197 protein-coding genes, 3 tRNA genes, 3 pseudogenes and 1 riboswitch (1 of these 204 cut by a window edge) are annotated in these 198668 nt (G+C 66.8%); of the genes and pseudogenes, 57 read left to right on the top strand and 146 right to left on the bottom strand.

Going from position 1 to position 198668, the window contains the following annotated elements; all coding sequences use genetic code 11:
* Both EJL01_RS13165 and EJL01_RS12895 read left to right on the top strand, forming a co-directional pair.
* Window positions 1-202: pseudogene (locus tag EJL01_RS13165) on the top strand (HNH endonuclease); the annotation flags it as partial.
* A gap of 169 nt (window positions 203-371) precedes the next feature.
* Window positions 372-1217: a tyrosine-type recombinase/integrase gene (locus EJL01_RS12895; RefSeq protein ID WP_125108022.1), complete on the top strand. Its 846-nt coding sequence runs from the start codon at window positions 372-374 to the stop codon at window positions 1215-1217.
* Window position 1218: 1 nt separating this feature from the next.
* Here the strand turns inward: EJL01_RS12895 and EJL01_RS12890 are convergent.
* Window positions 1219-1291: transfer RNA gene (locus tag EJL01_RS12890), tRNA-Arg, on the bottom strand.
* 49 nt (window positions 1292-1340) lie between these two features.
* Between EJL01_RS12890 and EJL01_RS12885 the strand changes: the two genes are divergently transcribed.
* A complete protein-coding gene (locus EJL01_RS12885; protein WP_125108021.1) occupies window positions 1341-1523 on the top strand; it encodes a hypothetical protein in 183 nt (60 codons plus the stop codon).
* A 235-nt stretch (window positions 1524-1758) separates the two neighbouring features.
* Here EJL01_RS12885 and EJL01_RS12880 read toward each other — a convergent pair whose 3' ends face one another.
* The 11 genes from EJL01_RS12880 to EJL01_RS12830 all read right to left on the bottom strand — a co-directional run bounded on the left by EJL01_RS12880 (window position 1759) and on the right by EJL01_RS12830 (window position 12070).
* Window positions 1759-2088, bottom strand: coding sequence for a hypothetical protein (locus EJL01_RS12880; protein ID WP_125108020.1), 330 nt, complete (start codon window positions 2086-2088; stop codon window positions 1759-1761).
* Entirely contained in the window at window positions 2085-2450 is a 366-nt protein-coding gene (locus tag EJL01_RS12875) for a hypothetical protein (RefSeq protein WP_125108019.1), read from the bottom strand. Before EJL01_RS12875 ends, EJL01_RS12880 begins: the two co-directional genes overlap by 4 nt.
* Window positions 2443-2907: a hypothetical protein gene (locus EJL01_RS12870; RefSeq protein WP_125108017.1), complete on the bottom strand. Its 465-nt coding sequence runs from the start codon at window positions 2905-2907 to the stop codon at window positions 2443-2445. Before EJL01_RS12870 ends, EJL01_RS12875 begins: the two co-directional genes overlap by 8 nt.
* A 10-nt stretch (window positions 2908-2917) precedes the next feature.
* Window positions 2918-3781, bottom strand: a complete 864-nt coding sequence (locus EJL01_RS12865) for an N-acetylmuramoyl-L-alanine amidase (protein WP_164509834.1) — start codon at window positions 3779-3781, stop codon at window positions 2918-2920.
* Window positions 3782-3842: 61 nt separating this feature from the next.
* Window positions 3843-3980, bottom strand: a complete 138-nt coding sequence (locus tag EJL01_RS13505) for a carbohydrate-binding protein (RefSeq protein ID WP_431834736.1) — start codon at window positions 3978-3980, stop codon at window positions 3843-3845.
* Window positions 3938-4543, bottom strand: a complete 606-nt coding sequence (locus EJL01_RS13160) for a hypothetical protein (RefSeq protein WP_206427742.1) — start codon at window positions 4541-4543, stop codon at window positions 3938-3940. Before EJL01_RS13160 ends, EJL01_RS13505 begins: the two co-directional genes overlap by 43 nt.
* Before the next feature lie 8 nt (window positions 4544-4551).
* On the bottom strand, window positions 4552-7338 hold the full coding sequence (locus EJL01_RS12850; protein ID WP_125108015.1) for a hypothetical protein: 2787 nt from the start codon (window positions 7336-7338) through the stop codon (window positions 4552-4554).
* A 22-nt stretch (window positions 7339-7360) separates the two neighbouring features.
* Window positions 7361-8857, bottom strand: coding sequence for a hypothetical protein (locus tag EJL01_RS12845; protein ID WP_125108014.1), 1497 nt, complete (start codon window positions 8855-8857; stop codon window positions 7361-7363).
* 9 nt (window positions 8858-8866) lie between these two features.
* Window positions 8867-9778, bottom strand: a complete 912-nt coding sequence (locus tag EJL01_RS12840; protein WP_125108012.1) for a hypothetical protein — start codon at window positions 9776-9778, stop codon at window positions 8867-8869.
* Between the two features lie 9 nt (window positions 9779-9787).
* Window positions 9788-10633, bottom strand: coding sequence for a hypothetical protein (locus tag EJL01_RS12835; RefSeq protein ID WP_125108011.1), 846 nt, complete (start codon window positions 10631-10633; stop codon window positions 9788-9790).
* Window positions 10634-12070 (bottom strand): hypothetical protein, encoded by a 1437-nt coding sequence (locus EJL01_RS12830; protein ID WP_125108010.1) that lies wholly within the window; start codon window positions 12068-12070, stop codon window positions 10634-10636.
* A gap of 38 nt (window positions 12071-12108) precedes the next feature.
* Between EJL01_RS12830 and EJL01_RS12825 the strand changes: the two genes are divergently transcribed.
* Window positions 12109-13283 (top strand): IS3 family transposase gene (locus EJL01_RS12825; protein ID WP_241209084.1). Its coding sequence is split into 2 segments (ribosomal slippage): window positions 12109-12388 and window positions 12388-13283, totalling 1176 coding nucleotides; the frame shifts between segments, so codons are not numbered across the junction.
* A 21-nt stretch (window positions 13284-13304) separates the two neighbouring features.
* Here EJL01_RS12825 and EJL01_RS12820 read toward each other — a convergent pair.
* The 38 genes from EJL01_RS12820 to EJL01_RS12645 form a co-directional block, all read right to left on the bottom strand.
* The gene (locus EJL01_RS12820; protein ID WP_125108009.1) at window positions 13305-15425 is read right to left on the bottom strand and encodes a phage tail protein; all 2121 of its coding nucleotides are present in this window, start codon (window positions 15423-15425) and stop codon (window positions 13305-13307) included.
* 23 nt (window positions 15426-15448) lie between these two features.
* A complete protein-coding gene (locus EJL01_RS12815; protein WP_164509833.1) occupies window positions 15449-15706 on the bottom strand; it encodes a hypothetical protein in 258 nt (85 codons plus the stop codon).
* Between the two features lie 116 nt (window positions 15707-15822).
* Entirely contained in the window at window positions 15823-16173 is a 351-nt protein-coding gene (locus EJL01_RS12810) for a hypothetical protein (protein WP_125108005.1), read from the bottom strand.
* 94 nt (window positions 16174-16267) lie between these two features.
* Entirely contained in the window at window positions 16268-16852 is a 585-nt protein-coding gene (locus EJL01_RS12805; protein ID WP_125108004.1) for a hypothetical protein, read from the bottom strand.
* Between the two features lie 12 nt (window positions 16853-16864).
* Window positions 16865-17233 (bottom strand): hypothetical protein, encoded by a 369-nt coding sequence (locus EJL01_RS12800; RefSeq protein WP_125108003.1) that lies wholly within the window; start codon window positions 17231-17233, stop codon window positions 16865-16867.
* Window positions 17233-17493 carry a hypothetical protein gene (locus EJL01_RS12795; protein WP_125108001.1) on the bottom strand — a complete coding sequence of 87 codons (261 nt, stop codon included), beginning with the start codon at window positions 17491-17493 and terminating at the stop codon, window positions 17233-17235. Before EJL01_RS12795 ends, EJL01_RS12800 begins: the two co-directional genes overlap by 1 nt.
* Window positions 17483-17818 carry a hypothetical protein gene (locus EJL01_RS12790; RefSeq protein ID WP_125108000.1) on the bottom strand — a complete coding sequence of 112 codons (336 nt, stop codon included), beginning with the start codon at window positions 17816-17818 and terminating at the stop codon, window positions 17483-17485. The genes EJL01_RS12795 and EJL01_RS12790 overlap by 11 nt, the downstream gene beginning before the upstream one ends.
* Window positions 17819-17839: 21 nt before the next feature.
* Window positions 17840-18193: a hypothetical protein gene (locus EJL01_RS12785; RefSeq protein WP_206427741.1), complete on the bottom strand. Its 354-nt coding sequence runs from the start codon at window positions 18191-18193 to the stop codon at window positions 17840-17842.
* Between the two features lie 429 nt (window positions 18194-18622).
* Window positions 18623-19519, bottom strand: a complete 897-nt coding sequence (locus EJL01_RS12780) for a phage major capsid protein (RefSeq protein WP_125107999.1) — start codon at window positions 19517-19519, stop codon at window positions 18623-18625.
* Between the two features lie 17 nt (window positions 19520-19536).
* Entirely contained in the window at window positions 19537-19959 is a 423-nt protein-coding gene (locus EJL01_RS12775) for a hypothetical protein (RefSeq protein ID WP_125107998.1), read from the bottom strand.
* 69 nt (window positions 19960-20028) lie between these two features.
* A complete protein-coding gene (locus EJL01_RS12770) occupies window positions 20029-21714 on the bottom strand; it encodes a VG15 protein (RefSeq protein ID WP_164509832.1) in 1686 nt (561 codons plus the stop codon).
* 34 nt (window positions 21715-21748) lie between these two features.
* Window positions 21749-23155 carry a phage portal protein gene (locus tag EJL01_RS12765; protein ID WP_125107996.1) on the bottom strand — a complete coding sequence of 469 codons (1407 nt, stop codon included), beginning with the start codon at window positions 23153-23155 and terminating at the stop codon, window positions 21749-21751.
* Window positions 23152-24552: a terminase gene (locus EJL01_RS12760; RefSeq protein ID WP_125108060.1), complete on the bottom strand. Its 1401-nt coding sequence runs from the start codon at window positions 24550-24552 to the stop codon at window positions 23152-23154. Before EJL01_RS12760 ends, EJL01_RS12765 begins: the two co-directional genes overlap by 4 nt.
* Before the next feature lie 13 nt (window positions 24553-24565).
* Window positions 24566-24832, bottom strand: a complete 267-nt coding sequence (locus tag EJL01_RS12755) for a hypothetical protein (protein WP_125107995.1) — start codon at window positions 24830-24832, stop codon at window positions 24566-24568.
* A 786-nt stretch (window positions 24833-25618) separates the two neighbouring features.
* Window positions 25619-26170, bottom strand: coding sequence for a hypothetical protein (locus EJL01_RS13155; RefSeq protein WP_125107994.1), 552 nt, complete (start codon window positions 26168-26170; stop codon window positions 25619-25621).
* A 31-nt stretch (window positions 26171-26201) separates the two neighbouring features.
* The gene (locus tag EJL01_RS13050; RefSeq protein ID WP_164509831.1) at window positions 26202-26357 is read right to left on the bottom strand and encodes a hypothetical protein; all 156 of its coding nucleotides are present in this window, start codon (window positions 26355-26357) and stop codon (window positions 26202-26204) included.
* Window positions 26358-26578: 221 nt separating this feature from the next.
* On the bottom strand, window positions 26579-27697 hold the full coding sequence (locus EJL01_RS12745; RefSeq protein WP_125107993.1) for a metallophosphoesterase family protein: 1119 nt from the start codon (window positions 27695-27697) through the stop codon (window positions 26579-26581).
* 305 nt (window positions 27698-28002) lie between these two features.
* Window positions 28003-28764: a hypothetical protein gene (locus EJL01_RS12740; protein ID WP_125107992.1), complete on the bottom strand. Its 762-nt coding sequence runs from the start codon at window positions 28762-28764 to the stop codon at window positions 28003-28005.
* On the bottom strand, window positions 28761-29057 hold the full coding sequence (locus tag EJL01_RS12735) for a hypothetical protein (RefSeq protein WP_125107991.1): 297 nt from the start codon (window positions 29055-29057) through the stop codon (window positions 28761-28763). Before EJL01_RS12735 ends, EJL01_RS12740 begins: the two co-directional genes overlap by 4 nt.
* A gap of 503 nt (window positions 29058-29560) precedes the next feature.
* Window positions 29561-29887 (bottom strand): hypothetical protein, encoded by a 327-nt coding sequence (locus EJL01_RS13045; protein ID WP_164509830.1) that lies wholly within the window; start codon window positions 29885-29887, stop codon window positions 29561-29563.
* Window positions 29868-30323 (bottom strand): hypothetical protein, encoded by a 456-nt coding sequence (locus EJL01_RS12725; RefSeq protein ID WP_125107988.1) that lies wholly within the window; start codon window positions 30321-30323, stop codon window positions 29868-29870. The genes EJL01_RS13045 and EJL01_RS12725 overlap by 20 nt, the downstream gene beginning before the upstream one ends.
* 99 nt (window positions 30324-30422) lie before the next feature.
* Window positions 30423-30731 carry a hypothetical protein gene (locus EJL01_RS12720; RefSeq protein ID WP_125107987.1) on the bottom strand — a complete coding sequence of 103 codons (309 nt, stop codon included), beginning with the start codon at window positions 30729-30731 and terminating at the stop codon, window positions 30423-30425.
* A complete protein-coding gene (locus tag EJL01_RS12715) occupies window positions 30724-31272 on the bottom strand; it encodes a hypothetical protein (RefSeq protein ID WP_125107986.1) in 549 nt (182 codons plus the stop codon). The genes EJL01_RS12720 and EJL01_RS12715 overlap by 8 nt, the downstream gene beginning before the upstream one ends.
* The gene (locus EJL01_RS12710) at window positions 31269-31598 is read right to left on the bottom strand and encodes a hypothetical protein (RefSeq protein ID WP_164509829.1); all 330 of its coding nucleotides are present in this window, start codon (window positions 31596-31598) and stop codon (window positions 31269-31271) included. Before EJL01_RS12710 ends, EJL01_RS12715 begins: the two co-directional genes overlap by 4 nt.
* A 261-nt stretch (window positions 31599-31859) precedes the next feature.
* On the bottom strand, window positions 31860-31982 hold the full coding sequence (locus tag EJL01_RS13390) for a hypothetical protein (protein WP_284690530.1): 123 nt from the start codon (window positions 31980-31982) through the stop codon (window positions 31860-31862).
* Window positions 31982-32479 (bottom strand): single-stranded DNA-binding protein, encoded by a 498-nt coding sequence (locus EJL01_RS12705; RefSeq protein ID WP_125107984.1) that lies wholly within the window; start codon window positions 32477-32479, stop codon window positions 31982-31984. Before EJL01_RS12705 ends, EJL01_RS13390 begins: the two co-directional genes overlap by 1 nt.
* 202 nt (window positions 32480-32681) lie before the next feature.
* Window positions 32682-33056 carry a hypothetical protein gene (locus EJL01_RS12700; protein WP_125107983.1) on the bottom strand — a complete coding sequence of 125 codons (375 nt, stop codon included), beginning with the start codon at window positions 33054-33056 and terminating at the stop codon, window positions 32682-32684.
* Window positions 33053-33886 (bottom strand): hypothetical protein, encoded by an 834-nt coding sequence (locus tag EJL01_RS12695; protein WP_125107982.1) that lies wholly within the window; start codon window positions 33884-33886, stop codon window positions 33053-33055. The genes EJL01_RS12700 and EJL01_RS12695 overlap by 4 nt, the downstream gene beginning before the upstream one ends.
* 10 nt (window positions 33887-33896) lie before the next feature.
* Window positions 33897-34286 carry an HNH endonuclease gene (locus EJL01_RS12690; RefSeq protein WP_164509828.1) on the bottom strand — a complete coding sequence of 130 codons (390 nt, stop codon included), beginning with the start codon at window positions 34284-34286 and terminating at the stop codon, window positions 33897-33899.
* A complete protein-coding gene (locus EJL01_RS12685) occupies window positions 34286-34657 on the bottom strand; it encodes a hypothetical protein (RefSeq protein ID WP_125107980.1) in 372 nt (123 codons plus the stop codon). Before EJL01_RS12685 ends, EJL01_RS12690 begins: the two co-directional genes overlap by 1 nt.
* The gene (locus tag EJL01_RS12680) at window positions 34654-35244 is read right to left on the bottom strand and encodes a hypothetical protein (RefSeq protein ID WP_125107979.1); all 591 of its coding nucleotides are present in this window, start codon (window positions 35242-35244) and stop codon (window positions 34654-34656) included. Before EJL01_RS12680 ends, EJL01_RS12685 begins: the two co-directional genes overlap by 4 nt.
* On the bottom strand, window positions 35244-36149 hold the full coding sequence (locus tag EJL01_RS12675) for a YqaJ viral recombinase family protein (protein ID WP_241209230.1): 906 nt from the start codon (window positions 36147-36149) through the stop codon (window positions 35244-35246). Before EJL01_RS12675 ends, EJL01_RS12680 begins: the two co-directional genes overlap by 1 nt.
* Window positions 36146-36505 (bottom strand): RusA family crossover junction endodeoxyribonuclease, encoded by a 360-nt coding sequence (locus EJL01_RS12670; RefSeq protein ID WP_125107977.1) that lies wholly within the window; start codon window positions 36503-36505, stop codon window positions 36146-36148. The genes EJL01_RS12675 and EJL01_RS12670 overlap by 4 nt, the downstream gene beginning before the upstream one ends.
* Before the next feature lie 2 nt (window positions 36506-36507).
* Window positions 36508-37395 carry a DNA-methyltransferase gene (locus EJL01_RS12665; protein WP_125107976.1) on the bottom strand — a complete coding sequence of 296 codons (888 nt, stop codon included), beginning with the start codon at window positions 37393-37395 and terminating at the stop codon, window positions 36508-36510.
* A complete protein-coding gene (locus tag EJL01_RS12660; protein WP_125107975.1) occupies window positions 37392-38672 on the bottom strand; it encodes a helicase-related protein in 1281 nt (426 codons plus the stop codon). Before EJL01_RS12660 ends, EJL01_RS12665 begins: the two co-directional genes overlap by 4 nt.
* A gap of 530 nt (window positions 38673-39202) precedes the next feature.
* Window positions 39203-39496, bottom strand: a complete 294-nt coding sequence (locus EJL01_RS12655) for a hypothetical protein (RefSeq protein WP_125107974.1) — start codon at window positions 39494-39496, stop codon at window positions 39203-39205.
* Entirely contained in the window at window positions 39496-40290 is a 795-nt protein-coding gene (locus EJL01_RS13040; protein ID WP_206427740.1) for a phage antirepressor, read from the bottom strand. Before EJL01_RS13040 ends, EJL01_RS12655 begins: the two co-directional genes overlap by 1 nt.
* A 558-nt stretch (window positions 40291-40848) precedes the next feature.
* Complete coding sequence (locus EJL01_RS12645; RefSeq protein WP_125107973.1) at window positions 40849-41049, bottom strand: helix-turn-helix domain-containing protein; 201 nt, start codon at window positions 41047-41049, stop codon at window positions 40849-40851.
* A 136-nt stretch (window positions 41050-41185) separates the two neighbouring features.
* On the opposite strand from EJL01_RS12645, the gene EJL01_RS12640 reads away from it, so the two are divergent.
* From EJL01_RS12640 to EJL01_RS12630, 3 genes are all read left to right on the top strand, one after another.
* Entirely contained in the window at window positions 41186-41458 is a 273-nt protein-coding gene (locus EJL01_RS12640; RefSeq protein WP_125107972.1) for a helix-turn-helix domain-containing protein, read from the top strand.
* A 104-nt stretch (window positions 41459-41562) separates the two neighbouring features.
* Complete coding sequence (orn, locus tag EJL01_RS12635) at window positions 41563-42201, top strand: oligoribonuclease (protein ID WP_125107971.1); 639 nt, start codon at window positions 41563-41565, stop codon at window positions 42199-42201.
* 42 nt (window positions 42202-42243) lie between these two features.
* Window positions 42244-42319, top strand: a tRNA-His gene (locus tag EJL01_RS12630).
* Here the strand turns inward: EJL01_RS12630 and EJL01_RS12625 are convergent.
* The 4 genes from EJL01_RS12625 to EJL01_RS12615 form a co-directional block, all read right to left on the bottom strand.
* Entirely contained in the window at window positions 42312-42731 is a 420-nt protein-coding gene (locus EJL01_RS12625; protein ID WP_125107970.1) for a hypothetical protein, read from the bottom strand. The genes EJL01_RS12630 and EJL01_RS12625 overlap by 8 nt on opposite strands.
* 45 nt (window positions 42732-42776) lie before the next feature.
* Complete coding sequence (locus EJL01_RS13035; protein WP_164509826.1) at window positions 42777-42920, bottom strand: hypothetical protein; 144 nt, start codon at window positions 42918-42920, stop codon at window positions 42777-42779.
* Between the two features lie 10 nt (window positions 42921-42930).
* Window positions 42931-43362: a hypothetical protein gene (locus EJL01_RS12620; RefSeq protein WP_206427739.1), complete on the bottom strand. Its 432-nt coding sequence runs from the start codon at window positions 43360-43362 to the stop codon at window positions 42931-42933.
* 215 nt (window positions 43363-43577) lie between these two features.
* On the bottom strand, window positions 43578-44888 hold the full coding sequence (locus EJL01_RS12615) for an ISL3 family transposase (RefSeq protein WP_125106411.1): 1311 nt from the start codon (window positions 44886-44888) through the stop codon (window positions 43578-43580).
* 112 nt (window positions 44889-45000) lie between these two features.
* On the opposite strand from EJL01_RS12615, the gene EJL01_RS12610 reads away from it, so the two are divergent.
* Complete coding sequence (locus EJL01_RS12610) at window positions 45001-45783, top strand: oxygen-dependent tRNA uridine(34) hydroxylase TrhO (RefSeq protein WP_241209225.1); 783 nt, start codon at window positions 45001-45003, stop codon at window positions 45781-45783.
* Here EJL01_RS12610 and EJL01_RS12605 read toward each other — a convergent pair.
* The 4 genes from EJL01_RS12605 to gltB form a co-directional block, all read right to left on the bottom strand.
* Entirely contained in the window at window positions 45764-46318 is a 555-nt protein-coding gene (locus EJL01_RS12605) for a hypothetical protein (RefSeq protein WP_125107968.1), read from the bottom strand. The two genes, EJL01_RS12610 and EJL01_RS12605, sit on opposite strands and share 20 nt — an antisense overlap.
* Window positions 46319-46321: 3 nt before the next feature.
* Window positions 46322-46741, bottom strand: a complete 420-nt coding sequence (locus EJL01_RS12600; RefSeq protein ID WP_125107967.1) for a hypothetical protein — start codon at window positions 46739-46741, stop codon at window positions 46322-46324.
* A 161-nt stretch (window positions 46742-46902) separates the two neighbouring features.
* Window positions 46903-48363, bottom strand: a complete 1461-nt coding sequence (locus EJL01_RS12595) for a glutamate synthase subunit beta (protein WP_125107966.1) — start codon at window positions 48361-48363, stop codon at window positions 46903-46905.
* Window positions 48356-52894: a glutamate synthase large subunit gene (gene gltB, locus EJL01_RS12590; RefSeq protein ID WP_125107965.1), complete on the bottom strand. Its 4539-nt coding sequence runs from the start codon at window positions 52892-52894 to the stop codon at window positions 48356-48358. Before gltB ends, EJL01_RS12595 begins: the two co-directional genes overlap by 8 nt.
* Window positions 52895-53029: 135 nt before the next feature.
* Here gltB and EJL01_RS12585 point away from each other — a divergent pair, with 135 nt between their 5' ends.
* The gene (locus EJL01_RS12585) at window positions 53030-53683 is read left to right on the top strand and encodes a trimeric intracellular cation channel family protein (RefSeq protein ID WP_241209224.1); all 654 of its coding nucleotides are present in this window, start codon (window positions 53030-53032) and stop codon (window positions 53681-53683) included.
* Window positions 53684-53692: 9 nt separating this feature from the next.
* The gene (locus EJL01_RS12580) at window positions 53693-54058 is read left to right on the top strand and encodes a metallopeptidase family protein (RefSeq protein WP_125107963.1); all 366 of its coding nucleotides are present in this window, start codon (window positions 53693-53695) and stop codon (window positions 54056-54058) included.
* Here EJL01_RS12580 and EJL01_RS12575 read toward each other — a convergent pair.
* Complete coding sequence (locus tag EJL01_RS12575) at window positions 54055-54609, bottom strand: nucleoside/nucleotide kinase family protein (protein WP_125107962.1); 555 nt, start codon at window positions 54607-54609, stop codon at window positions 54055-54057. The genes EJL01_RS12580 and EJL01_RS12575 overlap by 4 nt on opposite strands.
* The gene (locus EJL01_RS12570) at window positions 54610-54825 is read right to left on the bottom strand and encodes a hypothetical protein (RefSeq protein ID WP_125107961.1); all 216 of its coding nucleotides are present in this window, start codon (window positions 54823-54825) and stop codon (window positions 54610-54612) included.
* Between the two features lie 85 nt (window positions 54826-54910).
* On the opposite strand from EJL01_RS12570, the gene glgX (EJL01_RS12565) reads away from it, so the two are divergent.
* From glgX (EJL01_RS12565) to treZ, 3 genes are read left to right on the top strand one after another with little or no spacing between them, the layout of a single operon-like run.
* Window positions 54911-57088 (top strand): glycogen debranching protein GlgX, encoded by a 2178-nt coding sequence (gene glgX / locus EJL01_RS12565; protein WP_125108059.1) that lies wholly within the window; start codon window positions 54911-54913, stop codon window positions 57086-57088.
* Between the two features lie 13 nt (window positions 57089-57101).
* Window positions 57102-59444 carry a malto-oligosyltrehalose synthase gene (treY, locus tag EJL01_RS12560; protein WP_125107960.1) on the top strand — a complete coding sequence of 781 codons (2343 nt, stop codon included), beginning with the start codon at window positions 57102-57104 and terminating at the stop codon, window positions 59442-59444.
* Window positions 59444-61237, top strand: coding sequence for a malto-oligosyltrehalose trehalohydrolase (treZ, locus tag EJL01_RS12555; RefSeq protein WP_125107959.1), 1794 nt, complete (start codon window positions 59444-59446; stop codon window positions 61235-61237). The genes treY and treZ overlap by 1 nt, the downstream gene beginning before the upstream one ends.
* Window positions 61238-61244: 7 nt before the next feature.
* On the opposite strand, the gene EJL01_RS12550 is transcribed toward treZ, so the two are convergent.
* Entirely contained in the window at window positions 61245-61886 is a 642-nt protein-coding gene (locus EJL01_RS12550; protein WP_125107958.1) for a Type 1 glutamine amidotransferase-like domain-containing protein, read from the bottom strand.
* Between the two features lie 145 nt (window positions 61887-62031).
* Between EJL01_RS12550 and EJL01_RS12545 the strand changes: the two genes are divergently transcribed.
* Together EJL01_RS12545 and EJL01_RS12540 are read left to right on the top strand one after the other, a co-directional pair.
* Window positions 62032-62664: a TetR/AcrR family transcriptional regulator gene (locus tag EJL01_RS12545; protein ID WP_125107957.1), complete on the top strand. Its 633-nt coding sequence runs from the start codon at window positions 62032-62034 to the stop codon at window positions 62662-62664.
* Complete coding sequence (locus EJL01_RS12540) at window positions 62661-63515, top strand: 3-hydroxyacyl-CoA dehydrogenase (RefSeq protein WP_125107956.1); 855 nt, start codon at window positions 62661-62663, stop codon at window positions 63513-63515. The genes EJL01_RS12545 and EJL01_RS12540 overlap by 4 nt, the downstream gene beginning before the upstream one ends.
* Before the next feature lie 6 nt (window positions 63516-63521).
* Here the strand turns inward: EJL01_RS12540 and dinB are convergent, their stop codons facing one another.
* A complete protein-coding gene (dinB, locus tag EJL01_RS12535) occupies window positions 63522-64796 on the bottom strand; it encodes a DNA polymerase IV (protein WP_125107955.1) in 1275 nt (424 codons plus the stop codon).
* A 29-nt stretch (window positions 64797-64825) separates the two neighbouring features.
* Between dinB and EJL01_RS12530 the strand changes: the two genes are divergently transcribed.
* From EJL01_RS12530 to EJL01_RS12515, 4 genes are all read left to right on the top strand, one after another.
* Window positions 64826-66550 carry an AMP-binding protein gene (locus tag EJL01_RS12530; protein ID WP_125107954.1) on the top strand — a complete coding sequence of 575 codons (1725 nt, stop codon included), beginning with the start codon at window positions 64826-64828 and terminating at the stop codon, window positions 66548-66550.
* A complete protein-coding gene (locus EJL01_RS12525) occupies window positions 66547-67518 on the top strand; it encodes a LacI family DNA-binding transcriptional regulator (RefSeq protein WP_125107953.1) in 972 nt (323 codons plus the stop codon). The genes EJL01_RS12530 and EJL01_RS12525 overlap by 4 nt, the downstream gene beginning before the upstream one ends.
* Window positions 67519-67563: 45 nt before the next feature.
* The gene (locus EJL01_RS12520; RefSeq protein ID WP_125107952.1) at window positions 67564-68574 is read left to right on the top strand and encodes an agmatine deiminase family protein; all 1011 of its coding nucleotides are present in this window, start codon (window positions 67564-67566) and stop codon (window positions 68572-68574) included.
* Window positions 68575-68694: 120 nt separating this feature from the next.
* Window positions 68695-69564, top strand: coding sequence for an acyl-CoA thioesterase (locus EJL01_RS12515; RefSeq protein ID WP_413229364.1), 870 nt, complete (start codon window positions 68695-68697; stop codon window positions 69562-69564).
* On the opposite strand, the gene EJL01_RS12510 is transcribed toward EJL01_RS12515, so the two are convergent.
* From EJL01_RS12510 to EJL01_RS12500, 3 genes are read right to left on the bottom strand one after another with little or no spacing between them, the layout of a single operon-like run.
* A complete protein-coding gene (locus EJL01_RS12510) occupies window positions 69548-71011 on the bottom strand; it encodes an MFS transporter (RefSeq protein ID WP_125107951.1) in 1464 nt (487 codons plus the stop codon). The two genes, EJL01_RS12515 and EJL01_RS12510, sit on opposite strands and share 17 nt — an antisense overlap.
* On the bottom strand, window positions 71008-72351 hold the full coding sequence (locus EJL01_RS12505) for a M20/M25/M40 family metallo-hydrolase (protein WP_125107950.1): 1344 nt from the start codon (window positions 72349-72351) through the stop codon (window positions 71008-71010). Before EJL01_RS12505 ends, EJL01_RS12510 begins: the two co-directional genes overlap by 4 nt.
* A gap of 30 nt (window positions 72352-72381) precedes the next feature.
* Window positions 72382-73044, bottom strand: a complete 663-nt coding sequence (locus tag EJL01_RS12500) for an NUDIX domain-containing protein (protein WP_164509825.1) — start codon at window positions 73042-73044, stop codon at window positions 72382-72384.
* Window positions 73045-73078: 34 nt separating this feature from the next.
* On the opposite strand from EJL01_RS12500, the gene EJL01_RS12495 reads away from it, so the two are divergent.
* Window positions 73079-73828, top strand: a complete 750-nt coding sequence (locus tag EJL01_RS12495; RefSeq protein ID WP_125107948.1) for an MBL fold metallo-hydrolase — start codon at window positions 73079-73081, stop codon at window positions 73826-73828.
* Between the two features lie 85 nt (window positions 73829-73913).
* On the opposite strand, the gene EJL01_RS12490 is transcribed toward EJL01_RS12495, so the two are convergent.
* The 3 genes from EJL01_RS12490 to EJL01_RS12480 form a co-directional block, all read right to left on the bottom strand.
* Complete coding sequence (locus tag EJL01_RS12490) at window positions 73914-74270, bottom strand: type II toxin-antitoxin system RelE/ParE family toxin (RefSeq protein ID WP_125107947.1); 357 nt, start codon at window positions 74268-74270, stop codon at window positions 73914-73916.
* Window positions 74267-74536: a hypothetical protein gene (locus EJL01_RS12485; protein ID WP_125107946.1), complete on the bottom strand. Its 270-nt coding sequence runs from the start codon at window positions 74534-74536 to the stop codon at window positions 74267-74269. Before EJL01_RS12485 ends, EJL01_RS12490 begins: the two co-directional genes overlap by 4 nt.
* Window positions 74537-74635: 99 nt before the next feature.
* Window positions 74636-74905 (bottom strand): VOC family protein, encoded by a 270-nt coding sequence (locus EJL01_RS12480; RefSeq protein WP_125107945.1) that lies wholly within the window; start codon window positions 74903-74905, stop codon window positions 74636-74638.
* Between the two features lie 178 nt (window positions 74906-75083).
* Between EJL01_RS12480 and EJL01_RS12475 the strand changes: the two genes are divergently transcribed.
* On the top strand, window positions 75084-75422 hold the full coding sequence (locus tag EJL01_RS12475; RefSeq protein WP_125107944.1) for a hypothetical protein: 339 nt from the start codon (window positions 75084-75086) through the stop codon (window positions 75420-75422).
* 57 nt (window positions 75423-75479) lie between these two features.
* On the opposite strand, the gene gatB is transcribed toward EJL01_RS12475, so the two are convergent.
* Genes gatB through gatC form a run of 3 tightly spaced genes read right to left on the bottom strand, consistent with a single transcriptional unit; the run spans window position 75480 to window position 78800 of the window.
* Window positions 75480-76988, bottom strand: coding sequence for an Asp-tRNA(Asn)/Glu-tRNA(Gln) amidotransferase subunit GatB (gene gatB / locus EJL01_RS12470; RefSeq protein ID WP_125107943.1), 1509 nt, complete (start codon window positions 76986-76988; stop codon window positions 75480-75482).
* Between the two features lie 4 nt (window positions 76989-76992).
* Window positions 76993-78501, bottom strand: a complete 1509-nt coding sequence (gene gatA / locus EJL01_RS12465; protein ID WP_125107942.1) for an Asp-tRNA(Asn)/Glu-tRNA(Gln) amidotransferase subunit GatA — start codon at window positions 78499-78501, stop codon at window positions 76993-76995.
* The gene (gatC, locus tag EJL01_RS13030) at window positions 78501-78800 is read right to left on the bottom strand and encodes an Asp-tRNA(Asn)/Glu-tRNA(Gln) amidotransferase subunit GatC (protein ID WP_164509824.1); all 300 of its coding nucleotides are present in this window, start codon (window positions 78798-78800) and stop codon (window positions 78501-78503) included. The genes gatA and gatC overlap by 1 nt, the downstream gene beginning before the upstream one ends.
* Before the next feature lie 172 nt (window positions 78801-78972).
* Here gatC and EJL01_RS12455 point away from each other — a divergent pair.
* Both EJL01_RS12455 and EJL01_RS12450 read left to right on the top strand, forming a co-directional pair.
* Window positions 78973-79859: pseudogene (locus tag EJL01_RS12455) on the top strand (IS3 family transposase); the annotation flags it as partial.
* Between the two features lie 79 nt (window positions 79860-79938).
* Window positions 79939-81113, top strand: a protein-coding gene (locus EJL01_RS12450; RefSeq protein ID WP_241209084.1) for an IS3 family transposase whose coding sequence is annotated in 2 segments (ribosomal slippage) — window positions 79939-80218 and window positions 80218-81113 — 1176 coding nt in all. Because the reading frame shifts where the segments join, the coding sequence is not laid out codon by codon here.
* On the opposite strand, the gene EJL01_RS12445 is transcribed toward EJL01_RS12450, so the two are convergent.
* The 5 genes from EJL01_RS12445 to EJL01_RS12425 form a co-directional block, all read right to left on the bottom strand.
* Window positions 81097-81387: a YhjD/YihY/BrkB family envelope integrity protein gene (locus EJL01_RS12445; RefSeq protein ID WP_241209222.1), complete on the bottom strand. Its 291-nt coding sequence runs from the start codon at window positions 81385-81387 to the stop codon at window positions 81097-81099. The genes EJL01_RS12450 and EJL01_RS12445 overlap by 17 nt on opposite strands.
* Window positions 81388-81450: 63 nt before the next feature.
* Entirely contained in the window at window positions 81451-81753 is a 303-nt protein-coding gene (locus EJL01_RS12440) for a DUF4235 domain-containing protein (protein ID WP_241209221.1), read from the bottom strand.
* A 33-nt stretch (window positions 81754-81786) separates the two neighbouring features.
* On the bottom strand, window positions 81787-82179 hold the full coding sequence (locus EJL01_RS12435; protein WP_125107940.1) for a DUF3618 domain-containing protein: 393 nt from the start codon (window positions 82177-82179) through the stop codon (window positions 81787-81789).
* Complete coding sequence (locus EJL01_RS12430; RefSeq protein ID WP_125107939.1) at window positions 82166-82576, bottom strand: phage holin family protein; 411 nt, start codon at window positions 82574-82576, stop codon at window positions 82166-82168. The genes EJL01_RS12435 and EJL01_RS12430 overlap by 14 nt, the downstream gene beginning before the upstream one ends.
* A gap of 273 nt (window positions 82577-82849) precedes the next feature.
* Window positions 82850-83632 carry a DUF2382 domain-containing protein gene (locus tag EJL01_RS12425; protein WP_125107938.1) on the bottom strand — a complete coding sequence of 261 codons (783 nt, stop codon included), beginning with the start codon at window positions 83630-83632 and terminating at the stop codon, window positions 82850-82852.
* Between the two features lie 403 nt (window positions 83633-84035).
* Here EJL01_RS12425 and EJL01_RS12420 point away from each other — a divergent pair.
* Window positions 84036-84221, top strand: a pseudogene (locus EJL01_RS12420) (IS3 family transposase); the annotation flags it as partial.
* A gap of 48 nt (window positions 84222-84269) precedes the next feature.
* On the opposite strand, the gene EJL01_RS12415 reads toward EJL01_RS12420, so the two are convergent.
* The 7 genes from EJL01_RS12415 to EJL01_RS12385 form a co-directional block, all read right to left on the bottom strand.
* A protein-coding gene (locus EJL01_RS12415) for an IS3 family transposase (protein ID WP_125108055.1) occupies window positions 84270-85381 on the bottom strand; the annotation gives its coding sequence in 2 pieces (ribosomal slippage) (window positions 84270-85111 and window positions 85111-85381; 1113 coding nt in all).
* 690 nt (window positions 85382-86071) lie between these two features.
* Window positions 86072-88414 carry an NAD-dependent DNA ligase LigA gene (ligA, locus tag EJL01_RS12410; protein ID WP_125107937.1) on the bottom strand — a complete coding sequence of 781 codons (2343 nt, stop codon included), beginning with the start codon at window positions 88412-88414 and terminating at the stop codon, window positions 86072-86074.
* Window positions 88415-88416: 2 nt separating this feature from the next.
* The gene (locus EJL01_RS12405) at window positions 88417-88890 is read right to left on the bottom strand and encodes a hypothetical protein (RefSeq protein WP_125107936.1); all 474 of its coding nucleotides are present in this window, start codon (window positions 88888-88890) and stop codon (window positions 88417-88419) included.
* A complete protein-coding gene (mnmA, locus tag EJL01_RS12400) occupies window positions 88887-90050 on the bottom strand; it encodes a tRNA 2-thiouridine(34) synthase MnmA (protein ID WP_125107935.1) in 1164 nt (387 codons plus the stop codon). The genes EJL01_RS12405 and mnmA overlap by 4 nt, the downstream gene beginning before the upstream one ends.
* A 186-nt stretch (window positions 90051-90236) precedes the next feature.
* Complete coding sequence (locus EJL01_RS12395; RefSeq protein WP_125107934.1) at window positions 90237-90683, bottom strand: HEPN domain-containing protein; 447 nt, start codon at window positions 90681-90683, stop codon at window positions 90237-90239.
* A gap of 1 nt (window position 90684) precedes the next feature.
* The gene (locus EJL01_RS12390) at window positions 90685-91257 is read right to left on the bottom strand and encodes an ArsR family transcriptional regulator (RefSeq protein ID WP_125107933.1); all 573 of its coding nucleotides are present in this window, start codon (window positions 91255-91257) and stop codon (window positions 90685-90687) included.
* Window positions 91258-91321: 64 nt separating this feature from the next.
* On the bottom strand, window positions 91322-93166 hold the full coding sequence (locus EJL01_RS12385) for an ABC transporter ATP-binding protein (RefSeq protein ID WP_125107932.1): 1845 nt from the start codon (window positions 93164-93166) through the stop codon (window positions 91322-91324).
* Window positions 93167-93253: 87 nt separating this feature from the next.
* Here EJL01_RS12385 and EJL01_RS12380 point away from each other — a divergent pair, with 87 nt between their 5' ends.
* Both EJL01_RS12380 and EJL01_RS12375 read left to right on the top strand, forming a co-directional pair.
* On the top strand, window positions 93254-94951 hold the full coding sequence (locus EJL01_RS12380) for an amidase (RefSeq protein WP_206427738.1): 1698 nt from the start codon (window positions 93254-93256) through the stop codon (window positions 94949-94951).
* A 71-nt stretch (window positions 94952-95022) separates the two neighbouring features.
* Window positions 95023-95469: an SRPBCC family protein gene (locus tag EJL01_RS12375; RefSeq protein WP_125107931.1), complete on the top strand. Its 447-nt coding sequence runs from the start codon at window positions 95023-95025 to the stop codon at window positions 95467-95469.
* On the opposite strand, the gene EJL01_RS12370 is transcribed toward EJL01_RS12375, so the two are convergent.
* Both EJL01_RS12370 and EJL01_RS12365 read right to left on the bottom strand, forming a co-directional pair.
* Complete coding sequence (locus EJL01_RS12370) at window positions 95466-96851, bottom strand: uracil-xanthine permease family protein (protein ID WP_125107930.1); 1386 nt, start codon at window positions 96849-96851, stop codon at window positions 95466-95468. The two genes, EJL01_RS12375 and EJL01_RS12370, sit on opposite strands and share 4 nt — an antisense overlap.
* Window positions 96852-96936: 85 nt before the next feature.
* Window positions 96937-98130: a cysteine desulfurase family protein gene (locus EJL01_RS12365; protein ID WP_125107929.1), complete on the bottom strand. Its 1194-nt coding sequence runs from the start codon at window positions 98128-98130 to the stop codon at window positions 96937-96939.
* 26 nt (window positions 98131-98156) lie between these two features.
* On the opposite strand from EJL01_RS12365, the gene glgX (EJL01_RS12360) reads away from it, so the two are divergent.
* From glgX (EJL01_RS12360) to glgB, 3 genes are all read left to right on the top strand, one after another.
* Window positions 98157-100211, top strand: coding sequence for a glycogen debranching protein GlgX (glgX, locus tag EJL01_RS12360; protein ID WP_125107928.1), 2055 nt, complete (start codon window positions 98157-98159; stop codon window positions 100209-100211).
* 65 nt (window positions 100212-100276) lie between these two features.
* Entirely contained in the window at window positions 100277-102313 is a 2037-nt protein-coding gene (locus tag EJL01_RS12355; RefSeq protein ID WP_431834735.1) for an alpha-1,4-glucan--maltose-1-phosphate maltosyltransferase, read from the top strand.
* 44 nt (window positions 102314-102357) lie between these two features.
* Entirely contained in the window at window positions 102358-104541 is a 2184-nt protein-coding gene (gene glgB, locus EJL01_RS12350; RefSeq protein WP_125107927.1) for a 1,4-alpha-glucan branching protein GlgB, read from the top strand.
* A gap of 19 nt (window positions 104542-104560) precedes the next feature.
* On the opposite strand, the gene EJL01_RS12345 is transcribed toward glgB, so the two are convergent.
* From EJL01_RS12345 to EJL01_RS12325, 5 genes are all read right to left on the bottom strand, one after another.
* Entirely contained in the window at window positions 104561-105562 is a 1002-nt protein-coding gene (locus EJL01_RS12345) for a proline racemase family protein (protein WP_125107926.1), read from the bottom strand.
* Window positions 105562-107025, bottom strand: a complete 1464-nt coding sequence (locus EJL01_RS12340) for an NAD(P)/FAD-dependent oxidoreductase (protein WP_125107925.1) — start codon at window positions 107023-107025, stop codon at window positions 105562-105564. The genes EJL01_RS12345 and EJL01_RS12340 overlap by 1 nt, the downstream gene beginning before the upstream one ends.
* Entirely contained in the window at window positions 107025-107348 is a 324-nt protein-coding gene (locus EJL01_RS12335) for a (2Fe-2S)-binding protein (RefSeq protein ID WP_125107924.1), read from the bottom strand. The genes EJL01_RS12340 and EJL01_RS12335 overlap by 1 nt, the downstream gene beginning before the upstream one ends.
* Window positions 107345-108544 carry an NAD(P)/FAD-dependent oxidoreductase gene (locus tag EJL01_RS12330; protein ID WP_125107923.1) on the bottom strand — a complete coding sequence of 400 codons (1200 nt, stop codon included), beginning with the start codon at window positions 108542-108544 and terminating at the stop codon, window positions 107345-107347. The genes EJL01_RS12335 and EJL01_RS12330 overlap by 4 nt, the downstream gene beginning before the upstream one ends.
* A 92-nt stretch (window positions 108545-108636) precedes the next feature.
* Window positions 108637-109308, bottom strand: coding sequence for a GntR family transcriptional regulator (locus tag EJL01_RS12325; RefSeq protein WP_125107922.1), 672 nt, complete (start codon window positions 109306-109308; stop codon window positions 108637-108639).
* Window positions 109309-109531: 223 nt separating this feature from the next.
* Here EJL01_RS12325 and EJL01_RS12320 point away from each other — a divergent pair, with 223 nt between their 5' ends.
* On the top strand, window positions 109532-111109 hold the full coding sequence (locus EJL01_RS12320; protein WP_125107921.1) for an alanine/glycine:cation symporter family protein: 1578 nt from the start codon (window positions 109532-109534) through the stop codon (window positions 111107-111109).
* 74 nt (window positions 111110-111183) lie between these two features.
* Here EJL01_RS12320 and EJL01_RS12315 read toward each other — a convergent pair whose 3' ends face one another.
* The 4 genes from EJL01_RS12315 to EJL01_RS12300 all read right to left on the bottom strand — a co-directional run bounded on the left by EJL01_RS12315 (window position 111184) and on the right by EJL01_RS12300 (window position 116641).
* Window positions 111184-112155, bottom strand: coding sequence for an ornithine cyclodeaminase family protein (locus tag EJL01_RS12315; protein WP_125107920.1), 972 nt, complete (start codon window positions 112153-112155; stop codon window positions 111184-111186).
* Between the two features lie 116 nt (window positions 112156-112271).
* Window positions 112272-113177: a dihydrodipicolinate synthase family protein gene (locus EJL01_RS12310; RefSeq protein WP_125107919.1), complete on the bottom strand. Its 906-nt coding sequence runs from the start codon at window positions 113175-113177 to the stop codon at window positions 112272-112274.
* A gap of 190 nt (window positions 113178-113367) precedes the next feature.
* Window positions 113368-114333, bottom strand: coding sequence for a co-chaperone YbbN (locus EJL01_RS12305; RefSeq protein ID WP_125107918.1), 966 nt, complete (start codon window positions 114331-114333; stop codon window positions 113368-113370).
* 10 nt (window positions 114334-114343) lie between these two features.
* Window positions 114344-116641 carry a DUF8094 domain-containing protein gene (locus EJL01_RS12300; RefSeq protein ID WP_125107917.1) on the bottom strand — a complete coding sequence of 766 codons (2298 nt, stop codon included), beginning with the start codon at window positions 116639-116641 and terminating at the stop codon, window positions 114344-114346.
* Window positions 116642-116957: 316 nt separating this feature from the next.
* Here EJL01_RS12300 and EJL01_RS12295 point away from each other — a divergent pair, with 316 nt between their 5' ends.
* Together EJL01_RS12295 and EJL01_RS12290 are read left to right on the top strand one after the other, a co-directional pair.
* The gene (locus EJL01_RS12295; RefSeq protein WP_125107916.1) at window positions 116958-118577 is read left to right on the top strand and encodes a DivIVA domain-containing protein; all 1620 of its coding nucleotides are present in this window, start codon (window positions 116958-116960) and stop codon (window positions 118575-118577) included.
* A 5-nt stretch (window positions 118578-118582) separates the two neighbouring features.
* Entirely contained in the window at window positions 118583-119629 is a 1047-nt protein-coding gene (locus EJL01_RS12290; RefSeq protein ID WP_125107915.1) for an AI-2E family transporter, read from the top strand.
* A 34-nt stretch (window positions 119630-119663) separates the two neighbouring features.
* Here the strand turns inward: EJL01_RS12290 and EJL01_RS12285 are convergent, their stop codons facing one another.
* The 8 genes from EJL01_RS12285 to rpsB form a co-directional block, all read right to left on the bottom strand.
* Window positions 119664-119948 (bottom strand): hypothetical protein, encoded by a 285-nt coding sequence (locus tag EJL01_RS12285; protein ID WP_125107914.1) that lies wholly within the window; start codon window positions 119946-119948, stop codon window positions 119664-119666.
* Between the two features lie 6 nt (window positions 119949-119954).
* Entirely contained in the window at window positions 119955-120731 is a 777-nt protein-coding gene (locus EJL01_RS12280) for an aggregation-promoting factor C-terminal-like domain-containing protein (protein ID WP_125107913.1), read from the bottom strand.
* Window positions 120732-120832: 101 nt separating this feature from the next.
* Window positions 120833-121399 carry a DivIVA domain-containing protein gene (locus EJL01_RS12275; protein ID WP_125107912.1) on the bottom strand — a complete coding sequence of 189 codons (567 nt, stop codon included), beginning with the start codon at window positions 121397-121399 and terminating at the stop codon, window positions 120833-120835.
* A gap of 12 nt (window positions 121400-121411) precedes the next feature.
* A complete protein-coding gene (locus EJL01_RS12270; protein WP_164509823.1) occupies window positions 121412-122416 on the bottom strand; it encodes a phosphatidate cytidylyltransferase in 1005 nt (334 codons plus the stop codon).
* Complete coding sequence (gene frr, locus EJL01_RS12265) at window positions 122416-122970, bottom strand: ribosome recycling factor (RefSeq protein ID WP_125107910.1); 555 nt, start codon at window positions 122968-122970, stop codon at window positions 122416-122418. Before frr ends, EJL01_RS12270 begins: the two co-directional genes overlap by 1 nt.
* Window positions 122971-123033: 63 nt before the next feature.
* On the bottom strand, window positions 123034-123765 hold the full coding sequence (pyrH, locus tag EJL01_RS12260; RefSeq protein WP_125107909.1) for a UMP kinase: 732 nt from the start codon (window positions 123763-123765) through the stop codon (window positions 123034-123036).
* A gap of 117 nt (window positions 123766-123882) precedes the next feature.
* The gene (gene tsf / locus EJL01_RS12255; RefSeq protein ID WP_125107908.1) at window positions 123883-124740 is read right to left on the bottom strand and encodes a translation elongation factor Ts; all 858 of its coding nucleotides are present in this window, start codon (window positions 124738-124740) and stop codon (window positions 123883-123885) included.
* Between the two features lie 19 nt (window positions 124741-124759).
* The gene (rpsB, locus tag EJL01_RS12250) at window positions 124760-125635 is read right to left on the bottom strand and encodes a 30S ribosomal protein S2 (protein WP_125107907.1); all 876 of its coding nucleotides are present in this window, start codon (window positions 125633-125635) and stop codon (window positions 124760-124762) included.
* Between the two features lie 299 nt (window positions 125636-125934).
* On the opposite strand from rpsB, the gene EJL01_RS12245 reads away from it, so the two are divergent.
* Window positions 125935-126516, top strand: a complete 582-nt coding sequence (locus EJL01_RS12245) for a M23 family metallopeptidase (protein ID WP_125107906.1) — start codon at window positions 125935-125937, stop codon at window positions 126514-126516.
* Between the two features lie 36 nt (window positions 126517-126552).
* Window positions 126553-127992 (top strand): LPXTG cell wall anchor domain-containing protein, encoded by a 1440-nt coding sequence (locus tag EJL01_RS12240; protein ID WP_125107905.1) that lies wholly within the window; start codon window positions 126553-126555, stop codon window positions 127990-127992.
* A gap of 38 nt (window positions 127993-128030) precedes the next feature.
* Here EJL01_RS12240 and EJL01_RS12235 read toward each other — a convergent pair whose 3' ends face one another.
* The 4 genes from EJL01_RS12235 to EJL01_RS12220 are packed head-to-tail and all read right to left on the bottom strand — an operon-like array spanning window position 128031 to window position 132185.
* Window positions 128031-128936: a tyrosine recombinase XerC gene (locus tag EJL01_RS12235; protein WP_125107904.1), complete on the bottom strand. Its 906-nt coding sequence runs from the start codon at window positions 128934-128936 to the stop codon at window positions 128031-128033.
* Window positions 128937-128973: 37 nt separating this feature from the next.
* A complete protein-coding gene (gene dprA / locus EJL01_RS12230) occupies window positions 128974-130233 on the bottom strand; it encodes a DNA-processing protein DprA (RefSeq protein WP_125107903.1) in 1260 nt (419 codons plus the stop codon).
* A 20-nt stretch (window positions 130234-130253) separates the two neighbouring features.
* A complete protein-coding gene (locus EJL01_RS12225; RefSeq protein WP_125107902.1) occupies window positions 130254-131825 on the bottom strand; it encodes a YifB family Mg chelatase-like AAA ATPase in 1572 nt (523 codons plus the stop codon).
* Window positions 131826-132185 carry a YraN family protein gene (locus EJL01_RS12220; RefSeq protein ID WP_125107901.1) on the bottom strand — a complete coding sequence of 120 codons (360 nt, stop codon included), beginning with the start codon at window positions 132183-132185 and terminating at the stop codon, window positions 131826-131828.
* Between the two features lie 449 nt (window positions 132186-132634).
* Here EJL01_RS12220 and EJL01_RS12215 point away from each other — a divergent pair, with 449 nt between their 5' ends.
* Window positions 132635-134326 (top strand): thiamine pyrophosphate-binding protein, encoded by a 1692-nt coding sequence (locus EJL01_RS12215; protein WP_125107900.1) that lies wholly within the window; start codon window positions 132635-132637, stop codon window positions 134324-134326.
* Window positions 134327-134405: 79 nt separating this feature from the next.
* On the opposite strand, the gene EJL01_RS12210 is transcribed toward EJL01_RS12215, so the two are convergent.
* From EJL01_RS12210 to EJL01_RS12185, 6 genes are all read right to left on the bottom strand, one after another.
* The gene (locus EJL01_RS12210; RefSeq protein ID WP_125107899.1) at window positions 134406-134729 is read right to left on the bottom strand and encodes a DUF2469 family protein; all 324 of its coding nucleotides are present in this window, start codon (window positions 134727-134729) and stop codon (window positions 134406-134408) included.
* 29 nt (window positions 134730-134758) lie between these two features.
* A complete protein-coding gene (locus tag EJL01_RS12205; RefSeq protein ID WP_125107898.1) occupies window positions 134759-135421 on the bottom strand; it encodes a ribonuclease HII in 663 nt (220 codons plus the stop codon).
* The gene (lepB, locus tag EJL01_RS12200) at window positions 135418-136266 is read right to left on the bottom strand and encodes a signal peptidase I (RefSeq protein ID WP_241209220.1); all 849 of its coding nucleotides are present in this window, start codon (window positions 136264-136266) and stop codon (window positions 135418-135420) included. The genes EJL01_RS12205 and lepB overlap by 4 nt, the downstream gene beginning before the upstream one ends.
* A 100-nt stretch (window positions 136267-136366) precedes the next feature.
* Entirely contained in the window at window positions 136367-136714 is a 348-nt protein-coding gene (gene rplS, locus EJL01_RS12195) for a 50S ribosomal protein L19 (RefSeq protein ID WP_125107897.1), read from the bottom strand.
* A 162-nt stretch (window positions 136715-136876) separates the two neighbouring features.
* Window positions 136877-137491, bottom strand: a complete 615-nt coding sequence (locus tag EJL01_RS12190; RefSeq protein WP_125107896.1) for a hypothetical protein — start codon at window positions 137489-137491, stop codon at window positions 136877-136879.
* 38 nt (window positions 137492-137529) lie between these two features.
* Window positions 137530-138621: a carboxylate-amine ligase gene (locus EJL01_RS12185; RefSeq protein WP_164509822.1), complete on the bottom strand. Its 1092-nt coding sequence runs from the start codon at window positions 138619-138621 to the stop codon at window positions 137530-137532.
* 219 nt (window positions 138622-138840) lie between these two features.
* Between EJL01_RS12185 and rpsP the strand changes: the two genes are divergently transcribed.
* The 4 genes from rpsP to trmD are packed head-to-tail and all read left to right on the top strand — an operon-like array spanning window position 138841 to window position 140797.
* Window positions 138841-139272: a 30S ribosomal protein S16 gene (gene rpsP, locus EJL01_RS12180; protein ID WP_125107894.1), complete on the top strand. Its 432-nt coding sequence runs from the start codon at window positions 138841-138843 to the stop codon at window positions 139270-139272.
* An 18-nt stretch (window positions 139273-139290) separates the two neighbouring features.
* The gene (locus EJL01_RS12175; RefSeq protein WP_125107893.1) at window positions 139291-139521 is read left to right on the top strand and encodes an RNA-binding protein; all 231 of its coding nucleotides are present in this window, start codon (window positions 139291-139293) and stop codon (window positions 139519-139521) included.
* A 1-nt stretch (window position 139522) separates the two neighbouring features.
* On the top strand, window positions 139523-140074 hold the full coding sequence (rimM, locus tag EJL01_RS12170; protein ID WP_241209219.1) for a ribosome maturation factor RimM: 552 nt from the start codon (window positions 139523-139525) through the stop codon (window positions 140072-140074).
* 6 nt (window positions 140075-140080) lie between these two features.
* The gene (gene trmD, locus EJL01_RS12165; protein WP_125107892.1) at window positions 140081-140797 is read left to right on the top strand and encodes a tRNA (guanosine(37)-N1)-methyltransferase TrmD; all 717 of its coding nucleotides are present in this window, start codon (window positions 140081-140083) and stop codon (window positions 140795-140797) included.
* 77 nt (window positions 140798-140874) lie between these two features.
* On the opposite strand, the gene ffh is transcribed toward trmD, so the two are convergent.
* Together ffh and EJL01_RS12155 are read right to left on the bottom strand one after the other, a co-directional pair.
* A complete protein-coding gene (gene ffh / locus EJL01_RS12160) occupies window positions 140875-142434 on the bottom strand; it encodes a signal recognition particle protein (RefSeq protein ID WP_125107891.1) in 1560 nt (519 codons plus the stop codon).
* 50 nt (window positions 142435-142484) lie between these two features.
* Entirely contained in the window at window positions 142485-143390 is a 906-nt protein-coding gene (locus EJL01_RS12155) for a LysR family transcriptional regulator (protein ID WP_164509821.1), read from the bottom strand.
* Window positions 143391-143442: 52 nt separating this feature from the next.
* Between EJL01_RS12155 and EJL01_RS12150 the strand changes: the two genes are divergently transcribed.
* The gene (locus EJL01_RS12150; RefSeq protein ID WP_125107889.1) at window positions 143443-143997 is read left to right on the top strand and encodes a gamma carbonic anhydrase family protein; all 555 of its coding nucleotides are present in this window, start codon (window positions 143443-143445) and stop codon (window positions 143995-143997) included.
* Between the two features lie 61 nt (window positions 143998-144058).
* On the opposite strand, the gene EJL01_RS12145 is transcribed toward EJL01_RS12150, so the two are convergent.
* Entirely contained in the window at window positions 144059-145330 is a 1272-nt protein-coding gene (locus EJL01_RS12145) for a S1C family serine protease (protein WP_125107888.1), read from the bottom strand.
* A 258-nt stretch (window positions 145331-145588) separates the two neighbouring features.
* Between EJL01_RS12145 and EJL01_RS12140 the strand changes: the two genes are divergently transcribed.
* A complete protein-coding gene (locus EJL01_RS12140) occupies window positions 145589-147028 on the top strand; it encodes an amino acid permease (protein WP_125107887.1) in 1440 nt (479 codons plus the stop codon).
* A 76-nt stretch (window positions 147029-147104) separates the two neighbouring features.
* Here the strand turns inward: EJL01_RS12140 and ftsY are convergent, their stop codons facing one another.
* Window positions 147105-147986 carry a signal recognition particle-docking protein FtsY gene (ftsY, locus tag EJL01_RS12135; protein ID WP_125107886.1) on the bottom strand — a complete coding sequence of 294 codons (882 nt, stop codon included), beginning with the start codon at window positions 147984-147986 and terminating at the stop codon, window positions 147105-147107.
* Window positions 147987-148024: 38 nt separating this feature from the next.
* Here ftsY and EJL01_RS12130 point away from each other — a divergent pair, with 38 nt between their 5' ends.
* The 3 genes from EJL01_RS12130 to EJL01_RS12120 all read left to right on the top strand — a co-directional run bounded on the left by EJL01_RS12130 (window position 148025) and on the right by EJL01_RS12120 (window position 151748).
* The gene (locus EJL01_RS12130; protein ID WP_125107885.1) at window positions 148025-148606 is read left to right on the top strand and encodes a histidine phosphatase family protein; all 582 of its coding nucleotides are present in this window, start codon (window positions 148025-148027) and stop codon (window positions 148604-148606) included.
* A 140-nt stretch (window positions 148607-148746) separates the two neighbouring features.
* Window positions 148747-150120 carry a TerC/Alx family metal homeostasis membrane protein gene (locus tag EJL01_RS12125; RefSeq protein WP_125107884.1) on the top strand — a complete coding sequence of 458 codons (1374 nt, stop codon included), beginning with the start codon at window positions 148747-148749 and terminating at the stop codon, window positions 150118-150120.
* Entirely contained in the window at window positions 150117-151748 is a 1632-nt protein-coding gene (locus EJL01_RS12120; RefSeq protein WP_125107883.1) for a solute symporter family protein, read from the top strand. Before EJL01_RS12125 ends, EJL01_RS12120 begins: the two co-directional genes overlap by 4 nt.
* A gap of 113 nt (window positions 151749-151861) precedes the next feature.
* On the opposite strand, the gene EJL01_RS12115 is transcribed toward EJL01_RS12120, so the two are convergent.
* Window positions 151862-154420 carry a DEAD/DEAH box helicase gene (locus EJL01_RS12115; protein ID WP_125107882.1) on the bottom strand — a complete coding sequence of 853 codons (2559 nt, stop codon included), beginning with the start codon at window positions 154418-154420 and terminating at the stop codon, window positions 151862-151864.
* Between the two features lie 52 nt (window positions 154421-154472).
* On the opposite strand from EJL01_RS12115, the gene EJL01_RS12110 reads away from it, so the two are divergent.
* The 7 genes from EJL01_RS12110 to ribH all read left to right on the top strand — a co-directional run bounded on the left by EJL01_RS12110 (window position 154473) and on the right by ribH (window position 160105).
* Window positions 154473-155177, top strand: coding sequence for a hypothetical protein (locus EJL01_RS12110; RefSeq protein ID WP_125107881.1), 705 nt, complete (start codon window positions 154473-154475; stop codon window positions 155175-155177).
* Between the two features lie 79 nt (window positions 155178-155256).
* Window positions 155257-155790, top strand: a complete 534-nt coding sequence (locus EJL01_RS12105; RefSeq protein ID WP_125107880.1) for a copper chaperone PCu(A)C — start codon at window positions 155257-155259, stop codon at window positions 155788-155790.
* A 2-nt stretch (window positions 155791-155792) separates the two neighbouring features.
* Window positions 155793-157016, top strand: a complete 1224-nt coding sequence (locus tag EJL01_RS12100) for a Dyp-type peroxidase (RefSeq protein ID WP_125107879.1) — start codon at window positions 155793-155795, stop codon at window positions 157014-157016.
* A 69-nt stretch (window positions 157017-157085) separates the two neighbouring features.
* Window positions 157086-157234, top strand: a riboswitch (FMN riboswitch).
* 82 nt (window positions 157235-157316) lie between these two features.
* Complete coding sequence (gene ribD, locus EJL01_RS12095; RefSeq protein ID WP_125107878.1) at window positions 157317-158372, top strand: bifunctional diaminohydroxyphosphoribosylaminopyrimidine deaminase/5-amino-6-(5-phosphoribosylamino)uracil reductase RibD; 1056 nt, start codon at window positions 157317-157319, stop codon at window positions 158370-158372.
* 1 nt (window position 158373) lies between these two features.
* Window positions 158374-158985 carry a riboflavin synthase gene (locus EJL01_RS12090; RefSeq protein ID WP_125107877.1) on the top strand — a complete coding sequence of 204 codons (612 nt, stop codon included), beginning with the start codon at window positions 158374-158376 and terminating at the stop codon, window positions 158983-158985.
* On the top strand, window positions 158982-159614 hold the full coding sequence (gene ribB / locus EJL01_RS12085; protein WP_125107876.1) for a 3,4-dihydroxy-2-butanone-4-phosphate synthase: 633 nt from the start codon (window positions 158982-158984) through the stop codon (window positions 159612-159614). The genes EJL01_RS12090 and ribB overlap by 4 nt, the downstream gene beginning before the upstream one ends.
* Window positions 159611-160105, top strand: coding sequence for a 6,7-dimethyl-8-ribityllumazine synthase (gene ribH, locus EJL01_RS12080; protein WP_125107875.1), 495 nt, complete (start codon window positions 159611-159613; stop codon window positions 160103-160105). The genes ribB and ribH overlap by 4 nt, the downstream gene beginning before the upstream one ends.
* A gap of 345 nt (window positions 160106-160450) precedes the next feature.
* Here ribH and EJL01_RS12075 read toward each other — a convergent pair whose 3' ends face one another.
* The gene (locus EJL01_RS12075; RefSeq protein ID WP_125107874.1) at window positions 160451-161791 is read right to left on the bottom strand and encodes an APC family permease; all 1341 of its coding nucleotides are present in this window, start codon (window positions 161789-161791) and stop codon (window positions 160451-160453) included.
* A gap of 53 nt (window positions 161792-161844) precedes the next feature.
* Window positions 161845-162711, bottom strand: a complete 867-nt coding sequence (locus tag EJL01_RS12070) for a carbon-nitrogen hydrolase family protein (protein ID WP_125107873.1) — start codon at window positions 162709-162711, stop codon at window positions 161845-161847.
* A gap of 165 nt (window positions 162712-162876) precedes the next feature.
* Between EJL01_RS12070 and EJL01_RS12065 the strand changes: the two genes are divergently transcribed.
* Complete coding sequence (locus EJL01_RS12065; RefSeq protein WP_164509820.1) at window positions 162877-163596, top strand: FadR/GntR family transcriptional regulator; 720 nt, start codon at window positions 162877-162879, stop codon at window positions 163594-163596.
* Between the two features lie 4 nt (window positions 163597-163600).
* On the opposite strand, the gene EJL01_RS12060 is transcribed toward EJL01_RS12065, so the two are convergent.
* From EJL01_RS12060 to smc, 3 genes are read right to left on the bottom strand one after another with little or no spacing between them, the layout of a single operon-like run.
* Window positions 163601-163912 (bottom strand): hypothetical protein, encoded by a 312-nt coding sequence (locus EJL01_RS12060; protein ID WP_125107871.1) that lies wholly within the window; start codon window positions 163910-163912, stop codon window positions 163601-163603.
* Window positions 163913-163947: 35 nt separating this feature from the next.
* Window positions 163948-164439 carry a GyrI-like domain-containing protein gene (locus EJL01_RS12055; protein ID WP_164509819.1) on the bottom strand — a complete coding sequence of 164 codons (492 nt, stop codon included), beginning with the start codon at window positions 164437-164439 and terminating at the stop codon, window positions 163948-163950.
* 34 nt (window positions 164440-164473) lie between these two features.
* Complete coding sequence (smc, locus tag EJL01_RS12050) at window positions 164474-168010, bottom strand: chromosome segregation protein SMC (protein ID WP_125107869.1); 3537 nt, start codon at window positions 168008-168010, stop codon at window positions 164474-164476.
* Window positions 168011-168088: 78 nt separating this feature from the next.
* Here smc and EJL01_RS12045 point away from each other — a divergent pair, with 78 nt between their 5' ends.
* Both EJL01_RS12045 and EJL01_RS12040 read left to right on the top strand, forming a co-directional pair.
* Window positions 168089-168358 carry a hypothetical protein gene (locus tag EJL01_RS12045; protein ID WP_125107868.1) on the top strand — a complete coding sequence of 90 codons (270 nt, stop codon included), beginning with the start codon at window positions 168089-168091 and terminating at the stop codon, window positions 168356-168358.
* Window positions 168355-169110, top strand: a complete 756-nt coding sequence (locus tag EJL01_RS12040; RefSeq protein WP_125107867.1) for an amidohydrolase family protein — start codon at window positions 168355-168357, stop codon at window positions 169108-169110. Before EJL01_RS12045 ends, EJL01_RS12040 begins: the two co-directional genes overlap by 4 nt.
* A 141-nt stretch (window positions 169111-169251) precedes the next feature.
* Here the strand turns inward: EJL01_RS12040 and EJL01_RS12035 are convergent, their stop codons facing one another.
* The 13 genes from EJL01_RS12035 to EJL01_RS11970 all read right to left on the bottom strand — a co-directional run bounded on the left by EJL01_RS12035 (window position 169252) and on the right by EJL01_RS11970 (window position 186142).
* Complete coding sequence (locus EJL01_RS12035; RefSeq protein WP_125107866.1) at window positions 169252-171939, bottom strand: excinuclease ABC subunit UvrA; 2688 nt, start codon at window positions 171937-171939, stop codon at window positions 169252-169254.
* Window positions 171940-172044: 105 nt separating this feature from the next.
* Window positions 172045-173907: a Na+/H+ antiporter NhaA gene (gene nhaA / locus EJL01_RS12030; RefSeq protein WP_125107865.1), complete on the bottom strand. Its 1863-nt coding sequence runs from the start codon at window positions 173905-173907 to the stop codon at window positions 172045-172047.
* Window positions 173908-174392: 485 nt separating this feature from the next.
* A complete protein-coding gene (locus EJL01_RS12020) occupies window positions 174393-174950 on the bottom strand; it encodes a type 1 glutamine amidotransferase domain-containing protein (RefSeq protein WP_125107864.1) in 558 nt (185 codons plus the stop codon).
* 425 nt (window positions 174951-175375) lie between these two features.
* Window positions 175376-176236 (bottom strand): bifunctional DNA-formamidopyrimidine glycosylase/DNA-(apurinic or apyrimidinic site) lyase, encoded by an 861-nt coding sequence (mutM, locus tag EJL01_RS12015; protein WP_125107863.1) that lies wholly within the window; start codon window positions 176234-176236, stop codon window positions 175376-175378.
* A 10-nt stretch (window positions 176237-176246) separates the two neighbouring features.
* Window positions 176247-176987 (bottom strand): ribonuclease III, encoded by a 741-nt coding sequence (rnc, locus tag EJL01_RS12010; protein ID WP_125107862.1) that lies wholly within the window; start codon window positions 176985-176987, stop codon window positions 176247-176249.
* Window positions 176988-177010: 23 nt separating this feature from the next.
* On the bottom strand, window positions 177011-177214 hold the full coding sequence (rpmF, locus tag EJL01_RS12005) for a 50S ribosomal protein L32 (protein ID WP_125107861.1): 204 nt from the start codon (window positions 177212-177214) through the stop codon (window positions 177011-177013).
* A gap of 198 nt (window positions 177215-177412) precedes the next feature.
* Window positions 177413-177976, bottom strand: coding sequence for a YceD family protein (locus tag EJL01_RS12000; protein WP_125107860.1), 564 nt, complete (start codon window positions 177974-177976; stop codon window positions 177413-177415).
* 23 nt (window positions 177977-177999) lie between these two features.
* Window positions 178000-178503: a pantetheine-phosphate adenylyltransferase gene (coaD, locus tag EJL01_RS11995; protein ID WP_125107859.1), complete on the bottom strand. Its 504-nt coding sequence runs from the start codon at window positions 178501-178503 to the stop codon at window positions 178000-178002.
* A gap of 62 nt (window positions 178504-178565) precedes the next feature.
* A complete protein-coding gene (locus EJL01_RS11990) occupies window positions 178566-179279 on the bottom strand; it encodes a copper resistance CopC family protein (RefSeq protein ID WP_125107858.1) in 714 nt (237 codons plus the stop codon).
* Window positions 179280-179313: 34 nt separating this feature from the next.
* Entirely contained in the window at window positions 179314-181443 is a 2130-nt protein-coding gene (locus EJL01_RS11985) for an ATP-dependent DNA helicase RecG (RefSeq protein ID WP_125108049.1), read from the bottom strand.
* 26 nt (window positions 181444-181469) lie between these two features.
* The gene (locus tag EJL01_RS11980) at window positions 181470-183908 is read right to left on the bottom strand and encodes a transglutaminase TgpA family protein (RefSeq protein WP_125107857.1); all 2439 of its coding nucleotides are present in this window, start codon (window positions 183906-183908) and stop codon (window positions 181470-181472) included.
* On the bottom strand, window positions 183905-185167 hold the full coding sequence (locus EJL01_RS11975) for a DUF58 domain-containing protein (RefSeq protein WP_125107856.1): 1263 nt from the start codon (window positions 185165-185167) through the stop codon (window positions 183905-183907). Before EJL01_RS11975 ends, EJL01_RS11980 begins: the two co-directional genes overlap by 4 nt.
* A gap of 6 nt (window positions 185168-185173) precedes the next feature.
* Window positions 185174-186142, bottom strand: a complete 969-nt coding sequence (locus EJL01_RS11970; protein WP_125107855.1) for an AAA family ATPase — start codon at window positions 186140-186142, stop codon at window positions 185174-185176.
* A 71-nt stretch (window positions 186143-186213) separates the two neighbouring features.
* Here EJL01_RS11970 and rsmD point away from each other — a divergent pair, with 71 nt between their 5' ends.
* Window positions 186214-186777, top strand: coding sequence for a 16S rRNA (guanine(966)-N(2))-methyltransferase RsmD (rsmD, locus tag EJL01_RS11965; RefSeq protein WP_125107854.1), 564 nt, complete (start codon window positions 186214-186216; stop codon window positions 186775-186777).
* Here rsmD and thiL read toward each other — a convergent pair.
* Complete coding sequence (gene thiL, locus EJL01_RS11960) at window positions 186753-187775, bottom strand: thiamine-phosphate kinase (RefSeq protein WP_125107853.1); 1023 nt, start codon at window positions 187773-187775, stop codon at window positions 186753-186755. The genes rsmD and thiL overlap by 25 nt on opposite strands.
* A 58-nt stretch (window positions 187776-187833) precedes the next feature.
* Between thiL and EJL01_RS11955 the strand changes: the two genes are divergently transcribed.
* Window positions 187834-188322 carry a DUF3515 domain-containing protein gene (locus EJL01_RS11955; protein WP_125107852.1) on the top strand — a complete coding sequence of 163 codons (489 nt, stop codon included), beginning with the start codon at window positions 187834-187836 and terminating at the stop codon, window positions 188320-188322.
* 36 nt (window positions 188323-188358) lie between these two features.
* Here EJL01_RS11955 and EJL01_RS11950 read toward each other — a convergent pair whose 3' ends face one another.
* The 8 genes from EJL01_RS11950 to EJL01_RS11915 form a co-directional block, all read right to left on the bottom strand.
* Complete coding sequence (locus EJL01_RS11950) at window positions 188359-189468, bottom strand: D-alanine--D-alanine ligase family protein (protein ID WP_125107851.1); 1110 nt, start codon at window positions 189466-189468, stop codon at window positions 188359-188361.
* A complete protein-coding gene (locus EJL01_RS11945) occupies window positions 189465-190550 on the bottom strand; it encodes an NAD(P)H-dependent glycerol-3-phosphate dehydrogenase (protein ID WP_125107850.1) in 1086 nt (361 codons plus the stop codon). The genes EJL01_RS11950 and EJL01_RS11945 overlap by 4 nt, the downstream gene beginning before the upstream one ends.
* On the bottom strand, window positions 190547-191362 hold the full coding sequence (locus tag EJL01_RS11940) for a lysophospholipid acyltransferase family protein (protein WP_125107849.1): 816 nt from the start codon (window positions 191360-191362) through the stop codon (window positions 190547-190549). The genes EJL01_RS11945 and EJL01_RS11940 overlap by 4 nt, the downstream gene beginning before the upstream one ends.
* Window positions 191363-191365: 3 nt before the next feature.
* On the bottom strand, window positions 191366-192742 hold the full coding sequence (murA, locus tag EJL01_RS11935; RefSeq protein ID WP_164509818.1) for a UDP-N-acetylglucosamine 1-carboxyvinyltransferase: 1377 nt from the start codon (window positions 192740-192742) through the stop codon (window positions 191366-191368).
* Window positions 192739-193392 (bottom strand): 3-isopropylmalate dehydratase small subunit, encoded by a 654-nt coding sequence (gene leuD / locus EJL01_RS11930; protein WP_125107848.1) that lies wholly within the window; start codon window positions 193390-193392, stop codon window positions 192739-192741. The genes murA and leuD overlap by 4 nt, the downstream gene beginning before the upstream one ends.
* Window positions 193392-194852 carry a 3-isopropylmalate dehydratase large subunit gene (leuC, locus tag EJL01_RS11925; RefSeq protein WP_125107847.1) on the bottom strand — a complete coding sequence of 487 codons (1461 nt, stop codon included), beginning with the start codon at window positions 194850-194852 and terminating at the stop codon, window positions 193392-193394. Before leuC ends, leuD begins: the two co-directional genes overlap by 1 nt.
* A 177-nt stretch (window positions 194853-195029) precedes the next feature.
* Window positions 195030-195884 (bottom strand): PP2C family protein-serine/threonine phosphatase, encoded by an 855-nt coding sequence (locus EJL01_RS11920; protein WP_125107846.1) that lies wholly within the window; start codon window positions 195882-195884, stop codon window positions 195030-195032.
* 102 nt (window positions 195885-195986) lie between these two features.
* A tRNA-Glu gene (locus tag EJL01_RS11915) sits at window positions 195987-196062 on the bottom strand.
* A 127-nt stretch (window positions 196063-196189) separates the two neighbouring features.
* On the opposite strand from EJL01_RS11915, the gene EJL01_RS11910 reads away from it, so the two are divergent.
* A complete protein-coding gene (locus tag EJL01_RS11910; protein ID WP_164509817.1) occupies window positions 196190-196843 on the top strand; it encodes an MBL fold metallo-hydrolase in 654 nt (217 codons plus the stop codon).
* 129 nt (window positions 196844-196972) lie between these two features.
* On the opposite strand, the gene EJL01_RS11905 is transcribed toward EJL01_RS11910, so the two are convergent.
* Together EJL01_RS11905 and EJL01_RS11900 are read right to left on the bottom strand one after the other, a co-directional pair.
* On the bottom strand, window positions 196973-197773 hold the full coding sequence (locus tag EJL01_RS11905) for an aldo/keto reductase (protein WP_125107844.1): 801 nt from the start codon (window positions 197771-197773) through the stop codon (window positions 196973-196975).
* An 80-nt stretch (window positions 197774-197853) separates the two neighbouring features.
* On the bottom strand, window positions 197854-198668 hold the 3' portion of the coding sequence (locus EJL01_RS11900) for a siderophore-interacting protein (RefSeq protein ID WP_125107843.1). Its footprint extends 16 nt past the window's final position; only the last 815 of its 831 coding nucleotides appear in the window; its start codon lies off the right edge, out of view; its stop codon occupies window positions 197854-197856.

Below are 198668 nucleotides of genomic sequence, written 5' to 3'. Positions count from 1 at the left end.
CAACCTCGGACACCTCTGCCCAAAACACCACACCCTGAAACATCAACGTCCGTGGGAGTGCGAACAACTCGGGAACGGCTGGGTCCGGTGGCGCACCCCGCGCGGCGAACGGGTGACGGTCGAACCCGCACGAGTCGGGCCGATCTTCAAACCCGTCGACGACCAGGAGTATGACGCGATCAACGACCCGGCACCGTTCTAACGTGGCGGGACTCCGTCTCCAGGTTGCGCCCCCGGCAGGAATCGAACCTGCGACCAAGAGATTACAAGTCGGCAAGTTCGGCGCGCGTAACGTCGCTCGCAGCGTTTGCTTCCAGATTCTCTCCGACACCTGTAGGTGATTGCAAGCAATCGGCCCAACACTCAAACGCATGAACACATTCATCGTCGAGTGGTCACACCACCAGGCAGCCGCGAACCTCCGCCCACGCACCATAAAAGAACGCGCCATCATCCTCGCCTCGCTCGAACGGCATGTCGGCAAACCCATCGAGCAGGCAGGACGGCGCGACCTGATCCTCTGGCTCGCCCGCGAAGGGCTCTCAGGCACCACCCGCCAGAACTACCGGTCACTGCTGTACCGCTTCTACACGTGGCTGCAAGACGAAGGCTACCGACCCGACAACCCGGCCGCGCGTCTCCCGAAAGTGCACGTCGTCGCACCAACCCCAGACCCGGTAACCACAGATGGTATTCAGCGGCTCCTCGGCTGCGTGTACAGGCCCGCGCGCGTGAAGATCCTGCTGTATGCGCTCGCTGGGATGCGGGCGAGTGAGCTCGCCGCGATCAGAGGCGAACACATCGACCTCGAGCGGAAGACGATCCACGTGCCAGACGGGAAGGGAGGTAAGGAAGCATGGTTGCCGCTGCATCCGGTCATCGGGGAGATCTCGCGCGACATGCCTGCCGGGTATTGGTTCCCCTCCACACGCGCCCCAGGCGGGCATGTGACGGGCGCTTCCGTGTCGCATGTCCTCAGCCTCGCGATGCGGCGCGCTGGCCTGACACGGCACCGCCCGCACCAGTTACGGGCATGGTTCGCGACCGAGATGCTGCGCGGTGGTGTTGACTCCGCGATCGTGCAGGCGTGTATGCGGCACTCGAGCGCGGACACGTTGAAACGGTATGCGCTGCCGTCTGAGGCGCAGACACTCGCAGCGGTCACCGCACTGCCGACGCTGCACGTCCCCGACCGTGTGGATCGGCGCGCGGCTTGAGCGCCCCCGGCGCGATTCGAACGCGCGACAAACGGATTAGAAGGCCGCTGCTCTATCCACTGAGCTACGAGGGCTGACCCGACCATCGTAGCCACTCAACTACTAACCAAGGGAAACATGATCATGGACATCACGAAAGCTTTCGACACGTACAGCCTTCTCGCGTTCGAGTACCTCCTGCAGGGCGATACCGAGCGCGCCCGCGACATGGCGGCGCAGTATGCGCAGCTGCGGGACGAAACTACGACCGACACCGAGCGCGAGGCGAAGCTGCCGATCTGGGAGATCGAGCAGCAGCGCGCGTAGACTCGCCCGCATGGATCTAGAGGAAGCTCTCGACGTGCTCGGCGCTGCTCATGCTCGGCGACCTCGATGTGATCGTGGTCTGGGACGACGATCCGGTCGCGGTCATCGGTCAGGACTGGAACGAATCCGTGCCCTCGTAACTCTCGATTGAGAGTTACCCGGAAACGCAAGAAAGCGCCGGCCTCCACGCCCCGTAGGGAATGAAGGCCGGCGCTTAATCTGCGTCGAATGAAGGTTATTCTGCGGCGTGTTTGCCGCTCGTGCCGAGTGCCTGTAGCGCGTCTGCCGCGCCGGTGGGCTTCCACACTGCCGAGTATGCGGCCTGCCCGACTCCGAGCGTCAACAGTGCGTTGAGGATGCCGACGCCGAGGTCGTACGGCTCGCCGGTGGTGAGGGCCGCGCCAAGCTCGGTGAGGACTCCGGTCGCGAGCGAGAGGCCGACGAGCAGGCCGCCCTTCACCGCCGGCGACGTGACACGCGACGTGACGAGGCCGACAAGGGCCGGAATCGCCACCGCGATTATCAGCGAGACGAGCAGGGACGGGGGGAGGGTGAAGTCAATCATGCGGTGCCTTTCAGATAGTGGGGTCGTGCCGGTGGTGGTGGGGTCATGCCGGATTCGATCCAGATGAATACGGCGTCGAGTTCCTTCGTTAGCTGGTCGGCCTGCCGCTCGGCCGTGTCGGCGCGCTTCTCGGCCAGGTCGAGACGTTCCTCGAGCCGGTCGAGGCGTGTGCGCATCTCCTGGTACAGCTTCTGCCACTCCCCCGACGCGGACGCGGCATGCTCGACGGTTGCGTTGACCTGCGCGGCCTCCGCGGTGATCTCCTGCGCGCGGCCGGTGCGTTTCGCGGCCTTGTAGACCAGCCATGCCGAGATGAGAGTGACGATCGCGGTGATCGCCGCAGTAATGATCTGCTCAGGCATCCGCATCGCCCCCTCCCGGCAGCATGGTCGGGTCTGTCCTCGCCGGCGGATCGGGCGGGTCAGCAACCCCCGCGGCGGCGTACGCGAGTGCCGTGTACGCGCTGTACGAAATCGTGGAGATCCACCCGGTCGGGTTCCCGCCGATCACCCACGACAGGAGGAACACGAGCGCGAGCGCCGAATATGGCGCCATGACCGCGCCGTACGCGAGCCGTTCGAGCCGATCCGCACCCCGCAGATGTGCCACCCCGGCAGCGACCGCGATACACGCAAACGCGCCCGAGATTACCGTGAGCGCGCCGAGGTGATGAGGTTCCAGCCATACGATCCACTCGAACGCACGGTCACGTGAACCCACAGGCATCGGGGACGGGAACAGATAGGACGCGCCGAGGAACAGCTGCGCGACACCGATAATGCCGAGCAACTGGCGCCGCGTCGTAGCAAACCTGCGCATCCTCATCCCCTTAGCTGCTGAGTCGCTTCACGAAGCCGGCCCAGGAGTTCGCGCCGAGTACACCGTCGACGGGGCCGGTGTAGCCGCCGCCCTGCGCGTAACGCTGCATGGCCTTGTACGTGTTCACGCCAGGCTTGCCGTCGATCGGGCCTGTGTAGCCTGCGCGGTCGCGCACGGTGCGCTGGATGCCCTTCCACGTATTCACGCCGGGAACACCATCAGCAGGGCCGCTGTAACGTCCGAGCCGCTTCAACCACGCCTGGATCGTCTTCCACTGCGCGGCCGTCGCCGTTGTAGACGATGCGGCGGTCGATGCCGGCTTCGATGTGCTCGGAGCAGTCGTGGCGCCCGTCGCCTTGCCAGTCTGGTACTTGCGGGCGAGCGTGAGCAGCTCGGCCTTGCGGCGCTGGAGGTCGCCAGGGCACGCGGTCGGGTACGAAGCCCTGAAACGTGTCCAGAGCTCCTGGTGAGTGAGCACGGTGTCGTCGTTAATCGGGAACTCGTAGCGAGTCGCTACGTCGGCAATAAGCCACGCGAGGTTGTCGAACGTCTCGTCGCTGACCGTCCAGTTCTTGGTCGAGTTGTTGATTGTTTCAACCGTGATCGAGCGCTTGTCGAACGCCGCGCCCTTTCCGCCGTCGTACTTCGAGCCCGACGTCCACGCACGTCGATCCTCGTCAACGACGAGAGTTATCGTGTCGCCGACGACATAGTTTGCGGACACCGTGCGCGTCCCCCGCACCATCATGTTGACAACGTCCTCCTGAGAGGTGCCCGCCGCGTGGTGGACGAGGAACCGATCGATCTTCGCACCGTCGCGCGAACTCGACTGACTGCTGAGACTGATCTGGTTCGTGAGCTTGGAATGAGTCATGTCTGCCTCCCTAGGCATGGAAAAAGCCGCCCACTAGGGACGGCGTGAGATGAACGGCGGGCTACACGACCGCCCACAGTGCGGGGACGGCCGCGGGTGTCCACCCGGCCTGGCTTGTGTGTCCGGTGATGCAGCGGTACGTCGCGCCGTTGAATGTCACGAGGTCACCGGGGGGTACGTCACTGAGCTTCCGTTCCATTCCGGCACCGATGGAGTTTCCGGCTCAGTCGGCTCCTCGGGCTGCTCCGGGTCGGTGGGCTCTTCGGGGTCGGTGGGCTCCTCTGGCTCCACGACCTCCTCCACGACCTCCTCCCACAAGGTCTCCGAACCGGGAGCACCGGGCTTCCATACGTTCCCGTCCACGAGGGAGACCCATCGCTTACCACCGTGCAGCACCTCCGACCCGAGAGGGTAGGCGTCATGCGCTCCGGTGGGCTGCACCCACGCTGATGGGCTGCCGTCGAGGGTCACCTCACGCCATCCCGAGACGCCAGGCTCGAAGACGTTCCCAGGAATGAGTGAGGCCCAGAGCTTGCCGTTGTGCGTGACTTGCCACCCTTCCGGGTAGGAGTCGTGCGCGCCCGTCGGCTGCACCCAGGCGGCCTGCATCTCTCGGCCGGTGGCATCGAGGAGCTGCATCGACAAGTCACGAATCTGCGCCGCCACCCGTTCCGACTGCTTTTTTTGGTCAATCGCCTGGATAACGCGGCTCTGCAACTCCCGCAACTCGGGGAGCGACAGCGAAGAAATATCAATCTCCATGAGAATCCTCACTTCTCGTAGGTGACAGTGATGCGGGTCGTGGTGGCATCGAAATAGGCGTAGGACGACAAGCTGCCGGGATTACGCGGCGTGACCGTGATTCCTCGCGCCGAGCGGAGGCCGCTGAAATAGCTCGACGGAACACTGTTCGTCAACGACTGACCGCCCTTAATGTCCATCGCGGAAACCGCCGTATGCCCCGGCCACGTTGACGGCAGGCCTGATGCCGTCGTGTAGCCGACACTGATCTGCGCCGCGCTGCTTGTGGAATACGTTTTCGTGCAACGAACCGTGATTTTCGCCGACTTGATCGTCGCGCCCTGCAAATCGGAGTAGAAAGCGGCGGGCATCTGGTAGAGCAACTTCTCGGACATGGATGAGCCGTAGTAGGAGCCCGCGGTAATGTTCCGGCTATCCGAGGCGGTGGCATTCCCAGCCGTATACCGCTTCACGCCCGTCGCCTTGTACGTCTTCGTGTACGTGCGTTTCGGGTTCGAGGTGGGAGGATTCGGGTTCGAGGTAGACGCCACCGTCTGCGTGTCAATCTCCAAGGTCGGGCCAATATCGCGGACGATCATCATGGTTCGGGGCTCGCCCGTGTCCGCGTAGGGACCGTACACAACCGTGTTCTGGTTCGCAGACCCGGCGAGGAACAATCCAACATATCGTGTCTCCACAGCAGTGTCATCGCCGCCTGTGAACGGCTGGACTATGAGGTGTTTAAACGTGATGAGGCGGTGCATCGTGCTCGCGTTGACCATTTCGGATCGGATTGAGTTCGAGGTTGTGGGGGGTGCTCCGGTGTTGCGTCGCCACCTGAGAGTGATGTTGCCGGGGTCGCGCGCGAACACCTGCGTTTCGATTTCGTACATGCGGCCCGGTTCAACGTCAATCGTTGTCCATAGGATGCGTGTCTCAGTGTTCGTGGCGATCGTCGTGTCACTGTTGAGCATCGTCACGGACTGCACACCACGCGGCCCGTCGAGGTTAGTTACTGGAACTCCGCCAACTTCGAGCTCGCTGAACGATCCGAGCGTTCCCCAGACGTTGCCGTCCTGGTCGATGCCGCCCGTCGGGTCGCCCGCCGCGGTCGCCGCGGTGATCGAGATGCCGCCCGAAGGGTCGATGCGCACGAGCTCCTGCCGGTTCGCCCAATCCGTCACCGACTGATTCCCCACGACCGGCGCGTAGGCGATCAGCGCCTCCGCCGTCCACCGCCAGTTATCGCCAAGCTGGAACATCGACGTGAGTACCTTGCCCGCCATAAGGTCAGGGGTAATCAGCTTGTCGATGAGTGCTTGCGAGGCCGTGATCTTATCGGCCGTGACCGCGCCGGTCGCAATCATGTCCTGCGTGATGATCGACGTGAGCACCTGCAGCCGATCAACGACCGCGAGCTTCGCCCACAGTGCATCCGTCGTGACCTGCTTGATCGCGGCGACGCCCGTGACGGAGAGGTTCGTCATCATCGCGTCGATGAACACACCAACCGCAGCAGCAACCTCGTCAGCGACAATATGGCGGGCCTTCACGGAACCATCAACGAGCAGGTTGCCGTCCGTCATCGAGCGCACGGCGGGGTCGCTGAACCGAACTTCGGAGTTGTGTATCGCCTGCACGAAAAACCCCACGCCCATGTAGACCGCGTTGTCCGGTGCTTCGCGGCTCACGCCACTGAGGGACGTCCAAGTGTTCGCGGCGAACGTGGCCGCGTTCGCCACCGCACGAGTACTTGTAACACTCGTGCCGTTCGCGTCGAAGAATCGCTCGTAGAGCGTGACCTTGATCGTTGTGCCGACGCCAGCGACTGCCGAGGTGAACCAGGCCGAGATGTTGTAGCGTTGCCCCGGCGTGACCTTCACCGCGTACGGCATGTCCGCAGCATAAAAGACGTTGTAGACGCCCGACGTTGAGGTCGAAGCGGGTATCAGAATTGACCCGCCTCCGGTACGCCCGCCCGTCGTGGAGACGCGCGAGTCGTTCTGCCACGCTCGCGGGTTCTTCATCAGCGGGTCAGGGAGCAGGTTCTCGCCCGCCACGACAACGTTGTTCGAGTACAGTTGCTCGAAGAAACCCTTGTCGGCAATGAGTGCCTGCATGACCGCGGTCGAGAACTTCGAGGCACCAGTGACCGACAGCTTCGCAACATCAAGCTCGCCGACCTGCGCAGTGCCAATCACCGCATCACCGATCGCCTCAGTCCCCAACTTCACCTGAGTCCACGTGGCGGCATCCGTCAGCACGTACCGGCGAGCCGTCGCCTCACCCGAACGCACCTCCCAGACAGCGCCGACAGGTTTCCCCTCAGCATCCGCCACAGTCGGGCTCGCGGTCGCTACCGTGTAGAGACCCGACGCGGTGGCGGCCTCCGTCATCGCCTCGAGCGCCGCCTGCTTAGCGGCGGCGGCCTCCTGCGCCGCGGCGTCGATCTCGCCGCCCATCGTCTCGATCTGCCCGGCCGCTACGCCGATCGCTTCTTCGGCGTCGATGAGCGCGTTATCGTGCTCGGCGAAGATCGCGTCGTAGAGCAGTTGCGTTGCTTCGAGCTCCTCCTCGGCTGCCGCGAGATCGTTCATCGCCTGCTCGAGCTGCTCGTTCGCCTCGGCGAGCACGTCGTCGAGCTCCGAGACGCGCTGCGTGATGTTCTCGGTGGGGATGTCGCCTTCACCTTCGAGGGTTGCCCCGGCGACCTCGATCTCGAGCGACGTGCTGGCCCGGCCGATCGCCGCGGTGGTGCCCCGCGAGAGGTCGGTGAGTATACCGGGAAGCGTCGGCTTGAGGTAAATCTTCTTCATGCGTCCCCCTTAGATCGCGAGGTTAGTACCGCTCGGGCTGGATCGGGTCGAATACGAGGGTCACCGACTCCCCAGCGTCGCCGCTCATCGAGAGAATGCGCAGGGGGTAGGTGCCGTCAGGCAGCGCCGGGTGATCGTGCGTCGTGACGTGCGCAACCTCGCCGGGCCAGAACGTGCCGAGCGGGGTGATGCCGTCGGCGCGGATCGTCATCTCGATCTGCAGCATCGGGTAGGGGGTCAGATGGGCGTCGCCGAGCCGCTGCAACTGCGCCTTCGCCCAGATACGCTGCTGGTCGGAGGCGGCCTTCTCCGCCGCCTTCTCGGCCGCCTTGAGCTTGTCGGCCAGCCGCTTCTTCGCCGCCGTCTCGGCCTTCGTCGCCGCGGTCTTCGCAGATCGAGCCGCCTTCGCCACCTTGTCGGCCGCGGCCTTCTGCGCCTTCGCGGCCTTCTTCTGCGCCGCAGTTTTCGCGTCCGCCAGCGCCTTATTCGCAGCAGCGACGGCCGCCTCGGCTTGCGCCGCCTTCGTATCGGCGGCGTCGGACTTGGCGACCGCATCCTGGTACGCGGCATCGTAGGCAGCGGTGGCCTCCGCGGCCGTCTTCTTCCAGACCTCCTGCTCGGGAACGGCCGAAATCGTCGAGTCGGAGATGACCTGCTCGATCAGCGGCCAACCCTCGGGAACCTCGGCTTCGCGCCGCTGAATCGGCGTAGCCACGTCCTGCCCGCCGCCCACGGCGTAGACGCGGTGCGCGATGTACGCGGTCGAGAGCGTCGAGGTGATCGAGACTACATCAGGTGAGCCCTGCTCCCAGTCATGCACCGTCGTCTGGCCGAGCTCGAGCTGGTCGGCCGAGCCATGCACGACCTCCCACACGAAATGCGAGTCATCGAGCACCTTCGGCCGGAAGTCGATATCGGGGCCGAGATCGGCGAAGTCGGTGATAACGTCCTCGGCGGCCAGCTGCGCCACCGCGTACCCCTTCCATTCTGCTGTCTGGTTGCCCGTCTCCGAGGCTGGCAGCTCGAGGGGTAACCCGCCTGCGGGCTTGCGCATCGCGACCCGCAGCGCCTCGACAGCGAGCCCGCCGATCGACTTGCCGGTGACCTTCACCTGCTTCTTCGGCGAGAACGTCTCCGGCACCACGAAGCGGCGCGAGAGGATGCCTTCCGCGTAGTCGTCAACGGTGATCGCCACCGTGTCATGCGTGAACGTCACCGAATCGGCAATCGGCCCGCCTGCGATCGGGATGCCGTCGTAGAGCGCTATGACGCCGTGCTTCTTCGGCATGAGGAGTGCGACGAGGCGCTCCTGCCATCCATGCTCGTTCCGGTCGATCCAGCCGGCCGCTTCGAGCGACGCGACCGACCATTCAAGGCCGGAGGCGCGCTCTGTGCCGAGGCCCTGCGGTGGCGCATCGAGGCTGCCCTTGCGGAGCTCACGCGACCACGAGAAGCCCGCCGCCGGCAACTCCCCATACCGCAGGCCGTCGACGGTGCGGAAGAGTTCAAGAGTCCACACGCGCGTCACCTAGCCGTCGTTCACGCCGTGGTCAATCACCGAAATGATCTGCCCCGGCCACTTGCCCGCCTCATACATCCACTGCCCGTTACCGTTAGCCATGTTGCCGTTCACGGCCACGGTGTGCGTGCCCGCATTGAATACTCGATATTCGGAGTACTGGAATGTTCCCGGTGCGGAATCCAACGCGAAGCGCGTCTCACGGATTTCTACCCCATCGACAAGAACGCGCATCGCTACCTCGGTCTTGTCGGGGCCGATAGGAACGAGCGCGCGCGCCGAGCATGTGAGCTGGAAACACAGCAGCCGAGGCTCGGTCAATTTAAACCGTGCCGACAACAAACGCTGGGCAGAGTCCTGGATTCGTGCCTGATTCGCCGTATACGTTTTACTCACGAGAACGCCGAGCGCTGCCCCGTACGGCACGGCTTGCGGGCCAACATCTACGAGCGTCGCGCCGAGCGTGTTCGAAATCCCAGACGGCACCCGGTAGGTGGCGAGCACGACGGCGCCAGCAGGGAGAGTCGGGGTGGCTGGGTTCGCCGAAGCGTTCCCCTGCACGACCCCGACGACAACCGAGTTGTCCGCGTCGCCGAGATCTGGACGGTTCTGCCGCGCATAGATCACATCGAGTCGAGCCCCCGACGCCGGGGCCGCGGTCGTGTCGATGACCTGCGCGACGATTGGGAACTTGCTTGCCCCATCCGCGGCTGAGCGCGACGCGACCGCGATACTCATGTTCGCGTTGCCGTGCTCGATCTTCCACTTCATGCCCGCAGCCGTCGCATACACCTTGCAGCCACGGATAATGCCGAGCGAGGTGTAGTCCGCATACACCATGAGGCGGTCGTCGAGCGCGGAACGCCCGATCTTCGCGCCGTCGGTACCCGTGATTGCCGGGACGCCAATACCTGTGACCATGAGAATCTCCTAAATCCATGCCGAGCGAGCCGAGAGGGTCGCCCAGGCGGTTCCTGCTGCTACGTCCTCGCCAGCGACGAGAGTGACGGTGGTTGAGCTTCGAGGGGGGAGCGTGAACCACTCCCGACGAGTGAGGTTTCGGGACACATTCACGCCGTTGCAGATCGCCACACGACGCACGCAATCAATGACGACGGGCGTGCCAAGGAACACCGGCTGCGGGTAGATGATCGCGCGCCCCCCGGCCCCGAGGAGCGTGAACCCGCGCGGGTAAGAACCCTCGACGGTGATGACCGGCCCCGTCGCCACATTGCCAGTGTTCGACACTGACCCGGACGGGGACGCGGATGACACATCGTCGCCATAATCGATCGGATACTCGATCACATAGTCGAGCGCGCCAACACGAGCACTCGCGGTGAGGATCGCCGTCTGCTCATCCCACGCATACCGGACAGGGTCTGCCGCCGTGACGGTGATGTCGAAGATTCCCGACGTCTGCCACTTCGGGCCGAACGAGGTCTCGACATAGCCGGTCACGAAGGTGTCATCGACGTCTCGGACACGGACACTGACGATGCGGCGGTTGAGCGCGTTGATGCGCGTGTACACCTGCCGCACCGCGAAGTCGCGAGTGTCGCCTATGTACGCGATCGACGCGGTCACGGTGCGGGCCGAGTACACGAGGTCTCGACCCTGCACCGCATGCGCACCGTCCGCGCCTTCACGCCCCGACAGCTTCGTCTTCACCCCAGGGAGGTCATACCAGCCATCCAAGCCGCCGCCACCTTCGACGATGAGCCCGCCGGCAGAGGGCCGCTCGAAACCGATCTCAATGTCATCGAGCCACAGCATTTACCGCACCCCCACGAGTCGCCGCGGAACCTTCGCCGCGAGCCGATCGCCGATCACATTCGGATCCGACGTCGGCATGTAGTTCGTCTGGTTGATCGTCACACCGTTCCCGCCTTCACGCATCGACTTCCACTGCTCCGACGTGAGCACCGGCTCCGGCGCGCCCGTCGCGTTATACGCGAGCGTAAGACCCGGCTGCAGCCAGCCACCGTCGTCGTAGAGCCGAGGGAGGTCTCCGAAGACACCGCCGTCCTTCGCCACGTGAATGTGGTCGTAGTGGCCCGCGACCTGCCAGAGAATCTGACGCCATCCGCCCATGTTGCGGATCTCGTTTGCCGCCGCGAACATGCTCGACTGCGAACCCGCCATGTCGACGGCGGGGTTCGCCCAGTCTGCGTGGTAGGTGTTCTTGCGTCGACCGAGCGCCGCGTTCCGTGCCGGAGTATCCCAGGTCGAGGTGACGTTGAGCCCGTACTTCTGCATGACCGGGATGAGTCGCTTCATCGCCAGGCCACCGTGGAAGCCCTGATAGGTGATGCCACCATCGGGGCCTGGGACCGCGTCGTAGCCGCCGCCCTCGGACCCCGAGGAGAACATGCTGTCGACCTTTTCCCGGAACCAGGTACCGAGCTTCTTCACCATGTCGATCGGCCATCCGCCGATCGCCTCACCGAGGAAGCCTCCACCGATACCCGCAATCCAGTTACGGACAGGTTCCATAATGATTCGATCGATCGCGCCGAGCGGGTCCGAAATGACTGCGCCGATGTTATCGACCACGTCACCCACGAAGCCCGTCACATTGTTCCACGCGTCGCCGACCCAGTCGAATACGCCACCGTCAGCGAAGTGAGTTTCGCCGGCGCGGGACTTCGCCCCGTTGACACGGTCGAGCCATGCCTTGCCGCCGAGTGCGCGCAGCGCATCCGGGCGAATGATGCCCTCACCACCCGACAGCCACAGTTGACCAGCGGTCGGCGAATAGAACTGGTGCACGTCACGGCCCGGCGTATAGCCAGGAAGGACACCACCCGTAGAGAGCTTGATCGGCTCACCCTTCGGCATGCGAATGTCGAGACCGACACCCTCAGCGATGGCATCAAAGAGGGCCTTAATGCCGTCGTTGTAGACGGTGTTGATGACGAAGTTGATCGGCGCGACAGCCGCTTCCTTGATGCCCTTCCAGACATCATCGATCGTCTTTTTCAGGCCCTCGAATGCGTCACCGATCCAGCCCGTCGCTGACTGGAAGCCAGGGACGAGCGTGTTGTTGAACCATCCCCAGACGACGTCGATTGCGCCCTTGATGTTGTCCCACACCGGCTTGACGACGTTGTTGTAGAGCCAGTTGAAGACCGGCCCGAGCGTGTTCTCGAGCGACGTCTTGATCGAGGTGAAGAGGGACTGCCGAAGGTTTGGTTGACTCCAAGACCGCATGATTCCTGAGAGGGCGTCGTGCTGAAAGGATGGCAACCATGCCGAAGATCACCTACACCGACGAGTTCAAGCGCGACGCGGTCGCGTTGGTCGAGTCGGGTATCCCTCAAAAGCAGGTCGTCAAGGACCTCGGAGTGGCGAAAACCACGCTGCAGGCATGGCTCCGTGACGCGAGGTTCAAGTCCCATGGGATGACCCCGACCACCGATCCAGAGGCGCGCAAGGACATGTCGCAGGCACTGCGTCGGATCCGGGAGTTGGAGATGGAAAACGAGGTGCTACGGCGCGCGGCGGCGTATCTGTCGCAGGCTCACATCACGCCCCCAAAATGATCTATCCGCTCGTGAAGGAGATGGCCGCGGTCGGTGCCCGGGTGAGGGTGCCGGTGGCGGTCGCGTGCCGGATACTGGGATTCTCCAAACAGGGCTACTACAAGTGGCTCAAGCAACCGGTGTCAGCCCGTGAGGCCGAGGAGCAAGAGCTCATCTCGGTGTTGCATCAGCTTCACAACGACGACCCGGAGGGCGGCTACCGGGTGCTGGCAGACGACCTCGCTGAGTTGGGCTACGAGTTGTCCGAGCGCAGAGTGTGGCGGTTGTGCCGGGTCGCCGGCATCCAATCGGTGTTCACCACGCGGAAGACTCGCTACAAGAAGGCCGGCGCGCCGGTTCACGATGACCTGGTCAACAGGCAGTTCAGCGCCGACGGCCCCAACGAGCTATGGCTGACCGACATCACCGAGCACCGCACCCGCGAGGGCAAGGTCTACCTGTGTGCGATCAAGGACGTGTTCTCCAACCGGATCGTCGGCTACTCGATCGATTCACGGATGAAGGCCCGGATCGCCGTCAACGCGCTCGAGATGGCAGTGGCCCACCGAGGCCGGCCCGCTGGGGTGATCGTCCATTCCGATAGAGGGTCCCAATTCCGGTCGCGCCGCTTCCGCAAAGCGCTGAAGCGCCACAGGCTACGTGGCTCGATGGGCAGGGTCGGGGCATGTGGCGATAACGCCGCGATGGAGTCGTTCTTCGCGCTCCTGCAGAAGAACGTCCTCGACCGTCGATCCTGGGGCACACGAGAGGAACTGCGCCTGGCCATCGTGTCCTGGATCGAGGGCAAGTACCACCGCAAACGCCGTCAACGCCGACTCGGGAAACTCACCCCCATCGAGTTCGAACTCATCATGAACCCAGCCGCTACACTGGCGGCATAAACCCGGAGGTCAACCAAACCTTCAGCGGACCCAGATGCCAGAAATGACGGTCCATGCGCTGCCGATGAACCCGGATATGCCGTCCCAGACGGGCTTGATGATGTTGTTGTAGAGCCAAGTGAAAATCGGGCCAAGGGTAGTGGAAATCCATGCGACGATCGCGGAGAAAATCGCACCAACGAGCGCCCACATGATTTGCGTCGCCGTCGATACGGCCTCCCACACGAACGAGATGACGTTCCACATCGCGGTGAAGGGCTGCACGATCCAGAAGTCAACGGCGGCCGCGATGGCCTGCACGATCGGCTGGAGGACAGATTCCCAGACCCACGTGAACACAGCGGCGACACCATCCCACACGCCCTGGAAGAACCCGGTGACGCCCTCCCACGCAGACTGGAGGCCCTGGCTCGTCTCGCTCGAAGAATTGAACAGCGACGAGAACCACTCGATCGCGACACCGAGAATGTCGGCGAGCCACTGCACAGCAGGGACCACGACCGTCGTGATGAGCGTCGCCAACCATTCGAGACCGACCTGCAGGATCGCCGCAGCAAGATCAATGAATGGCGTGATGAGCTGCAGCACGAGACCGATGAGCAAACTCACCGGCTCAAGAATCGCGGCGAGCAGCCCCACGACCGGCTCCAGCACAGTACCGAGCAGCCCAATGATCGGAGTGAGGACAGTGCCGAGAGTCGCGACGAGCGGAGCGATCGCCGTACCGACCTGAGCGAACAGGCCCGCGAGCTGCCCGAAGATCGGGCCGAGCGCCGCGAACAGCTGCTCAATCACAGGGGCGAGCTGCTCAAACAGGGTTCCGAGCGCACCACCGATCTCCGTCAAGACCGCGCCAATGGTTTCGCGGAGCGCCGGGCTCGCCGCAATGAGCGACGTGATGAGACCAATCGCGATACCAATCGGGCCAAGCGCGAACTGAAACACCTTCGCCAGCGTCGACGCCGGCCCAGTCAGGGCAGCGATCGCCGCCGCGCCCCCTCCCAGCGCACCAAACGCAGCCACCACGGGCGCCAGCGCAGACACCACCGCGCCGGCAACACCAACGATTTTGCCGATCACGACAAGCACGGGCCCCGCCGCAGCCGCCACGCCGAGGAAGATGCCAATCATCTTCTGCGTCTCCGGAGAGAGGTTCTGGAACCGCGTCGTCAGGTCAGAGACAATGCCGATCGCCTGCTCGAGCACCCCACCAGCGGCGATACCCATGTTCGTCGCCCACTCGCTGAACTCGGGCGACTTCAGCAGGTTCAGCAGGTTTGCCGCCTGCTCCTTCATGATGTCGAAGGACGGCTCCATCAGCTTCGCGCCGATCTTGCCAATGTTCGACGTGATGTTCGCGGTGATACCAGCCCAGGTGCCCGCGTAGGCTTCAGCCGCGGCGCCAGCCTTCGAGTCGAGGGCCGCGTTCAAGTCCTCGATAGAGACTTCGCCGTTCTGCGCCATCTTCATGATCTGGTCGCCAGCGACACCATACTGGTCAGCGAGAGCAGTGACGATCGGGATGCCGTTCTGCTGCATCTGCGACAGGTCGCCCCACTCAACCTTGTTCTTCGTCAGAACGTTGTTCAGCAGGTACGCGGACTGCTCGGCATCGATGTTGTAGGCGGCAGACACGTTCGCGACACGCTTGATCTGCTCTTCGAGGTCTTCGAGCGGCACCGACCCGGTCGCGAGGATCCCGACCGCGGCAGATGCGCCCTGCGCCATCGACAGCGACGTGTTCGAGACACCCTTGTCGACCTGCTCCATCACCTTCTCGGCGTCATACCCGAGGCCCTGGAACTGGCCGCGGGCAGTGTCGATGCCGACGAGGCGCTTGAACCCGAGCGCGGCGGTGATACCACCGACCGCGGCCGCCGCGACCGCGGCCGGCTTCGTAATGTTGTTCGTGAGCTGCTGCCCAACCCCGGCAATATTGCCGCCGAGGTTGGACAGCTTGGCGCCCACAGCCTTGAGATCGAGCGCCTTCACCATCGACGAGGACAGGCCCTCGCCCAACTTCGCGCCAGCCTTCGACGTGTCTACGCCCATGAGCTCGCGCTGAATCTGACGGCTCGCACCGTCAAGGCTGGGAACGATCTGCACCCAGGCGCTACCGAAGTTGAATCCGTTCTTGGCCATGGGCGCCCCCTATGAAGTTGTGGTTAGTGCTGACGTGATTTCCAGCGCGCAGCTTTCAGCTCGGCGTGACGCTGCTTCTCGATCTGCTCGAGCTTCCAACCCTCAGCGGGCGGCTCGACCGGCTTCGGAAGTTTCGACTGCTTCACACCCAGCGCCGACATGATGCCGGTCCGTGTGAGGTGGCCGTCATGGTGAATGGCCGACACTTCGTCGCTCCACGCGCCAGGACCGCCCCTGGCCCGCTGGAGTCGCGAGCCGGGCGGGAGCTGCGTGACGAGCACCGACAGGCGCCGCCACGACAGCCCGCCGCGGTACACATCGCCAAGATCGACCCCATACTCGGAGGTAAGGTCGGCCTCGATTTCCTCCGGAAACTCCCGTAGGAGCTGCCGGAGGGCTAGGACTTTCCCTGGCCCGCAGCCTCCATGACTTCACCGATGAACTGCACGAGCGCGGAACGCTTCAGCTTGCCGCGACCGTTGAGGTTCTCCGGGTCGTTACGCAGCTCAGCCGCGATCTTGTCAACGAGGTCGTCATCATCGCCCGTGACCACCATGAGTGCTTCATCCGGGCGGCCCTTGTCCAGCCCAGTGAGGAGCTCGTCGTCGTCGAAGTCGTTCGGGTCGAAGGTGAGGGTGAACCCGCGCACCTCGACGGTGACGTCGGAGCTCGTGGCTTCAGTCTTCACGGCGTGGTCGTTCGGGGTCTTCGCGCCAGCAGCAGCGGCACGTTCCTTAGTTGTGGCCATAATGCACTCTCCTAGAAGTTGTGCACTCTCCGAGGGAATGGTGAGCCCCTGCGATGCGGGAGAGTGCGTCGCATCGCAGGGGCAGTTGGTGGGGCTACGGGGTGGGCGTGCCGGCCGGGATCATCGCGGCCGTCGAGGTGAGCAGGCGGAAGCCGTCGATCACGCCCAGCGAGTACTGGTAGGCCGTCAGCTCCTTGGTCTTGAGCGCGATGCTCGCGCGCTCACCGAGGGTGACGTGCGGCAGGATGATGCGCCAGCGGTCGCCTGAGCCGGTGGTCTCGTAGGCGTCGACGACCGCGCAGAGGTTGCGCACCGTACGCGACGCGGGAGCATCGTACTCGGCGTAGTCTCCCTTGTTCGTCACCTTCGCGTCGAGGTTCCACTCGACGATCTTGAGCTTCGACTCGAGCAGGTTCACGGTCAGGTTCGTGTCCGACTCCGACATGAACTCCTTCACGACCTTGTTGCCCTGGTGACCTCGAATGCGCTCGACCGAGTCAGACAGGTCGAGAGACTGGCCGTCCTCCGAGATCCAACCACAGTCAATGAAACCGCTGGGGATGGGGTCTTCGAGTCCGAGGGATGCGAGCCCCAGGGCGAGTTCAGGAGTGTATTCGGCGAGGTGTACCGAGTCGTCGTCCGACCCGAACATCAGCGCGTTGAGCGAGTTGGTAGCCATAATGTTTGCCTCCTAGCGGCAGATAACAGTGAGTTGATAGGTCGCGACGTAGCGCGACAGTCGAGGCACGTCAGGGTCGGTGCTCTCATAAGGGCTAGTAGCCCACGGAACCGCCGCAACTGGCGACGACGACACATCGGGCAGGGAATGGATGATGGCTTCGATATCTGCCGCGAGGACCGCAGCAACACCGAGCGTCGACCCGTACGAGCCGATAGTGACCTGCACGATTTGCACGATGCGGTCGGACCGTCCAGGACCGCCGGTGTCAGTGATACGCGCGAACCGCGACGACGTCGCGTCCTCACGCTTCGAGACGGCTTCGATGCTGTGCGATTTCAGGGCCGCGAGGAGATGCGCTTTCACGTTCGGCGGCTTCACTATCCACCACCGAACCCGCCGCCGACAGCACGCTCGAGGTCATGGTTCCGGGCTTGGCTGATCTTTGCTTCCTCAGTCTCAGCCATGACGGTGGCGCGCACGCGACCCTTCGGTCCAGGCCCGACCGTCATCTGCACGCCATAGCCTTCACCAGCGGTGTGCGCGACGTAGTTCCCGACTTCCTCGATGTACCGCTGCATCTCATCAGACTTCAGGAACGCTTCCATCCCAGACTTGTTCGGGTAGAACTTAACCGACACGGTTCACCCCCTTCACCCCTGTGAGCTCGACGACGAGACCCAGCGGCCAGGAAGCGGGACGGCCATCGACCGTCCACTCCTCCCCCTCCACGACGAGCCGGTCGCCGGCCTGCACGTCTGGCCACTCGCGTGGCCAGTACACGGTCGGCTGCGTCGAGGTCGACGCGACACCGGCCTGTGCGAGCAGCGCGGTCGGCGTCGGCGCGAACAACGCCGGCGGCAGCGGGGTTTCTACCGGAGCGCCAGGGATCGACTCCCCGAACACGTCCTCCCCTGCCGCACCGTCGCGCACCCGCATCACGGGAACCTTCCAGTCGTCAAACATCAGACCAGCACCTCCCGACAGTCATAACCGCTGCGGCCACCATGTAGCGGGATCCAAGACCAAGTCTTCGACCCCCTCAGCGATGGTGATCTCGAACGCCTGCTGCCCGCCGCCACCCGAGAGCGCACGACGTTCCGACTTCGTCAAATACAGGTCACCAGTCGGGTTCGCGAACTGCGCGGTCTGCTGGAACGGGCCTGCGCCCTGCTGCAGCGACGTCACACTGTCGCCGCCAGGAATGCTCATCGCGCGTTTCACGACCGCACACACAATCCGCGTTAACGTTCGCGCCGCGATCGTTTCGACGTCGAAACCTTCGTCGATGATCAGCTGCGACGCGTCCTCGAGCAGCGTGAGCGCACGAGCACTCTCCACGTCAGTGATCGGTCGCCACCGAACCTCAAGATCGGGGACCTTCGCAAACGGAATCTCGACTGCCATAACGCCTCCATGCTTAGAGCGCGGCCACAGCCGCCTTGATCTCGTTCCGCGTCATATCGCCAGGCTCAACACCAAGCGACTCCGCATACGCGGCCCAATCGCCACGCGACGCATTCCCCGCAGGAGCACCCACAGGAACCCCGACAGGATCTGCAGACGCCACGGCATGCCCGGAACCGTCGACCGGCTCAGCGGCAGCCACAGCTTCCTCCGCCTCTTCGCCAGGATCGACCCGAGGGCCGACAGCCCCCCGCGTCGTCGCACCCTGAAGCGCAAACAACGCAGAGAGCTGCCCAGCCTGCTCGGCCGATACCGACATGAGCACCCCGTTAGGGAACTCCACCGATACCGAATCGGCCACGATTAGCCCTCCGACGACTTGATGATCTTCGCGAAGCGATTCACGAAGACGTACCAGCCGTACACGATCTCCAGACGGAGCGCGATCTGGTTCTTGCGCTTCAGGTCGCCCTGTCCGTCAGGGTCACCGAAACGGATCACCTCGAGCGGAAGGTCACGCTGCACACCCCAACGGATGCCCGACTGGAAGTCGCCAACGATCGCGCGGACGCCCGTGTCAGTAGCTTCGGGGCGGCCCGACACCGTGTTGCCGACAGCGACGTTCACGCCACCGAACGAGCCGACGTTCGCGCCAAGACCAAGCTCGGGGAACTTCTTGCGGCCGTCCGCGTAACGCTGCGTCGCGAGCGTCCACGAGTACGACGGGTCGATCGCGATACCGTTCACCGACTGCTCAGTGCCGATCACCGCACCCGCCGCCGTCTCAAGGTCAAGCTCCGGGTCCTTGCCGGCGGTCACCGACATGGTGGTTGCCGACACGTAGTTGTCCCAGCCAGTGATGACGTTGCCGGTGAGCGGGTTGATGCGGTGGTACACACCCAGGTCGAGGGCACGCGCAAGCGCAGTCGAACCAGCGTCAGCGAGCTCGTTCAGGACACCCAGCTGGTAGTCCTGGTCAGCCCACTCCACTTCCTGGTTGAACCGCATCGTGACCTGCGCCTTGCGAGGCTTCGCAGTGACGACACCGAACGCGCCACCCGAGTTGCCCTTGTCGGCACCCTCCTCGACGAACTCTGCACGCGGGAAGTCGTTGAACGTGATGATGTCAGTCGCGCCGAACCGCTGCGGTTCACGCGCCGACAGCTGCGCCACAGTCGAGCCCGAAACGGACTTCTTGACCATGCCGTCAGCGATATTGCGGGGAAGATTCTTCAGATCCCCGGATCCAAAAACAGCCATTTTCATTTCTCCTTGGTTTAGCTGCCGAAGAGGTCGCGAACGAATTCCGCTTCCTCATTGCTTTGCACGCCCGGTTCGTCGCCAATGTTTGGCATGAACGCGCTATTCGCCTTCTTGAACACGTCACGAAGCTGCTCCGCATGCGCCGTGATCTCGTCACGGGTACTGCCACGCAGCACACCCGCATCGACCCCGTACTCCTTCGCAACCTCTGCCACCATGCCGGCGCGCTCCTGCTCGCCCTTCACCTGGTCGAGCTCGCCCCGCAGGGACTCACTCTCACCCGTGAGGGACTCATTTGCAGCCGACAGTTCAGCGACCTTCGCCGTGAGCTGCTCGTTCGCCTGCTCCTGCTCCCGCAGCTTCTTACGCCACGAAGCAGCCTCAGCACGAAGCTCAGCAATCTGCGGATCAACTTCCGGGTCAGTGTTCTCAGACAATTTGTTCCTCCGGGGAATCGGCCCCACACCAGGCAGGGCATTAAAAAACCGGCCTCCAGGGCCGGTGGTCTAGTGGACGTGCCCGTCTGTGAACACGTCGGGATAGAGTTCGCGCATCGACGCCGCGATATTCTCTTGCGTCACGGGCGCGGAAACAGACCGCGCCTCCTGATACATCTCATACAGCCGGTCAGGGTCGTAACCGTCGATATGGGCCGCGTCACGATCAAAATTCGGCACAATCTGACAGTCACAGTTGCTTACCGTGATAGAATTGGCAATGTACCATCCTTCACGAGTAGACAGGTTGAACACATGACCCGCAAATTGCCCGACTCGCTTGTCGACCAGGCGGTCGAGCTTTACGCCTCCGGCAAGTCGTTCGAGAAGTGCGCCGCCGAGCTGGGTGTAAGCCCTGACACCCTCCGCCGCCGATTCAAGCTCCGGGGGGTCGAAGCTCGGAGCCGCAGCTCCTACCCATCCCAGCGCCGAATCCCAGCGCCGACCGACCTTGCCACTCGCCACGCTGCTGGCGAAAGCGTCCTGGCCCTCTCCAACACGTACGGGGTCAGCCGAGGCGTCATCTCTCGATGGCTCAAAGAAGCCGGCCTCACCACTCGCTCTCGCTCCGAGGCTGGACAACTCCGCGCCTCGAATATGACCGAGGCCGAGCGCCGTGCCCAAGCTGCCGCCGCGAACCAAGCCAGCCGAGGTCGCCAGCGGTCGCCCGCCGAGAAGCTCAAGGTCGCCAACACTCGGGCCAAGCGCGCGATGGACGGGGCATGGAACCGATCCCCCATGGAGATCCAACTCGGGGCGTGGCTTAACGAGCGAGGCATAACCTTCACCCCAGAACAGGTCGTCGCGGGTTACAACGTCGACTTCGGAGTTGAACCCGTCGCCGTGGAACTGCTCGGGGGATCCTGGCACGCTCACCCGTCGCGTCGCGCTCACCATGCCGAGCGCACGCACCGCATCCTCAATGCTGGTTGGTCGATCATCTTTGTCTGGTCGACCCATCACGTCCCCGTAGGAACGGACGGCGCTGACAAGGTTGTCGCCCTCATTGAGGAGGCCCGCCTTCACCCATCCCCTATCGGTCAGTACTGGGTGATTCGGGGTGATGGTCAACTCGTGGCCAGCGGCGGTGACGAGGGTGACAATTTCGCCCTCGAAATACCGTCGATATCCGGCGTCGGCCTCCGGCCCTGACACCACCGTCGAACCGATCACGCACTCGTCATGGAAGTCGGACGGATTCTGGCCGGCACGCTCCTTCGACGTATACACCCAACCGCGTGACGCGAGCATGGAGCACCAGGCGCACGTTTTCGCGCCAGACGGCACGCGCGCCCACCTGACCTCACCCTTCTCGAGGTTCGCATTCCGCGCCACCGTCGAACGTGCCGCATACGCCACATAACGTTGCACCGCACCGAGCAGCATCGGGCGAACCCCGCCAGACTCAGTGAACAGGCCACCCGCTGCATACGCCGCCGTCGAAGTCACCTGCTCGACCGGCGCGAGCGACCCGACACGCGCATACCCTGCCGTACCAAGCTCCCCCGCCCGCACATCCTCATACCACTCAGCCGCAGCCGCAGCCGCGATATCGCCGTACCGGTCAGTGATCTCCGGCAACAGCGCTTTCAGCTCGAGCGCAGCTTGCTCCGGCGGCATCCCCGCGAGCATGTTCAACAATTCAGCCACATCGCCCTGAGCGAGCGACGCAGCCGAACGCACCGCACGATTCAAGCGAGTCACATCAGCACGAGAGACCACGACTCACCTACTCTCCAGCGGGCGCCACCGTCTCAGCCACCGGGGCACGGCCCGCGAGCAACTGCTCAAGCACGCCGCTCTGACCGGCACGGCGCCACTCGGACTGCATGCCCTCGATCTGCGCCTCGTTAAACCCGAGACCACGCAACGCCTCAGTCGTCTCACCAATCTTCGGCACCGCCGCGACCGCCTTCGAGATGAAGTCGCCCGACGACTGCGGAGACACATAGCGAGTCGGCTTGAACGCAATCCGCGTCTTCCACGACCCAGCGGGCACCTCCGACGACCCGTCACGCAACATCACCATCGACTGCAGCGTCCGCACCAGCGCCGGCGTAAACACCCGCCACTGCAAGTCAGCGAGCTCAGCACGCTCCGCATCAGCCGACTGCATTGCTTCAGCTGACGCCGGATTGTCACCGAACTGGCCAACCATGCTCATCGGCAGCGAAGTCGCCGCCGCAAAGTTCTGCGCCAACTGCCGGTAATGCGCGAGATGCGGCTCCATCGACACCTGCGGGAACTGCCCAACCGTGGGCACTTCACCATCCTCGTTCGACTGCAACGCCCAAATGCGACCCATCGTGGCCGTCCACTTCGAGTCATCGCCGTCGAACGCCTTCCGGTCCACACCCAGCGCATACCGTTGCGGTGCCGAGAAGAATTCGCCCGACAATTCCGCGCGCGCAAGCGTCCGGATCGCAGCATCTGTCAGATACCGCACCTCGCGATTGATGCGCGACGCACCAAACGGGCGGTTCAACTGCGGGTCATGCCGCAGCATCTCCACCAGCACGCGGCCAGGGATGCCCTCAGTGCGATGCCCCTCCCAGCGACCTACTTCGTTCCGGCGGAACCGCCACTGGTAGCCGCGGAACATCAACTGGAAGTCCGTGGCCTTGCCGAAATTATCGATATCGATCACGGCAAGTGCCGCCGAAATTGAGCGGGTGCGCTTATCCCACAGCGCCGTAGTCGACTCTGCCGAACGGGCCTGCACAACAACCTCAGGCTCTCCAGCATCCGCATCACCATGCGACACCGTGAGGAACGAACACGCATGCTTGTACGCCGAGTTGATGCCCTGCATCAGATCAAGCCCGAACTGGTTCTGCTCGAGCAGCTCGCCAGCCTCAAACGGGTCAGACGAACCATCCAGCGTGAACCCCTCAAACACATGCTTCGACGCGAGCGCCTTCACGGCACGCTCAGGCCATTGCAGTGCAGTGTCGATGCGCATGTTCGGAGGGATCGCGATCCCCAGCGACTTCAGGGTACGCTTCCCGTCGTAGTACGCCGACAACAGCAGGTTCTTGCTGCGCACCGCCGCGAGCTGATTCACGAGACGCCGTAACGTGTCCTGCTCAGAATCAGCCAGCCCCGGCATGGACGGCAGGTTCACGAGTTCGTTCATGACCGCCCCCTCGTCGTTGTCTTCGCGCCCCAGAATGCGTACGTCACCGCATCCAACAAAGTCACGTCGTCGGTCTCACCGATACCGGCCCAACCCCAACCACCCTGATTACCAATCGGCCGCTTCCGCGCCCGCTCAACCTGGCCCGTCAACACCGCGCCACCGTCATGAAACACATCCTCGTCATGCACCGCCTGCCGAAACATCGCATGCGCCGCCTTCACTTCCGACAAAGACGGCACCCTGATCTGTCTCGAGGTCGGGCGCTTCACCTTCTCGCGAGGATGAATGCCGACCTCCCGCAAGTCATCGACCAATCCAGGAGCACCCTGACCATCAATCACAATCTGCGCCAGCTTGTCCTTACGCTCCGCAAGAAAATCGACAATCCACGACAACCCCTCCGCCGTCGACGCAACCCGAATACCCGAAACCATGATCGGCCCCTCACTCGGACGCACCGCCGCAGCCAACCCCACAAGAGAGCCATCCACAGAAAACTTCACGCCATACACGCGCCGACCATCCGGGATCACATCATCCGCAAGACGACGCCACGCACCAGAACTAATCTCCGACTTCGCGATCGAAACTTCATCCCAAATGCCGTACGCCTCACGAGAAAAATTCTCGTCAGACCCCAACAGCTTCTGCATCCGCAAAATCGCCGTCTTCGACGTACGCTCCGGATACGACGGGTTCGCACGCGCGATCTCATCCCAATCGATGACCTTCGCGCCACGATTCGCCGACAACTCCACCAGCAACGTGTCAGGATCGCCAGCGATCGCATCCGCACGACGAGCAGCGAAAATCTCGCCAGGATCCTTCGGCCGCGGCGGCGTACCCATCATCAACACGAGACCATTCGGCGCCGCGTTCGTCGCAGGCACCATATCCGTCATCGCATCCTCAGTAAGGATCTGCGCCTCATCCAACACGAGCACATCAACCATGTCGAAACCACGGCCAAAGCCCTGCTCGCGAGCACCAAACAAGATGCGCGACCCGTTAGCGAACCTGACCTCTTGCTCACCATTCGCGGCACGAACCGCAGCAACATGGCCAGACACCGACGACTTCGCCGCCATGCCCCGCATCTTCCCAAACGTCTCATTCGACGTACGAGTCCGATGCGCAGTCCAAATCACCGTCATGTTCGGGAACAGAATGCACAACGCGAACACGATCCAACCGACCAGGTACGTCTTGCCCGTCTGCCGAGGAATCGACAACACGACACCACCGACACCAGCCGCATAGAGCCCGTTCGCGCGCTTCCCCAACGCGAGCATCCCAATATCGACCTGCCACTGATCAAACGGAACACCCATCTGAGCGCACTGCCGCTGCACAGCCGGGAACCCCGTCGAAACAATCCCCTCAGGGATATTCACATGACGGGCAACCTCAGACAGCTTCCGGCGTCCACCGTTCGTCATCGACAGACACCGCCTTACCCTCTTCCGAAGTCTCCAGCGAATTGATGTCATCCATGACCTCAATCAACCGCTTCGACAACGACGCCATATCCCGAGGCGGAACACCCTCATCGATCATCGCCGCGATCTTGTCCCGCAACGCCGTCAACGCCTCCAAGCGCCCAGCCCGAGCGGACACCGCAACCGACTGCGACACCGGAGCCGCAGCAGCAGCCTTCATCTTCGACACCGCCATCACGACCCCCTAAATGCTTCATACGGGCCACAGAAACAGCAGCCCTAGACCAACGTGGAAAAAGAAGAAAGCACCCCCACAGGCACCGTGGAACGCGCCGGAGAGATATTGGCCCTATGCCTCCGGGGTTGCCTGGCGGGGGTGGGGAGGGGTAGCCCCCCCCTCGTGTCCGGCCCGGCTGTCACCATTGGGTGGCGTTTGGGTTCCAGGTGCCGACGTTGGTGTTGAGCACTTGCTTGCGTTGTGTTCGGCTGATCTGTGAGCCGATTGGGATGCCTGCTGCGATGAGTGCGTGTGCTTCGGTCAACGTCATTGTTGACTTCCATCGGTTGCAGAGGTTGTGCATGGCGTTGGTGTTTGCTCGGTCGAGTGGGTTGCCGCCTCGTGCGCGTGGTAGGTCTTCGTCGATGACTGTGGCGTCGTCGGCTGGGTAGTTTGCGTCGGGGTTGAGGGTTCTGCCGCAGAGTGCGCAGTGGGTGCTTGTTGCGAGGAGTGTTGCTCTGAGTTTGCGGCGGCGTGCGCCGTTGGCGTTGGCTGGGCCTGTGTGCATGTTGGCCCTCCGCTGTGTGGGGTGTGGCCGAGGCTGGGGTTGGTGGGTGCCTGGCTGCTCGGTGGCTGTGCCTGCCCGTGTCGGGCTGTTGGGGTCGTGGCGGATGGTGCAAGCCCCCGGCTGCTCGAGATGCCCCCCGGTGTTGCGCTGCCCCCCCCTGGTGCTGTGTGGGGGGGGTCAAACGGGAGACACCCCGGCGTGTTGCTGTATGCCGGGGTGTCTTGCGAGGGGTGGGGTTAGCGGAACTCGATGGTGTCGAGGGTCATGTTGTCTGGGCTGCCGGTGACGATGCAGAGGAGTTCGCCGGGAAGTTCACCGCCGGCGGCCGACTTGATGTCAGCCTTCCAGAGGAAGCGCACGTCGTGCTCGTTGATCTCCTCGATCTTCACGCCGAGGACGTAGTGCACGTCAATCTTGTCTGGGTAGGCGTACGTGTCGGCCATGTCGAGGCAGTAGGGGCGCGCGTCGTCGAGGGTGAGTCCTTCGACGGTTTCGGTACGTTCCTCGGGCTCGGCCTTCGGTGTTGCCTTCGGTGTCGGTGTTGGCGTCGGCTTTTGTGTCGGGGTCGGGGTAGGAGTCGCCGTCGGAGTGGGTGTGGCTGTAGCCGTCGGCGTCGGCTCTACGACATCATCGACGGTCGGAGTCGGCTCGGGTTCCGCATCAGGGGGGTCTGGGAGCATGCTGCCCCAGAGTGCCATGAGGAGCAGGAACACGAGGAGGTAGACCGGCCAGATCCACCATCGGAGATACCAGGGCCTCTTGCGGCGCACAACTTCGGGCATGCTCATGAGTGCGAATATACCCGACGCCGGTAGTTCATTATCGGTCCGAGTTGCTGTCGAACAGCGTCTGGTTGCGTTTGCCTTTGCCCCGCATTGCGCTGATGGTTGCCCAGATGATGACTGTGCTGAGCGTGACCGTGACCACGACTGCGAGGACCGCGAGTGCCCACAGGAGAAGATCGAGGGGAGTCATGCCGTGCCTCCTGTGCGTGGTGTGCCCTCGCTGGCTCGCCCGGCGCTTCCTGCGTGGGTTTGGTCGGGGCCAGTCGAGGGCGGTCTAGGAAGTCTGTGTGTGCCGGGATATGCGCGCCTCCCGGCCAGGGCTACCTATTGCAACGATGTGGTTGCCCCGGGCGCGTTGGCACGGGTGTTGTCTGACCCCGTAGGGTCTCCGCCACATCGAGGGTGGCAGGTCTATAGAATGTTGAGGCTGGCGAGGTCGAGACCGTCCTGCAGTTCGAACGTGAGCAGGCCGGGGTCGCTGTCGCCTCCACCCGTGTTGCGATACCAGGCTGAGCCGTTGTCCAGGGTTGGGGCTTGTATCCACCATCTTGGGCGGCCCTGCATGTCCCTGCCGTCGGTCTCGATGCGTGCCGCGTGGTAGTGGCCGGTGAGGAGGACGGTGGCTTTCGCGAGTGCGGTGCCGGCGTGCTGCATCCCGGCCCACCATTTGAATGCTGCGCCTGGCGGGTATTGGTGTCCGTGGGTGACTGCGAGCGTGGTGCCGTCGACGTCGAGGGTGACGAACTCGTCGAACTCTGTCGCGGGGTAGATCCATGTCGCGCTCGGTGTGAACCGTTGCACGGTCTTGTGGATCGAGATGGCGTAGTCGTCCGTGGGCCGGCCGAGTGACTGTTTGCCTTTGCGCCACTTCGTGTGATTCGACGGGATCGACACCACAGTGGTGGGTGCATGCTCCGCGCATACGGTCACGAATCTGTGGAGGATGGTCGCCGCGAGCTCGATCTGTTCCGGATGGCTCAGGTCGTTCGTGCGGTGCGGGTCACCGCCGGACTCGAAGCCTTCGATGAGGTCTCCGACGTCGGCGAGGACGATGCTCGAGGGCGCTTTCGTGAACAGGAGTTGGTCGAGCTTCTCGAGTTTCTCGGTGACGCGGTCGATCAACTCGGGTGTTCCGCCTCGTAGGTCGGTCTTCCCGATCTGCACATCCGCCAACGCAACCACCATGACGCGGCCTGACAGGTGTTTCTTGCGGATCTGGCGGGGTTTCTTGCGTGCTTGCTCCCACAGTGCGGGGATGTCGAGCGCGTCACGTTTGCGGCGAATCTGACCACGGTAGGAGTACAGGTTGACGACGTCGCGATCACCGGACTCGGTACGCCGTGACTGCTGCCACGTCGAACACCGGACAGTGTCCTCCACAACCTCGAAACTCTGAGGGTCGAGGCCGAACCGTTGAATGAAGTCGTCCCAGTCCGTGATCGGCGACGTCGAGGTCACGCCATCGAAGCTGCCGCCTTCTGTACCGAACTCTGCCCGTGCCGGCTCCTGCAGGTCATCCGTGAGACTCAACGTACGCCCGCCTCCACTTACCGAAGGTGCTGTCGCTCAGCCTGAGGCCGTGCTTGTGTGCGACCTTCACGAGCCGGAGCGTCGGCCACGCCGGGTTCATTAGTGCGTCATGCATCGCTGCACGGTCTTCATCGTTCAGGGATTCAAGCCAAATATCTGCTCTGGGCCGATACCCGGTGCGTACGACGGGAATGTCCTGCAGATCATCAAAGAGTGACAATGTGTTCCCCCCTTGGAAACGACGAAACCCCCGACACAATGGCCGGGGGCTTCAGTCTCAGCGTTTACGCACTGCTGACCTATGGTCATCCTACACTATGCGAGCGTTGAGGGGTTGCGATTCCTGCGAGTTCTCGTGCGAGACGTAATTCCATTTCGTGTCGGCATGAACTGAGTTCGAGTTCCCTCGCCCGTCCTTCCCCTCTGACGTTGATTTGGTTGGTAGTGGTGAGCCAGCCACGGACTGTGGATGGTGCGACACCGAGCTGTTTCGCGACTTGCGGTACGGTGAGCCATACTTCGGCGCGCATGACTTCACCGCAGGCTGCGCAGAGGGCGCTGGTGTGCTCGAGGTCGGCCCACACGTCGAGCGCGGAGCAGTTCACGCACCGTCTCGGGCGCTGCCTGATCTTGCGCACCTCGAGCCTGCGCACCATCGGCACGATCCAATCGTCTAGGGATTCGCGCCACCACTCGTGCATCGGGTGTCCCTCTACGTCATCCCATGCCTGCAATAGCCATGACGTGATGACCTGCGCGTCTGCTGCAGCTCTCATCGGGTCGTCCGACACGACGGCGGCGGTCTGCCTGCCCGCGATGTGCTCGACCTGCTCGGGGATGATGGGGAGGTCGATGCCGTCACTGAAGGCGTGCTGCCAGAACCTCACGCTCCCCGCGAGTTCGGACATGAGTTTGTCGAGGTCGTCGATAGCGGACGTGCGGGCCGCGTCACCTTTCTCCGTACCTCTCGGCATCCCGTCCGGCGGCACGGTCGACGGGATGATCGCGCCGGCCAACTGTGCCGCGAGCTCGGGTAGCTCTCGGATGATCTGCCGGTAGTCGGTCATGTGTCGCTCCCGTCGAGGATCGCGATAACGATCCCGGACAGCACCCACGCGTCAGGCGGCCAGTAGGTTTCGCGTTCGGCTTCCTGCGTTGTCAGGTAGTCGCGGATCCGGTTAAGTTTGCCCTCAGCCTGCAATGCTCGCGCTCGCTGTGCCGTGCAAGTGCGATGCTCCGTCAGCTCGTCCAACGCTTTCAACAGATCACGAACCTCGGGCACGCCACCCCGGCCCTCGATCCGCTTCTGCTGCATCGCCCGCAGTTCCGCGAGCCGTTCGTCACTCAGTTTCTCGGTCATCTGTCTCGTCCTCTCCTAGTGCGTACGCGAGCGCTTCGGCCCAGGTGTCGAACAGCTCGGTGTGGTGCTCCCGTGCCCTGCACCCGAACCAGCCGCCAATCGATGCCTTGTGGACAAGCGCCCGCTGCCAATCCCCGAACCTCTCTTCGCCGGTGCCGCCTGCTCTCGCCCGAGTCACGACGCCTCACCCCGAGTAACAGCGACCATCGACGTGAGAATCATGTGGGCGCTAACCGTAGCTGCGTATGAACCGCTCTCCCACCCGCGACTGGCCGCAGCACGGACCACCTCGGACATATTGTCAGGGTCAACAGACTCGTCTTCCCACGGGTCGTAGCTGTAGGGGTTCTCCGGCTTTACGGGCGCGGGTTCTATCCGGTCTGCCGCCTCCTGTAGCGCCTCAGCACGCACCTTGGCTTCATGGTCATCTAACCAGCGGTTGAACGCGAGCCGATCCGATGCCGTGAACGTCGCCCGAACTTCCTCTGTCGTCGGCCATGCGTTCATGCCTGCTCACCCCCGAACGCTGCCTCAAGAGCACGGCGCGCGCCGTTGCGGTACCCGTCCTGCGTTACCGTGCCCGACGCGACCGCCGCATCGACACCATCCCACTCCGCGAGAGCCACGGTCGCCCGATCAAGCACGTCTGCGGGCGGGTCAGCGAGCACCGCAAGCACCGCGTCAGCGAACGGAAGCCACTCCACCACTTCTTCCTCGTGCTCGGCGACGCCGCCCCACAGCTCATGCACCTCACCGTCGTCAGTCGCTTGCCGGTGCAGCGCTCGCGCGACTGCTTCCCGCAGACTTGACTCACTCAGTTTCTCGGTCACTTGCCTTGTCCTCTCCGATCAGATTCAGGTAGCAGTCCGTGTCATCCCAGTCGTCTTCGACCCGCCATTTGCCGTCACGAGTCGTGTCGATGCCGTCAGGTAGCTCGACCTCAGTGAGCGCGAGCGAGCAACCGTGGAACTTGACCGTCCACCCGTACCCCCACCGCCACTCATGCGAAACACCGTGGAACTCGAACTCGTCGCAGCCCTCCCACGGCACGCCCTCCTCGCAGTCGTACGGGCCGTCATCTGCGCTCACCCCGTCAACCTCATGCGGCTCCCAGCACTCCTGCCAGCCACCACAACCGCCCACGACAGTACATTCGACATGAACCGCGTAGCAGTCGGCGCGATCCTGCTCAGTGACCGGGCGATATTCCGCCAAACGCGCGAGCATCCGCTCGTCACGGGTAATCGTGATGATGTGCTCACTCATCCTGCTCACCTCCGAACACTGCCGCGAACGCTGCCGTAAACGCGGCACGAGCGTCGATTCGGTACTCCGAGCGCGATTGCTTCACGCAGACTCGTGGACTCACTCATCGTCGCTCACCGACTCCCACGGGCCGACCCTGCGACGCACGAGGGCGTCGCCTGGTTGTCCGTACGTAGCAGCCTCCTCCGCCGTCTCGCACGGCACCCACACCGTGCCGTACTCAGGCTCTCGATAGCCGTACTGCGATGTGCTCGCGGCTTCGCGTGCCCGATACTCGGCAAGCTCGGTCAGCGCTGAGACCTCATCCGAGTAGTAGTCACTTACCTCTTTGGGCATCGTTCCTCGCAGATTTTCCTTGTGGAACTCGATCAACTCTGCGAGCCGTTCGTCACTGATCTTGCTACTCATCGTCGTCTCCCTCATCTGGTGCCCAGACACGACGCCCAGCCGTGATGCGCGGGCTCGTTATACTGATCGCTTCGTCGCCCGATGCGAAGAGGCCGTTGCCAGAGGATTCTGATCGAACCATGACGACAGCCCACTCGTAGCCGTCGATCGTGATCACCCAAGCCTCGCCCGGCCGCGCGTCATGCCACGGCTTACGGACAGGATGCGCAGCGAACCAACGACCCGCGACCTCGTGAAAGGATGCGCCGGTAATCAACTCGTTCTCTCTGATGATGAACTTTCGCCCGTCCCGTTCATTCATCACGCGGATATAGCGCACGTCCTCGTAGCAGTTCATCGGATAGACAACCCAGTCCGGGCTCTCCGGGTCGCGCCACCTTCCCAGCTCCTCGTCACGCTCTGCCCGGAACCACTCGCGCAGCGCGTCCACATGCTTCTGGAGCAGGTAGTCGAAGTCCTCGCTACTCGTCACCTCGAGCCCACCATATTTTTCGGAGGTCTCGATCTTGGTGCCGTTGCTGGCCGTAAAAACGTCACTCACTCGTCGTCTCCTTCCGGGAGGACCCAGAACTTCAGGTACTCGGTCTGAATGACGGCGAGCACGTCATGCGCCATATCGCCCTCGCCGTCGTCGTAGCCGCGCAGCTTCTCGCCGACGAACTCTGCAAAGTTCTCGGCGTCCAGCAGCCGCTCAAGCCGGTAGTTGCTAATCGGTGCCTCGCTCATGTCGGCGTCCTTCCGTAGTTGTTGTTCGTAGATCACGGCGTCGATCCACCGTTGGTCGTTCGCCGCGTCGGCGGCATCCCACACATCCATCACGCCGCCCTCACTTCGAGTCGCGCCGCCAACTCCCGGCGGTGTTCCCATTTGGTGCGGTCGTCGGCATCGCACGCCTGGTGCGCCTGCCAACTGTTCGTGACCGCGTACACGTCCGTGACCGGCATCACTTGGTTGTCAGTTCCCTTGTCGTACACAGCAGTCACTTCTCGTCCTTTCTGTGGCATTTGCAGGCCGGGCGTCCACACCCGCCAGGCAACGCCCTGGTGCCGCGTTGGCAGGCCGTGCAACACGGTTTCGTGCGGGGTTCCCTGGGTCGGGTCGGCGGGGCGTACAAGCCACCATTCGCGCTCATGCGTCGGTCTCCTGGAGGTAGCCGTCGGCGTGGAGGTCGGTGAGGTCCATGTCGGCACCGGTCGCGATCGCGACCATGGCCTGCTCGAGCGCCTTGATGCGCTGCTCACGCTCGCCCATCAGAACGGCGGCTCCTCGTCGTATCGGCCCTGCGCCTGCGAAGGCGTCTGCTGGCCGCCAGACGGGCGAGAACCCTGCGAGGCACCACCAGTAGGCCAACCTCCCTGCTGGCCGCCCTGAGCGCCGTCCTGCCGCTGCTGGCGCGTCACCTGCGCTATCGCGTAGCGCAGCGAGGGCCCGATCTCGGTGACCTGCAGCTCGATCGAGGTGCGCTTCTCGCCCTCCTTGGTCTCGTACGAGCGCTGCACGAGGTTGCCCTGCGCGATCACGCGCATGCCCTTCGACATCGACGAGGCGACATGCTCGGCGTAGTCGCGCCAGATCGAGCAGCGCAGGAACAGTGCCTCGCCGTCCTCAAACTTGTTCGTCTGTTTGTCGAACTTCGACGGCGTCGACGCGATCGTGAAGTTCGCGACGGCGTCGCCGCCCTGGGTATAACGCAAGTCGGGGTCGGCGGTCAGGTTGCCGATAATCGTGATCTGAGTGTCATTTGCCATTAGCTGGCCTCCTTCAATAGGTTTCGCCGACGCTTCCGTTCGGCGTAAATGTGTTCAAGAACTTCCATGGGGATGCCGGGATACCGGCGAGCTGCCTGCTCGATAGGCAACCTGGGAACCACGTTCAGGTGGCGGGCGAGTACGTCGACCTGAACAGACCACGACCCGTTACGGCCCTGCGGCGTCGACCGCGGGATCTCGATCATTGGAGTTGCTCCCTGATCCACGCCTTCGTGCGCTCCGACTCGTGCGGGTCCGCGAGCATGTCGCGCCACACGTCCTCGCGAGATCGCTGCCGTGCCCGCAGCTCGAGGTCTTGCCGCCGCGATTCCACCTGCCGGTCCTTCCGGGACTCGGCCGCGATCCGGTCACGCACTCGATGCACATTCGCGATCACGTGCGCTGGCATCAGGTAGTTGAGCGATTCACGCCGATGCATACGCACGGCTTCGATCGCTTCATGCACGGCGAGATGCCCGATCGAGTCGTGCCACTCTCTGACGGTGAGTTCATCGACCTGCCGGTTATCGCCGAGCTGAATCTTCGCGAGCACCTGCGCTGTCTCTTGCAGGTTCATGCGATCTCCTTCAAATCAAGATCGGTCGCCAACGGCGATCTGCCAATAGCCATGGTTTGGGCAGCCCGCTCGGTCGGCGTCAGCCGATGCGTGCTCTTGCGTTGCGCCTGCAACTGCAACTGCTGGTATTTCTCGCGCAGCTTCGACGCGGAGAGGATGTTGGATCGCCAGAACTCGTCTGCCTGGCACCAGCGGATGCAGGCCTCTACTTGCTCAATGGTCTTGCCATCGCGATAGAGGAGTAGACGCATGGCGTCCTGGTTGCGTTTCGTCGAGCCCGAGGGCTTGCCGCCGTTGGCGACGATCTCATCGTCGAGCAGATCGAGGAGATATTTCACGTCGGGTCGGATCGCGTCAGCGATCTCCGACGTTGAATCTGTTCCTCTGTTCCCCTGTTCCTCTGTTCCCCTGTTCCTCTGTTCCCCTGTTCCAGGCGCGACACTCTCGCGAGCATTCGCGACACTCTCGCGAATGCTGGCGTCTGCCGCGTCATGACGCGGGTATCGAGGCTTTCCGGGCTTGTCGATGCGCTGATGCTTCGTCCAGTTGACGATCTCCAGATAGTCGACGCTCTCGACCCTGTAGCGAATGATGCGACCGGCTTCGGAAAGCCTCGCGAGCCCTCGCGACACTCTCGCGAATGTCTCGCTAGCATCCGCCGCGATGTCGTCAGCGAACAGATCAGCCGCGATCGCTGCGAGCTTGTCGAGCCCGATGCCGTTGTCATCGACGTACGACCAAAGGCCGATGAACAATAGCCGATCTTCGATATCCAGCGACGACACATCCGACGACCGCCAGAACTCCGGCTTAATGCTTCGGATACGCACGCCACACCTCCTATTCGTGTTCGTCGACGTTCGGTGCCGACTCCACGAGGGAGCGGCCACCTGCCCGATCGAGCAGCCACCACGAACCATCCGGGTAGCCGACCGGGGTGCGCTCCGCGAGCTCGATCGTGTCCGCCGGCCACGCCCCGTTCCGTAACCGCAAACCGCGATGCACCAACTCGACCCGGTACCCTCCATGCGCGTCCTCCTTGCGTCCGTTGCACGGCCCACACGTCGCGACGAGATTCGACGGCACATCGAGCGCCTTCGACCCGCCCATGCCTCGATTCGCGCGATGATCGCAATACTGTGCCCGCTTCTGGCATCCAGGCAGTCCGAGCACACACGACCAGTCATCACGCTCAAGAACGAGGTCACGCACCTTCTTCGGGATTGCCATTACCGCACCCCCGGCACTGACGGCGACGCCATCCACGCCTTCTCGCGAGCACGATCCGCAGCGAACTCCGACCGCGCCGCGCCCGCCTGCGCCTCAAACACGTCAAGACGCTTCCGCAAGCCCGTCACGACCGCCGCTGACAACACCTTCTCCAGCAGCAGCCCGTCAACGTCGTCATTCACGATCTCCGCCTCCAAGTCAGGGATCGTGACCTTCCGGCCCACGCGATCCGCCTCCTCACGCAGCTCGATCCGACGCTTCGCCGCGAACTTCGTCCACGCCACATCAGCGCGGGCCTCCTGCATGCACGCTTCCTTAAAGTCATCAGCGGCCTTATCCCAGGCTGTGAGCACCTGCCCTTGCGTGGTCATTGGTCGGCCACCTTGAACGCCTTCTTGGCTTCATTCACGGCCTGCGACACTGACCTGCCATCGGGTCCCCACTTATGCGAGTACTCGCCTGCCTGCGCGGCCTCCCACACCTTTTTCAGTGAGTCCAGATCCTTCGCCTTCGCGATGCCCTCGGTGACCGCGAGCCACTGCTCAGGTGTCGCGCGTGGCTGCTGACCGTCGGCCTCATTCCCGACCGTCTGCCGGTTCCGAACTTCCTCCGCAGATGCGACGCCCTTCTTCGTGTCCACGGCGAGCGCAGCGACCATCGCGCGCCCCCACGCCGCCGTCTCCGCGTTCTGCAGCTCGGAGTCGCGGGTGAAGTTCGTCTTGCCTGGAACTGGCTCGTACGCCCAGCCGACGCCAGGGTTTCGATCCTCCGGCGATCGGTACGCGAACGCGCAATACGCGAGGAACGTTGCCCCCGCGATCTCCATCACGACCGGCCGCTGCACCTCGCCATTCGGTGCGATGCTCGACAGTGACCCCTCGGGGTGCTTCGATCGGAACTCCACGATGCGGGCCGCGACATCGATGTAGTCGAGTGGCCCCTTATCCCACTTGCCCATTACTTCACTCCCGTCACAGTGACGCGCGCCTTACCCGGCTCGCCTTCCACCTGAAATTTCTTGTACAGATCGCCGTGCTCGGACTTGAACTTGGCCTGGTCGAACCGCAGCGACGACTTCGGCACCGATACAGACACGCGGCCCGCCGGAGTCTCGACAGCGCCTCCTTCGGGGAACAACTCACGCAGGGCTGCCTTCGCCTTGGCGACTCGTTCCTTCGCTTCCTTTTCGGCGGCCTCTGCCGAGACATGCTCAGCGATCCACGCTTCCGTGCCCGCGACCACCACATCGGCGGTCAGGAACCGCTCTGCCACACCGACGAGGTGCTCGATCCGGTCATCGTCGCGCTCGATGGTCGCCGTCCTGGTGACGCGCGGCGTCGGCTCGAACGAGCCATCCGACTGCTCGGCCCAAACGTCGTCGTGCTGTTCCCAGATGAACGAACACCACGTCGCGCCCGTGACGAACATTTGCCACTGCATCTGGTCCATGTAGGTCGTCGCCCGGAACTTCTCGCCTTCGGGTGCGAGGTTGTGTTTCGAGGTTTTGATTTCTCCCAGGAATAGGTTCTCGCTGAAGTCCTCACCGATCATGTCGGGCGACGCGAGAAACCGAGCATCGTCCTTCGAGCGGTACAGCTTCGAGGTGGGCTCCAACCCTGAACCCGAATACCATTCGGCGATGATCGGTTCCCGCCGCTTCCCCCACTCGGTTGCAGCGTTTCCGGTGAAGGATTGCACGCCGGTCGACTTCTCTCGACGTAGTTCCAGCGCGTACGCCGGTGACGCGGCGAGCTTTGCGACCTGAGTTGCCGTGATTCCTGCGCGGCGCGCCTCGAGCCACCCTTCACGGTCTTCGCTCTCGTCCGCGACCTCACGGGTCGCGAGTTCTTCTAGGACGTTCATTCTTCGTCTCCAAGTTCCGTTATTTCGATGCGCACGCCCTTCGTCGGGCCGTGCTCGATCTCGCACCACATGCGCGGCACGATCAGGTGATGGTCATCAGCGAGCACATCCGCGTCCACGAGCCCATCCACCGCGGCCTTCAGCGTCGGGTTCGGTGCCGCCGAGTCACGCCGGCGACGGTCGGTGACGGTCCACACGAGCCGGATTTCGGCGCGTGCCATGCGTTGCACGCGTTGGTTGCGTGCGAGCACACCGGTCGCGGCACGCACCGCTTTCGTCCGCTCCGCTTTCTGCCGCCAGTGGTCGCGGTCGTTCTCTCGGATCGGCGGATCCGACCACGGCAGCACGAGCACCACGGTCACGCGAATAGCCCGTCCATGAGCGTCGGCTGCCGTTGTGACTCCTCCAACTCGCGGAGGTACCGGACTCCGGTCTGCCAGTACGACGCCTTCAACTCGATGCCGAGCGCCTTACGACCGCACTTCACCGCCGTATACAACTCCGACCCGACACCACCGAACGCGGTGAACACGGTGTCGCCAGGGTTGGAATAGAGGCGGACGCACCGCTCAATGAAGTCGAGTTGCAGCGGAGTCAAATGCCGTTCATCGTCGTTCTCGCGAGCAATCCGAGCGTTGAGAGTGTTGGACTCCTGGATGCCGTACCAGACCGGGCGCGCCCACTCGATCCATTCCTCATTCGTGACGTCGTTCTTGATCGGCTCCGATCGCTCCCCCGGCTTCTTGAAAATCAGCAAGTAGTCCGCAAGCGCGGGCCGTGACTTCGACGAGTCCTTGTTTTTCGTCACAAACATGAGCGCTTGCGCCTTCGTGCGGATCGCCTGCGCCTGCGGGTCTTTGTCCACCGTCACTTCGCCGTAGTAGATCCAGCCCGCGGCCTGGTAGGCGCGGATCACATCACCGCGGAAGTCGGTCATGCCGATAACCCCGTGAGTCGCCTTCGTCGTCGTCGTCTGCTGTACGTGCACGCATGCGAGACCGCCCGGCACGGTGATTCTGAGATTGCCGCGGATGATGTAGCCGTACTGGTCGAAAAAGTCATCCCTGTCGATACTGTTGCCCATGTCTCGCGGCGAAGGCGAATACGTGTAGAGCGACTGGAACGGCGGCGAATACACGCTCAGGTGCACGCTGTCCGTCTCGATATCGTCAATGCGTTCCCCGGAGTCTCCGAGCAGGAACCTCCAGTTCTCGCCAGTTTCTTCACCAGTGATGTAGTCGTTCATGCCGCCCTCCTTGAAGCGGTAACCATGCCCTCGACGATGCGATTGGCCTGGTGTTCTTTTCGCGCGACGTTGTCCGCGATCTGTGATTCCAATTCCGATACGACGACGTGCGCATTCACGACGCGTTGCTGTCCGTACCTGTAGCAGCGGCGGATCGCCTGGTAGTACTGCTCGTAGCTGTCGTTGATGCCGACGAATGCCATGCGTGCGCACCGTTGGAAGTTGAGGCCCATGCCGGCGATCTTCGGTTTCGTGATGAGGACTTGAATGTCTCCATGCGCGAATCCGAGGAGCGCCGAGGCTTTCTCTTCCGGTGTCATGGAGCCGTGGACGTTCACTGCTCCGGGGATGCGGGCTGCGAGTTCGTTGGCTTCGTCGTTCAGGCCACACCAGAGCAGCCATGGCTCGTCTGGTTCGGCCTCCACGAGTTCCACGACACGATTCACGCGCGCATCCAGGGTTTCCTTGCGGATGCGGGCGCGTGCGCCGACACCGCCGACTGTGACAGTGAACAGTTCATCCCCCGCGGGCTCAACATCGACCGGCACAATCTCCGGCACAACATTCAGGCCCGGCAGGATGTAGCCGGTGTCATCGAACCCGAGATCAGACGGGCGGCGAACCGCGATCGCCCACGACTGCATCCACGTGATCATCGCGTTCCATGCGTGGCCCTTGAGTCGCCACCCGTCCTGGTCGTGCACGAAGTACGCGGCGAGCATATTCGTTCGTGTGGAGTGGCCGAGGAACTCGGCCTGGTTGGTGAGCTCCTCGGGGTCGTTCGGTGCCGGCGTTGCCGTCCATGTCGAGCGGTATGGCACGCCTGCGAACGTCTCGATGAGTTTCGTTCGAGTCTTGCCGTCTGACTGTTTCAAGATCGAAGCCTCATCGAGTGCGACCGCGTCGAAGTTGGCGCCGACTGCGTCGACCATCTCGATGTTCGTGACGTACACTCCGGGTCCAGTAACCTCGGCATGCGATCGGATGTAGCGCGCGGTAACGCCGATCTTTTCGGCCTCCTCCACTGTCTGTTCTGCTACCGCGAGCGGTGTCACGATCAACGTCGTGTCGCCCATGAGACGGCACCATTCGATCTGCATGCGGGTCTTGCCGAGGCCGGTGTCAGCCCAGATCGCAGGGTTACCTACCTCGCACGCCCACGTAACGATGTGCCGCTGGAACTCTGCGAGGGACGGGCGTAGTGACTCCGGGTCGACGATGCGACCGAGATGCTGTTGACGGCGCGCGCGCCGTGCAATCAGGTCTGCGTATGTCATGCTGCGACTCCCTTCGATTCCTCCGCCGGGTCATCGATGTCGTCCCACGCCGCGGGCGGCGCATAGCCCCGCTCCACCGCTTGCCGGCGGGTGCGCGTCTGCGCGTGCTTGTGGTCTGGTGGACAGATCATCGGTCTCCCCTGAGCATGCAGACGGCGCCGATCAGGGCGAGCCACCCGACCGGGTGAGTCGGGTTCTGGGAGAGGACGATCAGGCCGATGCTGAAAACACCGATCGGGACACCGAGTGCCCAGAGCAAGTCGAGCGTTTTCATCGTGCGTGCCGTCCTCTCCGCGGGGCGAACACGAGTTGCAGGATGCGCCACAGGGTCACGCGATCCTCACGCGGCTGAAACTGCGCGAGCTGCGCCGTCACGTTGTCATTCATGAGTGTTTCCGTTCCGGGCGATAGCCGCCCAAAAATCAGTGGTCATCGACCTGTACAGGTCGGATTCGTGGTGGTAGAGGCGGGCAAGACCGTCGCCGCTGATAGGGCCGAGGTTCGGCCATTCGCCGTCGAGACTGATCACGTCAAGCACTCGCATTGGTGGCCTCCACCTCATCGAGGAGGTCAGCAATGTCCTCCGCCAACTTCCGGGCCTTGCTGCGCACCATCGAGAACCTCAACGTCATGTCTGGTTTCTCGAACTGGATGGAGCACATCGACCCGTCATCGAGGGCCGCTTCGAGTTGCGTGATCTTCTTCAACGCGGTTGTGGTGGTGAGGTCGAAGCGGAGCCGCCCGGACTCCCCCAGGTCGACAATCACCAGTACCGGTGTCGTCTCGAACTTGCTTCGCCGTGCGAAAAACCTTGCAGCAGCCATTACGCCACCTCGTCAATCAGCTGCTCATCGTCGTCGCCGTACTCAATGAGGTCGGCGATCTTCGGCAACGCGACCGACTTGATGTAGAGCGTCTGCCGAACCTGCCCGTTGTGGTGCCGGGGCGCATTGTGCTGCGGCCGCAGCTGGAACTTGTCGGCGTGACGCGCGTACGCCCGCCACTCGAACACGTCGATCATCCGCTGTTCCTTCTCCGACCAGCGGCGGCCGAGGTTCGCGCGGTACGCCCACTTCGCATCCGAGAGGAGCTTGCGGAGTGCGACTTCGCCGATGCCGAGCTGCTGCGCGGCGATACGGAACTGCACGACGTCGTCGTCCGGGGCGACGTACTGGTCGACGTACTCGACCTTCGGCGCATCCTCCTCGACCTTCGCTTCGAGCTGCTTCACCTTCGCCGAGGTGATAGCGAGCGCCTGCGCGACGATCTCTTCATCCGTGAGTGCGAGCTGCTGCCCGTAGCTGCCGGTCTTACGGATCGTCGGCAGGATGTCTTCGAACACGCGGCGCTCGAACTCGACTGCGGCGGGGAGCTTGCTCGACACGATGAGGCGCATTACGTCGGCCTCACCAATCACGCGAGCATCCTGGCCCCGTCCGAGTGAGTCTTGGATGGGGTAGCGTTTCGCGACCCCACGGCAGTGGCGGCTGATCGCTTCTGAGTGGTTCGCGTAGCCGAGGGCGATTGCGACGTCCTTCGCTACGAAGTGAGGTTCACCGTCAATCGTGACGACGCGAACCTCGTGGGTTTGGAAGTTGAAGGGTATGACGGCGTTCACTGCTCGCCTCCTACGTAGCGGGCGTAAAGCTTGTCTGCTCGGCCGTTTCGAATTCCGCGAAGAGTTGCCTCGAACTCGCCCGGTGCTGCGCCGCCGAGACGCCCCCGCTTGATCTGGTTCGCCGCGGAAGTCGCGACGTCGGTTGCGACGAGCGCCCATACACCGGGGCGTTCCCGCAACTGGTCGAGTGTGATTCGCCACTCCCGCCGGGCTGACGGTGGGGTGACGCCTGGCTCTTCCCAAATGAGGTCATTACTATTCGTCATGAGACTTCCTATCTCTCAAGGCCCCGGCGCATTGCACTGCGCCGGGGCCACTTCGTTAAGGACGTTGTTTCTACCCACGAGTCACCGGGACCTACCGGGGTGGGGATATGTGTGCTCGCGCCGTCATCGGGGCTCTCCGCTACCTGCCACCCAGTGGGTGTGCTTACGTCCACGGCGCCATGCTCTGAGAGGGCGTCGCGTCTTCGTCTGGTGCGAGCTATATAGATCGGGGCGCGCTAGAGGCGCCGGGTTACCTCACCGCCGGACGGGGCGAGGAAGAATGTGGCCGCGACTACGCGGCGCGCTTGGATTCGAGTTCGCGCTTGAGGCGGTCGATGTCGCTGCGGTTGAAGAACCGTGCGCCGCGTGTGCCCTCGCCCTTGAAGACGGGGACGAGTTTGCCGAGGTCTGCCCACCTGTTGACGGTGGAGCGGGAGACTCCGAGTTCGGCAGCTGCCTCGGTGCTGCCGATCGGGGGTGTTTTCGTTGCCATGTCTGCAAGTCTTGCCGATTAAGCAACATGGCGCAAGCCGGTAACTACAACCGTGTAAGTACTTTTACGCGTTTTCGCAGATCAGACGGAAATAAAAAACTTTACAAATGCGCCACGTTGCGCATATTCTGTAGGTATGACAACGACAGCAACGCCATACGACGACCTCCAGGCCGCGCTTGAATTCGGGCTGGCCGACCGCCTCGCCAAATCACTCCATGTCAGCGGCATCACCACTGCGGAAATCGCCGAAGCTGTCGACTGCTCGCTGCGCACCGTCGGCAACTACACGAGCGGCCGCACCCGGCCCGGAAAGCTCGTCATGCGCGAATGGGCAGCACGCACCGGCGTGCCGCTCCAGTGGCTCGAAACCGGAATATTCCCGGCGAACCGTCCGCTTTCAGATTAGAAGGCTCCTGCTCTATCCGCTGAGCTACGGAGGCAACCAGTTCAGTCTAGCGAGTTATGCACATCCGGCTCGGAGATGGCACGCACGGAACTACGATGAACAGCATGAGTGCCTCGAGTGACAAGAATGGCCACATGGTGTGGATCGACTGCGAAATGACGGGGCTCGACATCGGTGTCGACGAGCTCTGCGAAATCGCGGTGTTCGTCACCGACTCCGAGCTCAATGTGCTCGACGCCAAGGGCCTCGACGTCGTGATCAAGCCCTCGCAAGCGGCGATGGACAACATGGGCGAGTTCGTCACGAACATGCACAAGACGTCGGGCCTCGCCGACGAGATCCCGAACGGAGTCACCGTCGAGGAGGCGCAGCGGCAGGTGCTCGCCTACGTGAAGCAATTCGTGCCGGGCGAGCGCACGGCTCCCCTCGCGGGCAACACCATCGGCACCGACCGGATGTTCCTCGCGAAGCAGATGCCCGAGCTCGACAACTACCTGCACTACCGCAACATCGACGTGTCGACGCTCAAGGAGCTCGCCCGCCGCTGGTACCCGCGCATCTACTTCCAGTCACCCGAAAAGCACGGCGGCCACCGCGCGGCGGCCGACATCCTCGAGTCGATCCGTGAGCTGCGGTACTACCGCCAGGCCATGATCGTGTCAGCCCCGGGCCCCGACACCGAGTCACTCAAGCAGGTCTCGAAGAACATCGTCGACGAGTTTTCGCCCCTGCTCGAATCGTGATGTAAGATCGTGTGGTTGCCGCGCGAACGGTGCGGCGACATGGTGGGTATAGCTCAGCTGGTAGAGCGCTTGGTTGTGGTCCAGGAGGTCGCGGGTTCAAGCCCCGTTACTCACCCCAAATGGGAGAGGTTCAAACCCTCGACGAGAGTCTCCACTCTTTGTCCGGTTTGCGCCTCTCCCTTCTTCTTCGCTTCAGCGGACCAGTTCAGAGCGTTCATCTGCTCCTCGGTATCGCAGAGTGAACCGAAAGGGCGCTCGTACTCGACGCGGACATCCCCGTCTTCCTCGATGAAGATCCGGTGGAAGAACGCCTGGTTGCACAGTCGCCGGTTTGCGTCATCAGCACGCTCGTACACGCTGACGATGTTGGCAAGCAGCCCGAGCGAGTCATCGAGGTTTGCCCTTGCTGAAGCATATTCATCGTGGTGCGCTTCGATTCGGTGCTGAATGTCTCCGATCTGATCCGCGATGCGATCCTGCTCCTGCTTCAACAGGTCGATCGGTACCGCACCCGCATAGTGAGCTTGCAACAGCTTCTTCCGTTCGTCATTGAGCCGCTCCCGTTCGCTTGTGAGTCACGAGAGTTCTTTTGTCTCGTTCGCCATGAGCAGGTCGAAGTCTGCGTGGATCTTTCCGGCGAGGTCTTGCCGCATGCCGGGTGACACTTCGATCATCTCGTAGCACTTCTCGATGAGCCGCTCGACATCTTCGATAAGCATGGCTTGCCTTTCAATTGGAAACCGACGACTCGCACAGCGACCGGACCGAATGAAGGGGGCGGCCCAGTTGAACTGGTATCGGACTAATGGAAGGTTCGGAATGCCACGAGATTCGGCCAGCTGCTGACATCGCCGCGTTCAGTCGCTCTTCAGCCTGGTCAATGAACGTTGCGGCCTGGTGAAGCTCGTCTGCTGCTGCCAGTGCGTCTTTGGATCCTGCAGAGTGGACGCCGCTGTCGTCGAAGGCCATAGGTCTGTTGGAAGCGTGAGCAGTGGCGAGCTGGTCGAGCACCTGTCTCAGCGCTCGCACCCCGCCAAGCAGATCACCCACAACGCCATACATGTCCTTCGGATGCTCAAACCGACGGCTCGCATGGGCCAGCCCGCGCAGTGCTTCGTAGGCTTCACCCGCATCGGCACCGGGATCGTAAAACGTAGGCATGATGTCCTCTTCTGCAGGGTAGGTTGCAGAGCAGGTGTGCCTGCCACTCCTAACGCTTGGGGCGTCCTTTCGATACTCTGTGAGAGTGAAGGTAAACAACGAGCTTGAACAACAGATCGCTGTCTTTGGCGAGAGCGGAAGCGGGAAGACGGTCCTGTTGTCCTCCTTCTACGGCGCAACGCAAGAGCCCCAGTACTTGAGTAAAGATATGTGGCTCATCGCAATCGAGGGTGTAGGAGTGGTCTGAAGCCGCCGGCTTCGAGCAGTGACCGTGTGATGTAGTGAGTCAGGTTGCGGAAGCCCAGGGCCGAGCCGCGGAGGTGTTCGAGGCGCCCGTTGATCGCTTCGGTGGGTCCGTTCGAGGTGCCGGGGCGTTCGAAGAACGCGAGCACGTCGGCGGCGCGCTGCTTCAACGTCCGCCCGAGTCGGCGGATCTCGGTGAGAGCGGCGGGGACGCCGCTGCTGACGGCGTCGATCACTGCGCGCATCATCTCCTTGGCCTTGTTCTTGTCGGGTTCGCGGTAGGCCGCGACGATGCGCTGGTAGATGCCCCAGGTCGCTTCGACCTCGATGTGCTCCTCGACGGCGAATACCGCGTCGAGGCGGGCGGTCTGCTTCTCGGTGAGGAAGCTCGCGCCGGTGTGAAGGATGCGGCGGACACCGTAGAGCGGGTCGCCGGCGTGGCCGCGGTGCCCGAGGGTGTCCTGCTGGACGCGCTGCCGGGTCCGGTCCAGGGCGTCGCCGGCGAGGCGGACGACGTGGAACGGGTCCATGACGGGGACGGCGTCGGGGAGTTCCTCGGCCGCGGCGGTCTTGAAGCCGCTGAACCCGTCCATCGCGACCACCTCGATCGCCTTCGACCAGTCCTTGGGTCGGGCGGCGAGCCACTGCTTGAACACCTGCTTCGAGCGGCCCTCGACCATGTCCAGCAGCCGTGCCGGGCCCGTCTTGTTCCTCGCGGGGGTGAGGTCGATGATCACCGTCACGTACTTGTCGCCGAGGCGGGTGTGTCGCCAGACGTGCTCGTCGACACCGATCGTGGTCACCCCGTCGAACCTGGTCGGGTCGTCGATGAGCCGCCGCTTGCCCTCGGCGAGGATCGCGGTGTTCGCGGTGTGCCAGGACACCCCGAGGCCTGCTGCGGCTCGGGTGACGGTGAGGTGGTCGACCACGATCGCGGTGAGTGCCCACGCGATCCCGCCGCGGGAGATCTTCGCCCGCGGCGCCGCAGCCTTCGTCGTGTCCTGCCGCCACGTTCGGCGGCAGTGTCCGCACCGGTAGCGGCGCACGCGGACCAGCAGCGTCGTCGGCCGATGCCCGAACGGCTCGTGCGCGAGCGGCCGGGTCACCGTGTCACGCGGCACACCCTCAGCGCCGCACTTCCGACACCACGGATCGTCGTCGACGACGCGGCACTCAAGTACTGCCCGGTCGGGCTCGAGCAGCTGTCCGACGGCTTCGAGGCCGAGCTCGTCGAGGCGGCAGAACGTGGTGAGGTCAGGGGTCGCGAACGTAGGGTGGTGCAAGTCGAGGTCTTCCGGCGGACGGTGAGTGTGAGAACTTCCATCCTGGAAGACCTCGACGTCTATCCGCGAACCAGCCGGCGCCCCTCGACTACACCCTCAACTGCGAAGAGCCGTGTCGCCGCATGGCATCAACGGCACCGTCGGCGGCGACGTGGTGGAGTGCAAGAAGTACGTGCGCGCGCTCAAGCAGTACGCGCCGTTCAAGGATGTCGACATGAAGTGGTCGGAGGGCACCGGCCTCGACGACGAGGGCTTCAGCCTCGACTTCCCCCGCCTCACCGTGCGAGTGCGGCCCGAGATCGTGTCGTTCGGTACCCCCGGCGAACTCGATGTGAACGAAGACGGTGTGGTCGGCGGTGGCACCCACCTGAAGCCCGACGAACTTCACGAGCTGCTCGAGCAGAAGCCGGATGCGGTGTTCTTCGACGGCCGCAATGCGGCAGAAGCGTCGGTGGGCCGGTTCAAAGATGCGATCGTGCCCGACACGGTGACCACGCACGACTTCATCCGTGAGCTCGACTCGGGCAAGTACGACGACCTGAAAGACAAACCCGTCGTTACCTACTGCACCGGAGGTGTGCGCTGCGAGGTGCTCTCGGCGCTGATGATCAAGCGCGGCTTCAACGAGGTCTACCAGCTCGACGGCGGCATCGTTCGCTACGGCGAGTGCTTCGGCAACGACGGGCTCTGGGAGGGCTCACTCACCGTGTTCGACGGCCGCCAATACATCGACTTCGCGCCCGACGCCAAGGTCATCGGCCGCTGCGTCGTCTGTGACTCCCCCACCCCGCGCCTGCAGAACTGCGCCGATGACACCTGCCAACAGCGGCTCGTAGTGTGCGAAAACTGCTCGGCCACCCACCCCGTGTGCGCGGCTACTGCGGCGAAACAGTGACGTCGTCGACCGAATCGGCACCGAGGTCGTCGAGCGAGAACTCATAGGCGTAAACGGCCTGCGGGCTCCATGCACAGTTCATCTGGCCGTCGCCGCTCGACTCGCTCGTGACGAGGTCATAGGCGATTTGCCCCGCGCCGTCGGTCGCGAACGTCAGCGACTGCGGCGGGCATGAACCGAAGTTTGCGATGACGAGCACTTCGCTCGCAAACTCCGGGTTTGGCGTCTGCAGGCTCTCGTCGCGGAGGTCTTCCGGCAGATCCGACCACCAGGCCTCCCACCCGTCTTCGTCGGTGAAGAGCAGTGGCAAGTCATTGTTGGCGAGGAGCGCATCGAACTCGCTGCGCGCCGCCACCACATCCTGCTGCCAGAGGTAGCTCTTGGATGCGGGGTCGAGTTCGGTGAGCTGCGTCGTCGCACCGTCGCTGGGGCCCGGCGCCGGGTTCGGCCCGGGCACTCCGCCCGCGCCGCAGCCCGCGAGCATTCCCACCGCAAGGGCCGCCGCGACGGTCTGCCACCAGCGAGAACGCGACATCGGCTACTCCTCTTCTTCTTCCGCCACAAACTTCACCTCAGTGCTTGCATCGACACCGAGATCGTCGAGCGCAAACTCATACAACACGACCTCGCGGGGGTCTTCCCCGCAGTCGTAATTGTTGTCGAGGTTGATCGGACGAAACTCGAGAAAGAGGTCGCCACCACCCGACGTCGCGAACTCCGCCTTCATCGGGTGGCACGTGCCGTGCACCACGAGCACCGCGACCGTGCTGCCGAAATCGAGTTCGGGCAACGGGCCCCACTGGTTCGCGACGTCGTCCTCGGTGGCAATGAACTCGCTCGAGTCGCGAAACGTGTAGCGGTCGACGAACGCATCGCGTTCGTCCTCACCCACCGAGTACTCGGTCCACAATTCCGTCGTCAACGCCGGGTGAATCTCATCGGCGTAACTCGGGGTCACGCTCCCCACACTGCCCGCACCATCACCTGTGCACCCCGCCAAGGGTGCTCCGGTGACGCCGGCCGCGGTGAGCGCGACCCCGCCCCGCATCACTCGCTGCTCCCCAACCATGGCCACCACTGTTCCATAGTGGGCAGGATGCTGGGTGAACGAGCGCCCAACTACGAGAGCTTCAGCGGCCGCTCACTCGCACGCACCGGCGCGGGCAGCACCGTCGAGCCCGTGAGGTAGCGGTCAACTGCGGCCGCGGCTGATCGGCCCTCCGCAATGGCCCACACGATGAGGCTCGCGCCTCGACCGGCGTCGCCCGCCACATATACGCCAGGCTCCTCGGTCGCGTAGTCGTCAGCGCGCGACACTGCGCCGCGTTCGAGCGTCACACTGAGCTGCTCCGGCAGCGACTCCGCGTCGGTGCCGGTGAAGCCCAGCGCGAGCAGGCACAGCTCGGCGGGAATCTCACGCTCGGTGCCCGCCTTCGGTCGCCGCACGCCGTCGACGATCTCGGTCTCGGCCACGAGCAGCGCGCGCAGCTTGCCGTCATCGTCCGCGAGGAATTCGACGGTCGACGCGAGGTACTTGCGCTCGCCGCCCTCCTCATGGCTCGTCTGCACCTCGAACAGGTTCGGATGCGTCGGCCACGGCTGGTGCGCCGGGCGTTCGCTCGGCGGCTGCACACCAATGGCGAGGTTCGTCACGCTCTTGGCACCCTGGCGGTGGGCGGTGCCGATGCAGTCCGAGCCAGTGTCACCACCGCCGAGCACGACTACGTGCTTGCCCTTGGCCGAGATCTGCTCGACGACCTGGTCGCCTGCGCTCGCGTGGTTCTGCTGCACGAGGAACTCCATCGCAGTGTGCACACCGTCGATGTCACGCCCGGGCACAGCGAGCTCGCGCGACTTCAGCGCGCCCGTTGCGATGAGGACCGCGTCGAAGCGCTCGCGCAGCTGGCGCCACGTCATGTCGCGGCCGATCTCGATGCCGGTGCGGAAGCGCGTGCCCTCGGCGGTCATCTGCTCGATGCGGGCGTCGATGCGCTGCTTCTCGAGCTTGAAGTCGGGGATGCCGTAGCGCAGCAGGCCGCCGATGCGATCGTCGCGTTCATACACGGCGACGGTGTGACCGGCGCGCGTGAGCTGCTGCGCCGCCGCGAGGCCCGCAGGACCCGAGCCGACGACCGCGACCGTCTGACCCGTGAGGCGGGCGGGAGCGTGCGGCTCCATCCAGCCGTTCTCGGCGATGTCGTCGGCGATGGCCTGCTCGACCGACTTGATCGCCACGGCGGGCTGGTTGATGCTGAGCACGCACGACGACTCGCAGGGCGCCGGGCAGAGGCGGCCCGTGAACTCGGGGAAGTTGTTCGTCGAGTGCAGCCGGTCGGCGGCGAGCTTCGACTCACCCCGCCACGTGAGGTCGTTGAACTCGGGAATCAGGTTGCCGAGGGGGCAACCCTGGTGGCAGAACGCCACGCCGCAGTCCATGCAGCGACCCGCCTGACGCTGCAGTACCGCACCGTCACGCTGAATCTGCTGCACCTCTTTGAAGTCGAGGATGCGCACCGCCACCGGTCGCTTCGGCGGCAGTTCACGCTCAGTTACCTTGAGAAATCCGCGCGGGTCAGCCACGGGTCACCTCCTTGATCTTTTCCCATACGAGTTCGCTGTCGGGGTCATCGCCCTGCTGCTCGGCGCGGTCACGAATCGCGTGCACCGCCGCCCAGTCGCGCGGCACGAGCCGCGTGAAGCGCGACCAATCCGCAGCATCCAGCAGCCGTCGCGCGACGGCCGACTCGGTCAGCTCGGCGTGCCGTTCAAGCAGCACGCGCAGCTCCATGACGTCCTCGTCGCTCAGCGACTGCAGCTGCAGCTCACCGCTCGCGAGGGCCTCGGGGTTTACCTTGCGGGTGTCGAGGTCGAGCACGTAGGCCGTGCCGCCCGACATGCCCGCACCGATGTTGCGGCCGGTCGGGCCGAGAATCACCGCGGTTCCGCCGGTCATGTACTCGAGCGCGTGGTCGCCGACACCCTCGCAGATGCCGATCGCGCCCGAGTTGCGCACGAGGAATCGCTCGCCCACGACGCCGCGCAGCGCCAGGGCGCCGCTCGTCGCGCCGTACCCGATGACATTGCCGGCGATGACGTTGCGCTCGGCGACGAAGCTCGCGCGGCGGTCGGGGCGCACCACGACTTGCCCGCCCGAGAGGCCCTTGCCGACGTAGTCGTTCGCGTCGCCGAACAGCGTGATGTTGATGCCGCGCGGCACGAACGCGCCGAGCGACTGCCCCGCCGAACCCGTGAAGTTGAGCTCGATCGTGCCGGGCTCCGCACCGACCTCGCCGAGCAGTTTCGTCAGCTCGTTGCCGAGCATCGTGCCCACCGAGCGGTCGGTGTTCGCGATCGCGAGATCAAGGCGGATGCGCTCCCCCGACTTCAGCGCCTCGCGCACCTGCGGAATGTAGGCCCAGTCGAGTTGCGCCTCAAGCTCGTGGTCCTGCTGCGTCGTGTGGCGGCGATCGCCGCGACCGGCCACAGCAAACACGCCCTCGAGGTCGAGTCCGTCGGCCTTCCAGTGTTCGACGGCGTCGTCGAGGTTGAGCAGCTCGGCGTGGCCGGTCGCCTCCTCGAGACTGCGGAAGCCGAGCGACGCGAGAATCTCGCGCACCTCCTCGGCGATGTACTCGAAGAAGGTCTCGACGAACTCCGGCTTGCCGGTGAAGCGCTCGCGCAGCTGGGGGTTCTGCGTCGCGACGCCGACCGGGCAGGTGTCGAGGTGGCACACGCGCATCATGATGCAGCCCGACACGACGAGAGGCGCGGTCGCAAAACCGAACTCCTCGGCGCCAAGCAGCGCACCGATGACGACGTCGCGGCCCGTCTTCAGCTGCCCATCTACCTGCACCGTCACGCGGCCGCGCAGGCCGTTGAGCATCAGCGTCTGCTGTGCCTCCGCGAGGCCGATCTCCCACGGCGTGCCCGCGTGCTTGAGCGAGTTGAGCGGGCTCGCGCCGGTGCCGCCGTCGTGGCCCGAAACGAGCACCACATCCGCCTTCGCCTTCGCCACGCCGGCCGCCACCGCGCCGATGCCCGAGTGGGATACGAGCTTCACGTGGATGCGGGCGTCGCGGTTCGCGCGCTTGAGGTCGAAGATGAGCTGCTTGAGGTCTTCAATCGAGTAAATGTCGTGGTGCGGCGGCGGCGAAATGAGGCCGACGCCGGGCGTCGCGTGCCGCGTGCGCGCGACCCATGGGTAGACCTTCTCGCCGGGCAGCTGGCCACCCTCGCCGGGTTTCGCTCCCTGCGCCATCTTGATCTGAATGTCGTCGGCGTGGGTGAGGTACATGCTCGTCACGCCGAAGCGACCCGAGGCAACCTGCTTGATCGCGCTGCGGCGCTCGGGGTCGAGCAGGCGGTCGGTGTCTTCACCGCCCTCGCCGGTGTTCGACTTCCCGCCGAGGCGGTTCATCGCGATCGCGAGCGTCTCGTGCGCCTCCTGCGAGATCGAACCATACGACATCGCGCCGGTCTGGAACTTCTTGACGATCTCGCTCACGGACTCGACCTCGTCGATCGGAATCGGCGAGCGCGCCTCGGTGCGCAGCTTGAATAGGCCACGCAGGGTCTTCAGCTCGCGCGCCTGGTTGTCGACGAGCGAGGTGTACTCGCGGAACACGTCGTAGCGCTGGTTGCGTGTCGAGTGCTGCAGCTTGAACACGGCCTCGGGGCTGAACAGGTGCGGTGCGCCGTCGCGACGCCACTTGTACTCGCCACCCGACTCGAGGCGACGGTGGTCGAGCGCCGCGCGCTCCGACTGGTACGCGAGGACGTGGCGTTGCCGGGTCTCCTCGGCAATCGTGTCGATGCCAATGCCGCCGAGGCGGCTCACGGTGCCGGTGAAGTACGTGTCGATGAGCTCCTGCGAGAGGCCGACCGCCTCGAACGCCTGGGCGCCGATATACGACGACACGGCCGAGATGCCCATCTTCGACATGATCTTCATGACGCCCTTGCCGAGCGCCTTGATGAGGTTGTGCACGGCGTCGTCAACGGTGATGCCCTTGAGCGAGCCGCTACGCACGAGTTCCTCGGCCGACTCCATCGCGAGGTACGGGTTCACCGCGCTCGCGCCATACCCGAGCAGCGTCGCAATGTGGTGTACCTCTCGGGCGTCGCCGGTTTCGACGAGCAGGCCGACCTCCATGCGGTGCCCCTCGCGAATGAGGTGCTGGTGCACGGCACTCACGGCGAGCAGCGTTGGAATCGGCGCGAGCTGTTCGTCGGAGTCGCGGTCGGAGATGATGATGAACTGCGAGCCACGCGCGACCGCCGCATCCACCTCTTCGCACATCGCCTCGAGGCGATGCTCCATGGCGTGCTCGCCCTCGGCCACGGCGTAGAGCGCCGAGATGACGCGCGTGCGGCGTGAGCCCGGGGTGCGGTCAATGTGGCGAATCTTCGAGAGCTCGTCGTTGTCGATCACCGGGAAGTCGAGAATGACCTGGCTCGCGTGCTCCTCGGTTGCGGTGAGCAGATTGCGCACCGGGCCGAGCCCGCTCGACATCGAGGTCACGACCGACTCGCGGATCGAGTCGAGCGGCGGGTTCGTCACCTGCGCGAACGCCTGCGTGAAGTAGTCGAACAGCAGGCGCGGGCGCTCCGACAGCACGGCGATCGGGGTGTCCGAGCCCATCGCGCCGAGCGGTTCGGCGCCAGTGCGAGCCATCGGCTCGATGAGCATCTTCAGCTCTTCTTCGGTGTAGCCGAAGGCGCGCTGGCGACGCACAACCGACGCGGGCGTGTGGCTCACGTGTTCGCGCTCGGGCAGGTCGTCGAGCTTGATGCGGGTCGACTCGAGCCACTTGCCCCACGGCTCCGAGCGGGCGAGCTCCATCTTCACCTCGTCGGAGGGGATGATGCGGCCGGCCTCGGTGTCAATGAGGAACATCACGCCGGGCTGCAGGCGGCCGCGGGCACGGATGCGCTCGGGCTCGAGGTGCGGCATGACGCCGGTCTCGCTCGCGACGACGACGAGGCCGTCTTCGGTGACCATCCAACGGCCGGGGCGCAGCCCGTTGCGGTCGAGCGTCGCGCCGACGAAGCGGCCGTCGGTGAACGAGATCGACGCGGGGCCGTCCCACGGCTCCATGAGCAGCGAGTGGAACTCGTAAAAGTCGCGCAACTGCTGGGGCATGTCGTCGGAGTTCTCCCACGACTCCGGCACCATCATCATCATGGCGTGCGGCAGGCTGCGGCCCGAGAGCGTGAGCAGCTCGAGCACCTCGTCGAACGAGCCCGAGTCGCTCAGGCCCTCGGTGATGATCGGGTAGAGTGGGCGCAGGTCGCCCAGCAGCTCGCTCTCGAGCTGCGACTGTCGAGCGAGCATCCAGTGGCGGTTGCCCTCGACGGTGTTGATCTCACCGTTGTGCGCGATCATGCGCAGCGGCTGCGCAAGCGGCCACGAGGGGAACGTGTTCGTCGAGTAGCGCGAGTGCACGATCGCGAGGCGAGAGGTGAAGCGCTGGTCGCTGAGGTCGGGGTAGAAGTCCTCGAGCTGCAGCGTCGTGACCATGCCCTTGTAGGTAACGGTGCGCGCCGACAGCGAGGGCAGGTAGTCGCCGAGCTCGCGCTCGATGCGCTTGCGCATGCGGAACGTGAGGCGGTCGAGCTCGATACCGCTCGCCCTGGTTGTCGCCGAGGTCACGAAGATCTGGCGGATGACCGGCATCGCGTCGCGCGCGAGCGAACCGAGCACCTCGGGTCGGGTCGGAACCTCGCGCCAGCCGAGCACCTTGAGGCGCTCCTGCGACGCGATGCGCTCGATCGCCTTGGCCGCGGCGTCGGGCTCGTCAACGGGGAGGAACACGAGACCGGCGGCGTACTCCCCCGGGCTCGGGAGAGAAAAGTCGACGACGGCGCGGAAGAACTCGTCGGGAATCTGCGACAGGATGCCTGCGCCGTCACCGGTGCCCTCGTCGGAGCCGACGGCGCCGCGGTGCTCAAGGTGACGGAGCGCATCGAGGGCTCCCTCGACCACGTCGTGGCCGGGCGCGCGGCGCAGAGTTGCCACCATGGCGAGGCCGCATGAGTCCCGTTCAAACACGGGATCGTATAGGCCCTGTCGTTCGGGCGTGTTGAGCGCCGAAATGCGCTGCTGCGACATGTCTCACCTCATTGCGGGTTGGGTTTGATGGCAGGCCAAAACGTCATCGATTCGGCCGACAGTTCGAAAGTTTACACAGAGCGCAGATCACACTAAATGTATGGTCTTCATTCTCGGTGGTGCGAGCATGGCTCTGTGATCACCGCCGAATTCATCGTGAGGGTCTTCGACTACCTCGGCACCTTCGCGTTCGCTCTGAATGGCGCGATGGCGGCGACGCGTGTCGTGCGGCTCGACATCGTCGGCGTCGTCACCCTCGGCATCATTACCGCGACGGGCGGCGGCGTGGTGCGCGACGTGTTGCTCGGCGACACTCCCCCGGCAATGTTTGGCGACTGGATCTACCTCGCGGTCGCGCTCCTCGGCGCGCTCATCGCGTTCTTCGTCGCACGGCCGCACCACATCCTCAATTCGACCGTGCAGGTGCTCGACGCGATCGGCCTCAGCCTCTTTTGCGTCGTCGGCGCGCAAAAGGCCCTCGCGTTCGGAGTCGAGCCGATTCCCGCCGTGCTCCTCGGCGTCATCACCGCGGTCGGCGGCGGCACGATCCGCGACATGATGCTCGGCCGGGTGCCGACCATCCTGACGAGCGAGCTCTACGCGATCCCCGCCCTCGTCGGCGCGACCCTCGTCGTCGTGCCATTCGCCATCTGGCATCTCGACGGCGTGCTCGGCGTTTCGACGCAGCTCGTCGGCGCGATCGCGTGCTTCCTCATCCGCACGCTCGCCATTCACTTCAAGCTCAGCGCCCCGATCGCACGGGCGACGCCCGACAAACACGATCACTAGGCTGGCGCTATGCCCGACGAGCACCTCGAGTTTCCCAACATCGACCTCGATGCCTTCGAGCGACTCGTCGTCGCCGAGCTCGACGCGCTGCCCGATGCCGCCGTCGATGGGCTCGACAACGTCGTCTTCCTCGTCGAAGACCGGCCCGAAGACGGCTGGATACTCGGGGTCTACGACGGCGTCGACCTCACCGAGCGCGGCACCTACGACTGGGGCCCGCTGCCCGACCGCATCATTCTGTTTCGCGAGCCGCTGCTCGACTACTGCAGCTCACTCGACGAGCTGCGCCACGAGATTCACGTGACGCTCGTGCACGAAATCGGCCACTTCTACGGCATCGACGACGCGCAGTTGCACGAGCTCGGCTGGGGCTAGCGCGCGGTTTCCGGCGCGGGCCAGCCGTGGTCCGCGAGCACGGCGATCGTCTCGGCGACGCCGATATCTACCGGCAGCGTGACGTCGGCGAGGTCGGCCGAGCCCTCGGCCGCATAGAACGCGTCCTCCTGTGCGCGCCACGCCTCCCACCAGGCATCGTCGCCGTCCCGCAGCGACGCGCGCCGGTGCCGCAGCTCGGCCTCGACGTCGAACCACGCGCCCAGGGTCACGAGTCGCCGGCTCGCGCGCGACAGGGCACCGCATCCCTCGACCACGATGAGCCCCGGATGCACGGGTACGCCGAGCTCGAACGCGTCAGCATGCCAGTTCCAGCGCCGCGGCACGACGACGTCGCCCGCGAGCACGGGCTCGAGCACCTCGCGCACGAGGTAGTCGGCGCCGTCGGCAAGCCCGCCCCAGCCCGGGTAGAAGTCTTCGACGTGCACGAGCTGCGCGCCTGTCACGAGCGCGACATCGCTCGCGAGGGTCGTCTTCCCGGCGCCGGAGCGGCCGTCGATGGCGAGGATGCAGCTCGTACGCTGCGTCGTCACCTAGCGGCGCTTCTTCTTCAGTGCCTTGAGGATGCGCGGCACGGCCCAGCCCGACACGACCATGAGGGGCGTGAGCGCGGCGAGCAGCGCCACGATGTTCGGGCGGAAGCGGGTGCCATAGGCGTCGGTCAGCACGTAGCCCAGCGGCAGGCAGACGTTGCCTGCCGTGAATTCGACCTGCTCGATCGACTCGGATGCGGTGGTTGCGTCAGTCATGCAGGTCACGATAGGCGGCCCATCTGGGCAAAGTCAGGAAGCCGCCGATGCTGCGCACTACGCTGGCAGCGTGACTCAAGACACGATCCAGAGCTGGCCAGGAACGCCGTACCCGCTCGGAGCAACCTATGACGGCTCGGGCACCAACTTCGCGATTTTCTCGGAGGGCGCCGAGTTGGTCGAGCTCTGTCTGTTCGACGACGAAGGTGTCGAAACACGCGTGCGCCTCTTCGAACGCGACGGCTTCGTCTGGCACTGCTACTTGCCCAAGGTGCTTCCCGGGCAGCGGTACGGCTACCGCGTGCACGGCCCCTACGACCCGGCGAGCGGTCGACGCTTCAACCCAAACAAGCTACTGCTCGACCCGTACGCGAAGGCGATCGACGGCAATATCGAGTGGAACCAATCGGTGTTCTCGTACAACTTCGGCGACCCCGACTCTCGAAACGACGAGGACTCGGCCGCGTCGATGCCTAAGGGTGTCGTCATCAACCCCTTCTTCGGCTGGGTCGGCGACCGCCACCCGCGCACGCCCTACGCCGACTCGTTCATCTACGAGGCGCACGTGAAGGGCCTTACCCAGCTCCACCCGGATGTGCCGGAGGACATGCGCGGCACCTACGCGGGCATCGCGCATCCCTCAGTTGTCAACCACCTCAAGAACCTCGGCGTGACCGCGATCGAGCTCATGCCGGTGCACGAGTTCGTGCACGACTCCACTCTGGTCGAGAAGGGCCTGCGCAACTACTGGGGCTACAACACCCTGAACTACTTCGCGCCGCACGGCGACTACTCGTCGGCCGGCGACGACGGTCAGCAGGTGCAGGAGTTCAAGGCGATGGTGAAGACCCTGCACGCGAACAACATCGAGGTGATCCTCGACGTTGTCTACAACCACACGGCCGAGGGCAACCACCTCGGCCCAACCCTGAGCTTCCGCGGCATCGACAACGAGGCCTATTACAAGCTCGAGGCTGATGACAAGCGCTACTACACCGACTACACGGGCACGGGTAACTCGCTCAACATGCGCAGCCCGCACTCGCTGCAGCTGATCATGGACTCGCTGCGGTATTGGGTGCTCGAGATGCACGTCGACGGATTCCGCTTCGACCTCGCCTCGACGCTCGCGCGCGAGCTGCACGACGTCGACAAGCTCTCGAGCTTCTTCGACCTGGTGCAGCAAGACCCGATCGTCTCGCAGGTGAAGCTCATCGCCGAGCCGTGGGATGTGGGCCCAGGCGGCTACCAGGTGGGCAACTTCCCACCCCTGTGGACCGAGTGGAACGGCAAGTACCGCGACACCGTGCGCGACTTCTGGCGCGGCGAGCCCGCCACCCTCGGCGAGTTCGCCACCCGCATCACGGGCTCAAGCGATCTCTATCAGCGCGACGGCCGCCGGCCCGTGGCATCCATCAACTTCGTCACGGCGCACGACGGCTTCACATTGCGCGACCTCGTGTCATACAACGACAAGCACAACGACGCGAACGGCGAAGAGAACCGCGACGGCGAGAGCCACAACCGCTCGTGGAACTCGGGCGTCGAGGGCCCAACCGACGACCCGGCGATTAACGAACTCCGCGGGCGTCAGCAGCGCAACTTCATCGCAACACTCTTGCTCTCGCAGGGCGTGCCGATGCTGCTGCACGGCGACGAGCTCGGCCGCACGCAGAACGGCAACAACAATACCTACGCCCAGGACTCGGAGCTGAGCTGGGTGCACTGGGACACGGCCGACGTCGAGCTCGTCGAATTCACCCGGCGCCTCGCCGAGTTGCGTCACAACCACCCGACATTCCGCCGCCGACACTTCTTCTCGGGCCGCATCGCGAAGCGTGGCGAAGGCGAGGGCCTGCCCGACGTCGTGTGGTTGTCGACCGATGGCAGCCGTATGGAGGGCGAGGATTGGAACGAGGCATTCGTGCGCGCCATGGGGTATTTCCTCAACGGCGACGCGATCACCGGTCGCGACGCGTGGGGACAGCGCATCACCGACAAATCATTCCTCATCTACTTCAACGCATCAGAAACCGACGTCGAGGTGACCGTGCCCTCGCACGAGATCTCGATGACGTGGGAAGTCGTGGTCGACACGGCCAGCGGCGAGCGCACGCACGCCCAGCCCGGCGACACCTTCGTGATGCCCCAGCGGTCTATGGCAGTGTTGCGCGAATGGAGCGAGGCAGATGCCGTGCCGACTATCACGTCGTCGATCTCCGTCATCAGCCCATCGCCGACCGATCAAACGTCCATGAGCTAGCGAAAGGAATCGCATGCGCACCCCGGCGAGCACCTACCGACTCCAGCTCTCTTCGGAGTTCACCCTCGACGATGCCGCCCGTCTTGTGCCCTACTTTGTCGATCTCGGCGTGGATTGGCTCTATCTCTCCCCCATCCTGCAGTCGACCCAGGGGTCGACGCACGGGTATGACGTGGTTGACCCGAGTCGAGTCGACGAGGCCCGTGGCGGCCGCGAGGCCCTCGTGCGCCTTGCCTCGGCCGCGCACGAGGCCGGCCTCGGCATCCTCGTCGACATCGTGCCAAACCACGTGGGCGTCGCAGTGCCGCGGCAAAACCCGTGGTGGTGGGATGTGCTGCAACACGGTGAGGCCTCGCGGTTCGCGCACTTCTTCGACATCGATTGGCCGGCGGGCGACGGCAAGCTGCTGCTGCCCGTGATCGGCGACGCCGACATGCCGACCGAGCCCGGCGCGCCGATCAATGGCATGACCATCGACCGCGAGGCAGGGGTGCTGCGCTACTACGACCACGAGTATCCGCTCGCCCCGGGCAGCGCCGACGACGACTCGCTCGGTGTGCGCGCCGTGCACGACGCCCAGCACTACGCGCTCGTGCACTGGCGCCGCGGCGACTGGTCGCTCAACTACCGCCGCTTCTTCACCGTCACCGAGCTCGCGGGGGTGCGGGTCGAGGAGCCGGAGGTGTGGGACGCGGCCCACGCCGAGATCCTCTCGTGGGTGCGCGAGGGCCTCGTCGATGGCCTGCGCATCGACCACGTCGATGGCCTGCGCGACCCGCGCGGCTACCTGCAGCGGCTGCGCGAGCACGCGAACGTCTACCTCTCGGTCGAAAAGATCCTCGAGCCCGGCGAGCAGCTGCAGCCGTGGCCGATCGACGGCACGACCGGCTACGACGCGCTCGGCGAGTTCGAGCGTGTGCTCATTGACGACAAGGGCCGCGACGATCTCGACGAGCAGGCCGCCGCGCTCTCGCACGAGGACGTCGATGACTGGCCAACGCTCGTGCACAGCTCGAAGCGCTTCGTCACGGACGGCCAGCTGCACGCCGAGATGCGCCGCGTCGCGCGCGACCTCGACGGCGTCGCCGAGCCCGACAACGTCACCGTCGACGCGATCAGCGAGATCGCCGCCTGCTTCCCGGTGTACCGCACGTATCTGCCCGAGGGGCTCGAGTATCTCGAGCAGGCGGCACGGGATGCGGCCGACTGGCGTAGCGACCTCGGCGAGGAAATCGAGCGCGTGCTCGGCAAGCTGCGCGACCCGGCGAACCCCGGCGCCCTGCGCTTTCAGCAGACGAGCGGCATGGTCATGGCGAAGGCGGTCGAGGACCGCTCGTTCTATCGCTACTCGCGCCTCACCTCGCTGAACGAGGTTGGCGGTGACCCGTCGATCTTCGCGTACCCGCCCGAGCGGTTCCACGAGCTGCAGGCCGAGCGCCAGGAGCGCTGGCCGCACGCGCAGACCGCGCTGACGACGCACGACACGAAGCGCAGTGAGGATGTGCGGGCCAGGCTCGATGCGCTGAGCGAGCGCCCGGAGCTCTGGCGCGACTCGCTCGAGCAGCTGCTCGAAATCGCACCGCTCTCGAACCCGGCCTTCGGCAACCTGCTCTGGCAGGCGATCATCGGCGTCTGGCCCGCCAGCCGCGAGCGCCTCTACGCCTACGCCGAGAAGGCGGCGCGCGAGGCCGGCGATTTCACGACCTGGACCGAGGTCAATGCCGAGTACGAGGATGAGCTGCGCGCAGCCGTCGACGCGGCCTTTGACCATCCGGCCGCCCGCGCGATCGTCGCGAACCTCACGGAGGAGCTGCGGCGACCTGGCTGGTCAAACTCGCTCTCGATGAAGGCGCTGCAACTGCTCGGCCCCGGTGTGCCCGATGTCTACCAGGGCACCGAGCTCTGGCAGCACTCGCTCGTCGACCCCGACAACCGGCGGCCGGTGCCGTGGGTCGAGCAGACAACGGCGTTGGGCGCGATTCTGCGCGGCGCTCGCCCGGCATTCGATGAGACTGACCCGACCGGCAGCGTGAAGCTGCTGCTCACGGTGATCGGCCTGCGCCTGCGCAAGGGCTTGCGCGAGCGGTTCGCCGAGTATCGGCCACTGCACGCCAGCGGTGCCTCGGCCGACCACCTCATCGCCGTCGACCGCGGCGGCGTCGTGGTGCTCGCCACGCGGCTGCCGATCGACCTCGAACTTGGCGGCGGCTGGCACGACACCCATCTCGAACTGCCCGAGGGCCGCTGGGTCGACCAGGTGAACGGTACCGCCTACTCGGGCGAGGTCGCCGTCGCGCACTTGCTCGAGCACCTGCCCGTGGCGATGCTCGCCCGCAGCGATTACGAGGAGGACTAGTGCGCGACAGCCGATTCGATGTGTGGGCACCGAGGGCGCAGCGCATGCGCGTGCGCATCGAGGCCGACACCTACGAGATGCGCCAGGAGCGCGGCGGCTGGTGGCGGCCCGAGGGCCTGCCCGAGCTGCCGAGCGAGGTCGACTACGGCTACCTCATCGACGATGAGGATGCGGTGACGCCCGACCCGCGCTCGGGCCGGCAGCCGGCTGGTGTGCACGGTCCCTCGCGCACCTTCGACCCTGACGCCTACGAATGGCAGGACGAGCAGTGGCGTGGCCGCCAGCTCGCGGGCAGCGTGATCTACGAGCTCCACGTCGGCACGTTCACTCCCGACGGCACGCTCGACGCCGCGATCGAGCGACTCGACCACCTCGTCAACCTCGGCGTCGATTTCGTCGAGCCCATGCCGGTCAACGCCTTCAACGGCGACGCCGGCTGGGGCTACGACGGCGTCTACTGGTACGCGGTACACGAGGCCTACGGTGGGCCCGGCGCCTACCAGCGCTTCGTCGACGCCTGCCACGAGCGCGGCCTCGGCGTGATTCAGGACGTCGTCTACAACCATCTCGGCCCATCCGGCAACTACCTCGGCAAGTTCGGTCCGTACGTCTCGTCGCGTCACCAGACCGACTGGGGCGACGCGATCAACCTCGATGACTTCGACTCCGACGAGGTGCGCCAGTACATCATCGACAACGCGCTGATGTGGCTCACCGACTTTCACGTCGATGGTCTGCGACTCGACGCGGTGCACGCGCTCATCGACACCCGCGCAACGCACATCCTCGAGGAGCTCGCGAACGAGGTCGAGGCGTGCTCGGCATTCCTCGGCCGCCCGCTGACACTCATCGCCGAGTCCGACATGAACGCGCCGCGGCTCATCTCGCCGCGCGCGGCCGGTGGCTACGCGCTCACCGGCCAGTGGTCGGATGACTTCCACCACGCCGCGCACGTCTCGCTCTCGAGCGAGTCGGACGGCTACTACGAGGACTTCGCGAGCACGCCCGGCCACGGCCTCGGCGCGCTCGAGAAGGTGTTTACGCAGGGCTTCTTCCACAACGGCGCGATGTCGACCTTCCGCCGCCGACACCACGGGCGGCCGCTCGCGCCCGCGACGAACGCGTGGCGCCTCGTCGTGTCGACGCAGAACCACGACCAGATCGGCAACCGGGCCCGCGGCGACCGGCTCAGCGAAACCGTGAGCGTCGGGCAGCTCGCGGTGGGCGCGACGCTGATGATGTGCTCGCCGTTCACACCGATGCTGTTCATGGGCGAGGAGTGGGGCGCGACGACGCCGTTCCAGTACTTCTCGTCGCACCCCGAACCCGAGCTCGCCGAGGCGGTCAGCCGCGGCCGCATCAGCGAGTTCTCGCGCATGGGCTGGGACGAGTCGCAGGTGCCCGACCCGCAGGACCCCGACACGTTCCGCGCATCCCGCCTCGAGTGGATGGAGCTCGACAGCCCCGAGCGGCAGTGGCTGCTCGATGTCTACCGCCGGCTCATCGCGTTGCGCCGCAGCCGTCCACAGCTCACGCGGCCGTGGCTACGGGACGTGTCGGCGAAGGCCGACGCCGAGCTCGGCGTCTTCACGTTCTGGCGCGGCGACCTTGAGGTGGTCTGCAACTTCTCGGATGCGGCGCGCGGGCTCGAACTCGACGTCGACATCGCGTGGACCTCGTATGAAGAGCTGCCCGAGATCGTGTTCGCGACCGACGAACGCGTCACGGTCGACGGTACGCACGCGTTCTTGCCACCGCACACGGCCGCGGTGTTCGCCCCGCAGCTCGAGTAGCGCGGCGCTAGTCGGCGGAGGAGATGAGGCGTTCGCCGCGGTCGTCGACGACGTAGGCCTGGTCGTCTTCGACCGGCTGTAGCTGATAGCGATCGCCGTAGGTGGTGAGGATGCTCGAGATCAGCTCGGGCGGGTACGGCGGCAACTGGCCGTCGGCGTGCGGCACGATGACCGAATCGATGAGGCCCAGGCCCCGGTAGCTCGGCAGGTTGGGCGCCTCGTCGGGGTCGTCCATCGGCACGGCGGGCTCGAGGCTCGGGCCCGCGACGATCGAGCCGGCACTCAGGCCGATGTAAGGCAGGCCCGCCTTGACCCGCTCGACGATGAGCCTGTCGGCGCCCGAGATGCGCATCGCCTCGCGGAGCAGGAAGGTGTTGCCGCCGCGCACGTAGAGCGCGTCGATGCGGTCGAGGGCCTCGGCCACCTCGTCGGGCGTCATCTCGGCGAGGAAGAGGTCGTCAACGGTCTCGACGAGGTCGACGACGCGCTGCCGCTCTTCATAGAGCCACGCCTGCATCGTGTCGTGTTCGGGCACGCGCCCAATCGCGTCGTGGACGAAGCCGATTCGTGCCTTGCCGGGGTGCTCGAGGTGGTTGCGCAGGAAGCCCCACAGGGCGCCGGCCTGCATGGACAGCAGCAGCAACTTCATGCGCACAGAGTACCGAAGTCGGGTGTGCCCCGACCGATACCCTGGACGTTGTCATGACGACGCTGCCTTGACCTGTCTTCAACAATGAGTATGCTCATTAAAAAGTCAGGTCGGGGTTTTGGACTGAGTGGAGAAGGTGAGCCGGATGACGGAAGCACCGCAGGGGCCCCGCGAGCGCAACAAACGCGAGAAGCGCACCCGCATTCTCGCCGAGGCCGGCCGTCTGTTCGCCAAGCACGGCTACGCCGCGACGACCACGAGCGCCATTGCCGAGGCCGCCGACCTTTCGCACGGCACGCTGTTTCGCTACGCGTCTTCGAAGCCCGCGCTCATGCTCATGGTCGGCAACGCCACGCTGAGCGCACGGCTTGCCAAATACGCGGATGCGGGGCACGGCACCCCGACCGACCGCATCATCGCGCTCGTGGCGCCGTTCATCGACGACCGCACGCAGCTCGAGAACCTCGTCGCGTATCAGCGCGCCGCACTCGACGGCGACCCTCACGAGGAGCACTGCGCCGAGGCGGTCGCCATCGTCGAGCGACTCATCGACGCGATCGGCGACCTCCTGCTGGAGGTCGCCGGACGACCCGATTCGACCGAGGCGGCGCATCTGGCGGCCGAGGCGATCTACGCGTCGCTGCACCTGCAGGTCGTGCTCGCCGACCGCGACGGGCGCTCCCCCGACGACCTCACCGCACACTTCCGTGGCCAAACCCAGCTGATCGTTCGGGGCTATCTCGCCACGGTCACAGGAAAGAAAGAAGGAAAGCAATGACTGACATCAAGAACGTCACCGTGCTCGGCTCGGGCGTGCTCGGTTCGCAGATCGCGTACCAGACCGCCTACGCCGGCTTCACCGTCACCGCATGGGACATCAACGACGACGCCGTCGCCGCGGCGAAGGAGCGCTTCGCGGGCCTCGCCCAGCGCTACGACGCCGAGGTTGAGGGCGCAAAGGACGGCAAGTCTGCGGCCGCGCTCGAGCGCCTCACCGCGACGAGCGACCTCTCCGCCGCGGTTGCCGACGCCGACCTCATCATCGAGGCCGTGCCCGAGAGCCCCGAGATCAAGACTTCGACGTGGGAGAAGGTCGGCGCCCTCGCCCCCGAGAAAACGATCTTCGCCACGAACTCGTCGACCCTACTGCCCTCGAGCTTCAAGGACGCGACCGGCCGTCCGAACAAGTTCCTCGCGCTCCACTACGCGAACCAGATCTGGGCACAGAACACCGCCGAGGTCATGGGCACCGCCGACACCGACCCCGAGGTGTATAAGACCGTGGTCGAGTTCGCGAAGGAACAGGGCATGGTGCCGATCGAGGTGAAGAAGGAGCAGCCGGGCTACGTGCTCAACACGCTGTTCGTGCCGCTGATCAACGCCGCCGGCTACCTCTACGCGAACGGCATCGCCGACGCCGAGACGATCGACAAGACCTGGCGCATCGGCACCGGCGCACCGCGCGGCCCGATGGAGATGCTCGACATCGTCGGCCTCACGACCGCCTACAACGTGTCGGTCATGGGCGACGAGGAGTCGCAGAAGTTCGCGAAGATCCTCAAGGAGGAATTCATCGACAAGGGCAAGCTCGGCATCGCCACCGGCGAAGGCTTCTACAACTACAAGTAGGCCCGCCTAGGTCGACGGCCGGTTCGGGCGCTCACTGAGGCCCGTGCCGCCGTCGCGACGCTCACCCCGGCCGAGCAACGAAGCGGGGCGGATCGCGGCCTTACCGAACTTCGCAACCGCCGCATCCGCCACCCGCTCGGCCGCCGACCACTCGTCGTCGTGCTGCTCGTCCCAGAGCAGCAGCGACGTTGCCTGCCCGGCCTCGACGAGGTCGGCCGCGCGCACACCAATGAGCCGCACCGGGCGGCCCTCGGCATGCAGCTCGTCCACGAGCTGCGCGGCCGCGCGATACAGCGTGAGGCCCGTGTCGGAGGGCCGCTCGAGGCGCGCCTGCCGCGACACCGTCTCAAAGTTTGACCAGCGTAGCTTCACCGCGACGGTCGCCGCCGCGAGGCCGGCCCGGCGCAGGCGCGCGGCGACCGCATCCGCCTGCGCCCGCACCTCACGCTGCAGATCCGCGTGCGAGGTCACGTCGTCTTGAAACGTCTGCTCGTGCGACACCGACTTCTCGCGTCGCGTCACCTCGACAGGACGCGAGTCGCGCCCCCACGCAAGGTTTGCGAGGTGCGAGCCCATCGATTTACCGACGATGCGCTCGAGCGCCGCGGGTGGCGTGTGCGCGAGCTCAAACACGGTGTGGATGCCCCGGCCGCGCAGCTTCGTCTCGGTCGTCTCGCCGACGCCCCAGAGGGCGCCCACGGGCAGGGCGTGCAGAAACGGGATCGTCTCGGATTCGGGAATCACGAGCAGCCCGTCAGGCTTGCACTTGCCGCTCGCGAGCTTCGCCACGAACTTCGTCGACGCGACGCCGACCGAGCAGGTCAGGCCGGTGCGCGCGTGCACCTCGCGGCGGATGCGCCGGGCGATTTCCGAGGGCGAGCCGAACAGCCGCACCGAGCCCGACACGTCGAGAAACGCCTCATCGATCGAGAGCGGCTCGACGAGCGGTGTGAACTCGCGGAAAATCGCCATGACCGCGTGAGACGCCTCGCGGTACTTGTGCATGTGCCCCGAGATCACGGTGGCCCCGGGCGCCAGCTGGAGCGCCCGCGCCATCGGCATTGCGGCGTGCACGCCGAGCGCTCGAGCCTCGTAGCTCGCCGACGAGACGACGCCGCGGCCGCCTGCGCCGCCCACGATGACGAGCTCGCCGCGCAGCTCGGGGCGGTCACGCACCTCGACGGCAACGAAAAACGCGTCCATGTCGACGTGCAGAATTGTGGCGCTGCCGTCGTCGTACGCATCACCCACTTCGCGCATGCCGAGCTGTTTCCGAGACATGCTTCCATTCTGGTCAATAAACTGTCCACATGAGCGATGCCGCAGTCAACGTTGCCGAGTTCAACGCGAATCGCGTGTGGACCAAGAACTACGCCCCGGGGGTTCCCCGCGATATTGAGCCGGTTACGACCTCCCTCTACGACGAGCTGGCCGACCGGGCCCGCAAGTTCGCCGACCGACCCGCGATCGAATTCTTCGGTGCCGAGCTGACCTTCGCGCAGTTGCACGACCACGTCGTGCGCTTCGCGAACGGCCTGCGTCGCATCGGCGTGAAGCGCGGCGACCGCGTCGCAATCGTGTTGCCGAACTGCCCGCAGCACGTCATCGCCTACTACGCGACGCTCCGCCTCGGCGCGGTCGTCGTCGAGCACAATCCGCTCTACACCCGCAGCGAGCTACGCACCCAGTACCAAGACCACGGCGCGGTGTTCACGATCGCGTGGGACAAGCTCGCGCCGGTCGTGCAGTCGCTCGCCGGCGAGGTCGACGTGCGCCGGGTGATCTCGGTGAACATGACGAAGATGATGCCGACGAAGATGCAGCTGCTGCTCAAGCTGCCAGTGAAGAAGGCCCGCGAGTCGCGCGACAAGCTCACCGGCAAGGCGCCCGGCACCGTGCCGTTCGAGAAGATCCTGCACCAGGTGCCGATCGGCGACGAGGTGCCAAAGCCCGGCCCCGACGACATCGCCATGCTCGCGTACACCTCGGGCACGACCGGCACCCCGAAGGGCGCCATGCTCTCGCACGCGAACCTGCTCGCGAACGGCCGCCAGGGTCAGGCGTGGATGCCCGAGTTCACGATGGGCGAGGAGACGATCTACGCGTTCCTGCCGATGTTCCACTCGTTCGGCAACCTCCTCGGCACGATCTACGGCGTCGTGACCGCCTCGCGCGTCACCCTGTTCCCCTCCTTCGACCCCGACCTCATCGTCGACGCGTCGAAGGTGCACCCCGCCACCTTCTACCCGGGCGTGCCGCCGATGTTCGACCGCCTCGCGCGCATCGCCCGAGAGGGTCGCCTCGATCTCTCGAACGTGCGCTACGCCATGAGCGGCGCCATGACGCTGACCAATGCCGTGGTCGAGTGCTGGGAGGCCGTCGCGGGCGGCGGGCTCAACGAGGGCTACGGCCTCACTGAGGCCTCCCCCATCGTGTTCTCGAACCCGTTCGGACCAACGCGCAAGATCGGCACGATCGGCCTGCCTCACGCCTCCACGACGATTCGCGTCGTGAACCCCGACAACCCCGATGAGGATGTTCCCCTCGGCGAGGTCGGCGAACTCATCGTGCACGGCCCCCAGGTTTTCCAGGGCTACTGGAACAACCAGGAGGAGACCGACAAGGTGCTGCTGCCCGGCCGCTGGCTGCGCACCGGCGACCTCGTGACCCAGGACGCCGACGGATTCATCACCGTCGTCGACCGCGCGAAGGAGCTCATCATCACGGGCGGCTACAACGTTGCCCCGAGCGAAGTCGAGCAGGTGCTGGTGCAGGTGCCGGGCATCGCTGAGGCCGCCGTCGTCGGCATCCAGCGGGGTTCGTCGGGCGCCGAGTCGGTGACCGCGGCGATCGTGCTCGACGAGGGGGCGACCTTCGACGAGGCGGCCACCCGCGCGTACGCGCACGACCACCTCGCCGAGTTCAAGGTGCCTCGCAGCTACACCGTCGTCGATGAACTGCCGAAGTCGCTGCTCGGCAAGGTATTGCGGAAGAAGGTGCGCGAGCAGCTCAGCGCCCCCAAGGCTGCCAAGTGAGCCGACCCACTCTGCGCGACGTCGCGGCGCGCGCCGGAGTGTCGACCGCTGCTGCGTCGCTTGCCCTGCGCGGCCTGCCGGGCGTCAGCCCATCGACCCGAGACACCGTGCTCGACGCCGCCGGCACGCTCGGCTACGTCGTCAACGTGAGCGCCCGCAACCTGCGCCGCCGCCGCACCGACACGATCGGCATCTACCTCCCCCAGGGCACGACGCTGCAGTGGTACTACGCCGACTTCGCGGTGGGCGTGAGCAACGCGGCCGGCGAGCGGGGCGTGGCCGCCCTGATTTTGCCGCAGCACGGCGACCCGCGCCCATTTCTCGCGCACGTCGACGGCATCGTCACGGTGGATGTGCGCACGACCGACCCGCTCGCTCGCGCCGTGCTCGGCGCCGGTCGCGAGATCGTCACGGGCGAGCGCGTGCCCGAGGGCCAGCCGCAGCCCCACGGCATCGTCTTCGTCGACCACGAGCGCGAGATGACCGGTCTGCTGCGCCACCTCGAGCAGCGCGGATCGACCTCGATCGGCGTGCTGCTGCCGCCCGAGGACACCGCGTGGGGCATCGAGGTGGCCCGCGCCGCGCGCCGCTTCGCCGCCGAGTCGACTGTCGAGGTGCACGAGGCACCGGTGTCGTTCTCACCCGAGACCGAAGAGATCCAGGCCGCCTGCGCGACGCTGCCGGCCGGCGTCGACGCGATCGTCGCGGTGCCCGACGGCACGGCCACGAGCGTCGCCGGCGTGCTGCGCTCGCGCGGGCAGCGCATCCCCGAGGATGTTCGGCTCGCGTCGTACACCGACTCGCAATCCGACCGCTTGCTCGACCCGCCCGTCACCGCGATCGACCTGCGGCCGAGCGAGTTCGGCGCGCGGTGCGCCCAGCTGCTGCTCGATCTGCTCGAGGGCGCTGCCGTGCCGCGCGAGCAGCAACTCGATGTCGAATTTCGACCTCGCGCGGCAACCAACTAAATCGATTAAGCTGACGAGCGTACCCGCCCGAAAGGACTAGCAACAATGAAGATGCCCGCGGAATGGGAGCGCCACGAGCGCACCTGGATGGCCTGGCCCGGCCCCGGCTACCTCTTCGGTAGCTCCGAAGCCGACGCCGACGAGGCGCGCGCCACCTGGGCGTCGGTCGCGAACGCCACCGTGGACTTCGAGCCGGTGACGATTCTCGTACCCCGCTCCGAACTCGGGGCCGCGAAGCGCGCCCTCTCGAGCCGCGTGCACATTGAGGAGGCCGAGCTCAACGACGCGTGGATGCGCGACATCGGGCCGACCTTTGCCTTCGACGGTGACGAGCTCGTCGCGGTCAACTGGGTGTTTAACGGCTGGGGCGCCCAGTCGTGGGCAAACTGGGACAAGGACCAGCACATCGGCCGCCGTGTCGCCGAGCTCGCCGGCGTGCGCGTCGTTGACTCGCCCCTCGTCAACGAGGGCGGCGGCATCCATGTTGACGGCGCGGGCCAGGTCATGGTGACCCGCACCGTGCAGCTCGACCCGGGCCGCAACCCGAACTGGAACACCGCAAAGGTTGAGCAGGAACTCGCCGACAAGCTCGGCACCACCTCGACCGTCTGGCTCCCCCGCGGCCTCACCCGCGACTCCGAAGAGTTCGGCACGCGCGGCCACGTCGACATCGTCGCGAGCTACACGCCCGACGGCCGCGTGCTCGTGCACGACCAGCGCGACGAAACGCATCCCGACTTCGCCGTGACGCAGCAGGTGATCGAGGCCCTCACCGACGCCTTCGACGCGACCGACACGCCCCGCGAAATCCTGCGCGTACCCGCGCCGAAGGAGCTCCGCGACGCCGAGGGCTGGGTTGACTACAGCTACATCAATCACCTCGTCGCGAACGACGCGGTCATCGCCTGCGCCTTCAACGACGCGAACGACACCGAGGCGTTCGAGGTGCTCGCCGAGGCCTACCCCGGCCGCGAGATCGTACCGGTGGATGCGCGCCCCATCTTCGCGCGCGGCGGCGGCGTGCACTGCATCACCCAGCAGCAGCCCGCTCGCTAAGCTGACCGTGTGAACGAATCACCACAGCACCCGGTCTCGCCGCTCGCGGCAAGTAGCAATCGCCCGAGCGGCGCGATCCTGGCGCCGGGCGACACCGTCGACCTCACCGAGCTCGAGAAGGTGCCGCCGCTCGAATCGTTCCTCAACACCCTCGCGCTCTCAGAGACCGGCGCGCGCACCTCGCGCGACATCTTCACGGGGCAGAGCCAGTGGATGCCCCACGGGCGCATCTTCGGCGGGCAGGTCGCGGCGCAGTCACTCGTCGCTGCGACCCGCACCGTCGCCGACGACCGGCACATCCACTCGATGCGCGGTAACTTTCTGCGCCCGGGCAACGTGAACGAGCCGATCACCTTCTCGGTCGAGCGCAGCCACGACGGCAACTCGTTCTCGACGCGCCTCGTGCAAGCGTTCCAGTACGGCGAGCCGATCTGGTCGATGATCGCGAGCTTCCAGGTCGACTCCGAAGGGCTCGACCACTACGCCGAGATGCCGCACGGCATTCCCGGCCCCGAGCAACTGCCGAGCGCGGCCGCCCAGGTCGCGGTGGCCGGCGAGGCGCTCGCGAACTACTGGATCAACCGGCGCCCGTTCGAGCTGCGCTACGCCGACGAGCCGATCTTCCTCCAGCCCGCCACCGGCCGCGTCGCCGAGCAGGCCGTGTGGATTCGCGCCGTCGACCAGCTGCCCGACGACGAGGTCGTGCACCGCGCATCCCTCGCCTACGCGAGCGACTACCTCATGCTCGACCCCGTCCTGCGCCGCCACGGCCTCGCGTGGACCGAGCCGCGCCTGCGCGTCGCGAGCCTCGACCACAGCGTGTGGTGGCACCGCTACGCGCGCGCCGACGAGTGGCTGCTGCTCGTGCTGCACTCGACGAACGCGCACGGTGGCCGCGCGCTCACGCACGGCGAGTTCTATACCCGCGAGGGCCTGCTCGTCGCGAGCGTGACGCAGGAGGCGATGATTCGCCTCAAGCCCGAGGCGTAGGCGCCGGCGCCGCCGCGTCGGTGAACGCCGCCTTCGGCACGAACAGCAGCAGCACGGCCGCGATGAGGGCCGTGACGCCGCAGACGAGCCACACCGTGAAGTAGCCGGCGAGCGAGCCGGCGGTCGCATCGACGGTCGCCGTGGCGCCGGCGGCGCCCTGCATGAGCGCGATGCCGAAGGTCGCCGACGCGATCGCACCGCCGACGGTCTTCACCGAGTTCGTGAGGCCCGTCGCGACGCCCGTCTGCGTGGGTGGCGCGGCGGCAGCGGCCGCGGCCGGCAGCGCCGCAACGAGCGCACCCGAGCCAACGCCCGCGACGACCATGTTCAGGATGACCTGCGCGTACGTGTCGTGGAACGGCAGGAACAGCAGGTAGCCGACGCCGACGAACACGGCCGCGGCGACGATCGTGAGGCGCGGCGTGATCCACTTCGAAACCCGCGAGAAGAGCAGCGCGCCGACGATCATCGCGATGAGGTAGAGGCCGATGATGAGCGAGGTGCGGAAGCCCGTCGTGCCGAGGCCGTAGCCGTAGAGCGCGGGGTCGGTGCGCGCGAACGTTGACAGCGGCGCCTGGGCCCCGAGCACGCTCACACCGAAGAGGCCCGCCGTGAGAAACACGGGCGCCAGCGCGGGCGAGCGGAACATCCGCACGTCGATGAGCGGGTCGGGGTGGCGCAGTTCGTACCGCACGAACGGCACGAGGAGCAGCAGGCCCGCCGCGATCGCGACCCAGGCGATGGGGCTGCCGACGCCGCCGAGGCGGAGGAGGCTCAGGCCGCCCGTGAACGCGATGAGCGCGAGCGACACGAGCACGAGCCCCACGAGGTCGAGCTTGCCGCCGGTGAGCAGGTCGGACTCGCGCACGCCGAAGCGGATCACGAAGAAGCACGCGACGACGAGCAGCGCCGGCACGAGCAGCACGACCCAGAGCGGCAGCGTGTCGACGAGCTGGCCGCCGAGCAGCGCGCCCGTGATCGCGCCCGCCTCGAGGGTGGCGACGAGGATGCCGGCGGCGCGGGCCGTGAGCGGCGAGGCGTCGTCGCGGCCGCGGGTGCGCGACCAGATGATCGCGACCTCGAGCGGCAGCCACACGACGTAGACGCCCTGCAGCGCCCAGGCAGCGAGGAAGAGCCCGAACGAGTTCGAGAACGGCAGCGCGAGCGACGCGATCGCCGTGATCGCGGTCGACCAGAGCAACATGCGCTTGTGCCCGAACATGTCGCCGAGCTTCGCGAATGCCGGCACGACGAGCGCGCTGAGCATGAGCTGCGTGCCCTCGAGCCAGTTGACGTCGGCGTCGTGCACGTCGAGGTGCCGCGCGATGTCGGTGAGCATTGGGGTGTAGTACCCCTGCAGCACCCCGCTCGTGAACTCGACGAAGGCGAGCAGGCCGACGATGCCCGCGAGCGGGCCGAGGGATGCGCGCCGGCGCCGGGCGCTCACGCGCGGATTCCTTCGATGAGGGTGCGGTGGAACCGCTCGCCGCGCTCGAGCTCGGCGATGTCGACGCGCTCGTCGATGCCGTGAATCGAGGCGCGCTGCTCGGCGTTCATGAGCAGCGGCGCGAAGCGATACGTCGCGGGGCAGATCTGGTGGAAGTACCGCGAGTCGGTCGCGGCCATCGTCACATAGGGCACCGTGATCGCGGCTGGATGCGAGACGCGCACCGCGTCGGCGATGAGCGCGAACTGCGGGCCGTCGCTCGGCGACTCGGGCGACGCGTCGCTGCCCTCGAGCACGTCGACCGCGACGCTGCGGTCGGCGATGCGGCGCTGCAGTCGCCGCACCGTGCCGGCGACGGTCTCGCCGAGCGCGAGGCGCAGGTTGATGACGGCCTCGGCCTGCGAGGGCAACACGTTGTGGGCCGTGCCCCCGGTGATCTTCGTGGGCGCGACGGTCGTGCGCACGAGCGCGGCCGCCTCGCCGCCGAGCCGTGCGAACACGAGCGCGTTGAGCCAGGGCCACGCCGCGAGCAGCCGATAAAGCAGCCGACCGGCGCCGGTGCTGCGCGCGGCGAACAGCCCGAGCATCCGGGTAATCGCCGCCGGCGCCCGCGCAGTGAACGTCGTGGGCGTGAGCCGCGACACCGCGCGCGAAACGCGGCCGACGGCGGTGAGCGGTGGCGGCGTCGAGGCGTGGCCGCCGTCGCTGCGGGCCGTGAGCCGCACCGTCGCGACGCCCTTTTCGCCGACGCCGACCATCGCGGCGAGGCCCCGCACGAACGGCAGCGGCGCGTCGGTGACCGCGCCGCCCTCGTCGAGCACGAGCCACGGAGTCAGCCCGCGCTCGCGAAACACCACGACGATCGCCTGCGCCGCGGCGCCGAAGGTCTCCTCATTGCCGCCGAACGAGAGGTAGACATCGCGCGCGGGCACGAACTCGGCGGCGAGCAGGTTCTCGACGGCGTCGAGCAGCACGACGAGCGGGCCCTTGTCGTCGAGCGCGCCGCGGCCATAGACGCTGCCGCCCTCGATGCGCCCCTCGAAGGGCGGGTGGGTCCAGGGGTCGAACTCGTCGACCGGCACGACGTCGTAGTGCGCCATGAGCACGACCGGGTCGGCCGACGGGGTCTCGCCCGCCCAGCGAAAGAGCAAGCCGAAGTCGGTGATGCGCTCGAGCTCGAGCGAGGCGTGGATGCGCGGGTACAGCTCGGCGAGCAAGCTCACGAACGCCTCGAACGGCTCGCGCCCGCGCGCGTCGAGTTCGGCCGACACGGTTCGCACTTGAATCATGCGCGAGAGGCGTTCGGCGATGCCGGGCCGAGGCGACGTTGCTTGGCTCATGTGCTCAGCGTAGTGCGGTCTGGGCGGCGATTAGCCCCGGAGGTAACGCCAGGGTTTCCGGGCCGTCTCGACGCGGTGGCGGGCCTCGCCGGGGGCGTCGGGGTCGTCGTAGACCGCGTCGCCGGGCCAGCAGATGATGCCGCCGTCGCGCGCCCGCGTCGGGAGTTCCTCGAAGCCGCCCGAGCGCAGGTCGGCGAGGGCCTCGGCGACGTCGGCATACTTCGTGAGCTTGTCGAGCATGACCCACGTCGGCACGATCAACGTGAGCGCGTCGTTCGCGTGCGTGTCGAGCATCTGCTGCGGGCGCACCCACTCGAGCGCCACCGCCTCGGCCTCGGCGGGCACCGGCGTGCCCGAGAACGCCGGTGCGACGAAGAACCAGGTGCGAAATCGCGGCATGACGTTGTGCGGCGGGCTGAAGATCGCGAGCGGCGTCAGGCTCGCCGGGTTGACCACGAGCTCGGTCTCCTCCCGCACCTCGCGGGCGGCCGCGACGCGCGCCGCGGCCTCCTCGTCGGCCGGGTCGCCGTCTTCGGGGTCGACCTTGCCGCCCGGGTACACCCAGGCGCTCGCAAACGAGCCACGCGACGGGCGCTGCAGCATGAGCACCTCGATGCCCTCGTCGCCGTCGCGCAGCAGGAGCACGGTGGCGGCGAGGCGTTCGGTGGTTTCCGGCGTTTCGGGTGTGGTCACCTGTGCACCATATCGCGAGCGATACGCTGGCGGTATGGCTGTCGACATCGCGCAGGTGCGGGCGAACAACCCGTCACCGATGACCCTGACCGGAACGAACACGTACGTCATCACGAGCGGCGAGGTGAGCTGCGTCGTCGATCCGGGACCGCTCGAGGCCGAGCACCTCGATGCGATCGTCGCGACCGCCGAGCAGATCGTGCTCGTGCTCTCCACCCACCGCCACAGCGACCACACGGCCGCGGTTGACGAGCTCGTGGCGCGCACCGGCGCATCCGCCCGCGCCATCTCGCCCGAGTGGTGCCGGGGCGCCGAGCCGCTCCACAACGGCGAAGCGATCGCGCTCGGCGACACGAGCCTGCGCATCCTCGCCACCCCGGGCCACACGAGCGACTCGATGAGCGTGCTCGTGCCCGAGGCCCACGCCGTGCTCACGGGCGACACCGTGCTCGGCGGATCGACCACCGTGCTCGAATACCCCGACGGCACGCTGCGCGACTACCTCGCTTCGCTCGACCAGCTCGAGAAGCTCGGCGCCAGCCGCATCCTGCCCGGCCACGGCGACGAGATCAAGGCGGGCGACGAGGCCGTGCGCGAGCTGCGCGAGCACCGCCTGGGCCGACTCAAGCAGATTCAGGATGCGCTCGCGCAGCTCGGCGAGGCACCCCGCGTCGACGAGGGGCTCATCGACCGCCTCGTCGAGCTCATCTACCCGGGCGTTGCGGCGGCTGGTGCCGCCCGGTTGTCGGTCGCGGCCCAGCTCGACTACCTCGCGGGGGCTTAGAGCGAAAACCGTAGCCCGCGCTTTCGGGTTGACCTGCCACTTGTTGCTTGCTGCCGAGGTGATTTGGGGTGACTTTTCCCTGAGCCTATTTTGTGATGCGCCAAGCCTGAATATCCATCGCGTCGTGCAGCAGACGAGCGACTTCGATGGCGTCGGCAACTTGTCGATAGACCACGAAGTGCCGAGGGTGCGAGATACGTCGCACAGCAGGGCTCACCTGGTCACGGCAAGCTCTCAGATGCAGCGTGCGGAACCCGTCAGCGAGGTCGGAACGATCATGCGAGCCAGGAAACCTCGGATCCACACTAATGACGCCCAACGTTGCGAAGACCAGAGCTTCGTATCCGTCGCGAACGGCCGCACCGAAGTTCTCCAATGACCATCCCAGCGCATCAACGATGTCAGCGCGAGCCGCAGGCGTGAGGTCAACTGCGTACGTCACGCCGGCTTTCGCGCACCGCGCTCGGTCGCCTCGCGGCTTAGCCCTTGCAGATACTCCTGAAGCTCACTTGCGGGGATGCGGATGCTTTCGCCCCGGTCGATCTGGTCGACTCCGACTTGCACGGCCGCCTTGAGTTCGGCGTAACGCGCCTCGTCGTGCTCGTTCGTGGTTGCGAGCGAAGCGATCAGCTCCTGCGCGATCTCGGCTCGCTCGGCGCGCGGCAGCGCACGCGCTGCATCGAGCACTTCGGTCAGAGTCGATTTCATGAAGGCATTCTACGACGGCTCGTTCAATGCCGGCAGATGACGCCGTCAAACTCACGGCGCTGACCGCTCCGACGCCACTTACTGCACGCAGTCGCGCTGTCAGTATGTTCCGCGAATCACTGCGTGGCCTCTGACTGGACGATGAGTCGCTTGCCCCAAGGAACGCTCCAGCGGTGCGGTGATCCAGTTCCGGCTTACTCCTTGCTGTTCGAGCACCACATGCGCACTGCCGCGGGAGATGTAGGCGAATCCTTCGTCCTGGCGTTGATAGTCGATGGTGAAGCCACACAGGCCGCACCACAACTCGAGGCTCGTAGGGGTGTGGGTCACGAGCAGCTCAGGCACGAGCGTGGGGTCAGAATTGGTCACGCCAGCAATTCTCTCAGTCCACAGTCGACGACTGCTGGCGCGGGTCCGTCCGAGACACGGCATTTGGGGTTCGACAGTGCTAATAAATGAAAGGCAACGGGCCAGCGACCCGGATAAGTGTCGGCCATGGCCCGATCGGGCTATTGGTACGACGGCCGTGCGCGCGCAGACTGAGTGAATGCGCCTGCACACATTTCTCTACCGAACCAGCATCGCTTTTGCTGTCGCACTGACCTGCTTTCTGCTGCTCGCGGCGTGGTTGATCGGCGCACGATTTGATGCGAATGACTGCGACTTGTCGATCCCTATCGGCGTCTCGATATGGACCTATGAACACAGCTGGTGGCCGTTGGGGCAGAGCTGCGTCTACAGGCTCGACGACCCGGACGGCCCTACGGTCGTGCCGCCAGGCTACGAACTCACCATTGCGATGGGCATCATCCTGATTTGCGGCGTTCTGCTCGTGTGGCTGCTCCGACGATGGCACAAGCGCCACATCGCACGTCGACTCGGATGAGGGAAATGACGAAGTGGGCGGCGGGCACACTGCCCACCGCCCACTTCGTCCGTGTCGCTACGCCTGAGCGCGCTCGAGAATGAGCTCGCGCACGCGCTTCGCGTCGGCCTGGCCACCCATGGCCTTCATGACCGCGCCGATGACGGCGCCGGCGGCCTGCACCTTGCCGTCCTGGATCTTCGCGAGCACGTCGGGCTGTGCCGCGAGCGCCTTGTCGATGGCCGCGATGAGCGCGCCGTCGTCCGAGACCACGGCGAGCCCGCGCGCATCCACGACCTCGCGCGGCGAACCCTCGCCCGCGAGCACGCCCTCGAGCACCTGGCGCGCGAGCTTGTCGTTGACGGTGCCGTCGGCGATGAGTGCCTCGAGCTCGGCAACCTGCTGCGGCGTCGCGAGGGCGGTCGGGTGCACGCCCTGCTCGTTCGCGAGGCGGCTCAGCTCGCCGAGCCACCACTTGCGGGCGCCCTGCGGGGCCGCACCGGCCTTGACCGTCTCGTCGACCGCGTCGAGCAGGCCACCGTTGACGATGTCCTGGAACACCTGACCGCTAAACTCCCACTCGCCGCGCAGGCGCCGGCGGCGCAGCACCGGCTGCTCGGGCAGAGCCGCGCGCAGTTGCTCGACGAGCTCGCGGCTCGGGCGAAGCGGCATGAGGTCGGGCTCGGGGAAGTAGCGGTAGTCATCGGCGTCGGACTTCGGGCGCCCCGACGAGGTGCGGCCGGTGTCTTCGTGCCAGTGCCGCGTCTCCTGCGTAATCGCGGTGCCCTTCTCGAGCAGCGCGGCCTGGCGCTGGATCTCGTAGCGCACGGCGCGCTCGATCGAGCGGAACGAGTTGATGTTCTTCGTCTCGGTGCGCGTGCCGAGCTTTTCCGCGCCGCGGGGGCGCAGCGACACGTTCGCGTCGCAGCGCAGGTTGCCGCGCTCCATGCGAGCGTACGAGACGCCGAGCGAACGGGCGATGTCGCGAATCGTCGACACATACGCCGCCGCAAGCTCGGGGGTGCGTGCCTCACCGCCGAAGATCGGCTTCGTGACGATCTCGACGAGCGGCACACCCGCGCGGTTGTAGTCGACGAGCGACGAGCTCGCGCCCTGGATGCGCCCGGTCGAGCCCATGTGCGTGAGCTTGCCCGCGTCATCCTCCATGTGCGCGCGCTCGATCGGCACCTGGAACACCGTGCCGTCCTCGAGCTCAACCTCGACCTCGCCCTCGAACGCGATCGGGTCGTCGTACTGCGAGATCTGGTAGTTGCGGGGGCTGTCGGGGTAGTAGTAGTTCTTGCGCGCGAACGACGACTCCTCGGCGATCGAGCAGCCGAGCGCGAGCCCGAGCTGAATCGAGTAGCGCACCGCCTCCTCGTTCACGACGGGCAGCGTGCCCGGCAGACCGAGGTCGACGGGGCCGATCTGCGTGTTCGGCTCGGCGTCGTGTTCGTCGCCCGAGGGGTTCGGTGTGGGCGAGAACATCTTCGTCTTCGTCGAAAGCTCGACGTGCACCTCGAGGCCGATGACGGGCTCGTACTTCTCGAGCGCGGCATCGAAGTCCATGAGTTCCGGCTTCGCCATCTCGCTACGCCTCCTTCAGCTCGGGGGCCTGCGCGTAGAGCGGGCTCCCCCATTGTTCGTTGAGTGCTGCCTCGAGCGCGGCGCCGACCTTGTAGAGGCGGGCGTCCTCGCGCGCGGGTGCCATGAATTGGAAGCCGACGGGCAGGCCCTCGCTGAGGCCCATGGGCAGCGAGAGGGCCGGGATGCCCGCGAGGTTCGCGGGGATCGTCGTGATGTCGGCGACGTACATCGCGGTCGGGTCGTCGAGTCGCTCGCCGAGCTTCCACGCGACCGTCGGCGACGTCGGTGCGACGAGCACGTCGACCTCGCCGAATGCGCGGTCGAAGTCGCCCTGCACGAGCGTGCGGACCTTCTGCGCGGAGCCGTAGTACGCGTCGTAGTAGCCGCTCGACAGCGCGTAGGTGCCGAGCAGGATGCGGCGCTTCGCCTCGTCGCCGAAGCCGGCGGCGCGGGTCGCGCTCATGACCTGCTCGACGTTCGCGCCCTCGGGGGTGACGCGGAGACCGTAGCGCACCGAGTCGTAGCGGGCGAGGTTGCTCGAGACTTCGGCGGGCATGAGCAGGTAGTACGCCGCGACGGCGTAGTCGAGGGTGTCGAGGTCGATCCAGGTGATCGTTGCGCCGCGGGCGGTGAGCACGTCGAGCGCCTCCTGGAAGCGCTCGCGCACGCCCGCCTCGAAGCCCTCGCCCTCGGCAAGCTGGCGCGGCACGCCGACTCGCAGGCCGGCCACCGCATCCGCCTTGAGGCCCGCCTTTGCGGCGGCAGCGAACGACGGCCAGTCGTGGGTCATCGAGGTCTGGTCGCGCACGTCGTGGCCGCCGATGACATCGTGAAGCAGCGCCGCGTCGAGCACGGTGCGTGCCGCGGGGCCGATCTGGTCGAGCGACGAGGCCATCGCGATGGCGCCGTAGCGGCTCACGCCGCCGTAGGTCGGTTTCACGCCGACGGTGCCGGTGACCGAGGCGGGCTGGCGCACCGAGCCCCCCGTGTCGGTGCCGAGCGCGATCGGTGCCTCGAAGGCGGCGACGGCCGCGGCCGAGCCACCGCCCGAGCCACCGGGAATCCGGTCGAGACCCCACGGGTTGTTCGTCGCGCCGAAGCCCGAGGTCTCAGTCGACGAGCCCATGGCGAACTCATCCATGTTCGTCTTGCCGAGAATCGGCATGCCGGCGGCACGCAGGCGCTCGATGACGTGCGCGTCGTACGGCGGCTGCCAGCCCTCGAGGATGCGGCTGCCCGCCGTGGTCTCAAGGCCGCGGGTGACGAGGTTGTCCTTCACCGCGATCGGCACGCCGGCAAGCAGTGAGGTGGTTTCGCCTGCGGCGCGGGCGGCGTCGGCGGCCTCTGCCTGCTGCAGCGCGCCCTCGGCGTCGACGGTGAGGTACGCGTGCACGGCGCCGTCAACGGCAGTGATGCGGTCGAGGTGCGCCTGCGTCGCTTCGACCGAGGTCGTTTCGCCGGCCGTCAGGCGCTGCGCGAGTTCGGCGGCGGTGAGCTTGGTGAGGTCGGTCATTAGGCTTCCTCCCCCAAGATCGCGGTGACCTTGAACCGGGTCTCGTCGCGGTCGGGGGCCTGTTCGAGCACCTCATCGCGGTCGAGGGTCGGCGCCGCCTCGTCGGGGCGCGTGACATTCGCGTTCACGAACGGGTGGCTTGCGGGCGCAACGTCGGGCGTCGCGACCTCCTGAACCTTGCTGATGAGCTGGTTGATGGCGCCGAGCTGCTCGGTCATGCGCCCGATCTCTTCTTCCGTGAGATCGATGCGCGAGAGCTCCGCCAGGTGCTCGACGTCTGCACGAGTGATGTCTGACATACCGTTCCGTCTTCGAGTGCGATTACGACCAATCCAGTCTAGTTCGCCCACCCCGCACCCCGACCCCTTCCGTTGAGTGGTCGTTTTTTGTAGTTTCCAAGGCGGTAAGACTACAAAAAGTGAACCGTCCCGGGTTTGATGCCGCTCCCTTTTGAGTTGGAAGGATGGCGTCATGCCAAAGAAGATTGATCCCGCGCTCCGCGAACGAGCAGTCAGGCTCGTGCTCGAACACCGTGCCGAGTATCCCTCGACCTCACAGGCAATCGCCGCGGTCGCACGGCAAGAAGGTATCGGTGCGGAATCACTCCGGCGCTGGGTCGCGCAAGCCGATATCGACGCAGGAGTCCGCGACGGGCAAACCAGTGCGGAAGCCGCAGAGATCAAACAGCTCAAAGCAGAGAATCGCAGGCTCCGGGAGGACGTCGCGATCTTGAAAGCAGCGACAACTTTCTTCGCGGGGGAACTCGACCCCCGCAACCGGTAATGCTGGGGTTCATTGACCACCTGCGCGCTGAAGGTCACGCGGTCGAGTCGATCATTCGCGTCCTGCGGGAGCAGGGCGTGCAGATCGCCGCGCGCACCTACCGTGCCTGGAAACAAGGCCGCGTCAGCACCCGCACCGTGACCGACGCGCTCGTACTCGATGCCGTGCGTGACACGGCCTGGAACGTTGAGGAACGTCCCGACGGGACCCGCCGTCGACGGCTGACTCCTGAGGGCCTGTATGGGCGGCGGAAGATGACCGCGCTGATCCGCCGTACTGCCATCGCGGACGCGTCCCGCGGTGCCGTGGACCGCGCTATGCGTGCCCTCGGACTCGTCGGGATCACGCGGGCGAAAGCCATCCGAACCACGATCCCCGCCAAGAACGCCGCGCGTGCCGGTGACCTCCTGAACCGCGACTTCACCGCACCACGGCCGGACCACACCTGGGTGACCGATTTCACCTACGTCCGCACGTGGGCCGGCTGGGTGTACGTCGCATTCATCCTCGACGTGTTCTCGCAACGGATCGTGGCCTGGCACGCGCAGACCAGCAAACACACCGATCTCGTCATGACCCGGGACTGCCGAAGGTTTGGTTGACTCCAAGACCGCATGATTCCTGAGAGGGCGTCGTGCTGAAAGGATGGCAACCATGCCGAAGATCACCTACACCGACGAGTTCAAGCGCGACGCGGTCGCGTTGGTCGAGTCGGGTATCCCTCAAAAGCAGGTCGTCAAGGACCTCGGAGTGGCGAAAACCACGCTGCAGGCATGGCTCCGTGACGCGAGGTTCAAGTCCCATGGGATGACCCCGACCACCGATCCAGAGGCGCGCAAGGACATGTCGCAGGCACTGCGTCGGATCCGGGAGTTGGAGATGGAAAACGAGGTGCTACGGCGCGCGGCGGCGTATCTGTCGCAGGCTCACATCACGCCCCCAAAATGATCTATCCGCTCGTGAAGGAGATGGCCGCGGTCGGTGCCCGGGTGAGGGTGCCGGTGGCGGTCGCGTGCCGGATACTGGGATTCTCCAAACAGGGCTACTACAAGTGGCTCAAGCAACCGGTGTCAGCCCGTGAGGCCGAGGAGCAAGAGCTCATCTCGGTGTTGCATCAGCTTCACAACGACGACCCGGAGGGCGGCTACCGGGTGCTGGCAGACGACCTCGCTGAGTTGGGCTACGAGTTGTCCGAGCGCAGAGTGTGGCGGTTGTGCCGGGTCGCCGGCATCCAATCGGTGTTCACCACGCGGAAGACTCGCTACAAGAAGGCCGGCGCGCCGGTTCACGATGACCTGGTCAACAGGCAGTTCAGCGCCGACGGCCCCAACGAGCTATGGCTGACCGACATCACCGAGCACCGCACCCGCGAGGGCAAGGTCTACCTGTGTGCGATCAAGGACGTGTTCTCCAACCGGATCGTCGGCTACTCGATCGATTCACGGATGAAGGCCCGGATCGCCGTCAACGCGCTCGAGATGGCAGTGGCCCACCGAGGCCGGCCCGCTGGGGTGATCGTCCATTCCGATAGAGGGTCCCAATTCCGGTCGCGCCGCTTCCGCAAAGCGCTGAAGCGCCACAGGCTACGTGGCTCGATGGGCAGGGTCGGGGCATGTGGCGATAACGCCGCGATGGAGTCGTTCTTCGCGCTCCTGCAGAAGAACGTCCTCGACCGTCGATCCTGGGGCACACGAGAGGAACTGCGCCTGGCCATCGTGTCCTGGATCGAGGGCAAGTACCACCGCAAACGCCGTCAACGCCGACTCGGGAAACTCACCCCCATCGAGTTCGAACTCATCATGAACCCAGCCGCTACACTGGCGGCATAAACCCGGAGGTCAACCAAACCTTCAGCGGACCCAACAGACTCAGCACCGAGACCACCGCGATCAGCGCCGGAAAGATCGCTAGGACAGTGCGGTAGGTGAGGCTGGCCGCCAGATCGGTGCAGCCGTCAGCGGAGAATTCGTGGACCGTGGTCCTGAGGATGTACTTCCATGCGGGTTTGGTGATCTCACCAGGAGAGTCAGGCTTGCACTCATCTTCGGGATGAGGAGCGTCCGCAGGATCGCTTTGAGTGTTTTCACGGGAGCTGTGAGACATGGACGTGCCTTTCTCCGGGTGTACTGGGAGCACGCGCTCCTGAGGAACAAAGTTGGGCTGGACTCAGTCGCCCGGCCACTCTCCTGTGAGACGCTGGAACGCCCGAGCGCCCCCGCGGTCCACCAGCGCCTTGACGAAGGCGAAGAGTGCCCCCTGAACCGCAGCCGCCAGAAGAACTTCACCGAGGTTGAAGTCGGACTCCAAGGCTTTGGGTGCATCGTCGCGGTGTTCTGACGGGATCCGTTTCCAGATCTGCTTGAACAACACACCCGCCAGAGCACCGCTGATCAGGCCGTTGACCAGCCCGATCGGACGATAGAGGAGCTTCGCTGAAGTGTTGCTGGATTCTTTATTGGCCATCGTCATTTCCTTTCCTAGCGGTGCTGCAAGAACGCGGGGTCAGCTCTTACGAGACCGGCCGACGACGACGGCCATGGTCGCGGCGATCGTCGCCACACCTATCCATGCGTACGTGGTGGGTTTGCCGTGCTCGTCGATGACAAGCGCCTCGGCACGCTGGAGGTATCCGAGGGCGTGCTGGCGTGCGTCGTTCGTCTGTTCAGCGACGCGGTGCTTCGTCGCGGCGATCTGCCTTCGGGCCTGTGATTTCACATCGAACTTCTCCGCCAGTGCCTCGACGGTCTCTCCAAGCTCGCGCCGAGTGCGTTCAATGTCAGCCTCTATCTCCTCTTGCGAGGCACCCTTTTCCGGCTCCGGCGGCGCAGCGGAAACGCTGGCAACACCAGCGGTCGAGCGGGAGACCTTCGAATCCTCATGTCTAGGGGGCGTCATGGCGGCTGTGTTCCTTAACCTCGGCAACGTCTCGGTTGACGTTGGTGATTGTCCGTTCGGGTGCCAGCGAAAGCTGCTCCACCTTCTTCTTGCCGAGCAGAGCCACGATGGCGGCAGCGATGAAGAGAATGGCCGTGACGATGAGCGCTGCGGCCCATGCCGGCAGGACCAGCGTCAAGGCAAGAATGGCTGTGGCGATCAGAGCGCCGAAACCAAACCATGCCAGGATGCCTCCGGCCCCCAAGAATCCGGCGCCGATTCCGCCCTGTTTGGCCTTGGCTGATAATTCCGCCTGGGCCAGTCTCATCTCGTCGCGGACCAGTCGTGAGGTCTGCTCCGAGAGGCGAGTCATCAATTCAGGAACTGTGGGCTCTGAGGGTTTTGCTGGGTGACTCATGACGTGTGCCCTTGACTGTGAAACGACGTAGAACCTGGTTGCCACTGACGCTGGAAGATGAAGCTACCATTTGAGGCCACCCTGGTAAACGAATCGGACGAGAAACGTGCAGCGACTGCTTTGTGGGTCTGAGGAAGCCCTTCGTGTCTTCTCGGGGTGCCCCTCCACGTGCCTGGGATTGATGTCACAGAGCACCTGTCGAGGGGCCGGATCCCGCGTGCCCGGAACCGGCCCCTCGGCAGAGACGAAACGCTCAACCTGCAGCGATCTCACTCACCGCTTCTTACCGGGCTTGTCCTCACCCTCGACATCGATCTCTTCCTTGCGAACCTCATCAGAGACCGTCTCGGTGTCCTGCACCGTGCGCTTGCCGACATTGACCTTCTCGGTGACCACAGTCTCCTTATCCACCACCGGACGCTCCTCCCGCAGCGTCACCGTCTCCTCCTGCTGACCCGCACCATCGATGGTGCCAGCAGAACGAGCCTCAGCCGAGTTCGGATCGACCTTCTCACGATCCACCACCAGCTCCTCACGCTGGACCGGGACCTCAACGGTCTGATGCTCAGTGCGCACCCGCTTGCGCAGCCGCACCTGACCGGCCTCGCGCTCCTGGGTACCGACCTTCAGCCGCTCCTCGTGAGCGACCATCTTGGCGGCATCTCCGGCATCAGCACCCCGGCCGCCAGCATCAGTGCCGGTACGGCCGGTGTCGGTGCCGTGGCGACCGGTGCCGGTGCCGGTGTCAGTGCTGTAGTAATCCCACAGGCGATGCTCCTCCTCGACGCTGAGGTGACCGTCAACGTCGATGTTGGGGGCGTCCTTGATGTAGGCCTTGGTGAACGGCACCTTCAGGCCCTCAGGCGAATAGTTGGTGGCGCTGAAGGGGATGAAGGTCTCCTTGGTGCCGAAGAGACCCATGTTCACGGTGACGAATTTTGGTTCCTGGGTCTGATCGTCGACGTAGACCTGTCCGACGGAGCCGACCTTGCCACCTTCGCTGTCATAGACGTCTGCGTTCTCGATGGAGTCGATGTCGAAGTTGTTGTTGACCACGTTCAATCACTCACCTTCCTGTGCCCCCGACCTTCGGGGAGCCACGTCCTAAGATCAGGACCTGTCCCAAGCTAATACCGCCAGGTGGCTGTTCTGTTGACAGTAGCTGGGAACTTCATGAACGTGACGCGGCCTCGCGTTCGACCAGTCGCGAGCGACGCTTCCGAGTTCCGCTGAGCACAGTGCGATCGACCCTGGACCTCGTCTCGCGGCGCCTGGGCGCGTCCGTCCGTTCCGCGATGAAGGCGCCTTTCGAAGGAGCCCGGATGAGCGCAGACCCTGTCATCTCCGGGTTCAGTGAAGGAGACTTGTGTAGATTCCAAGTGGCTGGGTCCCCAAGTAGGAGTCCAGTGACTATGTGAGTTTCGCATCCGATAATGGATGCAGGAGGAAAGTCACAACCATGGCACGTAGACATACCCCGGGTCAGGTCATCGCGAAGGTGCGCCAAGGCCAGAAGATGCTCAACGACGGTCGCCCGATGATTCAGGTCATCAAGGAGCTGCAGATCACCGAAGCGACCTGGTATCGATGGCTTCAGCACTACGGCGACGAGAAGAACGCCACACGGACCAAAGCGGTCAAGGATGGAATGCCCCCGGGAGTAGGTCCGGGCAGTATGCGAGCCGCGGTTCCTTCAATGGGTACAGATTTCAGCATACTCAGCCGGGCTGCGGTAGCCGAGCGCTGAGTGGCGTCTGATGGTGTTGTACTCCTTCTTCCAATCGCCGATGATCACCTGAGCATGGGTTAGGGACCAGAAGCTGGTGATGTTCAGGCACTCGTCTCGGATTCGGCTGTTGAAGGACTCCACGTAGCCATCGCGCCACGGGGCACCGGGTGGGATGTAGTAGATCCCCGTGGCCTCTCCAGCCCAGTCGGCCATCGCCTTACTGATCAGCTCCGGGCCGTTGTCGCACCGCAGAACCTGTGGCAGTCCCCGCTGCGCGGCGATAGCGTCGAGGTGGGCGGTGAGGTCATCACCGGTGATGCTGCGGGCCACGATCCCGCCCAGGCATTCGCGAGTGTGCTCATCGACGATCGAGGCGATCTTGATCGCCCGGCCCGTCTCATCGGCGTCGAATTGGAAGTCCACCGCCCACACCACATTCGGCGCGCCGGCCTGTGGGGCTTCCGTGGTGGAGGACCCCACGCGTTTGAGTCGACGTTTCACGGGCACCCGCAGGCCCTCTTCACGCCAGAGCCGCTGGACCTTCTTATGGTTGACCGCCCAGCCCTCGGCTCGGGCGTCATAGTAGGCCCGTCGGTAGCCCCAGCGCGGGTGGTCCTTTGCATAAGCCCGTAGCCAGGCCCGCAGCCCAGCATCAGGATCACCAGCGTTCTCAGACTTCAGTGCCCGGCGGAAGGCGGATCGGGCAAGCCCGGCCAGCGCGGTGGCTCTGCGTTCACTGATGCCCATGGTGGCCATCAGGTGTCGCGCAGCTGCTCGGCGCCGGTCCGGGCTTAGAAGTTTCCCTCCGCCAGCTCCTTCAGCGCGGCCTTCTCCAGCTCGGCCTCGGCCAGGAGCTTCTTGAGCCGGTCGTTTTGCTTCTGAAGTTCCTTCAGCCGTTTGGCGTCTTCGGCTTTGAGCCCGCCGTATTGGTTCTTCCACCGGTAGTAGGTGGCCTCGGTGACTCCCAGTTCGCGGGCGGTGGCGGCGACGTCGTGGCCTTCTGCCTGGAGCTTCTCAGCGTCTTGGAGCTTCCGGATGATCTGTTCCGGGGTATGGCGTCTTCTCTTGCTTGTCATGGTCACACCAGTTTTCCTGCCCGGAGCGCCGGGCGCTAGTGCGACTCTCATAACTCGTGGACCGAAATTAGGGGGTCATGCCAGTAGTAGCACCACTCCCACCTGACCCCTCGAAGCCAAATAGGACGTCATCGATGGCGGCCTGGCGGCAGTCGTCAACAACAGCCTCCAGATCCGCGGAGGTGGTGGAGGGTGGGGCCGGAGTCTTCGTGCCTGCGGAGATCCCGGCACTCCCAGTCGCACAACCCGCGAGAAGGATGACGGAAAGGACGGCAAGAACGATCATTCGGCGCATGTGTGCATGCTAAGCAGGTTTCCGACAAGCCGTGAGAGAACCTGACGCAGTTGAGCTAGGACGACGGCTGCCCATGTCACGAGCGGGCACGACAAGTTGTCCAACGTATCGTTGACTGGAAGCTTCGACAGAAGGCACCCCTAAATGGGCCCCATTAGCCACTTTCTCTAGAAGCTTGAAGCTCATCGAACGCTTGCGTGCGACCGCATCGGGCCGTCTCGCGCGAGTTTCGGACCCCGTCTGCGGCCACTCACAGATGGGCCGATCGGACCATACCAACGATAGAGTGACCAAGCGACCCTGGCGCGACGAAGTGCCGACAGGAGCGACGAGTGGCGCGATCCTGACGGCGCCGGTCGTCGCTCACAGCGCCACTTGCGGCGCAGGCGGCGGCGTCAGGCGTCGGCGTCGGCGTCGGCGTCGGTGTCGGTGTCGGTGTCGGCAGCAAGCCCTGCCACCGCATCCGGGCCGCCGTCGAGCAGCAGGCGGAAGCCGTCGGCGTCAAGCACCGGGATGCCGAGCTCTTCCGCCTTCGTCAGCTTCGAACCCGCGCCGGGGCCCGCCGCAACGAAGTCGGTCTTCTTCGAGACCGATCCCGCCGCCTTGCCTCCAGCTGCGATGATCGCCTCCTTCGCGCCCTCGCGCGTGAAGCCCTCGAGCGTGCCGGTTGCGACGATCGTCAGGCCGGTGAGCGGCCCCTCGACTTCCTCCCGAGCGCCCGGGCCCGGGTGACCGGGCGTCGCCCACTGCACGCCGGCGGCGGTCCAGCGGTCGACGATCTCGAGGTGCCAGTCGACCTGGAGCCACTCGGCGATGGACTCGGCAATGATCGGGCCCACGCCCTCGACGGCCGAGAGCTCTTCGACCGAGGCCGCGCGAATCGCGTCGAGCGAGCCGAACCAGTCCGCGAGCGCGCGCGCTGCAACCGGCCCCACGTGGCGGATGTTCAGCGACACGAGCAGGCGCCACAGTTCCTTCGTCTTCGCCTTCTCGAGCTCGTCGAGCAGCTTCTGGGCCTGCGTCGACGCACCGTACACCGGCACATCCTTCTTGAACCCGGCCTTGCGGCGCTCGGCGGCGGTCATGCCCTCGGCCTCGGGCGCGTAGGTCTTCGCCTTGACGACGCGGAAAGGTGTGCGCTGGCGCGAGGCGCCGTCCGCATCCACCTTCGGCTCGCCGGTATCGGCGTCGCGCACCGTCACGACGATCGGCACGAGCTCGTCGAGCGTGAGGTCAAACAGCGCAGCCTCGGTCACGAGCGGCGGTGTCTCAGGCTCATCGGGCTGCGTGAGCGCCGCGGCCGTCACCTCGCCGAGCACCTCGATGTCGAGGCCTGAGCGCGAACCGATGTGCTCGACGCGGCCGCGCACCTGCGCCGGGCAGCTGCGGGCGTTCGGGCAGCGCAGGTCGACGTCGCCCTCCTTCATCGGCCGCAGTTCGGTGCCGCACTCGGGGCACGTCGCGGGCATCTCGAAGGGATGCGCATCCTCCGGCCGCTCGGCGAGCACCGGCCCGAGCACCTCGGGAATCACGTCGCCCGCCTTGCGCAGCACCACCGTGTCGCCGATCAGCACACCTTTAGCGCGCACCACATCCTGGTTGTGCAGCGTCGCGAAGGTGACGGTCGAGCCCGCGACGTGCACCGGCTCCATCACGGCGTACGGCGTGACGCGGCCCGTCCGGCCAACGCCGACGCGCACGTCGAGCAGCTTCGTGTGCACCTCTTCGGGCGGGTACTTGTAGGCGATCGCCCAGCGGGGCGCCCGGGCGGTCGCGCCGAGCTCGTCGTGCATCGCGAGGTTGTCGACCTTCACGACGACGCCGTCGAGCTCGTGCTCGATCGAGGCGCGGCGCTCGCCGTACTCCGCGACGTACTCGGCCACGGCGTCCGCCGACTCGAGCACGCGCGTGTGCGGGCTCGTCGGCAGGCCCCAGCTCGCGAAGAGCTCGTAGTAGTCGGACTGGTTCTCGAGGCGCGGCGCGGCGACCGCACCCTGCTCCCACGCGCCGATGCCATGCACGTACATGCTGAGGCGGCCGAGGCGCTTGCGCATCAACTCGAGCTTCGTGCCGGTCTTACCCTCGCGCTTCTGGCGCAGCGAGCCGGATGCGGCATTCCGCGGGTTCGCGAACGGTGGCTCCCCCGCCGCGACCTGCTCTTCGTTGAGGGCGCGGAAGTCGTCGACGCGGAAGAACACCTCGCCGCGCACCTCGACCAGATCGGGGATGCCCTCGCCCGCGAGCTGCTGCGGGATCGCCGCGATGTCGGCGATGTTCTCGGTGACGTCCTCGCCCGTGCGGCCATCGCCGCGCGTCGCGGCGATCGCGAGCTTGCCCCGCTCGTACGTGAGCGAGATCGCGAGGCCGTCGATCTTGATCTCGGTGAGCCAGCGCACCTTGCCGCCGGCCGCCGCATCCGTGCGCTCGAGCCAGGCGCGCAGCTCTTCGACCGAGAAGACGTTGTCGAGCGAGAGCATCCGCTCGCGGTGCGTCACCTCGGCGAAGAGCGAGGATGCGCCGCCGCCGACCACCTGTGTCGGTGAGTCCTGCGACTGCAGCTCGGGGAACTGCGCCTCGAGCTCGCGCAGGCGCGCCATCGCCGCGTCATACTCGGCGTCGGCGACGAGCTGCGTGTCGCCCTCGTAGTAGGCCGCCGACCACTCGGTGAGCTGATCGGCGAGCCGATCGGCCTCCGCGCGAGCCTCATCGAATTCCAGGGCGGGATCGCGGTCGGCCATGGCTAGCTCCTCTTGGCGCGGCGTTCGCGCACGACCGATTCGGCCGCGCGCAGGGAGGCCCCGAGGAGCCATTCGGTCTTGTCTTTGAGCCGCTTCTCGGCGCGCGGCTCGCTCACGGTGTCGCGGTAGACGAGCGCGACGCCGAGTACGAAGATGACGACGGCGACCGCGACGAACACCCAGAACCAGAGCTGGTCGGGCTGCATGAGGAAGATCGACGCAGCGAGCACGCCACCCGCAATGATGAGCCAGAGCAGCACGGCGAGGATCCAGTCCTTCACGCCGAACGGCCGCGCCGGCTGCGTGCATTGCCGCGCGAGCTGCTCGGCCTCGCGGCGGAACTTCGCGTCGAAGTCGGCCCGGAGCTTCGTCTCGTCGTCGATGTGCTTGTAGCCTCGGCCCCACCGCTCGGCCTGATCGCTGAGGCGGTCGAGCGCCTGCCCATCCTTGAGCTGGGGTGCGGCTGCGCCGGTCAACTGGCCTCCTTGATAACGCCCGCGGGCTCGAGGTCGAGCTGCGAGGTCGCGGTGTCGATGGTGAACTGGCCGAGCACGCGGCTGCCGACGTAGATGACGGCCGACTGGCCGGTCGCGACGCCGACTAGCGGCTCGTCGACGCGCACGGCGATCTCGATGCCCGGCTCGGTCGCGTCGGGTCGCGTCGAGCGCGCGGCGCGACGGATGCTGCAGGTGCCGGGCTGCGGGTCGGCGTGGGCGCGGATCTGCACGTCGCAGCGGAACTCGGTGATGTCGGGCGCGGCGCCGGCCCAGCTGAAGCGCTGGCCCGCGATCTCGCCGACCGCGAGCGCCTCCTTCGGCCCGACAGTGACGGTGTTCGTCGCCGGGTCGGTGCCGAGTACGAAGCGCGGACGGCCATCGGCGGCGGGGCGCGTGAGGTTCAGCCCCTTGCGCTGACCGACCGTGTACGCGCTCGCGCCCTGGTGCTCGCCGAGCACCTCGCCCGAGCGGTCGACGATCGCGCCGGGGCGCATCGGGATGTGCTCGCCGAGCCAGGCGCGCGTGTCACCGTCGGGGATGAAGCAGATGTCATAGCTGTCGGGCTTGTTCGCCGTGACGAAGCCGCGCTCGCGCGCCTCCTCACGGATCAGCTCCTTCGACGGCGTCGCGCCGAGCGGGAACCAGCAGTGCTCGAGCTGCTCGGCAGTGAGGACGCCGAGGACGTACGACTGGTCCTTCGCTTCCTCCGACGAGCGGTGGAGCTCGCGCTGGCCGTCCTCGCGGTCGATGACCTCGGCGTAGTGGCCGGTGACGACCGCGTCGAAGCCGAGGTCGAGCGCCTTATCGAGGAGCGCCGCGAACTTGATCTTCTCGTTGCAGCGCAGGCACGGGTTGGGTGTGCGGCCCTGCGCGTACTCGGCGATGAAGTCGTCGACGACGTCGAGCTTGAATCGCTCGGAGAAGTCCCAGACGTAGAACGGGATGCCGAGCGCGTCGGCGACGCGGCGCGCGTCCATGGCGTCCTCGATCGTGCAGCAGCCGCGCGACCCCTGCCGCAGCGTGCCGCCCGCGCGAGATAGCGCGAGGTGCACGCCGACCACCTCGTGGCCGGCCTCGACCGCGCGGGCCGCCGCGACCGACGAGTCGACGCCGCCGCTCATTGCTGCAAGAACCTTCATAACCCGACTAGTTTACGAGCCTCGCCGCAGAACCACGAGGGCGGTGCTCAGGGCTGCCCGACTGGGCCGCGCACGGCGGGTCACCTGGGTTCGCTGCCACAACTGTCCCGTATACGAGGTCATGAGGGATATACCCCTTATGACCCGCTATGTGGGAAAGCTGTGGCAGCGACCCTTCGTAACGTCCTACTCGCGGCGCTCGGCGACGTACTCCGCGCAGACGGAGACGATCGCCTCGCCGTCGCTGATGGCCTCGGCGACGTCCTGGCGCGTGGCCACGGGGCGCTTGTCGTCGGGGTACTCGGTGCTGTTACGGACCTGCCGCATCCAGTCGAAAGCCGCGAGGGTTTCGGCGTGCTGCGGCATCAGCAGCTGCACCGCCCTCCCGGTGATGCGGTGCGCACCGCCCATGGCGCGCACTCGGAGCCCCTCGCAGGCCAGCACGGCTACGAGCGCCTTGCGCACCCCGTCATAGGCCGCCGTGAACGCCATCGCCGCATCGTCAGTGCCGGCGAGGAGCCGGGCGGTGCCGAGATGTGTCTGAGCCGTGGCGATCAACCGTTCGGCGTGCGGGAGGTTGACCGGCACCCGCTCGAGCTTGCCGGACTTCACCAGCGAGCCGATCGTGTCCATGTCACGCCCCCGACTCGGTGAGGCGGAGCGGCACGAGCGGCCGCGACTTCACCGTGGCGATAAAGGGGGTCGGGTCGGCGGACGCCCAGTCCTCGGGCGCGACGCGGGTCACGTTCACCTCGAGCCCGACCCGGTCGGAGGCCTCGGCCGCCACCGCCGCGAGCGCGCGACGGGTCGGGGTTCCCACAACGAGCACGTCGATGTCGCCCGGAAACGCGCCGGTCTCTCCGAGTCGCCGCGCCGCCCACGACCCGTAGAGATACGCGTCCTCGATGCCCTCGACGCCGCTCAGCAGCTCGCGCAGCACCGGTTCGGGGCCGTAGGTCGCCGCGATGAGCTCACTCATCGCGGCGAAGAGCGGATGCTCGCGGTTCGCGCGCACGAGCCGGTTGCGCCCCTCGCGCTCGTCCACAAGCACACCCTCTTCGACAAGGCGCGCGAGCTCCTTGTGGGCGTGGCTCGGGACGAGCCCGGTTCGGCGCGCGAGCTCGGCGAAGGAAAACCGCTCGTCGGGGTGCCCGAGCGTCTCGGCGAGGAGCGCGCCGAGCGCATCCGACCGCACGAACGGCGTCAAGGCAGACCGACTGTTATTCACAAAACGAGAATATATGTTCACGTTTCGAGAATCAATATCGAGCCTAGTCAGCGGACTCGGCGTAGAGGGTCGCGTAGGCGCCGCCGGCGGCGAGGAGCTCCTCGTGGGTGCCGCGCTCGACGATCTCGCCGTGGTTCAGCACGTGGATCACGTCAGCGTCGCGGATCGTCGAAAGCCGGTGGGCGATCGCGACGACGGTGCGGCCACGGCTCGCCTCGTCGATCGCCGCCTGCACGTGCCGCTCGCTCACCGCATCCAGGGCGCTCGTCGCCTCGTCGAGCACGAGCACCGCCGGGTCCTTGAGCAGCACCCGCGCGATCGCGATGCGCTGCTTCTCGCCGCCCGAGAGCCGGTAGCCGCGCTCTCCCACTACGGTCTCGTACGCGTCGGGGAACGACATGATCTGCTCGTGGATGCTCGCCTTCCGGCACGCCTCCTCGAGCTCCTCCAGCGTCGCGCCGGGCTTCGCGAGCCGCAGGTTCTCGGCGATCGTCGCGTGCACGAGGTACGACTCCTGGCTCACCATGCCGACGTTCGCGACGATGTCGGCGCGGCGCAGCTGCTTCACGTCGGTGCCGGCGAACTTCACCACACCGTCGGTCGCGTCGTAGAGCCGCGCGGTGAGGTAGGCGATGGTCGACTTGCCCGCACCGGATGCACCAACGAACGCCACGAAGTTGCCCGCCTTCGCGGTGAACGACACCCCGCGCAGGGTCGCGGGCTCGTCGGGGCGCTGGTCGGGGTAGCGGAAGACGACGTCCTCAAACTCGATCTCGCCGACTCGGTCGGCCTGCAGCGGCTTTGGCTCGGCGGGGTCGACGATCGCGGGCTGCAGGTTGAGGTACTCGAAGATGCGCGCGAACAGCGCCTTCGACGTCTGCACGTCGAGGCCCGTGCGCATGAGGCCGAGCAGCGGCCGGCGCAGCTGCGTGTTCACGCTCGTGAACGCCACAATCGTGCCGGCGGTGAGCGTCGCCCCGCCGGTAATCAAATAACCAGTGACGACATAGATGATGACGGGTATCAGCGCCATCACGACCCCGACGAACGCGAAGAACCGCTGGCCGGCCATCGCCTGCTCGATCTGCAGGCGCACCTGGTTCTGGTTCGCGTCGCGATGGTCGGCACTCGCGGCGACCTCTCGACCGAGGGTCTTCGTGAGCAGCACGCCCGACACCGAGAGCTGCTCCTGCGTCATCGCCGTCATGTTCGCGAGCGACTGCTGCGTCTTCGTCGCGATGCGCGCCCGGCGCTGGCCGACGCGGCGCTGCAGGATGAGCAGGGGCGGCAGGATGATCAGCGACAGCACCGCGAGTTGCCAGCTCAACACGAACATCGCGACGACCGACGCGATCGTCGTGACGATGTTGCCGACGATCGAGGTGAAGGTGTTCTGCAGCGTATTCGCGACGCCGCCGACGTCGTTCTGCAGGCGCGACTGCACCTCACCGGTCTTCGTGCGGGCAAAGAACGCGAGCTCCATCTCCTGCAACCGCTCGAACAGGCGCACGCGCAGGTCCGCGGTCACCGAGTTGCCGACCTTCGCGGTGAGCCAGGTCTGCCACACCGAGATCGCGGCACTCACGAGCAGCACCGCGACCATCGCACCGGCGACCCACCAGAGCGCGACGAGATCCGGGCCGCCGCCCCCGGTCGGGAACAGGCCGCGGTCGAACGCCTGCTGCGTGAGCAGGGCGGGGGCGACGCCGAGCGCGGCGGTGATGAGCACGAGCACCATCGCGGTGATCAGCGGCACGCGGTACGGCATGAACAGGCCGCCAATGCGCCGCCACAGGTGCGGCACCTCGGGGGAAGAATCGTTCTGTTCGCGCAGCACCGACTCGTCGGTCATGCCCCGCCCCATCCCCCGAGGGTGCATCATCGTCATGGCACCAGCGTAGGCGGGGCCACCCTACAAATCGGGGACTAAATCGATTAAGCTACCGTCGTTCCCGCCGGATACAAGGAGGTCACCGTGCCCCAGAGCCCCATCGATGTCGTTGAGGCGAGCATCGCCGAACTCCGCGCTGCCCTCGAGGCCGGCCGCGCCACCGCGGTCGACCTCGTCGAGGCCTACCTCGCCCGCATCGACGCGTACGACGGCGAGCTCAACTCGGTCGTCGTCCGCAACCCGGATGCGCTCGCCGAGGCCCGCGCCTCCGACGCCCGCCGCGCCCGCGGCGAGACCCTCGGCCCGCTCGACGGCATCGCCTATACCGCGAAGGACAGCTACATGGCGCGCGGCTTGACCGTCGCATCCGGCTCGCCCGCGTTCAAGGATCTCGTCGCCCAGCGCGACGCGTTCACGATCGAGCGCCTCCGCGCCGGCGGCGCGATCCTCCTCGGGCTCACGAACATGCCCCCGATGGCGAACGGCGGCATGCAGCGCGGCGTCTACGGCCGCGCCGAGAGCCCGTACAACCGCGCGTGGCTCACCTCGGCGTTCGGCTCGGGATCGTCGAACGGCTCGGGCACCGCGACGGCCGCGTCGTTCGCGGCGTTCGGGCTCGCGGAGGAGTCCTGGTCGTCGGGCCGCGCGCCCGCCTCGAACAACGCGCTCTGCGCCTACACCCCCTCGCGCGGCGTCATCTCGATGCGCGGCAACTGGCCGCTCGTGCCGACGATGGACGTCGCGGTGCCGCACGCGCGGAGCATGGCCGACCTGCTCGAGGTGCTGGATGAGGTGGTCGCCGACGACGCCGAAGCGCGCGGGGATTTCTGGCGCGTGCAGCCGTGGGTGCAGATTCCGGCGGCGTCGGCGGTGCGGCCGGCGTCGTACCCGGCGCTCGCCGAGACGGCGTCGCTGCGCGGCAAGCGCTTCGGCGTGCCGCGCATGTACATCAACGCCGACCCGGATGCGGGCACCGGCGACCAGCCCCGGTTTGGCGGGCCTACGGGCATGGCGATCGAGACGCGCGCGTCGATCATGGATCTCTGGCGCGCGGCGCGGGCCGACCTTGAGGCCGCGGGCGCGGAGGTCGTCGAGGTCGACTTCCCCGTCGTGAGCAACTACGAGGGCGACCGCCCCGGCGCCCCGACAATCGGTACCCGCGGCCTGCTGCCCGAGGGGTACCTCGACCGCGAGATTCTCGAGCTCTCGCTCTGGTCGTGGCACGACTTCCTCGACGCGAACGGCGACCCGCGGCTGCACCGCCTCGCCGACGTCGACGAGGAGCTCATCTTCCCGCACCCCGAGGGCGCACTCCCCGACCAGTACGGCTCGCTCGACTTCGACATCCGCCAGTACGTCTGGTTCGCGCGCGAGCACGGCATCCCGGCGCTCGAGGAGATCCCGACGATCGCCGAGGGCCTCGCCGGGCTCGAGGCGACCCGCCGCATCGACCTCGAGAACTGGCTCGACGCGCTTGAGCTCGACGGCGTGCTCTTCCCTACCGTCGCCGACATCGGGCCGGCCGACATGGACGTCAACCCCGCCTCGGCCGCGCTCGGCTGGCGTAACGGCGTCTGGGTCGCGAACGGCAACCTCGTGCCGCGGCACCTCGGCATCCCGACCGTCACGGTGCCGATGGGCACGATGGCTGACATTGGGATGCCCGTGGGGCTGACATTCGCCGGTCGCGCCTACGACGACTCGGCCCTGCTCAGCTACGGCGCGGCGTTCGAGGCGCTGCGGCCGCGGCGCACCGAGCCCGCCGGGACGCCGCGGCTCTAGCGACTCCCAGGCGGCTCGCCTAGGTTGCGGCAGCGAGCGCCGAGCCCGCGCGCATCCGCACAGGAGGAAGCATGAGCACCGAGCAATTCACCATCGTCCGCGAATTCGATGTCCCGCGCGAGGTCGTCTGGCGCGCGTGGACCGACCCCGAGGTCGCCGCCCAGTGGTGGCACCCGCACGGCCTCGTCACTCCGGCCGAGTCCGTCGAGATCGACGCGCGCCAGGGCCGCGGCTACGAGTACACGATGGTCGACGAGGCGATCGGCCGGGAGTGGCCGACCGGCGGCATCTACTTCGAGGTGCGCGAGCCCGAGCGGCTGAAGTTCACGTGGACCGACCCGGCCGACCCCGATGACGAGCCGGCGATCATCACGATCGATCTCCGTGAGTTCGAGGGCGGCCGCTGCGAGATGACGTTCCATCTGCTCGGCCTCTCCGACGATCGCGACGACGAGGATGGCGTCTACGGCGGGTGGTCGGAGTCGTTCGAGGAACTCGCCCAGGTGCTCGCGAGTTAGTTTGCGTCGCCGCCCGGCGCGTCCGGTGAGCCGTGACCCGGCGCATCCTGGCCCCGCGTGTGGGAGCCGCCGAGCGCATCCGCCTCGGGGCCGTCGACGACGGGCACCGCCGACGTCGCACTCTCGCGAGGGTCGGTGCCGGTGACGCGGCCAAGCTGGTCCATGAGGTGGTAGATGACGAGCGCCGCGAGGGTGCCGAGGGCGATGCCGTTGAAGATGATGCCGCCGAAGTCCCAGGTGACGTTAGCGATGCCGACGACGAGCGCGACGCCCGCGGTCATCTGGTTCTTCGGCTTCGCGAAGTCGACCTTCGCGTCGACCCACATGCGGATACCGACGATGCCGATGAGGCCATAGAGCACGAACGTGACGCCGCCGAGCACGCCCGCGGGGATCGAGAAGATGAGCTCGCCGACCTTCGGACTCATGGCGAGCAGGATCGCGGCGATGCCCGCCACCCAGTACGCGGCGGTTGAGTAGACGCGCGTCGCGCTCATGACGCCGATGTTCTCGCCGTACGTCGTCGTCGGCGAGCCGCCGAACGTCGCGGAGACGGCGGTCGCGATGCCGTCGGAGGCGAGGGTGCGGCCGACCATGTGGTCGAGCTTGCGGCCGGTCATCTGGCCGACCGAGGTGACGTGGCCGACGTTCTCGGCGATGAGTACGAGGATGACCGGGAGGAACATCGGCAGCACCGAGAGGTTGAACTCGGGGGTGTGGAACTCGGGCAGGCCGATCCAGGCCGCGTCGGCGACGCGCGAGAAGTCGACCTCGCCGCGGATCACCGCGAAGACGTAGCCGACGATGACGCCGAGGAGCACCGACACCCGGCCGAGGATGCCGCGGAACAGGGCGGTGCAGAGCACGACCGCGAAGAGGGTGACGACCGCGGTCGGCGCCGACTGCTGGAAGTTGTCGTACGCCGTCGGCGCGAGGTTGAAGCCGATGAGCGCGACGATCGAGCCCATGACGACCGGCGGCATGAGCACGGAGATCCAGCGGGTGCCGACGGCCTGCACGAGCAGGCCGATAAGCGCGAGCGCGACGCCGGTGACGAGCACGCCGCCGAGCGCGACCGCCATGTTATGGGATGCGGTGGCCGCCATGATCGGCGAGATGAACGCGAAGCTCGAGCCGAGGTAGCTCGGCACCTTGTTCTGCGTGATCAGGAGGAACAGGAGCGTGCCGACGCCCGAGAACAGCAGCGTCGTCGACGGCGGGAAGCCGGTGAGCAGCGGCACGAGGAAGGTCGCGCCGAACATCGCGATGACGTGCTGGGCGCCGATGCCGATCGTGGTGGGCCACGAGAGCCGCTCGTCGGGGGCGACCACCTCGCCGGGTTTGACGGTTCGACCGTTGCCGTGCAGCTTCCACCTAAACATGCGCTCCCCTACTCCTTCGACGCTCGCTAGCTGTCAATTCTCCCCCATCGGCTCTCCCAACCGGCACACTCGCCGATCGGCGCTGCTAGCGGGGGCGGTTGGAGAGGCCCGCGCGGCGGGCCGTTTCGTAGGCACCCGGGAGCGCCGCCAAGAGCGCCTCGACGTCGGCCGGCGTCGAGTCCCAGCCGAGCGTGAAGCGCAGGGCGCCGCGGGCCGTCGCCTCGTCATCGCCCATCGCGAGCAGCACGTGGCTCGGCTCCGGGATGCCCGCCTGGCACGCCGAGCCGGTCGACGCCGACAGCTGCGCCATGTCGAGCAGGAACAGCAGCGAGTCGCCCTGCGCGCCCGGGAATGTGAAGTGCACGTTGTTCACGAGGCGACCGGCCGCATCCGTCTCGGGGTCGGCGCCGCGCAGTCGCGCCTCGGGCGCCGCCGCGCGAATGCCCCGGATCAGCTCGTCGCGCAGCCCGCGCAGCCGCTCGCGTTCCCCCGGCGCGACCGCCTCGTCGAGCGCCGCCGCGAACGCCGCCGCGCCCGCCACATCCTGCGTGCCGCTGCGCAGCCCGCGCTGCTGGCCGCCGCCGTGCACGAGCGCCTCGACCGTCGCATCCCGCGACACGACGAGCGCCCCGACGCCAACCGGCCCGCCGACCTTGTGCGCCGACACGCTCACCGCCTGCACGCCCCACCCGCGCAGGTCGACGTCTTCGTGCCCGAGCGACGCCACCGCGTCGATGTGCACCGGCACACCGAAGCGCCGGCCGAGCTCGCCGATCTCGCGCACCGGCTGCACCGTGCCGACCTCGTTGTTCGCGTGCAGCACCGAAATCACGGCCGTGCGCGCAGCATCCGACTCCAGCAACCGCTCGAGCGCCGCGAGGTCTACGCGACCCACTGCATCCACCGGCACGAACTCGACCTCGGCGCCCTGCCGCGCCACGAGCCACTCGACCGCGTCGAGCGTCGCGTGGTGCTCGGCGCGGGTGGTGAGGATGCGCGGCCGCGTCGGCGCGCCCGGGTTGGCGTTCTGCGCCCACCAAAATCCCTTGAGCGCGAGGTTGATCGCCTCGGTGCCGCCGGAGGTGAGCACGACCTCGATCGCCTGCGCGCCGAGGTGCCGCGCGAGCCGCTCGCGGGCGACCTCCAGGCTCGCGCGGGCGCTCTGCCCGTGCGCGTGAATCGAGGCCGGGTTGCCGACGCGCTCGTGCGCCGCGAGCCACGCCGCCCGGGCCGCGGGGCGCATCGGCGTGGTCGCCGCGTGATCGAGATATATCGGCATGCTCCCAATTGTAAAATCGGTGGTCTATGCAGGCGCACGACCTTCCGCAACTCGGCCTTCACACCGGCACCCTCAGGGTCTGGTCGCACCACGCGAGCGAAATGAAGCTCGTGCTCTTCGACGATGCCGGGGTCGAGGATGCGCGGCTCCCGATGCGCCCCGACGGCGACATCTGGTCGGTGGCGACCGAGCGGCTCACGCCGGGCCGCCGCTACGCGCTCTCGGTCGACGGGCCGAGCGGCGGCGTGCACCGCTTCAACCCCGAGCGCTTCGTGCTCGACCCGTACGCTCGCCACGTCGAGAACCTCGGGGATGCGCGCGAGCCGCGCTGGGTCGGCGTCGTCACCGAGCCCGAGCCGTTTGACTGGTCGCCGAAGCCGGCGACCAAGCTGCAGGACTCGGTGATCTACGAGCTCCACGTCAAGGGCTTCACGAAGCTCGCCGAGTTCGTGCCCGAGGAGCTGCGCGGCACGTACGCGGGCCTCACGCATCCGAACATCATCGCCCACCTGCAGCGCCTCGGCATCACTGCCGTCGAGCTGCTGCCGGTGCAGGCCTTTACGAGCGAGACGCACCTGCGCCGCGCCGACACGACGAACTACTGGGGCTACAACACCCTCGGCTTCTTCGCGCCGCACGCCGACTACGCGACGGCCGCGGCCCGGGCCGCGGGGCCGGATGCGGTCGCGCGCGAGTTCAAGGAGATGGTGCAGGGGCTCCACGACGCCGGCATCGAGGTGCTCCTCGACGTCGTCTACAACCACACCGCCGACGAGGGCGACACCGGCGAGCCGGTGCTGTTCGCGGGCATCGACCGTGCGAGTTACTACCGGCACCTCGACGGCGAGCAGTTGCTCGACGTCACGGGCTGTGGCAACTCGCTCGACACGAACCTCCCCGCCGCGCAGCGCCTCGTGCTCGACTCGCTGCGGTACTGGACGCAGGAGTTCGGCGTCGACGGCTTCCGCTTCGACCTCGCCGTCACTCTCGGCCGCGGTACCGACCACGCCTACCACCGCGACCACCCGCTGCTCCAGGCGCTCACTAACGACCCGGTGCTGCGCGAAACGAAGCTCATCGCCGAGCCGTGGGACGTCGGAACGGGCGGCTGGCAAACCGGCAACTTCCCCGGCGACGAGGAGTTCAGCTGGGCCGAGTGGAACGACGAGTTCCGCGACCGCGTGCGCAGCTTCTGGGTGCACAGCTTCTCGCAGGCGCGCATCACGGGCCAGCACCGGCAGGGCCTCGGCGAGCTGTCGACGGCGCTCGCCGGTTCGTCCGACCGTTTCAATGACGCCCGCGGCCCGCTCGCCTCGGTGAACTTCATCACCGCCCACGATGGCTTCACGCTGCGCGACCTCGTGAGCTACAACGTGAAGCACAACCTCCTCAACGGCGAGCTCGGCCGCGACGGCACGAACGACAACCGCTCGTTCAACTTCGGCCGCGAGGGCGACAGCGCCGACCCGCTGATTGACCGCAGCCGCCAGCTCGCGATCCGCAATCTGCTCGGCACGCTGCTCATCTCGGCCGGCGTGCCGATGCTCGTCGCCGGCGACGAGTTCGGGCGCACGCAGCGCGGCAACAACAATCCGTACAACCAGGACAACGCCGAGTTCGGCTGGGTCGATTGGAACCTCACCGGCCCGCAGGAGGCGCTGATTCCGCACGTGCGCCGGCTGATTCAACTGCGGCAGGAGCATCCGGTGCTGCGGCCGCGCCGCTTCAACCACACCGACACGACGCGCTCCGAGGCCGCCCGCCTGAGCTGGTTCGACCCGCTCGGCGAGCCGATGCACGACTGGCAGTGGCACACGCCGACGCTGCGCTCGCTGCAGTTCCTCGCCTCGACCGAACTGCCCGGCGACGGCCGCGACCGCGTACTCGTGCTCATCCATGGCGTCGAGGACCCGGCGCCGTTCCGCATCCCCCGCGGCCCGAAGATCGACGGCTACCGCCTGCTCTGGGATTCGAGCGCCGAGCACGTGGCCGAAATCGACTCGGATGCGATGAGCGTGCTGGTGCCCGGGGACCGCCTGCGCATGGTCGGCCCCTCGATGCGCATCTACGCTGCCCTGTAACCGAACTCGCTCAGCCGCCGCGCGGGTACAGACAAGCTTTGGGCGCGGTTGCTAGCGTCGGATGCGTGGCAACGACAGCTGGCATCAACGCGAATGACCCCCACGAGTTCCCGAGCGACTACACCCCGCGCTACGGGCGCATCCCCGTCATGCAGCTGCAACCGCAGCTCGACGACAACCGCTTCCCCTCCCGTGCCTCGGTCGGCGAGGTCGTCCCGTTCCAGGCCGTCGCGTTTCGCGAGGGCCACGACCTCATCGGCACCGAGCTCGTCCTGACGTCGCCCGAGGGCGCGACCAAGCGCATCCGGATGCGTCCCGGCCGCCCCGGCCTCGACGAGTGGGTCGCCGCGGCGCAGGTCACGAGCGCCGGCACCTGGAGCTGGCATGTCGAGGCCTGGGGCGACGACTTCGCCACCTGGCAGCACAACGCCGAGATCAAGGTGCCCGCGGGCATCGACGTCGAGCTCATGCTCGAGGAGGGCGCCCGCGTGCTCGAGCGCGCGGCCGCCGACACCGCCCTCACCGCGGCTGAGCGCGACACGCTCCTGCAGGCCGCGATCGTCGCCCGCGAGACCTCGCGCCCGTCGCAGGCGCGCCTCGACGCCGCGACTTCGGATGCGGTGCTCGAGCTCATCGCGCAGCACCCGGTTCGCAGCCTGGTCACGCCGTCCGACACCCGTGAGATTCGCGTCGAGCGCGAGCGCAGCGGCTTCGGCGCCTGGTATGAGCTGTTCCCCCGCTCCGAGGGCGCGAGCCGAAAGGACGACGGCAGCTGGGCCTCGGGCAACTTCCGCACTGCCGCCGCCCGCCTCGACGGCGTCGCGGCGATGGGCTTCGACGTGGTCTACCTGCCGCCGATCCACCCGATCGGCCGCACCAACCGCAAGGGCCCGAACAACACGCTTACCCCAGGCCCCAACGACCCGGGCTCGCCCTGGGCGATCGGCGCCGCCGAGGGCGGTCATCGCGAGGTGCACCCCGACCTCGGCACGATCGATGACTTCACTGCGTTCGTCGAGCGCGCCGAGGAGCTCGGCCTCGAGGTCGCGCTCGACCTCGCGCTGCAGGCGACGCCCGACCACCCGTGGGTCGCCGAGCACCCCGAGTGGTTCACGACGCTCGCCGACGGCACGATCGCCTACGCCGAGAACCCGCCGAAGAAGTACCAGGACATCTACCCGATCAACTTCGACAACGACCGTGCGGGTATCTACCGCGAGGTGCTCGAGACGGTTGAGTATTGGATCGGCCTCGGCGTGCACATCTTCCGCGTCGACAACCCGCATACGAAGCCGCTGCAGTTCTGGGAGTGGCTGATCCATGAGATCAACGCACGCCACCCCGAGGTGATCTTCCTCGCCGAGGCGTTTACGCGCCCCGCGGTGATGCATTCGCTCGCGAAGGCCGGCTTCCAGCAGTCCTACTCATACTTCACGTGGCGCAACACCCGCGAGGAGCTCGAGGAGTTCCTCACCTCGGTGTCGCACGAGACGAGCCACTTCATGCGGCCGAACCTCTTCGTGAACACCCCCGACATCCTCACCGAGTACCTCCAGCACGGCGGCAGGCCCGCATACGAGGCGCGCGCCGTGATCGCGGCGACCGCGGCCCCGAACTGGGGCATGTACGCGGGCTTCGAGCTCGTCGAGAACGTCGCGCGCCCCGGTTCGGAAGAGAACATCGACAACGAGAAGTACGAGTACAAGGAGCGCGACTGGGCCGCCCGCGAGGCCGACGGCTCGTCACTCGCCCCGCTCATAACGAAGCTCAACGAGATTCGCCACGCGCATCCGGCTCTCGCGCAGCTGCGCAACTTCGAGGTGCACGACGCCGACTACGACCAGATCCTCACGTTCTCCAAGCACCTCTCCGGCACCTACACGCCCACGGGCATCGACGACACGATCATCGTCGTCGTGAACCTCGACACCGCGAATACGAACATCGCGAACGTGCACCTCGACCTCGAGAAGCTCGGACTGCCCGCCGCGAGCGCCTTCGGCGTTGTCGACCTGCTCAGCGGCCAGCGTTGGACGTGGCGCTCGTCGAACTACGTGCGACTCGACCCCGGCCAGGCGCACGTGCTGCACGTGCAGCGCTAACCCGAATCTCGCCCGATCCACCCCGTACAGGAGACGCCGCAGTCATGAGCACGCCAACCGCATCCACCCAGCCGAATCTCGGGCCGATCATCCCCGACGGGGAGCTGCTCGCACTCTCGGAGGGGCGCCACTCGGGCCCGCACGGCGTGCTCGGTCAGCATGAGCTCGACGGCGGCGGCGTGTGCGTTCGCGTGCGCCGCCCGCTCGCCGACTCGGTCACGGTGCTGCTCGCCGACGGTGGGCGCGTGCCGCTCACCCACGTCGCGCACGGCATCTGGGCGGGCGTGCACGAGCAGGGGCTGCAGCCCTACCGCATCGAGGCCCGCTACGGCGGCGGCACGACCGACGTGGCCGAAGACCCATACCGATTCCTACCCACCCTCGGCGACACCGACCTCTACCTGTTTGGCGAGGGCCGGCACGAGGAGCTCTGGCGCTCGTTTGGAGCGCACGAGCGGGTGATGGATGCGGTGCGCGGCACGGCGTTCAGTGTCTGGGCCCCGCACGCCGCGGCGATTCGCGTCGTCGGCTCATTCAACGACTGGGATGGCGCGCGACACGCGATGCGCAAGCTCAACGAGCAGGGCGTGTGGGAGCTGTTCATTCCCGACGTCACCGCGGGGCACTCGTACAAGTTCCAGATCCGCACCGCTGAGGGCACGTGGATCGACAAGGCCGACCCGCTCGCCCGCTCGGCCGAGGTGCCGCCGAACACCGCATCCGTCATCACCGCCGCCTCGCAGTATGAGTGGGGCGATGACAACTGGCTCGCCTCGCGGGCGACCCGCGACCCCCACAACTCCCCCATGAGCGTCTACGAGCTGCACGCCATGTCGTGGCGCCAGGGCCTGAGCTATCGCTCGCTCGCTGACGAGCTCATCGACTACCTCGACGAGATGGGCTTCACCCACGTCGAGTTCATGCCGCTCGCCGAGCACCCCTTCGGCGGCTCATGGGGCTACCAGGTCTCGGGCTACTACGCGCCGACGTCGCGCCTCGGCACGCCCGACGAGCTGCGCTACCTCATCGACCGCCTGCACCAGGCGGGCTACGGCGTGCTGATGGACTGGGTGCCCGGGCACTTCCCGAAGGATGCGTTTGCTCTCGCCCGCTTCGACGGCCAGCCGGTCTACGAGCACCCCGACCCGCGCCTCGGAGACCAGCAGGACTGGGGCACGCACGTCTTCGACTTCGGCAACTCGCAGGTGCGCAACTTCCTGGTCGCGAACGCGCTCTACTGGCTCGAGGAGTTCCACATCGACGGCCTGCGCGTCGACGCGGTCGCCTCGATGCTCTACCGCGACTACTCGCGCGACGACTGGCTACCCAACAAGGACGGCGGCCGCGAATACTACGAGGCGATCGACTTCCTCAAGGAGGTCAACGCGACCGCCTACAAGCGCAACCCCGGCATCGTCATGGTCGCAGAGGAGTCGACGAGCTTCCCCGGCGTTACAAAGCCGACAAGCATGGGCGGGCTCGGCTTCGGGCTGAAGTGGAACATGGGTTGGATGAACGACAACCTGCGCTACTTCGAGAAAGACCCGATTCACCGCAAGTGGCACCACGGCGAGCTCACGTTCTCGTTCGTCTACGCGTGGAGCGAGCAGTACGTGTTGCCGATCTCGCACGACGAGGTCGTGCACGGCAAGGGCTCGATGTTCACGAAGATGCCGGGCGACGACTGGCAGAAGGCCGCGAACCTGCGTGCGTTCTACTCGTACCAGTGGAGCCACCCGGGCAAGATGCTGCTGTTCATGGGCCAGGAGTTCGGCCAGACGCAGGAGTGGAGCGAGGCCCGCGGCCTCGAATGGTGGCTGCTCGACAACCCGACGTTCTCGGGCATCCAGCGCTACGTCGCCGAGCTCAACCAGCTCTACCGCGACGTGCCGGCACTCTGGGAACTCGACAACGAGCCCTCGGGCCTGCAGTGGATCAGCGGCGGCGACAGCGACAACTCGCTGCTCGCCTACCTGCGCCGCGACCGCTCGGGCGGCGTCATCGCGTGCATCCACAACTTCTCGAACCAGCCGCTCGAGAACTACCGCCTCGGGCTGCCCGAGGGTAACTGGCGCGAGGTGCTCAACTCCGACGACATCGCGTTCGGCGGTGGCGGCGTCACGAACGGCGAGGTACGCCTCGAGGCCGACGGCTGCAACGGCTTCTCGCACTCGGCCGCACTGCGCATCCCGCCGTTGGGCGCGACGTTCCTGCTGCGCGACGAATAGCCGCGCAGCACACGAACAACTAGAACTCGAACCCTTCGGGGAACGGGTCGCTCGGGTCGAGCAGGTACTGGCCGATGCCGGTCACCCACGCGCGGCCGGTGATGGTCGGGATGACCGCGTCGTATTCGCCGACCTTGGTCTCGGCGATGAGGCGGCCGGTGAACTGGCTGCCGATGAACGACTCGTTGATGAAGTCGGTTTCGAGCGGCAGCTCGCCGCGGCTGTAGAGCTCGGCCATGCGGGCCGAGGTGCCGGTGCCGCAGGGCGAGCGGTCGAACCAGCCGGGGTAGATCGCCATGGCGTGGCGCGAGTACTCGGCTGTCGAGCCGGGTGCGATGAACTCGACGTGGTGCACGTGGTCGAGACCCTCGATCGTCGGGTGCTTCGGCGGCTGCGTCGCGTTGATCGCGTCCATGATCTTCAGGCCGGCCTGCAGAATCTGCTGCTGGTTCTTTCGATCAAACTCGATGCCGACGTCGTTGAGGTCGACCATCGCGTAGAAGTTCCCGCCGAACGCGAGCGAGTACGGCACCGTGCCGAGCCCCGGCACCTCGACCTGCGCATCCAGCCGCTCGGTGTAGCTCGGCACGTTTTCGATCGTGACCGAGTCGGCGTGGCCGTCGGACACCGCGACGCGCGCGATGACGAGGCCGGCGGGGGTGTCGAGGCGGATGGTGGTGACGGGCTCGACGACCTCGACCATGCCGGTCTCGACGAGCACCGTCGCGGTGCCGATCGTGCCGTGACCGCACATCGGCAGCAGGCCCGACACCTCGATGTAGAGCACGCCAAAGTCGCAGTCCTCACGGGTCGGCGGCATGACGATCGACCCACTCATGGCGCCGTGGCCGCGCGGCTCGGTCATGAGCAGCCGGCGCAGGTGGTCGAGGTGTTCTTGGAAGTAGAGGCGCTTGTCGTTCATCGTCTCGCCGGGGATCGGCGCAAATCCGCCCGTGACGACGCGCGTCGGCATGCCCTCGGTGTGTGAGTCAACGGCAGAGAACAGGAGTTTCGAACGCATCAGCTATCGCTTTCTTCGGTGCTGTTGGTGGGTGCCGCGGCGCCAGCGGTGGCGAGGTCGGCGAGGCGGATGGGCGCGACGATCGGGCGCCGGTCGGTGCGTGCGCCGTCGCCGACGGCATCGCCGGTCGCCTCCACGAGCAGCGCCTCGACGTTGCGACCGCAAATGCGCCCCTGACAGATGCCGAGGCCGGCCCGCGTCGTGAGCTTCGTCGATCGGATGCCCGCCGAACCCGTCACCGCGACGGCGTCGCGGAAGCTCTTCACGCTCGTCTCTTCGCAGCGGCAGAGCGTCGTGTCGTCACTGAGCCATGAAGTCCATCCGGGGCGGATACCGTGGGCGGCCTCGAGGCGGCCGGCGAAATGGGTGAAGGTGGCGCGCTGTCGCACCGCGCGACGCAGTTCGGGGTCGACGACGTCGCCGCCGGCGGCGCAGTGGCCCGCAATCTGCCCCTCGTAGAGGGCCGCGTCGCTGCCGCCGATCGAGGTGATCTCACCCGCGGCGTAGACGCCGTCGACGCTCGAGCGCTGAGTGTCATCGACGCGCACGAACTTCTGCGGCGAGATGTCGCAGCTGGCGGCGATCGCGAGCTCGATGCGCGGCGTGAAGCCGTGGCTCACGCAGACCGCGTCGGCCTCGTAGCACCGCTCGGTACCCTTGATCGGGCGCCAACTACGGTCGACCTTCGCAACGGTGACGGCCTCAACGCGGTCGGTGCCATGCGCCTCGATGACGGCGCGGCCGGTCTTGTACGGCACACGGTGGCGCACGTGCGCGCCGACGTACTCGAGCAGTTCGCCCGCCTTGTGGGATGCGCCAGCGAGCTTCCAGGGGCGGTCGACAACCCAGCCGCCCAGGTTGCGGACCGGGTTCGCCTCGAAGACGCCGACAACGTTCGCGTTCGCCGACACGAGCGAGGTCATCACTGGCAACAGGAACGGCCCAGCACCGGCGATGACGACCTTCTGCCCGAGGGCGATGCGCTCACTCTTCGCGAACGCCTGCGCCGCGCCCGCAGTGAAAACCCCGGGGAGCGTCCAGCCGGGGAACGGCAGCGTGCGGTCGTGCGCGCCGGTCGCGAGCACGAGCGCATCCGGCTCCAACTGGAAGGTCTCTCGGTTGCCGGAGTCAACCGTGCCGCGGGCGATGTTCAGCACAATGTGGCCGGTCGGGTCGTGCTCGAGCGACCAGACCTGTGCGTTCGTCAGCACCTTGCAGCTCGCCGAGCCGAGCACGGTCTCGCGCAGCCGCGTGTAGGTCGCCCAATTGTGGTGCAGCCGCGCCTCCTGCGCGCCGGCGCGCTCCTGGGGCAGGTGCCGCCAGAACTGCCCGCCGAGTTCGTCGCCCGCCTCGAGCAGGGTGACCCGAGCATCCGCCGAGATCGCGGCCGCGGCCGCGGCAAGACCCGCCGGCCCGCCACCGACAACCACCACGTGCCGATTGCGTGAGTGTTCCCCCGCCATCAGTGCTTCACCTCCGGAAGTTCGTCGTGCTGCGGGCAGACGACGTCGCCATCCCGCACCCGGCGCTGGCACGCGCGCACGTCGCGCTCGTCGTTCACCGTGACGATGCAGTCGAAGCAGACGCCGATACCGCAGAAGAGGCCACGGGGTCGGCCGTTGACGCTCGTCGTGCGCCACGAATCGATGCCGTTGGCGAGCAGCAGCCCGGCCACGGTCTGGCCCGCCTCACCCTCGAGTGGCTTGCCGTCAAACGTCGCCGTGAGGCGCGCGGACGCACGGCGCTCGATCGGATCGTCTTCGGCGCGGATGAGCCGAGCGGTCATGCGGCCTCCTTGAGGTAGCTGGCGAGCGAGGGGCGGCGCAGATCGAAGGGCGCAGTCTCGATCGGACCGAACGAGCTGCGCGGGGTGCCACCGAGGATGCGCGCGGCGAGGATCTCGGCGGTGACGACCGAGAGGCCGATGCCGGCGCCCTCGTGACCCGAGGCGACGAAGAGTCCCGGCACGCGCGGGTCGTCGCTCGCGACGGGCAGGTGGTCTGGCATGTAGGGGCGGAAGCCGCCGTAGCTGCGCATGATGCTCGCCTCCCCGAGGAATGGAAACACCCGCAGCGCCTTCTGCGCCATCTCGCTCAGCACGCGGGCCCGCATCGACTCGTCGAAGCCGACTTGCTCGCGGCTTGAGCCAATGAGCACGGTGCCGGCCTGCGATGATTCGATCACCGCGGCCGTCTGCAGCGCCGCGTCGGCTGACTGCGTCGCGCCGAAGTAGTCGCCGTCGTAGACCTTGTGAAACACACGGTGCGGCATGCGCGAGGTGACGAGCACGTTGCCGCGACGCGGCGCGATCGGCACGGGCGCGCCGAGCCGCTGCGAGAGTTGCCCGGTCCACGGTCCCGCGGCCACGACGACCGACTTTGCGGCGATCTGGCCGGAGCTCGTCTCGACGCCCGCGACCGCGCCCGCGGCGTCGCGAACGAGCCCCGTCACCTCGGTGCGCGCGAATACCTGCGCGCCGTGCTTCTTCGCGACCGCGAGCAAGCCCTCGGTCGCGATGGTCGGCTGGATCTGCGCATCTTCGGGGTAGTACACCGCGGCGGTGCACTCCGGGTTGAGCCACGGCTCGCGCTCGAGCGCCTCGTCGATCGTCAGCACGCGCGCGTCGATGCCCGCCGCACGCTGCTCCCCCGCGAACTCGAGCAGCGGCTGCGCGCCCGACTCGGTCGTCGTCACGACGATGCCGCCCTTCGGCTCGAACTCGAGCGATGGCATGCCCGGACCGAGTTCATCCTCGATCTCGCGCGCAAGCGTCGGCCACATCGCGAGCGAGTGCCGGGCGAGGTCGAGCTCCGGACCCGGCCCCTTGTCTGAGACGAGTAGGTTGCCCTCGCAGTGGCTGCTCGTGCCGGATGCGGGGAGCGAGCGATCGAGCACGGCGACGGATGCGCCGCGGGTCGCGAGTGCGTGGGCGCAGGCAGCGCCGACAATGCCCGCGCCAATGACGACGACGTCAAAAGCCATATTCGCTCCCTGATGTCACTTCTGCGTGAGTAATATGTCACACATTAAAGCGTGGGATGCACGCTTCGCAAGCAGCCCCACCGAGCAGAGGGCTACTCGGTTTCGTCGCGCCCAGCCCAGATACCGACCGTGTGGCCGACGTGACGGCGCATGATCTCTTCAGCGAGGTCCATGTCGTGCGCGACCAGGGCATCCACGAGCTCGTGATGCTCAGCGGCCGAGGCATCGAGGTGTCCCGATTCAGCCATGCGCTGCAGGTTTGACAGTCGCGCGCGCGTGCGCAGGTCGTCGACGAGCTGTGTCAGCATCGCATTGCCAAGCATCGACGTCAGGCGCGAATGAAACTCGACGTCGGCCTCGAGGTAGAGCTTGAGGTCGACATCCTTCGCACCCTGGGTAATGCGGTCGGCGAGCTCGCGCATCTCAGCCTCGCGCGCGAGGTCAAACTTCGGCGCGAGGTCGCGCATGCTCGGCGGCTCGAGCAATAGGCGAATCTTCGCGAGCGACTCGAGCTCCGCATCCGACACTTCAGTAACGCGGAAACCTTTGTTGCGCACCGGGTCGACGAGCCCACGATGCGCAAGATCGAGTAGCGCCTCGCGCACGGGCGTCGCCGAGACCTCGAATTTTACCGCCAGAGTGGGCACCGTGAGCAACTCCCCCGGCGCCAGTTGGCCAGAGACGATCGCGGCCGACAGCGCTCGCTCGACCTGCGCGCGCAGACTCGGGCGGCTCGCAACATCGGCAGCAATAGAAAAGGCCATGCGATCACGCTCCTTCAGGTTGTCCACGCGGCTGCCCAATGGTACCGCGTGACACGGCACCGCCCACTTCGAGCAATTTCGAACGTAAAGAAATTCACGGAAAAACCCTCGACAACTTGACAGCCACTTGTAATATGTCACATATTAATCAGCAAGCCGCCTGCTCACCCAGTGGCATGACGGCTCCGACTCCAGGCACACCACGACGACGTGAAGGAACCAAATGGACGGGCTATCAGGATTCATGGAGTCGCTCACGGGCGTACTCCAGACCATCGGCAATATCGGCTGGGAGTGGCTCGCATATCTTGCGCTCGCGCTCGGCCTGCTATTCACCATCGTTTTCAAGTTCACACAGGTCCGCCGCTTCCCCGACATGATCCGCCTCATCACGAGCGGCGGAAACAAGGACGAGGACGGCGGCGTCTCCTCTTTCCAGGCACTCTCGCTCACTCTCTCGAGCCGCGTCGGCGTCGGCGCGATCGCGGGCGTCGCGACCGCCATCGCGGCCGGCGGCCCCGGCGCCATCTTCTGGATGGCTGTGACCGGCCTGCTCGGCGCGGCCAGCTCCTACGCTGAGTCGGCCCTCGCCCAGGTGTACAAGCGTCGCATTGACGGCGAGCACCGAGGCGGCATTCCGTATTACATCTACCACGGCCTCAAGCTGCGCTGGCTCGCGGTCGTCGCGGCCCTCGTCGCGTTCCTCGCCTATGGCTTCCTCGTGCCGGGCATCCAGTCAAACAACATCTCGTCGAGCGTTGAGTACGCCTTCGGCGTCGAACCCTGGATCACCGCGACAATCGTGACCGTGCTGCTCGGCCTCGTGATCATCGGCGGCACGAAGCGGATCGTCAACGTCGCACAGCTCATCGTGCCGTTCATGGCAGCCGGCTACATCATCGTCGCGCTCGTCGTCATCTTCTGGAACTTCCAGGCGATCCCCGAGACCGTCGGCGTGATCCTCTCGAGCGCATTCGGCGCGCACGAAGTGTTCGGCGGCATCCTCGGCTTCGCAATCACTTGGGGCATCCGCCGCGCGATCTTCACCTCGGTCGCGGGCGTCGGTGAGGGCACATATGGCGCGGCCGCCGCCAAGGTCAGCCACCCCGGCAAGCAGGGCCTCGTGCAGGCCTTCTCGATCTACGTCGACGTGTTGTTCGTTTGCATGGCCACTGGCCTGCTCATCGTCGCGACCGACTCGTTCAACGTCATCACCCCCGCCGGCGAGCTGATCCACCAGGGCAGCATCCCGGCCGACCTCGTGACCGGCGGCGCGAATGCGCAGGCCGCGATTGACACCGTCTTCCCCGGCTTCGGTTCGGCATTCGTCGCCGTCGCAATCTTCCTGTTCGCCTTCACGAGCCAGGTCGCGTTCTACTACATCGCCTCGTCGAACCTCATCTTCCTCACGAAGGAGAAGGTGAACAACGCTGCCCTGTGGGTACTCAAGATCGGTTCGCTCGTCATCTCGTTCGTCGGCGGCGTGATCTCCGCCGACATGATGTGGGCCGCGGGCGACATCGGCTACGTCGTGCTCGGCTTCATCAACATGGCGAGCATCGTCCTGCTGCTGCCCGTCGTGCGGAAGGTCTACCGCGACTATGAACGACAGCGCAGGGCGGGCAAGGATCCGGTCTTCCACCCCGAGGACCACGGCATCACCGGCGCCGACTTCTGGCTGGCCCCGAGCGCCACGACCCCCATCCCGACCGAAGAGCGTCGGCACCTCACCAAGGAGCTGCAAGACGAGCTCGAGCAGGGCAAGGCCGGCTTGTCTGACCGCAAGCCAGGCGACAGCTAGCGACAACAACATTAGGGGGCTCGGATGCGTTGGCCAACGCATCCGAGCCCCTTACGTTTGTTCATCCGACTTGGCTACTCAGCCAACTCGGACTGCTGGCCGCGGTAGACGATGCCCGCGAGCACGAGGTCCTCCCACGACATTCCAACTCCGGTGTAGAGCGCGGGCTTGCCGGTCGTGCGCGTGAACTCCCCCCGCACCGCATCCCGGATGTTGCTCGGCTGCAGCTGCTCCCACTCGTCGAGGCTGCGCGCCGGAATGATGTTGCCGCCCTCGCGGAACATGCCGGCGCGGCTCTCGAGCATGACGTCAGACCGCCGCACGAGCTCGGCGTCGACCTCGCGGGCATCGAGCCCATGCTGCCCCACCGAGGCGACGAGCGCTCCCCCGCGCACGAGGCTGCCGTCGAACACCGGAGTGCTCGACGACGTCACCGTGATAATGACGTCGGCAGCGCGCACCGCGGGGTCGACGTCACCGCTCGCATCGGCTACGTCGATGCCTTCGGTGGCGAGAGTGTCGATCGCGGTCTGGATACGCTCGGGTCGACGGCCGACGACCTGGAATCGGGCGTCGGGCCACGCCCATTTCGCGGCACGGATGTGGTTGATGCCCTGGATGCCGACCCCGAACACGAGCACCGTGGGCGCCGCGGGCAATTCGTCACCCGCGGGCGCGGCGGCCGCAAGTGCGCGCAGCCCGGTGAGCGTGACCGCTGGCGTGCGTACGGCCGTCACCTCGATGCCGTCCATGACGCACAGGGGCGCGGAGGTGTCGGCGTCGTAGAGCAGATAAAGGCCCTGAATCTTCTCGAGCCCGCGTGCCGGGTTGTCGGGCGACACCGTCAGCACCTTCACCCCCATCACCTCGGGGGCGATCGCGGGCATGATCAAAAACTCGCCGTTGGGCGTGGGAGCAAAGATGCGGGGCCCATCCGCCTCCGGGTCAACGCCGCCGCGAAGGGCGGCTTCGACACCCTCGATCGCGACGTCCCAGGGAAGCGCTTCGCGCACATCCGGCCCCGAGACATAGGGAATGCTGCTCATCGTGAAATCTCTCCTTCGGTTGTTCTGACTGACTGCATCACACACCTCGCCGAACGACAAAACGGAACCCGCCAACCGAGGCGGTTGACGGGCTCCGAAAGGTCAAGCGGCAGGGCTTACTTGTACCCCTTGGCAAGCACGGCCTCGGTGTCGGCGATGATCTTCGCGCGCACCTCGTCGGCGAGCGGCAGGCGCGGCGGACGGCTGGGTCCGCCGTAGCGGCCCACAACATCCATCGACAGCTTGATCGACTCGACGAACTCGGTCTTCGTGTCCCAGCGCAGCAGCGGGTGGAGGTCGACGTACATCTCGCGGGCCTTCGCCCAATTCTCGGGCTTACCCGAGGTCGCGAGGCGGTAGAGCTCAACGGTGCTCTGCGGGATCGCGTTCGGGTAACCGGCAACCCAGCCGACGGCGCCGGCAATGCCAACCTCGAGCACCGAGTCGTCGGTGCCGATGAGGATGTCCATCTCGGGCGCGAGCTCCTTGATCTCGTACGAGCGGCGCGCGTCACCAGTGAACTCCTTGATGCCGACGATGAAGCCAGCTTCGTGGAGGCGAGCCACGAGGGCCGGCTTGAGGTCGACCTTCGTGTCCTGCGGGTTGTTGTAGGCGACGACCGGCAGGCCAGCCTTGGCGACCTCTTCGTAGTGCGCGAAGACCTGCTCGTCGTTGGCGCGGTACGTGTTCGGGGGCAGCTGCATCACGGCCTGGGCGCCGGCCTCAGCGGCCTGCTCGGCCCAGCGGCGGCTCTCCATGGAGCCGTAGGCACCGGTGCCGGCCATGACGACGAATCCCTCGGGAGCGGCGTCGATGGCAACCTCGACGACCTTTGCGCGCTCTTCCGCGGTGAGGTTCTGGTATTCACCGAGCGAGCCGTTCGGCGCGATGCCATCGCAACCGTTTTCGGCGAGGAACTGGACGTGCTCGGCAAACTTGTCGTAGTTCACCGAAAGGTCCTCGTTGAGGGGCAGCGCCGAAGCGACGAGCACTCCGTGCCATGGCTTCTTGTTCTCAGACATGTGGGTTCCTTTCCGAGCTGTCAAGGCGCGTGGCGACCATCGCTCAGTAATATATTACCTAACGCTTTGAATAATATATTACTGATCCGCTTTCCGCTACCCACAGCCAGAAATTGCAGAAAATGCCCGATCAACGGAGCAGGAGGGTGTGACCTCCTGGCCACACCCTCCTGCCTTAGTGTCGGTTCGACTACGCGAAGAGCAGGCTCGTGAGCCGCTGGCGAGCGCGCACGACGCGAGGCTCGTCAGCCCCGACGACGTCGAAGAGCTCGATGAGCCGTTCCCGCACGCGCGTCTTGTCATCGGCGTCGACCTTGGTGAACAGGCCGAGCAGCCGGTTGAACGCGTCGTCGACGTGCCCGCCCGAGAGGTCGAGGTCGGCGACGTCGAACTGCGCGTCGATGTCGCTCGGGTTCTCGGCCGCGGCCGATCGGATCTGTTCGAGTGTCTTGCCCTGCAATCGCTCGAGCAGGCTCACCTGCGCGAGGCCTACCTTGGCGTCGTCGTCGGCGGGCGAGTCCGCGAGCGCGCGCTCGTACGCCGCCTTCGCGGTGGCGATGTCTCCGCGCTCGAGCGCATCCTTCGCCTCCTGGTGCAGCGGGTGCAGCGGCGGCTCGGCTGGCGCAGCCTCTTCGGCGGCGTCCTCCCCCTCACCGGTGAGCTCGACGTAGCCCGTGAGTCCCTGCTGCGCGGCGACCGCGAGGACCTCGCTGATCACCTGCACGAGCTGGTCCTTCGGCGGGTTTCCCGCGAACAACGGCGCGGGGCGGCCACCGAGCAGCGCAAGCACCTGCGCCTGGTTGCCGAGCGTCGGATGCGCGTCGAGGTCGAGCCGCAGCAAGACCAGGCGGCCTTCCGCCGACCGCACGATTTCCGCGAGCACCGGCGAGAGCGCCTGCGAGTCGGGTGACGATGCCGAGTGCATCTCGACGAGCACCGGCATGCGCTGCGATAGCGCCGCAAACTGCTCGAGGTCGGCCTCGCCACCGTTCACGACCGCGTCCGGCAGCGAGAGCAGCGCCTCGCCCGCGGGCGGGCCGGCCTGCTGCTGCGGTTGCGCGGCGCCCGGTGCCTGGCCGAGGCCAGACAGATCAACGGCACCCTGCAGCGAAATCTCGGGCTGGGGTTGCGACGAGGCGGCGTTCGGCTGGGTCATTTACATCCTCCTACTCACTGAGCTCGCTGGCGCTGGTCATCGCCTGCGAGACTCCAAGGAACTGCACCTCGCCACCGGTCTCGGCTGAAGGCACGTAGAACAGCAGCTGATCGGTGTAGGTGCGAGTAAAACCGTACTCGGTTGTCTCGATACCCGACAACGCGGCAGTCGCACCCGACACGGTGATGCGTGCGCGGTCGTTCGCCGCGCTGACCGTCTCGATCTCGTTGATCGACACGGCGATGATCGCGCCGTCGTCGAGGCTCACCATGCCGAGAGGCGCGGTGTCGGTGCCCTCGTACTTGAACTCAACGTCGGTCGCCTCGGGGTCGAGTGCCTCGGTCTGCGCGTCGCGGTACTCCTGGTTCACCTGCGAGCGCAGGGTGTCGTTCTCGGCCGAGAACAGCGACGCGTACTGCGAGTCGCTGCCGTTGGCGATCACATCGGCGTACGCGCCCGCCAGGTCGCTTGGGGCAACGACGAGGTCGCCCGGCAGATCGCGGATGCTCGCCGAGCCGATGCTCGTCGGGGCAGACTCGGGCAGGCTCACGTTGGCCGCGAGCTGCGTCAGTGACGCGACCTTGAAGTTGTCACGAGCGGTGTCCTGGACGAGCATGACACCGAACGGCGCCTCCGAGGCGTCAGCGTTCGCGTTGACGACCACGAAGATCGTGCGCGGGAACTCGTCGGTCGACTCCGGCACGGCGTACACGACATCTCCGGTCGGGAACGCTGCCGGACTGGGCAGCTCGCTGTCAGCCTTCTTCGCCTTGTAGAGGGCAATGCGCTCGGCGAGGGCGTCGCCCTCGAACCGAGGCTCGAGCACCGATGCGTCGAGCTCGCCGTCGGCCTGGTTCGCGAGGTCTGCCGCCTCCGTCACAACGTTCTGAATCTGCTCCATGTTGAGTGCGGGCGGGTGTGCCCCCTCGTCGAGCAGGGCCGCGTCGACCGTCGACGTCGCGGTGCCAGTGGGCTGCAGCTCGGCGTTCGTCCACTCAGCGGGCCAGTACTGCGGCGCGCAACCGGCGAGGGTCAAGCCGACCACCATCGCGACGGGCGCAATGAGGAATGACCGCCGCGGCGCGCTCGAACGGTTGCGACCGCGCGGGCGGCGCCACTTCGAATCGTCGTCGGATGCGGGCGCCGCTGGCACTTCCGGCGCGGGCGCCGATTCGGGCTCGGGCTCGGGCTCGGGCTCAACCACCGGCTCCGACGCATCGCCGAGTTCGGCGGCGGTCCAAGTATCCGAAGATGCCTCGCTCGGCGGCGCGAACGCCGAGTTCGGCGCGTCGGCCAGCTCGGGCTCAACCGGCTCGACGGGTTCCGCAGTGTCCTCGACAACGGGGACTTCTTCGGTCGACGCTGCTACATCGGACGGCTCGTCGAAGGCTGTCGCTTCGACGGGGGGCTCTTCAACAGCCTCCACGACCGGCTCCGACGCAACCGGCTCCGTCACGACGGGCTCAGGCGATACCGGCACCGGCGCGGTCGCGGGCTCGACAGGGAACTCGATCGGCGCATCCTCGTCGACGACGAGCTCACCGCCGGCCGCGACGTTGTCGGCGCGAAGCTGCGCAGCCTCGGCAACCTCGTCGTCCCAGGGCACGACCGACCATTCACCATTCGCATCCGCGCCGGCGGCCGCGACCGCTGCCGAACGACCACGCTTGCGCGTCGCCGACGCGAGCTGACGCTTGACGCGGCGGCGGTGCGCGAGTGCCCACCACAGCAGTGCGAGTGCGAGCACAAACAGTACGGCGCCAATCACAAGCAGCGGACCCGACATCGGGGCGTAGCCACCGAGGGGCCAGGTCACCGAAACTGTCGAGGGCGCAGTATTGTCGCCGTCAGAGGTAATCAGCATCGAGTAGCCGGGCGCGACGACCGTGCTGAGCTGCACCGAGCCCTCGCCCTCGTGCTCCTCGTACCAAAGGTCGTTGCCGATGGGATTCGGCACCGTTTCCTCGGTGCCCGACTCGGTGAACTTCAAGCCGATGTGTTCGCGCGAGTGAGTCGAATCTTCGTCGAGCGTCACCTCGTCGTGCCGCGCGTCACCAACCCAGGCCTCGATGTCGCTCGTGCGACCGATGATCACGTTGATCGCGCCATCGCCCTCGATCCGGATGTCCTGCAGGCCGGCTCGTGACGAAAAGACGTCGTCGTTGATGACGATGACGGGAGCACCGCTGTCGGTGGTGCCGTCGGCAGTCACGGTCGTCGCCTGCGCGGCGCCAACGAATTGAATTCCTCCGACGACAAGCGCGACCACGCTCGCCACGAAGGCTACGGCCGCAAGGATGAAGCGCACGGAGAGGCTCCTCGGGTCTCGGATACACGGATAACGTTCGTTGCCCACTGCTTATCGGCAGCGTAGGTGCGCGGGCGGCATGGAGAGGGCACGCCACGCGCGAACTACCAGCAATCAGCAAACGGACAAGCGTCCAGCCTAGCGCATTCACCAATTTGTGACCCTATTGTTACCAGGCTTCGTTCAGGGCGAACGCTCGCGACGCGCATGAACTCGCACGAATCTGCAGAGCTCTCAACCGCGCCGCTCTAGACTTTCATCACGTCATGCTTGCTGGTTCGGGCCAGCACCCACTACTCCTTGGAGGATCACGCACGTGGAATCGTTCAACTTCACCACTGCAATGCGCGGCTACCAGCGCGAAGAGGTGGACCAGGCGCTGAACGACCTCCAGCAGCAGCTTTCGCAGGCGCAGGCCGCGTACGAGCGTGCCCAGCAGCGCACCACCGAGCTCGAGCAGCGCCTGAAGAAGACCGAAGCCGACCTCGCTGAAGCCGAGGCACCGAGTTACGCCGGGCTCGGCACCAAGCTCGCGGGGACGCTATCGACCGCCGAAGAGCAGGCAATGCGCATCGTTTCGGATGCGCAGCGCGAGTCGGAGAAGCTCGTGTCGGACGCCCGCAAGAACGCCGCGCGCATCCACGAAGACGCGAACGACTACGCCGAGCGCGTCACCCGCGAGGCCGACCAGTCGGCGCAGCGGGTCGCACAAGAGGCGCAGTCGTCGGCCGACCAGCTCGTCGAGAATGCCAAGCAGGAGGCCGAGCTCACGCGAATCAACCAGGAGCGCGAGATCGACTCCGTGAAGGACCAGGTCACGAGCGAGCTGCGTGAGCGTCGACACGCGGTCGACCGCGAGATCGAGGCGAACCGCGCCGACGTCGCGCAGGAGCTCGCGACGAAGCGCCAGCGTCAAGAGACCGAGCTGGCGGATGCGCTCGCCAAGTTCACCGAGCAGCAGCGCGAGTTCGAAGCGCACCGCTCGGCGACCGAGCAGGACCTCGAGGAGCGCCGCGAGGCTTTCGAGCGCGAGATGGTTGAGCGCCGCGGCGCGCTCGAGAACGAACTTTCGAAGCAGCGCGCCGAGCAGGAGAACGAGCTCGGTGAGGCCCGGGCGAAGTTCGCACGCGAAACGACGGCCGAGCGCGAGTCGCTCTCGGCTGAGGTTGCGCGTCAGCGCGCCGAACTCGCCGACTCGATTGAGGCGACGAAGTCGGCCCACCAGCGTGAGCTGGCGACGGCGCGCGAGAACCACATCCGCGAGCTCGAGCAGACCCGCGCCGAGGCCGAGGTGGCCGCGGCCGAGCTCGCCGGCATCCAGCGACGCGAACTCGAGGCCGAGCGCCTGCGCATCACTACCGAACTTGCCGAACTGCGCGAAACCACCATGCGCGAGCTGGCCGAGGCCCGCAGCACGCAGGAGGTCGAGCTCACGACCAAGCGCAACGAGTTCGAGCAGCAGCTCGTCGTCGCCGGCCGCAACGCCGAAGCCGCGGCGAAGCGCATGATCGACGAGGCCACTGAGCAGCTCGCCGACCTCAACCAGCGCAGCGAGCAGGTGCGGCGCGAGGCCGGCAAGATCACGGCGGATGCACGCAAGCGCGCCCAAGAGACCGTGCAGGCCGCCGAGCGCCAGGCCGCCAACCTGCTCGAGAACTCGAACAAGCAGGCCCGCGAGCGCGCTCGCGAGCTCGAGACCCGCACGCTCGCCGAGCAGCAGGCCGCTGAGCAGCGCCTCACAGCCGTGCGCGATGAGCGCGACCAGATCGAGGCCTACCTTGAGCAGATGCGCGAGCTCGTCGGCCGCATGCCGCTCATGTCGTCGAAGAACCAGGAGCCGCAGGCACCCGCGCAGGGCAACACCCAGAAGCAGGGCACTGGCACTAAGCAGAACTCTGCGCCGAAGACCGGCGCCCCGCGCTCGCAGAACGGCTAACGACGATGCGCATCGAGAATCCGTTCAAGATCGGTTTCCTCGCCACCCTCGGTGCGCTCATTGCGCTCACGCTCGGCGGCATGGTCGAGTCGCTGTCGACGGTGCTCACGTACATCGCGACGGCGCTCTTCCTCGCCCTCGGCTTTGACCCGGCGATCTCGTGGCTCGAGCGTCGCCGCTGGCCCCGCTGGGCCGCGGTGCTTGTGCTGATCGTCGGAGTCATCGTCGTCGCCGCGCTCGTGGTCTGGGCGATCGTGCCCTCGATCACGGCGCAGGTCAACGAGATTTCGACCCGGTACGGCGCGATCATCGGCGACATCGTCAACTCGAACGCCGTCGAGTGGCTCACCGTCACTTTCCCGGCGCTCGACGTGCAGGCGATGGTGGCGCAGGCCGCGTCGTGGCTGCAGGGCAACCTCGGCGCCATCACCGGTGGCGTCTTTCAGGTCGGTGTCGGCATCGTGAACGGTCTGTTTGCCACCATGATCGTGACGATCCTCACGATTTACTTCGTAGCGAGCCTTCCGAGCATCAAGCGGGCCTTCTACCAGCTCAGCCCGGCATCGTCGCGGCCGCGCGTCGCGGAGCTCTCAGAGCGCATCACGGGCTCGGTGGGTGCGTATGTGCTCGGCATGGTCACACTCGCGCTCGTCAATGGCGTGCTGACGTTCATCTTCTTGTCGATCGTCGGCGCGGCCATGCCAATGGTGTTCGCGGTCATCGCGTTCATCGGGTCGATGATTCCGATGATCGGTACGATCTCGGCCTCGGCAATCATCGTGCTCGCGCAGCTCCTGTTGCTCGAACCCGGCTCCCCCGTCTGGTGGATTGCCGCGATCTACTACGTCGTCTACATGCAGGTCGAGGCGTACATCCTTACCCCGCGCGTCATGTCGCGCGCAGTGCAGGTCCCCGGCGCCATCGTCGTCATCGCCGCCCTTACCGGTGGCACGCTCCTCGGCCTGCTCGGGGCACTCGTCGCGATCCCCGTCGCGGCCAGCTTGATGATCATCATCAAAGAGGTGCTCATCCCCCGCCAGAACGAGCGCTAGCCCCGCCCGCGGCAGTGCCGCGACGGGGCTAGTGCTAGGCGATGCGCCAGCAGTGGCTGTGCCAGTGACGGCGGTCGGCGATGGCAGCATCGTCACCCATGATGTTGTCGGCGCTGAACACGACAACGTGTGCCTGGCCAATGGGGATCTCGAGGTTGCAGCCGGGGCAGGTGTACACCTTGAGCGCTCGCTCGGCACTCACCTGTTGCACGGTGTACTCACGACCTCGCCGCGCCTCGGTGCGGCGAAGGCCGCCCCGGATGCGGTCGAGGTCGAGCGGGACGAACTCCCGGTCACGCCGGGAGTTGCGGCGCCCCATGTCGGCTTAGTACCAGTTGACGGACTGCGAGTGGCCCCACGCGGCGCACGGCGTGCCGTAGACATCCGAGATGTAGCTCAGGCCCCAGGCGATCTGCGTGCTCGGGTTAGTGGCCCAGTCGGAACCGGCGGTCGACATCTTGCTCCCCGGCAGTGCCTGCGGGATGCCGTAGGCACCCGATGCGTTTGCTGCAGTCGGGTTCCAGTTGGATTCCTTGGTCCACAAGCTGTCGAGGCATGCGAACTGGTCGGAGCCCCAGCCGTACTGCGACGAGGCCATCGATGCCGCGGTCTCTTTAATGGAGCCGGCGGACGGCGCGACGTAGTCGGCGCTTGCGCCCGAGGTGTCGGTCGACGTCGAGTCGTTCGTCGTGGTGTCTTCGGTCGTGGTGTCGGTGGTCGTCGTGTCTTCTTCGACGACCTCGGGCTCTGGCTCTGGCTCTGGCTCGGGCTCGAGTTCGACGGTGACGTCGCTTCGGCCCGAGGTGATCGACGTCGAGGTACCGGCGTCGTCGCCCTTGTCGGTGGAGTCGCCGGAAGTCGGCTGCTCCGAAACATAGCTCTGGGGGTTCGCCTTCGTGATGTCGGCCAGCGAAGGCTGGTACGACTCAGCGGCCTGCGTGGCAGCGGGCGCCGCGAGGAACGGCTGCGCGATACCCACTGCGGCGACTGCGGCCAGCGCGCATCCTGCGACCACCGAGGTGACCTTGCGGTTGCGACGCGACGAGCGAACTGCCCACGGCACGGCGGCTCGGGTTGACCCCGATCGCGTGATTTCCGTCATCTGCTGCTCTCCATTCGTAACTGGCACCCGTCTACGATAACGGATTGGTTACGAAGAGACAACGGAATGGTATAGCGCGTTCAGCTTGCGGTCAGGAATCGTTAGCGAATCGCGAGCATGACATCGACCACGGCGTCGATGAGCAGGTCGACCTGACCCTCTTCGTAGCCGCGACGCTTCGACGTGAACGCGACGCCCCGGGCCTCGCGCAGCGTCATCGACGCCTTGCCGCGAAGAAAGTCGTCAACGCGATTGCAGAACGACTCCACTTCATCCACCGAGTAGCCCCGCTGCAGCAGCGAGACGCGGCGGAAGCGGTCACCCGAGGGGCGCTCGAGTCGCTTCAGCACCGCGCGTGCGGCGTCCTTGATCTCGGCCATGTACTCGTCACGGCCGCGGTGCGCGATGCGCTCCTCATGCTCGCGCACGGCCACGGCGTCTTCGAGCCGCTCGAGCGCGGCATCGACGTGGGGTGCGGAGTACCCGCGCTTGCGCATGGTGAATGCGGTGTGGCGGATGCTCTTGGCCGTCAGGCGCTTGCCCTCAGAGCCATTGTCAAAGTTCTCGTACCGCTCACGGGCGACGCGCAGAGCCCGGTCGACCTCTTCAGGGTCATAACCGTACTCCCCTCGCGGGGCTCGGGGGAAAGGCGCCTCAGTCTTCATCATTGCTATTTTGCCTCAGCCGAGCCGCTGCGCAAACTCCATTAGCGGCGTTGACCAGAAATAGAGTGCAAACGCCATGGCTCCAGAGGGGATCATCGAGTCGACCCGGTCGAAAAACCCGCCATGTCCGGGGAGCCAGTTCGACATGTCCTTCACGCCGAGGTCGCGCTTGATCATCGATTCGGTGAGGTCGCCACAGACACCGGTCACGGTAAGCGCGACGCCCATGATGATGCCAAACCACCACGGCAGACCGAGCAGCAGCACGCAGGCCGCGATGGCGACGAGCGTGCCGAGCACAACACCGCCCGCGATGCCCTCCCAGGTCTTGCCCGGGCTGATGCGCGGCGCGAGCTTCGTGCGGCCCCACTGCAGGCCGGCTGCATAGCCGCCCGTGTCGACCGCGACCACGACCGCGATGAACGAGAGCACCCAGAACTCGCCGAGCGGCTGCGAGAGCAGCATCACGGTGAACGACGAGAGGAACGTCACGTAGAAGTGCACGAAGGCGGTCGATGACGCATCGATGGCGAGTTGCCGCTTCGAGGTCACGATGTGACCGCGCTGTAGGCGGTGGATGCCCGCTTCGACGAGCCGCCAGCCGACGACGAACATGACGCCGGCGAGGCACGCGACCCAGAACACCGAGGGCGGGAAGAAGTAGGCAATCGGCACGGTCGCGAGCGCGACGATGGTCGAGGGCACGCGCGGCACGCGACGACCCACGCGCCGCATGGCGATCGTGACTTCCATGACGACGAGCACGGCGATGGCCATGCCGAGCGGGATGAACAGCCGCTTGTCGATGAGCAGCGAGAGCAGCACGGCCCCGATGAGTACAACGGCGATGCCGATCGCGCTGAGCAGGTTTCGACCCGATCGTTCGTTGACCTGATCGTTGATGCGCCGCACCTGGCGACGGATGCGTGCCGCCTCGATTTCCAGGGAGCGCGACGCGGGCGGGGTAGCGCCTTGTTGCGCGTCCCGCCCGTCCTCGTGCTCGCTGGAGGTAGTAGGCACTAGACCTCGAGCAGGTCGGCTTCCTTGTTCTTGAATGCCTCGTCGACGCGGTCGACGTACGCCTTCGTGATCTTGTCGAGTTCCTTCTCGGCGCGGCCAACCTCATCCTCACCGAACTCGCTCTCGAGCGCGGAAAGGTCGGTCATGCCCTTGCGGCGGATGTTGCGCACGGCGACGCGCGCTTCCTCGGCCTTGTCGCGAGCAATCTTCACGTATTCTTGGCGGCGCTCCTTCGTGAGCTCCGGCATGGTGACACGGATGATCTGACCCTCGTTCGAGGGGGTCACACCGAGGTGCTGGGCAGCAACGATTGCCTTCTCGATGTCCTTCAGCGCGCCCTTGTCGTAGGGCGTAATGAGGAGCATGCGGGCTTCGGGCTGCTGGAGCGAAGCGAGCTGGCCGAGCGGGGTGGGGGTGCCGTAGTAGTCGACCAGGAGCTTGGTGAACAGCGCCGGGTTTGCGCGCCCGGTTCGGATGTTCCCGAACTCCTCATGGGCGTGCTCGAGCGCCTTTTCCATCTTCTCTTTGGTGTCGTCGAGGACGTCGGAGATCACAGGGGTTCCTTTCGGTGCGTATCAGCCCCATCCTACGCAGGGCTGAGATGCGGGCGGATGCCGCTAGCTGCGGAAGCTATTGGAGACGAGCGTGCCGATGTCGTCGCCGAGGATGGCACGCTCGATGTTGCCGTCGGGGCTCATGCCGAACACGCGCATGTCCATGCCGTTGTCCATGCAGAGGCTGAACGCGGTCGAGTCGACCACGCGCAGGCCGCGGCGGAGCGCATCCTGGTAGGAGATGCCGTGAATCATCTCTGCGGTTTCGTCGCGGTTCGGGTCGGCCGTGTAGACGCCGTCGACGCCGTTCTTTGCCACGAGGAGTACGTCGGCGTGCACCTCGAGGGCGCGCTGGGCAGCAACGGTGTCGGTCGAGAAATATGGCAGGCCGGCTCCCGCGCCGAACACGACGACACGGCCCTTCTCCATGTGGCGCTCGGCGCGCAACGGAATATAGGGCTCGGCGACCTGGCGCATCTCGATGGCTGACTGCACGCGGGCGCTCGCGCCGGCCTGCTCGAGGAAGTCCTGCAGCGCGAGGGCGTTCATCACGGTGCCGAGCATGCCCATGTAGTCGGCGCGCGAGCGGTCCATGCCCGCGTTGGCGAGCTGAGCACCGCGGAAGAAGTTGCCGCCACCAACAACGACGGCGATCTGGACCTTCTCGGCAGCGCGGGCGATCTCGTTCGAGATGCTCGTGAGTACCTCGGAGTCAACCCCGAGCTTGCCGCCTCCGAAGGCCTCTCCGGAGAGTTTGAGTAGAACGCGGCGAGGCTTGCTGACAGACGAGGTCATCTGGCTCCTTTGGGAGGCGAGGTCGATACGGGTCGAGGATCCACACTAGTGCGCCGAGGGCGGCCCATGCTGTGCATGGGCCGCCCTCGGCGTGAGTTGCGCGTATGCGCGGCGAGACTACTCGGCGTCGTCGCTTGCTTCGACGCCGGCGCCCACCTTGAGGCGCGCGAAGTCGACGATCGTCAGACCGGCCTGCTCGGCGATCTGCTTGACCGAGTGCTTCGGGTCGCGCGCGTACTCCTGCTCGTTGAGCACGATCTGCTTGAAGAACGCACCGAGGCGGCCTTCAACGATCTTCGGCAGCGCGGCCTCGGGCTTGCCCTCGGCGCGAGTGATGTCCTCGACGACCTTGCGCTCCTTGTCGATGTCCTCCTGGGGGACGTCCTCGCGGTTGAGGTACGACGGGTTCGCGAACGCAATGTGCTGCGCGATACCGTGCGCGGTCTCCTCGTCGCCACCGGCGTAACCGACGACAACGCCAACCTGCGGCGGGAGGTCCTTCGACGTGAGGTGCATGTAGATGTCGAACTGCTCGCCCTTGACGAGGCGAACGTTGCGCAGCTCGAACTTCTCACCGATTACCGCGGCAACAGCGTCGATGCGCTCTGCCACGGTCTCGCCGTCGGCGTCAGCCTTGAGCGCTTCCTCGGCGTTGGTCGCACCAGCGGCAGCGGCCGCGTTGAGCACGACGTCGGCGAGCGCGATGAACTTCTCACCCTTGGCGACGAAGTCGGTCTCGCAGTTGAGCTCGACGATGGTTGCGGTGCCGTTGCCGTTCGCCTTGGCGGCGATGAGGCCCTCGGCAGCCGAACGGTCAGCGCGCTTCGCGTTGCCCTTCGCGCCCTTGAGGCGGAGCAACTCGACGGCCTTCTCGAGGTCGCCGTTGGCTTCCTCGAGGGCCTTCTTGGTGTCGATGAGTCCGGTGCCGAGCTGCTCGCGCAGCGCCTTCACGTCAGCGATGGTGAAGTTTGCCATTGACTGAGTCTCCTCTTGGTTACTTGGTCTCGTCGGCGGTGGTAGCCGCAGCTTCTTCAGTCTGCGCGGCGTCGGTTGCCGGCTCCTGAACAGCCTCAGCGGCGGGGGCGGCGGCCTCTTCAGTCTTGGCCTCGCCCTGCTTAAGCAGCTCGAGCTCCCACTCAGCCAGCGGCTCAGCGGTCTCGCCAGCGCCCTCGGCGGGCTTCTGGTGGCGGGTCATGAGGCCCTCAGCGGCAGCGTCAGCAACGATGCGGGTGAGGAGGCCGACCGAACGGATCGCGTCGTCGTTGCCCGGAATCGGGTAGTCAACGTCGTCGGGGTCGCAGTTGGTGTCGAGGATCGCGACAACCGGGATGCCGAGCTTCTTGGCCTCGTCGATGGCGAGGTGCTCCTTGTTGGTGTCAACCACCCAGAGCGCCGAAGGCGTCCGCGACATGTTGCGGATACCACCGAGGGTCTTCTCCAGCTTGTCGCGCTCGCGACGCTGAATGAGGAGCTCCTTCTTGGTGTACCCGGTTGAGGTGTCCTCGAAGTCGACGAGGTCGAGCTCCTTGAGGCGGTTGAGGCGCTTCTGCACGGTCTGGAAGTTGGTGAGAAGGCCACCGAGCCAGCGCTGGTTGACGTAGGGCTGGTTCACGCGGAGCGCCTGCTCTGCGATAACTTCCTGCGCCTGCTTCTTGGTGCCGACGAAGAGCACCGAACCGCCGTGCGACACGGTCTCCTTGACGAAGTCGTAGGCCTTGTCGATGAAGGCGAGCGACTGCTGGAGGTCGAGGATGTAGATGCCCGAACGCTCGGTGAAGATGAAGCGCTTCATCTTCGGGTTCCAGCGGCGGGTCTGGTGACCGAAGTGGACACCTGCGTCAAGCAGCTGACGCATCGAGACGACTGCCATGGTCGTATCTCCTTGGGTAGGGCACACCTGAGGCGTGCGGTTTTGGTTACTACTGCCGCGTGGCGGCAATCCTGGTGTCCGGTCACAACTCCGCTCACCGATCAGGTGAGACCGTCGAAGTTGATCGCATAGTGGACACGCGAAGTCAGCCCGGTGACGGACTGCAATCGATAACTCTAGCGCGTTTTGCCCTTGCGCGGCACCCCGAGGCGCCTACCGCGCCGGCTGTGGATGAGCGGCTGTCCACCGGTCGTGCCCTTCGCCGGGCGGCGCGCGCGCAACCCGGCGACGCTGGGGCCATGATTTCACGACGCCGCGGGCCGCGCATCCTGGCCGCTCTTGCGCTGACCTGCCTGCTGTTCTCTGCGCTGTCGGCAGCCCCGGCAAGCGCCAGCGCGGTCTCGTCGCTCGTTTCGCCGGCGCGTTCCGCCGAGACGGATGCGCCGGTCGAGTCGGATGCGCCGGGCGACGCGATCTGGTCGTGGCCGGTGCAGCCTCGGCCCGAGATCAGTCGGCTGTTCGACCTCGAGCACCGGTACAGCGCGGGTCACCGCGGCATCGACCTCGCGGTGCCCGCGGGCACCGCCGTCTACTCGCCCGACGACGGCACGGTGCACTTCGTCGGCTGGGTCGTTGACCGCCCCCTGCTCTCGATTCAGCACGCGAACGGGATTCGCTCAACGTTCGAGCCGGTCGATGCGGCCGTCGCCGAGGGCGACGCGGTCACGCGGGGGCAACTCATCGGCCACGTCGCCGACTCCCCCGCGCACGAACCGTCGGGCGGGCTGCATCTTGGCGCCCGGCTTGGCGACGACTACCTCGACCCGCTCGCGCTGCTCGGCGAGGTGCCGCGCGCGATCCTCCTGCCCATCTCGCCGTAACTCCAGCCGATCTTCACCTGACACGAAAGGCCGCTCATGCCCACTCTTCCGTCCCCGCCGCCCGGCAGCCTCGCGCGCCGCGTGCCCCCGCCCGAATTCCCGTCGCCCCGCCTCCGCTTGGGGCTCGCGCTCGTGCTGCTCGCGGCGATCGTCGCACTGCTGATTCCCCTTGGCGTGCGTGCCGCCTCCGCCGCCGAACTTGGCGCCGGGTATTCCAATTCGAACGGCACCTTCATCGGCGCGATGCGCTACGACGACGAAAATGCCTACTGCATCGAACTCAGCAAGCCCCGGCCAGTCGGCAAGCCCACGCGCCCGCTCGGACGCGACGAGCCTGTGCCAGCTGCGGTTTCGTCACTCTCTGCCACCGAGCGTGCCCAACTGCACTGGGCGGTCAGCAACCCCGGCACCTCGAGCGACCCGACCGTGACAACCGCAGTGGCGATGCTCGTGTGGTCGGTCGCCGACGACAGGCACTATCCCGGCGACCAGCACTACCACGCGAAGATGCCACAGGCCACCGCTGCCGCGGTCGCCGAACAGCTCGAGCAACTTCGCGCCGAGCTCGCGAAGGTGCAGGTGATCGAGCGCCCCACAGCGGTGCAGGTTACGGTCGTGCGCCTCGATGATGGTGTTCACGTGCAAGTGCCGAAAGTGGGCACGGGCGTGCACGTGACGCTGTCGCTCGAAGCCGCAAGTGTCGACGGCGCCTCGGTCGTCGCACTCGATGGCGGGCGATCGCACGACCTCCTCGTCAAGCACGACACCCGCAAACCCGAGGTAATCGCCGACGTGAGCACCGCGCCCGCCGCGGGCTACGCGACCTCCGAGTTGCGTGTGCTCGTCACCGAGGGCCGGCAGTTGCTGATTCAGGCGAGCCAGGCCGCGTGGCCGCAAGCGAGCGACCGCCTCGGCATCGGCGTGATTACGAACAAGACCAGGGTGCCCGAGACGACCTCGCCCGCCCCAGGCGGTTCGACGACGAAGCCCTCGCTTGTTGGCAAACCGAGCACGGTAGCCCCAACCCCCACCGCCACACCCACGCCTGCGCCGACCCCCGCAGCGCCGGGCACACAGCCGCCCACGGCGACCCCAACCCCCACTCTGACTCCAGCTCCAACACCCACGAAGACGCCGGTGGCTCCCCCGGCGCCACCCGCGCCGGTCGAGACGCCAGCAACGCCGCCGACTGAAACTCCCACGGCGACGCCTACGGCAACACCAACACCGACAGCCACCCCGACGCCAACGCCAAGCGACGCACCGACAGGCTCGCCCATGCCGTCACCGACCGAGGTTCACGATGACGCGACAACGCCAGCGCCCGCACCCGAAGACGACACACCGCGGCTCGCCGAGACCGGCACGAAGCCGGGAATCTGGTTCGGTGTGGCCGGTGCCGGGCTCGCGCTGATCGGGCTCGGTGGTTGGTTCATCGCCCGCGACCGGCAGCGGCGCGAGGCGACGAGCTGGTAGCAGCGTTCGACTGACCCAGGCGGGTGCATCCCCTGCGCTTAGGCGCGAGGGTGCGCCCGCTTATAGGTCTCGCGGAGTCGCTCGGCTGAGACGTGCGTGTAGATCTGCGTCGTGCCGAGATCGGCGTGGCCGAGGTACTCCTGCACCCCGCGCAAGTCAGCGCCGCCGTCGAGCAGATGGGTCGCCGCCGTATGCCGGAACGTGTGGGGCCCCGACGGCCCCTGGCCCGGGGCGAGCTGTAAGAGTTGGCGGCTCAGCTCGTACACGCTGCGCGAGTTGAGGCGGCCCCCGCGGGCACCGAGAAAGAGCGCATCACCCGATGACTCGACCGCGAGCGCAGCGCGTCCTCGGTCGAGCCAGGCGTCGATGGCCCGGGCCGCTGGTTGTCCGTAGGGAATGACTCGTTCGACGTTGCCCTTGCCGATGACCCGCACGAGGCTCGCCGACGGGGTGAGCGAGTCGAGATTGAGGGCGCAGAGTTCAGAGACACGCATGCCTGTCGCGTAGAGCAGTTCGACGATCGCGAGGTCGCGAAGCGCGCTCGGCTCGTCTGAGTCGGCCCGGTCACGCAGCGACGCGAAGATGTCGTCCATCTGTCCCTCGCTGACGAGACGCGGCAGCGAGCGGCCCACCTTCGGCGACTTCAGCCGGCGGGCCACGTCGTCGCCGCGGCCAGTCGAGTGACACCAAGCGGTGAACCGACGAGCGACGGATGCGCGGCGCGCGATCGTCGCGGCGGCGTGCCCCTGCTCATTCTCGCGCCAGAGCCAGTCGCGAAAGTCCTCGAGCGTGAGTTCGCTCGTGTCAACCGGCCCCGCGGCCTCGACGGAGTCAGCGAAGCGAGTGAGGTCGCCGTGCGCGGCCCGGCAGGTGTTTGGCGACCGGCCAAACTCGCGGTCAAGTGCGAGGACGTAGTCCTCGATCGCCTCCCGGAGTTCTGCCATGCCGCCATCGTAGTTGTGGCGGCATGGCAGCCCGGGGCTAGGACACGCGCCGCCAGCCGGTGTCACTGAGGTCGGCGCGACCGAGCAGCTCGAGTTCCGCGAGACCGGCCCGGGTGTCGGTGAGGCTAAGGCCAGCGAGCGCCGCGAGCTCGGCTTCGCCGTTGCCGCGTCGGGGCCGAAGCGCGTCGAGCACCCGTACCGCCTCGTCGCTGAGCCGCGGTGAGAGTTCGACTACCTCGAGAAGCGGCACGTGGGAATCCGACGCACCGACTTGGTTCTCGCCGCCGGGAAACAGCCCACCATCGGAGCAGCCGAGGCGCCATAGCTCGACCGCATCGTCGCCCGAGCAGATCATGGTGGCGGCGCCCTCGCGGATCAGGCGGTGGCAGCCGACCGACGTCGCCGAGGTGATGGCGCCGGGCACCGCACCAAGCTCGCGGCCGAGCGCGCTCGCGTGGTTCGCGGTGTTCAGTGCACCGGAGCGCGCCCCGGCCTCGACGACGATGGTCGCAGGTGCGAGCGCCGCGATGAGTCGGTTACGCTGCAAAAATCGCCACTTGGTCGGCGCCTGGCCGCAGGGTGCCTCCGAGACGACGAGCCCGCCCTGGGCGAGCAACCGTTGAAATAGTTCGCTGTTGCCCGCCGGATACAAGCGGTCGACCCCGCCCGCGAGCACGGCGACGGTGTCGGCCTCGCTCGCGAGCGCGACGCGATGCGCCTGGGCGTCGATGCCGTAGGCACCGCCCGAGACGATCGACAGCCCGGCGCCGGCGGCCGCGACGACAAGTTCGCCGGTGACGTTGTTGCCGTACTCGGTGCTCGCCCGCGAGCCGACGACGGCGAGGTTGCGCGCATCCCGGTGCAGGGCGTCGAGCCGGCCGCGCGTCCAGAGCCCAACAGCCGTGTGCACGCCCAGATCGTCGACCTGCGTTGGCCAACTCGGGTCGCTCGGCACCAAGAACCGGGCGCCGACCTTGGTCGCCGCGCGCACGAGCGGCACGACGTGCTCGTAGGTAAGCCGGGGTCGCCAGCGGGCGATGGCGCCCGACCAGTTGCGCGAGCGGGCCTCGAGCGGGTCGGCCGCGTGCATCCGCTGCAGCACCATGTCGCTCCACCCCGCGATGAGGTCGAAGATGCACTCGACCCCGAGGGTGTCGCGCAGCACGCCGGCGTCGCCGTCACCCGGCTCGACGATGCAGCTCCAGCAGATGCGTGCCGTGATGTCGGCGAGGTCATCGTTCTGCGCGGAGCGGAGTTCGCGCACGAGCGGTGCAAGTCGGCGATAGGCATTGGACATAGGGGCTCCTTGACGTGCGATTACGCGTCGACCGACGACGCGACGCGGGTGCGGTAGAAGAGGGCCTCGGCGATATGGCCGCGGTCGGGGCGGGCCACGCCCGCGAGGTCGGCGAGGGTCCACGCGACGCGCTGCGCGCGGGCGTAACCGCGCATCGTGATCTGACCGCGGCTCAGCGCCTGGTCGAGCGGCTCGGAGGCACCCGGCTCGCAGCGCAGGCTCGCCTGCCGCAGCAGCGCGCCGTCGAGTTGCGCGTTCGCGCGCACGCCGAACGCGGCGAGACGATGCCGAGCCCTATCGCGGGCGGCGCGAACATCGGCCGCCGCCGATTCGGTAGTGACGCTGCCGCGCTCGCCAGCGGCAGCCAGTCGCGCCGTCGCGGTCGAGACGCGTTCGACGCGCAATTGCAGGTCGATGCGGTCGAGCAGCGGGCCGCTGAGCCGCTGCAAGTAGTTGCGCTGCATCGTCGGGGTGCAGTGGCACTCGAGCCCGCGCACTCCCGCGTTGCCGCAGGGGCACGGGTTCGCCGCGAGCACGAGTTGCGGGTTCGCCGGGTAGGTCACAGTGCTGCGCACGCGGTGAATCGTGATCGACCCCGACTCGAGCGGCTGTCGCAGCGAGTCGAGCACCCGGCGGGGAAACTCGGGGGCCTCGTCGAGAAACAGCACCCCGTGCGCCGCCAGCGAGAGCGCGCCGGGCTGGATGACGCCGGAGCCGCCTCCAATGAGCGCGACGGCCGAGGCGGTGTGGTGCGGCGCCTGCAGCGGCGGGCGACGGTCGAGCCGCTCGCCGAGCGGCAGGCCACGCAACGAGCGCAGCGCGGCCACCTCGATCGCGGCATCATCGTCGAGGTCGGGCAGTATGCCTGGAAGCCGCTCCGCGAGCATCGTTTTCCCTGAGCCCGGCGGCCCGATCATGGCGAGGTGGTGCCCGCCTGCCGCCGCGATTATGACCGCCCGCACCGCGCTGTCGTTACCGACGACGTCGGCGAGGTCTCCGACACCGCCCACCCCCTCGGCGGCCCCCGGCAGCAGAAACTCGCGCTCGGCGCTGGTGGGCGCCGCGAGCGCCTCCGAGTCGGCCCCGTAGTACTCGGCGAGTTCGGCGAGCGAGGCGACCGGTACGACACGGATGCCCTCGACGAGCTCGGCCTCGGCGCGCGCCGACGCGGGCACGAGGATCGCCTCAAAGCCGTGCTGCTTCGCCGCGTGCACCGCCGGCAGAATGCCCGCGACGGGTCGGATTGCCCCGGTGAGCGCGAGCTCACCGATGTGGGCATTACGGGCGGGTGCCTCGGCATCGATGACGCCGAGGCCAGCGAGCACCGCGCAGACGATCGGCAGATCGAAGCCAGCGCCATGCTTGCGCAGTTCGGCAGGCGCGAGGCTCACGGTGATGCGCTTCGGCGGCAGCGACTGCTTCGACGACTGCAGGGCGGCACGGATGCGGTGCTCGGCCTCGCCGATGGTCGCGTCGGGCAGACCGATGATGAGCAGCTTCGGCACGCCGGCCGCGACCTGCACATCGACCTGCACCGCGTCGCCGCGGAGCCCCGCGAGTGCGATGCCCCAGGCTCGGGCGTTGCGCGCCATCTACTCGCCCACCCCTTCGACGTGCAGCAGGCTCGAGCTCGCGAAGCGCGGCATGACGATCGACACCACGTCGAGGCGAATCGGTACAAATGGGCCAGGGTGCTCGTCGAGCCAGCGATACGCGACCCGCGTCATGCGCGCGATCTTCGTTGGGGTGATGGCGTCGAGCGGGTGCCCGCTACCGATCGAGCTGCGCGTCTTGACCTCGATAAAGACGAGGTACCCCTCGCCGCGCGCGACGATGTCGACCTCACCCGCGCTGCAGCGCCAATTGCGGTCGATGATCTCGAAGCCCGCGTCGGCGAGGTACTTCACGGCGAGGTCCTCGCCTTCGCGACCGAGCGTGATGTGCCGTGCCATGTGCGCCTCCCCAAACTGCGGTGAATGCAGTCATCTTGGAGAAGCGCGCTGGCGCACGCCCGGTCGTGGGCGCCAACGGTGGAAAGTCGCGCATCCACAGGCGTCGCGGGAGGCGCCGCGACACGCGCGCAAGGGCTGTGAGAAGGGCGAGAGTGCGGCGCCGATGTTCTGGGTCGAGCGCACGATGAGCAGCACCCTCATGATCTTCGCGTGGTTGGCAACGAGTCAGATTCGCGACGCGAGCACCACGATTCCCATGCCGCAGTCCCGAACCAAGCGACTTATCATTCGCGCACTGGCAGCGCCCAGAAGTGCCACGTCACCCGCTAGCATTTACACAATTTGTAATGTCTTTTCGCTGTCGATGTTGCATAAAGCACATGTCGGGTACCGTCTGCAGGTATCCGGAGACACCGACGTCCCGCACCCACACGTGCCAAGGAGTGACTATGACCACCGTCGCCGAGCGACTCGCCACCGCCCTCGCCCCCTACGCCGACGAGATGTTCGGCCTGCTCGGCAACGGCAACGCTTTCGTCGTCGACGCGATGCTGCGCCTCACCCCGATTCGCTATACCGCGGTGCGCCACGAAGTCGCGACTGTCGCCTCAGCGGATGCGTATTACCGCGGTACCCGCAAGCTCGCGATCGCTACCGCGACGTACGGTGCCGGGTTCACGAACACGATCACGGCCCTCACCGAGGCGTCGATGGCGCGCATCCCGATGCTCGTGCTCGTCGGCGACGCGCCGACGACTGGGTTGCGGCCCTGGGACCTCGACCAAGACGCCATCACCCGCGCCGTCGGTGTGAAGAACGTCACGGTGCGCGCCGACTACGTCGCCGCCGCGGTGAATGACGCGGTGCGGTTCGCGCTCATCGAGCGCCGCCCGGTCGTACTCTCGCTGCCTTATGACCTCCCCGTCGTGACGAGCGACGAGGGCGACGTCGCGCCGATCGACTTCGACCAAGTGCTTGCCTCCGAGCGCCCGCAGGCCGACGCCGTGGCGCTGAAGGCGCTCGCGCGCGACCTCGCCGCGGCCCGCACCCCGGTCATCCTTGCCGGCCGCGGCGCGCTCGGCGCGCGCGGCGACCTCGCCGAACTCGCCGACCGGCTCGGCGCCATCACCGTCACCACGGCGGCCGCACGCGGCCTGTTCACGGGGCGCGCGCTCGACGCCGGCATCTGCGGTGGCTTCTCGTCGGAGCCCACCGCCGACTACCTCGCTGCGGCCGACCTCATCGTCGCGTTCGGGGCAGGCCTCAACCAGTTCACGATGGGCTTCGGCCGCATGTTTGCGCAGGCCCGCCTCGTGCAGCTCGACCTCGCCGACACCGCCACCCACCCGGCCGTCGAAACCTTCATTCGCACGGATGCGGCCGACGCGGCTGCCGTACTTCTCGCGCACACGCCCGCTCCCGAGCACGCGACCTGGCCGTCGCTCGACCGCGACGCCGTCGCGGCGGCCCAGTTCGACCGCCCGTTCGGCCGCACGAGCACGGACGCTGAGGATCCCTCGCCGATCGCCGCGGACGGCCAACTCGACCCCCGTGCCGTCACCGCCGCGATCGACGAGCAGCTGCCCGCCGAGCGACTCATCGCGACCGACGGCGGCCACTTCATCGGCTGGGCGAATACGTACCTCAGTGTTCCGGGCCCCGACTCGGTCGTGCTCGTCGGCACGGCTTTCCAATCCATCGGCCTCGGTTTCTCGAGCGCACCCGGCGCCGCCATCGCGGCGAACGCTGATGGCCGGATGCTCGTACTCGCCACCGGCGACGGCGGCGGTCTGATGGCGCTCGCCGACCTCGATTCGCTCGTGCGCACCGCCAAACGCGCCACGGTCATCGTCTACAACGACGCGGCGTACACGGCCGAGATCACGCAGTACGGCATGCAGGGCCTTGACGAGCGCCCGATGCGCATCGACCAGGTGAGCTTCGCCGGCCTCGCGCAGGCCGTCGGTGCCCACGGCACCGAAGTGCTCACGCTCAATGACCTCGACGCGTGGGCCGAGTGGGTCACCTCTGGCGAGAACGGCACCTGGGTGCTCGACTGCCGCGTCTCGGGCGAGGTCATCGCGCCGTACCAGCTCGAGATCATGGAAAACCTCAAGCGACAGGCCGCCGCCGCGCGCTAGGTGTGGTTCCCCCGACGCGTCGCGTACGTCGAAGAAGGGAAGACCCTCGCGCCGTCGACTCGCCGCGGATGCAGGCGGGCTACTCGTCGATCGAGAGTTCCTTCGGCAGTTCGAAGTCGTGCACGTTGAGCTCCTCGATGTTCACGTCCTTGAACGTGAGCACGCGCACCTCCTTGACAAAGCGGTCGGAGCGATAGATGTCCCAGACCCACACGTCGCGCATCGACAACTCAAAGTAGAAGTCGTTCGACGCATCCTTGCGGTCGAGGGTGACCTCGTTCGCGAGATAGAAGCGGCGCTCCGTCTCGACGACGTATTTGAACTGCTTCGCGACGTCACGGTACTCGCGGAACAGTGCCAGCTCTACGCTGCGCTCGTAGTCGTCAAAGGCGTCCTCGTTCATAACGCACCAGTCTAGGCCCGACGGTTGACTTACGCGTCAAGGATCTTTCCGAGCCAGCTTCGCCGATGCTCAGAGCTCGGCCCGAGCGCCCGAATCGCGTCGCGGTGCCCCTGCGAGCCGTACCCCTTGTTCTTCTCCCAGCCGAACGCGGCGAGGCCCTCGTCGCCGGCCGCGAGCTCGCGCATCCGCGCGTCCCGCGCCACTTTCGCAACGACGCTCGCGGCCGCGACGCTCGCGCAATCGCGGTCAGCCTTCGGCTGCACCGTGACGCGCAGCGGCTGCGTGAGCGCGGGCGAGAGCCAGTCGTGGCTGCCGTCGAGGAGCACGCTCGCGAAGTCGACCGGCACGCCGAGCTGCCAGAGTTCACCGAGCGCACGCACCGCGGCGGCGGCGAGGCACCGCGTAATGCCGAACTCGTCGATTTCGGCGGCGGAGGCCCAGCCGACGGCGGTGGCGAACGCCCACTCCGCCGACGCGGGCGCAAGGCGTTCGCGCGCCTTCGCTGTGAGCAGCTTCGAGTCGCGCAGCCCCTCAGGGAACCCCTGCTGCGCCTCGACGTCGCGGATCGCGCACGCCCCAACGGCGACCGGCCCGGCGATCGCACCGCGGCCAACCTCGTCGATGCCGATCACGAATTCGGTGTCGGCAAACAGCACCCGCTCAACCTCGAGCGTCGGAGAGACGGCGGTCACGGCTGCCGAGTCGGGATGCTCGCGAACACCTCGGAGTAGTTACTGAGGAAGCGGAGCCGGTCGAAGGGCCAGTTGATCATGAACGCGCGGCCGACGATGTTCTCGTACGGCACGAAGCCGCCGGTCGGAGTGTCCTGATGCGCCCGCGAGTCGGCCGAGTTGTAGCGGTTATCGCCCATGACCCACACCGCATCGGCGGGCACGGTCACATCGAACTCGGTGCCGGATGCTGCGGTGTTGTCGCCCAGTTCGACGTATGGCTCGCTGATCGGCACGTCGTTGATCATGATCTGGCCATAGGCGTTGCAGCACTCGACGTGGTCGCCCGGCAGGCCGATAACTCGCTTGATGAGGTGGCTGTTCGTCTCTTCGGCCTTGAGACCAATGAGTTCGAGCGTGCCGTCGGTGAACGCCTGCAGCGGCGCTTTGTCGACGGCGGGCTGCTGCGGCAGCCACCCACCCGGGTCTTCGAACACGATGACGTCGCCGCGGTTGAGCGGCACGAGGTCAGGCACGAGCTGGTTCACGAGCACGCGATCCTGCTCGATCAGCGTCTCGTGCATCGAGGCCGACGGAATATAGAACGGCTTGAGGAAGAACGTCTTGACGACGATCGAGACCACGAGCGCGATCGCAACGATGACGACGACGTCGCGGATGAACATCCCGAGCGTCGCGCCGCGGGCCACGACGTTGCCCCGGTCGTCGACCGCGATGTCGTTTCTGAGCCGGTGCCGCGGGGCGTGGGCATGCCGAAATACCTCGTAGACGAGAGCATCGTCCTGGCCATCGGCGCCGGCGTTGCCACTCAACTTCGGCAACTGATACTCGGCGTCGTCACGCACCCATGGGCTCCTCGTCGGTTGTGGTCTGTTGATCTAAGCACGAACGAGATTGACCCCGGTGCGTGAACGCACCGGGGTCAATCAAATCGTGATAAACGAGTTAGCTTTCGCGACGCTCGCGGATCTTCGCGGCCTTGCCGCGACGGTCGCGCAGGTAGTAGAGCTTCGCGCGGCGAACGACACCGCGGCTGACGAGCTCGATGCGGTCGATGATCGGCGAGTGCACCGGGAAGAGGCGCTCGACGCCGACCTGGAAGCTCACCTTGCGGACCGTGAAGGTCTCCTTGACCCCAGCGCCCTGGCGGCCGATAACGACGCCCTGGAACACCTGGATACGGCTGCGGTTACCTTCAACGATGTTGACGTGAACCTTGACGGTGTCGCCGGGGCGGAAGTCGGGGACGTCCTTCAGCGACTGTGCGTCGATCTGGTCGATGAGGTTGGTCATGATGATCAATCACTCTCTGCGCCGCCACAGGTCGAACGCAATAGAAGTAAGTTTTCTTAATTCCGCGGGCAGAGTGTCCCCTGTGGCAGATTCACGCCGCGGCACAAACGACAAGCTTAGCGGGCAATCAGCCCCGCCGACAAGCCTCGAGTTGCGCGGAAGTTAGCTGGTGTGCGGCCGCGCGGTCCACTCATCGGGCTCGTCATCGTCACGCCCGCTCGGCTCCTCGATGATTTCGGCCTCGATCGCCTCGGACTCGCGGCGTACCGTGCCGCCCTCTTGTTCCTGCCAGGTCTCGTTCGTGTCGACGATGATCACCCGGCCCGCCTGCGGCCCGCGAGCCCGGCCGAAGTCGGAATTCGAGGATGCGCCGGCGGCACGCTCGGCACGCTGCCGCAGCTGCTCCTCGGCTTCCTTGCGATTGCGGCGCCAGAGCTGGGCGATTGCTACGCCGGCAAAGACGGCCGCGGCAACCTGCGCGACCGCGCCCCAGGTGCCGGGGATGGCCACGGCCGCGAGCCAGAACACGAGCGAGCCGAGGTACCAGCCCGCGTCGATCGCCGTCGCCTTCTTCGAGATGCGGAAGCTCGGGCGCAGCCAGAGCGCGAGGCCGAGGATCGCCATCTGCGCGAACGAGACAGGAATCAGAATGAAGAGGCCGAGAAAGCCACTCACCGAACGCTGGAAAACAATCCACGCGATGACGGTCCAGGCACCGACCAGGAAAGGTGCGGGTGCGAGGAGCGTGCTGAGTATTCGGTGGATCCGCTTGGGCATACCCATAAATTACGGAAACTTGCTCCGCAAACGCCGGATCACCGCAGGAATTCCGCGCGCAGCGTATCGACCACGCCAACGGCCGAACCCGAGCGCATCGTGGCGCGCTGGCGGTCGGCCGGAGTCGAGTCGACGATGACGAGCCCCGAGACGAGCTCGCCCTCGCAGCCGAGGTCGCGGGCGATCTCGAGCAGCTCGTCGATGCGGCGGGCGAAGCTGCCGCGTGCGGCCTCCTCGCGGCCGTCGGCCGAGACGATGAAGTTCGTGTCGAAACCCCAGCGGGATGCGCGGAACTTGTTCTCCTGCACGACCCAGTCGGGCAGGTGCATCGGTTCCTCGCCCCGGTCGAGCGCGCGCAGGGCCTCTTCGACGATGCACTGGGTCAGCGCGGCGCCGGCGCCGATGTCGAAGAGTGACGGCGCGGAGTCGGCGATGCGCACCTCGATCGTGCCGAAGCGCGGCGCGGGACGAACATCCCAGCGGAGCTCCTTCGCGTCGAGGATCGTGCCCGAACGCACCATCGCGTCGACGGTGTCACTGATGTCGTCCCAGTCGCGCAGCTGCGGCGGAATGCCACCCGTGGGCAGTTGCTGGAAGAGCATCGAGCGGTGCGAGGCGAACTGCGTGTCGACGCCGCCCCAAAACGGGCTCGAGCTCGACAGGGCAAGCAGCCAGGGGAAGTTCGCGAGCACCGCGTTCATCACCGGCACCACCACATCCGACGAGGGCAGGCCGACGTGCACGTGCAGCCCCCAGATCGAGAGCTGTCGCCCCCAGTCGCGCGAGCGCTCGACGACGCGCAGGTAGCGATCCTCAGGCACGAGGGTCTGCACGTGCCAGTCGGAGAACGGATGCGTGCCGGCGCCGATCGCGGCGACGCCGAGCGGGTCGCAGGCTGCGGCAAGCTTGTCGCGCAGCGTGCGCAGATCGGCGATTGCTCCGGGCACATTGCGGTGCACCTCGGTGACGAGCTCGACCGTATTGGTAAGGAACTCGCCGACGCAACGGGGCTCGTTCACCGCGGCGATTACTTCACCGGCGCGACCGGCGAGATCGCCGGAGGCACGGTCAACTAGCGCGAGTTCCCACTCGACCCCGAGGGTGGCGCGTTCGGACAGGGTGAAGTCCATGGATGACATCGTACGCGGGGCACGGAGTCGATTATTTGAGTGAACTGATTCCGAGCGGGACTCCCGCGGGGCCGAGAAATCTGCAAGAATAGTCAGCTGAGTCTGTGCCAGCGACCCTCTATCCGCAGCGTGCAGCGAATCCGGACGTCGGCGAGTGCGCCCCACGCATATCACCGCTCAGTCTTTGATCGTTAACTAGTTTCAACAAGCAGGAGACACGTGTCTGTCAAGATTCGTCTGAAGCGCCTGGGCAAGATCCGGGCACCGTTCTACCGCGTCGTGGTCGCCGACGAGCGCTCGAAGCGCGATGGTCGAGTGATCGAGGAGATCGGTAAGTACCACCCCACCGAGAACCCCTCGCTCATCGAGATCGAGTCGGAGCGCGCGCAGTACTGGCTTTCGGTCGGCGCACAGCCCACCGAGGCCGTCCTCGCACTGCTCAAGCTGACCGGTGACTGGGGTAAGTTCAAGGGCGAAGGCTCGACCGAGTCGCAGGTCAAGTCGCCCGAGGCCAAGGAAGCTTTCCAGGCCGACGAGAACAAGAAGCCCGTCCTCAAGCCGAAGTCGGAGCCGAAGGCTTCGCAGGCTGAGGCAGAGGCTGACGCTGAGGTTGCCGAGCCGGCCGCCGAGGCCGAGGCATCCGCCGAATAATCCCAAGAAGGAGTCCCAATGCTTGCTTCCGCGCTTGAACACCTCGTCCGTGGCATCGTTGATCGCCCGGACGACGTCCGCGTGGACGCAATCGACTCCGCCCGCGGCGAGGTCCTCGAGGTGCACGTGCACTCCGAGGACCTCGGCCGCGTCATTGGTCGACAGGGACGCACAGCGACGGCGCTGCGCACCCTCATCACCGCACTTGCCGACGGCCGCCGCGTCCGCGTTGACGTGGCTGATAACTAAGTTGTCCGCACGCAGCCGCAGCGGGATTACCCAGCTGCGCGTCGGACGCCTCGTCAAGGCACACGGGCTCAAGGGAGCCCTCAAAGTCGAGCTTTACACCGACGAGCCCGAGCGACGCTTCGTACCCGGCGCATCCTTCTCGCTTCAGGTGCCGACGACGTCGCCGTGGCGCGGCAAGAACGTGACCCTGCGCGAGTTGCGCTGGTTCAACGAGTCGCCCGTCGCGTTCTTCGAGGATGTCACTGACCGCACCACCGCCGAGACCCTGATCAAGGCGATCCTCTGGGTCGACCAGGACGAGGCCGAGGAGCTCGCACCCGACACCTGGTACGACCACCAGCTCGTCGAGCTCGATGTGCAGATCGACGGCACCTCGGTGGGCACGGTCGAGCGCGTCGACCACTTCCCCGCCCAGGATCTCTTGGTCGTGAAGACGCCGAAGGGCGACGTCATGGTGCCGTTCGTGAAGGACATCGTGCCTGCAGTCGATCTTGAGGCCGGCGTTGTCACGCTGACCCCGCCCGGCGGCCTGTTCGACGACGCGAGCGAGTAGCCCGCGATGCGCATCGACATCGTCACGATCTTCCCGCAGTTCTTCGACATCCTCGATCTCTCGCTGCTCGGAAAGGCGCGCACGCAGGGCATCATCGACCTGCACATCCACGACCTGCGCGACGCGGCGCATGACCGTCACCGCACCGTCGACGACACTCCGTACGGCGGCGGCGCCGGCATGGTCATGAAGCCCGAGCCCTGGGGCGAAACGCTCGACGGCATTCTCGCGGCCTCGCCCGCCGAGAACGGCCCGCTCATCGTCTTCCCCTCCCCCGCCGGCGACGTGTTCACGCAGGCGCGCGCGCATGACTTCGCGGGTGAGGAACACATCGTGTTCGGCTGCGGCCGCTATGAGGGCATCGACCAGCGCGTGTTCGACTGGGCCGCCGAGCACGCCCGCGTCTCGCTCGTGTCGATCGGCGACTACGTGCTCAACGGCGGCGAGGTCGCCGTCATGGCGATGATCGAGGCCTTCGGCCGGCTGATTCCGGGCGTCGTCGGTAACCCGGCATCGCTCGTCGAGGAGTCGCACTCCGACGGCCTGCTCGAATACCCGAGCTACACGAAGCCCGCGCAGTGGCGCGGCCTCGACGTGCCCGACGTGCTGCTCAGCGGTCACCATGGCAACGTCGCGAAGTGGCGCCACGAGCAGCAACTCGAGCGCACCCAGCGCGTGCGCCCCGACCTCTACGAGGCCTTCCAAGCACGCGACGACGCGTAGCTCTACGTTTCACCTCGTCACCGAGACGGGTTGCGACGCAAAACGTGGACGAAAAATGAGCGCCTCGGGCGCCGCGCCTACTTGCGCAGGTACTTCTGCAGCTTCTCGAGCTCTTCGGGGCTCGGCTGAGCGCCGCCGGCCCCGCCACCGAAGGCGCCGCCACCGAACGACGAGCCACTCGGCGCGCTCTGCGCCGGTGCCTCGACGCCCCGCTTCGCCGGGTTGCCCGAGAACTTCTTGCCCTTCTTGGCGTTCTTCTTCGCCTGCTTGGCTGCCACCGCGCGGCCACCGCCCGACGAGGGCATGCCGGGCATCGACGGCATGCCGCCGCGCGCGACCTGGCGCATCATCTTCGACGACTGCTCGAAGCGCTTCATGAGGTCGTTGACCTCGCTCACGCTCGTGCCCGAACCGCGGGCGATGCGCGAGCGGCGCGAGCCGTTGAGCACCTTCGGCGTCTTGCGCTCGAGCGGCGTCATCGACTGAATGATCGCCTCGATGCGCACCATGCTCGACTCGTCGAAGTCGTCGAGCTGCTGGCGCATCTCTTTCGTGACGCCCGGCATCATGCCGATCATCTTCTTGAAGTTGCCGGCGCGACGCAGCTGCTGCATCTGCTTGAGGAAGTCGTCGAGCGTGAACTCGTTCGCCGCGAGCTTCTCGGCGGCCTCTCGGGCCTCCTCCTCATCGAAGGCCTTCTGCGCCTGCTCGATGAGCGAGAGCACGTCACCCATGTTGAGGATGCGGCTTGCCATGCGGTCGGGGTGGAACAGCTCGAAGTCGTCGAGGCGCTCACCGGTCGACGCGAACATGATCGGGCGCCCCGTGGTCTGCGCGACCGAGAGCGCCGCACCACCGCGAGCGTCACCGTCGAGCTTCGTGAGCACGACGCCCGAGAAGTCGACGCCGTCTTGGAACGCCTTCGCTGTCGCGACCGCGTCCTGACCGATCATCGAGTCGATGACGAACAGCACCTCATCGGGGTTCGTCGCCTGCTTGATGTCGCGGGCCTGCTGCATGAGCGTCTCGTCGACGCCGAGCCGACCGGCGGTGTCGATGACGACGACGTCGTGGAGCTTCTCGTTGGCGAGTCGGATCGACTCGCGCGCGACGCGCACCGGGTCGCCCTCGCCGTTGCCGCGCTCGGGCGCGAAGACTGGCACGCCGGCCTGGTCGCCGACGATCTGCAGCTGCTGCACCGCGTTCGGGCGCTGCAGGTCGGCTGCGACGAGCATCGGCGAGTGCTTCTGCCCGACGAGCCACTTCGCGAGCTTGCCCGCGAGCGTCGTCTTACCAGCACCCTGCAGACCGACGAGCATGATCACCGTCGGCGGGCGCTTCGCGAACTGCAGCTGGCGGGCTTCTTCCCCACCGAGGATGCGCACCAGCTCGTCGTTGACGATCTGCACGACCTGCTGCGCCGGGTTGAGCGCGCGGTTCACTTCGTCGCTCAGGGCGCGCTCGCGCACGTGCGCGGCGAAGTCCTTGACGACGGGAAGCGCGACGTCGGCCTCCAGCAGGGCGCGACGAATCTCGCGGACGGTGCCGTCGACGTCGGCTGGAGTGAGCTTGCCCTTCGAGCGCAGATTGCTCAGCGCGTCGACAAGGCGGTCTGAAAGGTTCCCGAACAAGGCCATAGTGTCGGCCATTCTACCGGCAATCGGCCGGGACTACCGGGCGGGCCGAGTCAGTCGGCGGCGTGCTGCACCGCGATCCGGATGAGCTCGCTCGCGCTGGCGGGTAGCTCGGGCTCTTCGCGCCAGATCGCGGTAAGTGGCCGGTGCAACTCGAGGTCGGCGACGTCGACGCGGCGGAGCCGACCCGCCGCGAGGTCTTCGGCGACGGTGAGCGCGCTCATGACCGCCGGGGCTATGCCCGCCGTGACGGCGCCTCGCACCGAGAGGATCGCCGAGAACTCGGCCCGGGGCTCGGCGGCCACGAGTTGCGGATGCTGCTCCCCCAGCAACTGTTCAAGTACCTGACGCGTGCCCGAGCCCGACTCGCGCACGACGAGCGGCATCGCCGCGAGCTCCTGCGCGGTGATGAAATCGCGCGAGGCCCAATCGTGGCTTGGCGCCACGACCACGACGAGCTCGTCGTGCCCGACCACGCGGTGCTCCAAGCCGCTCGGCTCGTCGAGCGATTCGATGAAGCCGATCACGGCCGCGCCCGAGTGCACCTCGCGAATCACCTCGACCGAGTTCACCGCGTGCACGTGCGGGCTCGTCGCGGTGCCAGCCTGCTCGAGCTGGCTCAGCCACTGCGGCAGCAGGTAGCCGGCGATCGTCTGCGAGGCCGCGACCCGCAGCGTGCTCGTGCGATCGGCCCGCAGCGAGGTGAGCCGCTCCTGAAAGCGGTCGGTCGCGACGAGCAGCTCGGCGATCCAGTCAGCCACGACCTGGCCGGTCTCGGTGGGCTGCGAGCCGCGGGCACCGCGCTCGAGCAGGTCGAGGCCGAGTTCGTGCTCGAGTTTGCGCATCCGTTCTGACACCGCCTGTTGCGAGCGGTCGGCGGCCGCTGCGGCCGCGTTGATGCTGCCACGCTCGACAACACACACGAACAGTTCGAGCGAATCCAAATCTAGACGGGTCACAGAGTCAAGGTAGCGCCTCCCGGTGTCAGCGGCTCCCAATACACTGGGCAACATGCAAGGACCACTGTTGCTCCCCTTCAATGGCGTCAGCCCCCGCATCCACCGTTCGGCGTGGATCGCTCCGAACGCCACGATCATCGGCGACGTCGAGATCGGCCCCGACTCAAGTGTCTTCTACGGCTGCGTGCTGCGCGGCGACTCGGGCGCGATCCGCATCGGCGCGCGCACGAACCTGCAGGACGGCACCGTCGTGCACGTCGATGCCGACGCGCCCTGCACCCTCGGCGATGACGTCACGGTCGGCCACGCCGCGATGCTCCACGGTACGACCGTCGGCGACGGCACACTCGTCGGCATGCGCGCCTCGCTGCTGAGCCACTCGGTCATCGGTACCGGCTCGCTCATCGCGGCCGGCGCCGTCGTGCTCGAGGGCTTCGAGATCGGCGACCGCGTGCTCGCCGCCGGTGTGCCCGCGAAGATTCGCCGCGAGCTCACCGAAGAGGAGTCGGCTAGGTTCATCCCCCATGCCGGCGGCTACGTCGACCTGTCGAAGGGCCAGCCGACGCTGCCCGAGGCGCTCTCGCTCGACACCTGCTGGTTCGAGTAAGCCGCGAACAACGACAGCGGGGCCGGTCACGATCGTGACCGGCCCCCCACTCGTTTTCCGCCTAGTTGGCCGGGCCCTCGACGAGGGTCGTCGTGCCGCTCTGCTCGGCGCCCGACGACGTCGTCCACGTCAGGGTCACCACGGTGCCAGGCGTGTACTCGGCGATAAGTCCCTGCAGCTCGGATGCGCTTCCCACGGCAATGCCATCGACCGCGGTGATCGTGTCGCCGGTCGCGAGGCCGACCTCGGCCGCGGGGGTGTCGTCGTAGACGCCCGCCACCGCGGCGCCCGCGACGGTGCTCGAGCTCGTGCCCGACGTCGAGTCGGCGAGCGCAATACCGAGGAACGCCGGCGTACCGAGCGTGTTCGTGTCGGTCTCGACGCCGTCGATGATGTTCTGCGCGACGCTGAGCGCCGTGTCGATCTCGATCGCGTAGCCCGAGATGTTCGTGCCACCGCTCGAGGCCGCAGTCGTCATGCCGACGACCTCGTCCTGGTCGTCGAGCACCGCGCCACCCGAGTCGCCCGACACCACATCGGCGTCGATCTCAATCATGTTGGTGAGCGTGTTCGAGCCGGTCGTACCACCGCTTGCCGCCTCGTTTGACGGTGTCACCGACGCATCAAGATTCGTCACGACGCCGTCGGCGGCCATGAGTTCGCCGCCTCCCTCGGCGTTACCGATCGCGGTAACGGCGTCACTCACCGCGAGGTCATCGTCCTGATCGATCGTCGCCGTGGTCAGCCCACTCGCGTCCTCAAGCTGCAGCACGGCAACATCCTGCGTCGAGTCGGTGCCGACGACGGTCGCGTTGTACGTGGTGCCATCGGTCGTGGTGACCTGCACCGAGGTCGACCCCTCGACGACGTGGTTGTTCGTCAGCACGAGCCCGTCGGAGCTCAGGACGATGCCCGTGCCCGCCGCCGCCGCGCTCTGATATTCGAGCTTCGTGTCGATGAGCACGACGCCGGTCGACTCATCCGCACTCGCGGCTGAGATGTCGAGGCTGTCGGTCGACTCCTGCGTCGAACCGCCAAGCGAGCCGCCGCTCTGCCCATCCGTGCCCTGGCCGAACCCGCCGCTCGACGTGCCCTCGTCGACCCACGGCACGAGGTCGAGCAGTTGCTGCTTGAGTGCTTGGGAGGCGGGGCTGAGGTTCTGCGTGGTCTGGGCCGACGCATCCGCGCCCTGCCAGGCGCTGTGGGTGGTGGCGCCACTCGTGATGGCGAAGCCGCCGAACGCGCCGGCGACGACGAGGCCACAGCCGGCAGCGACTGCTGTCAGACCGCGCCGAACGCGAGGTTTCCGAGAAGTGGGTGCTGAGTCGTTCATGGCCCTGATATCACCCCTCTTCGCGATGATTCGGGCATGGGACAGCTATGAACCAGTTATGCGTCGATATGATATCGGGTTTGCACAGTGAGTAAAATCACTGATCGCCAACGACGACGCTTCATGCACCGCCGCCGAGACACCCCGATGGCGGGATGCACGTTTGTACGGCACACAGTGACAGCGCAGTGAGCCCGGACGCCGACCTCCAGCGGGACCCCTAACCTAGCGCCCCGCGCGCGCAACCCGGAACGCGAAATGTCACAACACACCGCCCAGGCTGGCATCGACGCACAGCCAGCGAAGAAGCTTCGCAATCGCCACGTGACGATGATCACGCTCGGTGGCATCATCGGTTCGAGCCTGTTCGTGGGCTCGGCCAACGTCATCTCCCAGGTCGGCCCCGCCGCCCTCTTCTCCTACGCCATCGGCGGTCTGCTCGTCATGCTCGCGATGCGGATGCTCGGCGAGATGGCGACCGCTCGGCCGTCGATCGGCTCGTTCATGGAGTACGCCCGCAGCGGCCTCGGTGAGTGGGCCGGTTACCTCGTCGGGTGGCTCTACTGGTACTTCTGGGTCGGCGTCGTCGCCTACGAGGCGGTCATCGGTGGCGCGATCCTCAACGGCTGGTTCCCCGTTATTCCCTCGTGGGTCTTCGCGGTCGCACTGCTCGTGATCTTCATCGTCACGAATCTCGTCTCGCTGCGCTCGTTCGGCGAGGTTGAGTTCTGGCTTGCGAGCATCAAGGTTGCCGCGATCATCGTCTTCCTCGCTGTCGGCGCGCTGTTCATCTTCGGTCTTTGGCCGAACGCGACGCCCGGCATCAGCAACCTCTGGAGCCACGGTGGCTTCGCACCCAACGGCGTCTGGCCAATCCTCTCGGGTGTCGCCATCGTGATCTTCTCGTACTTCGGCACCGAGATCGCCGTTATGGCGGCGGCCGAGTCGGAGGACCCGGCCCGCGGCGTGCGGCAGGCCACCAACACGATCGTCTGGCGCATCCTGCTCTTCTACTTAGGTTCGGTGTTCCTCATCGTCGCGATCGTGCCGTGGAACGGCCTGCCTGACACCGACGACCAGGGCCCATTCGCCTACCTGTTCTCGCAGTACGGCATTCCCGGTGCCGACCTCATCATGACCGCCGTGATCCTCACCGCCGTCTGCTCGGTGCTCAACTCGGGCATCTACTCGGCGTCGCGCATGTTCGCGTCGATTGCTGAACGCGGCTTTGCCCCGAAGTTCATCGCCCGCAAGGCAAAGAACGGCGTGCCGGTCGCGGCCGTCATCGCCTCGACGCTCGGCGGCTTCGCCGCGGTGCTCGTGAGCTTCCTGTTCCCCGACAGCGGCATCTTCGACTTCATCATGAACAGCTCGGGCCTCGTCGCACTGTTCGTGTACGTGTTCATCGCGCTGACGCAGGTGCGCCTGCGCAACAAGATGACCCCGGACGAGCAGGCGGAGCTCAAGCTGAAGATGTGGCTGCACCCGTGGCTCGCGTACCTCACCGTCGCCGCCGTCGCTGGCGTCGTCGTGATCATGCTCGTGAGCGGACCGAACACGCAGGTGCAGGTGTGGACGAGCCTGATCTCGGTCGTCGCCCTCGTGGCCGTGTGGCCGTTGGTGCGCCGCAACCTCAAGAAGTCGGGCCAATACGGTAAGCCGATCACCGAGGCCGTCGAGGCCCCGATGGGCGAATAGCTCCCCGGCCCCGATCAACGAGCGGCGGCTCGCGGCTTCGGTCGGGAGCCGCCGCTCGTTTCTGCGCTCGGTGACGCTACGCGTCGGCGAGCAGCTGTTCGGCGAAGACGTGCGGAGTGAAACCGGTGAGGTCGTTGATGCCCTCGCCCGTGCCGATGAGCTTGATCGGCAGCCCGGTGCGCTCCTGCACAGCGAGCACGAATCCACCCTTGGCCGAGCCGTCGAGCTTCGTGATGACGAGGCCCGTCACACCGGCGTATTCAATGAAGGCCTCGGCCTGCTGCACGCCGTTTTGGCCGGTCGTGGCGTCGAGCACGAGCAGCACCTCGCTCACGGGTGTGAGCTTCTCGACGACGCGGTGCACCTTCTTGAGCTCGTCCATGAGGCCGGCTTTCGTCTGCAGGCGACCGGCAGTGTCGATGATCGCCATCTCGATGCCGTCGCGCATCGCGATCTCGACGGTCTGGTAGGCGACGGATGCCGGGTCTTGGCCGAACTGCTGCGGCCGCACGATGCGCACATCGGCGCGCATCGCCCACGTGTCGAGCTGCTCGACCGCCGCGGCGCGGAAGGTATCGGCCGCACCGACCACGACCGTGCGGTCGAAGTTGCGCAGGAAGCGCGCGAACTTGCCGATCGTCGTCGTCTTGCCGACACCGTTGACGCCGACCATGAGCGTGACGGCGGGCCGCGCCGAGAGGTTCAGCGTCGTGTCGAACTTCGAGAGGCGCTCCTCGATGACCTCGCTGAGCATGCGGCGAAGGTCGCGCGCATCCGTCGTCTGGTGGTGCGCGACCTGCGCGCGCAGCTCGTCGACGATCTCGTCGGTGATGTCGGGCCCGAAGTCGGCGGTGAGCAGCGCATCCTCGAGGTCTTCCCACGTGGATTCATCGATCGTGCGTCGTGCGAACATGCCGCGCAGGGCGCTTCCGAGAGACCAGGGTGTGCGTTCCGCCATGGAACCAAGCCTAGCCGGGCGGGCCGTACCCTTGAGGCATGCGAATTGGGCTGATCAGGCACGGCGAAACCGAGTGGAACCGAAAGGCCCTGTTCCAGGGCACGAGCGACGTCCCGCTCAACGACACCGGCTACGACCAGGCCCGACGCACTGCAGTGCTGCTCGAGGGACAGCGGTGGAGCGCGCTATTCTGCTCACCGCTGACGCGCACGACGCAGACCGCGACCGAGCTCGGGCGCATCAGCGGGCTCGGCGAACCCACCCCGCTCCCCGACATCATCGAGCGCAGCTTCGGCGAACTCGAGGGCGAAAGCGTGTTCCTGCCCGACGGCACGCGGCGCCTCGCCGACCATCCCACCGTCGAGCCCGTTGCGGCGGTGCTCGAGCGCACCTACCGGGCCCTCGAGCAGGTGTCGACGACCTGCGCATCCGATGCCCTCATCGTGACCCACGGCACCGTCGTGCGGTTGCTGCTCAATGACCTGCTCACGGTCGCCTCGCCCGCGATCAATAACCTCGCGCTCACGGTGCTCGAGACCGACCCGGATGCGCGACACGGCTTCCGCGTGCGACTCGCGAACGGGTACCCCGTGGCAGCGGAATTGACCCACAGCGTGTAACCTAGTGCGGTGTTGAAGGGGAGTATTCCTCCTCAACGTTCTCGTCATCACGGTGAAACACGGAGTTTCATCCGGGAACGTTGGTCGCAATCGCGGCGGAAGAGACCTTCAGAACGTTCAACGAACCTTCTGGAGGCTTCATGAATCACGTCGATATTTTGATCTGGTCGATCAGCATTGCGGTCGTTATCGGGTTCTTCTTCTTTGATTTTTACTCGCACGTGCGGCACGCGCACGTGCCCTCGATGAAGGAAGCCGGCTTCTGGTCGATCTTCTACATCGTGCTTTCGATCGGCTTCATGTTCCTCGTCGCCTGGCAATGGGACTGGGCGCACGCGGGCGACTTCATCACCGGTTACTTCACCGAGAAGGCGCTCAGCGTCGACAACCTCTTCGTGTTCCTGCTGATCATGATCAGCTTTCAGGTGCCGAAGATCGCCCAGCAGAAGGTGCTGCTAATCGGCATCGCGATCGCCCTCGTGCTGCGCACAATCTTCATCATCGCGGGTGCCTGGGTGCTCGAGGCCTGGGCCTGGGTGTTCTACTTATTCGGTGCATGGCTGCTCTACATCGGCGTCAAGCAGTTCATCGACTCGTTCGACGACTCCGACCCCGAGATGCCCGGCTGGGTGCGTCATGTGAAGCGCGTCATCCCCGCCTCGGAGCACTACAACGGCGACAAGTGGACCGTCGTCGAGAACGGCAAGAAGGTCTTCACGCCGCTCGTGCTCGTCATCGTGTCGCTCGGATTCACCGACCTGCTGTTCGCGCTCGACTCCATTCCCGCGATCTTCGGCATCACGCAGGAGCCGTACCTCGTCTTCATGGCGAACGCGCTCGCGCTGCTCGGCCTGCGCCAGCTCTACTTCCTGCTCGACGGCCTGCTCGCGCGCCTCAAGTACCTCGATCTGGGCCTCGCGTTCATCCTCACGTTCATCGGTGTGAAGCTCGTGTTCCACGCGCTGCACGTCAACGAGGTGCCGTTCATCAACGGCGGCGAGCCCGTCATGTGGGTGCCCGAAATTCCAACTTGGTTCTCGCTCATCTATATCTTCGGGGTGCTGCTCATCGCGGTCATCGCGTCGCTGATCTACTCGAAGCTCAACCCGGAAGACGAGAGCGGACGACGACAACTAGGAGGATCAGTGTCCCATCCAGAATCGGCAACACCATCGCCGGTCGACTACGTCGCCGTGCAAGCGTCCGAAAAATTCCAGGGGCACCGGCGGAGGCAGCGCTCCTTCGTCTTCCCCATGACGATCTTCTTTCTCGTGTGGTACTTCGTCTACGTGCTGCTCGGCGCCTACGCGCACGACTTCATGGCGACGCCCGTGTTCGGCAACATCAACGTCGGCTTGATCCTCGGTCTACTGCAGTTCGTCACGACCTTCACGATCACGACGCTCTACGTCCGCTTCGCGAACCGCAAGCTCGACCCGGTCGCAGAGGACCTCCGAGGCGAGCTCGAAGACATTGAGGTTGGCGCCGGCACCATCGAAGGGAACGCCCGATGAATGAGTTCTTCAGCAACGTCGGCACTGTGCTCGCCGACACCGTGACCGCAGTCGAAAACAACCCGGTGCTCAACATCTCGATCTTCGTCGTGTTCGTGGGCATCACTTTGTTCATCGTGATCCGCGCGAGCCGCAACTCCCGCTCGGCGGCCGACTTCTACGCCGGCGGCCGCTCGTTCTCGGGCACCCAGAATGGCTTCGCAATCTCGGGCGACTACCTCTCGGCCGCGTCGTTCCTCGGCATTGTCGGCGCCATCGCAATCAACGGCTATGACGGCTTCCTCTACTCGATCGGCTTCCTCGTCGCGTGGCTCGTCGCGCTGCTACTCGTCGCTGAGCTCATGCGTAACACCGGCAAGTTCACGATGGCCGACGTGCTCTCGTTCCGACTCAAGCAGCGTCCTGTGCGCATGGCGGCGGCGATCACGACGCTCGCCGTGACACTGTTCTACCTGCTCGCGCAGATGGCCGGCGCGGGCGGTCTCGTCTCGCTGCTGCTCGGCATCGACGACAGGCTCGGCCAGAGCATCGTCGTCGCCGTTGTCGGCGTGCTCATGATCGTCTATGTGCTCATCGGTGGCATGAAGGGCACCACCTGGGTGCAGATCATCAAGGCATGGCTGCTCATCGGCGCCGCATTCGCGATGACGATCTGGGTGCTCGTGCTCAACGGCTTCAACCTCAGTGCCGTGTTAGACCGCGCCATTGAGGCATCATCGAATGGTGCCGCGATCCTCGCGCCGGGCCTCCAGTACGGCACCAACCCGCTCGACTTCCTCTCGCTCGGCATGGCCCTCGTGCTCGGCACGGCAGGCCTGCCGCACGTGCTCATGCGCTTCTACACGGTGCCCACCGCGAAGGAGGCCCGCAAATCGGTCGTCTGGGCCATCTGGCTCATCGGCGCGTTCTACGTCTTCACGCTCGTGCTCGGCTACGGTGCCGCGGCGCTCGTCGGCCCTGAGACCATCGCGGCCGCGCCCGGCAAGGTGAACTCGGCGGCCCCGCTGCTCGCGCTCGAGCTCGGCGGGCCGATCCTGCTTGGCGTCGTCTCGGCGATCGCGTTCGCGACCATTCTCGCGGTCGTCGCGGGCCTCGCCATCACGGCCGCCGCTTCCTTCGCCCACGACATCTACGGCAACGTCATCAAGCGCGGCAAGGCCGCACCCGAAGACGAGGTGCGCGTCGGCAAGGTCACCGTGGTGGTGCTCGGCATCGTCGCGATCGCCGGCGGCATCGGCGTGCAGGGGCAGAACATCGCGTTCCTCGTCGCCCTCGCCTTCGCGGTCGCCGCGTCGGCAAACCTGCCGACGATCCTCTACTCGCTCTACTGGAAGGGCTTCACCACCCGCGGCGCGGTGTGGAGCATGTACGGCGGCCTCATCTCGGCGCTCGTGCTCATCACGTTCTCGCACGTCGTCTCGGGCTCCGAGACCTCGCTGCTCGGCGCGGGCGTCGACTTCGCGTGGTTCCCGCTGTCGAACCCGGGCATCATCTCAATTCCGCTCGGCTTCTTCCTCGGCTGGCTCGGCTCGGTCACCTCGCGGCAGCGGGAGGACCCTCGCCTTGCGGCCGAGATGGAGGTGCGCGCCCTCACCGGCCACGGCGCTGAGCCGCCCGTGCACCACTAGCTAGCCGGCTTGCTTCGGCAAGCGGCCCGAACGCCGAGCGGCCCCCGCGTTTGCGCGGGCCGCTCGGCGTTCGCAGCAGGTTCGGATGCGCTGCCGCGGCTCCGCGAACAGGCTCACAGCTCGACTACCTCGGTTAGGCGCACGATGGCCTCGCCTTCCTCCGCGGATGCGGTGAGGTCGACCTCGGCTCGGATGCGCCAGTCGTGGTGGTGCTCAGGGTCATCGATCGTCTGCTCGACGAGCCAGATGCCCTCGCGCTCGCGGCTCGTGTCGATGCGGCACAGCTGCGGCGAGCGTGCGGCGCCATCAATATTGATGTCGTCGTACGTGTCGTAATAGTCGTCGAGGATCTCGGGCCAGCCGAGCTCGGGGTCGAGCTTCTCGAGTTCGTCGTCGCGTTCGAGGGCGGCGAGCTGCACGCGCCGCCAGAGCTCGTTGCGCACGAGCACGGTGAACGCGCGGCGGTTCGCGACCACGCTCGGTGGCGACGGCGGCAGCACCGGCTGGCCCTGCGCATCCGTCGGCGCCACGAGCTCGGCCCACTCGTCGACGAGGCTCGAATCGACCTGGCGAATCAGCTCGCCGAGCCACTCAATGATCGATTCGAGTTCGTCGGTAAGGCGATCCGACGGCACCGAGTGCTGCAGCGTGCGGTAGGCGTCGCTGAGGTAGCGCAGCACGACGCCCTCGGCGCGGGCGAGGTCGTAGTAGCCGGTGAACTCCGCGAAGCTCATCGCCCGCTCGTACATGTCGCGCACGACGGTCTTCGGGGCGAGGTCGAAGTCGCGGGCCCACGGCTGCCCCTCGGCGAACTGCTCGTAGCTCTGCTCGAGCAGCTCTTCGAGCGGCTTCGGCCAGCTGATCTCCTCGACCCGCTCCATCCGCTCGTTGTAGTCGAGCCCATCGGCTTTCATCGCGGCGATCGCCTCGCCGCGGGCCTTGCGCTGCTGCGCCATGAGAATCGGGCGTGGGTCGTCGAGGATCGACTCGACGACGCTGACGACGTCGAGCGCGTAGTGGCCGCTGCCGACCTCGTCGGTCTTCCCGTCGGTCTCGACCGCCGGGTCGAGCACGTCAAGCACCGCGATCGCGAACGGCGACAGCGGCTGGTTCAGCGCAAAGTTCGGCTGCAGATCGACGGTGAGGTGAAGGCTCGGGCGCGAGGTGCCGGGCACCGGCTCGAGGTAATCGACCTCGATGATGCCCGCGTCGAGCAGGGTGCGGCCGAGCGCGAGGGCTCGCCGCGCGAGCTCGAACTGCCGCGAGCGCGACTCGTGATTGTCGAAGCAGAGCCGACGCACGTTCGCGAACACGTCACCGCCGCGGGCGACGACGTTGATGAGCATCGAGGAGGTCATTTCCATGTGGCTCGAGAGCTTCTCGGGCTCGGCGGCGACGATCTTCTCGAAGGTCTTGTCGGTGTAGTTGACGAAGCCCTGCGGCGGCTGGCGGCGCGTGACTTTTCGCTGCTTCTTCGGGTCGCCAGCGGCCTTCGACATCGCGTGCTCGTACTCGACGACGTGGTCGGGGGCCTGCACGATAACGGTGCCGTGGTCGTCGAAGCCGGCGCGGCCTGCGCGGCCGGCGATCTGGTGGAATTCTCGCGCCGAGAGATGGCGCTGCTTCGTGCCGTCGAACTTCGTGAGCGAGGTGATGAGCACCGAGCGGATCGGCACGTTGATGCCGACGCCGAGGGTGTCGGTGCCGCAGATAACGCGGAGCAGACCGCGCTGCGCGAGCACCTCGACGAGGCGCCGGTAGCGCGGCAGCATGCCGGCGTGGTGCACGCCGATGCCCTGCCGCAGCCAGCCCGAGAGCTTGCGGCCAAACGCGGTCGTGAACTTGAAGCCGCCCATCGCGGCGATGATCTCGTCGCGTTGCTCGCGCGAGGCGACGCGGATGCTCGAGAGCGCCTGGGCGCGGTCGACCGCCTCCTTCTGCGAGAAATGCACGACGTAGATCGGCGCCTCGTGCTCCTCGAGCAGGCGCTCGACGGTCTCGTGCACGGGCGTGAGCACGTATTCGTAGCTCAGCGGCACGGGTCGCGTCGCGCCGGCGACGAGCTCGGTGGGGCGGCCCGTGCGGCGGGTGAGGTCTTCGCGCAGGGCGTCGGTGTCGCCGAGCGTCGCCGACATGAGCAGAAACTGCACCCGCGGCAGGAGCAGCAGCGGCACCTGCCACGCCCAGCCGCGCTGGTGGTCGCCGTAGTAGTGGAATTCGTCCATCACGACCTGGTCGACGTCGGCGCCTTCGCCGTCACGGAGGGCCTTGTTGGCGAGGATTTCGGCGGTCGCGCAGATGATCGGTGCGTCGGGGTTCACCGAGCTGTCGCCGGTGACCATGCCGACGCGCTCGGCACCGAAGATCTCGACGAGGGCGAAGAACTTTTCGCTCACGAGCGCCTTGATCGGCGCCGTGTAGTAGCTGCGCTTGCCCTCCGCGAGTGCGATCGCGTGCGCCGCGATGGCGACGAGCGACTTGCCGGTGCCGGTTGGGGTCGCGAGCACGACGTTCGCGCCCGAGACGAGGTGCACGATCGCTTCGTCCTGGGCGTCATAGAGGTCGATTCCACGCCCGCTCGTCCACTCGAGAATCGCGTCGTAGACATGGTCGGGGTCGTAGGGTGCCCCCGGGTCAGCGAGGGTGGGGATGAGCTCGGGCAGGGTAGGCATCCCCTCGATCATCCCACGCGCCCCCGACGCGGTTACGACGTATCGTAGAGCTGTGAGTTTGCTGCGCCTCAAGAACGTGCCCGCGCCGGGCGCCGACTCGCGTGCGCGCGCCGCCATCCTCCGTCGCCGGCTTCGCCTCGCGCTCGTCGCGGCGTCCTTCTCGACCTTCGTGGCGCTCACCTCGCACCTCACCGCGGGCGGCGAGTTGCCAACCCTTGCGGGCATCCTCGTGCCGCTCGGCCTCGCCTACGTGTTTTCGCTCTGGCTCACCCCGATTCGCTCGAGCTGGTTGCGGCTCGGGCTCTCGGTCGCGCTGAGCCAGTTCGCGTTCCACGCGATCTTCACGCTCGGCGCTCCCTCGGCGCTCGGGGGCGGGGCGCACGCGCACCACCACGCGTCGAACTCCGAGATGGCGAGCGCGATCGCCGCGCACACGGGCTCGACCTCGGCGTCGGTGCACCTCGGCCACGACACCCCGTTCATGTGGGCGATGCACGGGGTCGCCGCGCTTGCGACGACGCTCGTACTGTTCTTCGGTGAGGAGATCCTGCGCCGGCTCTCACGCGTGCGCGACGCGCTCGGTGAATTCTTTGCCTTCGCGCTCGTGCTCGTGCGGGCCCTCACGCCGCGCCCGAGCGCGGCACCGGCGACCCTGTCGCTGCCGTGGGTGCCGCGGCTCGCGGCTCGCGCTGTGGCGTCGGCACCGCGACGAGGGCCGCCGTCGCGCGATTTCCTCGCGCACTGCACCTTGGCGTAGCTCCCCCGGCAGACGGGGTGCTCGCTGTGCGCGACGACCCCGGCGCTGCCGCATCGCTTACGCACTCAGGAGCATCCCTATGTCTATTTTCCGTACCACCACCACCACCACGACCATCCGCCCCCTCACCGCGCTCGCCGCGGCGGGCCTGATCGCCCTGACCCTCGCCGGCTGCAGCCAGGCCGAGGCCGGCGCCACCGACGCGGCCCTCACCGTCACCGACCCGTGGGTGAAGGCGACCGACACCGACATGACCGGCGTGTTCGCGTCGATCAAAAACACGTCGGGCCACGATGTCGTCATCGAGTCGGCCACCGTCGAGGGCGCCTCGATGACCGAGCTGCACGAGACGATCGTGCAGTCGGATGGCTCGAGCCTCATGCAAGAAATCGAGGGCGGCTTCGCGATCGCCGACGGCGAGACGCTCGAGCTGCAGCCCGGCGGCAACCACATCATGCCGATGGGTCTCGAGTCGGCGATCGAGCCCGGCGATGAGGTCTCGGTGACGCTGACCCTCGACGACGGCACCGAGGTCGACTTCACCGCGACGGCGAAGGAGTACACCGGCGCCGAGGAAAGCTACGCGCCCGAGTCCGGGCACGAGGGGCACTAGCCGTGGCCGCCGTTCGGGGACCACGGCGCCGCGACGTGCTCGTCGGCGCTGCGGCCGTCGGCGTCGGCGCGGCCGCGGGCGTCGCCGGGGTGCGCCTCACCGAGCGCCTCACCGAGGCCGCGCCGCTCGGCCAGCAGCGCCGTGATGCAAACGACGCATCCCTGCCACCGGCGCTCGGGGTCGAGTCGGCGCACGCCGTGTTCATCGGCCTCGACCTCGCGCCGGGGCTCGAGCGCGACCGCATCGCGAGCCTGTTGAGGCTCCTCCACGACGACGCGGCGCGCCTCACCCAGGGCGCCGCGCCGATCGGCGACCAGGAGCCCGAGCTCGCCGAGCAGCCCGCGAACCTCGCGGTGACGTTCGGCTTCGGGCCGGGCCTCGTCGAGCGGGTGAATCCCGCCGCGCGGCCCGAGTGGCTCGCCCAGCTGCCGGCCTTTTCGATCGACGCGCTCGAGGACCACTGGAGCGAGGGTGACCTGCTGCTGCTCGTGACCGGCGACGACCCGCTCGCCGTCGCGCACGCGCAGCGCATGCTGCTCAAGGATGCGCGGGTGTACACGACAATTCGCTGGCAGCAGCACGGGTTTCGCAACGCCCACGGCGTCGCGAAACCCGCCACGACGCAGCGCAACTTGTTCGGGCAGCTCGACGGCACCTCGAACCCGACCCCGGGCACCGCCGAGTTCGAGACGGTCGTGCGCATCACCGAACCCGGGTGGCTGCAGGGCGGCACGAGCCTCGTGCTACGCCGCATCGAGATTAACCTCGAGACGTGGGACGAGGTCGACCGGCCCGGCCGCGAGGCCTCGGTGGGGCGCCGTCTCGACACGGGCGCGCCGCTCACCGGCACGCACGAACACGACGAGCCCGACTTTGAGGCGGTCACCCCGCAGGGCTTCACCGTGATCAACGCGGCGAGCCACGTGCGGCGCTCGCGCCCCGACGACCCGAGCCAGCGCATCTTCCGCCAGCCCTACAACTACGACCTCCCCGTCTCACCCGCGGCGGGCGAGGACGCGGTGGGCGGCCGGGGTGCGCAGGTCTCGAACTCGGGGCTGCTGTTCGCGTCGTTCCAGGCGAATCCGACGCTGCAGTACGTGCCGATTCAGCAGCGCCTCGCGGACGCCGACCTGCTCAACACGTGGACGACGCCGATCGGCTCGGCGGTGTTCGCGATCCCGCCGGCGACCGGGGAATTCCCTGGGCAGGCGCTGTTCGACGCGTAGCGCGCGTGGCGAAATGTGACGACGGTGATCTTGTGGCACAGGGTGCGGGTGCGTATGGTTACCGCCAGCAACATGCTCCGGGGTCGGTGTAAGTCCGAACCGGCGGTGATAGCCCGCGACCGCAGCCTGTGCCTGACGCCTCGGCGTCGTGTACGAGCCGCGCTGATCTGGTGGAATTCCAGAGCCGACAGTCAAAGTCTGGATGGGAGGTGCATGGCTGCCGAGGTTTCCTCGGCAGTGGCGTGATTGCGTGCACGCGTCTCGTTTCCCCGGTGGTGTTCCACACCGGAAGGAAACGCAGTGCAACTCACCCCCGTCGACGCGATGCGGCGCGCCATCGAGCTCGCCGCCCGCGGTCCCGAGCTCGGCCCGAACCCGCGCGTCGGCTCCGTGCTGCTCGCCGCCGGCCCGGCGTCGGCGCCGCGCGAGGTGCTCGGCGAGGGCTGGCATCGCGGCGCGGGCACGGCCCACGCCGAGGTCGCGGCGCTCGCGGATGCGCGGGCTCGCGGCATCGACGTGCGCGGCGCGACCGCCGTGGTCACCCTCGAACCCTGCAATCACACCGGCCGCACCGGGCCGTGTGTCGACGCGCTGCTCGACGCGGGCGTCGCCGAGGTCATCTATGCCGTCGACGATCCGAACCCCGCCGCGGCCGGTGGCGCCGTGCGCCTGCAGGCCTCCGGCGTCACTGTGCACTCGGGTCTCGAGGGGGCGGCGGCCGGCGAGCTCATCCGCGCCTGGGCCACGCCCGCCCGCCTCGGTCGCCCCTTCGTCACCCTCAAGCTCGCGCTCACGCTCGACGGCAAGATCGCCGCGGCCGACGGTACGAGCCAGTGGATCACCTCCCCCACCACGCGGGCCCACGCGCACGGCGTCCGCGCCCGGGTCGACGCGATCGCTGTCGGCACCGGCACCGCCCTCGCCGACGACCCGGCGCTCACCGCCCGCACGCCCGATGGCGCGCTGCTGCCCGAGCAGCCGCTGCGAGTCGTGCTCGGCAACCGTGAGCTGCCCGCCTCCGCCCAGCTCCGCGACGACCGCGCGCCGCTGCTGCAGCTGCGCACCCACGACGTCACCGCCGCCCTCAGCGAGTTGGCCGCGCGGAACATCCATCACGTGCTCGTCGAGGGCGGCGCGACCGTCGCCGCCGCGCTGCTGCGCGCCGACGTCGTCGACGAGCTCCACGTCTACCTCGCGCCGCTGCTCCTCGGCGAGGGCACGGCCGCCGTCGCACCCTTCGGCGTCGGCACGCTCGCCGAGGCCCGCCGCTGGCGCTTCGACGCACCCGAGCCCCTCGCCCCCGATGTCTTCCTGCGCGCCCGCCGCACCACCAACCCCACCCCAGAAGGAGCCTGAAGTGTTTACCGGACTCATCGAAGCGCGCGGCGAAGTGCTGCGCCTCGAGCATGAGCCGGGGCAGGCGGATGCTCGCCTCGAGATCCGCGCACCCCGCGTCACCGACGACGCTGCGCCCGGCGACTCGATCGCCGTGAACGGCGTCTGCCTCACCGTCGTCACAATCGCCGACGACGGCTTCACCGCCGATGTGCTGCCCGAGACCCTGCGCCGCACCTCGCTCGGCGAGCTCGCGCCGGGTTCGCCCGTGAACCTCGAGCGTGCGCTCGCCGCATCGGCCCGCCTCGGGGGCCACATCGTGCAGGGCCACGTCGACGGCGTGGCGACCCTGGCCTCGCGCACCGCGGGCGAGCGCTGGGACGACCTCGTGTTCGAGGCGCCCCGCGAGCTGCTGCGCTACGTCGCAGAGAAGGGCTCGGTCGCGGTCGACGGCATCTCGCTCACCGTCACCGACGTCACGGCGCGCGGCTTCGGTGTGTCGATCATTCCGACGACCTCGCGCGAGACAACGCTCGGCGCCCTCGAGGTCGGCACCAGCGTGAACCTCGAGGTCGACGTGCTCGCGAAATACGTCGAGCGCATGCTGCAGTGGCGTGAGGAGGAGGCACGATGAGCGCCCCCGACTCCCCCGCCATCGGCCCGGCGCTCAACGCGCTCCGCGCGGGCCTCCCCGTGCTCGTCGCCGACGCGGCCGACCGCGAGAACGAAGTGGACGCGATCTTTGCCGCCGATCGCGCGAGCGCGAAGTGGGTCGCCTGGGTCGTGCGCCATTCTTCCGGCTACCTCTGCGCGCCGCTGCCCGCCGCTCGCGCCGACGCCCTCGAACTGCCGCTCATGGTCGAGCAGACCCAGGACTCGCTGCGCACCGCCTACGCCGTCTCGGTCGATGCCGCCGTCGGCGTCACCACGGGCATCTCGGCCGCCGACCGCGCGACGACGCTTCGCGCGCTCGCGAACCCTGACTCGAAGCCGGGCGACCTCATCCGCCCCGGTCACGTGCTGCCGCTGCGCGCCGTGCCCGGCGGCGTGCTCGCCCGCGCCGGCCACACCGAGGCCGCCGTCGACCTCATGCGCCTCGCGGGCACCGGAGACGTCGGCGCGATCGCCGAGCTCGTGCACGACTGCGGCGAGGTCATGCGCTACCCCGAGGCCGCCGCGCTCGCCGAACGCGAGGGCCTGCCCCTCATCACCATTGCTGAGTTGCGGGCCTACCGCCGCTCCCACGAAAGGACCGTTGCATGAGCCGCGAAGGCGCCCCCACCATTGACCTCTCGAGCTTCGGCTCGCAGGCGGGCGCGCTGCGCGTCGCCATCGTCGTCGCGAGCTGGCACCGCGACATTGCCGACGCGATGCTCGCGGACGCGCTCGCCGTCGTCGAGGCGGCCGGCGGCACCGCCGAGGTGATCCGAGTGCCCGGCACCTTCGAGCTCGCCGTCGCGGCGATGCGCATTGCCCGAAGCCCGCAGGCGCCTGACGCGATCGTCACCCTCGGTGTGGTCGTGCGCGGCGGTACCCCGCACTTCGACTACGTCTGCCAGGCGGCGACGGATGGGCTCGGTCGCGTCGCGCTCGACACCGGCATTCCCGTCGGCTTCGGCGTCCTCACCTGCGACACCGTCGAGCAGGCGCTTGAGCGCTCGGGGCTACCTGGTTCACTCGAGCGCAAGGGTGCCGAGGCGGCGCAGGCCGCGATCGCGACCGTCGCGGCACTCGCCGAGTACCCGCGAGGCTGAGCCCAGCGAGCCGGATGATGCCGTCCAGCAGGCGGGCATCCAACGCTTCTCCGCGATCCTCTGGGCGCTGCCCCCGGTCAGTGCCGGATTCCGGCGGAGTCGCCCGCCGAGTGGCGCTCACCGGCGCAGGCGCATCCTCAAGGCCGTGAAGCAGGCCGACCCCGGCGCCCGCAAGATGCTCCGCAAGGCCGGTGTCTAGGTGGTTGCCTGGCACGTCGTGAACGTCTGGGGCCGGCGAAGGCATTTCCGCTCCCCGAGGCCGTCATGCGCCGCCCATCGGCCCACTCGTCGCACGCAAGGCGCTGACAGCGCCACTGTCGTTTGCGCCGCGGCGCGGCGCTCGCGCTATCCGGCGAACGCCTCGCCCTCGACGTGCGGCGGCTGCCGGCGGAAGCCACCCGTGAGCGACGCAAGAATGACGATGCCGATCACAAGCCAGACGGCGCCAATGATGAGCGCGTTCGAGTCGAGCTGCGTAAGCAGCCCGATGATGACGATCGCGCCGATCGAGGGCGCGACGTAGTCGAGCAGCACGTTGACGCGCTTGCCCTCGCGCCGCGCCTTCACGGCGAGCACGACGACCGAGATGTTCACCATCGCGAAGGCGATGAACGCGCCGAAGTTCACGAACGAGGTCGACGTGGCGACGTCGAGGAACATCGCGATGAGGCCCACGACGCCGACGACGACGATCGAGCCCCACGGGGTCTGGAAGCCGCGGTGCAGCACGCCGAAGATGCGCTTCGGCAGCACGCCGTCGCGGCCCATCGCGTAAAGCAGGCGCGAACCCGAGGCCTGCGCGGCGAGGCCCGAGGTGAACTGGGCGATGATGAGACCCGCGACGAAGACTGCCGAGAACACGTTGCCGCCGATCGTCTGCGCGATCTCGAACGCGGCCGACGACTCGTCGGTGAAGCTACCGCCGGGGTGCACGAGCTGCGTGAAGTAGGTGACGACGATGAAGATGCCGCCGCCGATGAGCGCGATGAGCAGAATCGCGCGCGGCATGACCTTCTGCGGGTTTTTCGTCTCTTCGGTCAGCGTCGTGACCGCGTCGAAGCCGAGGAACGAGTAGGCCGCGACCGCCGCCGCCGCGATGACGTTCGAGAATTGGGCGTCCTCACCCACGAACGGCGAGGAGCTCACGAGCGCGCCCGCACCATCCGTGCCGACGACGCTCGCGATGCTGAGCACGACGAAGATCGCGATGACGAGGAACTGGAACGCCATGAGCACGAAGTTCACGCGGTCGGCCACCTTGATGCCGATGATGTTCAGCGCGGTCGTGACGAGAATGAACGCGACGATCCACACCCAGCTCGGCACGCCCGGCACCGCGGTCGAGAGGTACGAGGCGCCGATGAGCCAGATCACCATCGGCAAGAACAGGTAGTCGAGCAGCACGGCCCAGCCAACGAGGAACCCGGCGCGGCCGTCGATCGAGCGGCCGACGTAGGTATAGGCCGATCCGGCAACCGGGAAGCGGGCGGCGAGGCGGCCGTAGCTCGCGGCGGTAAAGAGCATCGCGATGAGCGCGATGAGGTAGGCCGACGCGCTCGCCCCGGCGCTCGCGCTGGCGATGACGCCGAAAATGCCGAGCACGATCATCGGGGTGAGGTAGGCGAGCCCGAACAGCACGAGCGAGCGCAGGCCGAGCGTGCGGTTGAGGTGGGTGGTATCGGTCATTGCTGGTCCATTCGAGCGATGAGGCGGATGTGGTTGAGCGGCCGGATGCGCGGCTATGCGCCGGCGCCGGGTCGCCAAGTCGTGGGGTCGAGCCGGCCGTGGTAGAGCGGCAGCGGCACCGCTGCGTCGTCGTCGGCGAACTGGCGCCACGGTACGACCGAGCCCTCGGTGCCATCGCGGCGCACGCGCGCGACCGCGTCGAGGTCGAGCTCGACGACGAGCAGTTCGGGCGCCTCGCCGGCGCTCGCGATTGGGGTGCCCTCGGGGCCGACGACGATGCTGCGGCCACGGCCAATCGGCCCGGCCGTGTTAACGCTCACGGTGAAGTTCTGGTTCACAATGGCGTTCGCCTGCGCGAGCACGAGCTCCTGCTTGCGGTCGGGCGTCGTCGTCTTGACGATGTTGAGCACGACCTCGGCGCCCATCCAGGCGAGGTGCCGGGTGACTTCGGGCCACCAGGCGTCGTAGCAAATCGAGATGCCGACGCGGCCGAGGCCGGGAAGGTCGACGACCTCGAAGCGCTCGCCCGAGGCGTACGGCTCGGAGGGGCGCCAGGGGAACACCTTGCGGTAGCGACCGGCGATCTCGCCGCTCGGGGCGAGCAACACGGCCGTATTAAATGGGTCGCCGTCGGCGCGCTCGACGAGCGAGCCGGGCAGCAGCCAGATGCCGAGCTCTCGCGCGAGATCTTGCAGCGGGGCGACGAACTCGTCGACGTCGACCGCGCCCTCGCGCAGGCGCGCGTTCTGGGCTTCGAGGTCGGCGTTGTCGGCGCCGAAGAGGTGGAGTTCGGGGTAGACGACAAGGTCGGGGCGATGCTCAGCGACGAGCTCGCGGAGCACCCGCTCAAATTCGTCGAGCGGGGTGCCGATCGGGTGCGGTGCTGCCTGCACCGCGGCGATGCGGATGTGACGGGGCACGGTCCCTCCTTCAGGCGCCGCGCGGCGACGGTGGTGTCGCGGCGCACTAATTGATCATAGTGATCACTTACTCGAGTCAGCATGCACCCCGGCCGCGGCGAGCGCAATTGCGCCCTCGCCCACGCGTTCGCCGCCGCGCTTGGCCGGCATCGCTACGCTGAGGCCATGCCCCGTTCGACCCCCGATGCGCCCGAGCCGGCGCCCGCCGTCGCGAGCCTGCGCCCGGTGAGCGCGCTCGAGTCGGTGCGCGCGCGCATCCTCGTCGCTCTGCGGCTCGGCACGCTGCGGCCGGGCGACCGCATCCGCTCGGCACATGTCGTCGCCGCGGGGCTCGACGCGAGCGAGATCACCACCCGGCGCGCGCTCGAATCACTTGTCGCCAACGGTACGCTCGTGCGCCGCCGCGGCGCCGGCGGGGGCACCTTCGTCGCCGATTCCCCGACGATCCCAGCGGATGCGGCGGTCGAGGCCCTCTTCGCGGCCGGTTCGACGGCGCGCGAGCTCGTCGACAGCCGCGTGCTCATGGAGTCGGCGCTCGCCGGCTTCGCGGCGCAGGCGGCCGACGACGCGGCGATCGCGGGCATCCGCGACGCCGTCGCCCGCGGCGAGGCCGCCGCCGACTGGGCCGAGTTTCACGCAGCCGACCGGGCGTTCCATCACGCCGTCGCCCACGCATCCGGCGTCGAGCGCCTCGACACCTACTTCGCGGCGCTCGAGTCGCTCTACGCCTACTTCATCCCCTACCCGATCGAGCACCTGCACGCGTCGAACGACGCGCACCGGCGCATCCTCGAGGCCATCGCGGCGGGCGACCGCGCGCTCGCGGCCGACGAGGCCCGGGCGCACGTCGCCGCGCTCTACGACGAGATGTTCTTCGCGCTCTAGGCGCCTAAATGTCGTCCTCGCCGGGCACGCCGCCCTCGTCCTCCCAGTTCTCGACCCGGGCCGAGCTCGTCACGCCGAACTTGCGGCGCACGCCGTAGCCGCCGTGTTCGTCGTCGGGGAAGAACTCGACGCCGTAGTGCTCGAGTGCGCGGCGCAGCGATAGGTTCTCGTCGGCCGAGATCGTCACCTCGCTGAGTTCGAACTGGCGAAGCTGCTCGACGGTGAAGCCGGTCGCCGACGCGACGGTTTCGCGCGACACCTGGGCGAGGGCTCGGCCCGCCCGGGCGAGGTCAGGTGGTAGCTGCTGCGTGCTCATGAGTGCTCCTTCGCGTGCGGGTGTTGTGGGATAGGTCAGTCGATGACGGCAACGAGTTCGGTGCGAAGTGCCTGCGGGTCGGAGCCGGGGCCTGGGGTGACGTGGTACGACTCCCAGTATGGCTTGCGGGGTGTGCGGCCCTCCGCCCGCAGTTCGGCAAGGAACCCCTGCCAGACGTCAGCGAGCTCGGAGTACGGGCCGACGTGCATCGCCTGCGCGAGCTCGCCGCCCGGCAGCTCTCCTGGCACGATTGTCAGGCCGTTGAATTCGAGCGGCGACTCGACCTGCGCGAGCAGTGGCATGCCCGCCTCGACGGTGACGTTGCCGACGAGCTCGGTGTCGTAGCGGCTGAACGCGAAGCCATCGGGCGCGATCGCCGCAGCGTCGACGGCGGCGCGCAGCACAGTGAAGGCATCGTCGAGAAAGGCGATCATTTGCTCGACGGGCACGCCCTCGCCGCGCACCACGGCCGCGTGCTGCGGCTTGCGGTGAACGAATTCGGGGGTCAGCTTGGGGGCGTCAGACATGGCGACTCCTGTGTCGAGAACATGTCGACTCATTCTACGTCTCGGCGAGTTCGCGAACCCTCTGACCGACCACGGTCGAGATGCCGTCGCGGTGCATCGAGACGCCGTAGAGCGCGTCGGCGATCTCCATCGTGCGCTTCTGGTGCGTGATGACGATGAGCTGGCTCGACTCGCGCAGGCTCTCGAACACCTCGAGCAGGCGGCCGAGGTTCGCGTCGTCGAGGGCGGCCTCGACCTCATCCATGATGTAGAACGGGCTCGGCCGCGCCTTGAAGATGGCGACGAGCAGGGCGACCGCCGCGAGCGAGCGCTCGCCACCCGAGAGCAGCGAGAGCTTGTCGATCTTCTTGCCCGCCGGCTTCACCGCAACCTCGATGCCGGTCGTGAGCAGGTCGTCGGGGTTCGTGAGCGAGATGTCGCCGCTGCCGCCCGGGAACAGCACGGGGAACACCTCGTGGAATGCCGTGCGGGTGTCTTCGAACGCGGCCGCGAACACCTCGCGCATGCGCACGTCGATGTCGTCGACGATCTTGAGCAGGTCGGCGCGCGTGCGCACGAGGTCTTCGAGCTGTTCGCCGAGGTAGGTGTGGCGCTGCTCGAGCGCCGCGAACTCCTCGAGGGCGAGCGGGTTGATGCGCCCGAGCTGCGACATTTCGCGCTCGGCGCGGGCGAGCCGCTGCTTCTGGCGGTCGCGGTCGTAGGGCTCCTGCTCGTCGTCGCCGTTCGGCACCGGCTGATCGGGGCCGTATTCGGCGACGAGCACCGACTCGGCGAGCGACAGCTCGCTCGCAGCGCGCTCAAGCAGGTTCGAGAGTTGCAGCTTGCGCTCATAGATCTGCAGTTCGAGCGCGTGCACGTCCTCGGTGATTTGGTTGAGTCGCGCGCGCAGCTTCGCCTCCTGCTCGCGCAGTTGGACGAGCTCGCGATCCTGCTCGGCGCGCTCGCGCTCGCGCTCGACGAGCTCTGCGCGGGCCTGCTCGAGCGAGGCGTCGACCTGCCGCTCGAGGGCGGGGATGCGCGCGTGCACCGCCGCGGTGCGCTCGAGTTCGGCTCGTCGCAGCACCGTCTCGCGCGCCGCCTTCTCGGCGGCCTCGCGCTCGGCGTCGCGCTGCTTGACGAGTTCGGCGGCGCGGAGCTGCTCGCTGCGCAGGCGCTCGCGGAGCGTCTCGAGGCCGAGCCGCGCCTCGACCTCGGCTTCGCGAGCCGACTCGACCGCATCCGCGAGCTCGTGTCGCTTCGACGCGTCGAAGACGGGCCGCGGCTGCGACTCGTGGGTTTCGAGCTCGCGCTTCGCCGCCTCGACCTTCGCGACCGCCTCGTCGACGTGCTGGCTCGCGAGCTGGTGCGACTTCTCGGCGCGGGCGAGCTCGGCGGTGGCCGATTCGACGCGCGCCTTCGCCCTGTTCAGCGCCTCGCGGCGGGCCGCAAGCTCGGCGTCGAAGCCGCGGAGCTTCGCGAGGGCCGACGCGGCGATGTCCTTCGCCGATTTCAAGGTCGCGCGGTGCTCGGCAAGCTGGAGGGAGGCGATGTCGATCGCCTGCTGCACGCGCTCGAGGCTCGCGGCCGCGCGGTCGCGCTCGGCGACGAGCTCGAGGCGGCTCGCGCCCGAGTCGGCGTCGCCGCCCGGAGCGATGAGCGTGGAGGCATCGATCGCGGCACCGGCGCGGCTCACGAGTCGCGTGCCGGCGGGCAGTTCGGCGAGGAGGCCGGCCGCGGTGGCCGCGTCGGGCAGCTCGTCGACGATGAGCGTGCGGGTGAGCAGCCGGGCGATGGTCGCGTCACCCGAGACAGATGCGGTGGCCGGGCGCAGCACGAGACCCGCGTCGGCGCCGAGTCGCGCGGCGACTTCCGCGAGATCGCCTTCGGCCTGTGGCTCAGCGAGTTCGGCGACGAGGTGGACACTGCCGAACGCCTTCGCCGCCGCCGCGAGGTCGAGCGCGGCGCCGCCGCTGTCGGCGACGATCGCATCCGCAAAGGCCCCGAGCGCGGCGGTGATCGCGCGCTCGTCGCCCGGCTCGACGCGCAGCAGGTCGCTGACGCGGCCGCGCACACCGTCGGGATTGCTCGCGAGCAGGGCCTGGGCGCCGTCGTTCACCTCGGCCGCGAGCGCGAGGGCCTTGCGGCGTGCGTCGAGCGCATCCCGCTCGCGCTCAAGACCGTGCACCTCGTCGCGCAATTCGTCGACGGAGGTCTGCGCCGCGGTGACCCGCTGCTGGGCGGTCGCGTAGTCGGCGTCGAGCCCGCTCGAGTCGGCCTCGCCGGTCTCGGCCTGTGATTCAACCTCGGTGAGCTCGCGTTCGGCGGCGGCAAGTCGGTCCGCCGCCGAGCGGCGCGAGTTCTCGCCGCGGAGCACCTCCCCGCGCACGGCGGCAAGCCGGCCAGCCGCCGCATCCGCTTTGCCTTGCAGCGCGGTCGTGCGCAGCTCGTGCTGCGAGAGCAGCGCCGACTGGGTCGCGAGTTCGCGGTCGAGCGCATCGAGGTCGGCGCGGGCCCGCGCCGTCGTCTGTTGCGCCGCGTGCCAGGCCGACTCGGCTTCGGCTGCGCGCTCCTCGAGCGACTCGGCCTCGGTGCGCGCATCCGCCACTGCCTGCTGCGAGACCGAGACCGTGAGCGCCGGCTCGTCGAGACGGGCCTGCAGCATCGATTCGCGCTGGCCGACGAGCATGAGGAAGTTACGGAGGCGCTCGCGCACGCTCTCGAGGTCGAAGGCGACGCGGCGGGCCCGGTCGACGGCGTCGCCGCGCTGCGCCTCCTGGAGGTTCTGGATGCGCAGCACCGCCCGGTCAAGCTGCTCTTTGAGCACCATGCGCTCGGTCGTGCGCTCCTGCTCGGTGCTGCCGGCGTCGAGGAGTTGCTCGCGCAGCGTGACGGCGTCGTCAGCCATGATGCGGGCCTTCGCGTCGCGTACGACCGCGGCGATGCTCTGGGCGCGGCGGGCAACCTCGGCTTGTTTGCCGAGCGGTTTGAGCTGGCGGCGCACCTCGGCGACGAGATCGCGCAGTCGCTGGAGGTTCTGCTCCATGCCCTCGAGCTTGCGCACCGTCTTTTCCTTGCGTCGGCGGTGCTTGAGCACGCCCGCCGCCTCCTCGATGAAGCCGCGGCGGTCTTCGGGAGTCGCGCGCAGCACGGTGTCGAGTCGACCCTGGCCGACGATGACGTGCATCTCTCGGCCGAGACCCGAGTCACTGAGCAGCTCCTGCACGTCGAGCAGGCGCACGCCTTCGCCGTTGATCGCGTACTCGCTGCCGCCGGTGCGGAAAAGGGTGCGCTGAATCGTCACTTCGCTGTACTCGATCGGCAGCGCGCCGTCGGCGTTGTCGATCGTCAGCGTCACCTCGGCGCGGCCGAGGGGGCCGCGGGTGGCGGTGCCGGCGAAGATGACGTCCTCCATCTTGCCGCCACGCAGCGACTTCGCGCCCTGCTCACCCATGACCCAGGCGAGCGCGTCAACGACGTTCGATTTGCCCGAGCCGTTCGGCCCGACGACACAGGTGACGCCGGGTTCAAATTCAAGGGTGGTGGGCTTCGCGAACGACTTGAAGCCCTTGAGGGTGAGGCGCTTCAGGTGCATGCGGCGGCTTTCGATCGGGGCGTGGTGGCCCTTAGTTTAGGTGGCAGCAGGCCGCCAGATGCGCTTAGGCTCGGGGGTATGCGCAATTCCCGTCGACTGTTTGCGGCCTCTGCCGCCCTCGTCGGCGTGCTGATATTGTCGGGCTGCATCTTCACGCCCTTCTTCTCGGAGATTTTCTACGAAGGTCCCACTTCGACCCCCGACCACACCGACCCCAACGATTTCGGTTTCACGGAACCCCCCACCCCATTGTTGTTGAGGATCACTTTTGTAGTTCTGGCGGTGCCAGAACTACAAAAAGTGACCACTCAACCCCCTTCCCCTCGCGCGGAAGGAACCCGACCGTGACCCAGCCAGTGTTCGACGCGCACCTGCACATCGTCGACCCGGCGCATCCCCTCGTCGAGAACAACGGCTTCATGCCAGGGCCGTTCATGGTCGCCGACTACCAGCGGCGCATCGAGGGCCTCGGCATCGCTGGCGGCGCGGTCGTGTCGGGGTCGTTTCAGGCGTTCGACCAGGGTTATCTCATCGACGCGCTGGCCGCCCTCGGCCCCACCTACGTCGGCGTCGCCAAGATCCCAAGCGACACGAGCGACCAGCGCATCCGAGAGCTCAACGCGGCCGGCGTGCGCGCCGTGCGCTTTAACGTCGCGCGCGGCGGCTCGGCCGACCTCGATGAACTCGAGCTGCTCGCCCGCCGCGTGTGCGACCTTGCCGGCTGGCACGCCGAGCTCTACATCGACGCCCGCACGATCGACGACGAGCTCTCGCGCCGCATCGCCTCGCTGCCAGCGGCGAGTATCGACCACCTCGGAATGCACGGGGACGGCCTCGCGAACCTCCTGCGCCTCGTCGAGCAGGGCGTCAAAGTGAAGGCGACCGGCTTCGGCCGGGTCGAGCTCGACCCGGCCGCGACGATCAAGGCAATCATGTCGGTCGACCCGACCGCCCTCATGGTCGGCACCGATCTGCCCTCGACCCGCGCGCACCGCCCGTTCGAGAACGGCGACTTCAACACGGTCGCGGATGCACTCTCACCCGAGCAGCTCGACGCCGTGTTTTGGGGCAACGCGGCGCTGTTCTATCTGGGCCGCTGATCGCTTGACGCACTGATTGGTGCGAGCCAGACGCGATGCGCCCATCTATCTGTGGGCGGTGAACGACGCCGCGTTGACGCCTGAGTGTCGCTAGCTGTGATCACACGCTCAGCTGCCTCAGGAAACGACTGTTTCCACCCCCTACACGGCAGCAGCCTCTTCGAGCGCAGTTGCCAGATACGGTGCCGACGCGCTCTTGGATGATGTCGCGACCTCTGCTGGAGTGCCGGTCGCGACGACGTGTCCACCGTTGTCCCCAGCACCGGGCCCGAGATCGATGACGTGATCGGCCTGTGCGATGACTCGCATGTCGAGCTCGACTATGACCACGGTATTCCCCGCGTCGACGAGCGTTTGTAAGTGCGTGAGGAGTTGGTCTGCGTCGGCGCAGTGCAATCCGGAAGTCGGTTCATCGAGCACGTAGAGTGTGTCGCCGCTTTGGGCGCGCTGCAGCTCGCTGGCAAGCTTGACTCGCTGGGCCTCACCACCGGACAGCTCAGTTGCGGGTTGCCCCAGACGCAGGTAACCGAGTCCAACGTCGACCAGCGCGGTGAGTGAGCGCATGATGTCAAACTCTCCCTCGAAGAATTCGTGCGCCTCCGCGACGCTCATTGCGAGGATCTCCGCGATATTGCGTCCGTGCCAGAGGATCTCGAGTGTGCTCGACTGGTAGCGGGTGCCGTGACAGTCAGGGCACTCTGTGTAAACGGAGGGGAGGAAGAGCAGCTCGACCATGACCGATCCCTCTCCCTCACAAGTCGGGCACCGGCCACCAGCGACGTTGAATGAGAATCTTCCGGGCTTGTAGCCGCGTGCACGAGCTTCCGGGGTCTCGGCGAATCGACGTCGCACGTGGTCGAACAGACCTGTGTACGTTGCGACGTTCGACCGAGGTGTTCGTCCGATCGGCTTCTGGTCGATGCTTACTACGCGGCGGATTTCACTGAGGTCTCCCGAGACAGAACCCTTGAGCTCTTCAGGCTCATCAGAAAGCAGCATTTCATCGCCGTCGAGCACTGGCTCGTCAGTCTTGATGGGGCGTCCGAGATGCTCGCTGACCAAAGTGGGGACAACTTGGCTGACGAGGCTGGATTTGCCCGACCCCGACACACCTGTGACTGCGGTGAATGCGTGTAACGGGATCTCGACTGAGATGTTCCGCAGGTTGTTGCGTCCGATATTCTCAAAACGCAACCATCCTTGTGGCTTCCTTGGCTGATGAGGAGGGAGCCCGCTGCCGCCGAAGAGATAACCTCGAGTGACGGATTCCTCGACTTCGGCCAGACCTTCGGTGGGCCCGCTATAGATGACACGACCTCCACGTTCACCTGCGGCCGGCCCGATGTCGACAAGCCAATCCGCGTGGCGCATCACGTCGACGGAGTGCTCGACGATGAAGAGGCTGTTGCCGCTTTCCTTGAGCCCGTCGAGGATGTCCAACAGTGCACTGACATCTTGCGGGTGGAGCCCGGCAGAGGGTTCGTCCAGCACGTACACGACGCCGAAAAGTTCGGAAGTGAGCTGGGTTGCCAAACGCAGACGCTGAAGTTCTCCACCTGAGAGCGTCGGCGTCGTGCGATCCAAGGACAGGTAGCCCAGACCGAGATCAATGATCGGACGAATGCGATCGATGAGTCCAGACCCTAAGCGGACGGTTGCCGCAAGTTTTTCGACCGATTGGTTCGGAGTTCGGCGGACATCAGGGGCCGTGGAATGGGCCGACCCTCCGGCTGCCACGCGCTGTTCATCCGCTTCGCGACGCAGGGCCTCGTCGAGGGCCTCACCCGATGAGGAAACCTCATCACGGGCATCAGTAGTTGCGTCTGCTGCCTCAGCGACTGCGGCTTCGATCAACGACATGAGCTCACGCAAGGGCATCTGTGAAAAGTCGGCGATGTCGAGCCCCTCGAATGTCACCGAAAGCGCCTCAGACTTCAACCGTTTGCCATGGCATGCGGGGCACGGGGCCACTGTGAGGAACTCCGAGACACGGCGTTTCATCGAGCTGCTCTTCGTGTTCGCGAATGTGTCAAGCACATAGCGTCGCACCCCTACGAAGGTTCCCGAGTAGGTGGGCTCGACGCCCGCGGCTATGGCTTCACGTGCTTCAGCGAGGGTGAGTCGTGAGTGAACCGGGACGTAGGGCGTTTCGTCCGTGTACAGGATCCAGTCGCGGTCCTTCTTGGCGAGGTCTTTCCACGGAATGTCGACGTCGTAGCCAAGCGCAACGAGGACGTCCCTCAGCTGGTGACCGTGCCAAGCCGTGGGATATGCGGCGATTGCGCGTTCTCGGATAGTCAGTGTCGGATCGGGGACCATCTTTTCCTCCGGCACGTCATAGACGCGTCCGATCCCGTGGCATTCCGGGCATGCGCCCTGGACCGTGTTGGTCGAGAAGTCCTCCGCATAGAGCATCGGCTGCCCATCTGGGTACTGACCCGCGCGGGAATACAGCATGCGGACCAAGCTGGAGAGCGTCGTGATGCTTCCGACCGTTGACCGAGTGCTGCTCCCGCCGCGTTGTTGTTGCAGTGCCACCGCGGGCGGCATTCCGGTAATGGAATCGACGTCGGGGACTCCCGCCTGGTCGATGAGGCGCCTCGCATACGGTGCCACCGACTCTAAGTAGCGTCGCTGGGACTCCGCATATAGGGTGCCGAACGCCAGCGAGGACTTACCTGAGCCAGAGACACCGGTGAAGACCACCATGGCGTCACGCGGTACCGACAAGTCGATGTCTTTGAGGTTGTGTTCGCGGGCGCCTCGCACTCGAACGTCCGGTTGGATGGAGGCGGAGTTTTCACGAGTCGGTGTGGAGGGCCTGTTCATGAGCCAACGCTATCAACGAGTAGGTTCTGCAACTTGGCCAATCAACAGCAGTGCCGAACGATCGGCAGGTCACGACAGATTTTCCGCGCTCCGACGCCGACGCTCTCAACCCTTTCCGCTGGATGTCTCCCGGGTTCGTGTGCCGCGCCTGCTTGATTCGAGCGCCGCAGCTAACGTCCGGGCGTCATAGTCACCCAATAGGCGGCGGCCTTCGATGAAAAAGGTTGGGGTGGCGTGAGCTCCGCTGGCCTCGGCACTTTCAAGATCACGCTCGATGCGAGCTGCGACAGCGTCGCTGTCGATGTCTTGTATGAAGCGATCGACGTCCAGCCCCAGCTCGCCCGCATAGCCGATGAGGTCCTCGCGCTCGAGCGCGTCCTGGTGTGTGAATACGAGGTCGAGCCATCGCCAGAACTCGCCTTGGATCGCAGCTGCTTCAGATGCTTTTGCCGCTAGGGGCCCGTGTGGGTGGTGGGGAAGATGTCGCACGACGTAGCGAAGATCGTCACCGAACTGCGCGCTCAAGTCTTCCCAGGAGCCAGTGGCGTGGGCACAGTATTCGCACTCAAAGTCGACATATTCGACCAGCGTCAGATTGGCGTCCTCCGGTCCGCGCATGTGATCAACTTCGGGATCGACCGGAGGGTCGAGCACCATGGGCAGATCTGCGGTCTCCTCGCCCCACCGTTTAGCGGCGATCCTGAAAATCGACCAGCCCAGGGCGACGGCGAGCACCATTGACACCAGTACTCCAAGAGTCGCCTGTCGCCCTAAATCAGTTGTCGAGCCGAAGGCAAGACCGATGACGAGCAGGGAGACGGTGAACCCGATGCCGGAGAGCGCTGCACCGCCGAAGACGCTGCCCATTCCCACCCCTTCTGGTGGTCGCCCCAGGCCCATCCTGACCGCCAGCAGCGTGGCAACGCCAATTCCGAGAAGCTTGCCGAGTACGAGGCCAAGAATGACTCCCCAGGTCACGGGTGAGCCGAGGGAGTCAGCGAGCAGCCCACCTCTGAGGTCGACACCGGCATTGGCGAGAGCGAAGATCGGCACGACAAGCAATGCGGTGGGGCGGCGAAGAACTTCGTGCATTCTCTCGTTTACCGAGATCCCCCGGGCCAGGCCGCGGGAGACACCACGCGCCGACGCGGCGCTGGGCGACTGCCAGAAGTCACGGATAAGCTGGCGTGCAGCGACTACCTCGTGTCGCTGCGTGGGGTAGGCGGGAATCAGCAGGCCGGCTATCATGCCCGCGAGCGACGCATGCACCCCAGAAGCGACAGTGGCGAACCACAAAACAATCACAATGAGCACATACGGTGCCGCATTCCATTGTCGTGAGCGGCCAAGTACCCACAAGCCGACGAGGCAGGCGAGAGCGATCAAGAAGGGAACAAGCTCGATCTGATCGCTATAGACAACGCCAATGATCGTTACTGCCAAGAAGTCATCGACCACTGTCAGGGTGAGGAGGAAGACACGCAACTGCCCTGAGAGTCGGGGGCCTACTACTGCGAGAGCGCCAAGCATGAACGCTGTATCGGTTCCGACGACAGCGCCCCATCCACCAAGTCCGCTCCCGCCGGACAAGCTGACAACAAGCACGTACACGAGCGCCGGAAGAGCGACACCTGCGACGCCGGCGATCACAGCGAGTTGAGCACGACTGCGATCACGCAAGGACCCGTGCGCGAACTCCTGTCGCACCTCGAGTCCGACGACGAAGAAGAAGATCACCATGAGGCCGTCGTTGATCCAATGATGCAGATCCATATGCATGCTGACGGGACCGACATCGAAACCGACTTCTTGGTGCCAAAGCTCGAAATAGCTTTCAGATAACGGCGAGTTCGCCCACACCAGCGCCAGTACAGTGACGAGCGCCAGAAACATCGCGGATCCGGACTCTGTTCGTAGGCTGCTCGCGAGTCGACCGAGAACTGGCCGAGCGGCCGTCGTGTTTTGCACGCACGAAGCCTAGTCAACCTTTGTCCACCGATGTAGGTCGCCGTTGACGGTGGGCGAGATCGTCCAGCGCTGCGTTAGGTGAGGCCGCAACCTGTTTCTCTGGCGTCTGGCGTCTGGCGCCTGGCCGACGGTGGGGTGATCCAGCAGGGTCACTCGGTGAAACCACGCGACTTCAAGGTTGGTGCCGCGGGACGAGCGCCAGGGATCACCGAACGCGGGAACGTATGAACCCTGGCGTTGCCTCCCTGCGAGCTGACTACACGTGTGCGGCGAGAGCCTGGCCCACGCCGCCCGACAGATGTGCCTGGCGGGCTTCGTTGTCGACCACGTCGAGGATTCCGAAGGTCAACTCATCGATCTATGGAGCAAACCAGGCCCGCGTGCCTTGTTCCTGTTCGACGATGGAGCGCGCGCCGCGCAGAAATTCCGCGACGTCGTCTTCCTTGCCGCGCTTGGCCATGAGTACTACCGACAGCGCACCCTAATTATGCTCGCTCACCCTCCTGACCGAGCAGTTCCACGAACGCGGAGGAGAAGGCGGGGAGGTCGTCGGGTGAGCGGCTCGTGATCAGATTCCCGTCGCGCGCCACCTCTTCATCGACGACGTTGGCGCCGGCATTGCGCAGGTCGGTGCGGATGCTCGGGTAGGAGGTCAGCGTTCGGCCCTTTGCGACGCCCGCCTCGATCAACGTCCACGGTCCGTGACAGATCGAGGCGACCGGCTTACCGGTACCCATGAAATCGCGGACGAAGGCGACCGCGTCGGTGTCCATCCGCAGCTGGTCAGGGTTGACCGTTCCGCCGGGAAGCAGCAGGCCGTCGTAGTTGTCGACTGACGCCGACTTCACCAGTGCATCGACGGAAAACGTTCCGGCCGCATCCAGGTCGTTGTTGCGGGCCTGGATCTCTCCCTCATGCAGTGACAACAACTCGGTCGTGGCACCGGCATCTTGAAGAGCCTGTCTCGGCTGTTCCAGTTCCACGCGCTCCACGCCGTCGGCGGCCAGGATCGCGATCCGCTTGCCATTCAATTCGTCTGCCATGTTCTGCTCCGTTCTGTGAGAGGTGGCGATATGCCCGTGCGGCCGGCTACCGGCTGTCCCTGGTTCGTGCAGGGAGGGACTGAAAGTGTCAGTGGCTACCGGGCCAGGCCCGCGTGGGTCTGGCGACGAACCTAACCCAACAGCCTCCGGTCGCGCCGTGAAGTATTGCTCGGCGTTTGGGGCCCGCACAGGGGCAGGTGGTACCTGACCCTTGAATCCGTGCAGGCCGGAGTCGAAGGCACTCGCCCACTGTCTGGTCATCTCGGTGGCGTGATAGCGGCAAGGGCAGACTTCGTCGAGAGCGCCTTCGCCCGCTGCCGCGCGGGCAACGCCACGACCCAGTCATCACCGCCCATCATCCTTCGGAGACCAGGCGTGAGGTCTGCCGGCGGGTCAAAGTCCTTCGTCAGCCGCAGCCGCTCAAACTAGCGCCCTCGTTGGCAGCGCGGGCAGAAGTAGCTCGAGCGATTCATGAATTTCTCGCGCACGATCGCAGTGCCGCAGCGGTCGCACGGTTCGCCCTGCCTGCCGTACACGTGCAGTGACCGAGAGAAGTACCCCGATTCACCGTTGACATTCACGTACAGCGCGTCGAACGACGTGCCACCCTCGGCCAGCGCATCCTGAAACACCTGCTCGACGTGGCCGAGCAACTCGCGCAGCTTCGCCATCGAAATCGAACGGCCGGGCCGGCCCCAGTAGAGCCGCGCGCGCCAGAGCGCCTCATCGGCGTAGATGTTGCCGACACCCGACACGAGTTGCTGATCGAGAATGAGCGCCTTGATGTTTCGACCGGATGCGCGTAGTCGCTGGACGACCGCATCGACATCGAACGCGGGGTCGAGCGGATCGCGCGCAATGTGGCCGACCTGCGAGGGCAGCAGCTCGCCGTCATCGGAGGGCAATAGCCGGTCGACAGCGAGCGAACCGAACAACCGTTGGTCACTGAAGCGTAGTTCGAGCGCTCCACCGCCACGCTCGATGCGCATCCGCACGCGCAGCTGGCGCTCGTCGAGCGAGCCGACGGGCCGCACAAGCAACTGGCCGCTCATACCCAGGTGCGCCATAAGCGCGAAGTCGGCATCGAACGGAATCCAGAGAAACTTGCCGCGCCGCTGCGGCTCGCCGAGCACAGCGCCCTCAATACGGTCGACAAAATCGAGCGCATCACCGGCGTGCCGCTTCAGCGCGCGCCCGTCACGCACCTCCACCGCGCGCACCGTAGCGCCGAACACCGCGGGCTGCAGCCCACGACGCACGACCTCGACTTCAGGGAGCTCGGGCATGGCCGACCGACTATGCCTGCGGCCGCTCGGTGCCGCTCAGCTCATACCATGCCTCGAGTGCCGCGGCCATTTCGGCCTGCTTTTTACTTGGCCCCACGCCGGTGGCCGAGACAAGCTGCTGCCGACCGCGGTGCACCGTGACGGTCGCTTCGTAGCTGCGGTCGTGGTCGGGGCCGGTGCCCTCGACGGCGTACTCGGGGTTCTCGGCCTTGTTCGCGGTGACGACCTCTTGCAGCGCCGTCTTCGGATCCATGGCGGCGCCGAGCCGGTCGACCTGATCGAGGTACGGGTCGAGCAGACGCACGACGAACGCTTCGGCCTCGAGGTAGCCGCGCGAGAGATACGCGGCGCCGATGAGCGCCTCGACTGCGTCGGCAAGAATCGAGTCTTTGTCCCACCCACCCGTCAGCTGCTCCGACCGCCCGAGCCGCAGGTACTCACCGATGCCCTCGCGCCGGCCGATCTCGGCGAGTGTCACCGTCGACACCAGCGCGTGATGGCGCGGCGAGAGCTCGCCCTCGCTGAGGTCGGGATACTCGCGGTAGAGCAATTGCGCGACCGCCATCCCGAGCACCGAGTCGCCGAGGAACTCGAGGCGCTCGTTATCGGGCGCGCCATCGTGCTCATACCCCCACGACGAATGCGTCAGGGCGAGATCAAGCAGTTCGGGAACGAAGTCGACCCCGAGGGCCTCTGCCAGCGGAGCTGGGTCGGCGACCTCGGGGTCGTGCTTCTTACGTTTGCGAGCCAATTGCCTGCCTGAGACGTTCAGGCTTAGGCGTCAGCGACCTTGCGGCCCTTGTACTCGTAGTGCAGCGGGGTGCCCGCGGCGTCCTCAACGAGCTTCGCGCGGTGCGGGAGGCTGTAGGTGACCTTGCCGTTTTCAACGGTCTTGACGAGTGCGGGGGCCGTAGCCTTCCACTGCGAGCGGCGCGAACGGGTGTTGCTGCGGCTCATCTTGCGCTTGGGGAGTGCCATGCGTGCTTTCCTTCTAAGTTGCGATGTCTACACACCACCTGCAGCGAATCACAACGCACTGCGGGGTGAAGCGGTGTTGGGAGTGCGCTGCGGCAATCTTGCCGGCGCTGAGTGCCTGCATCCGATGCGGCATCTAAACCCAACTGGATACTTTACGCGAGAACTGTCGCTCACGCGACCCCCGCGACGTTGAACGGGCTACTTGTTCGGCTCGGATGCGCCGTTCGAGGCGGCTTCGTCGGTCGCGTCGGTATCGCCTGACTGCAGCAGCTGCTCGAGCTGGGCCCAGCGCGGGTCGACCGCGTCGTCGACCTCGGGCAGGGATTCGGTGAGCTTCTCGCCGGTCTGCGGGTCGAGCCCGAGGCAATCCGGCTCGCACAGTGGCTGGAACGGCAACTCGAGCACGACGGCGTCACGAATCGGCCCCTCGAGGTTGACGACGTCACCGTCGAGCGCGTACTCGAGCGCCTCGTCGGCCTGGTAGCCGAACATCTCGGCGACGTGGCCCGACCAGGCTTCTTCGAGCGGCTTGAGGCACCGGCTGCAATTGCCGGTGAGTGTGCCGCGAACGTCCGCGGTCGCCAGGATGCCGTCGGCCAGCGTTTCGAGCCGAAGGTCGACCTCGAGCTCAGCGCCCTTGTCGAAATAGATCATGCCCTCGCCGATGCGTTCGGGCACCGTGACGTCAAGCTCAAGCTCGCGCATGCTGCCGGGCTTGTGCATGATCGTCGCGACATTGACTTCGTACGGGGATGCTGCCATACCCGTAAGTCTACGGCCGCGCGCTAGTTCGTGATCGAGGTGTCCATATGCCCTTGGAGAAATTCGCGCACAACCGCGGGCACATAGGGCGTGACGTCGCCGCCGAGCGAGGCGACCTGGCGCACGAGCGAGCTCGACACGTGCGCGTGCTTGGGGCTCGGCGACATGAACATTGTCTCGAGCTTGCCGAGGTGACGGTTCACAATGGCCATCGGGAGCTCGTAGGTGACGTCGTTCGCACCTCGCACACCCTTGACGATGACGTTCGCCCCGACATCGGTGCAATAGTCAACGAGCAGTCCCATGCTCCACGAGCGCACGACGATGTTCGTGGGCGCGCCCGCGTCGACGAGCGCCGACTCGATGAGGTCGACTCGGCGAGAGATGGGGATCATCGCCTGCTTGTCGGGGTTGTGCACAACCACCACGTGCACTTCTTCGAACACGTTGGCGGTACGGATGATGACGTCGAGGTGTCCGAGGGTGACGGGGTCAAACGAGCCCGGCAATACGGCGATTTTGGACATAAGTGGATCCTAGACCTTGCGGTTACGCTGACTGTTGGCTTCTCGGGGATGCGTACGACAGATTACGCGTCGGTGTCGGGCGATTTGTGCGCGTCAGACGAAGCCTCGCCCGCGGCGGGCGTCTGGCCGCCCGGGGTGTTGCCGCGGCGCATCCGCATGACGATGATCACCGCGGCGCCACCGATGACGAGCACGCCGACGAAGCTCATGATGCCGACGAGCCAGGGGTTCGTGCCCGAGTCGCTGCTCGCGCTGACGTCGACGTCGTTCGGGTCGACCGGCTGGTTCTGGAACTGGCCCGCGTCGGCGGTCGAGGCGCCGCCGCCGAGGGTGGAGCCAACACCGAAGCCGATGGTGCCCGAGATGGGGTGTCCGTCCTCAGAGACGACGCGCCAGTTGAGCGAGTACTCGCCGTGCTCAAGCTCAGGCAGGGGCTGGCTGATCGAGGTGCCCGAGATCGTGTAGGCCTCCGGCAGTTCGACCGTGGCACCTGAGGCGTCCTGCAGCGCGAACTCGGTGCCGACCTCCTGCACATTGCCCGAGAACTCGAGCACGGCCTCGGTGGGCGCGCTTTCGAGCGAGTCACCGTCGGCCGGGGTCGAGCTCACGAGCTCATCATGGGCCGAGGCCGCCGTCGCGGCGCCCCACACGGCAGCCGCAACCGCGAGCACGAGGGCAGCGAGCACAACGAGCACACGACGTGCGGCGTCGTTGGCGCTCGCCTGTCTGGCGATAGCGATCGGGCGGTGGCGGGTGTCGGGGCGCTGTTCAGTCACCCCACTATTTCAACATGAACGCCGTGGCGAACGCTTAGCCCATCTCCAGATGCGCGACGGTCGACCCACCGAGCCGCTCGATCGCGGCTCGTAGCTCGGGGAAATCGGTGAGGTTCGGGTCGCTCTCGAGCAGTTGGGTGGCCACCTCGCGCGCCGCATCGATGATGTCGATGTCCTGCGTCACCCGCAGCACCTTGAGCGACGAGCGGCTGCCCGATTGCGCGGCGCCAAGTACGTCGCCCTCGCGCCGCAGCTCGAGGTCTTGCTCGGCCAGTTCGAAGCCGTCGAGCGTCGCCGCGACGGCCGCCACGCGCGTGTGCGCGAGCGAGGCGGGCGGCGCCGAGGTGACGAGCAGACAAACACCCGGCCACTGCCCTCGTCCGACGCGGCCTCGCAGCTGGTGCAGCTGCGACATACCGAAGCGGTCGGCGTCGAGCACGACCATCACCGAGGCGTTCGGCACGTCGACGCCAACCTCGATCACGGTCGTCGACACGACGATGTCGATCTCACCGGCCGCGAACTGCACCATGACGCGGTCTTTTTCGTCGGCGTGCATCCGCCCGTGCAGCGACTCGATGCGCCGCCCGGCGAACTGTGGCAGTTGCCGCAGCTGCGTCGTCACCTCGAGCACGTTCGCGATCGGTCGCGCGTCGTCGTCCTCGGCGGGCTGCGCGCCCTCTTCTTCGCCCGGCTCGATCGCGGCGCAGACGATGAATGCCTGCCGCCCCCGCTCAAGCTCCTCGGCGGTGCGCTGCCAGACGCGCGCGATCCACTGCGGATGCTCCGACAGGCCGACCATGAACGATTCGATGCCGGCGCGGCCCGACGGCAACGTGCGCAGCGTCGACACCTCGAGGTCGCCGAACACGGTCATGGCGACGGTGCGTGGAATCGGCGTCGCCGTGAGCACGAGCTGGTGGGGCGGGTGCGGGCCCCGGCGCCGCAGGCGCTCGCGCTGCTCAACGCCGAAGCGGTGCTGTTCATCAATGACGAGCAGCCCGAGGTCGTCGAACTCGACGCCCTCGGTGAGCAGGGCGTGCGTGCCGACGACGATCTTCGCGTCGCCCGTGACCATCCGCAGTAGCGCCCGCTGCCGCTCGCCCTTGCTCAGCGAGCCGGTGAGCAGCGTCGGCATGAGTTCGCCAGCCAACTCGGTACCGAGCGAGCGTGTGATCGAGCGCAGGTGCTGCGTCGCGAGCACCTCGGTGGGTGCCAGGAGCACCGATTGGCCGCCGGTTTCGGCGACCTGCAGCATCGCACGCACCGCGACGAGCGTCTTGCCCGAGCCGACCTCGCCCTGCAGCAGCCGGTACATCGGCGTCGTCGTCGCGAGCTCGGCCTCGAACTGCTTGCCCACCGCCGCTTGGTCGGGCGTAAGCTCGAACGGCAGGGTCGCGTCGAAGCGCTCCCGTAGGCCACCGGGATGCAGGGGTCGCGCGAGCGCCCCAACCAGCGTCGCGCGCGCCCGCTTCTGCGCGAGCGCGGCCTGAAGTTCGAACACCTCGGTGAACTTCAGGGCCTCGCGCGCCGCATCGAGATCGGTGTCGATCTTCGCGAGGTGAAAGGCACGGATCGCCTCATCGAAGCTCAGCTCGCCACGCTCGGCGCGAATCACCCCGGGCACCGGGTCGGGCAACTCGGGCAACTTCGGCAGCGTCGATTGCATGAGCCGGGCGAATCGCCAGCTCTGGTAACTCGCGGTCGCGGGATAAATCGGGATGGGCCGACTCGACCAGTCGTCGGCCGCACTCGCCGCGTCCTGGGCGTCGCCGAACAGCTGATACTCGGGGTGCGAGAGCTGTGGCGTGCCGTTGTAGAACGTCACCTTGCCCGAGAAGAGCCCGGTCGTACCGACGTGCAGTTGCCCCTCGCGGTAGTGCTGGTTGAACCAGAGCATGTCGATGCTGCCGTGGCCGTCGGTGATCGTGACGGTGAGAATGCTGCCGTTGCGGTTCTGCATGCGCCGCAGGTTCACCTTCGTCACCTGCGCGACGAGCGTGACGTACTCGTCGCGCTCAAGGTTGGCGATGCGCGTGAGTTCGCCCCGGCGGGCGTGGCGCCGCGGCAGGTGGCCGACGAAGTCGCCGACCGTCTCCATCTCGAAGGCCTTCTTCAGCGCCTTCGCTTCCTTCGCCTCGACGATCGACGTCAGCGGCGCCATGAGCGGTGACGGTGGGGTCGCGGTCACTACGACTCCTTTCGGCGCTGCCGCGCTGCCCTCGCCCGGCGACGGCGCAGCAGCCAGCCGCGCATCCTGGTCGGCAGCGCTGAGAGGGGCAGGGTGCGGGCCGCGCGGCGCGCATCCTTGCCGGCGCGCTCGTGCAGCGCGGCGCGGATCGTCGCGACGTCGTCCCACGCCGCAACCCGGAAGTCGGGGCGCTCGGGGTCGGCGAAGTGCGCGGCATTGTGCGCGTCGGTGAGGCGGCCTGCCGCCGCGAGCGCCGCGTCGTGGCCGGGCAGTTCGCGCGCGAGCCGCGAGCGCTGCGCGCCCGTGGTGGCGGAGCGAGAAATCTCGACACCGTAGTCGCGTGCCGTGTCGAGCACTTCTTGCCACGCGGCCTCGCTCACCGCGATCGGAGTCGAACCCTCAGCGCGCACCTGGCGGCGTCGTGTGGCGGTGCGCTGCTGCCGCAGCAGCTTCGGCAGCAGGAGCAGGAGCGCGATGAGCGCGAGCGGCGCAAGCACCGCGAGTGCGATACCGACCCAGCGGAACACCGCCTCGAGGTCGAGCCCGCCCGTGTCGCGCTCGTTGTCGGCGCTGCTGCCGCCACCGTTGTCGTCGGTCGCGTCGGGCGTCGCCTCGGCGTCGGTCGGGGTCGGGGTGGGCGTGGGCGCCTCGGTCGTTGGCGTCGGCACTTCGGTCGGGGCCGCCGTCTGCTCGGGCGCCTGCTCGTCGAGCGTCGGCTGGTTGAGGCCGTCGGACGGCGTCGTCTCGAACGGCACCCATCCGTAGCCCGGCAGCCAGAACTCGGCCCAGGCGTGGAGGTCGTCGGTCGTGACGACGTACACCGACTGGCCGATCGCGTTGACGCTCTCTTCGGTGCCAGGCGTGAAGCCGACCTGGATGCGCGTGGGGATGCCGAGGAGGCGGCCCATGACCGCCATGGCACTCGAGAAGTGCACGCAGTAGCCGCTACGCACCTGCAAAAACTCGGTGATGACGTCGAGGCTCGTGCCGTCGTAATCGTTCTCGACGGGCGCCTGCTCGGAGTAGTCGAAGGCACCGCCCGTGAACCAGGCCTGCAGCTGCAGTGCCTGCTCGTACGGCGTCGCGTTCGCGTCGACGACCTGCTCGAGCTGCGCGCGGATCTCGTCGAGCGCCGCGCTGTCGTCGGGCAGCTGGGTGTACGACTCGAGCTGCGACGACACGTTGAGGGGCGCCGTCGAGATCTGCTCCTCGGTCGGCCGCGGCACGGTGCTGTTGCCCTGGTAGCTCTGCGCGAGTGGTTCGTCGTCGGCCTCGCGCAGGTCGCCCGTTTCTTCGTCGCGCAGGTAATCGCCTTCGAGATCGCTGATCTCGTTGAGGGTGCCGATGTGCGGCAGGTAGGCGCTCACGCCCTGCTCGAGCACGATGTTCGAGTTCACCTGCAGCACGTTCGCGCCGGAGGCGAGGGCGTCGCCGGCGGGCTGTTCGCCGTTGGTCACCTCACTCGTCTGGTCGAACTCGCCGGGCACCCATTCGGTGTCGCTGCTGAGCTGCGTCAGCGTCGTCAGCGAGAGGTACGGCAGCTGCCCCTCCGACTGCGAGGTGGCGTAGCGGAGAATGTCGACGGGGTCGTCTCGGCGCAGGTCGTCACCGAGGTCGATGATCGGGTTGACGCGGTTCGTCGCGAGCGAGGCGTTGCCGTTGAAGATGCCCCACCAGGCGCCGCTCGTCGGCGGCAGCAGCACGGCGATGAGTGCGGCAACCGCGATGGCCGCGACCCCACCGATGAGCGCGCTGACAATGCCGCCGCCGCCCCGACCATCTGCGGTAAACCCGACCGCGGCGCGGGCCTCGTCGTCGCCCTGCTGCAACCAGCGGTGGCCCACGTAGAAGAACAGCACGAGCGCGAGCAGCGTGAGCGCCCAGAAGTACCAGGCCGCCGGCTCGACGCCGACCGTGACGGGCACGATGATGAGCGGCAGCAGCGTGATCGGCGCGAACGCCGGAGCCCGCAGCGACTGTGCGATGATGTCGGCGAGCGCTGAGAGCGCGACGGCGACGGTGCCAATCATCAGCGTGACCGGCTGGCTCTCGCGGATCGGCGGGGTGTCGCTCGCGACCTGCTCAGAGAACTCGCGGAAGCGCTGGAACGGAGCCGAGAGGATGCTCACCGGGTCGCCCGGTGCCGAGAGCACGACGATGGTGAGCAGCACGAGCGAGAACGCGACGACCGCGCTCACCCACATCTGCCCTGTGAATTGTCGAGCCGCCTGCACTGCCACGAGCGAGACGACCACGGCGATCGACACCGGCAGGAACCAGCCGAAGCCGTTCACGATCGGCGCGACGAGCGTCAACGCCGCGAGCATGAGCAGCACGAGCCCGGTCGTAACAAACCACGAACCGCGCTGCGTCGCCTCAGCCGCGCGTTCGCGCATCGCCGAGTTGCGGCGGGGGTTCAGGGTCGATTGCACGCTCATGCGGCGTCTCCCAGCACTCGAACGCTCTGCCACGGGTCGCGTGCGCCCGCCTGCATGAGCGCGACGCGCCAGCCGGCGCGTAAGAACTCGGCGACCCCGTCGGGGCGTTCGCCTGGGCCGTTCACGAGAATCGCGATGGCCGGGTCGCCGACCTCACACAGCGGCACCGCAGCCGTGTCGTTCACCTTGCCAACGTAGATGAGCGGCCCACTGCCGACCCGGGCGATGACATCGGCGAGCGTCTCGACCTCGGCCGGGGTGCCTGCGGGCGCGGGCTGGATGAGCATGAGGCGGCGCATGAGGGGATGCAGGGCGTCGCTCGCCGCGGTCTGCAGCCGGTCGAGTTCGACGCCCTCAACGTCGGGGGCGGGATGCGTCGCCGACGTCTCGGTGTCAAAGCCAAGTTCGTGCAGGCGCACGACGACCGACGCTGCGACCGACACCGCGAGGTCGAAGGAGTCGTCGAACCACTCGTCTTTCGACGGCGCCGTGCCGAGCACGACCATGCCGACCGCCTCGGAGTGGTGCTCTTCCTGCCGCACGCGCAATTCGCCCGCACGGGCGCTCGCCTTCCAGTGCACTCGGCGCAGCGGGTCGCCACGTCGGTACTCGCGAGTGATCACGTCGTCGGCCTCGCCGCCGCGGCCGAGGCTCACCTCGACCTCGTCGCCGCTGCGCAGCACGGGCACGTCCAACTGCGAGACGTCGTGGATGTGCGGCCACACCTCGATCTCCTGCACGTCGCCGATGCGCTCGACGCGACGCGTCAGGCCGAGACCGTCGGTGTTCTCGAGCAGCAGAGGCCCGACTTGGCGAATGCCGCGGCGCATCCGGTCGAGGCCATAGGCGATGCGACGCCGCCGGCGGCCCTCGCGCGGATGCAGTCGGCTCGCGATCGCGGGCAGCACCCCGCCGACGTGGGCGCGGTCGGCCCCCGTGACGACGTCGAGGTACGAGCCCGGCTCGACCCCGAAGACCGAGCGGTTCTGTACCTCGGCCACGACGCGCAGGCGATCGCCCGCGGCAACCGTGGTCGGGTAGACCGTGCGCTCAACCTCAAGACGGGGGCGCACGATGAGCCGCGCGAGCAGCATGAGCACCGGCAGCAACGCAAGCGCGATGCCCGACCAGCGCATCGGCGGCACGTCGAGTAGCTCGCCGAGCACCGCGAGCACGATGCCGGCACCGAGCAACCACCACGCCCGTGCGGTGGGGCGCAGCGGGGTTGCGCGGATGCCGGAGTTCTCGAGGACCGACACCGGTCGCTACGCTCCGGTCGGCGCGGGGATGTGGTCGACGATCTCGGCGAGGACGCGCTCGGCCTCGGCGTAGGACGACGCCTGACGGCCGCGGGCACCGAGCACGAGCCGGTGGCCGAAAACGGGGCCGACGAGCCCGCGCACGTCATCGGGAATCACGTAGCCGCGGCCGGCCACCGCGGCGGCGGCCTTTGCCGCGCGCAACAGGTGCAGCGAAGCACGCGGGCTCACGCCGACGCGCACCGCCTGGTGCTCGCGGGTCGCACGCGACAGCTCGACAACGTACGCCTTGATGCTCTGGGCGACGTAGATCTCCTGCACCTGGGCGATCATCTCGCGCATCTGCGCGGCGGTCACCTGCGGCGCGAGCTGCGTCAGCGGGTCGCTGCGATCGCGCGACTCGAGCATCGAGAGTTCGGCCGCGCGGTCGGGGTAGCCCATCGAGATGCGGGCCATGAAGCGGTCGCGCTGCGCCTCGGGCAGCGGGTAGGTGCCCTCCATCTCGGAGGGGTTCTGCGTGGCGACGACGGTGAAGGGATCGGGCAGGCGGTGCGTCTCGCCGTCGACCGACACCTGGCGCTCCTCCATGCACTCGAGCAGCGCCGACTGCGTCTTCGGCGAGGCGCGGTTGATTTCGTCGCCGATGACAATGTTCGCGAAGATCGGGCCCGGCTGAAACTCGAACTGCGAGGTGTGCTGGTCGTACACCGCAACGCCGGTCACGTCGCTCGGCAGCATGTCGGGCGTGAACTGAATGCGGCTCGCCTTCGAGTCCATCGCCCGCGCGATGGTCTTCGCGAGCACGGTCTTGCCGACGCCCGGCACATCTTCCATCAGCAGGTGGCCGCCGGCGAGCAGCACGGTGACGGCGAGGCGCACCTGCTCGGACTTGCCGACGATGACGCTGCTCACGGCGTCGCGCAGATTGCTCGTAAGTTGGAACAGATGCGCGGCCGAATCCTGGTGCTGGCTCATGCGCGCTATCTTTCCACGACCCGGCGACAAATCCCGCATCGACCTGGCCATCCGGGGCCTAGGATCGGTGCGTGACTCGGATTATTGGTGGCCAGGCGGCAGCGGTGCGCCTCGAGGTGCCACCACGCGGCACCCGGCCGACGAGCGACAAGGTGCGCGAGGCGATGTTCTCGACGCTCGACTCGGCCTTCGAACTCGACGGTGCTCGGGTACTCGACCTCTATGCCGGCACCGGCGCGCTCGGGCTCGAGGCGCTCTCGCGAGGCGCCGAGTCGGTCGTGCTCGTCGAGAAGTCCGAGCAGGCGGCGCGGCTGCTGCGCACGAATGCGCGGGCCGTCTCCCGCCAGCTCCCCCGGGCCTCGGCCTCGGTCGAGAACTCGCCCGTCGCCCGCTGGCTCGCCCGCGGCCTTGGCGAATTCGACCTCGTGTTCATCGACCCGCCGTACGACGTTGCCACCGCGACCGTGTACGGCGAGCTCGAGCTGCTGCTCCCCCTCCTCTCCCCCGACGCCCTCGTGGTCGTCGAGCGGTCGAGTCGCAGCGACGCCATCGAGGCGCCCGAGGGGTACGTCCTGTGGCGACAGAAGGACTACGGCGAGACGGTGGTGCGCTACTTCGAACTCGCGTCGCGGTAGGGGTCCCACCCCTTCGCGGCCGCCAGCCGACCGCCGACCGTCACGCCCGGCGTGCCCTCGTGCACCGTGCCGATGCGGGTAAAGCCGGCGGACAGGGCGACCCCCTCGGGGAACGTCGCGAGCATGGTGTGCTCCTCGCCGCCCGTGAGCTGCAGTTCGAGGGCGAGCTCCGCGCTCGCCAGCGGTTTGAGGCCGAGCAGCCGCGCGAGGTGCGAGGCGAGGCGGTCACTCAGGTGCGCGAAGCGGCCAGGTTCGAGATCGATGCGCACGCGCGAGGCCGTCGCCAAGCGGTCGGCGTCGAGCAGCGGACCGTCCGAGAGGTCCATCATCGCGGATGCGCCGGCCCGGGCCGCGCGCAGGCCCGCCGTGAGATCTGGCTCGGGCGCGAGCTGCGCGTTCATGAGCCGCTGGGCCTCGGCGTCGCGGCTCTTGCGGAGCCCGGCAAAGAGCAGCTTCAGGCCAGCAGCCGACTGGCCGAGCGCACCCGAGACCGCCAGGGCATCCCCCGGTCGCGCGCCCGAACGGAGCACCGGCGCCCGACCCTCCAGCGAGCCGAAGGCGGTGACGGCGATGAGCACCTGCGGCGCGGTCGCGAGGTCGCCACCGGCGATGCCGCAGCCGGGCGCGTGCCGGCGCAGCGCCCCCGCCATACCCTCAGCGAGGCCCTCGACGAACGCGGCGCTCGTCGTACCCGGCACCGCGAGGGCCACGACGAGCCCGGTCGGCCGGGCGCCCATCGCGGCGATGTCCGACAGGTTCGACACCATGGCTTTGTGGCCGAGCTGCTGGGGCGACGACCACTCGAGCCGAAAGTCGGGCCCCTCGATCATCGTGTCGCTCGTCACGACCACCTGGCCATCGGGGGCGGGGAGGATCGCCGAATCGTCGCCCGGTCCGAGCGGCAGTTCGACGTCGGGCAGGCGGCGCAGGATGCGCGCGAGCACCTCGCGCTCGCCGAGCTCGGCAACGGTCTCGGCGGCAGCCATGGGTTCGGTCACCGCGCCACCATACCGCGCCCTGCCACCGCGGCCGCGGGCCGATAAGCTTGTGTGCACAATGTCTCGCTTCTCGCTGCGCCCCCTGGCGGCGCTCACCATCGCCGCATCCGCCGTGTTGTTGTCGGGCTGCAGCGGCCCATCGGTCGCTATGCAACCCGCCGAGTCGGCCGCCGCGCCCGAGTGCGCCGACGTCACGGTGCGTCTGCCCGACACCGTCGACGGCCTCGAGAAGCGCGAAACGAACGCGCAGGCCACGGGCGCATGGGGCAATCCCGCGTCGGTGCTGCTGCGCTGCGGGGTGCCCTCGCCGGGGCCGACGAGCGACCGGTGCATCTCGCTCAACGGCATCGACTGGATCGAGGACGCCTCCGAGGCACCGACCTACCGGTACACGAGCTACGGGCGCACGCCGGCCGTCGAGGTCGCGATCGACTCGAGCACCGGCGTCTCGGGCACGAACGCCCTCATCGACCTGCAGGATGCCGTCGGCATGCTGCCGCAGACCGGCGCGTGCGTCGGCCCCGACGACCTGCTCAACACCCCGTAGCCGGGCCCGCCCACACGTCGGGCGAGCGCGAAATCACTACTTCGCGTATCGCGAGAGCGCGACCTCGATGAGCTCGGTGATGAGCTCGGGGTAGCTCACGCCCGTCTCCTGCCAGCAGCGCGGGAACATCGAGATCGGTGTGAAGCCGGGCAGCGTGTTCACCTCGTTGATGAGGAAGCCCTCGTCGTCGAGGAAGAAGTCGACGCGGGCGAGCCCGTCACAGCCGAGCGCCTCGAAGGCGCGCACCGCGAGGTCCTGCGCGGCCGCGAGCTGCGCATCGGTCAGTTCGGCCGGGCACACGAGCTGCGCCGCGGAGTCGTCGAGGTACTTCGACGCGAAGTCGTAGAAGCCGCCGTTCGAGATGACGATCTCACCAGCAACCGAGGCCCGGGCGCGCTCCCCCGGGCGTGACGCGAGCACCGCGATTTCAACCTCGCGGCCCGAGATGCCGCGCTCGATGAGCACGTGGTCGTCTTCGGCGAGCGCGACGCGCATTGCCTCAGCAAGTGCCTCAGGCGCATCCACCTTCGACACGCCCACCGACGACCCGGCGCGGGCGGGCTTCACGAAGGCCGGGTAGCCGAGCTCATCGGCGACGCGCGAGGTAACGATGTCGCCGGCCTGTGCCCACTCCTGCGCGTGCACCGTGATGCCGGGCGCGGTGCGAATGCCCGCGGCCTCGAGCACGAGCTTCGTGTAGTGCTTGTCCATGCCAACGGCGCTCGCGAGCACCGACGAGCCGACGAACGGCAGGCCGACGAGCTCGAGCGCGCCCTGCAGAGTGCCGTCCTCGCCGAACGGGCCGTGCAGCACCGGGAACACGAGGTCGATGTCGCCGAGCGACTCGATGACGCCGTCGCGCAGCACGCGCAGCTCGCGGGTGTCGGCCGAGTCGGGCAGCAGGATACGGGTGCCGTTGTCGACGATCTCGGGCAGGTGCTCGGGGTCGAGGCGGAACTTCTCGGCGTCGTCGTCCTCGAGCACCCACGCGCCCTGACGTGTGATGCCGACGGGAATCACGCGGTAGCGGTCGCGATCGATCGCTCCGAGCACGCCCGACGCCGTGGCGCACGAGATCTGGTGCTCGCTCGAACGGCCACCGAAGACGAGCATCACGGTCGTGAGCGGTGCGGTGGTGTCGGTCATGCGGTTTCTCCCTGCGGTTCTTCGTCGTGTTCGGTGGCGAGGTGCGGCGCGAGGTCGGAGGGATGCATTTTGCCCTGCAGCACATCGGCGATCTGCTGCACGATTGGCATCGGCACGCGGCGCGAATTCGCAATCTGGAGAATCGACGATACCGAGCGCAGGCCCTCCGCCGTCTGTTCCATGCGCGAGTTGACGTCTTGGTAGCTGTAGCCCTGGCCGAGCAGGCGACCGGCGGTGAAGTTGCGCGAGAGCGGCGACATGCACGTCGCGATGAGGTCGCCCATGCCCGCGAGGCCCATCATGGTGTCGCGCGAGGCGCCGAGGGCCACCGCGAAATCGGTGATCTCGGCGAGACCGCGGGTCATGATCGACGCCTTGGTGTTCTCGCCGAAGCCGACGCCGTCACAAATGCCGATCGCGATGGCGATGAGGTTCTTGAGCACGCCGCCGAACTCGGTGCCGATGACGTCCTCGTTGACGTAGCTGCGGAGGTAGCTGTTGCGTGCGACCTGCGCGACGCGCACGGCGAGTTCGCGCGACTGGCTCGCGACCACGATCGCCGTCGGCTGCTCGCGGGCAATCTCGAGCGCAATGTTCGGGCCACTCGCGGCCGCGACTCGGTCGCCGTGGAGGTGCGCCACCTCGGAGATGACCTCACTCATGCGCTTGCCGGTCGAGCGTTCGACGCCCTTCATGAGGCTCACGATCGCCGCGTTAGGCGACAGCGCCGACGAGAACTCCTCGAGGTTCTCTCGGGCCGACTGCGCGGGCACCGAAAGGAAGATAATCGAGCCGTCAGCGACGGCCGAGCGGGTGTCGCAGGTGGCGCGGATGCGCGCGGGCAGGTTCACGCCCGGCAGGTAGAGGGTGTTGCGGTGCGCCTCGTTGATCTCGGCGGCGAGTTCGGGGCGCCGCACGACGAGCGTGACATCGCGGCCTCCGTCGGCGACAACCTTTGCGAAGGTCGTGCCCCAGTTACCGCCGCCAACCACGACCACGCGCTCCTGCTCGGCGGGCTGCCGCTCGTTTTCCGCGAACGCGGGCAGCGTCAGCGGTTGGGTGAGCGGGTACCACTCGCTCATTTCGCCGACCCCTCGTTCTTGCCGCGCCGACGACGCAGCTTCGCTGAGGCGCGTTCCTCCTGCACCTTCGTCGGCAGCCCGAACTCGGTCTCGCCATGGTTCGCGGGGTCATAGACCTCGGCGGGCGCCTCGCCCTCGCGAATCTCTTCGAGCAGACGCGTGATCTCGGCCATGAGGCGACGCGTCGCCTCCTCGACCGCGCTGCGCGAGGTGTGCTTGCCGGCAAACTCGGTCAGGTCGATTGGCTCGCCAACGTTGACGATGATCGGCGTGCGCCACCGAAACTTGAACTTCTTCTCGAAGCGCGGCATGAGTGCCTGCGCACCCCACGAAGCCATGGGGATCAGCGGCACATTCGATTCCAGGGCAAGGCGCACCGCGCCCGACTTACCGCGCATCGGCCACGAGTCGGGCTCGCGGGTGAGCGTGCCCTCTGGATACACGATGACGATGCCCTGCTGGCTCACGAGCTCGCGGGCGGCCGACATGCTGCCGCTGAGGTTCGCGGCGCGGGCACGCTCGACCGGGATCTGCCCGGACTTGCGCAGCAACCAGCCGAGGACGGGCACCTTGAACAACGAGGCCTTCGCCATGTAGCGCGGCTTTCGGCCGAGCTTCCATACCGCGACGCCGTTCGAGACGGGGTCGATGTCGGAGTAGTGATTCGGCGCGAGCACCGCCGCCCCGGTGGGCGGGAGGCTCCCGCGAATCTCGTACTTCGTTAGCAGCGACCATGGCGGCACCGCGATGCCCGCCATCACCCAGAACAGCGACGGTTTGCGCCGTTCCGGGTAGCGTCCACCTCGCGCCATCGTCTAGTTCTCGATCTCGAAGTCGGCGCCGAGGCCGCGCAGCTTCGAGAGGAAATTCTCGTAGCCACGCGCGATGATGCCAACGTTCGAGACGCGCGATTCGCCCTCCGCCATGAGCGCGGCGATGAGATGGCTGAAGCCACCGCGCAGGTCGGGCACCTGAATGTCGGCGCCGTGCAGCTGCGACGGGCCCGAGATGACGGCCGAGTGCACGAAGTTGCGCTGGCCAAAGCGACACTTCTGGCCACCGAGGCACTCTCGGTGCAGTTCGATGGTCGCACCCATGGCCGAGAGCGCTTCGGTGAAGCCAAAGCGCTGCTCGTACACGGTCTCGTGCACGATCGAGACGCCGGGGGCCTGCGTGAGCGCGACCACGACCGGCTGCTGCCAGTCAGTCATGAAGCCCGGGTGCACATCCGTCTCGATCACGACGGGACGCAACTCGTGCGCGTCGCCGGGGTGCGTGAAACGAATGCCGTCGTCCTGCACCTCGAAGCGCCCGCCCGCCTTGCGGAAGACGTTGAGGAAGGTGAGCATCTCGCTCTGGGTCGCTCCCTCGACGAAGATGTCACCGCGGGTCGCGAGTGCGGCGGCAGCCCAACTCGCGGCCTCGTTGCGATCAAACAGCGACTTGTGGTCGTAGCCGTGCATCGACGACACACCTTCGATGCGGATCACGCGGTCGGCGTCCACCGAAATGACGGCGCCCATCTTCTGGAGCAGGTTGATGAGATCCATGATCTCGGGCTCGATGGCGGCGTTCGACAGCTCGGTGAGGCCCTGCGCGCGAACGGCGGTGAGCAGCACCTGCTCGGTCGCGCCAACCGACGGGTAGTCGAGGTGAATCTTCGCGCCCGTGAGGCCGTTCGGCGCGGTGAGGCGGATGCCCTCGGGCAGCTTGTCGACCGCGGCACCAAACGAGCGCAGTGCCGAGAGGTGGAAGTCGATCGGGCGGTCACCAATGCGGCAGCCACCGAGGTCGGGAATGAAGGCCTCGCCGAGCTGGTGCAGCAGCGGGCCGCAGAACAGAATCGGGATGCGGCTCGACCCGGCGTGCGCATTGATCTCTGCCGAGTGCGCACGCTTCACGTTCGACGGGTCGAGGCGGATCTCGCCGCCCTCGACGTCGCGGTCAATCTCGACGCCGTGCACGCCGAGCAAGCCCGAAACGATGCGAACATCAGAGATGTCGGGCACATTGCGCAGCACGCTCGGCGTATCGGCGAGCAGGGCCGCGACCATGGCCTTGGTTACAAAATTCTTGGCACCACGTACGTGGACACGTCCGTTGAGGGGCTGGCCCCCGTGGAAAGTGATGGTGTCGGCGTCGAGTCCCGAGAACTTTGCGAAACGTGCAGCGTCCTCTGTCAGTGTGCTCACGCGCGATTCCCTCCAGTTGCTTCGGTAATTGCCGGGATTCCCGGCTCAGTTTCGCCCAGTGCGGGCAGGGTCCGCGGCATCCAGCTCGGGCGAGTCTTCTCAAACTCGTCGATTGCCGATTCGTCGCGGAGGGTCAGCCCGATGTCATCGAGCCCCTCGAGGAGGCGCCAGCGCATGTACGGGTCGATCTCGAAACCAAACTCGAGTTCACCCGCGCGCACAAGCTGCGCCTCAAGATCTACCGTCACCGCGGCGCCGGGGTCGCCCTCGAGGTACTCCCAGATCTGCTCGACCTGGGGCTCCTCGATGATGGCGATAAGCAGGCCCTGCTTGCCCGAGTTACCGCGGAAAATTTCGCCGAAGCGCGAGCCGATGACCGCCTGGAAGCCGTAGTCCTTGAGCGCCCACACGGCGTGCTCGCGGCTCGAGCCGGTGCCAAAGTCGGGGCCGACGACGAGCACGCGCGGGCTCGCGTACTCGGGCTGGTTCAGGATGAACTCCGGGTCCTGCCGCCAGTTCGCGAACAGGGCATCGTCAAAGCCGGTTTTCGTGACGCGCTTGAGGAACACCGCCGGGATGATCTGGTCGGTGTCGACGTTCGAACGGCGCAGCGGAACTCCGGTGCCGTCAATCCTTGAAATTTTGTCCATTAGGCGGCCTCTCCCGCGTGTGCCGGTGCCACGACGGGCTCCAGATCGGATGGGCTTGAGAGCGTTCCGCGCACCGCGGTCGCGCCCGCGACGAGCGGCGAGACGAGGTGGGTGCGGCCACCCTTGCCCTGGCGGCCCTCAAAGTTGCGGTTCGAGGTCGAGGCGCAGCGTTCGCCCGGTTCGAGCTGGTCGGGGTTCATGCCGAGGCACATCGAGCAGCCGGCGAAGCGCCACTCGGCACCGAAGTCCTTCACGATGCGGTCGATGCCCTCGGCCTCGGCCTGCAGGCGCACGCGGGCCGAACCCGGCACGACCATGACGCGAACGTCATCCGCCTTCTGGCGGCCCTCGATGATGCTCGCGAAGGCACGGAGGTCTTCGATGCGCGAGTTCGTGCACGAGCCCATGAACACCGTGTCGACCTTGACGTCCTTGAGCGGCGTGCCGGCCTTGAGGTCCATGTATTCGAGCGCGCGCTCAGCGGCAGTGCGCTCGTTCGGGTCGGCAATGTCGGCCGGGTTCGGCACGACCTCCGACAGCGGCGAACCTTGGCCGGGGTTCGTGCCCCAGGTCACGAAGGGCTCGAGCTCGTTCGCGTCGATGAACACCTCAGCGTCGAACGTCGCTCCCTCGTCGGTGCGCAGGGTGCGCCAGTACTCGACCGCGGCATCCCAGTCAGCGCCCGCTGGCGCGTGCGGGCGGCCCTTGAGGTAGTCGAACGTCGTGTCGTCGGGAGCGACGAGGCCCGCGCGGGCGCCCGCCTCGATCGACATGTTGCAGATCGTCATGCGGCCCTCCATCGAGAGCTCACGGATCGCCGAACCGCGGTATTCGAGCACGTAGCCCGCGCCGCCGCCGGTGCCGATCTTCGCGATGACCGCGAGGATGATGTCCTTCGCCGTCACGCCGGGGCGCAGCGTGCCCTCGACGTTGATGGCCATGGTCTTGAACGGCTTCAGTGGCAGGGTCTGGGTGGCGAGCACGTGCTCGACCTCCGACGTGCCGATACCGAACGCCATCGCGCCGAACGCGCCGTGCGTCGAGGTGTGCGAGTCGCCGCATACGACCGTGACGCCGGGCATCGTCAGGCCGAGCTGCGGGCCGACGACGTGCACGATGCCCTGCTCGCGGTCGCCGAGCGAGTGGAGACGAATGCCGAACTCCTCGGCGTTGTGGCGCAGGGTGTCGATCTGCGTGCGCGACGTGTCGTCGGCGATGCGGTCGAGGATGTTCACCGTCGGGGTGTTGTGGTCCTCAGTCGCGATCGTGAGGTCGGGGCGGCGCACCGGGCGGCCGGCCTGACGGAGGCCATCGAAGGCCTGCGGGCTCGTGACCTCGTGCATGATGTGCAGGTCGATGTAGATGAGGTCGGGCGCACCGTCCTCGCCGCGCTTCACAATGTGGGCGTCCCACACCTTCTCGGGCAGCGTCTTGGGCGCCTGTGCGGATTCTGTGCTCATGGTTCCAATTTCTCTTGGTTCAGCGGTTCAGGCGATGACTGACTCCGCGACGGGGTCGCCTTTGGCTAAATCCCGTCGCGGCACAGAAGGAGCCGCAGAACACGCATGCACGTCATCGTAGCAACCGGCCCAAATTCGTCAGATAGGTCGTTTTCGACGTTCGCCGAGAACGTAGTCTCACTGGCCCGGCTCGGCGGAAGCGCTCGGCGGCGCTTCAACCCCCTCAGGAGCGACCACGGTCGACTCAACCACCACGACACTGACGTTGTCGCGGCCGCCATGCCGCAGCGCATCCGCAACGAGCGCCTGCGCGAGCGTGTCCTTGTCGTGGGTGTTCTCGATGTGGTTCCGAATCGTCGCCGAGATCTGCTCGTCCTCGAGCTCTTTCGTGAGCCCGTCGGAGCAGATGATGAAGACTTGGTGGCCCTGCACGGGCATGAGCCAGAGGTCAGTGTCGACGAAGGTATCCGACCCAACGGCGCGGGTAATGACGTTGCGGTCAGGGTGCACGAGGGCTTCCTCCGGCGTGATGACGCCGAGCGCCACAAGCTCATGCACCGCCGAGTGGTCCACTGTGATCTGCACGACCTCGCGGCCATTCCAGCTGTAGACACGCGAGTCGCCGACGTTGAAGATCATCCAGTGCGGCAGGATCTCGTCGCCGTCGCCCGCCGCGACCTCGACGAGCGCGACGCCGGTGAGGGTCGTGCCGGCGACCGCCCCTGGGCCGTCGGCCTCGGTGATGAGGTTTTGGATGCGGTCGTTCGCCGCGTCGATGACAGCGAGGATTTCGGCGGGGGTCGACGGCTCGCTCGAGGGCAGCAACTCGTCAAAGGCCGCGCCGATGGCCTGGCTCGCGCGATCTCCGTAGTGGTGGCCGCCCATGCCGTCGGCGACAAGGAAGATCGGTGCACGGGTGTAGACGGAGTCCTCGTTGACGGCGCGCACAGCACCGATGTCCGTCGCTGCGACGGCGCGGAGTTCAATGTTGCCGCCGCGGGTCGCGAGCGTAGTGATTAGCTCTTCGGCCACTTCCACCCCTATGCGTTCTGCCTGCCAAAAAACCTTAGCGGGTTCGAGGCACGCCGTGGAAACCAACAAAGCCCGGACCTTGCGATCCGGGCTTTGTCAGGTTGGTGACCCCAGCGGGATTTGAACCCGCGCTGCCGCCGTGAGAGGGCGGTGTCCTAGGCCGCTAAACGATGGGGCCGCGCTGACAACTCGTCTATCTTGGCACATGATTCAGCGCATGGTCAAATCGGCGTGCGAGAATTCTGAGGTTGCCCTTTTTCGGGCCCAAGGTTGGGCCAATCCGAGCGATCCGAAAGGAAGACTCCGTGCGCGTCACCAAGCTTGAGCACGCCTGCATCCTCATCGAGGAGAGCGGCCGCAAGTGCTTCATCGATCCGGGCAAGTTCACGACCCCGATCACCGAGGCCGCGCTCGTCGACCTCGTCGCCATCACGCACGAGCACGATGACCACTGGACGCCCGAGCAGCTCGCGAGGCTTGCCGAGCGCTCCCCCGGCCTGACTGTCGTGACCACCGCGGCGACGGCCGAGCGCATCCGAGACGCCGGCATCGAAGGCCTGCGCAACGTCATCGTCGGCAAGCCGGGCGCCAACTATGAGATCGGCGAATTCAAGATCTCGTGCTTCGGCGGCAAGCACGCCGAGATCCACTCATCGATTCCGATCATCGACAACCTCGGCGTCGTCATCAACGGCAAGCTCGCTTACGGCGGCGACGCCTACGATCTACCGCCGCTGCCCGTCGAGGCGCTGGCCGTGCCGAAGTACGGGCCCTGGATGCGCATGGCCGAGTCGATGGACTACCTCGCGCAGGTGCGCCCCAAGCGGGCCTTCGGCGTGCACGAGATGTTGCTCGCCCTGCCAGGAAAGCAGCTCGCGACGGCGCGCTTCAGCGAGATCGCCGAGTCGGTCGGCGCGAAGTATCTCGACCTCGCACCCTACGACTCCTTCGCGCTCTAACGGCAGCCGCGCATCCGCCGCCGTTGTATTGGGTGCGGTTTTCTACGAACGATGCGGCCACAACCGCAGCTCCCGGAGAAAACCGCACCCAATGGCTGGCAAGCGGCGAGGACAGGCGCCGCCACGCGGTTAGCGCTCGTCGTGGGTGCGGGGGTCGAAGTCGCCGAGCTCGCGCTGCGGCTGCTTCGCGATCGCGGCGAGTTCGTCGTCGCCGAGGTGGATGCGGACGGCCTCGAGATTCTGCAGTTGGCGGTCGGTGTTCACCGAGCGCACGATCGGCACGCTGCCGATCGCGGAGTGCCACGCGAGCATGACCTGCGCCGGCGAGAGGCCTCGGGCGCGCGCGATCTCGCCCACCGCATCCTGCCCGACGTCGCCCCGCGCGAGCGGCGACCACGCCTGGATGTTGATGTCTCGGGCCCGCAGTTCGGCGACGAGGTCGTCGCGGCGCAGGCCCGGGTCGAGCTGAATCTGGTTCGTCCAGGGTCGCTCGCCCGTGCGCTCCTCGAGCGCGTCGAGGTGCTCCGGTAAGAAATTCGAGACGCCGATGTTCCGCACGAGCCCCTCGTCGCGCGCCTGCAGCATCTGCTCGAACGCGTCGACGTACTTACCGAGCATCGGCAGCGGCCAGTGGATGAGCCACGAGTCGAGGTAGTCGAGCCCGAGGAGCTCGAGGCTCGACTTCAGCGCGTCACCAACGCGGTCGTGGTCGTTGCCGCGCAGCTTCGTCTGCACAAACAACTGCGAGCGGGGCACGCCGCTCCTGGCGATGCCGCGCCCGACCGCTGCCTCGTTCTCGTACCGCGACGCCGTGTCGATGAGGCGGTATCCGACGCCGATCGCGCTCGCGACCGCGGTGGTCGCCTCATCGTCCTGGAATGGCCAGGTGCCGAAGCCAATGGTTTGCTGCTCAAGTTCGTTGTCGGTCATGCCCAAACGCTATGCCCGCAGGCTGAGCCGCGCCCGGATGCCCGGCTCCGGGCTCCGGCCGCGCGGCCACCGACTCGTCGCTAATCGATCTTGCCGATCGGCTCGCGCTTCTCGGCCTGGAAGCGATCCTCGGTGCGGCCGAGTGCCCAGTAGCCCGAGATCGAGAGTCGCTCGCGCGGCACCTCGCGCTCGCGGAATACGCGACGCAGCGCCTTGATCGTCTCGCGCTCACCGTGTGCGAAGACCTGCACGTCGCCCTCGGGCCAGTCGCGCGCCGTCACGAGCCCCGCCAGCCGCTCGGTGTCGGCCGCGGTGCCTTCCTCGACGTGCCAGAGCAGCTCGACGCCGGCGGGATGCGCGACCTCCTGCCGCTCTTCATCGTGGTCGAGCGCGACGAGCGCCAGGCCCCGGGTGTCGGCGGGCATGCTCTCGAGCGCGGCCGCAATCGCGGGCAGCGCCGACGAGTCGCCGACGAGCAGGTGGAAGTCGGCCGCGGGATCGGGTGCGTAGCCGCCACCCGGGCCGAGGAGCACGAGCTGGTCGCCGGGCTGCGCCGTCGCGGCCCACGGGCCGGCGTAGCCGTCCTCGCCGTGAATGACGAAGTCGATGTCGAGCGTGCCCGCCTCGGCGTCGATCGAGCGGATCGTGTAGGTGCGCGTGATCGGGCGGTCATCGGGGGCAAGTTCCTCGCGCAGCACCGCCATGTCGTACGGGGGCGTGAGGCCGAGCTCGGGCTTCACGAACACGAGCTTCACGTAGGCGTCGGTTGAGTCGTTCGGCACGAAGTCGGCGAAGCCCGGGCCGCCGAGCGTGACCCGCTGCATCCAGTCGTTGAGCCGGGTGGTGCGCACCACCTCGAGCACCGTCTGGGGCTTGGCCTTGCGGGGTTGCTGTG

It is taken from the genome of Gulosibacter massiliensis, from assembly GCF_900626105.1.
GTDB lineage: Bacteria > Actinomycetota > Actinomycetes > Actinomycetales > Microbacteriaceae > Gulosibacter > Gulosibacter sediminis.
This window is presented reverse-complemented; position numbering and strand designations above follow the sequence as displayed.

Excerpts from the sequence above, each read along its gene's own strand:
- EJL01_RS12895 (WP_125108022.1), top strand. The coding sequence starts at position 372 with ATGAACACATTCATCGTCGAGTGGTCACACCACCAGGCAGCCGCGAAC.
- EJL01_RS12885 (WP_125108021.1), top strand. The coding sequence starts at position 1,341 with ATGGACATCACGAAAGCTTTCGACACGTACAGCCTTCTCGCGTTCGAG.
- EJL01_RS12880 (WP_125108020.1), bottom strand. The coding sequence starts at position 2,088 with ATGATTGACTTCACCCTCCCCCCGTCCCTGCTCGTCTCGCTGATAATC.
- EJL01_RS12875 (WP_125108019.1), bottom strand. The coding sequence starts at position 2,450 with ATGCCTGAGCAGATCATTACTGCGGCGATCACCGCGATCGTCACTCTC.
- EJL01_RS12870 (WP_125108017.1), bottom strand. The coding sequence starts at position 2,907 with ATGCGCAGGTTTGCTACGACGCGGCGCCAGTTGCTCGGCATTATCGGT.
- EJL01_RS12865 (WP_164509834.1), bottom strand. The coding sequence starts at position 3,781 with ATGACTCATTCCAAGCTCACGAACCAGATCAGTCTCAGCAGTCAGTCG.
- EJL01_RS13505 (WP_431834736.1), bottom strand. The coding sequence starts at position 3,980 with ATGGAACGGAAGCTCAGTGACGTACCCCCCGGTGACCTCGTGACATTC.
- EJL01_RS13160 (WP_206427742.1), bottom strand. The coding sequence starts at position 4,543 with ATGGAGATTGATATTTCTTCGCTGTCGCTCCCCGAGTTGCGGGAGTTG.
- EJL01_RS12850 (WP_125108015.1), bottom strand. The coding sequence starts at position 7,338 with ATGAAGAAGATTTACCTCAAGCCGACGCTTCCCGGTATACTCACCGAC.
- EJL01_RS12840 (WP_125108012.1), bottom strand. The coding sequence starts at position 9,778 with ATGGTCACAGGTATTGGCGTCCCGGCAATCACGGGTACCGACGGCGCG.
- EJL01_RS12835 (WP_125108011.1), bottom strand. The coding sequence starts at position 10,633 with ATGCTGTGGCTCGATGACATTGAGATCGGTTTCGAGCGGCCCTCTGCC.
- EJL01_RS12830 (WP_125108010.1), bottom strand. The coding sequence starts at position 12,070 with ATGCGGTCTTGGAGTCAACCAAACCTTCGGCAGTCCCTCTTCACCTCG.
- EJL01_RS12820 (WP_125108009.1), bottom strand. The coding sequence starts at position 15,425 with ATGGCCAAGAACGGATTCAACTTCGGTAGCGCCTGGGTGCAGATCGTT.
- EJL01_RS12810 (WP_125108005.1), bottom strand. The coding sequence starts at position 16,173 with ATGGCCACAACTAAGGAACGTGCCGCTGCTGCTGGCGCGAAGACCCCG.
- EJL01_RS12805 (WP_125108004.1), bottom strand. The coding sequence starts at position 16,852 with ATGGCTACCAACTCGCTCAACGCGCTGATGTTCGGGTCGGACGACGAC.
- EJL01_RS12790 (WP_125108000.1), bottom strand. The coding sequence starts at position 17,818 with ATGTTTGACGACTGGAAGGTTCCCGTGATGCGGGTGCGCGACGGTGCG.
- EJL01_RS12780 (WP_125107999.1), bottom strand. The coding sequence starts at position 19,519 with ATGGCTGTTTTTGGATCCGGGGATCTGAAGAATCTTCCCCGCAATATC.
- EJL01_RS12765 (WP_125107996.1), bottom strand. The coding sequence starts at position 23,155 with ATGAACGAACTCGTGAACCTGCCGTCCATGCCGGGGCTGGCTGATTCT.
- EJL01_RS12755 (WP_125107995.1), bottom strand. The coding sequence starts at position 24,832 with ATGGCGGTGTCGAAGATGAAGGCTGCTGCTGCGGCTCCGGTGTCGCAG.
- EJL01_RS13155 (WP_125107994.1), bottom strand. The coding sequence starts at position 26,170 with ATGAGCATGCCCGAAGTTGTGCGCCGCAAGAGGCCCTGGTATCTCCGA.
- EJL01_RS13050 (WP_164509831.1), bottom strand. The coding sequence starts at position 26,357 with ATGACTCCCCTCGATCTTCTCCTGTGGGCACTCGCGGTCCTCGCAGTC.
- EJL01_RS12740 (WP_125107992.1), bottom strand. The coding sequence starts at position 28,764 with ATGACCGACTACCGGCAGATCATCCGAGAGCTACCCGAGCTCGCGGCA.
- EJL01_RS12735 (WP_125107991.1), bottom strand. The coding sequence starts at position 29,057 with ATGACCGAGAAACTGAGTGACGAACGGCTCGCGGAACTGCGGGCGATG.
- EJL01_RS12725 (WP_125107988.1), bottom strand. The coding sequence starts at position 30,323 with ATGAGTGAGCACATCATCACGATTACCCGTGACGAGCGGATGCTCGCG.
- EJL01_RS12720 (WP_125107987.1), bottom strand. The coding sequence starts at position 30,731 with ATGAGTAGCAAGATCAGTGACGAACGGCTCGCAGAGTTGATCGAGTTC.
- EJL01_RS12710 (WP_164509829.1), bottom strand. The coding sequence starts at position 31,598 with ATGGGAACACCGCCGGGAGTTGGCGGCGCGACTCGAAGTGAGGGCGGC.
- EJL01_RS13390 (WP_284690530.1), bottom strand. The coding sequence starts at position 31,982 with ATGGGCGAGCGTGAGCAGCGCATCAAGGCGCTCGAGCAGGCCATGGTC.
- EJL01_RS12705 (WP_125107984.1), bottom strand. The coding sequence starts at position 32,479 with ATGGCAAATGACACTCAGATCACGATTATCGGCAACCTGACCGCCGAC.
- EJL01_RS12700 (WP_125107983.1), bottom strand. The coding sequence starts at position 33,056 with ATGAACCTGCAAGAGACAGCGCAGGTGCTCGCGAAGATTCAGCTCGGC.
- EJL01_RS12690 (WP_164509828.1), bottom strand. The coding sequence starts at position 34,286 with ATGGCAATCCCGAAGAAGGTGCGTGACCTCGTTCTTGAGCGTGATGAC.
- EJL01_RS12685 (WP_125107980.1), bottom strand. The coding sequence starts at position 34,657 with ATGACCACGCAAGGGCAGGTGCTCACAGCCTGGGATAAGGCCGCTGAT.
- EJL01_RS12680 (WP_125107979.1), bottom strand. The coding sequence starts at position 35,244 with ATGGGCAAGTGGGATAAGGGGCCACTCGACTACATCGATGTCGCGGCC.
- EJL01_RS12675 (WP_241209230.1), bottom strand. The coding sequence starts at position 36,149 with ATGAACGTCCTAGAAGAACTCGCGACCCGTGAGGTCGCGGACGAGAGC.
- EJL01_RS12665 (WP_125107976.1), bottom strand. The coding sequence starts at position 37,395 with ATGAACGACTACATCACTGGTGAAGAAACTGGCGAGAACTGGAGGTTC.
- EJL01_RS12660 (WP_125107975.1), bottom strand. The coding sequence starts at position 38,672 with ATGACATACGCAGACCTGATTGCACGGCGCGCGCGCCGTCAACAGCAT.
- EJL01_RS12655 (WP_125107974.1), bottom strand. The coding sequence starts at position 39,496 with ATGGCTGCTGCAAGGTTTTTCGCACGGCGAAGCAAGTTCGAGACGACA.
- EJL01_RS12645 (WP_125107973.1), bottom strand. The coding sequence starts at position 41,049 with ATGGCAACGAAAACACCCCCGATCGGCAGCACCGAGGCAGCTGCCGAA.
- EJL01_RS12640 (WP_125107972.1), top strand. The coding sequence starts at position 41,186 with ATGACAACGACAGCAACGCCATACGACGACCTCCAGGCCGCGCTTGAA.
- orn (WP_125107971.1), top strand. The coding sequence starts at position 41,563 with ATGAGTGCCTCGAGTGACAAGAATGGCCACATGGTGTGGATCGACTGC.
- EJL01_RS13035 (WP_164509826.1), bottom strand. The coding sequence starts at position 42,920 with ATGCTTATCGAAGATGTCGAGCGGCTCATCGAGAAGTGCTACGAGATG.
- EJL01_RS12620 (WP_206427739.1), bottom strand. The coding sequence starts at position 43,362 with ATGCCTACGTTTTACGATCCCGGTGCCGATGCGGGTGAAGCCTACGAA.
- EJL01_RS12605 (WP_125107968.1), bottom strand. The coding sequence starts at position 46,318 with ATGTCGCGTTCTCGCTGGTGGCAGACCGTCGCGGCGGCCCTTGCGGTG.
- gltB (WP_125107965.1), bottom strand. The coding sequence starts at position 52,894 with ATGTCGCAGCAGCGCATTTCGGCGCTCAACACGCCCGAACGACAGGGC.
- EJL01_RS12580 (WP_125107963.1), top strand. The coding sequence starts at position 53,693 with ATGCCCGACGAGCACCTCGAGTTTCCCAACATCGACCTCGATGCCTTC.
- EJL01_RS12570 (WP_125107961.1), bottom strand. The coding sequence starts at position 54,825 with ATGACTGACGCAACCACCGCATCCGAGTCGATCGAGCAGGTCGAATTC.
- treY (WP_125107960.1), top strand. The coding sequence starts at position 57,102 with ATGCGCACCCCGGCGAGCACCTACCGACTCCAGCTCTCTTCGGAGTTC.
- EJL01_RS12550 (WP_125107958.1), bottom strand. The coding sequence starts at position 61,886 with ATGAAGTTGCTGCTGCTGTCCATGCAGGCCGGCGCCCTGTGGGGCTTC.
- EJL01_RS12545 (WP_125107957.1), top strand. The coding sequence starts at position 62,032 with ATGACGGAAGCACCGCAGGGGCCCCGCGAGCGCAACAAACGCGAGAAG.
- EJL01_RS12540 (WP_125107956.1), top strand. The coding sequence starts at position 62,661 with ATGACTGACATCAAGAACGTCACCGTGCTCGGCTCGGGCGTGCTCGGT.
- dinB (WP_125107955.1), bottom strand. The coding sequence starts at position 64,796 with ATGTCTCGGAAACAGCTCGGCATGCGCGAAGTGGGTGATGCGTACGAC.
- EJL01_RS12530 (WP_125107954.1), top strand. The coding sequence starts at position 64,826 with ATGAGCGATGCCGCAGTCAACGTTGCCGAGTTCAACGCGAATCGCGTG.
- EJL01_RS12520 (WP_125107952.1), top strand. The coding sequence starts at position 67,564 with ATGAAGATGCCCGCGGAATGGGAGCGCCACGAGCGCACCTGGATGGCC.
- EJL01_RS12505 (WP_125107950.1), bottom strand. The coding sequence starts at position 72,351 with ATGAGCCAAGCAACGTCGCCTCGGCCCGGCATCGCCGAACGCCTCTCG.
- EJL01_RS12495 (WP_125107948.1), top strand. The coding sequence starts at position 73,079 with ATGGCTGTCGACATCGCGCAGGTGCGGGCGAACAACCCGTCACCGATG.
- EJL01_RS12485 (WP_125107946.1), bottom strand. The coding sequence starts at position 74,536 with ATGAAATCGACTCTGACCGAAGTGCTCGATGCAGCGCGTGCGCTGCCG.
- EJL01_RS12475 (WP_125107944.1), top strand. The coding sequence starts at position 75,084 with ATGCGCCTGCACACATTTCTCTACCGAACCAGCATCGCTTTTGCTGTC.
- gatB (WP_125107943.1), bottom strand. The coding sequence starts at position 76,988 with ATGGCGAAGCCGGAACTCATGGACTTCGATGCCGCGCTCGAGAAGTAC.
- gatA (WP_125107942.1), bottom strand. The coding sequence starts at position 78,501 with ATGACCGACCTCACCAAGCTCACCGCCGCCGAACTCGCGCAGCGCCTG.
- gatC (WP_164509824.1), bottom strand. The coding sequence starts at position 78,800 with ATGTCAGACATCACTCGTGCAGACGTCGAGCACCTGGCGGAGCTCTCG.
- EJL01_RS12445 (WP_241209222.1), bottom strand. The coding sequence starts at position 81,387 with ATGTCTCACAGCTCCCGTGAAAACACTCAAAGCGATCCTGCGGACGCT.
- EJL01_RS12440 (WP_241209221.1), bottom strand. The coding sequence starts at position 81,753 with ATGACGATGGCCAATAAAGAATCCAGCAACACTTCAGCGAAGCTCCTC.
- EJL01_RS12435 (WP_125107940.1), bottom strand. The coding sequence starts at position 82,179 with ATGACGCCCCCTAGACATGAGGATTCGAAGGTCTCCCGCTCGACCGCT.
- EJL01_RS12430 (WP_125107939.1), bottom strand. The coding sequence starts at position 82,576 with ATGAGTCACCCAGCAAAACCCTCAGAGCCCACAGTTCCTGAATTGATG.
- ligA (WP_125107937.1), bottom strand. The coding sequence starts at position 88,414 with ATGGCCGACCGCGATCCCGCCCTGGAATTCGATGAGGCTCGCGCGGAG.
- mnmA (WP_125107935.1), bottom strand. The coding sequence starts at position 90,050 with ATGAAGGTTCTTGCAGCAATGAGCGGCGGCGTCGACTCGTCGGTCGCG.
- EJL01_RS12395 (WP_125107934.1), bottom strand. The coding sequence starts at position 90,683 with ATGGACACGATCGGCTCGCTGGTGAAGTCCGGCAAGCTCGAGCGGGTG.
- EJL01_RS12385 (WP_125107932.1), bottom strand. The coding sequence starts at position 93,166 with ATGACGATGATGCACCCTCGGGGGATGGGGCGGGGCATGACCGACGAG.
- EJL01_RS12375 (WP_125107931.1), top strand. The coding sequence starts at position 95,023 with ATGAGCACCGAGCAATTCACCATCGTCCGCGAATTCGATGTCCCGCGC.
- EJL01_RS12370 (WP_125107930.1), bottom strand. The coding sequence starts at position 96,851 with ATGTTTAGGTGGAAGCTGCACGGCAACGGTCGAACCGTCAAACCCGGC.
- EJL01_RS12365 (WP_125107929.1), bottom strand. The coding sequence starts at position 98,130 with ATGCCGATATATCTCGATCACGCGGCGACCACGCCGATGCGCCCCGCG.
- glgX (WP_125107928.1), top strand. The coding sequence starts at position 98,157 with ATGCAGGCGCACGACCTTCCGCAACTCGGCCTTCACACCGGCACCCTC.
- glgB (WP_125107927.1), top strand. The coding sequence starts at position 102,358 with ATGAGCACGCCAACCGCATCCACCCAGCCGAATCTCGGGCCGATCATC.
- EJL01_RS12345 (WP_125107926.1), bottom strand. The coding sequence starts at position 105,562 with ATGCGTTCGAAACTCCTGTTCTCTGCCGTTGACTCACACACCGAGGGC.
- EJL01_RS12340 (WP_125107925.1), bottom strand. The coding sequence starts at position 107,025 with ATGGCGGGGGAACACTCACGCAATCGGCACGTGGTGGTTGTCGGTGGC.
- EJL01_RS12335 (WP_125107924.1), bottom strand. The coding sequence starts at position 107,348 with ATGACCGCTCGGCTCATCCGCGCCGAAGACGATCCGATCGAGCGCCGT.
- EJL01_RS12330 (WP_125107923.1), bottom strand. The coding sequence starts at position 108,544 with ATGGCTTTTGACGTCGTCGTCATTGGCGCGGGCATTGTCGGCGCTGCC.
- EJL01_RS12325 (WP_125107922.1), bottom strand. The coding sequence starts at position 109,308 with ATGGCCTTTTCTATTGCTGCCGATGTTGCGAGCCGCCCGAGTCTGCGC.
- EJL01_RS12320 (WP_125107921.1), top strand. The coding sequence starts at position 109,532 with ATGGACGGGCTATCAGGATTCATGGAGTCGCTCACGGGCGTACTCCAG.
- EJL01_RS12315 (WP_125107920.1), bottom strand. The coding sequence starts at position 112,155 with ATGAGCAGCATTCCCTATGTCTCGGGGCCGGATGTGCGCGAAGCGCTT.
- EJL01_RS12310 (WP_125107919.1), bottom strand. The coding sequence starts at position 113,177 with ATGTCTGAGAACAAGAAGCCATGGCACGGAGTGCTCGTCGCTTCGGCG.
- EJL01_RS12305 (WP_125107918.1), bottom strand. The coding sequence starts at position 114,333 with ATGACCCAGCCGAACGCCGCCTCGTCGCAACCCCAGCCCGAGATTTCG.
- EJL01_RS12290 (WP_125107915.1), top strand. The coding sequence starts at position 118,583 with ATGCGCATCGAGAATCCGTTCAAGATCGGTTTCCTCGCCACCCTCGGT.
- EJL01_RS12285 (WP_125107914.1), bottom strand. The coding sequence starts at position 119,948 with ATGGGGCGCCGCAACTCCCGGCGTGACCGGGAGTTCGTCCCGCTCGAC.
- EJL01_RS12280 (WP_125107913.1), bottom strand. The coding sequence starts at position 120,731 with ATGACGGAAATCACGCGATCGGGGTCAACCCGAGCCGCCGTGCCGTGG.
- EJL01_RS12275 (WP_125107912.1), bottom strand. The coding sequence starts at position 121,399 with ATGATGAAGACTGAGGCGCCTTTCCCCCGAGCCCCGCGAGGGGAGTAC.
- pyrH (WP_125107909.1), bottom strand. The coding sequence starts at position 123,765 with ATGACCTCGTCTGTCAGCAAGCCTCGCCGCGTTCTACTCAAACTCTCC.
- tsf (WP_125107908.1), bottom strand. The coding sequence starts at position 124,740 with ATGGCAAACTTCACCATCGCTGACGTGAAGGCGCTGCGCGAGCAGCTC.
- rpsB (WP_125107907.1), bottom strand. The coding sequence starts at position 125,635 with ATGGCAGTCGTCTCGATGCGTCAGCTGCTTGACGCAGGTGTCCACTTC.
- EJL01_RS12245 (WP_125107906.1), top strand. The coding sequence starts at position 125,935 with ATGATTTCACGACGCCGCGGGCCGCGCATCCTGGCCGCTCTTGCGCTG.
- EJL01_RS12240 (WP_125107905.1), top strand. The coding sequence starts at position 126,553 with ATGCCCACTCTTCCGTCCCCGCCGCCCGGCAGCCTCGCGCGCCGCGTG.
- EJL01_RS12235 (WP_125107904.1), bottom strand. The coding sequence starts at position 128,936 with ATGGCAGAACTCCGGGAGGCGATCGAGGACTACGTCCTCGCACTTGAC.
- dprA (WP_125107903.1), bottom strand. The coding sequence starts at position 130,233 with ATGTCCAATGCCTATCGCCGACTTGCACCGCTCGTGCGCGAACTCCGC.
- EJL01_RS12225 (WP_125107902.1), bottom strand. The coding sequence starts at position 131,825 with ATGGCGCGCAACGCCCGAGCCTGGGGCATCGCACTCGCGGGGCTCCGC.
- EJL01_RS12220 (WP_125107901.1), bottom strand. The coding sequence starts at position 132,185 with ATGGCACGGCACATCACGCTCGGTCGCGAAGGCGAGGACCTCGCCGTG.
- EJL01_RS12215 (WP_125107900.1), top strand. The coding sequence starts at position 132,635 with ATGACCACCGTCGCCGAGCGACTCGCCACCGCCCTCGCCCCCTACGCC.
- EJL01_RS12210 (WP_125107899.1), bottom strand. The coding sequence starts at position 134,729 with ATGAACGAGGACGCCTTTGACGACTACGAGCGCAGCGTAGAGCTGGCA.
- rplS (WP_125107897.1), bottom strand. The coding sequence starts at position 136,714 with ATGACCAACCTCATCGACCAGATCGACGCACAGTCGCTGAAGGACGTC.
- EJL01_RS12190 (WP_125107896.1), bottom strand. The coding sequence starts at position 137,491 with ATGCCCAAGCGGATCCACCGAATACTCAGCACGCTCCTCGCACCCGCA.
- EJL01_RS12185 (WP_164509822.1), bottom strand. The coding sequence starts at position 138,621 with ATGGACTTCACCCTGTCCGAACGCGCCACCCTCGGGGTCGAGTGGGAA.
- EJL01_RS12175 (WP_125107893.1), top strand. The coding sequence starts at position 139,291 with ATGCTTGCTTCCGCGCTTGAACACCTCGTCCGTGGCATCGTTGATCGC.
- trmD (WP_125107892.1), top strand. The coding sequence starts at position 140,081 with ATGCGCATCGACATCGTCACGATCTTCCCGCAGTTCTTCGACATCCTC.
- ffh (WP_125107891.1), bottom strand. The coding sequence starts at position 142,434 with ATGGCCTTGTTCGGGAACCTTTCAGACCGCCTTGTCGACGCGCTGAGC.
- EJL01_RS12150 (WP_125107889.1), top strand. The coding sequence starts at position 143,443 with ATGCAAGGACCACTGTTGCTCCCCTTCAATGGCGTCAGCCCCCGCATC.
- EJL01_RS12145 (WP_125107888.1), bottom strand. The coding sequence starts at position 145,330 with ATGAACGACTCAGCACCCACTTCTCGGAAACCTCGCGTTCGGCGCGGT.
- EJL01_RS12140 (WP_125107887.1), top strand. The coding sequence starts at position 145,589 with ATGTCACAACACACCGCCCAGGCTGGCATCGACGCACAGCCAGCGAAG.
- ftsY (WP_125107886.1), bottom strand. The coding sequence starts at position 147,986 with ATGGCGGAACGCACACCCTGGTCTCTCGGAAGCGCCCTGCGCGGCATG.
- EJL01_RS12130 (WP_125107885.1), top strand. The coding sequence starts at position 148,025 with ATGCGAATTGGGCTGATCAGGCACGGCGAAACCGAGTGGAACCGAAAG.
- EJL01_RS12125 (WP_125107884.1), top strand. The coding sequence starts at position 148,747 with ATGAATCACGTCGATATTTTGATCTGGTCGATCAGCATTGCGGTCGTT.
- EJL01_RS12120 (WP_125107883.1), top strand. The coding sequence starts at position 150,117 with ATGAATGAGTTCTTCAGCAACGTCGGCACTGTGCTCGCCGACACCGTG.
- EJL01_RS12115 (WP_125107882.1), bottom strand. The coding sequence starts at position 154,420 with ATGCCTACCCTGCCCGAGCTCATCCCCACCCTCGCTGACCCGGGGGCA.
- EJL01_RS12105 (WP_125107880.1), top strand. The coding sequence starts at position 155,257 with ATGTCTATTTTCCGTACCACCACCACCACCACGACCATCCGCCCCCTC.
- ribB (WP_125107876.1), top strand. The coding sequence starts at position 158,982 with ATGAGCGCCCCCGACTCCCCCGCCATCGGCCCGGCGCTCAACGCGCTC.
- ribH (WP_125107875.1), top strand. The coding sequence starts at position 159,611 with ATGAGCCGCGAAGGCGCCCCCACCATTGACCTCTCGAGCTTCGGCTCG.
- EJL01_RS12075 (WP_125107874.1), bottom strand. The coding sequence starts at position 161,791 with ATGACCGATACCACCCACCTCAACCGCACGCTCGGCCTGCGCTCGCTC.
- EJL01_RS12065 (WP_164509820.1), top strand. The coding sequence starts at position 162,877 with ATGCCCCGTTCGACCCCCGATGCGCCCGAGCCGGCGCCCGCCGTCGCG.
- EJL01_RS12060 (WP_125107871.1), bottom strand. The coding sequence starts at position 163,912 with ATGAGCACGCAGCAGCTACCACCTGACCTCGCCCGGGCGGGCCGAGCC.
- EJL01_RS12055 (WP_164509819.1), bottom strand. The coding sequence starts at position 164,439 with ATGTCTGACGCCCCCAAGCTGACCCCCGAATTCGTTCACCGCAAGCCG.
- smc (WP_125107869.1), bottom strand. The coding sequence starts at position 168,010 with ATGCACCTGAAGCGCCTCACCCTCAAGGGCTTCAAGTCGTTCGCGAAG.
- EJL01_RS12045 (WP_125107868.1), top strand. The coding sequence starts at position 168,089 with ATGCGCAATTCCCGTCGACTGTTTGCGGCCTCTGCCGCCCTCGTCGGC.
- EJL01_RS12035 (WP_125107866.1), bottom strand. The coding sequence starts at position 171,939 with ATGAACAGGCCCTCCACACCGACTCGTGAAAACTCCGCCTCCATCCAA.
- EJL01_RS12020 (WP_125107864.1), bottom strand. The coding sequence starts at position 174,950 with ATGGCAGACGAATTGAATGGCAAGCGGATCGCGATCCTGGCCGCCGAC.
- mutM (WP_125107863.1), bottom strand. The coding sequence starts at position 176,236 with ATGCCCGAGCTCCCTGAAGTCGAGGTCGTGCGTCGTGGGCTGCAGCCC.
- rpmF (WP_125107861.1), bottom strand. The coding sequence starts at position 177,214 with ATGGCACTCCCCAAGCGCAAGATGAGCCGCAGCAACACCCGTTCGCGC.
- EJL01_RS12000 (WP_125107860.1), bottom strand. The coding sequence starts at position 177,976 with ATGGCAGCATCCCCGTACGAAGTCAATGTCGCGACGATCATGCACAAG.
- coaD (WP_125107859.1), bottom strand. The coding sequence starts at position 178,503 with ATGTCCAAAATCGCCGTATTGCCGGGCTCGTTTGACCCCGTCACCCTC.
- EJL01_RS11985 (WP_125108049.1), bottom strand. The coding sequence starts at position 181,443 with ATGGCGCCGCTGACGTCGATCGTCGAGGCGAAGGAAGCGAAGGCGCTG.
- EJL01_RS11980 (WP_125107857.1), bottom strand. The coding sequence starts at position 183,908 with ATGAGCGTGCAATCGACCCTGAACCCCCGCCGCAACTCGGCGATGCGC.
- EJL01_RS11970 (WP_125107855.1), bottom strand. The coding sequence starts at position 186,142 with ATGAGCCAGCACCAGGATTCGGCCGCGCATCTGTTCCAACTTACGAGC.
- EJL01_RS11955 (WP_125107852.1), top strand. The coding sequence starts at position 187,834 with ATGTCTCGCTTCTCGCTGCGCCCCCTGGCGGCGCTCACCATCGCCGCA.
- EJL01_RS11950 (WP_125107851.1), bottom strand. The coding sequence starts at position 189,468 with ATGACCGACACCACCGCACCGCTCACGACCGTGATGCTCGTCTTCGGT.
- EJL01_RS11945 (WP_125107850.1), bottom strand. The coding sequence starts at position 190,550 with ATGAGCGAGTGGTACCCGCTCACCCAACCGCTGACGCTGCCCGCGTTC.
- EJL01_RS11940 (WP_125107849.1), bottom strand. The coding sequence starts at position 191,362 with ATGGCGCGAGGTGGACGCTACCCGGAACGGCGCAAACCGTCGCTGTTC.
- leuD (WP_125107848.1), bottom strand. The coding sequence starts at position 193,392 with ATGGACAAAATTTCAAGGATTGACGGCACCGGAGTTCCGCTGCGCCGT.
- leuC (WP_125107847.1), bottom strand. The coding sequence starts at position 194,852 with ATGAGCACAGAATCCGCACAGGCGCCCAAGACGCTGCCCGAGAAGGTG.
- EJL01_RS11905 (WP_125107844.1), bottom strand. The coding sequence starts at position 197,773 with ATGACCGACAACGAACTTGAGCAGCAAACCATTGGCTTCGGCACCTGG.